We start from the raw sequence: 166,580 nt of genomic DNA, 5'->3' as shown, positions 1-166,580 counted from the left end.
GGAGGCGGCGCGGCGACGGGCGGCAGGAGGAGTCGTCCCCGATCTGGAAGGATGTGCGCATGCCTTTGGACGCCAGCATCGCCGCCCGCCTCAAGCGCAACGCCGACGGGCTCGTCTGCGCGGTCGCGCAGGACCTCGACACACGTGATGTGCTCATGGTCGCGTGGATGAACGACGAGGCCCTGCACCAGACCCTCACCACGGGCCGCGCCGTCTATTGGAGCCGCTCGCGCCAGGAGCTGTGGCGCAAGGGCGACACCTCGGGCCACGTTCAGGAGGTGCACGACGTCGCGATCGACTGCGACGGCGACGCCCTGCTGCTCACGGTGACCCAGCACGGTGCCGCCTGCCACACGGGGGAGCGCACGTGCTTCATCGAGGGTGGCTCGCTGCTGGACGCCTCAGCGGAGCCTGGAGCATGAGCGTGACCGAGACCGTCCGCCCCGCCTGGGGCGAGACGTGGCCCTCGCTTGAGCGCTTCGTGGAGATCGGCGCGACCAGGCGCGTGGTGCCCGTGGTCCGCCGGGTGCTTGCCGACGGACTTACCCCTGTCGCCGTGTATCGCGCGCTGGGCGAGGAGCGCCCCGGCACCTTCATCCTCGAATCCGCGGAGCCAGACGGCACCCGCGGCCGCTTCTCCTTCGTCGGCGCCCACTCGCGTGCGACCCTCACCATCGAGGGTGACGACGCGCGCTGGTCGGGCGACGTCCCCGTGGGCCTCACGGACGGCGCGCCCCTCGAGACCATCCGCCACGCGCTCAGGGAACTCCAATCGGAGCCCATCCCCGGCCTCCCGCCCCTCACCGGGGGGCTGGTGGGTGCGCTCGGCTGGGACATCATTCGTCAGTGGGAGCCCACGCTGCCGTTCAAGGCGCCGCGCGAGATCGACGTTCCCGACGTCACGCTGTTGCTCGCCACGGATATCGCCGCCATCGACCATCACGACGGCTCCGTGTGGCTCATCGCCAACGCGGTGAATGCCGACGCCCGCGCCGACGGCATCGAGCGCGCGCACGCCGACGCCGTGGCCCGTCTGGACCGCATGGAGCGGGCTCTCGCCGAGGTCGACGCAGCCGAGGTGTCACGCCTTGACCCCGAGGCCCCCGAGCCGACCCTTACCCAGCGCAGCGCGCCGGGGGAGTACGAGGAGGCGGTGCGCTTCGCCAAGGAAGCGATCCGCGATGGCGAGGTGTTCCAGATGGTGCCCTCGCAGCGCTTCGACGTGGACTGCCCGGCCAGCCCCCTCGACGTGTACCGGGTGCTGCGCACGCTGAACCCGTCGCCGTACATGTACTGCTTCCACCTCGCCGATGACCAGGGACGCGAGTTCGCGGTCGTGGGCGCCAGCCCCGAGTCGCTCGCCGCGGTCAAGGACGGGCGCGTGTCGACCTTCCCGATCGCCGGCTCGCGCCCGCGCGGCGCAAACGTCGAGGAGGACGCGCGGCTCGAGGCCCAACTGCTCGCGGATCCCAAGGAGATCGCCGAGCACGTCATGCTCGTCGACCTCGCGCGCAACGACCTCGTGAAGGTCTGCGAGCCCACCTCCGTCGAAGTGCTCGAGTTCATGAAGGTCAACCGCTACAGCCACATCATGCACATCTGCTCGACGGTGGTCGGCGAGCTTGAGCCGCACTACGGACCCGTGGACGTGCTGACCGCGACGTTCCCCGCCGGCACCCTGTCGGGAGCGCCCAAGCCGCGAGCGATTGCCCTGATCGACGAGATCGAGCCCGCCAGGCGCGCGCTGTACGGCGGCGCCGTCGGGTACTTCGACTTCGCGGGCAACATGGACATGGCGATCGCCATCCGCACGGCCCTTATCGAGAACGGCACCGCGCACGTGCAGGCCGGAGCAGGCATCGTCGCCGATTCCGTGCCCGCCAACGAGGATCAGGAGACCAAGGACAAGGCCGCGGCGATGGTCCGAGCCATCGGCATGGCGGCACGTCTGCGCACTATCACCGCTGGCTAGACTGGCCCGCGAACGCCTTAAGGAGAAACACCATGTCCAGCATCGAGATCGCCCCCGAGGACCTTCCCGAGGTCGCCCACGCCAACCACGGCAAGACCACCGCCGCGTGGACCACCAACATCGGCCTCGTCATCGCCTCGCTGTTCATCGGCTTCGGCATCGCCCTTCCGGTGTGGGCCCTCGTCTGGGTCGGTGTCGCCATCGCTGTCGTCTCGCTCGCCGCCGGCGCCGCCCTGCGCGCGCTGGGCCACGGCCAGCCGCTCAGCTAGCGTCGTCCGTCCCGGCCGCCGCCAGATACGAAGGAGAAACGCATGACCGACGTTCCCCCGCCCCCTGGCGGCCAGCCTCCCTACAACGGCGGACAGCCGCCGTACGGTGGCATGACCCCGCCGCCGCCCGGAGGCTACGGCGCACCCCCGCCGCCCGGAGGCTTCGGTGGTGCGAGCGAGGAGAAGAACAGCCTGGGCGTGTGGGCGCTGGTGCTCGGCATCCTGGGCTTCGTCTGCTGCGGTATCTTCACCGCCATTCCCGCGATCATTGTCGGTAAGTCCTCCGAGCAGGCCGCCGCGCAGGGGCTCGCGACCAACGGCACGCTCGGCAAGGTGGGCCGCATCCTCGGCTGGGTCCAGGTGGGCCTCACCATCGCCGTCGTCCTGCTCTACGCGGTCCTGTTTGCTACGGGAGCCGTCACCACCGACGACTTCAACCGCTACTACTAAACCGACAATGGCCGATGCCGTGCTCGCCCAGGCGCCTCCCTCCCCAGGGAGGCGCCTGACGGCGCCGATCGCGGCATCGGCCATCGCCGTGTCCGCGTGGGCCTACACGGCCCTCGCGAACCCGTACCAGGAGGGGTTCTTCCCCTCGTGCATGTGGCTCTCGCTGACGGGCCACTGGTGCCCCGGCTGTGGGGGACTGCGTGCCGTGCACGAGCTCGCCCACGGTGACGTCGCCGCGGCACTCGCCCTCAACCCGCTCGCGGTGCTCGTCATCCTCCCGCTCGGACTCTTCCTCCTTGTCGCGTGGCTGCGCGCGGGGTGGCAGGGGCGCTCGGGACCACGCATCCCCGTCTGGGCCGCGGTCGCGGTTCCGGTGCTGCTCGTGGTGTTCTGGGTGGCGCGCAACATCCCCGCACTCGAGCCCTTCCTCGCGCCCTAACGCGGTCGTCGCTCCGGTCAGGGGGCCGGGCGAGCGCCGGTACGATGGGCCGCATGGCAAGGGGAGAGCGATGACGACTGTGCTGGACAGCATCGTGGCGGGAGTGCGCGAGGATCTCGCGGTGCGCGAGAGCGCCACCACCATGGATCAGCTCAAGGAGCGCGCCGCACGGCAGCGCGAGGCGATCGACGCGCGGGCCAAGCTCGCCAGCCCCGAGGTCTCCGTGATCGCGGAGGTGAAGCGGTCGAGCCCCTCGAAGGGCGACCTCGCCTCAATCTCGGACCCGGCACTGCTGGCCACCGAGTACGAGGCGGGCGGAGCATCGGTCATCTCCGTCCTCACCGAGCAGCGCCGGTTTGGCGGATCGCTCGACGACCTCGACGCCGTGCGGGCGAAGGTCGACATCCCCATTTTGCGCAAGGACTTCATCGTCACGCCGTACCAGGTGTGGGAGGCGCGCGCCCACGGCGCGGACGTGGTCCTGCTGATCGTTGCGGCGCTCGACCAGATGGCCCTCGAGGGCCTCGTGGAGCGCGTGCACTCGCTGGGCATGACCGCCCTGGTCGAGGTGCATGACGCCGACGAGGTGAAGCGCGCGGCCGACGCCGGCGCGCGAGTGATCGGCGTCAACGCCCGCAACCTCAAGACCCTCGAGGTCGACCGTCACACGTTTGCGCGCCTGGCACCCACCATTCCGGCTGGGATTGTGAGGGTCGCCGAGTCCGGCATCCGCGACGGCCACGACGTGGTCGAGTACGCCCGCATGGGCGCGGACGCGGTGCTCGTGGGCGAGGCGCTCGTCAAGGACAAGGACCCCCGCCAGGCGGTGGCCGACATGGTGGCCGCCGGCGCCCACCCGGCCCTGCGTGCGGTGCGCCCGTGACGGGCTCCCTGCAGTCCGCGCCGGGACCCTTCTTCGGCGATTTTGGAGGACGGTTTGTCCCCGAGGCGCTCATGGCGGCGCTCGACGAGCTCACCGACGCGTACGACAAGGCCAGGGTCGACCCGGCGTTCGGCGACGAACTGGAGCGGCTCGCGCGTGACTACACGGGCCGCCCCAGCATCATCACCGAGGTGCCGCGCTTCGCGGCCCACGCGGGTGGCGCGCGAGTGTTCCTCAAGCGCGAGGACCTCAACCACTCCGGGTCCCACAAGATCAACAACGTGCTGGGCCAGGCTTTGCTCACCAAGCGCATCGGCAAGCAGCGCGTGATCGCGGAGACGGGAGCGGGCCAGCACGGCGTCGCGACGGCTACCGCGGCGGCGCTCATGGACCTCGAGTGCGTCATCTATATGGGTGAAGAGGACACCGAGCGCCAGGCGCTCAACGTGGCCCGGATGCGCCTGTTGGGCGCGGAGGTCATCCCCGTGGCGACCGGCACCCGCACGCTGCGCGACGCCATCAACGAGGCCTTCCGCGACTGGGTCGCCAACGTCGAGACCACCAACTACGTCTTTGGTACCGCCGCCGGCCCCCACCCGTTCCCGGCGATGGTGCGCGACTTCCAGCGCGTCATCTCCGTCGAGTCGCGCGAGCAGATGCTCGCGCTCGGTGGGCTGCCCGATGCCGTCCTCGCCTGCGTCGGCGGCGGCTCCAACGCGATCGGTTCCTTCGACGCCTACCTGGACGACACCGACGTGCGCCTGATCGGCTGCGAGGCCGCTGGCGACGGCGTGGAGACCGGACGCCACGCGGCGACGCTCACGGGCGGCCGCCCCGGCATCCTGCACGGTTCCAAGTCGTTCATCCTCCAGGACGAGGACGGGCAGACGCAGCCGTCGCACTCGATCTCGGCCGGGCTGGACTATCCCGGCGTGGGCCCCGAGCACACGTGGCTGTCCTCGATAGGCCGCGCCGAGTACTGGCCCATCACCGACGCTGAAGCGATGGACGCGTTCCGCCTGCTGACCCGCACCGAGGGCATCATGCCCGCGATCGAGTCCGCCCACGCCCTCGCGGGCGCCATCAAGCTGGGCGAGGAGCTGGGGCCCGACGCGACGCTGCTCGTCACGCTCTCGGGCCGCGGTGACAAGGACGTCGAGCAGGCCGCACGCTGGTTCGACATGTTCCCGGGGGAGGACGCGTGAGCGCGCTGACCGAGCGGATCGACGCCGCGAAGGCCGAGGGCCGCGTCGCACTCGTCGGCTACCTTCCCGTGGGGTACCCGGATGTCCCGACCTCGCTGGCCGCGATGCGCGTGCTCGTCGAGGCCGGCTGCGACATCGTCGAGGTGGGGCCCGCCTACTCGGACCCCCTGCTCGACGGCCCGGTGATCCAGCACGCCGCCGCCGTCGCCCTTGAGGGTGGCGTCAAGGTAGACGACGCGTTCACCGCGGTGCGTACGGTCGCCGAGGCCGGCGCCGTGCCCGTCGTGATGGCGTACGGCAACCTCATGTACGCCCGCGGTTGGAAGCGCTTCGCGGCCGACCTCAAGGCCGCCGGGGGAGCGGGCGCCATTACGCCCGACCTCACGCCCGACGCCGCCCCCGAGTGGGTGGAGGCCGCCCGAGCAGCCGACATCGACACCATCTTCTTGGTCGCGCCGTCCACCACCCGTGAGCGCATGCAGCTCACCTGTGATGCGTCGCGCGGCTTCGTCTACGCCACGCCCCTCATGGGCGTGACGGGGGAGCGCGCCAGCGTCGGCGACGCCGCCGAGAGGGTCGTAGGCGCGGCCCGTGAGGCCGGCGCCGCACGCGTGTGCATCGGCGTCGGTGTCTCGACCGGGGTCCAGGCCGCCGAGGTCGCGCAGTACGCGGACGGCGTCATCGTCGGCACGGCATTTGTGCGCGCCCTGGGTGACGAGGGCGACCTCGAGCGCCTGCGCGCCAAGGTCGAGGAGCTCGCCGCTGGCGTGCGGGGTGAGGCATGATCGCCGCGTCGATCCCCAGCCCCCCGGTCGAGTGGTCGTCGTTCTCGATCGGCCCGCTCACCATTCACACCTACGCGCTGTGCATCGTCGCGGGCATCTTTGTCGCCCTGTGGCTCACCACGCGCCGCTGGGTCGAGCGCGGCGGCGACCCCGACCTCGTGGGTGAGATCGCTCTGTGGGCCATCCCGTTCGGCATCGTCGGCGGCCGGCTGTATCACGTCATCTCGACGCCAGGTCCGTACTTCGGCGAGAACGGCAACCCCGTCGACGCCTTCAAGATTTGGGAGGGCGGGCTCGGCATCTGGGGCGCCGTCGCTCTCGGCGCCCTGGGCGCCTACATCGGCGCCAGGCGCCACGGCGCGAGCTTCAGCGCCTTCGCCGACGCCGCCGCCCCCGGCGTCCTGATCGCCCAGGCGATCGGCCGGCTCGGCAACTACTTCAACCAAGAGCTCTTCGGCGGTCCGACCGACCTGCCGTGGGGACTCGAAATCGACCCCGCCTTCCGACCGGACGGCTACGAGCAGTTCGCGACGTTTCACCCCACGTTCTTGTATGAACTGCTGTGGAACCTCGCGGGGGCATTTCTCATCATTTGGCTCGACCGCAAGCGCGACCTGCGCGGCGGCCGGGTGTTCTGGCTCTATGTGATCGTGTACGTCTCCGGACGCCTGTGGATCGAGATGGTCCGCATCGACACGGCGGTGCACATCCTTGGGGTGCGCGTCAACGTGTGGGTGTCGATCGCCGTCCTCACGCTCGCAATCGTCGCCTTCGTGGTCTTGGGGCGCCGCCAGCGCGCCTCGGGGGTTCACATCCCTCGGGGTGAACTCGCCGCCAAGGTGACCACGGCATCGGCCGTCGACAGCGAGTCCGAAAAGGCGGATACCGCCTCCGAGGGCGGCGTCTCCCCGGACGATCGTCCCGAAGACCAGAACAACTCATAGACGATTCTTTACCTGGGGCCTTAAGGCGGTACGCTGAACACCCGTGTGTTCACCGGGCCGACGGCGCCCCTGCTACCCAAAGCCCACGTGTCCCCGTGGGCGGTTAAGGACGGTGTGATGGCAGCGCTTCTTGGCGCCTCGCAGCCCGCTTTCGGGCTCTACAACCCCGCGTACGAGCATGACGCGTGCGGCGTCGCCTTCGTGGCGACCCTGCGTGGTACCGCTGGCCGCGACATCGTCGATGCGGGCCTGACGGCGCTCAAGAACCTCGAACACCGCGGTGCCGTGGGCGCCGAGACGGAGACCGGCGACGGCGCCGGCATCCTCACCCAGGTCCCGGACGCCTTCCTGCGCTCCGTCGTGGACTTTGAACTGCCCGAGGCGGGCCACTACGCCGTCGGCATCGCCTTCCTCACCCCGGGTACTGAGGCCGAGGAGGTGCGCGCGTTCGAGGAGGCCGCGGCCGTCGAGAACGCTCGTGTGCTGGGCTGGCGCGATGTTCCCGTGAACCCCGAGCCGCTGGGCCCGTCTGCCCGTGCCGCGATGCCGGTGTTCCGCCAGGTGTTCGTGTCCGCCGGTGACGCCGAGGGCATCGAGTTGGACCGCCGCGTGTACCGCGTGCGCAAGCGCGCCGAGCGCGCGGGCGGCCCGTTCTTCGCGTCGTTGTCGAGCCGCACCCTGACGTACAAGGGCATGCTCACCACCTACCAGCTCGAGCAGGTGTTCCCCGACGTCACCCACGAGCTGTTCGCGTCCGAGCTGGCGCTCGTGCACTCGCGCTTCTCGACCAACACATTCCCGTCGTGGCCGCTCGCGCAGCCCCTGCGCGGCATCGCCCACAATGGCGAGATCAACACCGTGCAGGGCAACCGCAACTGGATGGCCGCGCGCGAGGGCACGCTGCAGTCGGACCTGCTGGGCGACCTGGGCGAGCTCATGCCCGTGTGCACCCCGTCGGCCTCCGACACCGCGTCGTTCGACGAGGTGCTCGAGCTGCTGCACCTGGGCGGTCGCTCGCTGCCGCACGCCGTGCTCATGATGATGCCCGAGGCGTGGCAGAACAACGACGAGATGGACCCCGCTCGCCGCGCGTTCTACGAGTACCACTCCGCGCTGATGGAGCCGTGGGACGGCCCCGCCGCACTGCACTTCACCGACGGCACGCTGATTGGCGCGACGCTGGACCGCAACGGCCTGCGTCCCGGACGCTTCTGGCTCACCGATGACGGCCTGGTGGTCGCGGGCTCTGAGGCCGGACTCCTGGACATCGACCCCGCGAAGGTGGTCCGCAAGGGTCGCCTGCAACCGGGCCGCATGCTGCTGGTCGACACCGCCGCCGGGCGCATCATCGAGGACGAGGAGATCAAGTCCACCCTCGCCACCGAGCACCCCTACGAACAGTGGGTGCGCGACAACGCCGTACGCCTGTCCGAGGCGCCCGAGCGCGAGCACATCGTGCACTCGCGCGCGTCCGTCAAGCGTCGCCAGCGCGCCTTCGGCTACACGGAGGAGGAGCTGAAGAAGCTGCTCATCCCGATGGCCCGCGAGGGTGCCGAGCCCCTGGGAGCCATGGGCTCCGACACTCCCATCGCGGTGCTGTCGAGCCGCCCGCGACTGCTGTTCGACTACTTCACGCAGATGTTCGCGCAGGTGACCAACCCGCCGCTCGACGCCATCCGCGAGGAGATCGTCACGGCGATCTCGGGCGCGATCGGCCCCGAGCCGAACCTGCTGTCCGCGACGCCCGAGCACGCCCGCAAGATCATGCTCGAGTTCCCGGTGATCGACAACGATGAGCTGGCGAAGGTCCTGCACATCGACGCCGACCCGCGCCTCAAGGGTGTCTTCTCAGCACGCAAGATCCGCGGGCTCTACCGTGTCAGCGCCGGTCACGAGGGCCTCGAGCGGCGCCTCGCGGACATCTTCGACGAGGTCGACCAGGCCATCCGTGAGGGCGTGTCCTTCATCGTGCTGTCCGACCGCGACTCCAACCAGGGCTTCGCGCCTATCCCGTCGCTGCTGCTGACCGGCGCCGTGCACCACCACCTGGTGCGTAACCACACCCGTACTCGGGTATCGCTGCTGGTCGAGGCCGGCGACGTGCGCGAGGTCCACCACGTGGCCCTGCTGGTCGGCTACGGCTGCGCCGCGGTCAACCCGTACCTCGCGATGGAGACCATCGAGGACCTCGCCGAGCGCGGCTACCTGGGCGACATCGACCCCGAGAAGGCCGTCAAGAACTTCATCAAGGCGCTCGGCAAGGGCGTCCTGAAGATTATGTCGAAGATGGGCATCTCGACCATCCAGTCGTACCGCGGTGCGCAGGTGTTCGAGGCCCTGGGGCTGTCGCGCGAGCTGGTCAACCGCCACTTCGCCGGCACCCCCAGCCAGGTCGACGGCGCCGGGATGGACGTCATCGCCGAGGAGGTGGCGCGCCGCCACGCGGACGCGTACCCGGCCTCCGGCGACCTGCCCGTCCACCAGCGTCTCAACACCGGCGGCGAGTACCAGTGGCGCCGTGACGGCGAGGAGCACCTGTTCGACCCGCACACGGTCTTCAAGCTCCAGCACGCCACGCGCACGCGCCAGTACGACGTGTTCCGCGAGTACACCGACCGCGTCGACGACCAGTCCGAGCGGCTCATGACGCTGCGCGGCCTGCTCGAGTTCGACTCGGGCCGCGAGGCCGTCGACATCGACGAGGTCGAGCCTGTCAGCGAGATCGTCAAGCGCTTCAACACGGGCGCGATGTCCTACGGCTCCATCTCGGCCGAGGCACACGAGACCCTCGCGATCGCGATGAACCGCCTGGGCGCACGCTCCAACACGGGCGAGGGCGGCGAAAGCCCCGAGCGCCTGTACGACCCTGAGCGTCGCAGCGCGATCAAGCAGGTCGCCTCTGGTCGCTTCGGTGTGACGAGCGAGTACCTGGTGAACGCCGACGACATTCAGATCAAGCTCGCCCAGGGTGCCAAGCCCGGCGAGGGCGGTCAGCTGCCCGGCAATAAGGTCTACCCGTGGGTGGCCGAGACCCGCCACTCGACGCCTGGCGTCGGGCTGATCTCGCCGCCGCCGCACCACGACATCTACTCGATCGAGGACCTCAAGCAGCTCATCCACGATCTGAAGAACGCGAACCCCGCTGCACGCATCCACACCAAGCTGGTGTCAGAGGTGGGCGTGGGCACCATCGCGGCCGGCGTGGCCAAGTGCAAGTCCGACGTGGTGCTGATCTCCGGTCAGGACGGCGGTACGGGCGCGAGCCCGCTGAACTCGCTCAAGCACGCGGGTGTGCCGTGGGAGATCGGCCTGGCCGACACCCAGCAGACGCTCGTGCTGAACGACCTGCGCGACCGCATCGTGGTCCAGGTCGATGGCCAGATGAAGACCGGCCGCGACGTGGTCGTGGCCGCGCTGCTGGGCGCCGAGGAGTTCGGCTTCGCGACCGCGCCGCTCGTGGTCGAGGGTTGCATCATGATGCGCGTGTGCCACCTGGACACGTGCCCCGTGGGTGTGGCTACACAGAACCCCGAGCTGCGCAGCCGCTTCACCGGCAAGCCCGAGTTTGTGGTGACGTTCTTCGAGTTCATCGCCCAGCAGGTGCGCGAGCACCTTGCGGCGCTGGGCTTCCGGTCGATCGAGGAGGCCGTGGGCCACGTCGAGGCTCTCGATGCCCGCAAGGCCATCAACCACTGGAAGGCCGCAGGGCTCGACCTCACGCCCGTCCTCGCCCGTCCCGAGCCCGGCCGTGCCATCACGAGCGCGACCACGCAGGATCATGGCCTGGAGCACGCGCTCGACAACGAGCTCATCGCGCGCTCGCAGCCCGCACTCGAGCGTGGCGAGAGCGTCGAGATCGACCTGCCCATCTCCAACGTGAACCGCACCGTCGGCACCATGCTGGGCAACGAGGTCACCAAGCGCTACCGCGCCGCGGGCCTGCCGGACGACACCATCGCGGTGACGTTCCACGGCTCCGCCGGTCAGTCCTTCGGCGCGTTCGTGCCGCGCGGCATCACGCTGCGCCTGCTGGGCGACGCCAACGACTACGTCGGCAAGGGCCTGTCGGGCGGCCACATCGTGGTGCGGCCCGCGCGCGAGTCGATGATGGACGACTCCAAGGACGTCATCGCCGGCAACGTCATCGGCTATGGCGCGACCGCAGGCGAGTTGTTCCTGCGTGGCCAGGTGGGCGAACGCTTCCTGGTGCGCAACTCCGGCGCGACCGCCGTCGTGGCGGGCGTGGGCGACCACGCCCTCGAGTACATGACCGGCGGTACGGCCGTCATCCTGGGCCGCACCGGCCGCAACCTCGGTGCCGGCATGTCGGGAGGCACGGCATACGTGCTGGACCTGCGGCCCGAGCGCGTGAACGCCCAGGCCATCGCGAGCGGCGAGCTGACGCTCAGCCCGCTCGACCCCGAGGACGAGGTGATCGTGCGCACGCTGCTCGAACGCCACGTCGAGGAGACCGAGTCCCCGCGCGGTCGCGACCTGTTGGCGCGCTGGGAAGAGATCAAGGGCCGCTTCACGCGCGTCCTTCCCGCCCAGTACGCCCGCGTGCGTGAGGCCCTCGCGGAGCTCGAGAGCTCTGGGGGAGACCTGAGCGCCCCGGGTGCGTGGGCCGAGTTCCTGGAGGTGACGAGCCGTGGCTGACCCGCGCGGATTCCTCAAGACCCGTGAGCGCGAGCTCCCGCAGTCCCGTCCCGTCGAGCTCCGACTGCTCGACTGGAAGGACGTCAAGGACCAGCTCACCAAGGACGAGCCGACCCTGCGCCGTCAGGCGGGCCGCTGCATGGACTGCGGCATCCCGTTCTGCCATCAGGGCTGCCCGCTGGGCAACATCATCCCCGAGTGGAACGACCTGGTCCGCGAGGGCCACTGGGCCGATGCCGTCGAACGCCTGCACGCCACGAACAATTTCCCGGAGTTCACCGGGCGCATCTGCCCTGCTCCGTGCGAGACTTCTTGTGTGCTCGGTATCAACCAGCCCGCGGTCACGATCAAGAACATCGAAGTCGAGATCATCGACCACGCGTTCAAGGACGGCAACGTGAAGCCGTTCATTCCGCAGCGCCTCACCGGCAAGACGGTCGCCGTCGTCGGCTCGGGTCCCGCGGGCCTGGCCGCCGCCCAGCAGCTCACCCGCGCCGGCCACACCGTACGCGTGTACGAGAAGGACGACGCGATCGGCGGCCTGCTGCGCTACGGCGTGCCGGACTTCAAGCTCGAAAAGCTGCACATCGACCGCCGCATCGAGCAGATGGAGGCCGAGGGCACGCGTTTCCGCACCTCGGTGACGATCGGCAAGGACATCACGTGGGACGAGCTGCGCTCGCGTTACGACTCCGTGCTGGTGGCCACCGGCGCCCCCGAGCCGCGCGAGCTTCCCCTGCCCGGGCGTGACCTGGACGGCATCCACTTCGCGATGCCGTACCTCCACCAGGGCAACGAGGCCGTCGCCGGCGCCCAGATCGAGGACCAGATCACCGCCGCAGGCAAGCACGTCATCGTCATCGGTGGCGGCGACACCGGCTCCGACTGCATCGGCACCGCCCTGCGCCAGGGCGCCGCCTCGGTCACCACCCTGGCGATCGGCAAGCAGCCGCCGCTGTCGCGGCCAGAGAACGAGCCGTGGCCCACCGACCCTCGCGTCTTCGAGGTGTCGTCGAGCCACGAGGAGGGCGGCGAGCGCGAGTACCTCGCGTCGACCGTCGAATTCGTCGGCGACGAGGCGGGCCACGTGCGCTCGCTCAAGGTCGCCGTCACCCAGTACAACGAGGACGGCTCCCGCACCCCCACCCCGGGGACGGAGCGGGAGATCCCGGCCGACCTCGTGCTCATCGCGATGGGCTTTACCGGCCCCGAGACCGATGAGCTGCACTCACAGGGCGGCATTGCCGTCACGGACCGGGGGCGCATCGAGCGCTCGGACGACTTCCACACCTCGACCGACGGCGTGTTCGTCGCAGGCGACGCGGGACGCGGCGCCTCTCTCGTGGTGTGGGCCATTGCGGAAGGCCGTGCGGCCGCCGCAGCCATCGACGAATACCTGACCGGCAGCACCGAGCTGCCGGCACCTGTGACGGCGCGCACGGTAGCCATCCGCGCCTGACATACGACTGAGGTTGGAGAACATGCGTAAAGCGAAGATCGTCTGCACCATCGGGCCGGCCACCGCGCCGATCGAGCGGATGCGCGAGCTGGTGAACGCGGGCATGGACGTCGCCCGTATCAACCGCTCGCACGGCTCGACCGAGGAGCACGAGGCGGTGTACAACAACGTCCGCCAGGCGGCCCAGGAGGCCGGGCGGAACGTGGCGGTGCTGGTGGACCTCCAGGGCCCCAAGATCCGTCTCGAGAAGTTCGCGAACGGCCCGCACGAGCTCGCCGTGGGTGACGTGTTCACCATCACGACGCGCGACGTCGAGGGCACCAAGGACATCTGCGGCACCACCTTCAAGGGTCTGCCCGGCGACTGCTCGCCCGGTGACACGCTGCTGATCGACGACGGCAAGGTCCGCCTCGAGGTCACCGACATCGTCGACGGCACCGATGTCGTCACCAAGGTGATCGTGCCCGGCCCCGTGTCGAACAACAAGGGCATCAACCTGCCCGGCGTCGCCGTGTCCGTCCCCGCGCTGTCGGAGAAGGACGAGGACGACCTGCGCTGGGGTCTCAACATCGGCGCCGACTTCATCGCGCTGTCGTTCGTGCGTTCCGCGAAGGACTACGAGGATGTCGCCCGCATCATGGCCGAGGAGGGCATCACCCTTCCCGTCGTCGCCAAGGTCGAGAAGCCGCAGGCCGTCGACAACCTCGAGGAGATCGTCGACGCGTTCGACGGCATCATGGTCGCCCGCGGTGACCTCGGTGTGGAGCTCCCGCTCGAGGAGGTGCCGCTGGTGCAGAAGCGTGCCATCGAGCTGTGCCGCGCCTACGCGAAGCCCGTCATCGTCGCCACCCAGGTGCTCGAGTCGATGACGCACTCGCCGGTGCCGACCCGCGCCGAGACCTCTGACTGCGCCAACGCCATCCTCGACGGCACCGACGCGGTCATGCTGTCCGGTGAGACCTCGGTCGGTGACTTCCCGATCGTGACCGTCGAGACCATGGCCCGCATCGTGCGCAACACGGAGGAGAAGGGGTACTCGCGCATCGCGCCGTTCCTCACCACCCCCAAGACGCGCGGTGGCGCCGTGACCCACGCGGCGGCCGAGATCGCCGACGTGCTCGACATCAAGTACATCGTCACCTTCACCCAGTCTGGCGACTCGGCGGTGCGCATGGCCCGCCTGCGCCCGTCGGTGCCGATGCTCGCCTTCACCCCCGACGCCAAGACCCAGAAGCGCCTCGCGCTGTCGTGGGGCGTGGACGCCCGGGTCGTGGACCGTGCGGAGACGGCCGATGCCATGGTCAACATGGTTGACAAGGCCCTGAAGGACGACGGCCTCGTGGAGGACGGCGACTACGTGGTGGTCGTGTCCGGCACGCCCGTGGGCATGCCCGGCACCACCAACTCGGTGTTCGTGCACAAGATCGGCCAGGTGCGCGGCTAACCGCCACCGGCACACACGAGGGGCCCCGGTCTCTGGCGGTTTCTATGGGTCCTTGCAACACCTGGTGTTTGGCTAGGTGGTGAGTAGTAGATCACGCAGACGCTCGGCTGGAGTTTTCCAGCCGAGCGTTTTGCGTGGGCGGCCGTTGATTTCCTGGGCGACGTGCTCAAGGTCGAATGGGCTGTGGACGGACAGGTCGGTGCCCTTGGGGAAGTACTGACGCACCAGGCCGTTGGTGTTCTCGTTCGAGCCGCGCTGCCACGGCGAGTGCGGGTCGCAGAAATACACGGGCATGCCCGTCGCGACAGTGAACTGCTTGTGGGCGGCCATCTCGGCGCCTTGATCCCAGGTCAGTGATCCGCGCAGATGCTGTGGCAGGGTTGCGATCAGGGGCACCAGGACGTCACGGACCTCCTCGGCGGTGTGTCCGGCAGGCAGGTGGCCCAGCATCAGGTAGCGGGTCGATCGCTCGACCATGGTGACGATCGCGGAGCCGTTGTTCGCGCCGACGATCAGGTCGCCCTCCCAGTGGCCGGGAACTGCTCGGTCGGCGACCTCGGCGGGGCGCTCGGAGATCATGACCATGTCGTCCACGAACCGTTTCGTGCGATGCTCGGGATCACGGTGGGGCTTGCGTCTGGTCCGACCGGTACGCAGTGCAGCGGTGACTTCACGCTTGAGCCCGCCACGGGCTTGGATATAGATCGCCTGGTAGATCGTCTCGGGGCTCACACGCATGCTCTCGTCGTCGGGATACTCCTCGATCAGAGCGTGACAGATCTGTTCAGGAGACCACCGCAAGCGCAGCTTCTCGAACACGAAGTCCCTCAGCGGCCCCTCCTGGGCCATTTTCGAGTCTTTGGGGCGTGACCGGCTGGCCGCCCACGCCCGCTGCGCCGCATGCGGCCGATAGACGCCATCGACACAGTAGGTGTCGATCTCGCGTTTAATCGTCGACGCCGGCCTTCCCAACTCCCGCCCGATCGCCCTCAGCGACTGCCCTTGCCGGTGCAGGTCCGCGATCGTTTCACGCTCCACGATGGTCAGAAACCGTGGATCCAGGACCGCGTCAACCGCGCACAGGCCCGGCTCCACGGTGACAGCCTCGATAGTGGTCATACCCGTCTTGCAGTCCACACGGCGACCATCTGGGTGCAGGCGCGACTGACCAGAGCGACGGATCCCCTTGTCCCAGTCACGCGCGGTGCGCACATTCACACCCACGCGAGCGGCGGCTGCGCTCTGCGACACTCCCGACGTCCGCAACCGGTCGTACTCCTCACGCGCCGGATGCGGCGCACGCCAACCAGGCTTGCCGCGCCCTTGCACCCCGGACCGGCGCGCCCACCCCCGAGCTGTATTCGGGTTCACCCCGACCGCCCGGGCGGCAACCCGCACATTTCCGTCGTACCGGTCCAACGCCTCGAAAAACCGACTCTTCTGCTCCTCAAACGACACGATCCCCGCAACTCCCTGAAGTCAGGGTGTTGCGGGGATCGCTAGAACCCGCCCGTCAGGTGCGGGGCCCCTCGTGCGTTGCCGTTGATCGCCTGTACGACGACGGCCGATGCCGTGGTTTAGTCGCGCTTGGGCGCGAAGCTGGCTGCGTCGCGGTCGGGCAGGCTGGGCTTGGCGCGCTGGTAGTCCTCGCGGAACAGGGGAGACGAGATCAGGAAGTCCGCGGTGGCGATGTTTGATGCCATCGGGATGTTCCACACTGCGCCCAGGCGCAGCAGGGCCTTCACGTCAGGATCGTGAGGCTGCGCCTCCAACGGATCCCACAGGAAGACGAGCATGTCGATGCCGCCCTCCGCGATCTTGGCGCCAATCTGCTGATCGCCGCCGACGGGGCCGGACAGGAAGCGATGAACGGGCAGACCCAACTCGTATTCGAGCAGCGTTCCTGTGGTGCCCGTGGCGTACAGGTGGTGCGGCGCGAGCGAGCCCTTGTTGAAGCTTGCCCACTCGAGCAACTCGACCTTCTTGTTGTCGTGCGCGACGAGCGCAATGTGCCGTGCGGCGATCCGTGCCATCGGTGAACCTCCTCGATTTCACCGACGAGTATCGCAGGCGGTGACGGCCAAGAGCGAACCCGATCACGGCATCGGCCCTGGGAAAGCGGTTGCTTTCACCAGGGCCGATGCCGTCGCGCGGTGCCCCGAGTGGGATTCGAACCCACACTGGTACGGGTTTGAGCCGTATGCCTCTGCCAGTTGGGCTATCGGGGCGTGCGGAGACTAGGCTAGCGCCTGTGACAGAGACTCAGAACACCCCGGAACCCACCGCCCCCACGACCGGGGCCAAGAAGCGCCGCGCAGTCGTGGCCGAGGACGAGGCCCTTATTCGCATGGACATCGTCGAGACGCTCCGCGAGGGCGGCTACGACGTGGTCGGTGAGGGCGCCAACGGTGAGGAGGGTGTCGCGCTTGCCAAGGAGCACAAGCCCGATGTCGTCGTGATGGACATTAAGATGCCCGTGATGGACGGCATCACCGCCGCCGAGCAGATCGCCGCCGAGCGCGTCGCACCCGTGGTTCTCCTGACCGCGTTCTCGCAGACCGAGCTCGTCGAGCGTGCCCGTGACGCCGGCGCCATGGCGTACGTAGTGAAGCCCTTCACCCCGGCCGACCTGCTTCCCGCCGTCGAGATCGCGGCTTCGCGCTTTTCGGAGATCCGCGCCCTCGAGTCGGAGATTGCGGACATCACCGAGCGCATGGAGACCCGCAAGAAGGTCGAGCGGGCGAAGGGCCTCTTGATGGAGAAGATGAAACTCAACGAGCCCGAGTCGTTCCGCTGGATTCAGAAGACGTCGATGGACCGCCGCCTGACGATGAAAGAGGTCGCGGAGGCCGTGATCGAACAAATGGGTGGAAAGTAGGACCATTTGTCTGAAGGCGCGTGTCGACTTGTTCGACACGCGCCTTTTGCATATTTGCCAGGTCACAGAATCGTGATGATCAAGACCCCCACTTGAAATGATTGGTCGGTAACGTGAACCCATCGCAGCCAGGGACCGTCCCTGGCGCGACAAGGCTGACAAGCAATGTCAGTGTGGAGGGAACACAACATGGCACGATGGAACACCATCGCGCGCGGCGCGGCCTTCGCGGCTGCCGCCTCGCTGGCCCTCGCGGCCTGCTCGACCGAGTCGGACCCGGAGTCGTCCGGTTCGGCGTCGGGCGAGCCCGAGAGCACTGGTTCGACCGAAGCTCTGAAGATCGGCACGGTGCTGCCGCTGACCGGTTCGCTTGCCTTCCTCGGCCCGCCCGAGGTCGCCGGCGTTGACCTCGCGATCCAGGAGATCAACGAGGCCGGCGGTGTGCTTGGCGCGGACGTCGAGGTCGAGCACGGTGACTCGTCCGACACCCAGCAGGCACAGATTGCGCCGCAGACGGCGTCCGGCCTGATCTCGGACGGTGTGTCCGCAATCATCGGTGCCGCCTCGTCCGCGGTGACGCTGAACTTCATCGACGACGTCGTCGCCGCTGAGGTGGTCCAGGTGTCGCCCGCGAACACCGCGACCTCGCTGTCGGGCTACTCCGACTTCTTCTTCCGCACCGCCCCGCCGGACTCCGTCCAGGGCAACGCGCTCGCCAACCTGATCCTCGACGACGGCCACACCAACGTCGGCATCCTCGTGTTCAACGAGGACTACGGCACCGGTCTGCGCGACGTCATCAAGTCGACGGTCGAGGAGGCCGGCGGCACCATCACGTACGGTAACCCGGGCGAGGAGTTCGACCCGGCCGCCACGAACTTCTCGGCCGAGGTCGAGGCTGTCATGGCGACCGACCCCGACGCTCTCGTGGTGATCGCGTTCGACCAGACCAAGCAGATTCTTCCCGAGCTGCTGGCCGCTGGCATGGACCCCGCCACGCTGTACATGACGGACGGTAACACCGCCGACTACTCGGCCGACCTGGATCCGGGCGCCATCGAGGGTGCCCAGGGCACCATCCCGGGTGCTCAGGCCTCGGATGAGTTCGCCACGCGCCTTGAGGAGGCCTACGGCGAGGCGCTCGACTCGCTCGCCTACGGTCCTGAGTCCTACGACGCCACGATGCTGGTCGCGCTCGCCGCGGTCCACGCTGGCGCCACTGACGGTCCGTCGATCCAGTCGTCGATGGCGGCTGTCTCGGGCGCCACGGGCGGCACCGAGTGCACCGGCTTTGCCGAGTGCGCCGAGCTGCTTGAGGCCGGTGAAGAGATCAACTACCAGGCCGTCTCCGGCGTGGGCCCGTTCAACGAGGCCAACGACCCCTCGGCCGCGTACGTCGGTGTCTACAAGTACGACGAGAACAACGTGCAGAACTGGGTCTCCGAGGTCTTCGGTGAGGTTCCCGCCTCCTGATCCTCGTGATCTAGCACAGCACTAGGGGAGGGCCCCGGCTTCGGCCGGGGCCCTCTTCGTGCGCCTGCCGCGTCGCGATGCGACGGCACCCACGCGAACCAGTCGGGCCATCGGCCGCGTGCACTCGGGATGTGGCGCGCGGTCAATGTGCTGATGGCCCGCACGGGGGCGCTCGGCCGGCCTCCCACGCGGTCGATGCGTCGATACGACCGCAGCCGCGGTATCGGCCATCCGATCGGCCGCGCGCGTTCCACCACCCGCCCTCCCACCACGCGCCGTCCCGCCCGTCATTCCGGCAGATGACGGGCGCGTGTGCAGATATCGGCTCCCGAGCCCGTCGAAGCGCGAATTGTCGGGCTGGACCGTCAACACGGACGGACCACGCCGGCCCGGCCGCGGCCCCGCACGCCGCCCACACGCAGCACAGCGCCCCGCCGGCCAGAGCCAGCGGGGCGCCTGAGGCAGCGACGGGAGAGTTAGGCTCCCAGCGTGCCGAGGTAGAGCTCGATGACCTTGGGGTCCTTGAGCAGTTCCTGGCCGGTTGCCGTGTATGCCGTGGTGCCCTGGTCGAGCACGTAGCCGCGGTGGCAGATCTGCAGGCAGCGACGTGCGTTCTGCTCGACCATGATGACCGTGACACCGGTCTTGTTGATCTCGCGGGTGCGGACGAAGGTCTCGTCCTGGCGGTCGGGGGACAGACCCGCGGAGGGCTCGTCGAGGAGCAGCACCTTGGGATCCATCATGAGCGCACGGCCCATGGCGACCATCTGACGCTCACCACCGGACAGCGATCCCGCCCGCTGGTTCTTGCGGTCCACGAGCTTGGGGAACAGGTCCCCAATGCGCTCCCAGGCCGCCTTGAACGCCTTGGGGTTCTGGTACGTGCCCATCTCCATGTTCTCCATCACCGTCAGCGACGGGAACACGTTGTTGTTCTGGGGCACAAACCCGATGCCACGCTGGACCAACTCGTCGGCGCGCATGTTGGTGATGTCCTCGTCGCCGAGCTTCACCGAACCTGCGCGGATCGGCACCAGGCCGAAGAGCGACTTGAGGAACGTCGACTTGCCGGCGCCGTTGGGGCCGATGATGCCGATGAGCTCACCCTCGCGCACCTCCATCGAGCACCCGTTGAGGATGTCGATGCCGGGCAGGTAGCCGGCGTACAGGTCGTCGGCGTGGACGATGACGGGGGCGTCGCTCATGAGGCGTCCTCCGAGAGGTCGGTGTCGTGGTGGGCGCCCAGGTAGGCGTCCTGGACGGCGGGGTTGGACATGACGGTCTGGGGCGGGCCCTCGGCGATGATCTTGCCCTCGGCCATGACCACGACCCAGTCCGAGATACGCCGCACCATGTGCATGTCGTGCTCGACGAAGAGGATGGTCTTGCCCTCGTCTTTGAGCTCCACGATGTGGTCCAAAAGGGACTCGGTGAGCGCCGGGTTCACGCCGGCCATCGGCTCGTCGAGCATGATCATCTCGGGGTCGGACATGAGCGCGCGCGCCATCTCCAACAGCTTGCGCTGACCACCCGAGAGAGAGCCTGCGTAGTCATCACGCTTTTCCCACAGCTTGAAGCGCTTGAGCAGCACCTCCGCCTTGGCGGTGATCTCCTTTTCCTGGGCGGACCAGATTCCGGGAACAAGCGCGCGGAAGAAGTTCTCTCCGCTTTGCTGCGCGGCACCCAGGCGCATGTTCTCGACGACCGTCATGCGGTTGAGCGCCTTGGTCAGCTGGAACGTGCGCACCTTGCCGGCACGCGCGATCTTCGCTGGGGACGTGCCCACCAGCGAGTGGCCGTTGAACATCCACTCGCCATGCTGGGGCTTGTCGAATCCGGTCAGCAGGTTGAAGAAGGTCGACTTGCCGGCGCCGTTAGGGCCGATGAGGGCCGTGATGGCGTGGCGCTGGACCTCGAAGTGCTCGACGTCGACGGCGGTAAGGCCGCCAAAGTGTCGATGCACTCCGTGAGCGGTGACGATGGGATCGGGCTTGGGTGCTCCCGGCTCGTGGGGCACCGAGGCGAATGCGTCAGTCATTGAAAGCCAACTCCCTCTTGTTGCCGAGGATTCCTTGTGGTCGGAAGATCACTAGGCACATGAGTGTGACGCCGACGAGGACGAGCGAGAACGGCTCGATCTCGACGGGGGACAGCACGGACGAGGGAATGAACGCGGAGGCGAGCCCCTTGATCAGCACCAGCGACATCCAGAAGATCATGGATCCCACGATGGGTCCGAGGACCGTCGCGGCGCCACCCAGAAGGAGCAGCGTCCAGATCCAGAACGTCGTGGGACGCCCCATCGAGTCGGGCTGTACGGATCCACCGAGGGCCCACAGCACACCGCCGAGGGCGCCGATGACGCCTCCGAGGACGAGCGCCTGCATCTTGTACGAGTACACGTTCTTGCCGAGCGCACGGACGGCGTCCTCGTCCTCGCGGATGCCCTTGAGCACACGGCCCCAGGGGCTGCGCGCGAGCTGCCAATACAGCAGCGCGAAGAGCGCCACGGCGATCCATGCGACGAGAACCAGCCACCACGACGACGACAGCGAGCCGTGACGGGTCCAGAACAGGAACGTGATGTTCTCGTCCGGGAACGGACTGAGTTCCTCGAACGTGAACTTGAAGTCGTTGCCGCGGATACCCGTCGAGCCGCCCGTGAGCGATTGCAACGTATTGGAGCGGCCCAGGTAGCGGACAAGTTCCGCCGCCGAGATCGTGGCGATAGCCAGATAGTCGCCGCGCAGTTTCAGCGTGGGCCATCCCAAGAGCAACCCAAAGAGGGCCGCGACGACGATCGCGATGACGAGGGCCAGCCAGATGGGCGCCCCCCGCGACGTCGAGATGGCATACCCGTACATGCCCAGCAGCATGAAGCCCGCGTGGCCCATGTTGAGCAGGCCGGTGAGGCCAAAGTGGAAGTTGAGGCCGATCGCTGCGAGGGCGAAGGCCGCCGTCGCGGGGGCGAAGAGCTCGTTGATGGAGTCGAGAAGGAGATCCATGGCTTAACCCACCCTTTCCGGTCGACCGAGGATGCCTTGCGGGCGGACCAGCAGCACCAGGATGAGGATGGCGAGGGCGACCGCGTACTTGAGGTCGGTGCCCACCCACAGCGTGGACATCTCCACGGCGACGCCGATCACGAGCGACCCGACGAGGGCACCGAAGGGGTGGCCCAGGCCGCCGAGCGTGACCGCCGCGAACATCAGCAGCAGCAGGCGGGCGCCCACGTCGAAGGCCGCGGCGTTGTCGTACAGCGCCAGCAGGATGCCGCCGACGGCCGCAAGGCCGGTCGCCATGATCCACACCAGGCGCACCACCTTGTCGACACGGATACCGGAGGCCGATGCGAGCGCAGGGTTGTCAGAGACCGCACGCGTCGCGCGGCCGGTCCTGGTGCGCATGAGGAAGTAGGCGACGCCACCCAGGCACAGCAGCGAGATCGCGACCGACCACAGCGTGCTGATACCGATCGAGAACATGCCCATATCGATGCGCTCGTCGATGGAGGTCGTGAGGCGCTGACGCTCGGCACCGAACCACCACTGGATGAAGTTGAGCATCGCGAGCGACAAGCCGATCGAGACGATCATCTGCTGGACGATCGACACGCGCCGGCGGCGCAGCGGCGACCACAGGAACTTGTCCTGCAGCCAACCGGTGCCTGCCGATACCGCGATCGCGGCGATGGCCGCCGGAATCAGCGGTAGGCCGATGCTGAACTCGAAGGGCAGCAGGGGCAGCGACACCGGCTGGGGCGTGGTGAAGAAGAAGCACAGCAGCGCACCCAGCGAGACTTGCTCGCCGTGAGCAAAGTTGCTCAGCCCCGTGGTGCCGTAGATCAGCGACAGGCCCACGGAGGCCAGCGCGAGCAACAGGCCGAACACCAGTCCGTTGACGAGCTGTTGCACAACACGGTTGTCTCCGGGTTTGGCGGGCGCGGCGGCCTCGGCGGTAATAGTGGTGCCGGCCTGCGTCGCATGCGCTGCTGCCTCACCTGAGCTCGCCACGGCGTGTGTGACGGCGGTGTCCGTGCCGGCGGCGAGGGCGGGTGTGCCCAGCGCAGTCAGTACGAAAAAGGCGGCGGCGGACGCGACGAGGACGACGAGCGCGCGTAGAAGCACGCGGCGATCGACTCTGTTCGTCAAGGGTCCCCTCCAGGTTGGATTGCGGCTCAACGTACGCCCCGAATGTTTCGCCTATGTGGCGGGTCTGCTTCGAATGGCGCATGTGAGGCGGGAGGTGGCCAAGAGCCGTCCCGTTTCGTCCTCAATGCGCACGGCGTACGTCGCCACGGTGCGGCCCAGGTGGACCGCCTCGGCGACACCCGTCACGATCCCCGACGTTGCAGAACGGTGATGGGAGATGCTGAGCTCGATGCCGACGGCGATGTGGTCGGGACCCGCGTGATGCATGGCGGCGATGGAGCCGAGGGTCTCGGCGAGCGCGGCAGACGCGCCTCCATGCAGCAGCCCATACGGTTGGCGATTGCCCTCGACGGGCATCGTCCCCTCGACGCGCTCGGCGGTGGCGGACACGATGGACATGCCCATCCGGGAGATGAGCGTGTCGTCGGCGAACTGCCGATCGCTGGCCGCGTCGTTGTCGGTCATGGCGTATAGGTTTGCATAGTGAGCGATGAAACACGACCAACGCTGCTGCTGATCGACGGCCTTTCTATGGCATTCCGGGCATTTTTCGGTCTACCCGTCGAGAATTTCGCGACGGAGACCGGCGTCCCCACCAATGCCGTCTACGGCTTCACGACCATGCTCGCGACGCTCATGAAGGAGCACCGGCCCACGCACGTGGCCGTGGCATTCGACCTTCCCGGCGGTACGTTCCGCACCGAGGAACTGCCGTCGTACAAGGGCACCCGCGATGCCACGCCTCCGGAGTTTGAGCCGCAGGTGCCGCTCATCCGCGAGATGCTCGATGCGCTGCGGATCACGGCGGTCGACAAGGAGCGTTACGAGGCGGACGACCTGCTCGCGACGTACGCGCGCCAGGGCCGTGAGGCCGGCATGCGCGTGTTGGTGGTCTCGGGCGACCGCGACACCATTCAGCTGGTGACCGACGACGTCACGCTGCTGTATCCCCGTAAGGGCGTCTCCGATCTCGTGTTCTTCACGCCCGATGCGGTGGCGGAGAAATACGGCGTCGCACCTCACCAGTACCCCGAGTTGGCGGCGCTGGTGGGCGAGACCAGCGACAACCTTCCCGGCGTACCTGGTGTGGGGCCAAAGACAGCGGCCAAGTGGATCAACGCCTATGACGGTCTTGAGGGCATCCTCGCCAAGGCGGAGGACGTCCCCGGCAAGGCCGGGCAGAGCCTGCGCGACCACCTCGACCAGGTGCGCACTAACCGTCGCCTTAACCGCCTGCTGGACGACCTCGAGGTCGAGGTGACCTTGGATTCGCTCGAGTACGAAGGGGCCGACGCCGCCGCCGTCCACCAGGTGTGCGACGCGCTGCAGTTCCGCACGCTGCGCGAGCGCCTGATGCCGCTCGTCGTGGGGGATTCGACCGAGGCCGCCCCCGAAGAGCCCGACGAGGTCGAAGTGACCGTCGACGGCGCCGTCGCCCGGGTGGCCGCGCTCACGGGTGAGGTGGTCATCCATGTTGACGGGCGCATCGGCCCCGACGCCGACGCGTGGGCGCTCGGTGTCGCGCAGGCAGGTCGGGCGTGGGGGATCGACCTGAGCGACCTGTCGGGCGACGACGAGCGTGCGCTCACCGCATGGCTCGAGAACGCGGACGTCGCGGTGGTGGCTCACGCCGCGAAGGACGCGTGGCACGCGCTGCAGTCCCGCGGCATCACCTTGCGCGGGATCGCGGGCGACACCCAAATCGCGGCGTTCCTCGTCAACGCCGACCAGCGCGGGTTCGACCTTGAGTCGGTGCTGCAGCGCTACCTCGGGATCACTGTCGCCGGTGGCGGCGGAGCTGGGGAGTTGGACCTGGGACTCGGTTCTTCGGCCGCGCAGGCGGCGGGACAAGCCGCGGCCCATGTCGAGGCGCTGGCGGCGGAACTGCACGCGGAGGTGGACCGGCGCGGCATGACCGATCTGTACCGCGACCTGGAGATCCCACTCGTCACAGTGCTCGCCCACATGGAACACGCGGGCATGGCGGTCGACGGGGCGGCGATGAGCGAGCGGCGTGACGCTGCCGCGGGACGGGCCGATGCCGCGGCGGAGGCCGCGTATGCGTCGATCGGTGGAGACCAGGTCAACCTGGGAAGCCCCAAGCAGCTCCAGGAGGTGCTGTTTGAACGGCTCGGCATGCCCAAGACCAAGAAGATCAAGACCGGCTACTCCACGGATGCGGCCTCGCTCGCGGACCTGCAGGCCAAGAACCCGCACCCGTTCCTCGAGGCGCTGCTCGCGCACAGGGACGCGTCCAAGCTGGGGCAGATCATCGAGACCCTCGCGCAGGCGGTGCGTTCTGACGGACGCATCCACACCACGTTCTCCCAGGTGGTCGCGTCCACAGGGCGCCTCAGCTCGAAGGACCCCAACCTGCAGAACATCCCGATCCGCACCGAGGAGGGCCACCGCATCCGCGAGGCCTTTGTGGTCGGCGACGGTTACGTGACGCTCCTGACGGCGGACTACAGCCAGATCGAGATGCGGATTATGGCCCACCTGTCCGGGGACGAGGGTCTGATCGAGGCCTTCCGTGCGGGGGAGGACCTGCACAGGTTCGTGGGCGCGCGCGTGTTCGGCGTGGAGCCGGCCGATGTCTCCTCCGAGATGCGTTCCAAGGTCAAGGCGATGAGCTACGGGCTGGCCTATGGGCTGTCGTCGTTCGGTCTGGCGCGTCAGTTGTCGCTCCCGGTGGGTGAGGCGCAGAAGCTCATGGACGACTACTTCGCGCGCTTCGGCGGCGTGCGCGACTACCTCCACTCGGTCGTCGAGCAGGCGCGCCAGGTGGGCTACACCGAGACCATCATGGGCCGGCGCCGCTACATCCCCGACCTCACGTCGACCAACCGCCAACGCCGCGACATCGCAGAGCGCGTGGCGCTGAACGCCCCCATCCAGGGCTCGGCTGCCGACATCATTAAGAAGGCGATGCTGGGCGTCGACGAAGCGCTTGCGGCAGGCAAACTGTCGTCACGGCAGCTGCTGCAGGTGCACGACGAGCTGGTGCTCGAGGTTGCGCCCGGCGAGGAGGACGCGGTGGAGCAAATTCTCGTCGAGCAGATGCATGCCGCGGCCGACCTATCAGTTCCTTTGGACGTGAATGTAGGACGTGGGTCGAACTGGCGCACGGCGGGCCACTAGATAGGGTGAGGGCATGCGGATTGGAATCCTGACTGGCGGGGGAGACTGCCCCGGCCTGAACGCTGCCATTCGTGCCGTCGTCAAGCGCGGCACCTCGGAGCACGGATGCTCGATCGTGGGCTTCCACAACGGCTGGCAGGGCGTCATCGACGGCGACGCCGTGCCCCTGACCAGGGATGACGTGAGCGGCATCCTCGTGCACGGCGGCACCATGCTCGGTACCGCGCGCTGCCACCCTCACAAGGTCGAGGGCGGACTCGAAGCCGTCGCGCAGACCGTCGAGGACGAGAAGATCGACGCCCTCATCTGCATTGGCGGCGACGGCACGCTGCGCGCGGCGTCCAAGGTGCAGGCGAAGGCCGGGGTGCCGGTGATCGGCATCCCGAAGACGATCGACAACGACGTGGTCGGCACCGACTCGTCGATCGGCTTCGACACCGCGGTCACGATCGCCACGGAGGCCATCGACCGCCTGCACTCCACCGCCGAGTCGCACAACCGCGTGATGGTGGTCGAGCTCATGGGTCGCCACTGCGGCTGGATCTCCGTCACCGCGGGCATCGCCGGCGGCGCTGACATCATCCTGGCCCCCGAGTCGCCCTTCGACATCGAGGTCATCGCAAAGAAGCTGCGCCACCGTCACCGTTACAAGAACTTCTCGATCGTCGCGGTCGCCGAGGGCGCGGTTCCGGCCGAGGGTTCGGCCTGGGAGGCGGACGACACCCTCGACGCCAAGGGCAACCCCATCGCGGGCCAGATCGGATCGCAGGTCACCCGCGCCATCGAACGCCTCACCGGCTTCGAGGCGCGCCTGACGACGCTCGGCTACGTCCAGCGCGGCGGCGTGCCCACGGCGACCGACCGACTGCTCGCCACTCGCTTCGGCATCGCTGCGATCGACGCCGCCGTCGCCGGCAACTACGGCACCTTCACCGCGCTTCGCGGGGAAAAGGTCGAGATGCTGCCCTTCGAGACGATGGCAGGCAAGACCAAGTACGTTCCCGAGGAGCTGCTCCAGGCCGCCTGGGGGCTGTGACACGGTGACGTTCCCGTACGATGGTCGCCCATGACCCGCGTGATCACCTTCGGCACCTTTGACGTGTTCCACATCGGCCACGTCAACATGCTGGTGCGTGCCGCGGAGATGGGCGATCACCTGACGGTCGGGGTCTCGTCCGACGCGCTGAACTTCTCCAAGAAGGGCCGCTACCCGGTCTACCGCGAGGAGCACCGGATGGCGATCGTGAAGTCGCTCGCATGCGTGGACGAGGTGTTCGTCGAGGAGTCCCTCGAGCTCAAGGGTCAGTACATCAAGGACCACGCCGCCGACGTGCTCGTCATGGGCGACGACTGGGCCGGCAAGTTCGACCACTGGGGCGACCTGTGCGAGGTCGTGTACCTGCCGCGCACCGCGGAGGTCTCCACGACGGACATCATTCAGAGCATTCGCGAGGACCTCAACTAGCACGCCTCGTCGGCCACCCCGCGACGCTGCGTGCGTGATGTGTGCCGCCTCGCTTTGTGCGTGAGCCGCAATAAGGGCTACACTGTTCGTTGGCTACGTGCGCCCGCGCGCGAGGCCAACGAAAATTCCACTACTCATCCATTGTCCATCGGAGTCACTCCTTAATGTCCGTATCCACCCCCGAGTCCACCCCTATCGCCGTCAACGACATCGGCTCCGCTGAGGACTTCCTCGCAGCCGTCGACGCGACCATCAAGAACTTTGACGACGGCGACCTCGTCGAGGGCACCATCGTCAAGGTTGACCGTGACGAGGTCCTGCTCGACATCGGCTACAAGACCGAGGGCGTCATCCCCTCGCGTGAGCTGTCGATCCGCCACGACGCGAACCCGGACGAGGTCGTCAACGTTGGCGACACCGTCGAGGCGCTCGTCCTCCAGAAGGAGGACAAGGAGGGTCGCCTGATCCTCTCGAAGAAGCGTGCCCAGTACGAGCGTGCCTGGGGCTCGATCGAGAAGATCAAGGACGAGGACGGCGTGGTGACCGGTTCCGTGATCGAGGTCGTCAAGGGCGGCCTCATCGTGGACATCGGCCTGCGTGGCTTCCTCCCCGCCTCGCTCGTCGAGATGCGCCGCGTGCGCGACCTCGCGCCCTACATCGGTCAGCAGATCGAGGCGAAGATCATCGAGCTCGACAAGAACCGCAACAACGTGGTCCTGTCGCGCCGTGCCTTCCTCGAGCAGACCCAGTCCGAGGTGCGCTCGTCGTTCCTCACCGCGCTGCAGCCCGGCCAGGTCCGCAAGGGTGTCGTCTCCTCGATCGTCAACTTCGGTGCGTTCGTGGACCTCGGCGGCGTCGACGGCCTCGTGCACGTGTCGGAGCTGTCCTGGAAGCACATCGACCACCCCAACGAGGTCGTGTCGGTGGGCCAGGAGGTCGAGGTCGAGGTTCTCGACATCGACATGGACCGCGAGCGTGTCTCCCTGTCGCTGAAGGCGACGCAGGAGGACCCGTGGGCCGTCTACGCCCGCACCCACGCCATCGGCCAGATTGTGCCCGGCAAGGTCACCAAGCTCGTCCCGTTCGGCGCGTTCGTGCGCGTTTACGACGGCATCGAGGGCCTCGTGCACATCTCCGAGCTCGCCGTGCGCCACGTCGACCTGCCCGAGCAGGTCGTCCAGGCCGATGAAGAGGTCTTCGTCAAGATCATCGACATCGACCTCGAGCGTCGCCGCATCTCGCTGTCGATCAAGCAGGCCAATGAGGGTGTCGACCCGGCCGGCGAGGACTTCGACCCCGCGCTGTACGGCATGACCGCCGAGTACGACGACCAGGGCAACTACAAGTACCCCGAGGGCTTCGACTCCGAGACCCAGGAGTGGCTCGAGGGCTACGACGAGGCTCGCGAGGCCTGGGAGGCCGAGTACGCCAAGGCCCACGAGCGCTGGGAGGCGCACAAGAAGTTCGTGGCGAAGCAGGACGAGCAGGCCGCCGAGGCCGAGACGTCCGAGCCCGCCGCGGGCGCTGGTGCTCCCCGCCGCGGTGGCAAGCGCGACGCCGGTGCGTCGTACTCGTCGCACGACGAGTCGTCGGACGCGGGCACGCTCGCCTCTGACGAGCGTCTCGCCGCCCTGCGTGAGAAGCTGACCGGCAACTAAGCCGATCCCCGAAGGCCCCCGACCGTCCGCGGTCGGGGGCCTTCGTCGTCTCCGGCCGCGCCGATCGCGCCCGCCCCCTCGCTGGTGGCGCAAGTGAGGACACTTGCGCCAGGGGGGGGTCGTGGCGGATCTTGGGTCACCAGGAACGGACTCGTGAGAACGGCCGATGCCGTGGCCGGGTTGGCATCCGCCCTACGGTTCCTGACAGACTCACCCCATGCTTCGCATCGGCCTCACGGGCGGCATCGCTGCCGGCAAGTCCACCGCGTCAGCGCACTTTGCCGAACTCGGCGCGCGCGTGGTGGATCACGATGTCCTGGCGCGACGCGCCGTCGAGCCCGGATCGGCCGGGTTGGTCGACATCGTGCGCGAGTTCGGCGACCGCGTCCTCAAGGACGGGGCACTAGACCGTCCGGCCCTGGCCGCCATCGTGTTCAACGACCCCGGCGCGCGCGAGCGCCTCAACGCGATTGTCCACCCGTCCGTGTACGCGATGGGCCGCGCGGCCGACCGTCAGGCGCGGCTCGACGGCGTGCAGGTGGTGGTGCACGACATCCCGCTGCTGGCAGAGAGCGGCCAGGGCACCGGGTTCGACCTTGTGGTGACGATCGCCGCGCCGGACGACGTGCGTGTGGCGCGCATGATCGATTCCCGGGGGTTGACGGAGGAACAGGCCAGGGGCCGCCTCGCCGCGCAGGCCACCGACGCGCAGCGGGCGGCCATCGCCGATGTGGTTCTCGACGGCTCGGGCACCGCGGATCGGCTGCGCGCGCAGGTCGACGAGTTGTGGCGGACCCACGTTCCCACGCAGGGGCGGCGCAAGCGCTAGCCAGCCACGGCATCGGCCGTCAACGATGTCGGCGGCCCCGCGTACGGTAGGAGTATGAGTCCCGACCTACGCCGCAGCGAGGCACCGTTCCAGGTGGTCTCGGAGTACCAGCCCTCGGGCGATCAGCCCAAAGCCATCGACGAACTGGCGGCCCGTATCCAGGCCGGCGAGCAGGACGTCGTGTTGCTGGGCGCGACGGGCACCGGAAAATCGGCAACCACGGCGTGGCTCATCGAACGCCTGCAGCGCCCCACGCTCGTGATGGCGCACAACAAGACGCTCGCCGCGCAACTCGCCAACGAGTTCCGTGACCTGCTGCCACACAACGCGGTCGAGTACTTCGTCAGTTACTACGACTACTACCAGCCCGAGGCCTACGTGCCGCAGACGGACACCTTCATCGAGAAGGACTCGTCCATCAATGAGGAGGTCGAGCGGCTCAGGTACTCGGCGACCAATTCGCTGCTGACCCGGCGCGACGTGGTGGTGGTGTCCTCGGTGTCCTGCATCTACGGACTCGGCACACCGGAGGAGTACATCAAGGGCATGGTGTCGCTCGCCGTCGGCGACGTGGTCGACCGCGACATGCTGCTGCGCGAGTTCGTGCAGATGCAGTACTCCCGCAACGACCTCGCGTTCACGCGCGGAACGTTCCGGGTGCGCGGCGACACGGTCGAGATCATCCCCGTATATGAGGAGCTCGCGATCCGCATCGAGTTCTTCGGTGACGAGATCGACGCCCTGTACACGCTCCACCCGCTCACGGGTCAGGTCGTCGAGCAGCGCCAGCAGGTGCACGTGTTCCCCGCCTCTCACTACGTGACGAGCGTGGACCGCATGGAGAACGCGATCCGCACCATCGAGATCGAACTGGGGGAGCGGCTCGAGGAGTTGGAGCGACAAAACAAGCTTCTCGAGGCCCAACGCCTGAAGATGCGCACCACCTTCGACCTCGAGATGATGCGCTCGGTCGGCACCTGCTCGGGCATCGAGAACTACTCGCGCCACATGGAGCAGCGTGCTGCCGGCACTCCGCCACACACTTTGCTCGACTACTTCCCCGACGACTTCCTGCTGGTGCTCGACGAGTCCCACGTGACCGTGCCGCAGATCGGCGCGATGTTCGAGGGCGACCGCTCGCGCAAGCGCACGCTCGTGGAGCACGGCTTCCGCCTGCCGTCGGCGCTCGACAACCGCCCGCTCACCTGGGGCGAGTTTCTGAACCGCACGGGCCAGACCGTCTACCTGTCGGCGACGCCCGGGCAGTACGAGCTCGACGCGGCCGACGGCGTGGTGGAGCAGATCATTCGTCCCACGGGCCTGGTGGACCCCAAGATCGTGGTCAAGCCCACGCAGGGTCAGATCGACGACCTGCTGGAGCAGATTCGCCAGCGCGTCGAGCGCGACGAACGCGTCCTCGTGACCACGCTGACCAAGAAGATGGCGGAGGACCTCACCGAGTTCCTCTCGGACCGCGACGTGCGCGTCGAATACCTGCACTCCGACGTCGACACGCTGCGCCGCGTCGAGCTCCTGCGAGAACTCCGCATGGGCCGCTACGACGTGCTCGTCGGTATCAACCTGCTGCGCGAGGGCCTCGACCTCCCCGAGGTGTCGCTGGTGTCGATCCTCGACGCGGACAAGGAGGGCTTCCTGCGCTCCGGGACGTCGCTCATCCAGACCATCGGGCGCGCGGCTCGTAACGTCTCGGGCGAGGTCCACATGTATGCGGACACCATCACCGACTCGATGGGAACGGCGATCGAGGAGACCAATCGTCGCCGCGACATTCAGATCGCCTACAACCGCGACAACGGGATCGACCCCACGCCGCTGCGCAAGCGCATCGGCGATATCACCGAGATGCTCGCGCGCGAGGAGGCGGATACCGCCCAGGCGCTCGACGAGGCCAAGAACGCCACGACGGGCAAGGGCCGTCGCGGCGCGAAGGACCCCTCGCCCATGGCGGGGAGGCCGGCGGACGAGCTCACCCAACTGATCGAGGACCTCAGCGAGCAGATGCGGGAGGCTGCGGCCGAGCTGCAGTTCGAGATCGCCGCGCGCCTGCGCGACGAGATCGGTGAGCTCAAGAAGGAACTGCGACAGATGCTGGCGGCGGGCTAGTGGCCGGCGCGACGGCATCGCACCCGGGACTCCTGACCTAGGATTGCCCGGTGACTGATCCCCTTGTTTGGACCGCGACGATAGCGCTGATCGTCGGCCTGTTCGTCTTTGACTTCGCGGTGGTGATCCGCAAGCCGCACGAGCCGTCCTTCAAGGAGTCGGCGCTTTGGTCGCTGTTCTACATTGCACTCGCCATCATCTTCGGCGTGGTGCTGCATGTGTGGCATGACGAGTTCGTCACCGGCGAGTTCTTCGCGGGCTACATCACGGAGAAGGCACTGTCCGTCGACAACCTCTTCGTCTTCCTGGTCATCATGACCCGCTTCGCGGTGCCGCCCAAGTACCGTTCGCGCGTGCTTCTCGTGGGCATCGCCATCGCGCTGGTGCTGCGTGGAGTGTTCATCGCGGCGGGCGCCGCAGCGCTCGACGCGTTCTCGGCGCTGTTCTACGTGTTCGGCGCGTTCCTCATCTACACCGCCTGGGGCTTGGCGCGCGAGAACAAGGACGAAGACGCCGAGGAAGAATACGAGGAAGGCCGCCTGGTGCGCGGCGTGCGTCGCCTGTTCCCCGTCACCGACGGCTACCGCGAGGGCCACGTGTTCGTCCGTGAGATGGGCCGCCGCATGGCGACGCCCATGCTGCTGGTCATGGTCGCGATCGGGTCCACCGACGTGCTGTTCGCGCTCGACTCGATCCCCGCGATCTTCGGGCTCACCCAGGACCCCTTCATCGTGTTCACCGCGAATGCGTTCGCGCTGTTGGGTCTGCGCCAGCTGTACTTCCTTGTCCAGGGTCTGCTGCAGCGCCTGGTGTTCCTCCACTACGGGCTCGCGGCGATCCTTGCGTTTATCGGCGTCAAGCTGGTCCTTCACGCCCTGCACGAGAACAACCTGCCGTTCATCAACGGCGGCGAGCACCTCGAGGTCCCCGAGATCTCGACCGGGACCTCGCTGACGGTCATCATCGGCATCCTCGTGGTCGCAACCGTCGCGAGCCTCATCGCGACGCGCGGGAAGTCGGCGGACGTCGCCGCCCAGGTAGAGGCCGAGGTGGAGGCCCTCGAGGCCACGACCGCCGATGCCGTGGGCGGCTCGGCTACTGACGGCGCCGTCCGCGACCGCGGCGAACTCGACGGCACGGTGTCGGACGGTACGTTGTCTCACGATGCTGCGCCCGACGAACGCCGCTAACGCGCACCTGACGCAACGCAGAAGGCGCCCCTCCTTCGCGGGAGGGGCGCCTTCTGCATTGGTTCCGGGCGGGCCGCCGGGGCTCAGGCCCAGACTGCTGGCCAGCGCCGGATGCGGCGCTCGGTGATGAGGCCGGCGGTCCAGAAGGGGTCGCCGTCGAGCATCGCCTCGACGTCAGCGACCGTCTCCGCTCGACCGATCAGGAGCGCCCCGGCCGGGCCCTCGTCATCGAAGCGCCCGTAGGCGGGCATGGAGCCCGCGGCCGCCAGAGACGCGAGGTGGGCGCGGTGCTCCGGGCGGAGGCGGTCGCGCTCGTCGGAGCGGTCGTCGTATACGTACTCGATCATCCAGTCGGTCATGACGCCATCGTGGCAGGCCTCGGGTTGGGGCGTGGACGCCGACACGCCGGTTCGAACGTGCGTTCGAACGAATGGCCGCGTACGATGGCCGGGTGAATGAACGTCTCCTGGTCCGCGGCGCGCGCGAGCACAACCTCAAGGGCGTCGACCTTGATCTTCCTCGCGATGCGCTGATCGTCTTTTCCGGCCTGTCGGGCTCGGGTAAGTCGTCGCTCGCGTTCGACACGATCTTTGCGGAGGGACAGCGCCGCTATGTCGAGTCGCTGAGCGCCTACGCGCGCCAGTTCCTGGGGCAGATGGACAAGCCTGATGTCGACTTCATCGAGGGCCTGTCGCCCGCGGTGTCGATCGACCAGAAGTCCACCAACCGCAACCCGCGCTCCACGGTGGGCACCATCACCGAGGTGCATGATTATTTGCGCCTGCTGTATGCGCGCGTGGGGACCCCGCACTGCCCGGTGTGTGGCGAGCGCATCCAGGCGCAGACGCCGCAGCAGATCGTGGACTCGGTGTTGAGCCTTCCCGAAGGAACGCGATACCAGGTGCTCGCGCCGGTCATTCGTGGACGCAAGGGCGAGTATGCGGACCTCTTCGAGGAGCTGCAGCAGCAGGGCTTCGCTCGCGCCCGCGTGGATGGCGAGGTCGTCCAGCTGACCGACCCGCCGCAGCTGGAGAAAAAGCTTAAGCATGACATCGAGGTGGTCGTCGACAGGCTCGTGGCCCGCGAGGGTGTGCAGCGGCGCCTCACCGACTCGGTGGAGACGGCGCTTCGCATCGCCGACGGCCTGGTGCTGATCGACCCCGTGGACGGCGATGTGCCGGCACGTCGCTACAGCGAGAAGCGCGCGTGCCCCAACGACCACGTGCTCGCGCTCGAGGAGATCGAGCCCCGCACGTTCTCCTTCAACGCTCCTTACGGCGCGTGCCCCGAGTGCACCGGCATCGGCGTGCGCCTGGAGGTCGACCCCGGGCTCGTGGTGCCGGACGAGGATCTGAGCCTCAACGAGGGTGCGGTGGCGCCGTGGAACGCCTCGTCGTCCGAATACTTCGGGCGCATGCTCAACGCGCTCGCAGACGACCTGGGCTTCTCGATGGACACCGCCTGGCGCGACCTGCCGGAGTCCGTCAAGCAGGCCGTGCTCATCGGCAAGGACTATCAGGTTCACGTGAAGTTCCGGAACCGCTTTGGTCGCGAGCGTCAGTACACCACCGGCTTCGAGGGCGCTATCTCCTGGATCCAGCGCCTTCATGAGCAGACCGAGTCCGACTTCTCGCGCGAGAAGTACGAGGCCTACATGCGCGAGGTGCCGTGCCCCGTGTGCAAGGGCACACGCCTGAAGCCCGAGGTCCTCGCGGTCACCATCGGTGGACGCTCGATCGCGGAGGTCTCGGACCTTTCTATCGCGGACGCCCGCGATTTCCTGCTGACCGCGGAGCTCGACGAGCGCGGCCGTCAGATCGCCGTCCAGGTACTCAAGGAGATCGACGCCCGCCTGGGCTTCCTCCTGGATGTGGGCCTCGACTACCTGACCCTGTCGCGCGCCGCCGGCACCCTGTCGGGTGGAGAGGCGCAGCGCATCCGTCTGGCCACCCAGATCGGTTCGGGACTGGTGGGTGTGCTGTACGTGTTGGACGAGCCGAGCATCGGCCTGCATCAACGCGACAACCACCGCCTCATCGAGACGCTCACGCGCCTGCGTGACCTGGGCAACACCCTGATCGTCGTCGAGCATGACGAGGACACCATCCGCGCGGCCGACTGGGTGGTCGACATCGGCCCCGGTGCCGGCGAGCACGGGGGAGAGGTGGTACACACCGGCACCGTCGAGGAGTTGCTGGCGAACGAGCGTTCGCTCACCGGCGCGTATGTTGCCGGCACGCGCAGCATTGCCGTGCCCGAGCAGCGGCGCGTTCCCGACAAGGCGCGCGAGATCACGGTGGTGGGTGCACGGGAGAACAACCTGCGCGACATCGACGTGTCGTTCCCGTTGGGCGTGCTGACGGCTGTCACCGGTGTGTCCGGCTCGGGCAAGTCCACGCTCGTGAACTCGATCCTGTACACGTCGCTGGCGAACACCCTCAACCGTGCACGCCAGGTGCCCGGAAGACACACGCGCATCACCGGCGTGGATCAGCTCGACAAGATCGTGCACGTCGACCAGGGCCCCATCGGCCGCACGCCGCGCTCCAACCCCGCGACCTACACGGGCGTGTGGGACAAGGTGCGCAAGCTCTTCGCCGACACCACCGAGGCGAAGGTGCGTGGCTACGGTCCCGGCCGGTTCTCGTTCAACGTCAAGGGTGGGCGCTGTGAGGCCTGCTCGGGCGACGGCACGCTCAAGATCGAGATGAACTTCCTGCCCGACGTCTACGTGCCATGCGAGGTGTGCAAGGGGGCGCGGTACAACCGCGAGACCCTCGAGGTGCACTTCAAGGGCAAGACCGTCGCCGATGTGCTCGACATGCCCATCGAGGAGGCCGCCGACTTCTTCGAGGCGATCCCGGGCATCTCGCGCCACCTGCGCACGCTGGTCGACGTGGGGCTCGGATATGTGCGGCTCGGTCAGCCGGCACCGACGCTGTCCGGTGGCGAGGCGCAGCGCGTGAAACTTGCCTCGGAGCTGCAGCGCCGCTCGACCGGGCGCACCATCTACGTGCTCGACGAGCCCACCACGGGCCTGCACTTCGAGGACGTGCGCAAGCTCCTCGCGGTGCTGCAGGGTCTGGTCGACAAGGGCAACTCCGTGATCGTGATCGAGCACAACCTCGACGTGATCAAGAGCGCTGACTGGCTGATCGACATGGGCCCCGAGGGTGGTTCCGGCGGTGGCGTGGTGGTCGCGGAGGGCACCCCAGAGGAGGTCGCCGCGGTGGAGGAGAGCCACACGGGACGGTTCCTTGCGCCGATGCTCGGCATCGGTGTGCCAGCCTGATCCCGTGACCGATCCCGCGACCTACCGGCCCGCGCCGGGAACGATCCCGACGCGCCCGGGCGTGTATCGCTTCCGCGACCCCCACGGCCGCGTGGTCTACGTGGGCAAGGCTAAGAACCTGCGTGCGCGCCTCGCGAATTACTTCCAGCCCCTCGACAATCTCCATCCGCGCACGCGCATGATGGTGACCACCGCGGCCTCGGTCGAGTGGACCGTGGTGCGCAACGAGGTCGAGTCCCTCATCCTCGAGCACACATGGATCAAGGAGTACGACCCCCGCTTCAACGTCGTCTTCAAAGACGACAAGTCATACCCGTACCTCGCGGTCACGCTGAACGAGAAGTTTCCCCGCATCCAGGTGATGCGTGGCGCGCGCAAGAAGGGTGTGCGGTACTTCGGCCCGTACGCCCGCGCGTGGGCGATCCGCGAGACGGTGGACACGCTGCTGGCGGCGCTGCCGGTGCGCACGTGTGCGCCGGGGGTGTTTCGCAAGGCGGAGCGTCAAGGCCGCCCATGCCTGCTGGGCTACATCGACAAGTGCTCGGCGCCCTGCGTGGGTCGGATCTCGGAAGAGGACCATCGCGCTCTCGCCGAGCGCGTGTGTGCCGTGCTCGGCGGGGATGCCAAGGGCATCATGCGTGACCTCACCCGCACCATGACGGAGGCGGCGGAGCGCGAGGACTTCGAGGCGGCCGCACGCGCCCGTGACCGTCTCCAGGCGCTGACGGCGGTGCTGGACCGCAACGCCGTGGTCCTCGATGCCGGAGTTGACGTGGACATCTTCAGCCTGGTCGACGACGAGATGGAGGCGGCGGCGCACGTGTTCTACGTCCGCGACGGTCGCATCACGGGCGAGCGCGGCTGGGTGGTCGACAAGCCCGAGCCGCTCGGGCCGGAGGCCATGGTGCTCCAGCTGGTCCAGGAGGCATACGGGTCCGCGGAGCCGGAGGAGATCCCGCCGGAGGTGCTGGTGCCTGCCTTGCCCGAGGATGCCGCCCCCTTGGCGGAGGTGCTCGGCGGGCTGCGTGGCGCACGGGTGGCAATCCGCGTCCCGCAGCGCGGCAAGAAGGCCGAGCTTGCCCAAACCGGGCACCAGAATGCCCAGCAGGTGCTCGACCAACACCGGCTCAAGCGCGCAAGCGACCTCACCACACGCTCCGCGGCGTTGCAGGAATTGCAGGAGGCGCTGGGGATGGCGGACGCGCCGCTGAGGATCGAGTGTTACGACATCTCCCACACTCAGGGCACCAACCAAGTGGGTTCGATGGTGGTGTTCGAGGACGCGCTGCCGCGCAAGAAGGAGTACCGCCAGTTCGGTATCGCCGACGCGGTGGACGACACCGCCGCGATGGACGAGGTGCTGACACGCCGCTTCACCCGCTACCTCGAGGAATCGCAATTGCCCCCTGAGGAACGCGAGAGCGCGCGCTTCGCGTACCCGCCGCAGCTAGTGGTGGTCGACGGTGGGCTGCCCCAGGTCAACGCGGCCCGCGAGGTCCTGGACCGGCTGGGCATCACCGACGTTTTCCTCTGCGGCCTCGCGAAGCGTCTCGAGGAAATCTGGATTCCAGGCGAACCGTTCCCCGTGATTCTCCCGCGCGGCTCGGAGGCGCTCTATCTGATGCAGCGCGTGCGTGACGAGGCCCACCGCTTCGCGATCCGCCACCACCGTGCCAAGCGTGGCAAGACGGTCAAGGCGTCCGAGCTCGACAGCCTCCCGGGCATCGGCCCCTCACGGGCCAAGGCGCTGATCCGCCACTTCGGTTCGCCCGCTCGCCTGAAGGAGGCGTCGGTGGAACAGATCGCGCTCGTGCCAGGCATCGGCGAGGGGCTCGCGCGGGCGGTCTACGCGGCCCTCCGCGGGGACGATGGCATGCTGGAGTCATGACGGACGACCCGCATCCCCCCACGTACCCGTCGGGAATCCCGCGTCTACCCGCAGCCCAAGCCGGATCGGCGGCAGAGGTGCTGGTCCTCACCGGCATGTCCGGAGCGGGACGCACCAGGGCAGCGGCGGTGCTCGCGGATCTGGGCTGGTACGTGGTGGACAACCTGCCGCCGCACCTCCTGGCCGGCCTGGTGGATTCGGTGGTCGGCTCCGATGCCTCGCGCAAGCTGGCGGCCGTGGTGGACGCGCGCGGCGGCGCCTTCTTCGAGGATCTCGAGCCGGTCGTCGACGATCTCGAGGCACGCGGGATCAGCGTCAGGATGGTCTTCCTCGATGCCTCCGATGACGCCCTGGTACGGCGTTTTGAGGAGGCGCGCCGACCGCATCCGCTGCAGGCGGACGGCACCATCCTCGAGGGTATTGGCCGCGAGCGGTCGAAGCTGTCGGCGATCCGGCGCGCGTCCGACCATGTCATCGACACCTCGCGTCTTAACGTCCATGAACTTCGAGAACTCATGACGGACCGCATCGCCGAAGAGATGCCGCGCCTCCACGTCAACGTGCAGTCCTTCGGATTCAAGAACGGGCTGCCGGCCGACGCCGACTTTGTCGCCGATGTGCGCTTCCTCGCCAATCCCCACTGGGATCCCGAACTCAAGCCGCTCACGGGGCTCGATCCCGCGGTGCGCGACCACGTGCTTGGCGGGGTGGGCGCGCAGGAGTTCCTCGACGGCTACACCGGCGTGATCGACGGCGCGCTGCGCCACTACAGGGCACACGACAAGCCCTCGGTGACCATCGGCGTGGGGTGCACGGGAGGTAAGCACCGCTCGGTGGCGATCGCGGAGGAACTCGGCTCACGGCTGCGAGAGCGCGGCTACGACGTGCGCGTCACCCACCGGGACAGGCCGCAGTCATGACCGGCGCGGTGGTGGCGCTGGGCGGGGGACACGGCCTCTACCACTCGCTGACCGCCCTGCGCGGTCTGACGGAGGACCTCACCGCGGTCGTCACCGTCGCCGACGACGGCGGTTCCTCGGGCCGGCTGCGCCACGAGATGGGGATCGTGCCGCCTGGCGACCTGCGCATGGCGCTGTCCGCGCTGTGCGGCGACACCGAGTGGGGCACCACGTGGCGGGATGTACTGCAGTGGCGCTTCACGACGGATGGCCCTCTCGACGGTCACGCCCTGGGCAACCTCCTTATCGCGGCGCTGTGGGACCGCAGCGGCGATGTCGTCGAGGGGCTCGAATGGGTGGCACGCCTCCTCCAGGCGCACGGCCGGGTGCTGCCGGTGTCGGAGGAGCCGCTGACGGTGTGCGCGGAGCTCGAGACGGACAGCGGTGTCGATGTGGTGCGTGGCCAGGTCGCAGTGGCGACAGCGCACGGCAGGGTCAAGTCCCTGTCGCTCGAGCCCGCTGAGCCGCGGGTGCCTGCGGCGACGCTCACGGCGATCGCCGAGGCCGATGCCGTGGTGCTGGGCCCAGGCTCCTGGTACACCTCGGTTCTTACTCACTTCTGCGTGGCCCCCGTCGCCGCGGCACTCGTCGCGGCGAGCGCGCGCACCACGGTGATCCTCAACGTGGGCGACGACGATGTCGAGACCGCGGGCATGAGCCGCGTCGACGACATCCGGGCGTTGCGTACCGCAGCGCCGGACTTTGTGCCGGCCGAGGTCGTCGTCGATACCTCCCACGCCGACGACCCCGGGCTGCGCGACGAGATCGCGCAGTGGGGGCCGCAGCTGGTGGAGGCCGATGTGCGGGACCACCACCACGCCCACGCCCACGACCCCATACGGCTGCGCGAAACGTTGCGGCAGGTGCTCGCCTCACGGACCTCATGGGCCATGACGAAGCACGCCGGCGGCTCCGGTCCCGCCCGATGAATGGCAGAATCAGCGCATGGCTTTGACGGCACAGGTGAAGGACGAACTCGCGCGAGTCGCGGTCGACAAGATCTCGGCAAGGAAGGCGGAGGTCGCGACGATGCTCCGCTTCGCGGGGGGCCTGCACATCGTGAGCGGCCGGATCGTCATCGAGGCTGAGCTTGACACCGCCGCCGGTGCGCGTCGCCTGCGCGCCTTCATCCACGAGGTCTACGGACTGGTGGGCGAGATCATCGTCGTGTCCGGTGGCGCCCTGAAGAAGGGCAACCGCTACGTGGTGCGCATCGTGAAGGAGGGCGAGTCGCTCGCCCGCCAGACCGGACTGCTCGACCAGCGTGGCCGCCCCGTGCGTGGATTGCCCCCGCAGGTGGTTGGCGGGTCGATCGAGGACACGGTGGCCGCATGGCGCGGAGCGTTCCTCGCCCACGGCTCGCTCACCGAGCCCGGCAGGTCCTCCTCGCTTGAGGTCACCTCGCCCGGGCCCGAGGCCGCGCTCGCGCTCGTGGGCGCCGCACGTCGCCTAGGGATCTCGGCGAAGTCGCGCGAGGTCAGGGGAGTGGACCGCGTAGTGATCCGCGACGGCGACGCGATCGCGCAACTGCTCACCCGCATCGGCGCGCATGACTCCGTCTTGGAGTGGGAAGAGAAGCGCACGCGCCGCGAGGTGCGTGGCACCGCCAACCGGCTCGCCAACTTCGACGACGCCAACCTGCGCCGCTCGGCTCAGGCCGCGGTGGCAGCCGGCGCCCGCGTGGCGCGCGCGTTCGACATCCTTGGCGACGACGTGCCGGAGCACCTGCGCGAGGCGGGCGAGCTGCGCCTGGCCAACCGCGACGCGTCGCTCGAGGAACTGGGCAAGCTCGCCACCCCGCCGCTGACCAAGGACGCCGTCGCGGGCCGCATTCGACGCCTGCTCGCCACCGCGGACAAGCGCGCAGAGGAGCTCGGCATCCCGGACACCGAGGCGGGCATCAATCAGGAAATACTCGATCTCGACTGACCCCTCACCAGGACTTTCGTCGCGTCTCGCGGATCAACGCATCGGTGTAGGCTGACGGAAGAGCCCCGGGGATCCGGGGACACCCCGCGCACGTCGAGGTGCGCACAGAATCCACACACAACCGCGCCGGCACTGGTCGGCGCAAGCCGAGGAGATTCATAGTGACTATCAAGGTCGGCATTAACGGCTTTGGCCGTATCGGACGCAACTTCTTCCGTGCCGCGCGTGAGCTTGGTTTCGACTTCGAGATTGTTGGTGTCAACGACCTCACCGACAACAAGACCCTCGCCCACCTCCTCAAGTACGACACCGTCCTGGGCAAGTTCCCCGGTGAGGTTTCCTACGACGACGACAACATCTACGTCGACGGCAAGGCCATCAAGGCCCTCGCCGAGCGCGACCCCGCCGCCCTTCCCTGGGGCGAGCTCGGCGCCGACATCGTGATCGAGTCGACCGGCTTCTTCACGGACGCTGAGAAGGCCAAGGCCCACATCGCCGCGGGTGCCAAGAAGGTCATCATCTCCGCCCCCGCGAAGAACGAGGACGCGACCTTCGTCGTCGGTGTGAACCACACCGACTACGACCCGGCCGCTCACAACGTGATCTCGAACGCGTCGTGCACCACCAACTGCCTCGCGCCCTTCGCGAAGGCCCTCAACGACGCCATCGGCATCGAGCGTGGCCTCATGACGACGATCCACGCGTACACCGGCGACCAGAACCTCCAGGACGGCCCCCACAAGGACCTCCGCCGCGCCCGTGCCGCCGCGCAGAACATCGTCCCCACCACCACCGGTGCCGCCAAGGCCGTCGCCCTCGTGCTACCCGAGCTCAAGGGCAAGCTCGACGGCTTCGCGATGCGTGTGCCCACCATCACCGGCTCGGCCACCGACCTCACCTTCGAGGCCTCGCGTGAGACCACGGTCGAAGAGGTCAACGCTGCGATCAAGGCTGCCGCCGAGGGTGAGATGGCCGGCACGCTGTCCTACACCGAGGACGACATCGTCTCGTCGGACATCGTCGGCGACCCGCACCAGTCGATCTTCGACGCGAAGCTGACCCGCGTGAGCGGCTCGACCGTCAAGGTCGTGTCGTGGTACGACAACGAGTGGGGTTACTCGGCCTCGCTCGCGAAGCTGACGAACTTCGTCGGCGAGAAGCTCTGATCCACCCCTACGGGAACTGATCGTGGTGACGCCCGCGCACGCGCTGCGTGTGCGGGCGTTGCCATGTCACGACAAGGCAAGAGGATTGACATGAAGACCATCGCAGGACTGGGAGACCTGACCGGCAAGAAGGTGCTGGTCCGCTCCGACCTCAACGTGCCGCTCGACGGCACCACGATCACCGACGACGGCCGCGTGCGCGCGTCGGTACCGACCATCCAGGCGCTGCTCGATGCAGGCGCCGCGGTCATCGTCACCGCCCACCTGGGCCGCCCCGGCGGCGAGCCCAAGCCCGAGTACTCGCTCGCGCCCGCCGCGGCCCGCCTCGCGGAGCTGCTCGGTCGCCCCGTGACCCTCGCCGCTGACCTTGTAGGCGAGTCAGCCAAGGCCACCGTCGCGGCCCTCGAGTCCGGCCAGGTCGCCATGCTCGAGAACGTGCGCTACGACGCCCGCGAGACCTCCAAGGTTGACGAGGAGCGCCAGGCCCTTGCCCAGGAGCTCGCGGCCCTCGCAGACGTGTTCGTCTCCGACGGCTTCGGTGTGGTCCACCGCAAGCAGGCCTCGGTGTACGACGTTGCGCAGATCCTGCCCGCCGCGGCCGGAACGCTGGTCGAGAAGGAGGTCGTGTCCCTCTCGCGCGCCACGACCGACCCCGAGCGCCCCTACGCGGTGGTGCTCGGTGGCTCGAAGGTCTCCGACAAGCTCGGCGTCATTGGCAACCTGCTGACGAAGGCCGACCGCCTCCTCATCGGCGGCGGCATGGTCTTCACGTTCCTCAAGGCCAAGGGCTACGAGGTCGGCTCGTCGCTTCTCGAAGAGGACCAGATCGACACGGTCAAGGGTTACCTCGAGACCGCCGAGGCCAACGGCGTCGAGATCGTCCTGCCCACCGACATCGAGGTCGCCGCCGCGTTCGCCGCGGACGCCGAGCACAAGACGGTGCCCGCCGACCAGATTCCCGATGGCTGGATGGGTCTCGACATCGGCCCCGAATCCGGCGCGCTGTTCGCGTCGAAGATCGCGGACGCCAAGACCATCGTGTGGAACGGCCCCATGGGCGTGTTCGAGTTCGAGGCGTTCGAGGGCGGCACCCGTGCCGTCGCGCAGGCCATGATCGACGCCGACGGCTTCTCCGTCGTGGGCGGCGGCGACTCGGCCGCGGCCGTGCGCCGCCTGGGCTACGACGAGGCCGGCTTCAGCCACATTTCCACGGGCGGCGGCGCGTCGCTCGAGCTGCTCGAGGGCAAGGTCCTGCCGGGCCTCGCCGTACTGGAGGACTGACCCATGGCACGTACCCCCCTCATCGCTGGTAACTGGAAGCTCAACCTCGACCACCTCGAGGCCACGCACACCGTGCAGAAGCTCGCGTGGCTCCTGCGCGACGCCAAGCACGACTTCGAGGACGTCGAGGTCGCGGTGCTCGCGTCCTTCACCTCGATTCGTTCCGTGCAGACGCTCGTGGACGCCGACAAGCTCGAGCTGAAGTACGGCGCCCAGGACATCTCGAGCCACGAGTCGGGCGCCTACACCGGCGAGGTCTCGGGCTCGCAGCTCGCGAAGCTCGGCGTGTCCTACGTGGCTGTCGGTCACTCGGAGCGTCGTGAGTACCACGGCGAGTCCGACGAGGTCGTCGCCGCGAAGACCAAGGCGGCCTTCGACAACGGCATCGTCCCCATCGTGTGCGTGGGCGAGGGCCTGGACGTGCGCAAGGAGGGCAAGCAGGTCGAGTACACGCTCGCCCAGGTTGACGGAGCGCTGAAGGACCTGCCCGCCGACAAGGCCAAGGACGTCGTCATCGCGTACGAGCCCGTGTGGGCCATCGGCACCGGCGAGGTCGCCACTCCCGCCGACGCCCAGGAGGTCTGCGGTGCCATCCGCGGCCGCCTCGCGGAGCTGTATGACGCGGAGCTCGCCGACGGCGTGCGCGTGCTCTACGGCGGTTCGGTGAAGTCCGGCTCGATCGCCCAGCTGATGGCGGAGCCCGACGTGGATGGCGGCCTCGTGGGCGGCGCAAGCCTCGACCCCGAGGAGTTTGCGAAGATCGCGCGCTTCCGTTCGCACCAGGTGGGCTGACGCCCGTGCGTGGCGCCTACCAGGATGCGCGAATCGTCGCGTATCCTGGTAGGCGATCCGAACACGTTTGAGGAGAACTGTGGCAATTCTGGAGACCACCCTGTGGGTCCTGCTGGTGATCAGCTCGCTGGTGATCATCGGTTTGGTGCTCATCCACCGTGGCCGCGGAGGCGGCATCACCGACATGTTCGGCGGCGGCTTCGCCTCCGGCGTGCAGTCGTCGGCGGTGGGAGAGCGCAACCTCACCCGCATCACGTGGATCACGGCGAGCGTCTGGGTGGCGATCATCGTGCTTCTCGGTCTCATTTCGCGGTTCGCCGTCTAGCAGCAGCTGAGGGGAAGATTTCATGGCAGGCGGAAACGCCATTCGTGGCTCGCGCGTTGGCGCGGGACCCATGGGCGAGGACGAGCGCGGCGAGTCCGCGCCGCGTCAGGTCGTCAACTACTACTGTGCGAAGGGCCATGTCACGTCGCCCAGCTTCGCGACCGGTGACGAGGGCGACTCGCCCGAGGTGCCGATGGAGTGGGACTGCCCCCGCTGCGGGCTTCCCGGCGGCCTCGACAAGGACAACCCGCCCGAGCCGCTGCGCAACGAGCCGTACAAGACGCACCTCGCGTATGTGAAGGAGCGCCGCACGGACGAGGAGGGTCAGGCCCTCCTCGACGAGGCTCTCGGCACGCTGCGCGCGCGCCGTGGCGCCACCGCGTAGCGCTCGTCAGTCTTCGAGGCCCGGCTGCTTCCCGCAAGGGAGCCGCCGGGCTTTCGCGTGTCCGGGTTACGTGCCACGCCTCCCCACGGCGTGGTGGGGGTGGGATCACGGGCGCGCGGCGGTGCGCATGACAGGATGGGAGACGACCCCCATCGACCCTCCAGGAGGACTTCCATGAAGATCGAGATCGAGTACTGCGTTCCCTGCGGCTACCTTGACCGGGCGATCGAGGCGCAGCGCGCGCTGCTGACGACGTTCGGCGGTGCCGTCGAGTCGGTCGCGTTGGTGACGGGGGAGAAGGGCGTCTTCACGTTCCGGGCCGACGGTGACACCATTTACGCCAAGCCCGACGAGTACGACATCACGCAGATCGTCGAGGCCGTCAAGGCGCGTCTCGCGGCCTAACGCCTGACAGCGCAAGGAAGGGCGGGGCCAACGATGGCCCCGCCCTTCCTTGTCTACGGCCGATGCCGTGGCTGGCTACAGCGTGGTGGTCGCCGCAGCGTCCACGAGCCACAGGGTGCGTTCGGTGCCGTCGACGGCACCGCCGGGAACGCCCGAGCGGCGCAGGGAGTCACGCACGGCTGTCGCCTTGCCCTGGCCCGCGGCGACGACCCACACCTCGCGTGCGCGGTTGATGCTGCCCAGGCCCAGCGACACGCGCGTGGGCGGCGGCTTGGGGGAGTCGTGCACCGCGTGCGTCTCCGCGTCGGGGCCCTCGAAGACAGGGTGACCGGGGAACAGCGAGGCGACGTGGGCGTCGGGGCCGAGGCCCAGCAGCAGCACGTCCCATGCGGGTGTGCCGGCCTCGGCGATCTCGCGCGCGTAGTCGGCGGCGGCGTCCTCCGCGGTCGCGAAGTGGTCGCTCGCGCCCATGCGGTGGATGTTCTCCTCGGGTAAGGGCAGTGCGTGCAGGAGCGCGTCCTGTGCCTGTCCCTCATTGCGATCCGCGTCTCCGGCGGGGACAAAACGCTCGTCGCCCCACCACAGGTGCACGCTGGTCCAGTCGACGGTCGCCGCGAGAGGCGAGGCGGCCGCGGCCTCGAGGAGGGCGATGCCGACGGTGCCGCCGGTGAGCACGGCGTCGGCTCGTCCGCGCAGGGCCACGGCGTCGCCCAGGGCCAGGAGCAGGCGGGCGCCGGTGGCCTGCGCCACGGCGTCGGCATCCGCGTGGACGATGACCTGCCTCATCAGGCGGACTCCGCTCCGGCCCAGCGTCGCAGCGCCTCGCCGTAGACGGGGTCGTCGTCCAGGCGGCGCAGCTCCTCGGCCAGGCAGTCGCCCAGGGTCCGCGCGGGAAGCGCGATGGTGTGCTCGGGCTGGCCGGGCTGGGTGAGGGTCGCGTTGTGGCCGTCGGGCCGGGCGATACCGATCTCCCCCGACGGGGTCTCGAGCACGATCGACTGGAGGCCGCGCACGTCGTCGGCGTACGTCGCCTCGAACTCGCACCCCAAGGTGCCCTGGAGCCAGGCGCCCAGCAGCAGGATCGAGGGGCTACCGGTGTCGCCGTGCAGGCGGGCCTTCGTCACGCGCTGGTCCGCAACCTGCTCGAGCGCGGCGGCAAGGAGCGCGCGCCAGCGGGTCACGCGCGTCCAGGCCAGGTCGGTGTCGCCGGGCTGGTAGTGCTCGGCAAGGTGGCGCAGCACGCCCACCGGGTCGGCCTCGCCCTTCGAGTCGGTGATGCGGCGCGACGCCATCCGTCCCATGCTTGATGCACCGGGGTCGGCGGGCACCGCCGCGGGCCACCAGGCCACGATCGGGACGTCGGGCAGCAGCAGCGGCATGACGAGCGTGTCGCCGTGCTCGGCCTGGACACGCGAGGGGCGCAGGACCACCACCTCGGAGGCGCCGGCGTCGCCGCCCACGCGCAGCTCGGCGTCGAGGGTGCCCTCGTCGCCGTCGTGCGGCGCGATGACGATGATGCGGCAGGGGTGTTCACGCGAGGCGACGTTCGCGGTCGTGATGGCGTCCTCGACGTCAGCATCGGTGGCGTCGATCACGAGAGTCAGGACGCGTCCGAGCGTGATGACACCGAAGTCCTTGCGCGACTGCACCAGGCGCTTGTTGATCTCCGAGATGGAGGTACGGGGCAGGTCGATGATCATGGGCGCCTCCAGACGCGTCCGTCCTTGGCCAACATGGCGTCGGCGCTCGCCGGGCCCCACGTGCCCGAGCGGTACTGCTCCGGCTGGGTTCCCGAGCCCTCCCAATGGGCGATGACGGGGTCCAGCAGCTTCCACGACAGCGCGACCTCCTCGTGCCGCGGGAACAGCGGCGGGTCGCCCAGCAGGACGTCGAGGATGAGGCGCTCGTAGGCCTCGGGCGAGGACTCGGTGAAGGCGTTGCCGTAGCCAAAGTCCATGGTGACGTCGCGCACTTCCATCTGCGAGCCGGGCACCTTGGACCCGAACCGCAGGGTCACTCCCTCGTCGGGCTGCACGCGGATGACGAGCGCGTTGTTGCCCGCCTCGGTGCCCTCGATGTCCTGGAAGTAGGGGCTCGGGGCCTTCTTGAAGACCAGCGCGATCTCGGTGACGCGACGGCCCAGGCGCTTGCCCGCGCGCAGGTAGAACGGCGTACCGGCCCAACGACGGTTGGGGACGTCGAGCCGGATAGCGGCGTAGGTTTCGGTAATCGAGTCGGACGAGATGTCGTCCTCGTCGAGGTATCCGCCCACCTGCTCGCCACCGCGCCAGCCTGCGGCGTACTGGCCGCGGGCCGTGTTGGCGTCGAGGTCGTCGGGGAGCTTCGCCGCGCGCAGCACCTTCTCCTTCTCGCCGCGCAGGTCGTCCGCGTCGAACGTCGCGGGCTCCTCCATGGCGGTCAGGGCGAAAAGCTGCAGGAGGTGGTTCTGGATGACGTCGCGGGCCTGGCCGATGCCGTCGTAGTAGCCCGCACGCGAGCCGATGCCGATGTCTTCGGCCATGGTGATCTGGACGTGGTCCACGTACTGGCTGTTCCAGATGGGCTCGAACAGCTGGTTCGCGAAGCGCAGCGCGAGGAGGTTCTGGACCGTCTCCTTGCCCAGATAGTGGTCGATGCGGAACACGGAGTCCGGCGGGAACACCTCGGAGACAACGCCGTCGAGCTCGTTGGCGGTGACGAGGTCCTGGCCGAAGGGCTTCTCGATCACCACGCGGCGCCAGGCATCGTCCTTCGCATCCGACAGTCCAGAGTCGCGCAGCTGCGTCAACACCTGGGGGAAGGCCGAAGGCGGGATGGACAGGTAGAAGGCGTGATTGCCGCCGGTGCCGCGGCGTTCGTCGAGCTTCTCGACGGTCTCGCGCAGGCGGCGGAAGGCGTCCGGATCGTCGAAGGTGCCCTGGACGAAGCGGATGCCCTCCGCGAGCTGCTTCCAGGTCTCCTCGCGGAAGGGCGTGCGGGCGTGCTTCTTGACGGAGTCGTAGACGACCTTCTCGAAGTCCTCACGGTCCCACTCTCGCCGGGCGAAGCCAGTCAGCGCGAAGGCGGGGGGAAGCAGGCCTCGGTTGGCGAGGTCGTAGACCGCGGGCATGAGCTTCTTGCGGGCGAGGTCGCCGGTGACGCCAAACATCACCAGGCCACAGGAGCCCGCGATGCGGGGAAGGCGGCGGTCGCGCGGGTCGCGCAGCGGATTGACCATGTCAGTCCTTACGTCGCGGCGGGACGGGACTCGCCGCGTGTGTTCCGGGGGAGGGGGTGGTGAGGGAGTGCGGTGAGGCGAGGGATGCTCGCCTCACCGCACTCCCGGCGGTCACTTGGCGGCGGCCAGCGACTCGCGGGCCTGAGCGGCCACGTTCTCGGCGGTGAAGCCGTACTTCGCGAGCAGGAGCGCGCCGTCGGCCGACTCACCGAAGTGGTCCACCGACACCGTGCGACCGGCGTCGCCGGCAATCTCGGTCCAGCCCAGGCGCGAGCCGGCCTCGACGGTGACGCGGGCCTTGAGTGCCGCGGGGAGCACCGACTCGCGGTACTCGGCGTCCTGGCGCTCGAAGCGCTCACGCGACGGCATCGACACGACGCGAGCCTTCACGCCGTCGGCCGCGAGCAGCTCACGCGCACCCAGGGCGACGGAAACCTCGGAACCGGTGGCGACGATGACCACATCGGCCTCCTCGCCCTCGCCGGCGAGGACGTAGGCGCCCTTGGCGACTCCCTCGGCCGACGTGCCCTCGAGCACGGGCAGGTTCTGGCGCGACAGGATGATCGCGGACGGACGGTCCGTGGTCTCGAGGATCGCCTTCCACGCGGCCGCGGTCTCGTTCGCGTCCGCGGGGCGGACCACGTCGAGGCCGGGGATCGCACGCAGCGTCGCGATGTGCTCGATCGGCTGGTGGGTGGGGCCGTCCTCACCCAGGCCCACGGAGTCGTGCGTCCACACGAACGTGGTGGGGATACGCATGAGCGCGGCGAGACGCACCGACGCGCGCATGTAGTCCGAGAACACCAGGAACGTGCCGCCGTACGTGCGGGTCAGGCCGTGCAGCGTGATGCCGTTAAGGATCGCGCCCATGCCGAACTCGCGGATGCCGAAGTGCATGGTGCGGCCGTACCACTGGGCGTCGGGCCAGGAGTGGGTCGAGCGGCGCGGCGGGATGAAGGACGGCTCGCCGTCCATCGTGGTGTTGTTCGAGCCGGCGAGGTCGGCCGAGCCGCCCCACAGCTCGGGCAGCACGGGGGCGAGGGCGCTCAGCACCTTGCCGGAGGCGGCACGGGTCGCCACCTTCGAGCCCACCTCGAACGACGGCAGTGCCTCGTCCCAGCCCTCGGGAAGCTCACGCTTCGACAGGCGGGCGAGCAGCGCGGCGCGCTCGGGGTTCTCCGCCTCCCAGCGGGCGAGGTCGGCGTTCCACTCGGAGTGGGCGGCCTGGCCGCGCTCCTTGACCTTGTGCATGTGGTCGAGGATCTCGGGCTCGACCACGAAGGACTGCTCGGGGTCGAAACCGAGCACCTCCTTGAGGCCAGCGACCTCCGTGGCGCCGAGCGCCGAGCCGTGCACGCCGCCGGTGTTCTGCTTGGTGGGCGAGGGCCAACCGATGATGGTCGACAGGCGGATGATCGAGGGCTTGCCGGTCTCGGCCTTCGCGGCCTCGATGGCGTCGTAGAGGGCGCCGGGGTTCTCCTCGTAGCCGCCGTCCTCGGTGATCCAGTTCACGTGCTGGGTGTGCCAGCCGTAGGCCTCGTAGCGGGCCATGACGTCCTCGGTGAACGAGATGTCGGTCTCGTGCTCGATCGAGATGCGGTTGTCGTCCCAGATGACGACGAGGTTGCCCAGCTCCTGGGTTCCCGCGAGCGAGGAGGCCTCGGACGAGACGCCCTCCTGCAGGCAGCCGTCACCGGCGATGACGTACACGTGGTGGTCGAACGGCGAGGTGCCGGGGGCGGCCTCGGGGTCGAGCAGGCCGCGCTCCTTGCGGGCGGCCATCGCCATGCCCACGGACGAGGCGATGCCGGTGCCGAGGGGGCCGGTGGTGATCTCCACGCCGTCGGTGTGGCCGTACTCAGGGTGACCGGGGGTGCGCGAGCCTTCGGTGCGCAGCGCCTTGAGGTCGTCGAGGTCCAGGTCATAGCCGGAGGCGAACAGCTGCAGGTACAGCGTCAGCGACGAGTGGCCCGCGGACAGCACAAAGCGGTCGCGGCCCAGCCACGACGAGTCCGAGGGGTCGTGGCGCATGACGTTCTGAAAAAGCAGATACGCGGCGGGCGCGAGCGAGATGGCGGTGCCGGGGTGCCCGTTGCCAACCTTCTCTACGGCGTCGGCGGCAAGCACGCGCAACGTGTCAACGGCGCGGCGGTCGGCATCGGTCCAGGTGACGGTCACAGATTTCTCCCATGAATCGTGAGATGGTTCCCCGCCAGCCTACCGGCGTCCCGGGTGCCTCGATGCTCATCGGGGCGACTTCACGCGCCCGTTCAGGAGGCGGTGAGGCGTCAGACATCTCGGTGTCATCGGGGCCCCGCGTGGCACGGGGCGACGGCCGCGCGCGGCTCGTCCGCCGTCGCGGCCTACACGGGTACCATGGAGCGCATGTCCCAGGCTACGTCTGCCGCGTCCCGCCGCGCGAGCGCTCCCGGTTCGTCGCGCATCTCAGCGGGGGACAAGATCAAGGCGTACGTCGCCCTCACCAAGCCGCGCATCATCGAGCTGCTGCTGGTGACGACCGTGCCCGCGATGATCCTCGCCGCCGACGGCTTCCCGTCGTGGACGCTGCTGCTCAGCACCGTGGTGGGCGGCTACCTGTCCGCGGGCTCCGCGAATGCCTACAACATGTATTTGGACCGCGACATCGACGCCGTGATGAACCGGACCAAGGGACGCCCGCTCGTCACCGGAAAGGTGACCCCCTCGGAGGCGCTCACCTTCGCCTCGGTCCTCGCCGTCGTGTCGACCGCGTGGTTCTGGGTGGTCGTGGGCTCGCCCCTCGCATCGGTGCTATCGGTGGCCGCCATCGTCGGCTACGTCGTGGTCTACACGATGATCCTCAAGCGCCGCACCGCGCAGAACATCGTGTGGGGCGGCGCCGCGGGCTGCATGCCGGTGCTCATCGGGTGGGCCGCGGTCACGCAGTCGCTGTCGTGGACCCCCGTGCTGCTGTTCCTCATCATCTTCTTCTGGACGCCGCCGCACTACTGGCCGCTGTCGATGAAGTTCAAGCGCGACTACGCGCGCGCCGAGGTCCCCATGTTGCCGGTGCTCGCGAGCAGCCGCCGCGTGGCGATCGAGATGATCGGCTACGCGGCCGCGATGGTCGTGACGACCCTGGTCCTCATCCCGGTAGGCGGCATGACGTGGGTCTACGCCGGCGTGGCCGCCGCGGCCGGTGCCTGGTTCATGACCGGCTGCGTCCGTCTGTACCGCCGCGCCCAGCGCGACGAGGCCAAGCTGCGCGAGATGCGCCTGTTCCACGACTCGATCACGTACCTGACGGTCGTGTTCGCGGCCATCATGGTGGACCCGTTCCTGCCGGAGGCCCTGACCGTCTGGGCCGGCTAAGCCGGCAGCACCAGTGACAGGCAACGACGCCGGGATCGGCATCGACGAGGCCCGCGAGGCCTACCTCGCTCACGTGGCCGTCGAGCGCGGGCTGAGCACCAACACGCTCGCCGCCTATCGTCGCGACCTCGCCCGCTATTGCCGCTTCCTGACGGCGCGCGAGCGCGCCGCCATGGGCGAGGTGACCCGCTCGGACGTCGCGGACTTTGCCCAGGCGATCGGTACGGGAAGCGACGGGGGGCGGCCGCTCGCGCCGGCATCGGCCTCCCGCACGGTCGTGGCGGTACGCGGCTGGCATCGCTTTGCGCTCGCCGAGGGCTGGAGCACCATCGATGCCTCGAGCGAGGTGAAGCCGCGCGCGATCCCGCAGCGGCTTCCGAAGGCCATCTCGACGGGGCACGTCGAGGCGATCCTCGAAGCCGCGTCCTCGGGAGAGGGGCCCGCACCGCTGCGCGACCGTGCGCTGCTCGAGCTCGTGTATGCAACGGGCGCGCGCATCTCGGAGGCCGTGGGACTCGACGTCGACGACGTCACGCTGACCGAGGGAGAAGAGGCGGTCCTGCTGCGCGGCAAGGGCCGCAAGGAGAGGGTGGTGCCCATCGGGGGCTACGCCGCGCGAGAGCTCCACGCCTACCTGGTGCGCGCGCGCTCCCCGCTGGCGCAGGCGGGGGCGGGTACCCCCGCACTGTTCCTCAACACGCGCGGCGGCCGGCTGTCGCGCCAGAGCGCGTGGACGATCCTGAAGGCCGCCTCGGAGCGCGCCGGCGTCGCCGACGTCTCGCCCCACACGCTGAGACACTCGTTTGCCACGCATCTGCTGTCGGGCGGGGCGGACGTGCGCGTGGTGCAAGAGCTGCTGGGTCATGCGTCAGTGACGACAACGCAGATCTATACCGCGGTCACCCAGGATGCGTTGCGTGAGGTCTACGCCACCAGCCACCCGCGTGCCCGCCGCTGAGCGCCCCGCGACCGGCGGTAAGGTGTGGCACGTGACCGACTTCCCTGAGCCCGCACCCCTTGCCAGCCACGGTCCCGCGCGCGTGGTCGCGCTGTGCAACCAGAAGGGCGGCGTGGGCAAGACCACGACCACCGTCAACCTCGCGGCCTCGCTCGCGGAGTACGGGCGGAAGGTCTTGGTCGTCGACTTCGACCCGCAGGGGGCGGCCTCGGCCGGACTCGGGATCAACCCCAATGAGGCAGAGCTCACCATCTACGACCTGCTGATGCGGTCCTCGGTCAAGGCCGAGGACGTCATCGTGCCCACCAATGTCGCCAACCTCGACCTGATGCCGGCCAACATCGACCTGTCGGCGGCCGAGGTACAGCTGGTGGGAGAGGTCGCGCGAGAGTCCACGCTCGATCGCGCGCTGCGCGGAGTCGAGGACGACTACGACGTCATCCTCATCGACTGCCAGCCGTCGCTGGGCCTGCTCACGGTCAACGCCCTGGTCGCCGCGCACGGTGTCATCATCCCGCTTGCCAGCGAGTACTTCGCGATGCGCGGCGTGGCCCTGCTCGTCGAGACCATCACCAAGGTGCAGGACCGGCTCAACCCGCGCCTGACCATCGACGCGATCATCCCCACGCTGTACGACGGCCGCACGCTTCACTCGCAGGAGGTCGTCGAGAGCGTGCGTCACGGCTTTGGCGACAGGGTCACGGAGACGATGATCCACCGCACGGTGAAGTTCCCCGACGCCTCGGTGGCCGCCGAGCCCATCACGACCTTCGCGCCGCAGCACGCGGGCGCCCACGCCTACCGCCAGCTCGCCCGAGAGCTCGTCGCTCGCGGCGTCGCGGCCTGACGCACGTGTCGGGTGAACCCTCGCCCGGGACGACGGCGACGGCCGTCGAGGAGCCGGCCACGGCATCGGCCGTCAAGAGTGACGCTTTCTCCGTCCACCTGGACAACTTCGAGGGCCCCTTTGACCTGCTCCTGAGCCTCATCTCGAAGCACGAGATGGAGATCACGGACGTGGCCCTCGCGCGCGTGACCGACGAATTCCTCGCGATCATCGGCGGGGGCGACAAGGACTGGGACCTGTCGCAGGCGTCGGAGTTCCTCGTGGTCGCGGCCACGCTCCTCGACCTCAAGGCGGCGCGGCTGCTGCCGCAGGGCGAGGTGGACGACCTCGAGGACCTGGAGCTGCTCGAGGCCCGCGACCTGCTGTTCGCCCGCCTGCTGCAGTATCGCGCGTTCAAGGCCGTCGCCGGCAGCCTCGACCAGATGCTGCAGGCACCCCGGTGCATCCCGCGCGACGTGCCGCTCGAGCCGCACTTCGCGATGCTGCTGCCCGAACTCGTGTGGTCGGTGACCCCCGACCAGCTCGCCCGCCTCGCGGCCCATGCGCTGCAGCCCAAGGCGAACGAGACGGGCGTGAGCCTCGCGCACCTGCACGCCCCGGCCGTGTCGGTGCGCGAGCAGGCTGCGGTCGTCACGAGCCGGCTCCAGCGTGAGCACGTCATGACGTTCCGCTCCCTGGTGCGCGACGCGGATCATGTCAACATCGTGGTGGCCCGCTTCCTCGCGCTGCTGGAGCTGTTCCGGGAGGCGGTGGTGGCGTTCGACCAGGTACGCTCTCTCGGCGAGCTGACGGTTAGGTGGACCGGCGGCGCCGACCAGGTCGAGGTCTCCGACGAATTCGACGAGGCCGCCGCTGGCGACGACAGTGCCACGGAAGGAAAGCCGGGAGCAGATGGCTGACACACACATCGCGGGCGCGATCGAGGCGATCCTCATGGTCGTCGACGAGCCCGTCGCGCCCGCGGACATCGCCGCGGCGCTCGACGTCCCCGCGCCGCAGGTCATCGACACGCTCCACGCCCTGCGCGACGAGTATGCCCACCCGGACCGTCCGCGCGGCTTCGAGCTGCGCGAGGTCGAGGAGCGCTGGCGCATCTATTCGTCCAGGGTGTACGCCGATGCCGTGGGTGCCTTCGTGGTCGACGGCCAGTCCGCGCGGCTGTCGCAGGCCGCGCTCGAGACCCTCGCGGTGGTGGCCTACCGCCAGCCCGTCACGCGTGGACAGGTCTCCCAGGTGCGCGGCGTCAACGTCGACTCGGTCATGAAGACCCTCGCGGCGCGCGGGCTCGTCACCGAGGTAGGCGAGGTCTCCGGCGCACTGCAATACGGCACCACCACCGAATTCCTGGAGCGCATGGGGCTCGGATCGCTCGACGACCTGCCCGAGCTCGCTCCGTACTTGCCCGACCTTGCCGACATCGATGGGGAGGGCCGCTGATGGACCTCGAGATTCACCGCCCCGAAGGGGTGCGACTGCAAAAGGTGCTCGCCGCAGCCGGCGTGGGCTCGCGCCGCAAGTGCGAGGTGCTCATCGAGCGTGGGCTCGTGAAGGTCAACGGCGAGGTCGTCGACCAGCTGGGCGTGCGCGTCAATCCCTCCGAGGTCGTGATCGAGGTCAAGGGCCAGCGCATCTCGGTGGACGACGACGCCGTCACGGTCGTGCTCAATAAGCCGCGCGGCGTGGTCTCGACGATGTCCGACCCGCAGGGCCGGCCGGCGCTCGACGAATACGTGCGCGACTTCCCCGAGCGCCTGTTTCACGTGGGCCGGCTCGACGCCGAGACCACCGGTGTCCTGCTGCTCACCAACGACGGAGAACTCGCGAACCGCCTGGCGCACCCCACTCACGGAGTGTCCAAGGTGTACATCGCCAAGGTGGTGGGCGCGGTGCCTGCAAACCTGGGCACGCGCCTGAGGGCGGGCGTGGACCTCGAGGACGGCCCCGTCCGCGTCGCCTCGTGCCAGATCCTCGACGTTTCCAACGGCCACTCGCTGGTCGAGGTCGAGCTGCACGAGGGCCGCAACCGCATTGTGCGTCGCATGTTCGACAAGGTGGGTTTCCCCGTGGTGGACCTGGTGCGCACGCGGTTTGGCCCCATCACCCTGGGCAATTTGGGTCCCGGCGAGCTGCGCCGCCTCACTCGCGAGGAGCTCGGCTCGCTCATGAAGGCCGCGGGGCTGTAGAGGGCTCCCGGTCCGCGTCCGGCACACGGGCGCGTCCCGATACGATGGTCGCCATGACGACCCGAGCGATTCGCGGAGCCACCTCGCTCGAGGGCGACGCCAAGGACCACCTGCACGCACGCACCCAGGAGCTGGTCGCGCAGATGCTCGAGGCGAACAGCCTCACCCCTGACGACGTCATCTCCGTGTTCTTCACCTGCACGCCCGACATCGTCTCCGACTTCCCGGCGGCCGCGGCGCGCGAGATGGGATTCGCCGACGTCCCGCTCATGTGCGCCGTCGAGATGGCGGTGCCGACCGCGCTGCCGCTCGTGGTGCGCGTGATGATGCACGCGGAGGTCGAGGTGCCGCGCTCCGAGGTCAAGCACACCTATCTTCACGAGGCGGTGCGCCTGCGCAGGGACATCGCGCAGTGACCGCCCTGGAAGGCGGCGCGCAGAGCGCCCGCGTCCACATCGTGGGCGTCGGCCTGATCGGAGCGTCCATCGGTATCGGTCTCACCGCCGAGGGCTGGGACGTGACGATCTCCGACGCCGACCCGCAGGCCGAGCGCCTCGCCCACGCGATTGGTGCCGGGCGCGCGCTGGCGGGGGATGCCCCTCGTCCCGATCTGGTCATTGTTGCCGTCCCACCCTCAGCCGCGGCCGATGCCGTGGTCACCTCCCTGCGCACCTGGCCTCAGGCGGTGGTCACCGACGTGGCGTCGGTCAAGGGCCCGCTCGCGCGGGCCGCGGCCACAGCCGGCTTGGCGGAACGCTACGTGGGCTCGCATCCCATGGCCGGGCGTGAGACCTCGGGCGGCCGGGCCGCGCAGGGCGACCTGTTCAAGGCGCGCCCGTGGGTGGTGTGCGCCGGCAGCGCCCCGCGTTCGGCGGTGGCGCTCGTGGCCGCCGTCGCGCGGACCCTGCAGGCCGATGTCGTCGAGATGGAGGCCGAGGCACACGACGCGGCGGTCGCACGCGTGTCCCACGCGCCGCAGGTGGCCGCCTCCGCCGTCGCCGCCGCGCTCGGTCCGCTCCAGGCGGACGATGTCGCCCTCGCAGGGCAGGGCCTCAGAGACGTCACGCGCATTGCCGCGTCGGAGCCCGCCATGTGGGCCGACATCGCCCGGCTCAACTCGCACTCCCTGATTGCGACGCTCGAGCACATCATCGCCGACCTCGAGGATGTGAGGGACGCCGACGACATCGGCGAGGCGCTCACCGACCTCATCGAGCGTGGTCGCATGGAGGTCGCGCGCATCCCTGGCAAGCACGGCGGCGCCACCCGCGACTGGGTGCCGGTCACCGTCATCGTTCCCGACAGCCCGGGACAGCTGCTGCGGCTGCTCACCGACGCCGCCTCGGCCGCCGTCAACGTCGAGGACATCACCATCGAGCACTCGCCGCGCCAGCCCGTGGGTCTCACCACCTTGCACGTCCTGCCCGAGAGCGCGCCCGCGCTGGTGGACGCGCTCATCGCACAACACTGGGAGATTGCTTCATCATGACCGGAATCGTCATCGCCATCGACGGGCCCGCGGGCACCGGAAAGTCCACCGTCTCCCGTGAGGTTGCGCGCCGCCTGGGCCTGGCCTATTTCGACACGGGCGCCACGTACCGCGTCGCCACGCTCGCGTGCCTGCGCGAGGGCGTGGACTTCACGGTCACGTCCGACGTCGCCGCCATGGTCGCCACCATGAACGTTGAACTGGTCCTCGACCCCGCGAACCCGCGCATCCTGCTCGACGATGAGGACGTGTCCGCGCTCATCCGCACCGACACCGTGGCCCTGACGGTGTCGAAGGTCGCCACGAACCTGGAGGCGCGCCCGATCCTGCAGCAGATGCAGCGCGACGTCATCGCCGCGGAGGTCGAGGGTGGCCGCTCGGGCGGTAAGGGCGTGGTCGTGGAGGGCCGCGACATCACGACCGTGATCGCCCCCGAGGCCGACGTGCGCATCCTCATGACGGCCGACGACGAGGTCCGCGTGGCGCGCCGTGCGGGCGAGGGCGCCGATGTCGCGACCGTGCGTGAGGCCGTCCTGGGACGCGACAAGAAGGACGCGACCGTGGTGAGCTTCCACGAGGCCGCCGACGGAGTCCTCACGCTCGACACCACCGACCTCACCATCGAGGAGGCGGTGCAGGCCGTGCTGGAGCGCGCCGCCGAGGCCAGCGCGTGAGCGACGCGCGCGTCCCGAGCCGCTGGGGACCGCGCTGGTCCCGGTGGGTGGGGCGCGCGCTTGCCAAGGGGCTGTGGCGCACCGAGGTGCGCGGGCTCGAGCACCTGCCGCGCACCGGTCCCGTCGTGCTGATTGGCAACCACGTGGGCCTCATCGACGGACCCGTGTTGCACGGCATCATCCCGCGCGGCTCGCATTTTCTGATCGGCTCGCACATGTTCCACGGCGTGCTGGGGGCGCTGCTCAGGGGCGCCCAGCAGATCGAGGTGGTCGACTCGGGCCGTGACGCGCTGGCCCAGGCCCTCGCGGTGCTGCGCCGCGGGGACGTGGTCGGCGTGTTCCCCGAGGGCACCAGGGGAGCGGGGAGGGCCGATGCCGTGCAGGGTGGCGCGGCATGGCTCGCCATTCAGTCGGGGGCGCCCCTCGTGCCGACCGCACTCGTGGGAACCCGGCACACGGGCGAGCCCACCGGCGTGTGGCCGCGCCCGGGACGGCGTATCCTCGTGGAGTTCGGCGAGCCGTTCGCACTGGACCTGCCCGACGGGCTGCGGGGCCGCGCCCGTCAGGAGGCGGCGCAGGCGCAGCTCGCTGAGGCCCTCCGTGAGCGCATCGACAGGACGCTCGCCACCACCGACCTCACGCTGCCCGACGACGCGGAAGCGAATCCCAAGGAGACACCATGACCGACGAGCAGGATTACGGCGACACTGGGTACCGCGGCCTCGAGGACGTGCCCGCGCCCCTGCAGGTGCCATCCGACCCCGAAGAGAGCCTCGACGAGGTGCGCGAGGCCGCGCTGCGCGCGGGCCTCGACGCCTATGAACTGACCGACGACGACCTCGCGACCCTTGCGGGCGAGGAGCCCGTCGACACCGAGGAGGCACTGCCGACCCTCGCGATCATCGGCCGTCCCAACGTCGGCAAGTCGACGCTGGTGAACCGCATCATAGGCAAGCGCCTCGCCGTGGTCGAGGACACCCCTGGTGTGACACGCGACCGCGTCTCGTACCGCGCGGAATGGGCCGGCCGCGACTTCATGCTCATGGACACCGGCGGCTGGGAGGCGAAGGTACAGGGACTGGACCTGTCCGTCGCGCAGCAGGCCGAGGTCGCGATCGACATGGCCGACGCCGTCCTGTTCGTGGTCGACGCGACCGTGGGTGCCACCGCCTCCGACGAGCACGTGGTGCGCCTGCTGCGGGCCTCCAAGAAGCCCGTGGTGCTGGTCGCCAACAAGGTGGACGGCCCTCAGGGTGAGCTCGAGGCCGCGGCGCTGTGGAACCTGGGGCTCGGCGAGCCCTACCCGGTCTCGGCCCTGCACGGGCGTGGCACGGGCGACCTGCTCGACGCCGCCGTCGCGGCGCTTCCCACCGAGATGCCGCAGGTCGAGATCGACCCCGACGCTCCGCGCCGCATTGCGCTCGTGGGCCGCCCCAACGTGGGCAAGAGCTCGCTGCTGAACCAGCTCGCGGGCGAGAACCGCGTGGTCGTCAACGAGGAAGCGGGCACCACCCGCGACCCCGTCGACGAGGTCGTCGAGATCGGCGACCGTCGTTGGACCCTCGTCGACACAGCGGGCATCCGCCGCCGCGTGCACCAGACCAAGGGCGCCGACTTCTACGCGTCGCTGCGCACCGGCGCCGCGATCGACCGCACCGAGGTTGCGCTCGTGCTGCTCGACGCCTCCACGCCCCTGACCGAGCAGGACACCCGCGTCATCACCCAGGTGGTCGAGTCCGGCAAGGCGCTCGTGCTGGTCTTCAACAAGTGGGACCTGGTGGGCGAGGACGAGCGGTTCCTGCTTGAGCGCTCCATCGAGAAGGACCTGGTGCAGCTCACCTGGGCGCCGCGTGTGAACCTCTCGGCGCGCACCGGCTGGCACACCAACCGCCTGGTGCCCTCGATCGACCTCGCGCTGGGTTCCTGGGACCAGCGCATCTCGACCGGCCGGCTCAACTCGTTCCTCGGCGAGCTGGTCGCCGAGCACCCGCACCCGGTGCGCTCGGGCAAGCAGCCCAAGATCCTGTTCGCGACGCAGGCCTCCAACCGCCCGCCCCGCTTCGTGATCTTCGCCAGCGGTTTCCTCGAGCCCACGTACCGGCGATTCATCGAGCGCCGCCTGCGTGAGGCGTTCGGCTTCGAAGGAACGCCCATCCAGATCTCGGTGCGTGTGCGCGAGAAGCGGGCACGCAAGCGCTAGCGCCTTGCCCGCGGCCTAACCGCGCGTGGGCGCGCTGACGTGGGCGACCTCGTACACCGTGCCGGTGGTGCGCCGCGGGGCGGCCGTGAGCAGGTCGAAGCCGATCACGTCGCCGGTGGCCGTGTCGATCGCTCGCGCCGCGGCGCGAGCGTCCTTGCGAAGGGCGGCCGCGTTCGCCTCGGTACGGAGCCTGTCCGCGGCATCGGCCCACGATTCTCCCGGGGTGGCGGCGGTGCGCGTCATGACGGCGGTGGTCGCGCCCTTGGCGCCTGCGGCGTTCAGGTGCAGGCTCGCGATGGGCCACACATCTACGCGCGGGCGGCCGAAGTCGCGTTCGATGCCTTCGAAGCCGTCGCCTCCCCACAGGAAACGCGTCATGCGCGAGGTGTTCGCCCACACGTAGAACGGGGCATAGACGTTCTCCGTCGCGCCGGCCACGCCCGCCTCGCTCAGGCAGTAGGCCTTGAGGGCCAGGCCGTCATACTCGTCGAGCGCGTGCCCGCGCTCGGCGATGCGGCGGCGGATCACCGCCATGTCGTAGTCGCGGGGCAGGGCGATGGAGTAGCGCATGGCGATCATGCGCTGAAGCCTACTGACTCGCGTTGGCCTGATAGCCGAGGTCGACCAGGTCGCGCAGCACCTCGAGGTCGACGGCGTCGAGGCGCTTGACGTATACGCACGAGGCGCCGGTGGTGTGAGGGCCAAGGGCGTCGAGCAGAGCGGGCGAGGCCGGGTGATCCTGGAGTCCGTAGAACGCCAGCTGTGCGGCGCGCGGCGAGAAGCCCACGCGAGGCATGTCGCCCTCGCGCCCCGAGGCGTACCGGTAGTGGTAGCTGCCGAAGCCGATGATGCTCGGTCCCCACATCATGGCGGGTTCGCCGGTGACCTCGGACATCAGCGCCACGAGCACTGCGCCTTCTGAACGCCGGCGCTCATGTGAGACAGTCGCCAAGAATGTGTCGACGGGCACGCCAGTGGGCTGCGTCTTGTTCTCGGACATGCAACCCAGCGTAGGCATTCGGACAGTGATGTGCGTCACGTCGTACTGGAGCGAACGGAAGGGGTCCGGGTAAAGTTCGTTCGTGCTCGATGTGATGACCCTTCGGATCACACTCGGCATTGTCTCTTTCGTGGTCCTCGCGCTGTTCTGGGCGGGCGTCTATCGCCCCACTCGGTCGGCGTTCGCGGGGTGGTGGACGGTCTCCCTTCTCTGGTCGACCGCCAGCCCTGTGCTCTTCTTGCTCGACGGAACGCGCTGGCAAGCCATCGCCAATCCACTCGCAAGCGGGATGGCGGTGTGCGCCGCGTTTTCGATGTGGTTTGCGACCCGCTCCCTACGAGGCCGATCATCGTCGATCCGCGTGATGGCCCTGGCGGCCGTCGTGGTCACAGCTCTCGCGTTCCTCGACTCTCCCGCGACCAATACGTGGGCAGGCAACGGGCTGCTCTTCGCCGTCATGTCGACCTGCTTCGGTCTCGGAGCCTGGGATATGTGGGTGGTCTGGCGCGATCGTCGTTTCCGTCCCGATCGCAGGAATGACCAAGAAGCTCTCGTGGCATCGTTCGTGTCGGGCGTGGCGGCGAGCCTGCTCAGCGCCTTCTACGCGGTGCGTGCGGTGTTGTTTGTGGCATGGGGACCCGAATCACCTTTGTTCAATGCGGTGGCGGGTAGCGGAACAACCACCATCGTGCTGCAGGTATGCCTCGTCGCCGTGACCTTCACGGTCTCCGCGCTGGGCTATGACCAGCGCACGCAGGAACTGCGGCGCCAGGTGGCGCACGACGACCTCACACATGTGCTGGGACGCTCGGCCTGGATGGATGGAGCGCGGGCGCTGGTCGACAACAGGGTGCGGTCGGGCGACAGCGTCGCGATCGTGGTGGCCGACATCGACCACTTCAAGGCGATCAACGACTCTCGCGGTCATGCGGTGGGCGATGCGGTGCTGCTGGCCTTCGGTACCGCGATGGCCGATGTGCTGCGGCGAGGTGAGATCGCCGGCCGCCTGGGGGGCGAGGAGTTCGCGCTGGCGCTGATCGGTGTCGACGCCGAGGGTGCGCGTCGACGCATGGACGAGCTTAACGACCGCCTGACCTGGCTTCTGCGCACCGATCGGCTACCCGCGACGACCGTGAGCTACGGAGTCTCGCACGTGCGCGAACGCGACACCGTCGAGTCGGTCGTGGAGCGTGCGGACGCCGCCATGTATCGCGCCAAGCAGGCCGGTCGTGACACCGTGGTGGTCGACGGCGCGGACGAGCGTCCGAGCGCGTCAGCCTGACGACGCGGCGCGGCGCGGCGCGGGACGAGCGTGGGCCAGGTCAACGGCGCGCGGAGTCTGCGCGGATCTGTTGGAGTGTGGCCAGGATCTGCGCGAGCAGCGCCGTCTGCTTGGCCATCTCCTTGTGCAGGAGGTCAAAGTCCCGTCCGTAGCTCGTCATGATTGCCACGCTACGGGTGACCCCCGACATCGATGGCGCTGACGCCCACGCTAGCCCAGGGTGACGTGCCCCTCTTCGCGCTCCCTGAGCGCGCGGCGCAGCACCTTGCCCACGTTCGTCTTCGGTAGCTCTTCGAGGAATTCGATGTGGCGCGGGCGCTTGTAGCCGGTGAGCCGTTCGCGCAGGAACGCCGCGAGCTCGTCCTCGGTGAGCGAGGGGTCGCGGCGCACCACGAAGAGCTTGGGCACCTCGCCGGCGTGCTCATCCGCGACGGGGATAGCGCCGGCCTCGAGCACCTTGGGATGCAGCATGGCCGCGTCCTCGACGTCGCCCGGGTACACGTTGAAGCCCGAGACGACGATGATCTCCTTCTTGCGGTCCACGATCGAGAAGTACCCCGTCTCGTCGCGCGTGGCAATGTCGCCGGTCAGTAGCCAGCCGTCGTCGGTGAGGACGCCCGCCGTCTCCTCGTCGTTGCGCCAATAGCCCCTCATCACCTGCGGGCCGCGCACCGCGAGCTCACCCGGCTCGCCTAGGGGCGCCTCGTCGCCGTCCTCGGTCAGGATCCGCACGTCTGTCGACGGCAGGGGCACGCCGATGGTGCCGATGCGCGGAGGCAGATGCGTGGGGTTGACCGACACCACAGGCGATGCCTCGGTGAGGCCGTAGCCCTCGACCATGTGCGTGCCTGTGACCTCGTGCCAGCGGTTCGCGACCGCCGAGCGCAGCGCCATGCCACCGGCGACCGAGATTCGCAGCCGGGACAGGTCGGCCTTCGCGAACTCGTCGTTCTCCAGCAGCGCGCCCGCGAGCGTCGACACCAAGACCAGCGCATGCGGGCGGGACTGGTCGATGGTCTTGACGAAGGCGGGGATGTCGCGCGGGTTGGTGATGAGCACGTTGTGCCCGCCCAGGCGGAAGAAGCCGATGCAATTCACCGTCAGCGCGAACACGTGATACAGCGGCAGGGCCGCGATCACCGTCGAGTCCGAGTCGAGGACGGCGCGCATCTGGCCGATGAACTGCTCCTGGTTCGCCAGCAGGTTCCAGTGGGTGAGCATGGCGGCCTTGGTGCCGCCGGTCGTGCCGCCGGTGTATTGGAGGAAGGCGAGGTCCTCGGGGCCGATGCCGGGGTCGGCAAAGCGGGTGGGGTCGCCTGACAGGAGGGCACGGAAGGGCAAGGCCTGCGGCAGGTCGTACTCGGGCACCATCTTCTTCACGTGCTTGGCGACGAGGTTCACGATGGTGCGCTTGGGCTGAGGCAGCATGTCCCCGGCCTGGGTGAGGATGACGTGCTCGATAGTCGAGTCCGGAATCACTTTCGCGGCCTTGTCGGCGAAGTTGGCCAACACGATCATCGCTCGCGGCTCGGCGTCCTTGACGACCGCGGCGAGCTCGGCCGCGGTGTAGAGCGGATTGGCGTTGACGACGATGAGCCCGGCACGCAGCGCGCCATAGAGGGCGACGGGGTACTGCAGCAGGTTGGGCATCTGCAGCACAATCCGGTCACCCTTGACAAGACCCAGCTCGTGCTGGAGGTACGAGGCGATGCGCGTGGCGGCGTCGTCCACCTCCCGGAAGGACAGGGTGCCGCCGAGGTTGGAGAAGGCGGTGCGCTCGCCGAAACGCTGCGCGGCCGAGCGCGCGAGTTCTCCGAGGGAGCGCTCGGACGGCGCCGAGATCTTGGGGGCGACGCCCGGGGGGTAGTGCTCGAACCAGGGGCGAGTGGCGTCGCCGACGGGGTCGATGTCGGCGGGGACGGGGGCGGGGGTGGGCATCTGCATCTCCATTGATGTCGATGGGTGGGGACTACACGACCGTCAGGCTTGGGATGAGGGTACGCGAGTGTGGGCCGTCCATTCGCGCATCCAGTCGTCGACACGCAGGTGCGGCGGAAGGCCGCCGATGGCGGCCTCGAGGTCGTCGTGGTCGACGGTGCCGCCAGAGCGGCGAAGGAACCGGGTGCGCACCAGCGCATGGGCGTGGACGGTGTCGCCGACCATGAAGCGCTGTTCAAGGTAGCCCCAGCGTTCGTCGAGGCCGATCACCCGTGTATGAAGGTCGAACCTCGTCCCGAGCCGCAGCTCCTTGCGAAACGTGATGGTCTGTCCGGCGACCACGGGGAACCACGCGCGGCGCTGGAGGTCGGCCCAGAAGCCCGAGCGCACCATGAGGTCGAGCCTGCCGAGATCCATGAGGGTGAGGTAGCGACCGTTATTCATGTGGCCCAGGACGTCCAGGTCCGTCGGCACGACCCGGAACGGCGTGACGGCCTCGTCCCACAGCGACAGGGGTTCGGATCGGTGCGCCCGGAGGCGCAGCCGTAGCCACAGCAGCCGCCACCACAGATTCATGGCCGCACCCGCATCCTGAGGTGGGGCTTGGTGCCGTCGCGCGTGGTGACGTCGGCGTCCCAGCCGCCCGCGGCATCGGCCGCGCGAAAGGCGACCGTCCCGGGAAGGAGGACGGGCTTCACGAAGTCGACCTCGACCGCGTATGCGCCCGGCAGGCGCTGCTCGAGCGCGGCGAGTGCGCGGGCATGCGTCCACATGCCGTGGATGATGGGACGCGCAAAGCCGAAGGCCTTGGCGGCGACGCGCGAGGTGTGGATGGGGTTGGGGTCGCCCGAGACCCGCCTGTAGTCGCGGCCGAGCGTGGCGGGCAGGCGCCATATGCCCTGCGCGGGCCCCGCCTCGAAGTGCGGCCGGCCGGATTCGTCGGGCGTCCCTGGAGCACGCATGCCGGTGGCGAGGTACGTGCTGGTGCCCTCCCACACCGTCTCGCCGGCCACCTCGGCACGCGCGATGAGGTCGACCAGTGCGCCGCGGCGATGCGCGCGGGGCGCGGCGGCGCGCACGGCGAGATCGAGCGGCTCATCGACCCCGACCGGCCGGTGCAGGCGCATGGCGTTGGTGACGTGAACCGCGCCCACGAGCCTCACGGTGGCCTTGGGGTCGGCGAGCAGGTGCACGTGAAGCGGGAATGCCAGGACGTGAATCCACGTGGGCGGCACGTGGTCGCGCAGCGTGAAACCCGTGACGCGCGCGTAGTCGGCGAGCCGGTGCCGGTCCTGGGACAGCCCCGACAACACCACCTCGTGGGAGGGCACGCTCGCGTCGGACGCGCGGCTGGGAATGAGCGCGCGGGCGAACGACGCACCCATCCCCGGCGGCGCATCGAGGGTCACGGTGTCAGACATCAGGCGCCCACGAGGTTCTGCCCGCACACGCGGATGACCTGCCCACTGACCGCCTGCGAGCCGGGGTCGATGAGGTAGCCGATGGTCTCGGCGACGTCGACGGGTTGGCCGCCCTGGCTCAGGGAGTTGGAGCGGCGGAAGATCTCGCGCTGGACGAAGGGGATCTTGCCGGTCATCTCGGTCTCGATGAAGCCAGGGGCGACCGCGTTGACGGTGATGCCGCGTGCGACGAGATCCGGCGCCATCGCCTCGACCAGTCCCGCCACACCCGCCTTCGAGGCGGCGTAGTTGGTCTGCCCCTTATTGCCCGCGAGGCCCGAGGTCGAGGCGATGCCCACGAGTCGCCCTCCGTCGACGATGCCGCCGTCGGTCTCGGGGGCGAGCAGGATCTCGTTGATCCTCATCTGCGCGGCAAGGTTGACGTCGAGAACCGATGCCCAGCGCGCCGCGTCGGTATTCACCAGCATCTTGTCGCGCGTGATGCCCGCGTTGTGGACAACGGCATAGATGCCGCCGCCACCACGGGCGGCGTGCTCGGCGATACGGCGGCCGGCGTCCTCGGCGGTGATGTCGAGCTGGAGGGCGGAACCGCCCACCTCGTTGGCGACGGCGGCGAGCGCCTGGCCCGCCGCGGGAATATCGACGGCGATGATGCGGGCGCCATCGCGTGCGAGCGTGCGGGCGATCGCTGCGCCGATGCCGCGGGCGGCTCCCGTGACGACGACCACCTTGCCGTCGAGCGGGAGGTCGTCGAGCCCTGTCGCCGGGTTGTCGGCGTGGCCCACGGACCAGGTCTGGCCGTCCACGAAGGCGGAGCGACCCTGCAGGACAAACCCGAGCGTGGAGAACAGGTCGTCCGCCGTGGCCGCGGGGTCGAGGCGCAGCAGCGTGGAGGTCGCGCCGCCGCGCAGCTCCTTCGCCACCGTCCGGTTGATGCCGTCCAGGGCGCGTGCGACGGAGCGCTGCTCCCAGTCGCCGTGGGCGGGCCGTGCGAGAATGACGATGCGTCCCGAGCGGGCGATGCCGCGCACCGCTGGCCTGAGGACGGCGCGCAGCTCCTCGAGCTGGTCGATGTGGGCGAGGCTCGTCGCGTCCACCACGAGGGCACCGATGCGGCTCCCGTAGCCGGGCGCGGGCTCCTGGCCGTCGTCCACGACGGGCGATTCGACGGAGCGGCCCAGGCGCGCAAGCGCCTCGCGGGCGAGGAGGCCGCCGCCGATCTCGGCCAACACAATCGCGCCCTCGGGCCACGTGCGACCGCGACGCAGGCGCGGCGGCTCCTTGAGGCCCGCCTTCGCGGCGATGGCCTTGCCTGGCCTGGACGTGAAGGCCTTCTCGAGTGCGCTCATCACACCGCCTCCAGAATCGCGACCACGCCCTGCCCGCCCGCGGCGCACATGGAGATCAGGCCCTTGGACCCGGGACCGCGCGCGTGGAGGAGCTTGGCGAGGGTGGGCACTAGGCGCGCTCCCGTGGCGGCGAAGGGGTGACCTACCGCGAGGGACGAGCCGGTGACGTTGAGGCGCGACCGGTCCAGGGTGCCGATGGGCCCGTCGAGTCCGACGGAGCGGCAGTAGTCGGCGTCCTCCCATGCCTTGAGGGTGGCGAGAACCGTCGAGGCGAACGCCTCGTGAATTTCCACGAGTGCGAAGTCGTCGAGGGTGAGCCCGCGCCGGGCGAGCATGCGGCCGGTGGCGGCGACGGGGCCCAGCAGAAGATCGGCTCCGCCGGGGTGATCCACGGCGGCGACCTCGGCGTCCACGATGCGGGCCAAGGCTGTCAGTCCGCGCGCGGCGGCCCAGTCCTCGCTGGCGATCAACGCGGCCGCGGCGCCATCCGAGAGCGCTGTGGAGTTTCCGGCCGTCATGGTGCCCTCGGGCCCGCCGAAGGCGGGCTTCAGCGAGCCCAGCTTTTCGACGGTGGTGTCGGGGCGCATGATGGCGTCCTTGGTCACGCCCATGTACGGCGTTACCAGGTCGTCGAAGAAGCCCTCCTGCCACGCCTGGGCGAGGTGATGGTGGCTCGCGGCGGCAAGCTCGTCCTGCTCCGCGCGGCCGATGCCCCAGCGCTCGGTGGTGAGGGCCTGGTGTTCTCCCATCGACAGCCCCGTGCGCGGCTCGGCGACGCCGGGCGCCTGCGGGGCGAGGTGGCGGGGGCGAATCGCCGCGAGTGCCTTCACGCGCTCGCCGGCGGAGCGAGCGCGGTTGGCCTTGAGGAGGGCGCGCTTGAGGCCGTCGCTGACGGTGATGGGGGCGTCGGAGGCCGAGTCCACGCCCGCGCCGATGCCGACGTCGATCTGTCCCAGCGCGATCTTGTTCGCAACGTAGACGACCGTCTCGAGCCCCGTGCCGCACGCCTGCTGGAGGTCACACGCGGGGGTAGCAGGAGACAGCGCGGAACTCAGCACCGCCTCGCGGGTGAGGTTGAAGTCCTTGGGGTGCTTCAGCACCGCACCGCCGGCGACTTCGCCCAGGCGCTCGCCGGCGAGGCCGAAGCGGGCAACAAGGCCGTCGAGAGCGGCGGTCAGTAGGTCATGGTTCGAGGCCTCGGCGTAGGGGCCGCCGGCCTTCGCGAAGGGGATCCTGTTGCCCCCGAGCACCACAGCGTTGTGGGTCACACGTGCCTCCATCATTGGCGGGAACTCGGCAGTGCCGATGTACGTGATACTCACGGTAGCAGATACTCGCGGTACCGGGTATGGTGGGGTCATGGCCACCGACGGCAGGGACGCACGCTGGGATCAGCACCGCGTCGACAGGAAGCGCGAGCTCGTCTCGCACGCCCTGCGCGCCATCCGCGTGCACGGCCCTGGGGTGAGCCTCGAGGACATCGCCGGACGCGCCGGCACCTCGAAGACCGTGCTCTACCGGCACTTCGGCGGGCGGGCCGGGCTCTATGCGGACGTGGTCGACTCGGTGCATGCCTATATTCGAGCCGACCTCACGGCCGCGCTTGAGATGACCGACCTCAGCGACCTGGCCCGACTGACGGACACGCTCACGGACGGCTACCTCACCCTCGTCGAGCGCGACCCCCACATCTACCGCTTCGTCATGAACGGCGCCGGGGGAGCGGGCGCGGTCGATCCCGCGGGCCGCGTCCCCGCGGTCATCGCGGAATCGGTGGCCGAGGTCATCGTGGCGCGTGCAGGCACCCAGGGAGTGGACGCCGCGACGGCGGCCACCTGGGCCCACGGCATCGTGGGCTTCATCCAGGCCGTGGCCGACCGCTGGATGGACGACCCCGATCGTGAGCCGCGCGCCGCCGTGGTGGCGCGCGTTAGCGCGCTGTTTACCCCTGCCTTTGCCGCCGCCACGGCGGCCGACCCGGCCCCGCCCACCACCGCATCGGCCATCCCTACCTAAGCCCCGACATCTGGAGGATCGACAATGACGTTGACCGACGAGACGGCCTCGCCCGTGCACCACGAAAGCCTCACCGCGCTCGGCTCGCGGCTGCGCCACGCGCTCGATGGCCCCTATGCCAGCGAGCGTTCGGTGGGCCGCGCCACGTTCCCGTCCCAGGGGATGCTGCGTGACCCGGAACTCGACGTGGAGCAGTCGCGCGCCTGGACCCTGGGGCGCCTACGCGAGCTCGAGGAGCACGGGTTCGGTCACGCGGGAGTGCCCGACGGGAAGAACTCGGTATCCGACCCCCTGACGGCGGTGATGGCGTTCGAAATGCTCGCTCACGGCGACCTGTCGGTCACCATCAAGTCGGGAGTGCAATTCGGCCTGTTCGGCGGTGCGGTCACCAATCTCGGTACCGCGTGGCACCACGAGACGTTCCTGCCCGGCATCACGGACCTCAGCCTGCTCGGCGGCTTCGCGATGACGGAGCTGGGGCACGGCTCGGACGTGCAGAGCCTCGAGACCACGCTGACGTACCTGCCAGAGACGGATGAGATTGAGGTGCACTCGGCCACGCCCGGCGCCACCAAGGCGTACATCGGCAATGCCGCGAAGGACGGCACGATGGCCGCGGTGTTCGGGCAGCTGTGGGTCGACGGGGTCTGTCACGGCGTCCACGTGGTGTTGGTGCCGCTGCGTGACGACGATGGCGAGGACCTCCCCGGCATCACCACGGGCGACCAAGGACACAAGGGCGGGCTGTTGGGCGTGGACAACGGCACGATCCGCTTTGACCACGTGCGCGTCGCGCGCCGCATGCTGCTCAACCGGTATGGCGGCGTCACTGATGACGGCACGTACGCCTCGCCCATCGACAACCCCAACCGCCGCTTCTTCACCATGCTCGGCACGCTCGTGCGCGGGCGCGTGTGCGTGGGTGGCGGCGCGGGCATCGCCGCCCGGCGCGCACTGTCGATCGCGGCTCGCTACGCCCTCACTCGCAGGCAGTTTCCCGCGGCCGGGCGGCCCGGTGGGGTACTCCTCATGGACTACCTGGTGCATCAGAAGCGGCTGCTGCCGCGTATCGCCCGCGCCTACGCGCTGGGCTTTGCGCAAAACGAGCTCATTGAGGCGCTGGTCCACGTGCAGGGCCCCGAGCAGTCGACGGAGGCCGAGCAGCGCGACCTCGAGACCCGCGCCGCGGGGCTCAAGGCGCTCACCACCTGGTTCGCCAACGACGCCGTGCAGGAGGCGCGCGAGGCGTGCGGCGGGGCGGGCTATCTCAGCGAGAACCAACTGGTGGAGATGCGTCGCGACGTCGACATCTTCGCAACCTTCGAGGGCGACAACACCGTGCTGCTGCAGTCGGTGACCAAGGCGCTGCTGACCGACTACCGGCGCGAATGGGGCGAACTCGACCGCACCGGCGTGGTGCAGGCCACCGCGCGCGTGGCCGGCGGCCAGTTCGTCGAGGCCACCTCGGCGAACTTGGTGCTCGAGCGCCTGGCCGATGCCGTGCGCCGCAAGCCCGAGGAGACCACCCTCACGGACCGCCGCTGGCACGCGCTCATGTTCGAGGAGCGCGCGCGTCACTCCCTCGAGTCGCTTGCGCGGCGGATGCGCGCGGCGGCCAAGGACGGCGGCGACTCCTTCGAGGCCTTCAATGCGCTCGGCGAGCACGTGCAGTTCGTCGCCCGCGCTCATCTCGACAGGCTGGTGCTGGAGGCCTTCGTCGCGGCGATCGAGTCCTGCGAGGACTCCGAGACGCGCGCCGTTCTCGACGACGTGTGCAGCCTCTATGCGCTGACGTCGATTCACGAGCAGCGTGCCTGGTTCCTCGAGCACAACCGCATCAGCTCGGCGCGTTCCAAGGCCATCGGAGCCCAGGTGGACGACCTGTGCCGGCGCCTGCGTCCCCACACGCTCGCCCTCGTCGAGGGCATGGGCATCCCCGAGTCGTGGCTGGGGGCGGCGATCCTCAAGGTCTAGCAGGAGGGCGATCCGACTGACGGTCAGAAACGGCGAGCACTGCCAGGGATTACTCTGGCAGTGCTCGCCGTTGAGCGTGTCCTAGTCCCGCTCGCCGTGAGGTCCCCACATGACCGTGTCTCTCAGCCCTGCCCGCACGCGCTGGGCGCTGCTCGCGCTCGCCATCGGCAGCTTCGGCATCGGCACCACCGAGTTTGTGGCGATGGGACTGCTGCCCGACATTGCTCGGGACCTGCTGCCCGGCGTCTGGGAGGCCAACCAGGAGGAGGCGCTGTCGCGCGCCGGCTGGGTGATCTCCGCCTACGCCGCCGGCGTGGTGGTCGGAGCGCCCACCATCGCAGCTGCCTCCGCGCGCTTCCCGCGCAAGACCGTGCTCACGGTGCTCGCCGCCGTCTTCACGCTCGGCACCGTCGCGTCCGCCCTCGCGCCCACGTTCGGCACGGTCATCGCCGCACGGTTCGTCGCCGGACTGCCGCATGGCGCGTACTTCGGCATCGCGGCCCTCGTCGCCGCCTCGCTCATGGGGCCGGAACGTCGCGGTCAGGCCGCCGCCTTCGTGCTCGCGGGCCTCACTATTGCCAACGTGGTCGGCGTGCCCGCCGTCACGGCGCTGGGCCAGTCCGCGGGCTGGCGCGTGGCCTATCTGGTTGTCGCGGGCATGTTCGCGCTCGCCACCGTCGCCATCGCACTGTCGCTGCCGCACGGCCCCGGCGACCCCCACGCGACCATTCGCCGCGAGGTCGGCGCGCTCGCGCGTCCGGCCGTGTGGTTCGCTCTGCTCACGGGCGCGCTGGGATTCGGCGGATTCTTCGCCGTCTACAGCTACGTCTCGCCGCTGGCGACCGAGATCACCGGCACGTCCGAGGGGTTCGTCCCCATCGCCCTCATGACGGTGGGAGTCGGCATGACGGTGGGCAACTTCGTCGGTGGACGCATGGCGGATTCCGGTGCGATCCGCGCCATCTTCTGGCTGTTCGGCGCCTTCGCCGTCTCCCTCACATTGTTGATCGTCACCGCGTCCTCCTTGGTGGGCCTGCTCACCGGGCTGTTCCTCGTGGGCGGCTCCGCGGCCGCGCTCTCGCCCGCGATCCAGACCCGGCTCATGGACGTCGCGGGCGACAGCCAGACCATGGCGGCGGCACTCAATCACTCGGCGCTCAACATCGGCAACTCGATCGGCGCGGCGCTGGGTGGCGCCGTGCTCGCGGCCGGATTGGGGTATTTGGCTCCCACCTGGGTGGGACTGGTGTTGTGCGTGCCGGGTGTGCTGTGCGCCCTCGCGGGGCTCGCGGTCACTCGCCGCGCGGCCGTCCGCGGCGCCGTCGAGGGCGAGCCGGTTCCCGCGCGCGTCGTCTAGACGGCCGATGCGTCAGCCGGCCGCCGTACGGCGCGCCGCGGGCGTAGGGGGCCACGTTCCGTCGCCCAGGTACGTCTCGATGTCGCGCGCCGTGCGCCTTCCGCCGCGGTCGGCGCCGATGGTCGAGGCCTGCGGCCCGTAGCCCGCGAGGAACAGCCCCGGCACGTCCACGGCGTGGCCGTGTTCCACGCGTACCCCTTCGCGCGCGGACACCCCGAGGGGCGCGAAGGGCCCAAGGTCCGCGTCGAAGCCCAGTGCCCAGATGATCGCGTCGAGGGCGAGGAATCCCCCGTCGGAGAGCACCGCACCGTCGGGGGTAAGGCGCGAGAACATAGCCTGGCGATGAAGCAGCCCGGCGCGGTCCATGCGCGCGATCGGCGGCGTCATCGGCATACCCGTGGTGGACACGATGCTGGGTAGAGGGCGCCCTGCACGTGCCGCCTGGTCCTGCAGCCGGACGGCTTCGCGCCCCAGCTCGGCTCGCAGCATGGACTCGCCTCGGTGGAACGTGACCGGGCGACGGGTGAACCACGTCACCTCGGCGGCGACGCCCTCGAGCTCGCGGAGAAACCCGAGGGCAGAGGCCCCGCCGCCGACGACGGCCACACGCAGCCCGCGAAACTTGTCGCTCGACACGAATTCGGGCGTCGTGATCTGGCGCCCCCTGAAGTCGTCGACGCCGGGTACTCCGGGTTGGCGGGGGCTTCCCCACGTGCCCACCGCGCCCACCACCACGCGGGGCGAGAAGGTGACTGCCGCATCGGCCGTCTCGACGGCGAAGCCCCCTTCGGGGGAGCGGCTCACCGCGGTGACGTCGACCGGACGGCGGACTCTCAAGTCGAGGTGGCGCTCGTACCTGCCGTAGTAGTCGCTGACGACGGCCCGGGCCGGAGGCTCGCTGGGTGCGTTCGCGAAGGTCACGCCCGCGGCGGCCATCTCGGGGAGGTCCGCGATGCGATGCGCGTCGCCCAGCCGCAGCGATTCCCACCGGTGTTGCCACGCGCCGCCGGGGCCGGGTCCGCGGTCCACGACGGTGAAGTCGGTGTCGGGCTGGAAGCCTCGGCGCACCAGGTGGTGGGCCACGGAGAGTCCTGCCTGCCCCGCGCCGATGACCAGGACAGGTGGGGGCGCGGGGGTCACGGGACAGGTCTACGCCTGGGTGTCGCCTGGGGGCAAATCCGCGCGGGCGGGCTGGACCACGCGCAGGCCGGTGCAGCAATGGAGCGCCGCGGCCGCCGCGAGACCGACGGCGGCGATGACGCAGAGCGTGGTGGCGATCGCGGCGGGCCCGCGGCTGGGGTCGAGGAACGGATAGGGGACCCAGCCGTCGCGAAGGGCCCGCACCAGGAGGAAGGTGGCCCAGCCGGCCGGCACGAAGAGCACGGTCCACCAGGTGGACACGGGCAGGCGTCGGCGTCGCCCGACGAGGAGCCAGTCGACGACGAGCGCCGCGCCTGCGCCGCCGTGGAGCACGGCGTTCGCCCACGGGAAGAGGGGGGTGGCGTGCTGGGCGAGGACCGCCCAATAGACCGCGCCGGCGATGACGAGGTAGGTCGCGGCGTTGACCCTCAGCAGGGAGAGCCAGACGCGTTCGCCCGGACCCGCAAATGCCGATGCCGTGAGGGCCACGACGCCGGCAATCGCGGCGAGTGGGGTGAAGTAGCCGGGCAGTTGGCCCCACGTGAAGGTTCCGTGGGTGAGGTCGGCCCAGCCTTGGAACCCCAGCGACACGGCAATCGCTAGGGCGGCGCCAAGGCGCAGAATCCGGATGGTGGCGACGTTGCTCACGCGTCGCACATTACCTGAACTTTACGAAAACCTGAACAACTTGTGTCCGTGTCGTGGGGAAATGTCGAGATTGAGTGCGTGTGGTGGCCGCGAGCGCCCGGCTGGCTCGCGGTCGCGGCGAAACCGGGCACAATGGTGCCTGTCGCCACGCATCAAACGAGGCCTCGGATCCGCGTTCCGCGCGGACATTGCTGGCGCGAGACACCTGGAAATCAGGCGTGCTCTCGCGCGCCGCCGTCACAACGGAGGAAGTATGTCCGACGTCACCATCGAGACCACGACCGCGGGTTCGCTGCCGCGCTCGGCCGAGTTGGTCGAGGCCACCAAGGCCCTTACTGTCGCCGAGGACGGCTTCACGCTGGTCCAGACCGACGAGTACAAGGAGGCCGCCGCGGCCGCCGTCACCGCGCTCGTGAAGCGCCAACTCGAGGCGGGCATCACTCGCGTGGGCGACGGCGAGTACGGCAAGGCCATGACCGCGTCGCACGACTTCGGTGCCTGGTGGTCGTACTCGTTCCAGCGCACGGCGGGTCTGGCGCTGCCCCCGGCCGATGCGCCCATGCCCGAGCCCGTCCGCTCGACCCCCGGCAACGTGCAGCTGACCTCGATGAACGACCGCCGCGACTGGGTGGCCTTCGCCGAGGCCTACCAGGACCCGTCCTCCGGCGTGCTCCTGGGCGAGCCGCCGTTCTGGCCGCTGACCGTCTCCGATATCTCGTACCGCGGCCAGGACCTCATCGGGGCCGACATCGCCAACCTCAAGGGCGCGATGGATGCGACGGGCCAGACCCACGGCTTCCTCACGTCCCTCGCCCCGGGCTCGGCGGCCCGCATCGGAAATGTCCACTACAAGGACGAGGCCGAGCACATCTGGGCGTGGGCGGACGTCATGCGCGAGGAGTACAAGGCGATCACGGACGCCGGCCTCACGGTGCAGCTCGACGACCCGTCGCTCGCGGAGAGCTGGGATCAGGTCAACCCCGAGCCGTCCGTCGCGGACTACCGCGCGTTCCTGCAGACCCGCATCGACGCCATCAACCACGCGATCGAGGGCCTGCCGCGCGAGCAGGTCCGCCTGCACATCTGCTGGGGATCGTGGCACGGGCCTCACACCACGGATCTCGAGCTGCGTCACATCCTCGACCTGCTGCTCACCATCAACGCGGGCGAGTTCTCGTTCGAGGCGGGCAACGTGCGTCACGAGCACGAGTGGAAGGCCTGGCGAGACGTGTCGATCCCCGAGGACACCATCCTGGTGCCCGGCGTGGTGAGCCACGCGACCAACGTCGTGGAGCACCCCGAGCTAGTCGCGGACCGCATCGAGCGTTTCGTGGACATCGTGGGTCCCGACCGTGTGGTCGGCTCGACCGACTGCGGCCTGGGCGGTCGCGTGCACCAGCAGATTGCGTGGGCCAAGCTTGCCTCGCTCGGCGAGGGCGCGCGCCTCGCGGCCCAGCGCATCGGCGGCTAAGGCTCTCCACATTTGGCGGCGCCGGTTCCCTGCGGGGAGCCGGCGCCTTCGTACTTCTACCTATAACAGGCGTAATAGGTCAGACCGTCGTACTTTGGACGCAGGTCCCCACCTACGGGAGGTTGACATGCGCCGAGCACCCCACCGCCATCGTTCGGGCGAAGTGCTGCGCCGGCGGGGGATCCCCTCGCTCATCGTGCTGGCTGCGCTCCTGCTGGGAATTGTGGTGGTGAGCCCGCCCGCCGAGGCTCGCTACGCCGAGGGCGGCGAGGGCCTGTACCCGGGCTACATCGACTGGTTCGAATGGGGCGATGACGGCACGCCCATCGCCGAGGGGACCACGGTGACCAACCGGCGCACGGTGGGCGCCAACGTGCTCGCGACGACCTGCACCATCTCCGGCATTGGGGGAGACCCGGGGGGCATCGAGGCCTACCGGCCCGGCAACTACCGCGGCGACGCGCTCGACAACCTGTACAACATCGGCGGGATCGACGGGGCCAACGAACTGGTGTCGGGCATCGCCAATGTCACCGGTACGGGTCGAGCGGTGGTGAACTTTGACTTCGATTGCGAGGTGACGCTTTCCGGATTGGGTGCGGATCCGGTGCCGGTGGATGTTGCCGGACTGGTGTTTGCCGACGCGGAAAGCAACAACGAGTCTCAAGGTGAGTACATCGAGGCGACCCCGGATCAGCCGGACGCGACGTGGCGGGTCATCGACCGCATCCGTGGCTGTGATACGTCCACGATGGCGACGCGCGAGGGTCTGACGTTGCGGCTCGATTCGAATGGCCAACAGTGTGCCGAGGCAAACAACACCTACGGTCCGATCGCGGTCGGCTTCATGGAGGGCGCGACCGGCGCCTCGGTCGAGATGCAGGGCGGCGGCGTGAGTGCCGTAGCCCTCGGTGTGGTATTCGAGGCCGACTTCGGAGACGCACCGATCCGCTACCTTGGCGCCGGCGCGCTGCTGCAGTCGGTGTGGAACGGCGGCGAGGTTCCCGAGGGCGAGACCAACGTGTCTGACGAGTCCTTTGTCTTGGGAGCCCCCGGTGGATACGAGCCCATCCTCGGGTCCACCGTGGATTCGGACGGCGGCTACGTCGGCAGCGCCAACGCTGACCTCGACGACACCACCGGAAACCCGGCGACGGACGAGGACGGCATCGAGCCGCCGGACGTCGTGGACACCGACTACGGCGAGACCTTCAGCCTCACCCCCTCATGCGTGGGTACGGGCGAGGTGGCCGGCTGGATCGACTGGAACGACAACGGCACCTTCGACGATTCCGAACGCCAGGGGCCTGTCACCTGTTCCGACGGCACGGTCACCCTGACGTGGACGGTGCCCGACGATGCCGTCCAGACAGTGGTAGACCCGACCTTCCTGCGCCTGCGCATCGCCGACACCGCCGAGGGTGCCTCGAGCCCCAACGGCCTCACCAGCCGTGGTGAGGTCGAGGACTACCCGATCTACGTCGACCTGCCAGATCCGGGTCTCACCATCGCCAAGGAGGCGGACCCGGCTGACGAGGTGCTGCCCGGCGGCCTCGTCGAGTACACCATCACCGTCGAGAACACCGGCGAGGTGCCGTATGACGATGAGCACGTGCTCGCATCCTTCACCGACGATCTGTCCGATGTGCTCGACGACGCGACGTACGTGCCGGAAGCACAAGCCGACATCGGCATTGTGTCGCTTGAAGGCGACGTGCTCAGCTGGAGTGGTCCGCTGGGACTCGGCGAGATCGCCACCATCACCTACACGGTCCAAGTCGACGACCCGTTCGAGGGCAACGGTTCGCTCAACAACACGGTGGTGGGTCCCGCGGAGTCGAATTGCGCCGAGGACTCCGCCGACCCGTCCTGTACCGCGGTGGTCCCCATCAAGGACCTGGTCATCACCAAGTCCGTTGACCCTGCAGGCGAGGCCCTCGCCGGAGGAGTGGTCGAGTACACCATCACGGTGACCAACACGGGCCAGGCGCCGTACACGGCCGACGACCCCGCGACGCTCACCGACGACCTGACCGACGTGCTCGACGACGCCACCTACAACGACGACGTGGCGGCAGACCCCGGCACCGCAACAGTGACCGACACCACGTTGAGTTGGGAGGGCGAGCTTGCGCCGGGAGCGAGCGCGGAGATCACCTATTCGGTGACGGTGCTCGATCCCGCTGAGTCCGGCGGCGACGGCTTCCTCGACAACGCTGTGGTCGGACCCGACGAGTCCAACTGCGCCGCAGGATCCACGGACCCCGACTGCGAGACCTCGGTACCCGTCCGCGCGCTCCAGATCATCAAGACCTCCGACGGCAGCGACGGTCCCCGTCCCGGCGACACGGTGACGTACACGATCTCCGTGACGAACACCGGTCAGGTGCCCTATACCGACGACGACCCTGCGAGCTTTGACGACGACCTCACCGAAGTGCTCGACGATGCCGAGCCTGGCACCGTCGACGCCCCCGTCGGCACGGCGAGCTTTGATAGCCCGATCCTCCATTGGGAGGGTCCACTGGGAGTGGGCGAGACGGTAGACATCACCTACACCGTGGTCATCGACGACCCTCTCGAGGGTGACGGCAGCCTCTTCAACGTCGTGGTGGGACCCTCCGAGTCCAACTGCACCGATCCCGACGAGACCAACAATGCGGACTGCATTGAGCCCAACCCCATCCGCGCCCTTGAGATCACGAAGACGTCGGAGCCGGCTGACGAGGTCCTCGCCGGCGACACCATCACCTACACCGTGACCGTCGAGAACACGGGAACGTACGACTACACCGACCTTGATCCCGCCTCATTCACCGACGACCTCTCCGACGTGCTCGACGACGCGGAGTGGGACGACAACGTCACGGTGACGGCCGGCACCACGGAGCTCGTCGACGTTGACTTCTCGTGGGAAGGCCCCGTCGAAGCAGGCGACACCGTGACGGTGACGTACTCGGTCACGGTGACCAATCCGCTGAGCGGCGACGGCTACATTGACAACGCCGTGGTGGGCCCGCCGGAGTCCAACTGTGACGCGGGCGCGCTGTCGCCCGACCCCGACTGTTCGACCTCCGTACCGGTGCGCGCGCTTGACATCACCAAGGAGGTCGACCCTGCGGACCAGGCACTCCGTGGCGACCAGGTGACCTACACCGTCACCATCGAGAACGTGGGTGAGGTGGCGTACACCGCCGACGATCCCGCGGTCGTGACGGACGACCTCAGCGAGGTATTGGACGATGCGACCTGGGACGGCAACATCACCGTTTCGGGCGGTAACGCAGAGTTCGTCAGCCCCGAGCTCACGTGGACTGGTCCCATCGCGGTGGACGAGACGGTCACCATCACCTATACCGTCACGGTCGACGATCCCGACTTGGGCGACGGGGTCCTCGCGAACGTCGTCGTGGGGCCGTCCGAGTCCAACTGTTCCGAGGATTCCACCGATCCCGACTGCGCCACCGAGGTGCCCGTGGGCGCCGTGGACATCGTCAAGACTGCCAGCCCTGCCGATGAGGTGCTGCCCGGCGAGACGGTGACGTACACGGTCACCATCGACAACGTGGGACAGGTGGCCTACACCGACGTCACCGTCACCGACGACCTCTCAGAGGTGCTCGACGACGCCGAGTGGGACGGCAACCTCACGGCGTCCTCGGGATCGGCATCGTTCCTCGACGGCATCCTCACGTGGGAGGGCGACCTTGCGATCGGCGCCTCCGTGACCGTCCAATATTCGGTGACGGTGTATGACCCTCTGCAGGGTGATGGGTTGTTGGATAACGCGGTGGTGGGGCCGTCGGAGTCGAATTGTGCTGAGGGGTCGACGGATCCTGATTGTGTGACCGAGGTGCCGGTGAGGGCTTTGAACATCCTCAAGGTGGCTGATCCTGCGGGTGAGGTGTTGCCGGGGGAGTCGGTGACGTTCACGGTGACGGTGGAGAACATCGGTCAGGTGGATTACACGGCCGATGCTCCGGCTGAGGTGGTGGACGATCTCACCGCGGTGCTCGATGACGCTGAGTGGGATGGCGAGGTGACGGTTTCGGCGGGTGAGTGGGAGTTCACGTCGCCTGAGTTGTCGTGGTCGGGTCCGGTGGCTGTGGGTGAGACGGTGACGATCACGTATTCGGTGACGGTCAATGATCCGCTGACGGGTAACGGGCTGCTGGATAACGTGGTGACGGGTCCGGTGGAGTCGAACTGTGAGGCGGAGTCGACGGATCCTGATTGCGCGACGGAGGTTCCGGTCAAGGCTCTCGAGATCGTCAAGGCTGCGGACCCGGACGACGAGGTGCTGCCGGGCGAGACGGTGACGTACACGGTCACCATCGAAAACATCGGCCAGGTCGACTACACCGACCTCACGGTGAGCGACGACCTCACCGACGTCCTCGACGACGCCTTGTGGGTCGGCAACATCACGGTCACCGCGGGAGCAGCCGAGTATGTGAGGCCCACGCTGACCTGGACCGGGCCGGTCGCGGTCGACGAGACGGTGACGATCACGTATGACGTCACGGTCAACGACCCCCGCACCGGCGACGGGCTCCTGACCAACGCGGTCCTGGGACCACCGGAGTCGAATTGCGAAGCGGACTCTATCGATCCGGACTGCTCGACTGAGGTGCCGGTGCGCTCGCTCCAGCTCGAGAAGACCTCGAACTCCGATGGCTCGGTACAGCCCGGCGAACGAGTCGAATACCAGATCACCGTGACGAACACCGGCGAGGTGGACTACACCGCGGACAACCCTGCGAGCATCACGGATGACCTGGCCGCGCTGCTCGACGACGCCGAGTACAACAACGACGCGAGCGCTCCGGTGGGCACCATCGACTACACCGGAACGGTGCTCACGTGGGAGGGGCCACTCGCGGTGGACGAGAGCGTCACGATCACCTACTCGGTGACGGTCAACGATCCGCTCAGCGGTGATGGCGTGCTCGACAATGTGGTGGTTGGACCGCCGGAGTCGAACTGCGATAGCGCCGAGACCACGGATCCCGATTGTGTGGAGCCCAATCCCATCCGCGCGCTCAAGATCTCCAAGCAGGCTTCGCCAAGCGACGAGGTCCTCCCTGGCGGCACCGTGACCTACACGGTCACTATCGAGAACACCGGCGTGGTGGACTACACGGACGACGACCCCGCGGTGGTCTCCGACGACCTCACCGAGGTGCTGGACGACGCGCTTTGGGGCGGCAGCGTGTTTGCCAGCGCGGGCACCGCGGACTACGACGAGCCCATCCTGACGTGGACCGGCCCCATCGAGGCCGGCGACACCGTGACCGTCCAATATTCGGTGACGGTGTATGACCCTCTGCAGGGTGATGGGTTGTTGGATAACGCGGTGGTGGGGCCGTCGGAGTCGAATTGTGCTGAGGGGTCGACGGATCCTGATTGTGTGACCGAGGTGCCGGTGAGGGCTTTGAACATCCTCAAGGTGGCTGATCCTGCGGGTGAGGTGTTGCCGGGGGAGTCGGTGACGTTCACGGTGACGGTGGAGAACATCGGTCAGGTGGATTACACGGCCGATGCTCCGGCTGAGGTGGTGGACGATCTCACCGCGGTGCTCGATGACGCTGAGTGGGATGGCGAGGTGACGGTTTCGGCGGGTGAGTGGGAGTTCACGTCGCCTGAGTTGTCGTGGTCGGGTCCGGTGGCTGTGGGTGAGACGGTGACGATCACGTATTCGGTGACGGTCAATGATCCGCTCACGGGTAACGGGCTGCTGGATAACGTGGTGACGGGTCCGGTGGAGTCGAACTGTGAGGCGGAGTCGACGGATCCTGATTGTGCGACGGAGGTGCCGGTCAAGGCGCTCGAGATCGTCAAGACCGCGGACCCGGACGACGAGGTGCTGCCGGGCGAGACGGTGACGTACACGGTCACCATCGAAAACATCGGCCAGGTCGACTACACGCGGGCGAGCGTCACCGACGACATGAGCTCAATCCTGGACGACGCGACGTACGACGGCGACGCCACGGCATCGGCCGGTGGCTTCACGTTCTCGCGTCCGGTATTGAATTGGACGGGCCCGGTTGCCGTGGGCGACACGGTCACCATCACGTACAGCGTGGTGGTCAACGACCCGCTCACGGGTGACGGCATCCTCACCAACGTGGTGCTGGGGCCGCCCGAGTCGAACTGCGAGGCTGATTCCGAGGACGAAGCCTGCACGACCGAGGTTCCGGTGAGGGCTCTTGAGCTCGTGAAGACGTCCGACACGGGGATTCGCGTCCAGCCGGGAGACTCGATCGAGTACACCATCACTGTGACGAACATCGGTCAGGTCGCCTACACCGAGGAGGACCCGGCGGTCATCACGGACGACCTCAGCGGCGTGCTGGACGATGCGACTTATCAGGGCGACGCGCAGGCCTCCGACGGCGACGTCTCCGTCATCGGACTCGAGCTCACCTGGACCGGTCCGCTGGCCGTGGGCGGCGACGTCACCATCACCTACACGGTGGTCGTGAACGAGCCCGTGACCGGCGACGGTTCCATCGCCAACGTGGTCCAGGGGCCGCCAGAGTCGAACTGCACATCCGCAGTCTCGCTTGACCCCGACTGCATCGAGTTCCACACGCTTCGCGCGCTGGATGTGCTGAAGACCGCGGACCCGGAGGGCTCGGTCACCGTCGGTGACACGGTGACCTACACGGTGGAGGTGACGAACTCCGGTTTCCTGCCGTACACGTTCCTCAACCCCGCCGAGATCGAGGACGACCTGACCGACGTGCTCGATGACGCGACGTACAACGACGACGCGGCGGCGAGCACCGGCGAGGTGGCGTACGCCGAGCCCCTGGTGACATGGTCCGGGGCGCTCGGCATCGGCGAGACGGCGACCATCACGTACTCGGTGACGGTGGACGACCCGCCCGGCGGTGACATCATCCTCGACAACGCGGTGCTGGGCCCGCCCGAATCCAACTGCTTCGCCGCCACGCCGCGCGCGAGCGCCGGTGATGTCACCTGGCCAGAGGGTTGCCACGTCGAGACGCCCATCCGGATACTCGAGGTCGGCAAGACCGTCGACGTGGATGCCGCCTCCCCCGGGGACGTGGTGACCTATACGGTGACAGTGGAATCCACGGGCACGGCACCCTTCACTGACGACCAGCCCGCCACCTTCACGGACGACCTCACCGAGGTCCTCGACGACGCGAAGTACAACGACGATGCGATGGCCGATGCGGGCGAGGTGTCGTTCGATGAACCCATGCTGAGCTGGAGTGGGCCTCTCGCGGTCGATGGGGTGGTCACCGTCACGTACTCGGTGACAGTCGACGATCCGCCCGGTCGCGACATGGTGCTGCTCAATAGCGTGGTCGGACCGCCTGGGTCGCAGTGCGCGGTGCCTACGGCCGACGAACCGCTCCTGTTCGCGGCGGCCGCGCAAGCACTCGACTGCGAAACCATCACGCCCATCAGGATGTACGAGGTGGCGAAGGCGGTCGACGTGACCGAGGCCGCGCCGGGAGACGTGGTGACCTACGCGGTCACCGTCACGTCGACGGGCACCGCCGACTACACGGACGACGTTCCCGCGACGTTCGTCGACGACCTCACCGAGGTGCTCGACGACGCCTCCTATAACGACGACGCGGACGCTTCCACCGGGACGGCCACGTTCGACGCGCCCAATCTGACGTGGAGCGGGCCGCTGGCCGCGGGGGAGTCCGTCACGGTCACGTACTCCGTGACGGTGGACGACCCCGTCGAGGGTGACCTCACGATGGACAACGTGGTCGCCCCCGACGGAGAGATCGGTGGCACCTGCGTCGCCGAGGGTGAATGTGAGACAAGCACGCCGATCGAGGTGCCGCCGGTGGTGCCGGTCGACCCGGAGCAACCGGTCACGCCGGGCGGCGGCGGGTCCGGTGGCGTGTTGGGGACCTCCGGTCCCGATGCGTGGATCCCGTGGGCCGGGCTCGCAGCCTTGCTCACGATTCTTGGAGCCGCGGTGGTGGGCCTCGGCCGGCGCAGGGAGGCGTAACCCCAAGCGTGATACCTGACGGACACACGGCTCTGGCACCATAGTGCGGCGCGCGACCCGCGCACCCACCGTCTGCCTCACCACCCTTGGAGGTCCTCCGTGTCCGTCGTCGACCCGCCCATTGCAGAAAAGCACGCGCTGTGGGAGGACGTGCTCGCCATCCCCACCGGCGCGCTCATGATGTCCTTCGGGCTGTTCTTGCTGGACCAGATCGGGGGAGTGTCGGGCGGCCTCGCGGGCGTCGCGATCCTGGGAAGTTACTGGACGGGCGCCTCGTTCGGGCTGATCTTCTTCGTGATCAACCTGCCGTTCTACTGGCTTGCGGTGCGGCGCATGGGGTGGACGTTCACCATCAAGACGCTGATCTCGGTGACGCTGATCTCGGTGCTGACGTCGGTCCACGGGGTGTACCTCGATGTCAGCGACGTGAACCCGCTCTATGGGGCCGTCTTCGCGGGCCTCGCCATCGGCGTGGGAATGCTGATCATCTTCCGCCATGGCGCGTCCGCGGGCGGCTTCGGCATCTTGGCGGCGTGGCTGCAGGAGACGCGTGGCTGGCGAGCTGGGTTTGTGCAGGGTGCGCTGGACCTGGTGGTGGTGCTCGCATCGCTCGCGCTGGTGCCGCTACCCATCCTGCTGTGCTCGATCGTGGGTGCCGTGCTGCTGAACCTGACCCTCGCGATCAACCACCGGCCGGGGCGCTATTTCGGTTGACGCGGGTCTTCGTGGTCAAAAACGGTCCGGACGCTGTGTAGACTGTTTCCCGGTCCAAACGAGGGTTCCGATCCTCGCATAAGGCCGGTTTCGGGCTGTGGCGCAGCTTGGTAGCGCACCTGACTGGGGGTCAGGGGGTCGCAGGTTCAAATCCTGTCAGCCCGACCGAGAAATGGAGCCGTTCTTCCTGGTAAACGCCGGGAAGGGCGGCTCTTTTTTCTATCTGCGCACGCGCGGGTCGGCGCTGAGATGCGCGCGGAGTGCACCGTCGTGCGACACCTGACTCCCGCAGGTTCGCCCTGAATGTCTATCGGGACACACCGGTCCCGACGTCACCACTTCGACGGCGCGTAGTCCTTGAGGAACACCCCAAACAGGTCTTCGCCGGCCTCGCCGCGCACCACCGGGTCGTACACGCGAGCGGCGCCGTCCACGAGGTCGAGCGGCGCGTGGAAGCCCTCCTCGGCCAGCCGGATCTTGGTGGGGTGCGGGCGCTCGTCCGTGATCCAGCCGGTGTCGACGCTGGTCATGAGGATCTGGTCGGACTCGAACATCTCCCGGGCGCTGGTGCGCGTGAGCATGTTGAGCGCGGCCTTCGCCATGTTCGTGTGCGGGTGGCCCGGTCCCTTGTAGCCGCGTTCGAACACGCCCTCCATCGCGGAGACGTTGACCACGTAGGAACGGCCGGAGGCAGATACCGCGGCCGCCGCCGCAAGTGCCGGACGCAGGCGGTTGATCAGGATGAACGGTGCCGTCGAGTTGCACAGCTGCACCTCAAGAAGCTCCAGGGGCGTGACGTCGCCGACCGCCTGTACCCACGAGTTGGTGTCGTGGTGGTCCGGCACCAGGCCTCCCGCGTCGATGGCCGTGCCATCGGCGAGCCGGGCCAGCGACGACGACCCCGGCGCGAGCGCCTGGTCCGTGAGCCGCTGCGCCTCGCGCGAGCCCACCTCCGCCAGGTGAGCGGACGCCAGCAGCGGGTGCGTGGCTGCGGAGGCCTCGATGCTCACCGGATGCGCATCGGTGGTGCGCCCCAAAGTGAGCAACCGGGGCCCGGCACCATCGGCCCACAGTCCATGCTCGAGCGGAGCCGACTCGGCGTCGACCAGGGGTGCGTAGGCGCCGGGGGAGCGGCGGACCGTCTGGGCCGCGTTGTTGATGAGGATGTCGAGCGGGCCGCCCGCCGCGACGGAGTCCGCCAGCGAGACGACCTGGGCGGGGTCACGCAGGTCGATGCCGACGACGGTGACGCGGTGCAGCCACTCGCCGGCATCGGGCATGGCCGCGAAGCGCCGCACGGCGTCGCGCGGGAAGCGCGTGGTGACGGTGAGGTCGGCGCCGTCGCGTAGCAATCTCAGCGCGATGTGCATCCCGATCTTGGCCCGGCCGCCGGTGAGGAGGGCGCGGCGCCCGCGCAGGTCCGTGCTCGCGTGCCGCTTGGCGTGGCTCGTCTCGGCGCAGGAGGGGCACAGCTGGTGATAGAACGCGTCGACCACCGTGTATTTCTGCTTGCAGATGTAGCACGGGCGCGCCTTGAGGTACTCGCCGGCTGTTGGGGTCGCCGCGCGCGCCTCGAGGGTGAGGCCGCGCGTCTCGTCGTCGATACGGTCCGATGCCCCGGTCGCCGTCGCGGCCACGACGGCAGTGTCGTTGGCGGCGATGGTCGCGCGGCGTTCGCGCCGCCGGCTCTGCTTGACCGCCTTGATCATGTGCGCGGTCGCGTTGCGGACCGCCACAAAGTCGGGGTCGCTCTCGTCGACGTCGCTCAGGGAGCCGAGGACACGCAGTGTGGTCTCGAGGTCCGTGGGGTCGATGCGGTGCTGGCGGTCGGCGGGTGAGAGCGGTGTGGACACTCGTTCTATTTTACCGACGGGCGCCGGGCACGGAGTCCGGCAAGGAAGAGTTCAGCGCCGAGTCGAGACCGTCACCGTGAACTTCGCGTTGCGGGCCACCTGCTCGGTGGGGCCGATGGCACGCTCCAGCAGGGACCGATACCTCAACCCGGAGTTCCACACGCACCACAGCTCGCCGCCGGGCCTGAGCACCCTGGCGACGTCAGCGAACATCCGGGGAGCGATCAGATCGGTCACAGCGGCGGCGGAGTGGAACGGCGGGTTCAGCGCGATGAACGACGCGCTGGCGTCGGGCCTGGCGCCCAGCATGTCGTCACGCGCCACGGTGACACGGTCCTCGAGGCCATTGGCGAGCATCGTCTCCCGTGCGGACGCGACGGCGACCGACGACTGATCACACGCGTACACGTGCGCGTCGGGGTTGCGCGTCGCCATCCAGGCGCCGACGATGCCAGTCCCGCAGGCCAGGTCGATCAACGGATCGCTTGGGGTTCCGCCGGCCGATGCCGTGGGCAGGTGGTCGAGGAGCAGTCGAGTGCCGATGTCGAGCCTCGCGCCCGCGAACACCCCTCCGTACGCGCGCACCTCGAGACCCGCGACGTTCGCGGAGGCCGGCGCTGGATCGAGGCCGTCGTGGGGCCTGCGGGCGATGAGCACGCGGGATTTTTGCCGCGCGTGGCTGACGTCCAGCGTGCCAAAGTGTTCGCTCAGCACCGCGTTCATCGACACTGACATGTGCTTGAGTCGCCCGCCTGCAACCACGACGACGTCGGGGTGGGCGTGCGCGGCGATGAGGCCCGCGATGTCGCGCAGCGCGTCGAGCGAGCGGGGCAGGCGGAGTAGCACGGCCCGTGCGCCGCGGACGAGCTCGGCGTCGAGGGGGAGTGCGAGGAAGGTGTCGGAAAGGTCCACGCGTGTCGCGTTGGCCTCCAGCGCGCGCTCTCCTGTGAGCGCGTCGATGTGCGTGCGGATCCCGGTCGCGCCGGCATGGGCCGCCCCGAGCGTGAGCGCGCCGTAGGCGTCGTTGATCACCACGATGCCGCCCGCCGGAGTCGTCGCGCGTACCTCAGCAGACTCATCGAGGATCAACCGGTCGGCGGCATCGACGGCGACGAGCCCAGGCGCCTCGACGTCGGGCCACCGCCGCAGTTCCTCGAACAGTTCTTTCACGCAGAAAGCCTAGCCAGTGAGGATCTCCTCGCGGCGCCGCATGAGTGCGGCGATGCGCGTTGAGGTGCGCCGGGCGTCGTCCCCGAGCTCGACCCCAAGTCGGTCCAGGCGCTCGCGCAGGTCGTCCGCATTCGTGCGCGCCTGTGCGATGCGCTCCCTCACCATCCAGTCGCTGAGGATGTTGTCGAAGAACACGTCGAAGATCGCCAAGGTGTCGGAGATACTGACGCCGTCGAGCGACGACACCCCGATGTCCGTGAGCTCCACGGCCAGCCGTTCGAGCGCCCGGTTGACCGCGCCGAATGCTTGGGTGGCCGCGTCAATGTTCGAGTGCTTCATGACGTCGGCGACCAGCCCGCCCCCGAAGAAAGTGTCGTACGTCGACCAGCCGCCGGCGCTACCGAGCTTCGCGATGGCGGTGTCGAGCGCGGTGCTCGTGATTTCCCGTGCTTCCAGCGCTTCAGAGATCTCGCGCTGGCGTGCCTGAGCCTCGCCGACTTCCTGTGCGATGCTCTTCAACTCCGCGGCATCGCGGCCGCCGGAAGTATGCAGTGCTACCTCGTAGGCGTCGAGTGCGGCGCCGTAGTCATCGTCGGCGCTGAGCAGTGCATCGTGCTCGCGACTCACGCGCTCGTCGTCGGCGAGCGCGCTGGCAAGCCGTGCCTCGGCGCCGGCCACCGCGAACTGGGCGGCGTCGACCTCGGCCTGCTCGGCGGCTAGGCGTTCGGATGCATTGCCGCGCAGCGTCGCCCAGATCTTCGTGGTGGAGAGCCGCTCCAGCCTCTCGACGTCGGCCGCCTGCACCTGCAGTTGTCGCTCGAGTCCTGCCAGCTCCTCGCGCCGCGCCGTCACCAGGGCTGAGGTGGTTCGCCGTTGCTGGGTGGTCCGTCGCAGGCGTGTACGGGCCTCGGCGGCCATGCGGACGGCTTCGGCGGACGCTACCAGGGGTGACTCGGTCACGAGCCCACTGTGCCATAGGGGGGGCGGGCGGTCGGTATCAGCGCCGCGGCGGTGACGGAGGGACCTCCTTGGCGGCCACAATGGTGTCGCCGGCAATGCGCACAGTGCCCCGCCTTGCCTCCACGACCACGGTCTGGGCATCGACGCTGACGAGGGTACCGAGCGCATCCGTCGCCTGCCCCGAGGGCAGGAGGTAGCGCACCACGACCCGGCGGCCAGGCTTCGGCAGTCTGATCATGGCGTGTGTCCCGGTGTCGTATGGCGGTTCAGGGCGTGGGTGTCGCCGGCGTGTGCTCGACGTGCCGTGTCATCGTATGCCTCGCGCGCGGGGTGCGGCACCCTCGAGCGCTCACGCCCATAATACCCCCAGGGGTATATAATCGGCTCATGGCTACCACTGACCTCACCTCCACGACGTTCACCTCCACCATCGAGAACAACGACATCGTCCTGCTCGATTTCTGGGCCGCATGGTGCGGCCCGTGCCGGTCGTTCGCGCCCATTTATGAGGCCGCCTCCGAGCGCCACCCCGACATCGCCTTCGGCAAGATCGACACCGAGGCGGAGCAGGGCCTCGCCGCGACCTTCGGTATCACCTCGATCCCCACCCTCATGGTTTTCCGCGAGGGCGTCATCGTCTTCGCGCAGGCCGGGGCGCTGATGGCGCCTCAGCTCGAAGACCTCATCTCCCAGGTCCGCGCCCTCGACATGGAGGCCGTCCACGCCCAGGTCCGAGCGCAGCAGGAAGAGGCCAACGCCTAAGCCGCAGGCTTTTCGGCCTCGGCCACGATGCGGTTGACCATCCCGCTAAATACCAGGCCGTGAAAAGGCAGCATCGCGAGCCAGTAGAGGCGTCCGGTGAGCCCACGCGGGAAGAAGATGGCGCGCTGCGAGTACTGCGCGCCATCCCCGCTCGGGGTCACTCCTAGTTCGAGCCACGCCTTGCCGGGGACTCGCATCTCGGCCCGGAGCCTCAGGAGTCGCTCGGGCTCGATGTGCTCCACGCGCCACACGTCGATCGCGTCGCCCACGCGGACGGCCTCGTGGCTGCGCCGGCCGCGACGGTGACCCACCCCGCCCACCACGCGGTCCATGAGGCCCCGCGTCGCCCACAACACCGAGGCCGAGTACCAGCCGGTCGCGCCACCGACTTGGGTGACGACGTCCCAGACGGCCGATGCTGTGGCTGAGGTCCGTTTGCTGCGCGCGTCTTGGAAGACGGTCCGGCCCGCCCAGTCGGGGTCGCTGGGGAGGGGGTCGCTCGGAGCTCCGACGACCGTCGCATCGGCCCAACTCGTCTCGACGTCGTCGATATCGATCCTGGCCAGAGCCAGGCGTACGGCCTCGCGGTAGGGGGTGAGGCCCCCGGGCGGGGGCGGGATGACGCGCGCCACCGCGTCGCCGTCGCGCACCACGCACGTGTGTAGCAGGGACTCCACGAGCGGTACGGCGATACGTCGAGGTACCGGCGTGACGAGTCCCACCCAGTGGGAGGCGAGCCGTGGGGTGAAGACCGGTAGCGCGGTAATGGCGCGATGGGGGAGTCCTGCCACCTCGGCGTAGCCGTTCATCATCTCGGAGTAGCGCAGCACGTCCGGCCCGCCAATGTCGAAGGCCTCGTTGATGTCCTCCTCGACGCGCGCTGCCGAGAGCAGGTAGTAGAGCACGTCGCGGATGGATATCGGTTGGATGTGATTGAGCACCCACCGCGGGGCGGGCATGTAGGGCAGCACCTCGGTAAGGTGGCGCACCATCTCGAAGGATGCGGACCCCGCGCCGATGACGACGCCCGCTTGTAGCACGATGGTGGGCGTCGCGGAGGCGAGCAGGATGTCGCCCACCTCCTTACGCGACTCGAGGTGAGTCGAGAGTTCACCGTCGGGATGAAGCCCGCTGAGGTAGACGATCCGACCCACGCCCGCCGCGGCTGCGGCCTTCGCCACCCCGAGCGCGATGGTGCGGTCGAGCCGCCCGTAGTCCTTTCCGCTCGACATCGAGTGGATGAGGTAGAAGACGGTGTCGATGCCGGCGACGGCGTCTCTCATCGCCGTTTCGTCCGCGGCATCGCCCTCCACCACCTCCACCTGTGCGGCCCATGGCATCGCACCGATCCGGTTCGCCGAGCGGGTGAGCACACGCACCCGGTAGCCGCCGGCGAGCAGCCGCGGCACCAGGCGCCCGCCCACATACCCTGTGGCGCCGAGCACGAGCACTCGCGGTGCCGATCCATCGTCGTCGGGCGTGGCGCTGAGGCCGTCTTCGGTGCCGAAGGGCCAGCGGAGTTCGTCGGCTGAGGGCTCGGGGTGGTGCTCGGCGGGCATCGGCAGGGCTCCCTCACATCGGCGGTGGTGTGCTGGATGAAACCCCCACCGACGAGGCTGCTATTCCCCGCAGCGCTCAGTCGAGGAAAATATCGGGGAAGAGGTCATCGTCGTCGGTGCCCGGCACGGCGGCGTAGCCAGACAGATCGGTGACCCCCATGTCCGCGAGAACGTCCTCGACGATGAGGCTCCGTCCCGCCATCTGGTCCGCCGGAAGGGTCAGCACGGCATGCGCGGCGTCCGCGCAGATCTCGGGTGTGCGGCTGAGTGCCATGAGTCGATCGCCGCCGATCACGTTGCGCACCGCGGCGGTGGCGATGGTGGTGCGGGGCCACAGCGTGGCGGCGCTCACCCCGCGCCCGCCGAACTCGGCGGCAATCCCGAGCGTCGCCATGGTCATGCCGAACTTCGCGAGCGAGTACCCCGTGTGCGCGCCGAGCCACCGGGGCGTGGGATTCAGCGGAGGCGACAGGGAGAGCACCCGGGCGTCGTCCGACTCGAGGAGGTGCGGGAGCGCGGCGCGCGTCAGCATGAAGGTGCCGCGCACGTTCACGTCCTGCATGAGGTCGTACTTCTTCTCGGCGAGATCCGCGGTCCCGGACAGGTCGATGACGCTCGCGTTGTTGACCACCATGTCGATTCCGCCAAACCGCTCGACTGTCTCGCTCACCGCCCGCGTGATGTCGTCATCGCGACGGACGTCGCCCACGATCGGGTGGGCCTGGCCGCCTGCGGCGACCACGGCATCGGCCGCCGTGAAGACCGTGCCTTCGAGCCGGGGATGAGGAGCGTCGGTCTTCGCCAAGAAGGCGATGTTGGCGCCGTCGCGCGCGGCGCGCAGCGCAATCGCGAGACCGATGCCCCTGCTCCCGCCCGACATGAGGATCGTGCGGCCGTCCAGGCTCATGGTGTGCGGTCCTGTCGAGCGCGAGCGACAAAGGCCTCGATACGCGGCGGGGCCTCCACTCCGTCGTAGGCGGCGCCGATCGTGGTGGCCTCGTCGTCGAGGCTGTCGTGCCACGGCCTCGTCGCGCCCAGACGGATCAGGCGCTTGGCTTCGCCCCAGGCATGCGAGGGTCCGTTCGCCCACCGTTGTGCCAGCTCGAGCGCGCGGGCGTGAGGGTCGTCGGCGATCTCCTCGAGCGCGCCCCAGGTGAGCGCCGTGGCCGCGTCCACCTCAACGCCGGCCAGCAACATCGCGCGCGCACGGCGTTCCCCCACGGCCCGCGAGAGGAGCGTGCTCACGCCAAGATCGGGGGTGAGCCCCACGTCCGCGTATCGTCCGGCGAGGCGCACGTCAGGGCCGGCGACGATGTAGTCGGCGGCCAGCATGATTCCCAGTCCGCCCCCAGCCACGGCGCCCTGGACGGCCGCCACCGAGGGCACGGGGGATTCGACGAGCGCCGCGATCCCCTCGTGGATCGTGTGTGCCGCGGCCGTCACCTCGGTGCCCGTGACGCCCTCACCTGCCATCGCAACCACGTCACCGCCGGCGCAGAAGGCGGAGCCCTTCGCAGAAATGACGATGGCGCATGCCTCGCCGGAGGTCGCTTGGACGCAGGCGTCGCGATACGCGCGACCCATCTCGAAGTCGATGGCGTTGAGTCGCCCTGGCCGGTCGAGGGTGATCTTCGCGATGCCCTCTTCCACGGCGAAATGGATGCCTGCGTTCACGGTGCCTCCTTGTGGCTCGTCGTTGAGCCGTCACGGTCATCCTGTCATGGCTGAGGGGTTGCCAGGGCGAGCCGCGTGTGTTCGAATAGCGATATATCGTTCACTATCGCTCGCGACCTGAACGTGACGGGCGCGGGCACGACTGCAATCACCTAGGAGGAGCCATGGGACGCGCCGGATTTAACCCCTCGCAGGCCTCGGAGGCCATGTGGGACGCCATGGAGCAACTGCGCTCGCAGTTCGACCGCAAGGTCGGCACGCGCATGGGACGCGGCGACGTCCGCGCCGCAGTTCTCGCGCTGCTCAACGAGGAGCCGATGCACGGCTACCAGATCATTCGCGAGATCACCGAGCGCACCGATGGGCGCTGGAAGCCCAGCGCCGGCTCGGTCTACCCGACGTTGCAACTGCTCGCCGACGAGGGCCTGGTGTCCGCCGAACTCTCGGCGGATCGCAAGACGTACTCGCTCACCGACGACGGCGCGGAGGAAGCGGCAGCCGCCGCGGCATCGGCCCCCTGGGTGACGGTCGAGACCGACGGCCACGGCTTCTCGACCACGGCCAAGGCGGGTATGGACCTCGCCCAGGCGGTGGCCCAGGTCGCGCGCACGGGCACCTCGGCCCAGCAGGAGCGGGCGACGGAGATCCTCACCGAAGCCCGACGTAAGATCTACTCGATCCTGGCGGAGGACTGACGGGAGGTCCGCAGCCCGGTCGGGACGGAGGAGAGTCTGTGCCCGACACCGCCCGTGGCCGCGCCCGCTATCGCCGCATCCTGCGCTTTGCCGCCTGGCACTTTGCGGTCCAGTGGTGGTACGAAATCGCGCTGCCGACAATCGGGCTGCGCCGCGTCGCCGACCGCACGCGCGCCCAGCGCATGCGCACGTTCGCGCAGCGCTTCAGGGGCCTCGCGGTGGAGCTGGGCGGGCTCATGATCAAGATGGGCCAGTTCATGTCGTCCCGGCTCGACGTGCTGCCCCCAGAGATCACCAAAGAGCTCGAGGACCTGCAGGACGAGGTCCCTGCGGTGCCCTTTGAAGAGCTGCGCGAGACGGCCACCGCCGAGTTGGGCGCAGACCTGCACGAGGCCTTCGCGTCGATCGACCCCGTGCCTGTCGCCGCGGCCTCGCTGGGCCAGGTTCACCGGGCGCGTCTGCACGACTACCAGGCCGAATCCGTCGGCTACGCCGATGTGGTCGTGAAGATCCAGCGCCCCGGCATTGGTGACATCGTGGAGGTCGATCTCGCGGCGCTACGACGCGTGGCGCGATGGTCGATGAAGATCGGCGCGGTACGCAGGCGCGTCGATATGCCAGCCCTGATCGAGGAGTTTGGCGCGGTCAGCCGGGAGGAGGTCGACTATCTCCACGAGGCGGCCGCCTCCGAGCGCTTCGCGTCCCTGTTCGAGGACGACGAGCGGGTGAAGGTCCCGCGCGTGGTGTGGGAGCGCACCTCCCGGCGAGTGCTGGTCCTGGAGGACGTCTCCGCGATCAAGATCACGGACCACGCGGCCCTGCGCGACGCCGAGATCGCCCCGGCGGCCGTCGCGCGCGTCTACGCCGAGATCATGCTGGATCAGTTGTTTCTTCACGGGTTTTTCCACGCGGACCCGCACCCGGGCAACCTCTTTGTGACCCCCGATGCCACGGTGCAACAGGGCTGGCGCCTCACCATCGTCGACTTCGGGATGATGGGCGAGGTGCCGCAGTCGCTGCGCACGGCCCTGCGCGCGCTGGTCGTCGCGGTTGCCAAGCGCGACAGCGCGGGTCTGGTCGCGGCCATGGGCACGGCCGGAGTGCTTCTTCCGACGGCCAACACGGCCGAGCTGGAGAAGGCGCTGGGGACGCTTTTTGCACGCTTTGGTGGCATGGGGTTTGCCGAACTCAAGGAGGTGGACCCGCGCGAGTTCCGCGAGTTTGCCCAGGAGTTTGGCGTCCTCATCCTGGACCTGCCCTTCCAGATGCCCGAGGACTTCCTGCTCATCATCAGGGCGCTCTCGCTCACCTCGGGAGTCTCGACGGCCCTGGATCCGGCCTACAACGTGTGGGACACCGTCGAGCCGTACGCGCAGCGCCTCCTGCGTGACGAGACACGCTCGTTTGCGGCCGATGCCGGACGTGAGGCCGTCGACATCCTCCGGTTCGCGTGGGGCCTGCCGACCAGACTCGACGGAATCCTCACCCAGGTCGAATCCGGCAACCTGCCGGTCACGGCCCCCAAGCTCGAACTCGTCGTCGGCCGGCTCGAACGCACGGCGTCGCGGCTTGTCAGCGGCATCGTGTTTGCGGCGGTGTTGCTCGCAGGGGCGCTGGTGCGCGCGGAGTCACCGGGCCTGGGAACGACTCTGATGGTGGCTTCGCTCGTGCCACTCGCCGTCACGGTGTTCGGTGGTCGCCGCTCCGGATAGCCTTCGCATGTCTAGGCTCGAGTCATGTTCACGCTGATGTCGATCCATCACCCTCGTCCCGAGCATCGTGACGCGCTGATTGCGTCCATGCATCGCTACGGCGACGCGCTGCGGGGGCGAGAGGGACTCATCTCGGTTCACACGCTCGCGGACGACGACTCCGACAGGCTCGTCGGGCTCGCGATCTTCGTCGACCGCGAGGCGTACGAACGGCTCGCGCCCGCCGCCCGTGCAGCGGTGGCGGAGGACCCGTTCGAGGTGTGGGAGGAACACCCCATCGACGGGCTGCGCCTGACGGAGGTGTAAAACGGCCGATGCCGTGGCTGGGCTACGAGGCCCAGCCACGGCATCGGCCGTCAGCGGTTACTTGTGGCGCGGCTTGCGGAACGGCTTGCCGCCGCCGTCGCCGCGGTCGTTCCAGTCGGAATTGCGGCCGCCGGAGCGGGGCTTGTCGTAGCGGGGCCTATCGAAGCCGCCATCGCGCGGAGGACGGGAGTCATAGCCGCCCTCGCGCTTGCGGCGCGGTGCCGGGCCGCGGTCCACCTGGAGCTCGATGAGTTGGCCGGAAATCCGGGTGCGCTCCAGTGCCTTGAGGGTCTCGGCGGAGAGGTTCGCGGGCAGCTCGACGAGCGAGAAGTCGGGCTTGATGGTGATGCGGCCGAAGGCGGAGCGGTCGAGCCCACCCTCGTTCGCGATCGCGCCGACGATCTGGCGCGGTTCCACATGCTGGCGCTTGCCCACGGAGATGCGGTAGGTGACGCGGTCGCCGCCGCCGCGGGGACCGCGGTCGGGACGGTCGTCGCGGTCGCGACCCTTGCGCTCCTGGAAGCCGGCGTGCGCCGGCCTCTCCTGAGCAGGGTCCAGGAGCAGGGGAGTCTCGCCCTGGGACACGACGGCGAGCGCGGCCGCGACATCGGCCTCCGGCACGTCGTGGTGCTCCACGTAGTGGGCGATGATGTCGCGGAAACGGTCGATGCGCTCGCGCTGCTCGAGCGCCGCGGTAATCGACGCGTCGAAGCGGGTGAGGCGCGTGGCGTTGACGTCCTCGGCGCTCGGCAGCGGCATGGGCGTGATGGGCTGCTTGGTGGCCTTTTCGATCGACGACAGGCGGCCGCGCTCACGCGGGGTAACGAACGCGATCGCGTCACCGGTGCGCCCGGCGCGGCCGGTGCGGCCCACGCGGTGCACGTACGACTCGTTATCGATGGGGAGGTCGTAGTTCACCACGTGGCTGATGCGCTCGACGTCGAGGCCGCGGGCGGCGACGTCGGTGGCGACGACGATGTCGAGCTTGCCGTCCTTCAGCTGCTGGATGGTCTTTTCGCGCTGCGCCTGGACGATGTCGCCGTTGATGGCCGCCGCCGCATAGCCACGCGCGCGCAGGCGCTCGGCGACCGTCTCGGTCTCGTTCTTGGTGCGTGTGAAGACGATCATCGCGTCGAAGTTCTCGACCTCGAGGATGCGGGTGAGGGCGTCCATCTTCTGCTGGTAGGCGACCACGAGGTAGCGCTGCGTGATCGACGCTGAGGTTGCCGTCTTGCGCTTGACCGTGATCTCCTGCGGGTCGCGCAGGTACTTCTGGGACAGGCGACGGATCTGGGCCGGCATGGTCGCGGAGAAGAGCGCGACCTGCTTGTCCTCGGGGGTCGAGGCGAGGATGGTCTCGACGTCCTCGGCGAAGCCCATCTTGAGCATCTCGTCGGCCTCGTCGAGCACCAGGTACTGCAGCTCCGACAGGTCGAGGGTGCCCTTGTCGAGGTGGTCCATGATGCGGCCGGGGGTGCCCACCACGATGTCGACGCCGCGGCGCAGGGCCGAGAGTTGAACGCCGTAACCCTGGCCGCCATAGACGGGCAGGATGTGCACGCCGGTGCGGTGGTTGGCGTATTGCTCGAAGGCCTCACACACCTGGAGTGCGAGCTCACGGGTGGGGGCGAGCACGAGCGCCTGGGGCTTCTTGCGACCGGGGGTGAGGCGGTCGAGGATCGGCAGTGCGAAGGCAGCGGTCTTGCCGGTGCCGGTCTGCGCGAGGCCGATCACGTCGCTGCCGGCGAGCAGCGGGGGAATGGTGGCGGCCTGGATGGCGGAGGGGGTCTCGTACCCCATCGCCTTGACCGCCCTCAGGACGGAGTCACCCAGTCCGAGGTCGGCGAACGTGGGTCCCTGGTCGGGCGCGATGTCGTCGGCCGGTGCTGGATTCTCTGTCGTCATAGGACAAGGGTAGGCGCTCCGGGGCGTGAGGGCGTGGGACCAGGGCAAACGCCGCGCCGATCGGTCCTCGACGGCGCCGCGGTCTTAGTCGTCGTCGGCGTCGTCGAAGACGCTCACGAGGTCCTTGAGGAGCGTGGGCTCGTCGGGAGCCTCGAACTCGCCCACCTCGGTGGCGACGTATTCAAGGTGCCACCACTCGGGCTTAGAACCACCGGGGCGTGCCCAGGTGGGGTGCACCCAACCGAACTCGGCGCCATTGGCGGCGAGCCACTGTGCCGAGGCGTAGTCCATGTCGACGGCCATGCCCCAGCCGTGGTTGGAGGTGCCAGGCACCGCGGCGGTGCCGGGCTTCGCGGCGCGGGTGCGTACCTGCGAGGCATACGAGCGGTAGGAGTCGGTGAGGGACAGGTGCCTGCCGGTCTCCGCGTAATAAGCGTCGTCGGCGGCTTCGAGGGCGGCTGCGGCGTCTCTTTGCAGGGAGTGTCCCGAAGCGAAATCGAGCGAGTCGAGGCTGCCCGCGGTGAGGCGTCCGTTCGATCCTGACACGCCCGAGGGTTGGCCCGACCAGCCGTTTTGGCGGGCGGCGACGGCCGCCCGGTTAGCCGCGGCGTAGTCCTCGCGCGCCTGGGCAACCTCGGCCTCGTAGGCGGCCTCGGCGGCCTCGTTCTTCTCGGCGCGTGCGGCGTTCTCGGTGTCGATCCACTCCTCGTGGGAGGCGCGCACCGCGCCGAGGGCGTCGGCGTGGGCCACGACGGCCGCGTGCAGTGCCTCAAGACGGGTCAACGCAGCCGAGCTGTCGTGGGTCTCGAGGGTGGTCGAGACCATGCTGCGCAGATTGGCTCGCGCGGTGGCGTAGGAGCTGAGCACCTCAGGGTCGACGACCCGGTCGCCCACCTCGGCGATGCGTTCGTCGGCGTCTGCCGCGGCATCCTGGGCGTCGGTCACGGCGGCGTCAAAGTCGCTCAGCGCCTTCGTGAGCAGAGCATCCTCGGCCAGGACCTCGAGCCTGCGCGCCTCGGCCGCGACCGAGGCCGCTGCACTTTCGAGTTCTTCGGATGCCGCGGTCAGCGACGCCGCGGCCGCGCGTGCATCGTCCGGCCCTGCAAAGGTGTCGCTGTTGACAACGAGCTCGGGATCGGCCTGCGCCTCGGTCGCCTCGACGCTTGCCGCGGAGGCATCGCCGATGGCGGTAGGGGTGGGCTCGGCTTCGGTAGCGTCGGCGTCGGTGTCGGTGTCGGCGTCGGCGTCGGCGTCGGCGTCGGCGTCAGTCTCAGTGTCGGACGAGGACGCGGCATCGTCGGGCGACGGGCTCGCATCGTCCGTTGCCGGCACGTCATCTTCCGGGGTGAGGGTGTTGCCCACGGCAGTGGCACCTTCGGTCGAGATCTGCTCCGACTCATCCTCGACAGGGCTCGCCTCGTCAGTCGACTCTCCGGACTCCGCGTCGGCGTCGGCCGTCACCTGGGGGGAGGGAGACATCGTGGTCGCGGTAATCGGTGCGACGACATCGTCGCCGTCAGCTGTGCCGGCGGCAGCGACGGCTGCCGACTCTGCTGTACGCGCCGTCGATGCCGCACGCACGGTCGCGTCCTGCAAGACGTCGACTGCGGTCGCGACGTCTTCTGACTCGGTCACGCTGGCGGCCTGCTGGGAGACGGCTTCGGCCTCGGAGAGCGCGGCATCGAGCTTCTGGCGCCGTTCCTCGTACACCTTGGCGGCGGCCTGTGCCTCGGTGACGGCAACGTGAGTGTCGATCGCGTGCGCGCTGTGGGCTCCGACGATGCCGGAACCGAAACAGACGATCGCGACGGTCGCAATGAATGGACGATGGGGGTGGGGCAGATTGAACATAAAGGAGGGGGGTTGGCGGACATTCATCTGGGCATGCCGAGGCATGCCCAGGTGACGGCGGAGAAACTCTGCGCGGGGGCGAACGGGCGTGCGCCAAGGACGGTCCGGGAAGGGACTGGCCAGCCGACATGCCGCGCCATGCGGGCGGTCGGAATGATAGGCAAACGGGGGATCTGCCACGGTCAAGGAGCGGCGCACCACCGGTCGCTGACGGGTATTCAACGCACGGGGCGGTCGATGTGTTGCAGGCATTCGCGATGGGACGTTGCTTCCGCCTGCCGACTTGGGTGCCTATCCGCGCCGGCTCCAGGTTGGCGCCAGGCTGATTGCGAGGGCGTTTGGGCGGTCCGCGGCCGTTCGCCTTAAGGTATCCGCCATGCCTGTCGCCCTTGCTCGCCTTCGCGTGCCCGCACTCTACGTGGGAGTACTGCTCGTGGTGGTCGGTATTGCGATCGAAATCGCGGCCGCGTTCGCACTTGACGTGCCCCAGTTCGGTGCCGCGCTGGGGGAGATCGGTGCCGTGGTGTGGTGTGTGGCAATGCTCACAGCCGTGATGGCGCCCGGCGCGAGAGTTGAGGCCGCCGTGTGCGGCGCTCCGGTGCGTGGGATGTGGATGGTGCGGCGGTCGCCTGCGACGCGCAGGCCCAGCCACGGAACGCATACGTGGGCACGCACGTATGGCGTCGATTTTGTCTACGGCACCGGCAAGGGCGACGTGGGTGGTCACGTTGCCGGCGGCTTCTCGAGACCCGGCCGCTACCTAGGGTTCGGTCAGCCCGTGTACTCGCCGGTCGACGGCATCGTGGTGCACGTCACCGACGGTGTGCGCGACCATCGTGCCCGCACATCGTTCTGGGGACGCGCCTGGTATCTGATCGAGTGCCCTGTGCGATCGCTCGGTGGACCTCGCGCGGTCTTCGGCAACCACGTCGTCATCAGGCTCACGGACGGCACCCACGTGCTGATCGCGCACTTGCGGCGTGGATCGTTGCGCGTCCAGCAGGGTGATGGCGTCAGCGCCGGTGCGCTGGTCGCAGCGTGCGGCAACTCGGGATCGTCGGCCAAGCCTCACGTGCACGTGCATCGCCAGGATCTGGCCTCACCGTACGTGGCCATGGGGTTGCCGTGGGCGCTCGAGGGCCGCGGCATTCCCCGCGTCGGGGACGATGTCGGCGTGCGCGTCACGCTCTAGTGTCGCAGCGGTGCGGGCGCGCCGGCCGAGCCTCGCAGATGTGCGAGGCTGGCATCGTGACCGAGGACAAGGGCCCACGCGGCCACGGTGCGCACGAGCACTCTGACGTTCCCGTGGTGACGTCGCGCAGCGTGCGGGCGCCGCGTCTTCCCGGGATGCGCGATGCCGGTGATGCCTGGGTCGCAGCCCCGGACGGCACCCGGTACTGGGGTCGCTTTGGTGCGGCGGGGCTGCTGGTGCACGATCCCGATCGGGGGGTGCTCCTGCAGCACAGGGCTACCTGGAGCCACTACGGCGACACCTGGGGGATCCCCGGCGGCGCGCTTCACGCCGGCGAGAGCGCTTTCGATGGCGCGTGTCGCGAGGCCGCCGAGGAGGGGGATGTCCCCCGTGCTGCGGTCGAACCGATCGCCAGCGTGGTGCTGGACCGGCGTGTCTGGCGTTACACCACGGTGGTCGCTCGCGCCATCGCACGGTTCGAGGCGCATGCACTCGACGCCGAGTCTCACGAGCTGCGCTGGGTGCCGGTGAGTGAGGTGGCTGCGCTGCCGCTTCACCCGGGGTTCTGTGCGGCCTGGGCGCTCCACCGCAGGTTGCTCACGACGAACCGGCTGTTGGTGGTCGATGCCGCCAATGTGGTGGGCGCGCGCGCCGACGGCTGGTGGAAGGATCGCGCCGGCGCGACATCCAGGCTGCTCGATGACGTGGACCGCCTGGCGTCCCTGGGACTTGACGCCGGGGCCTGGCGGGATGTGGAGAGCTCCGGGGGCGCTGGTGCCGAACCGGCGTCTGCCGGCGGTGATCTTGACGTGACTCTGATGCCTCGGGTGGCGGTGGTGGTCGAGGGTCAGGCTCGCGATGTTGGTGTCTCGGTGGCCGACACGCCGTCGCCACGGCCCGCGCCCGCGCACGGCCGAGTGCAGGTGGTGCGTGCACAGGCGTCAGGCGATGACGCGCTGGTGGAGGTGGTGAGCTCGGCCACCGGGGGAACGGCGACGCGGGAGGAGCGAGGGGCCGCTGCCGGTGACGCGGCTGCTGTCGATGTGGTGGTGGTGACCTCGGACCGCGAGCTGCAAGGCCGCGTACGCGACGAGGGTGCACGCGCGGTCGGTGCAGGGTGGCTGTTACGGATGATCGACGGTGCGACGGGCCCCACGGCGGAGTACTAAACCCGCGGGTGCGGGTGGGCGCCCACGGGGGAGGAACTACACGGCCCCGGCCACCCCCACGACCCCGGCTGCCCCAGCGGCGCTGCGAGCCCTCGTGTGCGTGCCTAGCTCGGCTCCGCGGACCTCCGTCGCTCGTGCCACTGCCTGAGACGCGCGTCGACACTCGTGCCTCCGATGCCGCCTTGCGCATGGCACACGTACCACCCTTGTCGGCGCCCGGCGCGGAGGCTTGCTCGATGGCATCGCCGCCGTCGACCTCAATGCGGTGCTGGGTGTTCTTGAGGCCGTCGGTAGTGGCAGTCTCGATGCGCTCGGCGATCTCGGTCGTCGCCTGAGTATCGCCAGCGTCAGCGTTGTCAGTCGTCAGGGCCCCGAACGCGGATCTGAGCGCCTTGGCGGAAGGCCGCGGTCGCTGCAACGGATCGATGGAAGCCGGCGGTATGAAGGTCACCGAGTTGAGGCTCGCGGTGATGACCCAGCCCAGCGCGTGGACCTCGTGGTGACACCGCACGCACAGGAGCACTCCGTTGCTCAGGGTCGTCCGCCCGCCCATCGACCAGTGGATGATGTGATGCGCGTCGCACCAGGACGGGGGCGCACCGCACATCGCGCAGCCTCCGTCGCGTTCGACGAGGGCACGCTTCTGCGTGGTCGAGAAGTAACGCTCCTTGCCCATGTCGAGCATCTCGGACTTAGTGCCGAGGATGGCGGGGATCACGCCCGCCCGCGCGGCAAGGCGGCGTGCGGTTCCGGCGTCGATGGTGCCGTCCGCCCCGTCGATGAGGCCGTAGTTTGCCAGCACCTTCTTCAACGGATCGAACGCGATCCTGACCACCAGGCTCACCGAGTGGTGGGGGAGGACGTCGACGTCGCAGCCCTGGACGTGGCGTGCGAAGTCTCCGAGCGCGTCGGCTCGAACCTGAGGCGCCGAGCGCCCGTCCTGCACCACCGCAATTCCTTGCTTCGCGAGCTCCGCGTTCTCACGCTTCAGCTGGAAGTGCTGCTTCACCATCGCGTCGAGCACCGCCATGAGCGCGAATCCACTCTCAGGCTCGAGCCGTGCGTCGATGCGCACCATGCCGTCATGCTCTTCCTTGATGAAGCAATGGCGGCGCTCGCGCTGCGCCTCGGCCCGTTCCTCGGCACCCTTGGGGTCGAGGTCGCACTCCCACCGCAGCGCGGCCTTCACGAGTGAGTCGTAGGTCACGCGGCTCGCGGTTTTCACAAGGGCGGCCTCCGCCATGCGCAGCCGATCGCGGTCGCAGTGGCGCCACACCCGCCGCAGCATGCGGGTAATGGCGTGGGCGCCGGGCGCCGAGAGCGAGCCGTCGTCGAAGGCGGCGGCGACGGTAGGGAAGACAGGTTCGTCGGAGGGTGGAGCGGGCGCCGGGCTCTGGTCGCCGAAGAGGCCCTCGTGGGGCTCCTGGCCAGCAGTGCCGCCGGCGTCCGTCCCTGGGCCGGGCGGGGCAACGGGCGGGGCAACAGGCGGTGCAGTGTCGCCGGGAACCCCTCCGCCCTCGGTAGCCGCTCCGTCGGCGTCGCTGCGCGGTGACGCAGGCGCGCCCGCGGCCTCCGGCGGTGTAGGTCGCAGCGATGCCTCGTGCGCCTCCAGCAGCGCACGGCCGGCCTCGATGAGGCGCCATGCGTCCGCATTGGTTCCCCCGGTCTGGGCAGCCACCAGCGCGCCCGCCGAGGCGAAGCCCTGCGAGCGCGCCAATCCACGCGGCCCGAGCTCGCGCTCACAATGCCGCTCCTCGGTCACCGCGATCATGGCCATCGCCCGCTGAGCCTTGCGGATGTGCTCGCCCATGGCGAAGCCAAACGCCAGAAGGTCGGGCCGCTCGAGATCCTCGACATGCGCCAGGTCCAACGTATTGCAGGAGTTCATCATCCGCGTGACGCGCGCTTTCCACATCGCCGCGCGCTGATCAGCGGCGGTGACGCGAGCCTGGTCGATGGCCATGAATGCATTGCATCAGAGACCTCTGACATCGAACGTCGGGCCTGGAAAACTACGGATTACGGCAGCGAAAGCACCGACCTCAAGAACGCCGCTACATCGTCCATCTCGCCGGGCTCCACACCGTGTGCAAGCCCCGGATACTCGTGTCGCGAAAGGGTCGTGTGCGCCTCGAGCCACGTCGCCGTCCGCGCCACGGCGGCCGGCCAGATCACCTGATCCAGCAGTCCGCGCCCCCAGAAAACCGGGGGACGCAACCCGGCCAAACCAGCATCGGCCCCCGCCCCCTCAACCGTCACGAAGCCCGACAGACATACGGCGGCCGGCACACGCATGGGCCGCGTACGCAGCATCTCGAGCGCCATCAGGCCTCCTTGGGAAAAACCGAGAGGGACTACGGGCACCTCGGGCGCCAAGGACCCGTCGACCCACTCCCAGATCGCCTCCACCGCCTCGCGCGCGCCGGCTTGAGATGGCTCGTCCGGAAGTGACAGCGGGAACCACTCGTAGCCCCCAAATCCCATGTCACCGGGCGCGCGCAGCGACGCCCAGGAGACGCCCGAGGGCAGCCACGAGGTCAGCCCCACCAAGTCACGCTCGTGCGACCCGTAGCCGTGGAGCAAGAGCACCACGGGCGCGTCTTCCACCACCGGTCCTGACACTGCAGTCGTGATCCTCATGGCGTCAGTATGCCGGGCGTGCTTGACTGTTCTGGGCGACGGAAGGCCCGTCGCACACCACCGTTCGGAGGTCATCATGGCAGTACAGAGCAAGGCATCGACCACGTGGAAGGGTGGACTCGCGGACGGCTCCGGCACCACCGCGTTGGCGTCAGGCGTCGCGACCGTCGGCGTGAACTGGAAGGCCCGCGCGGAGGGATCGGCGGACACGACGACCCCCGAGGAGCTACTCGCCGCCGCGCACGCGTCCTGCTATTCGATGGCGCTGTCCCACGCCCTGGGCGAGAACGGCACGCCTCCCACCCAGATTGACGTGACCGCCGAGGTCACGTTCGTCCCCGGCGAGGGAGTGCGGTCCTCGGTCCTGACCGTGACGGCAACCGTCGAGGGCATCGACCAGGTTGCCTTCGGCGAGTTCGCCGAGGACGCCAAGGAGAACTGCCCCATCTCGAAGGCCTTGGGTGGGGTTCACCTCTCGCTCGAGAGCGCGACCCTGCTCGACTAAAGACCTACGGACGGCCGATGCCGTACGCGCCTTGCGTACGGCATCGGCCGTTAACGCGTTAAGCAGTAAGTAGACTCACTAGATAGCCCAGTGGGTGAACTGTCCGCCGACCAGAGTGGCCGCCACGGGCATGGCCATGAGCTCCGCGATGTCGCACGTGAGGGGGTCGGCGTCGAGGATGGCGATATCCGCCGGATCGCCCACTGCGAGGCTGCGGCCGTCGGTCGAGGCGGCGAGCGCCTGGGCACGCGTGAGTGCCTGGGCGGGGTGCCACGGCTCGCGGTCGTCGGCGCTGCGGTGCACGGCCGCGGCGATCGCGCGCCACGGGTTCAGCGGCGAGACCGGGGCGTCCGAACCGAGCGCGACGGTGGCTCCAGCGTCACGCAGGCCCGCGAACGGGAAGCTCCGGTGCGAGCGCCCGGGCCAGATCTTCTCGGACGCGTCGCGGTCGTCCCACAAATGCTCGGGCTGCATGGACGCGACGATGCCGAGCGGGGCGAACCGCGCAAGGTCGTCCTCGCGCACCAGTTGAGCGTGCTCGATCGTGCCCCGCGCACCCGTCGCGGCGAAGGCGTCGAGCGCATAGGTCACGGCGGCGTCGCCGATGGCATGCACTGCCACGGTGAACCCCTCGTCGGTGGCACGGCGCAGCAGGGCCGCGGTCTGCTCGGGGGAGTAGTTGAGCATGCCGTGCTCGCCGTTGGCATAGGGATCGTGGCAGAACGCGGTGCGCGTGTTGAGCGAGCCGTCGGTGATGATCTTGAGCGGACCCACCGTGAGCAGCCCGGCCGTGTCGGGGATCACGTCGCCACCGCGAAGACCCATGTCGAGGCGCTCGTCGAATTCGTCGGGGTAGAACCCCGAGCGCACGCGGAAGGCCCGCAGCCCCTGCGCCATGCGACGCGTCCATCCGTGGAGGTTGCGCGCCATCTCAAGGTCGACCATCCCGACGATGCCGAGTGCGGCGGCCTCGGCAGCCGCCTCGGAGATGGCGACATCCTCGTCACCCGGAGCCTCGTGATCGAGCCGCTTCTGGAGGTCGAACGCGTCGGCCTCGCGCAGCACGCCGGCGTGCGGCAGGCCGTAGGCGAAGCGCGCGGCGGTGTTGACCCAACAGGCGTGCAGGTCGCCCGACAGCAGTACGACGGGCCGGTGTGGGGAGACCTCGTCGAGCAGTGCGGCCGTGGGCTCGTCGTCCCAGAGCGCGTCGCGGTAGCCGTTGCCGATGAGGGCCTCGGGGACGTCGAGCTCCGCGAGCAATCGGGCGCCCACGATCTGGGCCGCGAAGGCCGCGCTCGTCGCGCTCGACAGGTCTAGACGGCGTCGCACGATGGCCCATTGCGTGAAGTGGACATGCTGATCCCACAGTCCAGGCATCACCCAGCGGCCCTCGAGCGAGATGCGCTGGGTGTCCTCGCCTGCCGTCGCGGGATCGGCGAGCACGCCATCGCGTAGCAGCAGTCGCGTGGTGGTGGGAGAGCCCGGCAAGCGGGCGTCGGTCAGTAGCACGTCGGTCACTCGGTCCACCTCTTTGAACGGTCGAATCGCCAGCATAGGGCCGCTGCGAGGGGCCGATGCCGCAGTCGCCTGTGTGGGCCGTGTCGCCTCCGCGGGCGGGTGCGGTTTCGCTAGCATCGCGCCATGCCGCTTCCCTCGCCGGTCGTTCCCATCGCAGCCGCCGGATCGGCGGTCAAGGAGGCCGCTATCGGAGCACGCATGGTCGCGCGCGGATTCGCGACCTGGCGCACCGCGCCGCGCACCATGGCGTGGGGATTGCTGCCGGCGGCCATCTCCGCCTTCGTACTGCTGGTGCTTGTGGTCGCGGCGATCGCGGCGGCCTTTCCTCTTGGTGAGTGGACGGCGGGGCTGGCATTCGAGGATGGCTCCGCGCCCCATACGGTCGCGCGGGTGGTGATTGCCATCGCCGTCATTGGCGCCGCGACGCTCGTGTCGATCTACACGTTCACGGCCCTCGCGCTGCTCGTAGGTCAGCCATTCTTCGAGCGCATCTCGCGCGAGCTCGACGCCCACGACCCGAGCCTCGACGCCGAGGACCCCGAGCCCGCGTGGCGCGCGGCCGTCCGGGGCATCGCCGAGTGGGCGCGGCTCTTGCTGCTGACGGTTCCGCTCGGTCTGGTGTCGCTGCTGGTGGGCCTGGTGCCGGTGGTGGGGACGGCATCGGCGTTTGTCTTGTCGGCCGGGCTCGGCGGCTGGCTGCTCTGTCTCGAACTCACCGCCTATCCGCTGAGTCGTCGCGGCGTGGTTTCGCTGTCTGAGCGTCGGGCCGCGCTCCGCGGTCACCGGGCGAGGGCTATCGGATTCGGGGCCGCGGTGTTTGTGCTGTTCCTGATCCCGGGCGGGGTGGTGGCGGTCATGCCCGCAGCCGCCGCGGGAGGGACGGCGCTCGTCAGGTCGCTTCCCGCAGATCGCGCGCGCCGCGCCTGAGTGCCTCGAGCACGGCGACGACGGCGGGGTCGGTGCGCGACGAGCGCCTGAGTGCCGCAAAAACGGTGCGATAGGCGGGCGTGGGCAATGCCGCGAGCGCAATCCCTTGCTGAGCGGTCCCCGTCATCAGCCCCGGCATCAGTGCGACCGCGTGTCCGGCGGCGATGAACGCGAGGTGGGCCTGGAGATCGGCGGTTTGGAAGCGCACGTCCGGCTCGAAGCCCTCCACGCGGCAGGCCTGCTCGGCGAAGTGGCGTGAGGCCGCGCCGTGAGGCTCCATGACCCAGGCGAGCGCCGCGGCATCGGCGAGCGACGTGACGGGCGCCGTGGCTGCGGAGGCGAGCCGGATCTCGTCGCGCACCAGCGTCTCGCGGACCAGTTCGGCGTGGTGCGGAGCGCTGTGGTGGGGGTACTCCTCGGCGACCACCAGGTCGAACTCGCGAGCCCACGTGTCCTCGAGCGCCTGGGCGGGCTCCGCCTGCGTGATCTCGACGCGGACCTCGGGGGTCGTCACCGCCAGCAGCGACAGTGTCCTCGGCACGAGCGCGAGCGCGGCGGACTGGAAGATGGCGAGCCTCACGGTCCCATGGGGCGCGTCTTGCGTCGCGGCGACGTCGGCGCGGGCGCGCTCCAGGGCCGCGAGGACCTCCTCGGCGGCGCGTGCCAGCGCCGTGCCCGCCGAGGTCAGGACCAGCCGGCGGCCTACGCGACGAGTGAGGGCCGTGCCTGCCTCGCGGGTGAGGGCCGCCAACTGCTGCGACACGGCGGAGGAGGTGTAGCCGAGCGCATCGGCTGTCTCCTGCAGTGTGCCGCGCATCGCGAACTCGCGGAGCGTGCGAAGTTGGGTGGCGTCGAACATGGCAATAGTTAAGCATTACTGTCATAAAACCCGCAGTAGTCCGTGCTAGTGCTACGGCAATCTCACGCCCCACACTGACGCCATGACCCCGGATACCTCTGTGACGCACGCCCCGACGACGGAGGCCGATGCCGCCGTCGCCCAGGTGCGCAACTGGCTCTCCCGCACGGCCACCGCCCGCCCCGGCGTCGCCGCGCGCCTCATGGAGGACATGCTGCGCCGCGACGGCGGTCTCGCGTTCCTCACGGCCCTGTTGGACGGCCTGATGCGTCCCGAGGACCCGGAGGTCGCCGCCGCCGGCCTGCGCGCGGCCACGGCAATCGCGCCACGCCAGATGCCCGCGGGTCTGCGGCCCGCGCTCCTCACGGGGGCCGCCGCGAGCCGTGTGGCCCCGCGACCCACGGTCGCCGCCGCGCGTGCTGTGGTCCGAGCGATGGTGGGCCACCTGGTGGTCGACGCGCGGCCCGACAAGCTCGGCGCCGCGGTGGCTCGCATCCGGCGCGACGGAGCCGAGGTCAACCTCAACCTCCTGGGCGAGGCCGTCCTCGGTCGCGAGGAAGCCCGTCGGCGCGTGGAGCGCACCACGGCGCTGATTGAGCACCCCGACGTCGACTACGTCTCCATCAAGGTTTCGGCTGCCGTCGCGCCGCACCCGGCCTGGGCGTTCGACGAGGCCGTCGCGGCGGTGACACAGGAACTCTTGCCGATGTACCGCACCGCCCTCGCGCACGGAGGCACCTTCATCAACCTCGACATGGAGGAGTACCGCGACCTCGACCTCACGCTCGCGGTGTTCCGTGACCTGGTCGCGCGGCCGGAGCTGATGGGCCTGCCGATGGGCATCGTGCTTCAGGCCTACCTCCCTGACTCCCTCGCCGCCCTCACCGAGATCCAGGAGCTCGCGCGCACGCGCGTGATGAATGGCGGAGCGCACCTCAAGGTGCGCATCGTGAAGGGCGCCAACCTCTCGATGGAACGCATTGAGGCGGAGCAGCATGGCTGGCGTCTGGCGACATGGGACTCCAAGGTCCTGTCGGATGCCCAGTACAAGCGCCTGCTCGACCGCGCTCTCGATGTCGAGAGCCTCGAGAGCCTCCACGTGGGCGTCGCAGGGCACAACCTGTTCGACATTGCGCTCACTCACCTTCGCTGTGCGGAGCGGGGGATCACCGACGGAGTCGATCTCGAGATGCTGCTGGGCATGGCGCCAGGACTCGCCGGCACCGTAGCGGCCGACATGGGAGGCGTGCGGCTCTACACGCCCGCCGTTGCCCCTGGCGACTTCGACGTCGCGCTGGCCTACCTCGCGCGACGGCTCGAGGAGGTCGCGAGCCCGGGCAACTTCCTGGCTGATGCCGGCGACATCTCCCGTAGCGACGCCGCCTTCGCGGCGCAGGAGAAGGCGTTCCGTCGCGCCTTGATGGCGTCGCGAGGCATGCCCGCCCGCGAGCGCGGTCGCGGCGAGGAGCGTCGCCGGCCCGCCCACGACGGCTTCATCAACGCCTCGGACTCCGACCCCGCCGTGCCCCACGTGCGCGACGGGGGACGTGCCGCCCTCGCTCGCGCAGCCGCCGACACCCCGCCCGCCGGTGCGGGCACCCTCGCCGCGGCTCGCGTGGAAGACACCGCACACCTGGACGCCCAGATTGCCCGCGCCCATGCGGCGGGTGGGCGCTGGGGCGTCACGAGCGCCGCGGAGCGCGCGCGGCTCCTGCGCGCCGTCGCCGACACCTTCGAGGCCCACCGCTCCGTCCTTCACGAGGTCATGGCGAGCGAATGCGGCAAGACCCTTGAGCAGTCGGACCCCGAGGTCTCCGAGGCGATCGACTTCGCCCGCTACTACGCGCTGAGCGCCGAACGCCTGGGTGCGATCGAGGGCGCGCGCCCGCAGCCGCGCACCCTCACGCTCGTCACACCGCCGTGGAACTTCCCCGTCGCCATCCCCCTGGGCTCGACCCTCGCCGCCCTCGCGGCAGGCAGCGCCGTCATCCTCAAGCCCGCCGAGGAGGCCGCGCGCTGCGGCGCCGTCATCCGGGAACTCCTGACGGACGCGGGCGTGCCCGAGGACCTCGTCACGCTCCTCGACATCGACCCCGAGCAGCTGGGAGACGCCCTCATCGGCGACGAGCGTATCGATCAGGTGATCCTGACCGGCGCCTACGAGACGGCTCAGCGCTTCCTCACCACCCGCCCCGGACTCGACCTGCGCGCCGAGACCAGCGGCAAGAACGCGATGGTCATCACGCCGTCAGCGGACGTCGACCTCGCCGTACGTGACCTCGTCACCTCGGCCTTCGGTCACGCCGGGCAGAAGTGTTCGGCCGCGTCGCTCGCCATCCTCGTGGGTTCGGCGGCCGACTCCGAACGCCTACGCGGCCAACTCATCGACGCGGTCACCTCACTGACGGTGGGCCGCGGCTGGGACCCGACCACGCAGATGGGCCCGGTCATCCTGCCGCCCACCGGCAAGTTGCGCCGCGCGCTCACCACCCTCGAGCCCGGTGAGACCTGGTGGGTCGAGCCGCGCGAAATCGAGGCCGACCTATGGACGCCGGGCGTGCGTGCGTGGGTGCAGCCTGGTAGCTGGTTCCACCTCACGGAGTGCTTCGGCCCGGTCCTTGGCGTCATGCGTGTCGATACCCTTGAGGAGGCCATCGCGTTGCAGAACGCCGTCGACTACGGCCTCACCGCGGGCCTGCATAGTCTGGACGAGGACGAGATCCGCCTGTGGCTCTCACGCGTCGAGGCCGGCAACGTGTACGTCAACCGCGGCACCACCGGCGCGATCGTGCAGCGCCAGCCCTTCGGCGGCTGGAAGCGCTCGGTCGTGGGCGCCACCGTCAAGGCCGGGGGCCCGCACTACGTCGCGTCCCTCACGGGCTGGGTCGGGACGGCCGATGCCGTGGCCGACTCTCCCTCAGCCTCGCCTTCCGCTCGGGTGACCACGCTGGTGTCGGGGTCTTCCTCGTGGGTGGGCGACGCCGCCGCGCGCGACGCCGAGGCCTGGGCACGCGAGCTGGGCGTGGGGCACGACCCGAGCGCGCTGGCCTCCGAACACAACGTGCTGCGCCACGCGCCCGTCGACACTCCCATCGCGTGGGACGGCCGTGACACGGACGATCTTCTCCGCGTGGTGGCCGCGGCGCTCAGGGCGACGGGCGCCGCGACGGTAAGTACGGCATCGGCCCCCTCCCCGGCGGTTGCCGATCGCCTTGCCGCCGCGGGAGTGGCGACGGTGGTCGAGGATGCCCATGCGACCCTGGAGCGGGGCCGTTCCCACGGGCGGTTGCGCGTGGTCGGTGACGCCGACCCCGCGTGGCGTGGACATGCGGACGTCGCTCTGTACGCCGACGCGCCGACAGGGGCGTGGCTCGAGATGCTGCCGTTCCTCAGGGAGCAGGCGGTCTCCGTGCTGGCACACCGGTATGGCACTCCTTCCGAGACGAGCGAGCGCGTCGCGCGTGACCTCGCCGCGGGCGGGATCGGCGCCGCGCGCGGATAGCCGCCCCGTTGCCACCGGCACCCGCTAATGTGACGCCGTGCGCATGCTTTCGTGGGGTACTCGCCGCTTTGACGTCGTCGGCTCGGCCTTCGGCGTGTTCTTCGTCGTGTTGTCGCTGACCCCGTCGCTGCTGCCGCGGCCCGCCTGGGGCCAGGGACTCGTCACCGGCCTGTCGTTCGCGGTCGGCTACGGCGTGGGCGTACTGCTGTGGCGCGTGGTGCGGCTGCTGTCCGGCGGGCGGGTTCGCTGGGATGCCTCGGCCCCCGGCTGGATTGTCGCGGCAGCCACGGCGCTGGCCTTCCTCGCGGTGACGCCGCTAGGAGTGCGCTGGCAAAACGACGTGCGCGAGGCCGTGGGTCTGCCCGACATCGATGGCCTCAGCTGGCTCGCGCTGCTCGTCGGGGCGCTCCTCGGCGTCTGGCTCGGCATGGCGATCGGCCGCGGCGTGCGCCGTCTGCACAACCGCCTGCGCCCGTGGGTCGCGCGCGGTGTCACGCGGGTGTCGCGGCGCGATGGGGGAGCCCGGACCGCCGTCCTGAGCCTCAGCGCGGGGCTCGCGACCACCCTCGGCGTGGTGGTCATCGTGGCGGTCGGGACGACGGTGCTGTCCCTGCTGCTCACGGGCCTGTACAACCAGCGCAACAACAACTACGACCCCGCCTTCGCGCAGCCCACCAGCGCGCTTCGCTCGGGCAGCCCCGAGAGCCTCGTGAAGTGGGAGGACGTGGGCCAGGCGGGCGTGAAGATCGTGGGCGACGGCCCCACCGCCGCCCAGATTGCGGCGGTGACCGACCTCGAGGCCACCGAACCCATTCGCGTCTACGTCGGTATCAACTCACCCGGAACCGTCGAGGAGCGCGCGCAACTCGCGGTCGCGGAGCTCGAACGCACCGGTGCGGCCGAGCGCTCGCAGCTGCTCGTCGCAGGAACCACCGGCACCGGCTGGCTCGACCCGGCCGCCATCGACGGCTTCGAGTACCTGCATGCCGGGGACACGGCACTCGTGACCATGCAATACGGCTCGACGCCCAGTCCCGTCTCCGCGCTGCTGACGCCCGAGCTCGCAACCGAGGGCACCTCGGCGCTGTTCGACGCCGTCTACGCGTGGTGGTCGGACCTTCCCGAGGACGCGCGCCCCGAACTGACCGTGTATGGCCTGTCGCTCGGCTCGTACGGCATGAACGCCGCCTTCGACACCGAGGAGGATCTCCTCACGCAGACCGACGGTGCGGTCCTCGCCGGCACGCCCAGCTTCACGGCGCTGTGGAAGGACCTCAACGCACAGCGCGACGATGGCTCGCCGATCTTTCGCCCGGTGCTGGATGGGGGCGAGAACGTCCGCTGGGCCGAGCAGCGCGGCGACCTCGAGGCGCTCGACGGCGAGTGGGGCGAGCCTCACATCGCGTATCTGCAGCACGGCGACGACCCCATCGTGTGGATCGGCCCGTCCGTCATCTGGTCACACCCCGAGTGGCTGCGCGACGGTCAGCGCTCGCCCATGGTCAGCGACGACATGTTCTGGATCCCCGGCGTCACGGCCTTCCAGGGCGTCATCGACCTCATCCTGTCCCAAGGAGTGCCCGAGGACGCCGGACACAAGTACGGCAACATCGCCGTCTACGCGTTCGAGTCCGTGACGGGCGACGCGGGGATTTCCGACGAGGCACGCACGCGCATCGAGGAGATCATCGCCACCTACGACCCGTACTACATCCTCACGTACTAAGCCCGGCCGGAGGTGAGGTGGGCTGCCTACGGCCGGTGCGTATGGCATCGGCCGTATGGAGGGAACACCCTGGCGGCGGTGTGTGTTGACGCTCGACGCAACCGTCCGACGGAGGTGAGCCACATGCCACAGCAGGCGTGGAGCAAGAAGCGCGAACGTCAGTACGAGCACATTCGCGACAGCAAACTGGACTCGGGGGCGAGCCGCGACGAGGCGGAAGAAATCGCGGCACGCACCGTCAACAAGGAACGCGCCCGTGCGGGCGAGTCCGAGCAGGCCTCGCGGACGTCCACCGACGACGTCTCGAGCGGCCACCGCGGCGGGAAGCGCTCGGGGCACGGACCGGGCGGCCGCACCAAGGCCCAACTGTATGCAGAGGCCAAGCGGAAGAACGTCAAGGGCCGCTCGAGCATGAACAAGAGACAATTGCTCGAGGCGGTGGGGCGCTGACGCGCGCGTCGCGACGCTCCGGCATAGGCTGGAAGTACCCGGATGTGACCCGAGAGGAGAGCACCATGACCGACAAGTCGACCACCGACACCCGCCACTACAAGTTCGAGCAGATCAAGGCGAAGGAGCTCGCGCGAGGCGCGTCCGAGGACGAGGCCGCACGCATCGCCGCCGAGACCGTGGACAAGGTTCTCGCCCAGGAGGCAGGGGACAAGTAGTCCGGTAGCATCGCTCGGGTGAGCACGTCACCCGAGGAGCGGCCCGTCGAGGTATCGCACGCGGTGTGGACGGTCCCGAACGTCATCTCGTTCGCGCGGATCGTGCTCATCGCCGTCTTCGGCGGGCTCTTCATGGCCGAGCGGGACGTCGCAGCGATCATCGTGCTCGCGTGCGCGGGGCTGTCGGATTTCTTCGACGGCTTCCTTGCGCGCCGCTGGCACCAGGTGACGGCGCTGGGGCGTCTGCTCGACCCCGCCGCCGACAGGCTTCTCACGCTTGTCGTGGTGATCGGCATGGCGGTGCGCGACATCATCCCGTGGTGGCTCGTCGTGATCCTGCTGGCGCGCGACGCCATGGTGGCCGCGGCGCTGGTCTATGGCCGTTCGCGCCGGGTGCAGAGCCCTCACGTCACCTTGGTGGGCAAGGCCGCGACCTTCTGCCTTTACATCACCCTTCCGCTGGCCTACGTGGGCTACGCGGTCGCGACGTGGCTCAATACCGTCGCGATTGTCTTGTCGGTGGGTGCCGCGACCCTGTACTGGATCTCCGGCGTGGGCTACGTGCAGGACATCAAGCATCGTGCCACGGCGGCGCGGCGGGCCTCCCAGATGGCCGCCGACGGGCCTAGGATGGAGGCTCAGATCCGAGACAGTGAGGAGGCGTCATGACGTACGACGAGAGTCCTGTCGAGCGGACCATGTCCCTCGATGCCCAGATCCCCAGCGACGACGCTCCGGCGCGGCTGTCCACCCAGGACGACGCCGCTATCGACGCGCTCGACGGCTCGTGCGCGCTGCTGATCGTGCACCACGGCCCCAACCAGGGCGCACGCTTCCTGTTGGACGTCGACGTCACGACCGCGGGACGGTCGGTGTCCGCCGACATCTTCCTCGACGATGTGACCGTCAGCCGCGAGCACGTCCAGTTTGTCCGCACCGGCTCGACCTTCACGGTCAAGGATGCGGGGTCGCTCAACGGCACCTACGTCAACCGCGAACTGGTCTCCGAGAGGGTGCTCCAGGCCGGCGACGAGGTGCAGATCGGCAAGTACCGGATGACGTTCCACCCCGGAACGGCCGCCTGACCGTATGGCCGCGCTCCGCGCCGCCGCCCCCGCGCCTGAGGGTGCGCCCGCGGCACCGCTCGAGGGGACATGGCCGCACGCCTTGTCCCACGAGCCGCTGCTGCGCGTCTCCGACGTCCTGGGCCTGGTCCAGTCCGAGTTTCCCGCGCTGACGCCGTCGAAGCTGCGCTTTTTGGACTCCAACGGGCTGGTGACGCCCCACCGCACCCCGTCGGGCTACCGGCAGTATTCGCCGGCGGACGTGGAGCGGGTGCGCTTTGTGCTGCGTCAGCAGCGCGACCACTACCGGCCGCTGTCGGTCATCGCGTCCCACCTGGAGGCGCTCGACGAGGGCCGCATGCACGAGGCGATCGCGCCGCACGCCGTCGCCGACCAGGACGTGTACGTTGATCACGGCGACCTGGCGCGCGCCGCGTCCGTCGAGCCGTCCGTGGTGTCGTTGCTGGAGGCCGAGGGCGTGATCGCCCAGGCAGTTCCCGGACGTTTTGACCGCGCCGTAGTGCCTCTGGTCGTCGCGTGCGGCGCGTATCTCGCCGCCGGGGGAGCGACGCGCGAGTTGGGTCTGCTGGGACGCGCCGTGTCGCGTGAGGCCGACGCCGCAGTCACCGCGGGCCGTGCCGACCGTCACCGGGGCGACGACAAGGCCGCGGACGAGGCAGTCGGGGCCCGCCTTGACGCCGCCGTAGCGCTGTTTTCCGCATGGCTTCACGCCGAGGTTGATAGGTAAAGACATCGTGATCTCGGGCGTCCCGCGTGGTGCGTTGACCGGGGCAAGCTTCAACCGTAGGTTGAAGGTCGAGAGGGAAGAGGAGGGCTCATGGCCGACAGCAGCTCGCGCGACGTCCGCGTCGTGAGCGATCAGGGGATTCTTTTCGACGACGGCCTGGCCGATCTCGACAAGGACGCCGGATACCGCGGTCCCACCGCGTGCAAGGCCGCGGGCATCACCTACCGCCAGCTCGACTACTGGGCCCGCACGGGGCTGGTCGAGCCCACCGTGCGGTCCGCGGGTGGCTCCGGTACGCAGCGCCTGTACGGCTTCCGCGACATCCTGGTGCTGCGCGTGGTCAAGCGCCTGCTTGACTCGGGCGTGTCCCTCCAGCAGATCCGCACCGCCGTGTCACACCTGCGCGAGCGCGGGGTCGAGGACCTCTCCCACATCACGCTCATGTCCGACGGTGCGTCGGTTTACGAGTGCACCTCGGACGACGAGGTCATCGACCTGGTCCAGGGTGGCCAGGGAGTCTTCGGCATCGCGTTAGGCAAGGTCTGGCGCGAGCTCGAGGGCTCGCTGTCCGAGCTTCCCGCCGATCGCGGCGAGGCAGAGCCCGTCTCCGACGGCACCGACGAGTTGGCGCAGCGCCGCGCGAAGCGCACGGCGTCCTGACACGCCGCTCCGGCACGTCGCATCCGGCGCCGCCCCGCCCGGAGGCTTCCTGGCAGACACTTTAAACCGGATCTGACCGCGACACGCCGTGTCCGGACGGCCGATGCCGTGGTCGCCTCCGCGTGTTGGTTCAGTCTCGGTTCGTACTGTCGGGGGAGAGCCCCGCGATAGTCTGACCTTCAGTCAAGACAGGTTCGAAGGGGAGTCAATGTTTTCTAAGGTGCTCGTCGCCAACCGTGCCGAAATTGCCGTGCGTGCCTTCCGCGCCGCGGTGGAGCACGGAGCCAAGACCGTGGCCGTGTTCCCGCACGAGGACCGCATGTCCGAGCACCGCGTCAAGGCCGACGAGGCCTACCGGATCGGCGAAGAGGGCCACCCCGTCAAGGCCTATCTGGATATTGACGAGATGCTGCGCGTGGCGAAGCACGCCGGCGCCGACGCCATCTACCCCGGCTATGGCTTCCTGTCCGAGAACGTCGAGCTCTCGCGCCGCTGCGCCGAGGAGGGTGTCACGTTCGTGGGCCCGCCGCCTCAGGTGCTCGCCAAGGCCGGCGACAAGGTGGCGGCGCTGAGGGCCGCTCGCGAGGCCGGCGTTCCCGTGTTGGACTCCTCCGAGCCCTCGCGCGACACGGACGAGCTCATCGAGGCCGCTGACCGCATCGGCTTCCCAGTCTTCGTCAAGGCGGTCGCCGGTGGAGGCGGGCGCGGCATGCGCCGCGTCGAGACCCGCGAGGCGCTGCCCGAGTCTCTCGCCGCAGCCATGCGGGAGGCGGAGACCGCATTCGGCGACCCGACCGTCTTCCTGGAGCAGGCCGTCCTGGGGCCCCGCCACATCGAGGTCCAGATCCTCGCGGACGGCACCGGCAACATCGTGCACCTGTACGAGCGTGACTGCTCCGTGCAGCGCCGCCACCAGAAGGTCGTCGAGATCGCACCCGCACCCGCCCTCGACCCGGCCATCCGCGAGGCGCTGTGTGCCGACGCGGTGAAGTTCGCCCGCTCCATTGACTACGTCAACGCCGGCACCGTCGAGTTCCTGCTGGCCACCGAGGGCGAGCGCGCCGGCCAACACGTGTTCATTGAAATGAACCCGCGCATCCAGGTGGAGCACACCGTGACCGAGGAGGTCACGGGCATCGACCTCGTCGCGGCGCAGTTGCGCATCGCCTCGGGCGAGACGCTCGATCAGATCGGGATCCGTCAGGACGAGATCGCCACGCGTGGCTTCGCGGTGCAGACCCGCATCACCACCGAGGATCCGCTTAATGGCTTCCTGCCCGACACGGGCAAGATCGTCGCGTACCGCTCGCCCGGCGGCGCGGGGGTGCGCCTGGATGGCGCGACCGGCATGGCCGGCAACGAGATCACCGGCCACTTCGACTCGATGCTGGTGAAGCTCACGTGCCGTGGGCACGACTTCGACCAGGCCGTGCGCCGGGCGTCGCGTGCGCTGGCGGAGTTCCGCATCCGGGGCGTCACCAATAACATCCGCTTCCTGCGCGCGGTGCTCGCCGACGAGGCGTTCCGCGCCGGGGGAGTGACCACCGCCTTCATCGAAAATAACCCCCAGCTGCTCGAGGTGCCCGAGAACGCCGAGCGCTCCACCAAGCTGCTGACGTTCCTGGGCCACCGCACGGTCAACCGGGCCCACGGCGAGCCGCCGGTGACGATGGTGTCGCCGCGCGCGAAGCTGCCCTCGATCGACCTGAACGAGGCGCCTGCCGATGGCACGCGCCAGCAGCTGCTCGAGTTGGGCCCGGAGGGCTTCGCCCAGGCGCTGCGTGCCGAGAAGCGTCTGCGCCTGACCGACACCACCATGCGCGACGCACACCAATCGCTGCTCGCGACCCGCGTGCGCACCTACGACCTGCTGGGCGCCGCGGGCCACACCGCACGCATGATGCCCGAGCTGTTTTCGATCGAATGCTGGGGCGGCGCGACCTACGACGTCGCCATGCGTTTCCTGTCGGAGGACCCGTGGCTGCGCCTCGCGGACCTGCGCGAGGCCATGCCGAACATCGCGCTGCAGATGCTGCTGCGCGGCCGCAACACCGTGGGGTACACGCCCTACCCCGATGAGGTGGCCCACGCCTTCGTCGAGGAGGCCACCGCCACCGGTATCGACATCTTCCGCATCTTCGATGCCCTCAACGACGTAGACCAGATGCGCCCCGCCATCCAGGCCGTGCGCGAGACGGGTCAATCGGTCGCCGAGGCGACGCTGTGCTACACCGGCAACCTCATCTCGCCCGACGAGAAGATCTACACGCTCGACTATTACCTGCGCCTCGCGGAGCAGTTGGTCGACGCTGGCGCCCACATCCTCGCGGTGAAGGACATGGCGGGCCTGCTGCGTCCTGCCTCCGTGTTCGTGCTCGTCGACGCCCTGCGCAAGCGCTTCGACCTCCCGGTACACCTCCACACGCACGACACGACCGGCGGCCAGGTCGCCACGCTGCTCGCCGCCGCCGAGGCTGGCGTGGACGCCGTGGACGTTGCCAACTCCGCGATGGCAGGCACCACGTCGCAGCCGCCCATGAGTGCGCTCATCGCGGCCATGGAATACACCACTCGCCAGACCGAGATCCCGCTCGACGCGGCGCTCGACCTCGAGCCGTACTGGGAGGCCGTCCGCAAGCTCTACGGCCCCTTCGAGTCCGGTCTGCCAGGCCCGACGGGCCGTGTGTACCGCCACGAGATCCCCGGCGGGCAGCTCTCCAACCTGCGCCAGCAGGCGATTTCGCTGGGACTCGCGGACAAGTTCGAGCAGATCGAGGACATGTATGCCGCCGCGGACCGCATCCTTGGTCGGCTGGTCAAGGTCACGCCGTCCTCGAAAGTGGTGGGGGACCTTGCGCTGAACCTCGTCGCCGGGGGAGTGGACCCCGCCGACTTCGAGGCCAACCCGCAGGACTACGACCTGCCCGATTCCGTCATCGGCTTCCTCCAAGGCGAGCTGGGTGACCCACCCGCCGGCTGGCCCGAGCCGTTCCGCTCCAAGGCCCTCGAGGGACGAGGAGAATCCAAGCCCCGTGCTGAGCTGAGCGACGACGACAAGGCGGCCCTCGCATCGGCCGGTCCCGAGCGCCGCAGGCGCCTCAACCACCTGCTGTTCCCAGGCCCCGCCGACGACTTCGACGTCGCAGTCGACACCTACGGCGACATCTCGGTCGTGGACACGTTCCACTACCTCTATGGCATGACTGTGGGCTCCGGCGAGGAGGTGACCGTCCGGCTCGACGAGGGCAAGGAGATCATCGTCTCGCTGGAGGCGTTGGGCGAGCCCGACGACCACGGCGAACGCACCGCGATGTTCAACTACAACGGCTCGTTGCGTCCGGTCCAAATCCGTGACGAGGCGGCCTCGGTCGACATCGTCGAGCGGGAGAAGGCCGATGCCTCGGCCGGGTCGATCGGATCACCCTTCTCTGGCATGGTGACCGTGACCGTTGGTGTGGGCGACACCATCGAGAGCGGGCAGACCATTGCCCTGATCGAGGCGATGAAGATGGAATCCTCGATCACGTCGCCGATCAGTGGCACGGTGGCGCGCGTGGCGATCGACGGCGCCCAGGCCCTGCATGGCGGAGACCTCATTCTCGTCATCGAGTAGTGCGATGGTCGGCGCGGTGCGGGAAGCGACCCTCGGCGACGCCGAGCCCGTATGGGACCTGCTCGCCGCGCTGATGGCCGCTGTCGAGGAGTGGGCTGGGCATATGGGGGCCGCCGAGGTGACCCTCGCCACCTCGCGCCGACCGCTTCTACGAGGCAGTGGGGTACGCGCGTACGGCCGGGTACTTCAAGAAGCGCCTGGTAGACGATTCGAGGACGTAGGTCCCCCGAGAATTGTCGATCCGCCTGTGACACTGGAGTGAGCACAGGAGGAGGTCATCATGAAGGTTCTCGTCGCCACGGGTTCAAAGTACGGATCCACCCGCGAGGTGGGTGCCGTCGTCGCTGAAGAGTTGACGTCGCTCGGTTTCGACGTCGACGTCGCCGAGGCCTTCGAGGTGGGTGGCGTGCACTTCTATGACGCCATCATCGTGGGTTCCGCCGTGTATGGCGGGCTGTGGCGCCGCGACGCGTCCGGCCTGGTCCGTGAAAACGCCGAGGAGCTCCGTCACCGCGACGTGTGGCTGTTCTCCGTGGGCATGGCCACCGTGAAGCAGCCCCACCAGGAGTTCAACGAGGCGAAGGAACTGACCTCCCTCATCGCGGCCCGCGAGCACAGGACCTTCGACGGCGCCCTCGACTACGAGAAGCTCAACGCGGGGGAGAAGGCCATCATTCGTGCCCTCAACCCGCCCCAGGGAGACTTCCGCGACTTCGCGGAGATCCGCGACTGGGCTCACGGCGTGGCGACCGAGCTGAGGACGGTCGCGGCGCTGTAGCAGTGCTGTCGCGACGGTGTCTCAGCCGTCACTAGGCGGCGAAACGTACCGCTTCCTCCACCACCGTCAACGCGCTCGAGAGCGCAGAGACAGCCGGGGCGGTCGCGTCATCGTGTGGGCTGCGCCACCTGGCGGCCACCTCGATTTGCAGGCCGGCAAGCCCCAAGTGTCGCTGCGCGAGGCTTGTCACCGTGTAGTGCGGGCTGGCATCAAACGGCGAGTCGACGGCGACGTCGAAAGGCTGCAGTTCCTCGCGCAGGATGTCGACCGCCATTTCTTCAAGAGGTCCCGGCTGGGGCCCGGTGCCGAGACAGAAGTCGGGCCCGTGGTGATCGCCCATGCCGTGAATGTCGACCACCATGCGAGCCGGCGACGTGAGGCCCCTGAGGTGCCGGGTGAACTCGTCGTCCCGCTCGTCCCATGTCTCCCATTCGTGCCGGGCACGGGTGACGACAACGGTCGAGACGTGGGCGACCTCTCCGGCCAACATCGTGAGTGACCCGGTGTGCAAGTCCGCCTGCTTGAGGGCGCCGGCACGGTAGTGCTTGGTGGCGTGCGGGGCGGTCAGGACGACGGCGCTGCCGCGGTCGGTCAGGAGCGCGGGATCGGCTCCCCGCGCGCTGGCGCGGGCCGTGCCGAACTCGTCATGGAGCTCGCGCCACCTCGTCGTGATGTCTGCGGTTTCGATGGTCTCGGTCATCGCTCCTCCAGCCTTCTCAGGGTGGCGCGCACATCGGCGCTGGTAGACAGGCTATCTGCGGAGGTGCGTCGGGCGGATGAGGCGCGCCGCGAGGCGGGCCGTCACTCTCGTGAGGCCTGGTGCCAGGGTTTGTCGCTCTCGGCGCGTACCCAGCTGATCGTGGCGGAGCGCTCAATGTGGGCACCGCGGAACCAATACGTGGCGCCGGGGTTCCATCCGGCGATGACGCTCGCGACGCCCTCGTAGACGTCGATCAGGCGCCCGGCGAGGTCCAGGTACCCGGCGAGCGTGAGGTGCACGGCGTCCCACTCGACGGCAATGGTCGGCCAGTCGGGGATCACCCAGCGCACGTCGTCGCGGCCGGTGGTGCGGTACCAGTCGTGCCGCTTGGAGGCGGTCACCTCAAGCGGCGCCATACGACACAGGGAGGCCCAGTCTTGGGCGCTCTCGATGGTGTACACACGCGCCGCAGGCCGTGCGACCACGGGTGCGGTCAGCGCCTCCGTCTCGCCAAGGCCGTCCTCCACGAGAGAAAGGCCCCAGGGTCCGACGGCCTTCGAGTGTGGTGTCGAGACCACCAATCCGTGCGGGGGAGTGGACCACCACGTGCCGCTGTACGGCGCGCGGGCGTCCCGTGGCCGGTCACGTGAAGCGGCACGTTCGCCTTCGAGCATCTGGGCGGTCCAACCTTGGAGAAGGTCGGGCGCGGCCGATGGCGTGGGCCAGGGCGTATTCGGCTCCCCGTCGCGAAGGTGGACCACGGCGTATGCCTCGCCGTCAGGTGGGGGAAGCAGGTCTTGCTCCGCGACCGCCGTAGCGAGACGCGAAAGCGCGCCATCGAGCTCGGGCCGCGCGGCGAGAACATCTTCACCGCGAGGAGGCTGCCAGTAGGCGGCATCGTCGACGGTCTCGACGAGAGCCTTCCACACATCCGCGGAGGTTAGCGCCAGGGGATCGAGGTTGCTGATCTCCCGCGCGACGTCAGCAACCTCATCGTTCGGCGTCTGAGGAGGTTCTCCTGTGTGCGCCTCGACATCGGCCCAGCCGAACATGATCAGCGGCGTGCCTGCGTCGCGGTCGAGGTCGAGGGCGACGGGAAAAACTGTGCTGCGCACAGCATCGGATGTCCGCGAAGCCAGCGCCAGGAGGAGGCGGCGCCCCCGCGGCCCGGCGAACGCGGGCAGAGTGCTCACTCGGAAAACTCGATGCCGATCGTGCCGCCTTCGGGGAGCGGCTCACCGGGAGCGGGCGACTGATCGATGACTACGCCGTTGGTGTCCATCATGATCTCTGGCCGTGAGCCCGTGACGGCCTCCATCTCGTCCACGGCCTCCTCGAGGGTCATCCCCATGAGATCGGGAACGGGCGTGGCTACGACGGCTGTGAGGGCTGCCGTGGGAGTCGGCTCGCCGGGATCGGCACAGCCTGCGACGCCCGCCAGCGCGAGCGCGCTCAGAAGAATGAGTCGTCGGTCCATGTGTGCCCCCTTGATGTCTATCGAGCCTGGCAGGACCGATAAACGAGCGCAAGCCAGGCGCGCGACCTACAGTCGTATCCGTGACCTCACACGCGTCCCACCGATCGTGGAAGTCGATCGCGTCGCATCGGTCGGTGCTGTCGATTGGCAGCGATCGCTCCGTGCTCAGCATCGGCTCGACGGACTCCGTGCTCAGCATCGGCTCGTCAGGTTCGATCCTGTCGATCGGGTCGTGGCTGTCCGTCGGGAGTGTGCTGTCGGCGCTGTCCGTGGCGTCCGTGTTGTCGTGGCGTTCGGTGGGGGCGGTGGCGAGGGCGGGCCACCGACGCGCTAACTGACATAATGCACATTATCGGCGTTACGCGGGAGCCAGTGGCTGCATGCTATCGGTCACCGTGGACGAGCCGTCACAGCCGCCACACCACCTCGCCGTCGTCTAGCTCCGCGGTGCGTCGCATGCCCAGGCGTGCCGCTACGCGCTCCGACGCGACGTGACCGTCGGCGATGCTCGCACGGAACTCAGTAACGCCGTGCCCGCGTAACTGGTGGATCACCAGGGACGTCGCGCGCATGGCGAACCGGCGTCCTTGGTGCTCCGGATGTATGAGCCAGGCCAAGGACGCGGCGACCGGCGCCGCATCAAGCGGGATGGTGGCCTGCACGTAGCCTACGGCTCGCGAGGATTGCGCCTCCCTGATGATCCAGTTCATCCACACCTGACTGCCATCCGGCGACACTCCACGTGACTGCCTGACATAACGTTGCCTGAGCGTCCCGAGTGACGGCGGATCGCCCCCGGTGAACCTGTACAAGGATGGCTCGGCGAGCACCTGCGCCATCTCGGCCGCGTGGTTCACATGGAGTGGCTCAAGATCCAATACTCCGTCGCTCGCGCCGGCAGCGTGAAGGGTCACCACCACTCCTCTGCAACTGTCTCTCGTTCGTCAGGACGATGCGTTGCCGACCGATAATTCGATGCGATTCGCCCACGGGTCGTCGAAACGGATGGTGTGCCCGTCATCGGCCAGCGACACCCCTGCAAAGCGCAGCCTCTCCCCCGCCTCGCCCAGGTCGTCGGCGCTCGGTACGCCGATCCGCACCAGGCCCAAGCCCAATGCAGGCGCCCGCAGCCCGGCGCCCCGCGAGTTCCAGACGTTCATGGCCATGTGGTGGTGATAGCCACCCGCGGAGACGAACAACGCCTGGCCAGGCATGGCAAACGTTTGGTCGAATCCCAGCGCGTCCACGTAGAACTCGCGCGCCGTATCGACATCGCCCACCGAGAGGTGAACGTGACCCACGGTGGCCGGCGCCAAGCCGGCCACAGCATCGGCCGTCTCGACGACCAGATGCTCGCCGAGGAACGCATTGGGGTCCAGGTACAGCGTGCCCATTTCGACCTCGCCGTGCGTCCACGACCACTCGGTGCGATCGCGATCCCAGTACAGTTCGACACCGTTGCCCTCGGGGTCCGTCATGTAGAACGCGATCGACACCAGGTGGTCGGCACTACCGGTGTAGGTGCCGGGATAGCGTCGAGCGATCGAATATAGCGAGCGCGCTAACTCCGCACGATCCTCGAAGACAATCGCGGTGTGGAACAGCCCCGCAGATCCCCGCGCTGCCCACGAGAGCTCAGGCGCGTGCTCGAGAATCACCACGGCGACTCCCCCGCGTCCCAGCACGGCTACGCCATCTACCAGGGACATCAGTTCGAGCAGCACGCCGTCGCGGTAGTAGGCGATCATCGCGTCGAGGTCGGCGACTTTCAAGGTCACTGCTCCCATGCCGGTGGTCGCGGCGAGCGCGTCCGGCCGGTGCGCCGGTTGGGTCGTCATGCCAACTCCAGCAGGTGTCCGGTGACGTCGCGCTTGGCGGCGAGGTAGCGCGCATTGGCGGCGGTCAGGTGCACGGCGGTCGGCACCTGTGCCTCCACGCGCACACCGAGGCCCTCCAGCTGTGCGGCCTTGTCGGGGTTGTTCGACAGTAGGCGGATCCGGTCGGCACCCACCGCCGCGAGCATCTGCGCGACCATCGAGTAGTCGCGCTCGTCGTCGGCGTGACCCACGGCGCGGTTGGCCTCGTAGGTGTCGAGCCCCGCGTCCTGCAGCGCGTACGCGTCGAGCTTGGCGTACAGGCCGATGCCGCGACCCTCCTGACGCAGGTATGCGAGGAAGCCGCCACTGTGTGCGATGCGCTCGACCGCCTCGCGCAGCTGCGGACCGCAGTCGCAGCGCTCGGAGCCGAATACGTCGCCCGTCAGGCACTCGGAGTGGGGGCGCATCAACGGCGCCTCTCCCCCGTCGCGAGACTCCTCAAGGGCCACACGCCAGTCGCCCAGGCCTAGGAGCAGGTGCTCCTTGCCATCGACGAGCCCTATGAAGGTCATCACGTCTGCGTCGGTCGAGTAGCCGTCGGCGAAGCGTAACGGCACCCTCACGCTGGTGCGCACGGTGGCGCTCTTGGGGGCCGGGGTCACGGCCGATGCTGCGGCGGGCATCGCGGTCGCGGTGGCACTCATGGTCACTCCTCAGTCCGGTCGCCCCAGCGTAGGGGCAATCACTTGAGGATTCAACTAAGAGTGGCCGCGAGACATTCCCGCTGTGCGCGTTATTTCCGCGTGACCCGCACCCGCACCGTGTCGCCGATGTCCTTGCCCAGTGCCTTGCGGACCTTGGCATTGAGGGAGATCATGTGGCCGCCGCGTCCCGTGACCATCGCACCGACATTCGCCAGTGAGACGTCATCGATGACAGCATCGACCCGCACCGACTTTCCCGTGCCGAACAGCTCCGCGGAGTCGGGGATCTCGACACACGCCCACGTCTCGCCCTTGACCTCGACGCCGATGACGCCCTCGAACGAGATCTGGGCGCCGCTCATGCGACGTACTCCTTGAGGTGCTGTCCGGTGAGTGTCGAGGCATCGGCCACCAGCGCGGCCGGTGTGCCCTCGAAGACCACGCGGCCGCCGTCGTGACCGGCGCCGGGGCCCATGTCGATGATCCAGTCGGCGTGCGCCATCACGGCCTGGTGATGCTCGATGACGATCACGGTCTTGCCCGAGTCCACCAGGCGGTCCAGCAGCCCCAGCAGGTTGTCGACGTCCGCCAAATGCAGCCCCGTGGTGGGCTCGTCGAGCACGTAGACGTCACCCTTCTCGGTCATGCGGGCAGCGAGTTTCAGGCGCTGGCGCTCGCCGCCGGAGAGGGTCGTGAGCGGCTGGCCGAGCTTCAGGTAGCCCAGGCCCACGTCCTTCATACGGTCCAGAATTTTGTGCGCGGCGGGAACCTTGCCGTCGCCCTCGGCGAAGAATGCCTCCGCGGCGGAGACGGACATCTCCAGCACCTCGGCGATGTTCTTGCCGCCCAGGGTGTGCTCAAGCACCGAGGCCTGGAACCGGCGACCCTCGCACTCCTCGCAGATCGTCTCGACCGAGTCGAACGGCCCCAGGTCGGTCACCACGACGCCGGCGCCCTTGCATACGGGGCAGGCGCCCTCGGAGTTCGAGCTAAAGAGCGCGGGCTTCACGCCGTTGGCCTTCGCGAAGGCCTTCCGGATGGGCTCCAAGAGCGCCGTGTAGGTGGCCGGCGACGAGCGTCTTGAGCCGCGGATGGGGCTCTGGTCCACCGCGATCACTTCGTCGCGCGGGGTCACCGAGCCGTGAACGAGCGACGACTTGCCTGACCCGGCCACCCCGGTGACCACCGTGAGGACGCCCAGCGGGATATCGACGGACACGTCTTGGAGGTTGTGGGCCGATGCCCCACGCACCTCGATCGCACCGGTCGCCTTGCGTGCGGAGTCCTTGAGCGCGGCGCGGTCGTGCAGGTGGCGGCCGGTGAGCGTGTCGGCCTCGGCGAGCGCCCCGACCGTGCCTTCAAACACGACCTCTCCCCCGTCGGACCCGGCGCCGGGTCCCATGTCCACGACGTGGTCCGCGATCGCGATCGCCTCGGGCTTGTGCTCCACCACGAGCACCGTGTTGCCCTTGTCACGCAGTTGGACCAGCAGGTCGTTCATGCGACCGATGTCATGCGGGTGCAGCCCGATGGTCGGCTCGTCGAACACATAGGTCACGTCCGTCAGGGCCGAACCCAGGTGGCGGATCAACTTGGTGCGCTGCGACTCGCCGCCGGACAGGGTGCCGGTGGGCCGCTCAAGCGACAGGTAGCCCAGGCCGATGTCGACGAAGGCGCGCAGCACCGCGCGGATGCCGTCCACGAGCGGCCCCGCAGCCGGCAGGTCGACACCCTCGAACCATGCCGCGAGATCCGTGATCTGCATGCGGCACAACTCGGCGATGTTCTTGCCCGCAACGAGTGACGAGCGCGCCGTCTCGTTCAGGCGGGTGCCGTCGCACTCTGGGCACGTCTGGAAGGTCACCGCGCGCTCGACGAACGCACGGATGTGCGGCTGCATCGCGTCCTTGTCCTTGCTCAGCATCGACTTCTGGATGCGCGGAATCAGCCCCTCGTAGGTCATGTTCATGTTCGCGAACTTGACCTTGGTGGGCTCCTTGTACAGGAAGTCCTCACGCTCGCGCTTGGTGAAATCCTTGATGGGCTTGTCGCCGTCGAGGAAACCGGACTCCGAATAGATGCGCACGTACCAGCCGTCGGCCGTGTAACCGGGCACGGTGATGGCGCCGTCCTGAAGCGACTTGTTCTCGTCGAACACCTGGGTGAGGTCGATGTCGGAGACGGACCCCATGCCCTCGCAGCGCGGGCACTGGCCACCCTGGATGGAGAAGGACCGCACCTCCTTGGTGGTGGTGCCGCGGCTGTTCTCCATCTGCACGGCGCCCTGGCCGGAGATGGACGCGACGTTGAACGAGTATGCCTGCGGCGAACCTATGTGTGGCTCGGCCACCCGCGAGAACAGCATCCTGAGCAGGGCGTTCGCGTCCGTGGCGGTACCGACGGTGGAGCGGGCGTTGGCGCCCATGCGCTCCTGGTCGACCATGATCGCCGTGGTCAGCCCCGCGAGGGAGTCGACGTCGGGGCGATTCAGCGACGGCATGAAGCCCTGCACGAAGGCGGGGTACGTCTCGTCGATGAGTCGGCGGGACTCTGCGGCGATGGTGCCGAACACCAGCGAGCTCTTGCCCGAGCCCGAGACGCCCGTGAAAACCGTGAGGCGCCGCTTGGGTAGATCGACGGAGATGTCCTTGAGGTTGTTCTCGCGCGCGCCGCGCACGCGGATCACGTCGTGGCTGTCAGCCTCGGTCACGGGGATACTCCTTGGGGACGGCCGATGCGGTGGTGGGTTTGCTCTGTCGGTTCACCTAGTCTGCCAGGAGGCTCAGCCGCGCTGCTGGAGGCGGATCAGGTTTCCAGCGGGGTCGCGCAGTGCGCAGTCACGCACGCCATACGGCTGGTCGGTGGGTTCCTGGACGATCTCCACATCGTGGCGCTCAATGTCCTCGAACGCCGCATCAACATCGGGGGTCGCGAGCAGCAGCGAGGCGAAGGTGCCCTTCGCCATCATCTCGGCGACGGTCTGCTTCTCCTCGTCCGTCACGCCGGGGTTGGCCTGGGGCGGGTAGAGCACGATGTTCGTGTCGGGTTGGCCGCCGGGGCCGACGGTGATCCACCGCATGGCGCCCTGGCCCACATCGAGCCGCACCTCGAAGCCCAACACGTCACGGTAGAAAGCGAGCGAGGCCTCGGGGTCGGTCAGTGGCAGAAACGAGGAGTGAATCGTGATGTCCATGGCTTCACCGTAGGACGGTCAGGTACTCCGCGGCTTCTCGATTCCTGACCGGTCTGGCCGCCTCCCGGGTGACGAGCGTGGGAAGCCCCGCCACGGCATCGGCCATCTCGCGGCGGTACGCGCCGGGTGAGATCCCGACGAGCTCGGTGAAGCGCGTGGTGAAGGTGCCGAGCGATTGGCAGCCCACGGCGAGCGCGACGTCGGTGACGCTGAGGTCGCCGCGGCGCAGCAGCGACATGGCACGCTCGATGCGGCGCGTCATGAGGTATGAGTAGGGGCTCTCGCCGTACGCGGCGCGGAAGGAGTGCGAGAAGTGCCCGGCGGACATGCCGACGCCCGCGGCGATGGACTCGACGTCGAGCGGCCGCGCGTGCTCACGGTCCATGCGGTCGCGCGCGCGGCGCAGCAGCGCGAGGTCGCGCAGGCGCTGCTCTGTCGGTGTCGCCACGCCTTCATCGTGCCACCTCGTGCCGGTGCGCGTAGCGTCGTGCCATGACCCAGACGCTCACCCTCCCCGACGGGCGTGGCCTCGCCGTGCACGGCGCCCCCGGCGCGGAGCTCACGGTGTTCTGGCATCACGGCACTCCCGGGACCGGCGCGCCGCCGCCCTTTGTGCTGCCCGACGGCTGGGCATGGGCTGGCGTGGACCGGCCCGGCTACGGCGACTCGACACGCCTGCCGGGGCGCTCCCCCGCCGACGTGGCGCGCGACGTCGCGGCCGTGGCGGACGAGTGGGGGCTTTCGACATATGCGGTGGTCGGCTACTCGGGCGGCGGGCCCCACGCGCTTGCTTCCGCAGCCGCCGATGCCAGGGTCGCCTGGGCCATCACCGTCGCCTCGCTCGCCCCACGGGACGCCGACGGGCTCGACTGGTACGACGGGATGATCGCGTCAGGGGTCGCGGCGTTGGGGGCGGCGGAGTCGGGTGAGGATGCCCGCAGGTCCCTCAAGGACGAGGACTACGACCCCGAGTTCACCGAGCGTGACTGGGAGGCACTGCGGGACGGCCTCGGATGGCTAGGCGAGGCGGGCGGCTTCCCCGACGGACCCGTGGACGACGACCTCGCCTACGTGCGCGAGTGGGGCGTGGCGCTCGCGGACATCCGCTGCCCGGTGACGCTGCTGCATGGCACCGCGGACCGGATCGTGCCGGTGGCGCATGGGCGTTGGCTGGCGGCGGCCCTCGCAGACGCGACGCTGGTTGAGTTGGACGGCGACGGCCACGTGAGCGCGCTCGCGGCCCTGCCGAGGTTCCTCAGCGCTTCACCCTGACTCGCGCATGCGTCCTGTGAGGAGGCTGGTGCAAGTATCGGTGCCCGGAGTCGCACCAGCCTCCTCACAGGACGCTTCAAGTCAGCGGGCGAGAGCCGCGAGCGATGTCGCCACTGCGTCCACCGCGTCGCGGTCGATCGCGTGGAACGCCCACGTGCCGCGCTTCTCGCGTGTGACCAGGCCGGCTTCGTGGAGCTGGCGCAGGTGGTGCGAGACCGTCGGTTGGCTGAGCCCCAGCGGCTCCTCGAGATCGCATGCGCACACGGCACCGTTGGCCGCGAGGATGCGCAGGATGCGCAGCCGGGTGGGGTCGGCGACCACCTTCAGGAGCGCGGCATCGGTCGCGTCGTCTCCCTCGGGGACCGTCAGCACCGTGCCGGGCGTGCAGACGTTGGCATCGGCCAGCAGGTTCTCGCGCAGGGACATTCCCGCACTCTAGCCAGAACATCGAGATTCATCAATATTGACAGGCGTCGATATCCCCGCCATCCTGGCCGCATGAGCGACACCAAGCCCTCCGTCATCTTCGTCTGCGTCCACAACGCCGGCCGGTCCCAGATGGCCGCCGGATACATGCGTCACCTCTCGGGCGGCGCCGTCGAGGTCCGCTCGGCCGGCTCCATGCCCGCCGACCAGATCAACCCCACCGCCGTCGAGGCGATGCTCGAGGAGGGCATCGACATCCGCGAGGAGCAGCCCAAGGTCCTCACGCCCGACGCCGTCCAGGCGTCCGATGCTGTCATCACCATGGGCTGCGGCGACGCCTGCCCGTACTACCCCGGCAAGCGCTACGAGGACTGGGTCCTCGAGGACCCCGCCGGCCAGGGCATCGCGGCCGTGCGCCCCATCCGAGACGAGATCAAGGGCCGCGTCGAGGCCCTCCTCGCGGACCTCGTCAAGTGACCGCCGCCGCCCCCGAGGTCGTCCCCGGCCGCCTGTCCACGCTGGACCGGTGGCTACCGCTGTGGATCGGCCTCGCCATGGTGGGCGGTGTGCTGCTGGGCCAGTTCGTGCCGGCCCTGGGCGACCTGCTTGAGTCGATGGAGATCGGCGGTATCTCGATCCCCATCGCCCTCGGCCTGTTGGTCATGATGTACCCGGTGCTCGCGAAGGTCCGCTACGACAAGGTCGCGGCCGTCACCGGCGACAAGAAGCTCCTGGCCTCGTCACTCGTGCTCAACTGGCTCGTGGGGCCCGCGGTCATGTTCGCCCTCGCGTGGATATTCCTGCCCGACCTCCCCGCCTACCGCACGGGCCTCATCATCGTGGGACTCGCCCGCTGCATCGCAATGGTGGTCATCTGGAATGATCTCGCATGCGGAGACCGGGAGGCGGCCGCGGTGCTGGTCGCGATCAACTCCGTCTTCCAGGTCGTGGCGTTCTCTTTGCTGGGCTGGTTCTACCTCACCGTGCTGCCCGGCTGGTTGGGGCTCGACACCCAGGGGCTCGACGCGTCGATCGGGACCATCGCGCTCAACGTACTCATCTTCTTGGGAATCCCCCTGGCCGCAGGCTTCGCCTCGCGCGCCATCGGCGAACGCGCCAAGGGCCGCGACTGGTACGAGGAGCGGTTCCTCCCCCGCATCGGCCCCTGGGCGCTCTACGGGCTGCTGTTCACGATCGTCCTGCTGTTCGCGTTGCAGGGCGAGCAGGTCGTCGCCCACCCGTGGGACGTGGCCCGCATTGCACTGCCGCTGCTCGCGTACTTCGGGATCATGTGGGGAGTCGGGATGATCACCGGTCGCGCGTTGGGACTGGGCTACGCCCGCACCACCACGCTGGCATTCACCGCGGCGGGCAACAACTTCGAGCTCGCCATCGCCGTCGCGATCGGCACCTTCGGCGCCACGAGCGGCGAGGCCCTCGCAGGCGTGGTCGGCCCCCTCATCGAGGTGCCCGTCCTCGTCGCGCTCGTCTACGTCAGTCTGTGGCTGCGCCCGCGTCTCTTTCCGGCCGATGCCATGGTCACCCTCTCCCCCAGCCGCACCTAGGTCACAAGCCAGCCACAGCATCGGCCATTCTCAGGAACAAGAAGGACCCGTGGGAACATCCCCGCTAGCAGGGTCGTTCCCTTCTCGGAAGCAGGCACCACCCCCGCCTGCACACGACCTAGGGAGGCTGACATGGCTGATCGAGCACTGCGCGGAATGCGTCTGGGAACCCAGAGCATGGAGGCGCCGGGCAACGCCGAGCTGGCGGAGCGCCGCGACGTCCACTACGACTGCCCCAACGGGCACATCGTCACACTGCCGTTTTCCGTCGAGGCCGACGTCCCGCTGTCGTGGGAGTGCCACTGCGGCGCCCTCGCGCTGCTGCGTGATGGCGACCGTCCCGCCGACAACGAGGTGAAGCAGGCGCGCACCCACTGGGACATGCTGCTCGAGCGCCGCACCATCCCCGAGCTCGAGGAACTGCTTGACGAGCGCCTCGAACTGCTGAGGGCCGGACGGATCGGCAGCTAGGCCCGCTTAACCCTTTCGAGAGAACGCGCGACGCACCTGCGTCGCGCGTTCTTTTATGCCCCACGCGGTGGTCTTCACGAGCGCCTCGCGGATGATCGCGCCGCTCATCTTTGATTGGCCCTGCTCGCGCTCGACGAACGTGATGGGCACCTCCACCACCGTGCCGCCCGCACGCACCACGCGCCAGGCCATGTCGATCTGGAAGCAGTAGCCCTGCGACTCGACGTGGGCGAGGTCGAGGCCCCGCAGGGTGGCGGCGCGATAAGCCCGAAAGCCGGCCGTGGCGTCGTGGACGGCCAGGCCCAGCATGAGCCGCACGTAGGTGTTCGCGCCGGTCGACAGCAGGCGTCGGTGCGCGGGCCAGTTCTCGACCGCTCCCCCATCGATCCACCGCGACCCGATGGCGAGATCCCAGTCGCCGGGGGCGTTTAGGACCTGTGGGAGGTCGACGGCACGGTGCGATCCGTCGGCATCCATCTCCACGAGCACGTCGTAGCCGCGCTCCAGACCCCATGCGAAGCCCGCGAGATAGGCGGCGCCGAGGCCGGCCTTGCCGGGGCGGTGGAGGACGTGGAGGTGGTCGTCTTGTGCGGCCGCGGAGTCCGCCCAGTCGCCCGTGCCGTCGGGCGAGTTGTCGTCGGCGACGAGGATGTCGACGTCCGGGGCCGCCGCGCGCACGGCGGCGACCTGCACGGGTAGCGAGTCGCGCTCGTTGTAGGTAGGGATGATGACGAGCGTGCGGGTCACCAGTCGTACCTTTCGCGGATGGTGCGGCCGGCGGCGGAGATCACGAGGATGGCGGGAGTCAGCAGGAAGCCCCAGTGCCACAGATAGCGCAGGCCCACGGCCGGGGTGGTCTCCGTGCGAAGCGGCAGCGTGGTGTAGATCTGCTCCGCGGTGAACAGATCGGTCTCCTCGATGAGACGTCCGTTGGGGGTAACGACACCCGAGACGCCCACGGTGGAGATCTGGATCGCGGCGCGTCCCGTCGTGATCGCGGCGAAGCGGGTCATCTGGAGCTGCTGGGTGGATTCCGCGGTGAGGCCGAAGCTCGCGTTGTTGGTGGGCACAAGGAGGGCCTCGGCGCCATCGGCGACCGCGTCCGTGACGATGGTGTCGTAGGCGATCTCAAAGCAGATGGGCGTGCCGACGGTCACCACACGGTCGAGCGCGGCCACCGGTACGTGAATGGTGGCCTTGCCCTCACCCTCGAGCACCTCGGTTTGCACCAGGTCGACGGCGTCCGAGAAGTTGCGCACAAAGCTGCGCATGGGAATGTACTCGGCGAAGGGTGCGGGACGCTGCTTGTTGTACGTGTCGAGCACCTGGCCCGAGGTCGACCACAACAGCATCGAGTTGTAGCGCCCCTCCTCGGGCGAGTAGTCGTTGGTGCCCAGGAGCAGCGGGGCCTGGGCAGCCTGGGCTGATGCGGTGACGAGCTGTTCCGACTCCTCGTCCGCGCGCGGGTCATAGTCCGAGGAATTCTCGGGCCACAGCAGCAGGTCGATGGGTCCGGGGTCGGACTCGACGAGCGCCATGGTGCCGTCGTGGTGATTCTTCGTGACCTGCCTGGCCTGGGAGAAGGCGTCGAGGCCGGTGTTGGGCACGTTGCCCTGCACGGCGCCCACCCGGAGCGTGCCGTCGGTGGCCTGGGTGTCGATGGGGACAAATAGCCCCGCCGCAAAGAGTGCCGCACCGGCGATGGGGGCGACGCCCGCAAGCACCAGGCGGCGCGTCAGCATCGCCTCGATGGCGAGTCCCAGGCACGCGCCCACCGTCGCGACGGCCAGGGTGGTCAGAGGCAATCCACCGAGCCAGGCGATGCGGGCGATGGGTGCATCGACCTGCGAGAAGGCGATACGTCCCCACGGGAAGCCGCCGAACGGGATCATCGAGCGCAGCTGCTCCATGCCCACCCAGATCAGCCCGAAGGCGAGCGGCGACCACCACGTCGCCCGGCCTTCCATCAGCGGCGAGCGGCGCACGGCGGCCCACCCCGCGCCGAACAGGGCGATGAAGGCGCCCTCCGCGATCGAGAGGGCGAGCCAGGGTACGAGCCCCACGGACGCATCGGCCCATGTCAGGTGAGGCAGCAGGAAACTGATGGCGAAGACCCAGGTGATGAGGAAGCCGCGCCACACGGTGGCCTGCGCGAGGGCGAGCCACAGCATCGCGAGCGACACGTAGATGAGGGGCCACCAGCCCAGGTCAGGAAAGCCGGCGTTCATGACCAGGCCACCGCCGACGGCGAGGACCATGGTCGTCAGGAAGCGGGGCACCCGCTCAGCCTACTTTCGTGCGAGGCGTGCACGGGACAGCCTCACCGGACGGCGTGTGATGGTGTCGCGTACTCTCGCGCGCCTGTTGCGCGCGTCCGCGTGAAGCGCACGTTCCCCGTTTCCGCGCGTCACGATGTGACGGTGATCTGGCCGACACGCCGTCCGTACGGGCCGATGCGACGGCGAGTCGGCTGAATCACCGTCACCTTGTCACGGGGCTGGGTGGCCACGCGTCGGGACGCACGTTCTGGGTGAGTGGGATGGTGCGGCGCCTAGTAGGCCACCACTCCCCTGCGCATGGACTCGATGGCGGTCCGGGCGCGGTCCTGCATCTGCTCGGTGGGCGCCACCTGGGCCACCTGGTCGAGCACGTCGATGACCTGCTTGCACCAGCGCACCATGTCACCGGGCGCGATCTCGACATCCTTGAGTGCCTGATCGAGGTTCTTGCCCTGAGCCCAGGCGTGGATCGCGGAGACAATGCCCCACTGGGGAGCGGGAGCATCGGGCAGGCGGTGTGCGTGCTGCAGGTCGTCGACCCGTGACCACACGCGCACGGTGTCCTTGAGCGCACGGCCTAGGACACCGCCGGGGCCCCCTGGAATGTGCGGGGTGCGGGTCTCGTCCTCTCGCCTGCCGCCATAGAGCAGGGTCGAGACGGCTGCGGCCAACGCCGGCGGATGGAGCTCGTTCCAGATACCGGTGCGCAGGCACTCGGCGATCACCAGGTCGTTCTCGGAGTACAGGCGCTTCATCATGGAGCCGTCCCGGGTGACCTCGGTTTGGGGTCCGTCGCCCTCGAGGTAGCCCAACTCGCGCAGCACGGCGCAGCGGCGGTCGAAGATCGCCGCGATCGACCCAGTGGCGCGCGCGATCTCCGTGGTGAGGCGGTCGCGGTCGCGCAGGGTGCGGTGATAGCGCTCGGCCCAGCGCGCGTGCTGCTCGCGGTCGGGGCACTGGTGGCACGGGTGCGCCGCCATCTCGCGGCGCAGCGCATCCACGCGGCGCTGGTGGTGGTCGGACTCGGGACGCTCCTTGCGGCGACTGGGGGCATCGAATGTGTGCCGCGCCGCCTCGATCTGTTGGGCGAGCTCGCGGCGCACTCGCGCGTTGCGCACGTCCACGCCCTTCTTCACGCGGATAGCCCCCACGTGCTCAACCCCGGCCTGCAGGTCCGCGACCGACAGGCGGAAGAACCGGGCCTCGTCGCTCACGACCGTGGGGCGCGGGGCGGACTCGTGAGGGTCGGGCGCGGCCACGACCGCGAAGCCCTGGCGCTTGCCCGACTCGATGCGCACCACGTCGCCGCGGCGCAGGCTCGACAGCGTGTCGACGCCCGCCTCGCGGCGCTGTCGCTTGACCGTCTTGGAGGCATCCTTCTGTGCACGCGTGATGCGTTCGCGCAGCGCGGCGTATTCCATGAAGTCGCCGCGGTCGCATTGCGCGGTGGTCTTGTACGCCTCGAGCGTGGACTCGAGCTCGCGCGCCCGCCTGGCCTTGCCGACCACGTTCTGGTCCGCCTGGAACTGCGCGAAGGACAGCTCGAGCAGCTCACGCGCCTGATCCACGCCCGACTGCGACACCAGGTTGATGGCCATGTTGTACGACGGCGTGAAGCTCGAGATCAGCGGGTACGTGCGGCGCGATGCGAGGCGCCCCAGCTGCGGGGCGTCGAAGCCCGGGTGTTCCACGACGACGGCGTGGCCCTCGATGTCGATGCCGCGGCGCCCGGCGCGGCCAGTCAGCTGCGTGTACTCCCCCGCCGTGAGGTCCTTGTGACCCTGGCCGTCCCACTTCACGAGCTTCTCGAGCACGACGGAGCGGGCGGGCATGTTGATGCCGAGCGCGAGGGTCTCCGTGGCGTAGACCACTTTGAGCAGCCCAGCGGCGAAGAGCTCCTCCACGACCTCCTTGAACAGCGGGATGAGGCCCGCGTGGTGGGCGGCGAGGCCCGCCTCGAGCGAGTCGCGCCAGCGCAAATACCCAAGTGCGCCGAGGTCCGCGGTCGGGATGCCGGAGCAGCGTTCGTCGACGATGCGGCCTATCTCCGCCGCCTCCTCGGGCGTGGTCAACTGCAGCCCAGACGCGCGCACCTGGTCGACGGCGTCCTCGCACCCCGCGCGCGAGAACACGAACACGATCGCGGGGAGGAGCCCCTGGCGGTCCAGTTGGTCGATCACGGCGAAGCGCGGCGGCGCGCGACGTCCCGCCGGTCGCCGCCCGCCGCGCGACGGACGCCCAGGGCGCCCTCCGTACCCCTCGCCCGAGCGCGACCGGCGCGTGATGGCCTCGAGCTCGGGATTGAGGCGCGGGTTGGGGCCGGGATCCTGCGGGTCCACGCCCGGCGAGTACAGGTCGAACAGCCCCTCGCGCACCAGGACGTGTGGCCAAAGCGGCACGGGCCGGTGTTCGGAGACGATCACGCGTGTGTCGCCGCGCACCTCGGTGAGCCACGCGCCGAACTCCTCCGCGTTGGAGACGGTCGCGGACAGGCAGATCAGCGCGGTGCGCTGGCCCAGGTGGATGATGACCTCTTCCCACACCGAGCCGCGGAAGCGATCGGCGAGGTAATGCACCTCGTCGAGGATGACGGCGCCCAGGTTGTCCAGATCGCGCGAGCCCGCGTAGATCATGTTGCGCAGCACCTCGGTGGTCATGACCACGACGGGCGCGTGTGGGTTGATGGACGTATCCCCGGTGAGGAGCCCGACGTTCTCGGCGCCGTAGACGCGCCGGAGGTCGCCGAACTTCTGGTTGCTCAGAGCCTTGATGGGCGTGGTGTAGAACGCCTTCTCGCCGCGGTTGAATGCGTGGCGCACGGCAAACTCGCCGACGAGGGTCTTGCCCGCTCCCGTGGGCGCGGCGACTAGGACCGAGTGACCGTCGGCCACCGCCTCGCACGCCTCACGCTGGAAGTCGTCGAGCGGAAAACTCAGCGACGCCTCGAACTCGGTCAGGTCGGAGCGCTTCGCGCGCGCACGCGCGGCCGCATAGCGTTCGGCGGGAGAGGTCATGTTGCCAGGCTAATCGCGCGGCGGCGCCAGCACGTGCAGCGCGCCCGGCGCGACCGTCGCGGTCAGCGGCGCCGGTCCCACCAGTTCCCCATCGGCCGATGCCGGCGGGAGCGCCGCACCCGCCTTGCCCTGTTCGAGCGTCACCTCTCGCGCGCGGGTGACGTGCACGGCCGGATGGTCGATGTGGTGGCCGCGGTGGAGGCGCGGCAGGATCGCGCCGATCTGGGGCAGCGTGAGCGCCTCCGCGGTGACCACGTCGAACAGCCCGTCGTCGAGCACCGCGCCCGGCGCGAGCGGAATGCCTCCGCCCAGCGTGGTGCCGTTGGCCACCGCCACAAGCGTGTAGCGGTCGTCACCGGCGCCCGCGCCGTCAAGACTCACCCGCGCGCCATAGGGCCGGAAGCGCGGCAGCTCGAGCCCGATCGCCACCTTGTACTTGACGGGCCCGCGCGGGAACCGCATCCGCATCCCGCGTGCGGCGATGGCCGCGTCGATGCCTGCCGACAGCACTCCGGCAAAATACCGCGGCCGATGCGGCGGCGCCACGGTCGCCCCCGTCACCTTGCCCAGGTCCACCGTGCGGACGGTGCCGGCCGCGAGGGAGCCGGCCACGGCATCGGCCGCCTCGAGCACGTGATTGACCGGGAGGCCGATCGTCGCGGCGAAGTCGTTGCCTGACCCGGCGGCGATGATGCCGAGCGGGAGGTCGCGCTCGGCGCAGACTTGGGCGCCCAGGTGGACCATGCCGTCTCCGCCGACCACGACGAGGGCGTCGAGGGAGCCGGCTGCCGCGTCCGCCGCCTCGAGGGCCGAGGCCCACGAACCGTGCGTGAGGTCCGTGATCTGGTGGCCGTGGGAGGCGAGGCGTGAGAGGGCCTCGGCGCCCCAGCGGGCCCCGCGTCCAGAGCCAGCGGACGGATTGGTCACCACGCCCAGGCGGCTCATGCGCGCCTCACCGGCGGCTCACAGGTCCTCGAGGGCGGGGCGCTTGCGTTCGCGCAGCCAGCCCACACCAATCCCGGCGAAGTACAGCGCGCACATGGGCAGCGCCATCGTCATCATGGTGAAGACGTCGGGCGTGGGGGTGAGCACTGCGGCGAGAATGAAGATGATGAGCACGGCCCAGCGCCAGCCCTTGAGCCATGTGCGGGTGCGCACGATCCCGGCCCAGGTGAGGAACACCATCACGACCGGGAAGACGAACGCGATGCCGAACGCGAGGAACAGCCGCAACGTGAACGTCATGAGCATCTGCGCGTCGAGGACGTTCGAGCCGCCCTCGGGCGTGAAGCCCGTAAGGATGACGACGGCACGCGGATAGACCCACGCGGCGAGCGCGAGGCCGGCGGCGAACAGCGGGATGGACGTCGCGAGGAAGCCGACGGTGTACCACTTTTCGCGTTTCTTGAGGCCGGGCGCGACGAAGGCCCACAGCTGGTACAGCCACCATGGCGAGGAGATGACGACGCCGACGAAGATCGCGACCTTGAGCTGCATGTCGAGCGCCGTAATGAGGCCGGCGAAGTTCACGGTGACGAGCCCGTCGACCTCCTCGGCGGCGTCGAGGATGGGGCCCTGGATCGCCTCGAAGACGGGCTCGTAGAGGAACCAGCCCGCGACGGAGCCGAGCGCGATGCCGATGGCCGCGAGGAACAGGTGCTTGCGGAACTCCCTCAGATGCGCGCTCAGAGGTTGGCGGGCGTCGGGATCGGCCCGCCGCGAGCGACTACTTGCCACGCCCCTGATCGTCCGAGGGGAGGTCCACCGTGGAGTCGGGAATCTGCGTCTGCTGCGGGGCCTCGGGGGACGCGGCAGGGGTGGTCGTGTCGCGCGGTGCCGGGGCGCCCTGCGCGGTCCCGGTGCCGTCGGCGGGTGCGTCCTTCTTGTCCTTGTCCGAGCGCAGGTTCGCCGTCTCGTCCTTGAGGATGTTGAGCGACTTGCCGATGCTGCGTGCGAGCTCGGGCAGCTTAGGCGCGCCGAACAACAGCAGCACGATCACCGCGATGATGATCCATTCGCGTGCACCCATGGTCTGACTCCTTGCGTCGGGAACTGGCGTCCAGTGTAGTCGCGGTGACGACGGCCGATGCCTACTGGCCTTGCGCGTCCAGCACGGCTCGCGCTTGGGTCGCCATCTCGTCGCGCAGCACCGCCGGCTCGACGGATCTGAGGTCGGGGCCGATGGCGAGCAAACGTCCCGCGGTCCAGGCCGGGTTGGCCACGCCGAAGGTCGCGGTGACGGTGTCGCCCCCTGCGTCGCCGTCTGCGACGCCGTCCGTCGCGATGGACACGCCGGGCATGTCCTCGACGGCCCAGCGGGCGGCGCGGGCGAGCGTCACCGTCGCCTCGTAGTGTGGCTGCAGCGCGAAGCCGTGGGAGTCCGCGGGGGCGTGCGTCTGCGCGCTCTCGGTGGCGGTGGCCGCCGCCACGCGATCGAGTCGCAGGGTCCGGTAGTCGCCCGCACGTCGGCACCAGCACTCGACATAAGCGGCGGCGTCGATGAGGACGATGCGGTGGGGCTCCACGGTGCGTTCTGTGCGCCTGTCGTGCGCGTCGACGTAGTCAAGCGTCACAGCCGTCGCGGTCTCGATGCCCTGTTCGAGGGTGGTGCGAACCTGGGGGTTGACGGCGGTGTCGGCCACGACGTCGAGGCCCACGGGACCCACGGCGCCGCGGAGCTTGTCGAGCACCGACCCGGCGGCCTCCGGGGCCGCACCCGAGGCGGTGAGCGCCGAGAGCGCGCCGATCAGGGCCGCGGCCTCGCGCGGAGAGAACGACACCTGCGACACGCCCTGGCCGTTGGTGAGGTCGGCGATGCCCGCATCGAACAGATCGGCGTTGAAGTCGATGAGGTCGTTGTGCTGGTGGCCGGGCAGGCCCGAGACCCACAGCGTCTCGACGTCCGCGCGAATCTGCTTCACGCTCACGCCGAAGTGCTCGGCGAGCTCGGCGAACTCCGTCTCGCCGTGGCGCTCGAGGTAGTGGACGATGCCCAATAACCGCGTGAGGCGAGCCAGCGTCTTGTCAGCCACGGGCGACCTCCAGGGCGGCGCGCGCGTGGGCGCGGACGGCATCGGCCAATTCCTGAGGCTCGAGGGCGCGAACCGCGCCTCCGCGTGCGAGCACCTCGTCGCGCAACTGGTCCAGGTGGCGGTAGTCGATCTGCACGATGTCCCAGTCGCCGTCGGTGTCGACGACAGTGCCACGGCTGCGCAGGGCGTGTGCGGCCTCGGGGCGGATCGCGAGGCGTGCGGTGCCAGGGTGGGCGTTGGGCAAGAGCGCGGCGTCGATGTCTCCGGGCGGAGTGAAGGCGCCGGGCTCGCCGTTCAGCGACACCTCGCCCAGCACGCGGCTGAGGCGGAAGGTGCGCGGGGCGTCGCGGTCGACGTCGTGGCCGATGAGGTACTCCGCTCCCCCGCTCAGCAGGATCTTCCACGGCTGGACCTGGCGCGTGGCGGTGCCCGAGGACGCGGAGGCGTACTCGAACGTGACGGCCTGGCGCAGCTGGATCGCCTCGAGGACCAGAGCGGTCGCGTCGGTGAGGCGCGTGGAGAGCGCCGCGAACGGTAACGCCTCGGCGGGCGCGTGGGTGGAGGCCGAGGCTGCCTTGACGAGCGCCTGGCGAGCGTCGTCGCCGAGCGTGACGCCGTGCCAGTAGTCCGCCGCGAGGGCGAGAACTGCGCGCTCGGCTGCGGTGAAGTCCAGCGGCGGCAGCTTGGCCTGCGCAGGATCGATCCGGTAGCCGATGTCGTCGCCGTAGGCCTGGTGGCGCACGGTCACGACGGGCACGCCCAGGCGGCGCAGCTTGTCCTTGTCGCGCTCGAACATGCGCTCAAAGGTGGCCTTGCGGCGCTTGCTCGTCGCCTCGTCCCACGACGGGTCGTCACGGTCGTAGCCCTCCACCGACGCGCGAATCTCATCCTTGGTCATGCGCACTCGCGAGTGCATAAGGGCGATGATGAGGTTCAGCAACCGCTCCTCGGCGGACACGGCCATCTAGACACGCACCGCCAGCAGCTCGGTGGCAAGGATGGCTCGCGCGCCGGCGGCGTAGAGCTTGTCCATGATCTGGTTCATCTCGCTGCGGGGCACCATGACGCGTACCGCGTGCCAGTCCTTGCCGTGCAGCGGGGTGACCGTCGGCGCCTCCATGCCGGGGCTGACGGCGATGGAGTCCTCGAGCTTGTCGTTGGGCACGTCGTAGTCGACCAGGATGAACTGTCGGGCCATCAGCACGCCGCGCAGGCGACCGGTGAGCACCGCGATGTCCTCCTCGGACGTGTCGGTGCCGCGGATCAGGATGGCCTCGGACTTAAGGATCGGGTCGCCGAAGATCTCCAGGCCCGCGGCCCGAAGGGTGGTGCCGGTCGAGACCACGTCGGCCACGGCATCGGCCACACCCAAGCGGACCGAGGACTCGACGGCGCCGTCGAGCCGCACCACCTTGGACTCGACGCCGAACGACTTCAGGTGGTGCTTGACCAGGCGCGGGTAGCTGGTGGCGACGCGCTTGCCCTGCAGCTGCGTGATGTCCGTGATGTCGCCTGCGGGGGCCGCATAGCGAAAGGTCGAGCCGCCGAAGCCGAGCTCGAGGTGCTCAACTGCCTCGGCGCCCGAGTCCAGCAGGAGGTCGCGACCGGTGATACCGGCGTCCACGGTGCCGGCGCCTACGTAGACGGCGACGTCGCGGGGGCGCAGGAAGAAAAACTCAATGTCATTGCGCGCGTCGTGCAAGACCAGCTCGCGGGAATCGCGGCGCTGCTTGTAGCCGGCCTCCCTGAGCAGTTGGGAGGCGGGTTCGGATAGGGATCCCTTGTTGGGGACGGCAATGCGGAGCACGGGGTTTACCTCAGAGGTTCTTGTAGACGTCGTCGAGAGAGATGCCCTTGGCGACCATCATCACCTGGGCCCAGTAGAGCAGCTGGGAGAGTTCCTCAGCCGCCTCCTCGTCGCTTTGATGCTCGCAGGCCATCCAGGACTCGGCAGCCTCCTCGACCAACTTCTTGCCGATCGCGTGGACTCCCTTGTCGAGCATCGCGACGGTGCCGGATCCCTCCGGACGCTCCGTGGCGCGACGCTGCAACTCCTCAAACAGGCTCTCGAACGTCTTCACGCGGCCAGCCTAGTGGGGTCGCGCGGGACGGGGCGAACCGCACGCCCGTTGCTCCGACAGTTTGAACCGGCACGGCGCCGACACGCCGGTGGAGCGCGAGCGACTAGTCCCGACACTCCGGGTGGCGCACCGGGATCCGGTTCGAACTGTCGGGGTGGGGGCTACAGGCCGCGCAGGATCAGCGCGGTGGACAGGGCGGCCTCGACGGCCTCGGCGCCCTTGTCCTCCTTGGAGCCCTCGAGCCCGGCACGGTCGAGCGCCTGCTGGACGTCGTCGACGGTGAGCAGGCCAAAGCCCACCGGCACGGCGTGCTCGCGGGCGACGGCGGTGAGGCCGTCCGTCGCGGAGGCACACACATACTCGAAGTGAGGGGTCTCGCCCTGGACCACGACACCGAGAGCGGCGATGGCATCGGCCCCGGCACGCGCGAGCTTCTCCGCGACGACAGTCAGCTCGAACGCGCCCGCCACGCGGGTCACACGGTAGTCGGCGCCGGCCTCCTGGGCCGCGCGCACGGCGCCGGCCACCAGGCCGTCCATGACGTCGGTGTGCCACAGGCTCGCGACGATCTCGATCTTCAGGCCCCGGCCGTCGACCTTGAGCTCCGGTGCGCCGTCTCCACTCATGCGTTGTCTCCTAGCAGGTGTCCCATGCGTTCGATCTTGGTCAGCAGGTACTGGGCGTTCTCGGGATGCTCGCCGTAGTGGTGCGGCACCCGCTCCGTGACGGAAATGCCCGAGGCCTTCATCGCCTCGACCTTCGCGGGGTTGTTGGTCATGAGCCGCACCTCCGTGAGGCCCAGGTCGGTCAGAATCGCGGAGGCGGCACCGTACTCGCGCCTGTCCACGGGGAGGCCCAGCTCGGTGTTGGCGTCGACCGTGTCGCGACCCTGATCCTGCAGCGCGTACGCCTGGATCTTCGCCACGATGCCGATGCCGCGACCCTCGTGGCCTCGCAAGTACACCACCGCGCCGCCCTCGGCGGCGACGCGCGCGATGGCGGCGTCCAGTTGGGGGCCGCAGTCACAGCGCAGCGATCCGAAGGCATCACCCGTGAGGCACTCGGAGTGCACGCGCACCACCGGGGTGCCACCGTCGGGCACCGGCGCCGTGAGCGCCACGTGCTCCTCGCCCGTGCGGGCGTCGCGGTAGCCATGGATCGTCACCACGCCGTGGCGGGTGGGCAGGCGCGCCTCGCCCAGTGCGACCACGCGGTGGGGCGCGGGCTCGACGGCGATGGGCTCGTCGCCCTGGGCGCGCCGGTAGTCGATGAGCTCCTCGATGGTCATGAAGACCAGGCCCTCGCGCTCGGCCAGGGCCGTCGCGTCGCCGTAGCGCATCATGGTGCCGTCGTCGTTGACCATCTCGGCGATGACGCCCACGGGCTCCAGCCCGGCCAGGCGGCAGAGGTCCACGGCGGCCTCGGTGTGGCCGGGGCGATGCAGCACTCCTCCGGCGACGGCGCGCAGCGGCAGGACGTGTCCGGGACGGATGACGTCGTCCGGGCAGGCCTCGGGATTCGCCAACACCTGCAGCGTGCGGTGACGGTCGGCTGCGGAGATACCGGTGGTCACGCCCTCGGCGGCGTCCACGGAGACCGTATAGGCGGTGCGGCGCGGGTCCTGGCTGTTGGGGACCATGAGCGGAAGATTCAGGGCATCGGCCTTGGGGCCGGGCATGGGTGCACACAGGTAGCCGGACGAGTGCCGGATGCCCCACGCGATCCACTCGGACGTGGAGGTCTGCGCGGCCATGATGAAGTCGGCTTCGTTCTCCCGCGCGTGGGAGTCGGCGACCAGGACGGGCTTGCCGTCGCGCAGGTCCTGCAGGGCGCGCTCGATACGCGCGGTGGCCTCGGCGGCGCCGCTCACCTCAGTCGCGCTCATGCCCGCTCCCCCAGCATCTTCTCGACGTATTTGCCGATCACGTCGACCTCGACGTTGGCGCGGTCGCCAATAGTCAGGTCCCCGAACGTGGTCTCGGTGAGCGTGGTGGGGATGAGTGACACGGTGACGTGACGACCCTCGAGCTCCGCGACGGTCAGCGACGTGCCGTTGAGGGCGATCGAACCTTTGCGCACCACGTACTTCTCAAGGTCCGCGGGGATCTCGAAGGTGAGGTCGGTCCACTCGGGCTGCTTGTCGACGGCGACAAGGGTTGCCGTTCCATCCACGTGGCCCAGCAGCATGTGCCCACCCAAGCGAGCATCGGCCCTGAGCGCCCGCTCGATGTTGACGCGGTCGCCCTCGGCGACCCCGGACAGGGCCGTGGTCTCGAGGGTGATGCGCATGACATCGGCCGTCCAGGTGTCGCCGTCAAACGACGCGACAGTCAGGCACACGCCGTTAACCGCGATCGACTCGCCGTGAACGTAGTCGCCGTCCACCGTGGACCGAATGGTGAGTTGAGCGGTCGATCCGCTTTCGACCACGGACGCGACCGTGCCGACGGTCTCGACGATGCCGGTGAACATCAGATTCCTCCAGAAAGATGAGCGGTGACCAGCGTGTCGGCGCCCAGGCGCGTCGCGGTCACGTTCTGACCCCTCAACGCGCCGGCCATGGTCCCGATTCCCAGGTCTGCCACCACCGACGGTCCCGAACCGAGCAGGGCGGGTGCGATGTAGGCATTGATCTCGTCCACGAGGCGTGCGCGAAGGAAGGCGCTGAGCAGTGTAGGCCCTCCCTCGACGACGAGCGTGCGGACCTCGCGCGCCCACAGGGCCGCAAGGACCTCCTCGGGCTTGTGGGTGGCAATGCCCACGACATTGTCATCGCGCCAGACCTTGGCGGCGCTCGTGTCCCGCGAGCCCACCACCACGCGCAGCGGCTGGTGACCCGCCTCGGTACCGCCTGGGCGGGCGGAGAGCGACGGATCGTCCATCTCGACGGTCGCGGTGCCGACGGCGATCGCGTCGACGGAGCCACGCACCTGGTGGGCGTGCTCGCGCGCGGCCTCGCCCGTGATCCAGAAGCTGGTGCCGTCGGCGGCTGCCATGCGGCCATCGAGCGTCGCGGCCCACTTCGCGATCACGTAGGGCCGGCCCCGCTCCATCGCGTGGCGCCAGCGTTCCGTGATGGCGAGGGCGCCGCCGTGCGAGTGATGCTCGGCGGGGATGCCGCGAGCGTTGAGTGTCGAGGCGCCTCCCGCGGAGGCGTCACCCGGGTCCTTGACGGCGTAGTACACGCGGCCGATGCCGGCATCCGTCAGCGCATCGGCGCACGGTCCCGTACGTCCCGTGTGGTTACACGGTTCGAGCGTGACGTGGGCGGTGGCGCCTGCGACGTTCGCTCCGCGCTCGCGGGCATTCGCCAGCGCGGCGACCTCCGCGTGGGGTGTGCCGGCGCCCTTGTGCCAGCCCTGGCCCAGGACGCGGCCGCGGTCATCCGTGATGACGCAGCCCACGCGCGGGTTGGGTCCGAACGCGGGACCGTTGCCCGCGAGCACCACGGCGAGGTCCATGGCCTGCTCGGGCGTGAGGCCGGCGGGGTCCGTGGGAGGCGCCAAGAAGCCGGCGTCGAGTCCTCCGCCGTCAGTCACGCGCCACCGCCGCGGCGGCAAGATCGCGCAGGGCGTTCACCTCGGCCGCCGGGTCCGCGGCTCCGTACACCGCCGATCCCGCCACAAAGATGTCGCCTCCCGCACGAGCGACGGTCTCGATCGTGTCGCGCGCGATGCCGCCATCGGTCTGGATCCACAGGTTCCGGCCCGCGGCATCTGAGGCCGCGCGCAGCGCCCGCACCTTGTCCATCATGTCGGGCATGAACTCCTGGCCACCGAAGCCGGGCTCGACGGTCATGACGAGCACCATGTCGAACTCGGCGAGGTCGTCCAAGATCGCGTCGACGGGAGTGCCGGGCTTGAGGGCCACCGAGGCCCGAGCACCCAGCTTGCGCAGGTCGCGTGCAATGGCCTTGGGGTCTTTGGCGGCCTCGTAGTGGAACGTCACCGACGTCGCACCGGCCTCGGCGTAGCGCGGCGCCCAGTGATCGGGGTTTTCGATCATGAGGTGCGCGTCGATAGGCATCGGCGAGACTTCGGCGATGCGTTCGAGTACCGGCAGCCCGAGCGTCAGGTTCGGCACAAAGTGGCCGTCCATGACGTCGACATGGAGCCAGTCGGCGGTGTCGACCTTGACGATCTCGCGCTCGAGATTCGCAAAGTCCGCGGACAGGATGGACGGGGCGATCTGCATACCCATACCCCGAGCGTAGCCGCTGGCAGCCAGCCTCACGCCCGGGTCAGCAGTTGGATGAACATCGCGTCCGTGCCATGGGCGTGCGGCCACAGTTGGACGTGCGGACCGCTCCCCCATTCGCTGGGCTCGGTTCCGGTGGCCGATGCGACAGCCAGTCGCGTATCGAGCGTCACGAGTCCGCTGTCGCGGACCACGTCGAGGGTTTCGGCGAGCACGGGCGAGCAGGTGACGTAGGCGAGCACGCCGCCCTCGGCGAGCAGGCTGCCCGCGTGCGCGATGAGGGCGTGCTGGAGGTCGACCAAATCGTCGAGGTCCTCGATGCGCCTGCGCCAGCGCGCCTCGGGTCGACGCCGAAGGGCGCCGAGGCCAGTGCAAGGGGCGTCGAGCAGGATGCGGTCGTACGGCTCGGACGGCTCCCAGGTGCGGGCGTCGGCGCGGTGCACGGTGGCAACGCCCTCGGGGATGGCCTTGAGGGAGCGACGAACCAGGTCGGCGCGGTGTTCGTGGAGCTCGAGTGCGTCGAGGTTCGCCATGCCCTCCGAGGCCGCCGCCGCGAGCAGGGCCGCCTTGCCTCCGGGGCCCGCGCACATGTCGAGCCAGCGTTCGCCGGGGTCGATGACGGGGCCGCCGGGTGCACCCTCGGGACGCGCGCGCCCAGGCATCGCGGCGTCCGCGTGCACCAGCGCGAGAGCGGCGATCTGGCTGCCCTCGTCCTGCACCGCGGCAGTGCCGTCTGCGACGGCGTCGATGTCACCGGGTGCCCCGCCCTTGAGCGTGACGCCGAGCGGCGAGTACACCGTGGGAGTGCCGTCTGCCTGGCGTTGGAGCTCCGCGCGATCGATCAGCCCGGGGCGCGCGACGAGCGTCACTGAGGCAGGAGTGTTATCCGCCTCGAGGAGCTGCGTCAGCTCGCCGGGGCGCCCGTCGGCGGCCAGGGCGTACTCGAGCTCGCCCACCACCCAGGCGGGGTGCGAGTGACGGATGGCCTGCGCCTCGCGGCTCGTCCCAGGGGCGACGCGGGCCAACCACGTGTCGAGGTCGCGCTCGGTGATGCGGCGCATCACGGCGTTGGCGATCCCGGCGGCGCGGCCGTTGACGGCGCGGACCAGGTCGACGGTTTCGGAGACCGCCGCGTGCGCGGGAACGCGCATGGCGAGGGCCTGGTGAGCGCCCAGGCGCAGGGCGACCACGAGGTCGTGGTCCAAGGAGTCTGCGGGGCGGCGAGCGGCATCCGAGATGATCGCGTCGTAGAGCCCGCGGCCGCGAAGGGCGCCGTAGGCCAACTCCGTGGCGAAGCCCGCGTCCCGGCCACTCAGGCGGTGCTGCTTGAGGATGCCGGGCATGATGAGGTTCGCGTAGCCATCCTCGGTCTCAACGGCGTAGGCGACATCGAAGGCCGCGCGTCGCGCGGGATCGGTGCGGGGCGGGCGACCCGAGCGGCGCTGGCCTTCCGAGCGCGAGCCGCGGGGCGCATCGGCCGCCATCACGCCTCCCCCAGGATGGCGTCCTCGCCCAGGCGAGCGCCGCGCCACCAGTCGGTGGCGGCCATGGGCTTCTTGCCCGCGGGCGCGATGGTGCCAAGCGCGACCGGGGTCGAGCCGGTCGCGACGACGACACGGCCGTCGTGCTCGAACACGTGCCCGGGCGTGCCGGTGGGGCCGTCGGCGAGGGGGCTCACGGGGCCGAGCTTCGCGACGGAGCCGTCGGGCAGCGTGGTCCACGCGCCGGGCGCGGGCGTGCAGCCGCGGATCTGGCGATCAACGATGTGTGCCGGGCGGTCCCAGACGACATAGGCGTCCTCGCGGGTGAGCTTGGCGGCGTGACTCACGCCGTCCTCGGGCTGGGCCTGCGGGACGGCGGCGCCGCTCACCAGTGCCTCGATGGACTGCAGCAGGAAGGGCGCGCCGGCCTGCGCCAGGCGATCCAAGAGGTCGCCGGCGGTGTCCATGGCACGGATGCGCTCGGTCATGGTGCCGATGACCGGGCCGGTGTCCATGCCCTTGTCGAGCAGGAAGGTCGTGGCGCCCGTGATCTCGTCGCCGGCCATGAGACTGCGCTGGACCGGGGCGGCGCCGCGCCAGGCGGGCAGCACCGAGAAGTGCAGGTTGACCCAGCCGTGCGCGGTCGCGGCGAGCAGCGCGGGGCGCAGGATCTGGCCGTAGGCGACGACAGCGGCGGCGTCGGCCTCAAGGGCGGCGACCTGCGCGATGAACTCGGGGTCCTTGGCGTCGGCGGGGTCGAGGACCGTGAGGCCGTGTGCCTGGGCCGCTTCCTTGACTGGGCTGGGGTGCAGCGTCTTGCCCCGCTTGCCGCGGGCGTCGGGTTGGGTGATGACCGCTGCAATCTCGTGCTCCGAGGCGATCAGCGCCTCGAGCGCGGGCACGGCGACGTCGGGGGTTCCGGCGAAGATCAGGCGCATAGGGACCATCGTAGGCGGGGTGCGTCGACGGGTATTGCGCGTGGTCGGACGCTAGAGATCCAGCGGCCCGTCCACCTTGAGCCGGAGCTGCTCCCCGGCCTTCCCGCCGCCGGCTGACAGGCGCTGCTGCGTGACGCGTAGCGCATCCACGACCGCCTGAGCGCGGCCCCGTGGCACCAGCACCGAGGCACCGTCAGGGCGCGGGATCACCGTGGCGCCGTCGTGTCCGTCGCGCACACCGGCGTCGCGGAGCGCACCGTCGACCGTCCACTGGTCGCCGCTGACGTGCACGTGGCGCCGATGAGGCGGGAACCCCAGCGGTGCACGCTCGGCGTACTCGGCGCGCGCGGCGTCCACGGGCGACCACGTCGACAGCGCTCGTCGGGTCACGTCCGGCAGCTCGCCCACCACAGTGACCGCTCCCCCATCGCTGCGGCTTCGCACCAGGGCCGATGCGTTGAGCCACCACCGTACGGCCCTGAGCTCCGCACCAAGCCCGGCATGCGCGGGCACGCCTGCGTCGACGACGACGAGGTGTGCGTAACCGCCCTCGACGGCCGGGAGGGCCGCGGGCGTGGCAACGACGATGCCTTCCGTCACGGCGTGATCGTCGACGACGCCCGTGGCCGCGCTCGACACCGTCAGAGGCACGCCAGGCGCCATCCTGGACAGTTGTTCCGCGATGCGTTCGATGCCCTGGCGCAGGTGCTTGAGGCGGTTGCCGTGGCATTCGGGGCAGTGCCAATCGGGCTGCGGGTGCTTGTTCTCAACGCACACTGGATCGGCGCCCGCGCTCGCCAGCGCGAGGGGCGACTCGCACTGCCGGCACACCGCCCACGCGTCGCACGTGGCGCACGCGGCCGCATGGACGTAGCCCGCACGGGGCACCATGACCGCCACGGGCCCGCTCTCGAGCGCCTTGGTGAGCGAGCGCCACGCGCTGCCTGGCATCCAGTGCCACCCGCTCGGCCCCTCGGCCTCACGGCGCTCGGCGGTCATCACATCCATCGCTGGCACCGCATCGCGCACCACGTCTCGCGACGGGACCGCCGCGCGGGCCCACCCGTTCTCGACGAGCGCGGTCGCGTCGGCGCTCAGCGCGTAGCCGCCGATCACGACCGCGGAACCATCCTCCGCGCGCATCGCCGCAACCGTGCGCGCGTGCAGATAGGGGGCGTGAAGCTCCTCGTAGACCGTGTTGGCCTCGTCCCACAAGGCCAGGAGGGCTAACTGCGGGACCGGCTGCATGACCGCGGGCCGGGTGCCGACGACGATGCGCGCGTGCCCGTGCATGGCAGCGAGGTAAGAGCCGAAGCGTTGCGTAGGCCCGTCGTCCGAGTCCAGCACCGCCACCTGTCCCCCGGCGCGCGACGTCCAGCGCGCGAGGCCCCGCCGTTCGCACTCGGCGAGTACCGCACGGATCCCACGGGCATCCGGAACCACCAGGATGGCCGATGCTGTCTCGCCTACCGCTTGCAGCGCCGCCTCGACGAGAGCTTGGGCGGGCACGGAAGTGCGTGGGTTTTCGTCGGGTAGGCCCTGCCAGACCACGCGGTCCCCCGGTCCCACGCTCAGACCGGCTCCGACAAGGTCGTGCGCGGTGAGCGCGCGTGCCTTCGCATACGCGGGATCGGGCTCCGGCGAAGGCCACTCGCGCTTCTCCACCGCGAGCACCCGCGGCGGCGCCATGAGTCGCAACACATCCCAGGTCGAGCCTCCGTACCGCCGCGCAACGTGCTGGGCGAGAGCAACGGCGTCCGCGGTGAAGGACGGCATCTTCGAGGACGACTGGACCTTCGCCAACGCTCCGTCGAAGTCGCTCTCCTCGAGTACGTCAGTGACGACGGCGGAGACCAATTTCCCGTTCATCAGCACCCGCACGCGAGAGCCTATCTTCACGGTGTCGACGAGTTTCTCTGGGACTCGGTAGTCCCATGCCTGGTCGAGGTGAGGCAGGGGGCTATCGACGCGAACGCGTGCGACGGGGCCCGTTTCCTCCGGTGGCTCGTCCCTTTGCCGCTTCGCCACGCCCTTTGACTTGCCGCGCGTTGACTTGGGAGCCGTCGCGGACGTCGGCAGCGCGAAGAGAGCGCCGTCGCCCGCTACAGAGTCGGTCACGTCAGAGCGTCCTGGTGATGGCGCGCACCCCTACTGCGCCGCGCTCGCCAGCGCCTCGGCACGGTCGGTCCGCTCCCACGTGAAGTCGGGCAGCTCGCGGCCAAAGTGGCCATAGGCGGCGGTTGCGCGGTAGATGGGGCGGCGCAGGTCGAGGGCGTCGATGATCGCGGTCGGCCGCAGGTCGAAGACCTCCTTGATCGCAGCCTCGATGCGCGCGGGGTCGACGGTCGCGGTGCCGAACGTCTCGACGTACAGGCCTACGGGGTGCGCCGTGCCGATGGCGTACGCGACCTGCACCTCACAGCGCGTGGCGAGGCCGGCGGCCACGACATTTTTGGCGACCCATCGCATGGCGTACGCGGCAGAGCGGTCCACCTTCGACGGATCCTTGCCGCTGAAGGCTCCGCCGCCGTGACGGGCCATGCCGCCGTAGGTGTCGACGATGATCTTGCGGCCCGTGAGGCCCGCGTCGCCCTTGGGGCCGCCGATCTCGAAGCGACCGGTGGGGTTGATGAGGCTGCGGTGGCCGGTGGCATCGAGGTCATAGCCCTCGAGGACGGGCGCGATCACGGCCTCCTCGAGCGCCGCGCGCAGCGCCTGCGTCTCCCACGACTCCTGATGCTGGCTCGACAGCACCACCGTGTCGACGGTGCGAGCCGTCTCGCCGTCGTAGCCGATGGTCACCTGGGCCTTGCCATCCGGGCGCAGGCCCTCGACGGCGCCGTCCTTGCGTACGTGCGCCAGGCGCTGGGTGAGCCGGTGAGCCATGGCGATGGGGAGCGGCATGAGCTCGGGCGTGTCGGTGCACGCATAGCCGAACATCAGGCCCTGGTCGCCCGCGCCCAGTTCGGTGCCGTCCGTATCGGTCGCGGACCCCACGCCGGCCCAGATGTCTGGGCTCTGCTCCCCGATGGACACCGACACGCCGCACGAGTCACCATCGAAGCCCACCTTCGAGGACGTGTAGCCAATCCCCGTCACGACGTCCCTGATGGTGCCAGGAATGTCGACGTACGCCTCGGTGGTGACCTCGCCCGCGACGTGCACCAGGCCGGTCGTCACCATGGTCTCCACGGCAACGCGCGCAGCGGGATCCTGCTCGAGCATGGCGTCGAGGATCGCGTCGGAGACCTGGTCGCACACCTTGTCGGGGTGGCCCTCGGTGACGGATTCGGAGGTGAAAAGGCGAAGGTCAGACATGCCCGCAAGCCTACTGGCCGGGTCCGACGCCGGGGTGCGGCGCCGGTATGCGACGCCGGTGTGCGGGCCGGGTGGCGCCCAGCCATGCGAGCCCCGCCGCAGAGTTCGCTCTAGGACCTCGGACCCGTTCCCATATCCGGCACGTCCCACTAGGTTCGTCACCATGCGAGGAGGGACACGGGCCGACGAGGTCACGGGCACGGGTGGTGTCATCGCCCGCATCATCTCGGGCGGCCAGACCGGCGTAGACCGCGGCGCCCTCGACGCCGCGATCGCGGGCGACGTGGTCCACGGGGGCTGGGTTCCGGCCGGTGGCCTCGCCGAGGACAAGCCCTACGCTCCCGGAGTACTGATCGACTATCCCGGCCTGAAGCCGACGATGTCCGACGACCCCGCGATCCGTACCCGCCTCAACGTACGCGACGCCCACGTCACGCTCGTCATCGGTGACCCCGCCGTCTCCCCGGGCTCCACACGCGCCATCGCCACGGCGCAGGAGCTACGCCGCCCGTGTCTGGTCACCCCCGCCACGGCCGATGCAGCCTTCGCTTGGCTCAGCAAGGTCGGCCGTGAACTGATTGTCAACGTCGTGGGCCCCCGAGAGTCGGAATGGCCGGGCGCTCAGCAGGCGGCACAGGGGTTTGTCTCCGACCTGTTGGAGCTCGACCGGGCCTGACCCCCCGAGACGCGGCCGGCGGACTCTATGAGGCCGTGTCTTGCAGACGGCCGATGCCGTCCAGGACCGCGTGCGCAACGGCCAGCTTCGTACCGCTCGCCTGGGCGACGGGCTCGCCGGCGGCGTCGAGCATGGTGACCGTGTTGTCGGGGGTGCCGAAGCCCTTCGACTCCCCCACCTCGTTCACGACGAGGAGGTCGGCGCCCTTGCGGCGCGCCTTGGCTGCGCCATGCTCGAGCACCGTGCCGGCGGCGTCACCGGTCTCGGCGGCGAAGCCCACGACCACCTGTCCCGGCCGCTTCGACGCGGCGAGCCCGGCGAGAATGTCCTCGGTCTGAACGAGCTCGAGCGTCAACCCGGACTCGCCTTCCTTCTTCAGCTTGGTGGAGGCCACCTCGGCGACGCGATAGTCGGCAACGGCGGCGGCCATGATGACGATGTCAGCCGTCGCGGCACGGGAGCGAACGGCCTCCGCGAGCTCCGCCGCGGTCTCGACGTCCACGCGCTCGATGCCCTCCCCCAGCGGCAGCGTCACGTTAGCGGCCACGACGGTGACGGTGGCGCCACGTTCGCGGGCGGCCTCGGCTAGTGCAAGACCTTGATGACCCGAGGAGCGGTTCCCCAGGTAGCGCACAGCGTCGATGGGCTCGCGAGTTCCACCCGCCGAGATGAGGACATGTGCGCCTTCGAGGTCGCCCCAGGAGCCGTTTGTGGCGCGATTGTCTCCATTTGCGCCGCCAATTGCGCCACCAAGCGACGTGCCAGACGAGCCGGCGCCGACCGTGTCGTACAGCGCGGCCACGATGACCTCGGGGTCGGGCAGACGGCCCGGCCCGGAGTCGGGCCCCGTCAGGCGTCCTACGGCGGGCTCGAGCACCGTCACCCCGCGCGAGCGCAGTGTCTCGACATTGGCGACGACCGAGGGGTCGTTCCACATCTCGGTATGCATCGCAGGACAGACCAGCACCGGCGCCTCGGTCGCGAGCAGCGCGTTGCCGAGCAGGTCGGTGGCACGACCGGCGGCCATTTGCGCCAAGAAGTCGGCTGTCACGGGAGCGACGACCACGGCATCGGCCCTCTGCCCCAGCCGAACGTGCTGCACCGACGGCACGTCCTCGAACGTGTCCGTCGGTGCAGGGTGTCCGGACAGCGCCTCCCAGGTGGCGCGTCCCACAAAATTGAGCGACGCCGCGGTAGGAATCACGCGGACGTCGTGGCCGTCCTCCTTGAGTAACCGGAGCACCAGCGCGGCCTTATATGCCGCGATACCGCCGGTGACGCCCAGGAGGACGCGCATTGAGCCTTACTGCTCCTCGGTGTTGCCCAGGTTGAGCAGGCTGCCCTCGTTGATCTCGCGCAGGGCGACGGAGAGGGGCTTGTCGGTCGAGTCGGCCTCGACGAGCGGGCCCACGTTCTCGAAGTGACCCTCGCCCAGGGCCTCGTAGTACGAGTTGATCTGGCGGGCACGCTTGGAGCCGTAGATCACGAGCGCGTACTTGGAGTCGACCTTCTCGAGCAGCTCGTCGATGGGCGGGTTGGTGATGCCCTCGGGGTGTGCGACGGTTCCAGCCACGATTTACTTCCTCACGTTGTTGCTGCGTTTCAAGTCCACCGCACCAGTCTAGCGCGGGTCCCTCACGAGGGCTTCCAACTCGTCGACGGCGCGGTCAAGATCGTCGTTGACGATCACACGATCAAATTCGGAGACGGCCGCGAGCTCCTCGCGCGCGGTCTCCAGGCGACGCTCCCTTTCGGCAGACGTCTCGGTGCCCCGGCCCACGAGCCGGCGTACCAGCTCGTCCCAGGACGGCGGTTCCACGAACACGAACAGCGCCTCGGGCATCGACTCCTTGACGAGCCTCGCCCCTTGAAGGTCGATCTCCAGCAACGACGGGTCGCCGTCGGCGAGGTGCGTGAGCACCGGGCCTCGGGGCGTACCGTAGCGGTGGGTGCCGTGCACGGTCGCCCACTCGAGCAGCTCGTCGGCCTCGATCATGGCGTCAAACTCCGACGGCGTCACAAAGTGATACTCGACACCATCGGTCTCCCCCGGCCGGGGTGCGCGCGTGGTCGCGGACACCGACAGCCACACATCCGGGTGTCGTTCCTTCAACGCCCGGACCAGCGTGCCCTTACCGACGGCGGTGGGGCCCGCCAGGACGACGAGTCGACTCATCGACCCTCGCGCTCGACCAGCGCGGCCACCTGGTGGGCACCGAGCCCGCGAATGCGACGCGCCTGGGAAATGCCGATCTCCTCCATCGCCGTCTCGGCTCGCTTGGGGCCGATGCCGGGAAGACACTGCAGGAGGTCGCGCACGCGGATGCCCGCGAGGGCATCGTCAGACTTCGCGCGATCGATGGCCTGCTCGAGGCTCATCTCGCCGCGTGCGAGCTCTTCCTTGAAAACGCGACGCGCGCTGCGCACCGCCGTGGCCTTGACCAGCGCCTGTGCGCGCTGCTCGTCCGTGAGTTCTGGTGTCGCCACTTGCTCACTACCTTTCCGAGAACGGGTCCTGACGGGGGGTCAACCCAGCAGGGCCGCTTGTGCCGCGTCCGATGCCTCGCGCACCGCAGAACGCAACTTGTCCAGGGACGGTCCCTCAGCGAGAACGCCTCTCGACTGATTGACGAGTACGTGACGCCGAGAGTTCCCGAATACCTGGGACAACTCCGCCGGTCCCGCTCCCTGTGCGCCTACACCCGGCGCAAGGATCGGTCCATTCAGACCGTCGAGGTCGATGCCGAGATCCGACACCGCCGAGCCCACTGTCGCCCCGACCACCAGGCCTACGTCACCCATCGGTTCCACGCCATCGTTCAGAGCCGATGCCTGCCTCACCAGCGCGGCAGCGACGGCTTCGCCGCCGGCCGCTCGTGCATGCTGCACCTCGGGTCCCTCAGGATTCGAGGTGAGGGCGAGCACGAAGATTCCCTTGCCGTGCTCCGCCGCAAGCGACAGCGCCGGCTGCAGCGAACCGAAGCCGAGGTACGGAGAAACCGTCACGGAATCCGACTCCAGGGGCGAGCCGGGGCGAAGGAACGCGTCGGCGTAGCCCGCCATGGTGGAGCCGATGTCGCCACGCTTGGCGTCCATGACGGTCAGCAGCGAGGCGGAACGCGCGTCGGCCAACAGGCGCTCGAGCACCGCGATGCCCGCCGAGCCGTGACGTTCGTAGAACGCGATGTTCGGCTTGATCGCCGCCGCCTCCCCCGCCGCGGCCTTCACGACAGTGTCGGAGAAGGCCGCGAGGCCGTCCGGGGAGTCGGGCAGGCCCCATTGAGCCAGCAGGGCCGTGTGGGGGTCGACGCCCACGCACAGCGGTCCGTGCCGCTCCATGGCGGCCGCGAGCCGCGCTCCGAAACGCATTCCGTTCTCCTTCGCCGGCGGGTATCCCGCCCTCATGAAAGCCATGTTACCTGCGATGACGCATCCTGCACGGGGACCGAACGTCCCGTGGAGAATTGCTTAGGCCGTGGCCTCCTGCAGGCTCAGCACCTCGAACGGTCCCTGGCGGCGCGCCTCGATGGCCTGAACGGCCGCGGCGAGCTGCTGGGTGGTGGTGACGATGGCCGCATCGTGCGCCGTGGCGGCCGCGCGAATCTCGTAGCCGTCGGCGCGCGCGCCCTGGCCCTCGGGCGTGTTCACGACCAGTGGCACCTCGCCCGCGGAGATGAGGTCGACAATGGTCGGCTCACCGTTCGGACCGGTGCCCTCGGAGTACTTGCGCACGATGGTGGTCGGAATCCCGTAGCGCCCCAACACCTGTGCGGTGCCAGCGGTCGCGAGGATCTCGAAGCCCATCTGGTGCAGGCGTGCCACCGGGAAGGAGATCTCGCGCTTGTCGCGGTCGGCGACCGACACGAACGCCTTGCCCTCGGTGGGCAGCCCGCCGAACGCGGCGGCCTGCGACTTCGCGAACGCGAGCGGGAAGGTCTCGTCGAAGCCCATGACCTCGCCCGTCGAGCGCATCTCGGGGCCCAGCACCGAGTCCACGACGTTGCCCTCGTGGGTGCGGAAGCGCTTGAACGGCAGCACCGCCTCCTTGACGGCGATGCGCTGGTTCATGTCGAGTTTCTCGGCGCCTTCGGCCGGCAGCACGCCATCGGCCTTCAACTGTGCGATCGACGTGCCTGCCATGAGGAGCGACGCGGCCTTGGCCAGCGGCACCCCGGTGGCCTTCGCGACGAACGGCACGGTGCGCGACGCGCGCGGGTTGGCCTCGAGAACGTAGAGCACGTCGGAGACGAGCGCGTACTGAACATTCATGAGGCCGCGCACGCCGATGCCCTTGGCCAGCGCCTCGGTCGCCTCGCGGATGCGCTTCAGCTCCGCCGAGGACAGCGTCACCGGGGGCAGCACGCAGGCCGAGTCGCCCGAGTGGATGCCCGCCTCTTCGATGTGCTCCATGACGCCGCCGAGGAAGAGCTCCTCGCCGTCGTACAGCGCGTCGACGTCGATCTCGATCGCGTCGTCCAAGAAGCGATCGATCAGCAGCGGCGCGTCCGTGGCGTGGTCGCCGATCGAGTCCATGCGGGTGCCGTAGTCCTCGAGCTGCGCCTTGTCGTAGACGATCTCCATGCCGCGGCCGCCGAGCACGTAGGAGGGACGCACCAGGACCGGGTAGCCGATGCGGCCCGCAATCTCGATGGCCTCGTCGATGCCGTGAGCCGTGCCGTAGTCGGGGGCGGGGACGCCGGCCTCGTCGAGGACGCGGCCGAAGGCCGCGCGGTCCTCGGCATTGTCGATCGCCTCGGGTGAGGTGCCAAGGATCGGAACGCCGGCATCGGCCAACCGCTGTGCGAGCGACAGGGGCGTCTGGCCGCCCAGCTGCACGAACATGCCCTTGACCGGTCCGGCGGCCTTCTCCGCCTCGTACACGGCCATGACGTCCTCGAACGTCAACGGCTCGAAGTACAGGCGGTTGGCCGTGTCGTAGTCGGTCGAGACCGTCTCGGGGTTGCAGTTGACCATGACGGTCTCGTACTGGTCCTTGAGGCTCAGGGCCGCGTGGACGCAGGAGTAGTCGAACTCGATTCCCTGGCCGATGCGGTTGGGGCCCGAGCCGAGGATGATGATCGCCTCACGCTCGCGCGGGGCCACCTCGTTCTCGGCGTCGTACGAGCTGTAGTGGTACGGCGTGCGGGCCGCGAACTCGGCGGCACAGGTGTCGACCGTCTTGTAGACGGGCTGCACGCCCAGCTCGGCGCGGGCGGCGTAGACGTCCTCCACCGTGAGGCCGCGCAGCTGTGCGATCTGGGTATCGGCGAGGCCGTGTCGCTTCGCTTCGCGAAGCACCTCGGCGGTCAACTGGGGGGCCGATGCCGTGGCTGCGGCGATCTCATTCATCAGCAGCATCTGGTCCAGGAACCAGGGGTCGATCTTGCACGCGTCGAAGATCTCCTCCATGGTCACCGTGCCGGCGAGGACGCCGCGCAGGAGCTGCTGCACCTGGATGAAGCGCTCGTCAGTAGGAATGGTGATCTTCTCGAGGAGCTCCTTGGCGGCCGTTGCGTCGGGCGCCTCGCCCTCCCAGTGGAAGTTGGCGGCGCGCTTGTCGATGGAGCGCAGCGCCTTGCCGAGCGCCTCGGTGAAGTTACGGCCGATGGCCATGGCCTCGCCCACCGACTTCATGGTGGTGGTGAGGATCGGGTCGGCGGCGGGGAACTTCTCGAAGGCGAAGCGGGGCACCTTGACGACGACGTAGTCGAGCGTGGGCTCGAAGGATGCGGGCGTGGAGCCGGTGATGTCGTTCGGGATTTCGTCGAGCGTGTAGCCCAGTGCCAGGCGGGCCGCGATCTTGGCGATCGGGAAGCCCGTGGCCTTCGAGGCGAGCGCGGACGAGCGCGACACGCGGGGGTTCATCTCGATGACGATGAGGCGGCCCGTGTCGGGCTCGACGGCGAACTGGACGTTGCAGCCGCCGGTGTCGACGCCGACCTCGCGAATGATCGCGATGCCCACGTCACGCATGCGCTGGTACTCGCGGTCGGTCAGGGTCATGGCGGGGGCCACGGTGACGGAGTCACCGGTGTGGACGCCCACGGGGTCGACGTTCTCGATGGAGCAGACGACCACAACGTTGTCGTTGCGGTCGCGCATGAGCTCGAGCTCGTACTCCTTCCAGCCGAGGATGGACTCCTCGAGGAGCACCTCGGTGGTGGGCGAATAGTGCAGGCCCGCACCGGCGATGCGGCGCAGGTCCTCCTCGTTCCACGCAAAGCCCGAGCCCAGGCCTCCCATGGTGAAGGACGGACGCACCACGACCGGATAGTTCAGGTCTTCGGCGGCCGCGAGGCACTCGTCCATGGTGTGGCAGATGGCGGAGCGGGCCGAGTCGGCGCCGCAGCGCTCCACGACGCCCTTGAACAGCTCGCGGTTCTCGCCCAGGTTGATGGCCTCGAGGTTGGCGCCGATGAGCTCGACGTCGTACTTGTCAAGGATGCCGGCCTCGGCCGCGGAGATGGCGGCGTTGAGAGCGGTCTGGCCACCCAGGGTCGGCAGGAGGGCGTCGGGGCGCTCCTTGGCGATGATCGCCTCGATCACCTCGGTGGTGATGGGCTCCACGTAGGTCGCGTCCGCGAACTCGGGGTCCGTCATGATGGTCGCCGGGTTGGAGTTCAGCAGGATCACCCGCACACCCTCGGACTTGAGGACGCGGCAGGCCTGGGTGCCGGAGTAGTCGAACTCGCAGGCCTGGCCGATGACGATCGGGCCGGACCCGATGACCAGCACGGAGTTGATGTCGTCGCGCTTGGGCATCAGGCGCGCACTCCCTTCATGACGTCCACGAAGCGGTCGAACAGGTATGCCGCATCGTGGGGGCCGGCAGCGGCCTCGGGGTGGTACTGGACGGAAAAGGCGGGAAGGTCGAGGCATTCGAGGCCCTCGACCACGTCGTCGTTGAGGCACACGTGGCTGACCTTGACGCGGCCGTAGCCCGCGGGGCTGTCGGTGTCACCGTCGAGAGGCGCGTCGACGGCGAAGCCGTGGTTGTGCGCGGTGACCTCGACCTTGCCGGTGGTGCGGTCCATGACGGGCTGGTTGATGCCGCGGTGGCCGAACTGGAGCTTGTAGGTGCCAAACCCGAGGGCGCGGCCCAGCAGCTGGTTGCCGAAGCAGATGCCGAAGAACGGCGTCTTGGTGTCGAGGATCTGCTTCAGGGTCGCGACGGAGCGCTCGGCGGCGGCCGGGTCGCCGGGGCCGTTCGAGTAGAAGACGCCGTCGGGCTGGGACTCGAGGATCTGCTCAGCGGTCCAATCGGAGGGCACCACGGTGACGCGGATGCCGCGCTCGGCCATCATCTGCGGGGTCATGGCCTTAATGCCGAGATCCACCGCGACCACGTTCGCGACGGTGTCGACGCCGGCCGGGGGCTCCACCACGTAGGCCTCGTCGGTCGAAGCATCGTCGGCGAGGTGGGCGCCGGCCATGGACTCGGCACCCTTGACGCGCTCGACCAGTTCCTCGGTGTCACAACGCACCCCGCCCGGGGCGAGCGCCTCACCGGAGAAGACGCCGGCGCGCATGACGCCCTCGCGCAGGATGCGCGTCAGCTGCCGCGTGTCGATGCCCGAGATGCCGACGATCCCCTGGTCACGGAGGTCATCCTCCAAGTTGCGCTGCGAGCGCCAGTTGGAGGGCTTGCGTGCAGGGTCGCGCACCACGTAGCCGGCGACCCAGATCTTGCGGCTCTCGTCGTCCTCGTCGTTCACGCCGGTGTTGCCGATGTGCGGCGCGGTCATCACGACGATCTGACGGTGATACGACGGGTCGGTGAGGGTCTCCTGGTAGCCGGTCATGCCGGTGTTGAAGACGATCTCGCCCAGGGTCTGGCCGGTGGCGCCGTACGCCTTGCCCTCAAAGGTGCGGCCGTCCTCAAGGACGAGCAGCGCGGTGGAGTCGGTCACGCGGGGGCTCCTTCTGTCAGCGCGGTGAAACGGTCGTCGATATAGGTGGGGGTGCCGCGCAGGAAGGTCGCGACGGCACGTCCCGGAAGCTCGATCCCGCCGAACGGCGAGTTGTTGCTGCGCGAGTCGGTGCCCGCGGGGTCCACCGTCCAGGCGGCGGCGGGGTCCACCAGCGTGATGTTGGCGGGTTCGCCGACGGCGAGGGGGCGGCCGTGGGCCTCGTCGCGGCCGATGCTGGCCGGGGTTTCCGACAGGATACGGGCCACGTCGCGCCAGGTGAGACGTCCGGTGTCGACCATGGTCTTCTGGACGATGCCGAGTGCGGTCTCGAGGCCGATCATGCCGAAGGCGGCGGCGCCCCACTCGCAGTCCTTGTCCTCGTCCGGGTGCGGCGCGTGGTCGGTGGCCACGATGTCGATGGTGCCGTCCTCGAGACCGGCGCGCAGGGCGTCGACGTCCTCCTGGGTGCGCAACGGCGGGTTGACCTTGAAGCGGGGGTCGTAGCCGCGGGCGGACTCGTCGGTCAGCAGCAGGTGGTGCGGCATGGCCTCGGCCGTCACCTGAATGCCTCGGGCCTTGGCCCAGCGAACGATGTCCACGGAGCCCGCAGTCGAGAGGTGGCAGATGTGCACGCGCGAGCCGACGTGTTCGGCGAGGAGCACGTCGCGGGCGATGATCGACTCCTCGGCGACGGCGGGCCATCCGGCCAGTCCCAGCTCGGCCGAGACGAGGCCCTCATGCATCTGCGAGCCCTCGGTGAGGCGCGGCTCCTGCGCGTGCTGGGCGATGACGCCGTCGAAGGTCTTCACGTATTCGAGGGCGCGGCGCATGAGCAGCGGGTCGTGCACGCACTTGCCGTCGTCGCTAAAGACCCGCACCTGGGCACGGGAGTTGGCCATGGCGCCCATCTCGGACAGTTGGGTGCCATTGAGCCCCACCGTGACGGCGCCGACCGGGTAGACGTCGACCAGGCCCACCTCGCGGCCGCGGCTCGCGACGAGCTCGACCACGCCGGCGGTGTCCGCGGTGGGCGTCGTGTTGGCCATGGCGTGGACGGCGGTGAAGCCGCCGCGCGCTGCCGAGCGGGACCCGGTCTCGATGGTCTCGGCGTCCTCCCGACCGGGCTCACGAAGGTGAGTGTGGAGGTCAACCAAGCCCGGAAGGGCGACCAGACCGGTACCGTCGATGGTACGAGCCTCGGCGGGCGCATCGGCCGCCGTCAAGGAAGAAATGGTGCCGTCGACGATGACGATGTCGGACGGGGTGTCGCCGTAGAGCGACACGTGGGTGATGACGATGGGGGCGCTCACGCGGAGGCCTCCTCTCCGGAAAGCAGCAGGTACAGGGCGGCCATGCGGACGGCGACGCCGTTGCTGACCTGTTCGACGATGACGGAGCGCGGCGAGTCGGCCGCCTCCGCGGAGATCTCCAGGCCGCGGTTCATGGGGCCGGGGTGAAGGATGATGGCGTGCCCGGGCATGCGGTCCATGCGGGCGCGATCCAGACCGAACAGTCGCGTGTACTCCTCGGGGCTGGGGAAGAACCCGGAGCCGCCGCCGGTCATGCGTTCGCGCTGGACGCGCAGCATCATGATCGCGTCCAGGTCGTGCGCCTCGAGGGCGTCGTCGAGCGTGAAGTGGACCGACACTCCCCCGTCACGCTCCAGGCCGTAGGGCAGCAGCGTGGGCGGGGCGACGACGACGACCTTCGCTCCGAGGGTGCGCAACAGGGCGATGTTGGAGCCGGCCACGCGCGAGTGCAGCACGTCGCCGACGATCGCGACGGTGAGGCCGTCGAGGCCCTTGCCGTCGACGCTGTCGCCGAGGTTGGTGGCCATCAGGTGGCGACGCATGGTGAAGGCATCGAGCAACGCCTGCGTGGGGTGCTGGTGGGTGCCGTCACCGGCGTTGAGGACGCTGACGGAGCCGTGGAGCCAGCCGGACTCGGCGAGGCGCTGGGCGGCGCCGGAGGCCCAATGGCGGACCACGACGGCATCGGCGCCCATGGCCTGCAGGGTGAGGGCGGTGTCCTTGAGGGACTCGCCCTTGGACAGGCTCGAGCCCTTGGCGGAGAAGTTGATCACGTCGGCGCTGAGGCGCTTGGCGGCGGCCTCAAAGGAGATGCGCGTGCGGGTGGAGTCCTCGAAGAAGAGGTTCACCACGGTGCGGCCGCGCAGGGTGGGGAGCTTGCGGATCTCGCGCTCCTGCGTGGCGGCCATCTGGCCTGCGGTGTCGAGGATGAGAACGGCGTCCTCGCGCGAGAGGTTCTGGGTGCCGAGCAGGTGCTTCACGCGCGGCCTCCCGTCAGGGTGACGGCGTCTTCGCCGTCGCCGGTCTCGGTCAGGTGCACGTCGACGCGCTCGGAGCGCGAGGTGGGGATGTTCTTGCCCACGAAGTCGGCGCGAATGGGCAGCTCGCGGTGGCCGCGATCGACCAGCACGGCGAGTTGGACGGCGGCGGGGCGGCCCTCGTCCTTGATGGCGTCGAGGGCGGCGCGGATGGTGCGGCCGGTGTGGAAGACATCGTCCACCAGCACGACGACCTTGCCGTCGATGCCCTCGGGCGGCAGCGTGGTGGCGCCGATGGTGCGGGTGGGCTGGCTGCGCAGGTCGTCCCGGTACATGGTGATGTCGAGGGAGCCGGTGCGCTGCTTGGCGTCGAACCCGGGCTCGACCTCGGCGATATTCGCGGCGAGGCGATGGGCCAGGGGCACTCCCCTGGTCGGGATGCCGAGGAGAACGATGTCCTCGTGGCCTTCGTTGCGCTCGAGGATCTCGTGCGCGATGCGTGTGAGGGCGCGTCCGATATCAGACGCACCGAGAATGGTCCCAGTCATCCTGGCGACCTCCTTCCCCGCCTCTCTGGACGGTCCTTAAAGGATGTCGGTGTTCGCTGATTAGCGTACCTGGTCGGGCGGGGTTGCGTGGACCGGCGGGCAGGCGTGACGTCCATCGAACGGCCGATGCGTGGGTCGCCCGTGCGGGCATGCTCCCGTTTCGTCCTCCACGTCTTTCGCGTTCGCCTCCCCTGCCCCGGGCGCGCTACGGCGGGGCATGCACCATCCCGGCGAAGTCGACACGAAGGCCCGGCTGAATCCGACGTATCTGCACACACCGGTACTGGGGTGATCTCGTGCGGATTCGTCGGTTCGGACGTCGTCGGGACTTGTGCGACCTCACGCCTTCACCTGCCAGGAAATCGCGGTCACCGACGAGTGTGCTGATGCTCGGTCCAGGGTCCATCGCGCAGGCGGACGTTCCAGAGCGCCGAGGTATCGATGGCGGGCTTTGTCGGTCGTTCGCGCTAGGCACGCCGGGCGGAGCCGACGGGGCTGTCGGCTCGGATGTTCGGACCGCTCGTCGTCGGTGGTCGCCGGCTTTGGTGGCGGCGATGGGGGTCCGGGCGATGACGTCGGCGGGGTCGGGCAGGTGGTCGCCATAGGTTGCGGTCGCGTCGAACAGTCTCCTGCCACCGGGTTGGGGAGTGCGTTCCGGATCCAAATGTGCCGGCGGGATGAACCACACCTCGGTTTCGGTGGCCACGATGACCCAGCCTTCACGGTGCACGTCATGATGACACTTCGCACACAACGTGACGGCGTTCTTGGTTTCAGACTTTCCACCAAACTCGACGGGGATGATGTGGTGGCAGTCATCCCACGCGGCCGGCAGTGAACACTTCGCACATCCTCCGTCACGCTTGAGGATCGCGATGCGTTGGGCGGGGTTGAAAGACCGGCCGCTATAGCCCACATCCAGTGTGCGTGAGCGCTTGCCTAGGACCGAAGGGATCATGCCCGCGCGGGCCATCATGCGGCGCAGCTCACCCGCGTCCGGAGTCGTCGACAAACCCTCAATCGTCGCACCGAGCGTGCCGTCGCCTTGCGCGGCAGCCAGCATCGTGTCGTAGTCCATCGTCACGATCACCTGCGCGCTGGCGTGGGGCAACACCTCGACGTTACAGCCGGCCATATGCCTCGCGAACGCGCCCATCGCATCCGCACACACTTGTCCCGGCGTGCGCTCATCAATCGTGACGACATGACCCTGCCTTTCGGCGTCACGGGCCTGCTTGTTGGTGCGGAACTGCTTGTTGACCATCGCTCCCATGATCGCCACCAGGGGTGCACCGTTTTCGGGATCAAGCTGCCCGTTGACACGGATCATGCCGTCCGCCGTCTCACCCACATTCAGATAGCGACGGTCACGACGCTCCTGAGCGAGTTCTTCCAGATGATCGGCATCGAGACGATCGCGCCACCGATCGACGGCCTGCCCAAGCCGGTACAACGACATGAAGCGGGCCTTGGACACCAAGTCCTTTTCCGCCTCGACCATGAGATGAGCGTCAGCACGGTCGGACACGCCACGCAGCATCCTGGTGATCGCGGTCGCGCCCTCCGCACCCAACTGTCCCGCACGCGACGCCGCCGCCACATGCACGAACACCGGACCCGACGGCGAGACGTCCAGGACTGGCGACTTCTGCCGAGCATCCTGACCGTTCTGGTCCACAGCGGCGGCCCGCTCCGCGTCCGCGAGAGTCTCGCCCAGCTCGATCAGACGCTTTGCTTCCGGCCCCGACACCCCGGTCTGCTTCTCCACCATCCCGGGCGCATTGCGATGGCCCTGACCGCGCGCGAACCCCACCCCACGGGTCGACTTCTCCGACCGTTTCTTTGTCTCCGCTGCAATGACCGCCATCATCCGGTCAGCGTCCTGACGCACGGCACCGACAGCGAAGCCCAGATCTGCCAACGCCTCATCACTCATCGCCGCAACCTGAGCAAACGTGAGCGCGTCCCCACGCACCAACGCCCGACGCACCGACAACCCCACCTCAGCACGCCGCGCCTCACGCACAGCACGGGGACTCCCCGCGGGGGCAACCCCAGGCGACGAAACGGAAGAAATGCTCATACCAACATCACACCAGAA

General features: G+C 69.1%; 148 protein-coding genes, 2 tRNA genes and 1 pseudogene. 75 read left to right on the top strand and 76 right to left on the bottom strand.

The annotated features are described in order from the left end of the window. Positions 1-59: 59 nt before the first annotated feature. From hisI to pyk, 12 genes are all read left to right on the top strand, one after another. Entirely contained in the window at positions 60-422 is a 363-nt protein-coding gene (gene hisI / locus B7K20_RS08255) for a phosphoribosyl-AMP cyclohydrolase (RefSeq protein WP_084102053.1), read from the top strand. Beyond that, complete coding sequence (locus tag B7K20_RS08250) at positions 419-1,972, top strand: anthranilate synthase component I (protein WP_084102052.1); 1,554 nt, start codon at positions 419-421, stop codon at positions 1,970-1,972. The genes hisI and B7K20_RS08250 overlap by 4 nt, the downstream gene beginning before the upstream one ends. 32 nt (positions 1,973-2,004) lie before the next feature. Then, positions 2,005-2,241, top strand: a complete 237-nt coding sequence (locus tag B7K20_RS08245; RefSeq protein ID WP_084102051.1) for an HGxxPAAW family protein — start codon at positions 2,005-2,007, stop codon at positions 2,239-2,241. A gap of 42 nt (positions 2,242-2,283) precedes the next feature. Next, positions 2,284-2,691: a DUF4190 domain-containing protein gene (locus tag B7K20_RS08240; RefSeq protein ID WP_084102050.1), complete on the top strand. Its 408-nt coding sequence runs from the start codon at positions 2,284-2,286 to the stop codon at positions 2,689-2,691. 7 nt (positions 2,692-2,698) lie between these two features. After that, positions 2,699-3,130 (top strand): DUF2752 domain-containing protein, encoded by a 432-nt coding sequence (locus B7K20_RS08235; RefSeq protein ID WP_084102049.1) that lies wholly within the window; start codon positions 2,699-2,701, stop codon positions 3,128-3,130. Between the two features lie 70 nt (positions 3,131-3,200). After that, entirely contained in the window at positions 3,201-4,013 is an 813-nt protein-coding gene (gene trpC, locus B7K20_RS08230) for an indole-3-glycerol phosphate synthase TrpC (RefSeq protein ID WP_084102048.1), read from the top strand. Beyond that, on the top strand, positions 4,010-5,218 hold the full coding sequence (gene trpB, locus B7K20_RS08225) for a tryptophan synthase subunit beta (RefSeq protein WP_084102047.1): 1,209 nt from the start codon (positions 4,010-4,012) through the stop codon (positions 5,216-5,218). Before trpC ends, trpB begins: the two co-directional genes overlap by 4 nt. Then, a complete protein-coding gene (gene trpA / locus B7K20_RS08220) occupies positions 5,215-6,003 on the top strand; it encodes a tryptophan synthase subunit alpha (protein ID WP_084102046.1) in 789 nt (262 codons plus the stop codon). The genes trpB and trpA overlap by 4 nt, the downstream gene beginning before the upstream one ends. Then, positions 6,000-6,947, top strand: coding sequence for a prolipoprotein diacylglyceryl transferase (gene lgt, locus B7K20_RS08215; RefSeq protein ID WP_084102045.1), 948 nt, complete (start codon positions 6,000-6,002; stop codon positions 6,945-6,947). The genes trpA and lgt overlap by 4 nt, the downstream gene beginning before the upstream one ends. A gap of 117 nt (positions 6,948-7,064) precedes the next feature. Further along, positions 7,065-11,603 (top strand): glutamate synthase large subunit, encoded by a 4,539-nt coding sequence (gene gltB, locus B7K20_RS08210; RefSeq protein ID WP_084102044.1) that lies wholly within the window; start codon positions 7,065-7,067, stop codon positions 11,601-11,603. Next, complete coding sequence (locus B7K20_RS08205) at positions 11,596-13,062, top strand: glutamate synthase subunit beta (RefSeq protein WP_084102043.1); 1,467 nt, start codon at positions 11,596-11,598, stop codon at positions 13,060-13,062. The genes gltB and B7K20_RS08205 overlap by 8 nt, the downstream gene beginning before the upstream one ends. Before the next feature lie 22 nt (positions 13,063-13,084). Continuing rightward, positions 13,085-14,506 (top strand): pyruvate kinase, encoded by a 1,422-nt coding sequence (pyk, locus tag B7K20_RS08200; protein WP_084102042.1) that lies wholly within the window; start codon positions 13,085-13,087, stop codon positions 14,504-14,506. Positions 14,507-14,578: 72 nt separating this feature from the next. Here pyk and B7K20_RS08195 read toward each other — a convergent pair whose 3' ends face one another. The 3 genes from B7K20_RS08195 to B7K20_RS08185 form a co-directional block, all read right to left on the bottom strand. Further along, entirely contained in the window at positions 14,579-15,757 is a 1,179-nt protein-coding gene (locus B7K20_RS08195; protein WP_144018599.1) for an IS30 family transposase, read from the bottom strand. A gap of 326 nt (positions 15,758-16,083) precedes the next feature. Beyond that, complete coding sequence (locus tag B7K20_RS08190; RefSeq protein ID WP_084102040.1) at positions 16,084-16,539, bottom strand: methylglyoxal synthase; 456 nt, start codon at positions 16,537-16,539, stop codon at positions 16,084-16,086. Between the two features lie 121 nt (positions 16,540-16,660). Further along, positions 16,661-16,734: transfer RNA gene (locus tag B7K20_RS08185), tRNA-Leu, on the bottom strand. Between B7K20_RS08185 and B7K20_RS08180 the strand changes: the two genes are divergently transcribed. Together B7K20_RS08180 and B7K20_RS08175 are read left to right on the top strand one after the other, a co-directional pair. Next, on the top strand, positions 16,707-17,384 hold the full coding sequence (locus B7K20_RS08180) for a response regulator (protein ID WP_084102039.1): 678 nt from the start codon (positions 16,707-16,709) through the stop codon (positions 17,382-17,384). The genes B7K20_RS08185 and B7K20_RS08180 overlap by 28 nt on opposite strands. Positions 17,385-17,573: 189 nt before the next feature. Beyond that, positions 17,574-18,857, top strand: a complete 1,284-nt coding sequence (locus B7K20_RS08175) for an ABC transporter substrate-binding protein (RefSeq protein ID WP_084102038.1) — start codon at positions 17,574-17,576, stop codon at positions 18,855-18,857. A gap of 476 nt (positions 18,858-19,333) precedes the next feature. Here the strand turns inward: B7K20_RS08175 and B7K20_RS08170 are convergent, their stop codons facing one another. The 5 genes from B7K20_RS08170 to B7K20_RS08150 are packed head-to-tail and all read right to left on the bottom strand — an operon-like array spanning position 19,334 to position 23,473. After that, positions 19,334-20,062 carry an ABC transporter ATP-binding protein gene (locus tag B7K20_RS08170; protein WP_084102037.1) on the bottom strand — a complete coding sequence of 243 codons (729 nt, stop codon included), beginning with the start codon at positions 20,060-20,062 and terminating at the stop codon, positions 19,334-19,336. Further along, entirely contained in the window at positions 20,059-20,895 is an 837-nt protein-coding gene (locus B7K20_RS08165) for an ABC transporter ATP-binding protein (RefSeq protein ID WP_084102036.1), read from the bottom strand. Before B7K20_RS08165 ends, B7K20_RS08170 begins: the two co-directional genes overlap by 4 nt. After that, positions 20,888-21,862, bottom strand: coding sequence for a branched-chain amino acid ABC transporter permease (locus B7K20_RS08160; protein ID WP_084102035.1), 975 nt, complete (start codon positions 21,860-21,862; stop codon positions 20,888-20,890). The genes B7K20_RS08165 and B7K20_RS08160 overlap by 8 nt, the downstream gene beginning before the upstream one ends. Positions 21,863-21,865: 3 nt before the next feature. Next, positions 21,866-23,008 carry a branched-chain amino acid ABC transporter permease gene (locus B7K20_RS08155; protein WP_234985767.1) on the bottom strand — a complete coding sequence of 381 codons (1,143 nt, stop codon included), beginning with the start codon at positions 23,006-23,008 and terminating at the stop codon, positions 21,866-21,868. 51 nt (positions 23,009-23,059) lie between these two features. Beyond that, positions 23,060-23,473, bottom strand: a complete 414-nt coding sequence (locus B7K20_RS08150) for a PaaI family thioesterase (protein WP_084102033.1) — start codon at positions 23,471-23,473, stop codon at positions 23,060-23,062. A gap of 18 nt (positions 23,474-23,491) precedes the next feature. Between B7K20_RS08150 and polA the strand changes: the two genes are divergently transcribed. The 7 genes from polA (at position 23,492) to B7K20_RS08115 (ending at position 33,415) form a co-directional block, all read left to right on the top strand. Then, positions 23,492-26,149 carry a DNA polymerase I gene (polA, locus tag B7K20_RS08145; RefSeq protein WP_371327876.1) on the top strand — a complete coding sequence of 886 codons (2,658 nt, stop codon included), beginning with the start codon at positions 23,492-23,494 and terminating at the stop codon, positions 26,147-26,149. 13 nt (positions 26,150-26,162) lie between these two features. Then, a complete protein-coding gene (locus B7K20_RS08140; protein ID WP_084102031.1) occupies positions 26,163-27,185 on the top strand; it encodes a 6-phosphofructokinase in 1,023 nt (340 codons plus the stop codon). 30 nt (positions 27,186-27,215) lie between these two features. Further along, positions 27,216-27,614, top strand: a complete 399-nt coding sequence (locus B7K20_RS08135; protein WP_084102030.1) for an adenylyltransferase/cytidyltransferase family protein — start codon at positions 27,216-27,218, stop codon at positions 27,612-27,614. Positions 27,615-27,778: 164 nt separating this feature from the next. Next, entirely contained in the window at positions 27,779-29,272 is a 1,494-nt protein-coding gene (rpsA, locus tag B7K20_RS08130) for a 30S ribosomal protein S1 (RefSeq protein WP_084102029.1), read from the top strand. 217 nt (positions 29,273-29,489) lie between these two features. After that, positions 29,490-30,101 (top strand): dephospho-CoA kinase, encoded by a 612-nt coding sequence (gene coaE, locus B7K20_RS08125; protein ID WP_084102028.1) that lies wholly within the window; start codon positions 29,490-29,492, stop codon positions 30,099-30,101. 54 nt (positions 30,102-30,155) lie between these two features. Beyond that, positions 30,156-32,225, top strand: a complete 2,070-nt coding sequence (gene uvrB, locus B7K20_RS08120; RefSeq protein WP_084102027.1) for an excinuclease ABC subunit UvrB — start codon at positions 30,156-30,158, stop codon at positions 32,223-32,225. A gap of 50 nt (positions 32,226-32,275) precedes the next feature. After that, entirely contained in the window at positions 32,276-33,415 is a 1,140-nt protein-coding gene (locus B7K20_RS08115) for a TerC family protein (RefSeq protein ID WP_084102026.1), read from the top strand. A gap of 83 nt (positions 33,416-33,498) precedes the next feature. Here B7K20_RS08115 and B7K20_RS08110 read toward each other — a convergent pair whose 3' ends face one another. Next, complete coding sequence (locus B7K20_RS08110; RefSeq protein WP_084102025.1) at positions 33,499-33,774, bottom strand: YciI family protein; 276 nt, start codon at positions 33,772-33,774, stop codon at positions 33,499-33,501. Positions 33,775-33,845: 71 nt separating this feature from the next. Here B7K20_RS08110 and uvrA point away from each other — a divergent pair, with 71 nt between their 5' ends. The 11 genes from uvrA to B7K20_RS08055 all read left to right on the top strand — a co-directional run bounded on the left by uvrA (position 33,846) and on the right by B7K20_RS08055 (position 45,837). Continuing rightward, the gene (uvrA, locus tag B7K20_RS08105) at positions 33,846-36,707 is read left to right on the top strand and encodes an excinuclease ABC subunit UvrA (RefSeq protein WP_084102024.1); all 2,862 of its coding nucleotides are present in this window, start codon (positions 33,846-33,848) and stop codon (positions 36,705-36,707) included. A 4-nt stretch (positions 36,708-36,711) separates the two neighbouring features. Then, the gene (uvrC, locus tag B7K20_RS08100) at positions 36,712-38,595 is read left to right on the top strand and encodes an excinuclease ABC subunit UvrC (RefSeq protein WP_084102023.1); all 1,884 of its coding nucleotides are present in this window, start codon (positions 36,712-36,714) and stop codon (positions 38,593-38,595) included. Beyond that, entirely contained in the window at positions 38,592-39,515 is a 924-nt protein-coding gene (gene rapZ / locus B7K20_RS08095) for an RNase adapter RapZ (protein ID WP_084102022.1), read from the top strand. Before uvrC ends, rapZ begins: the two co-directional genes overlap by 4 nt. Beyond that, entirely contained in the window at positions 39,512-40,483 is a 972-nt protein-coding gene (yvcK, locus tag B7K20_RS08090) for a uridine diphosphate-N-acetylglucosamine-binding protein YvcK (RefSeq protein WP_084102021.1), read from the top strand. The genes rapZ and yvcK overlap by 4 nt, the downstream gene beginning before the upstream one ends. 16 nt (positions 40,484-40,499) lie before the next feature. Next, a complete protein-coding gene (gene whiA / locus B7K20_RS08085; protein WP_084102020.1) occupies positions 40,500-41,483 on the top strand; it encodes a DNA-binding protein WhiA in 984 nt (327 codons plus the stop codon). A 161-nt stretch (positions 41,484-41,644) separates the two neighbouring features. Then, entirely contained in the window at positions 41,645-42,649 is a 1,005-nt protein-coding gene (gene gap, locus B7K20_RS08080) for a type I glyceraldehyde-3-phosphate dehydrogenase (protein WP_084102019.1), read from the top strand. A gap of 90 nt (positions 42,650-42,739) precedes the next feature. Further along, complete coding sequence (gene pgk / locus B7K20_RS13290) at positions 42,740-43,930, top strand: phosphoglycerate kinase (RefSeq protein WP_084102018.1); 1,191 nt, start codon at positions 42,740-42,742, stop codon at positions 43,928-43,930. A gap of 3 nt (positions 43,931-43,933) precedes the next feature. After that, on the top strand, positions 43,934-44,722 hold the full coding sequence (gene tpiA, locus B7K20_RS13285; protein ID WP_084102017.1) for a triose-phosphate isomerase: 789 nt from the start codon (positions 43,934-43,936) through the stop codon (positions 44,720-44,722). A 79-nt stretch (positions 44,723-44,801) separates the two neighbouring features. Continuing rightward, the gene (secG, locus tag B7K20_RS08065; RefSeq protein WP_084102016.1) at positions 44,802-45,047 is read left to right on the top strand and encodes a preprotein translocase subunit SecG; all 246 of its coding nucleotides are present in this window, start codon (positions 44,802-44,804) and stop codon (positions 45,045-45,047) included. A 22-nt stretch (positions 45,048-45,069) separates the two neighbouring features. Beyond that, positions 45,070-45,432 carry an RNA polymerase-binding protein RbpA gene (locus B7K20_RS08060; RefSeq protein WP_084102015.1) on the top strand — a complete coding sequence of 121 codons (363 nt, stop codon included), beginning with the start codon at positions 45,070-45,072 and terminating at the stop codon, positions 45,430-45,432. Between the two features lie 174 nt (positions 45,433-45,606). Further along, positions 45,607-45,837 carry a SelT/SelW/SelH family protein gene (locus tag B7K20_RS08055; RefSeq protein WP_084102014.1) on the top strand — a complete coding sequence of 77 codons (231 nt, stop codon included), beginning with the start codon at positions 45,607-45,609 and terminating at the stop codon, positions 45,835-45,837. A 75-nt stretch (positions 45,838-45,912) separates the two neighbouring features. Here the strand turns inward: B7K20_RS08055 and pgl are convergent, their stop codons facing one another. The 4 genes from pgl to tkt form a co-directional block, all read right to left on the bottom strand. Beyond that, positions 45,913-46,623, bottom strand: a complete 711-nt coding sequence (pgl, locus tag B7K20_RS08050; protein WP_084102013.1) for a 6-phosphogluconolactonase — start codon at positions 46,621-46,623, stop codon at positions 45,913-45,915. After that, positions 46,623-47,537, bottom strand: a complete 915-nt coding sequence (locus B7K20_RS08045) for a glucose-6-phosphate dehydrogenase assembly protein OpcA (RefSeq protein WP_084102012.1) — start codon at positions 47,535-47,537, stop codon at positions 46,623-46,625. The genes pgl and B7K20_RS08045 overlap by 1 nt, the downstream gene beginning before the upstream one ends. Next, complete coding sequence (gene zwf, locus B7K20_RS08040) at positions 47,534-49,054, bottom strand: glucose-6-phosphate dehydrogenase (protein WP_084102011.1); 1,521 nt, start codon at positions 49,052-49,054, stop codon at positions 47,534-47,536. Before zwf ends, B7K20_RS08045 begins: the two co-directional genes overlap by 4 nt. Before the next feature lie 111 nt (positions 49,055-49,165). Continuing rightward, positions 49,166-51,232, bottom strand: coding sequence for a transketolase (gene tkt / locus B7K20_RS08035; protein ID WP_084102010.1), 2,067 nt, complete (start codon positions 51,230-51,232; stop codon positions 49,166-49,168). A gap of 207 nt (positions 51,233-51,439) precedes the next feature. Between tkt and B7K20_RS08030 the strand changes: the two genes are divergently transcribed. From B7K20_RS08030 to der, 11 genes are read left to right on the top strand one after another with little or no spacing between them, the layout of a single operon-like run. After that, on the top strand, positions 51,440-52,405 hold the full coding sequence (locus tag B7K20_RS08030; RefSeq protein WP_084102009.1) for a heme o synthase: 966 nt from the start codon (positions 51,440-51,442) through the stop codon (positions 52,403-52,405). Positions 52,406-52,418: 13 nt separating this feature from the next. Beyond that, on the top strand, positions 52,419-53,363 hold the full coding sequence (locus B7K20_RS08025) for a site-specific tyrosine recombinase XerD (RefSeq protein ID WP_084102008.1): 945 nt from the start codon (positions 52,419-52,421) through the stop codon (positions 53,361-53,363). After that, the gene (locus B7K20_RS08020; RefSeq protein ID WP_084102007.1) at positions 53,314-54,210 is read left to right on the top strand and encodes an AAA family ATPase; all 897 of its coding nucleotides are present in this window, start codon (positions 53,314-53,316) and stop codon (positions 54,208-54,210) included. Before B7K20_RS08025 ends, B7K20_RS08020 begins: the two co-directional genes overlap by 50 nt. A gap of 5 nt (positions 54,211-54,215) precedes the next feature. Continuing rightward, positions 54,216-55,109: a ScpA family protein gene (locus tag B7K20_RS08015; RefSeq protein ID WP_371327875.1), complete on the top strand. Its 894-nt coding sequence runs from the start codon at positions 54,216-54,218 to the stop codon at positions 55,107-55,109. Continuing rightward, positions 55,102-55,647, top strand: a complete 546-nt coding sequence (gene scpB, locus B7K20_RS08010) for an SMC-Scp complex subunit ScpB (RefSeq protein ID WP_084102005.1) — start codon at positions 55,102-55,104, stop codon at positions 55,645-55,647. The genes B7K20_RS08015 and scpB overlap by 8 nt, the downstream gene beginning before the upstream one ends. After that, a complete protein-coding gene (locus tag B7K20_RS08005; RefSeq protein ID WP_084102004.1) occupies positions 55,647-56,393 on the top strand; it encodes a pseudouridine synthase in 747 nt (248 codons plus the stop codon). Before scpB ends, B7K20_RS08005 begins: the two co-directional genes overlap by 1 nt. Positions 56,394-56,446: 53 nt before the next feature. After that, on the top strand, positions 56,447-56,809 hold the full coding sequence (gene aroH / locus B7K20_RS08000) for a chorismate mutase (RefSeq protein WP_084102003.1): 363 nt from the start codon (positions 56,447-56,449) through the stop codon (positions 56,807-56,809). Continuing rightward, positions 56,806-57,882 carry a prephenate dehydrogenase gene (locus B7K20_RS07995; RefSeq protein WP_234985766.1) on the top strand — a complete coding sequence of 359 codons (1,077 nt, stop codon included), beginning with the start codon at positions 56,806-56,808 and terminating at the stop codon, positions 57,880-57,882. The genes aroH and B7K20_RS07995 overlap by 4 nt, the downstream gene beginning before the upstream one ends. Then, positions 57,879-58,556, top strand: coding sequence for a (d)CMP kinase (gene cmk / locus B7K20_RS07990; RefSeq protein ID WP_084102002.1), 678 nt, complete (start codon positions 57,879-57,881; stop codon positions 58,554-58,556). The genes B7K20_RS07995 and cmk overlap by 4 nt, the downstream gene beginning before the upstream one ends. After that, entirely contained in the window at positions 58,553-59,239 is a 687-nt protein-coding gene (locus tag B7K20_RS07985) for a 1-acyl-sn-glycerol-3-phosphate acyltransferase (RefSeq protein ID WP_084102001.1), read from the top strand. Before cmk ends, B7K20_RS07985 begins: the two co-directional genes overlap by 4 nt. Then, the gene (gene der / locus B7K20_RS07980) at positions 59,236-60,756 is read left to right on the top strand and encodes a ribosome biogenesis GTPase Der (RefSeq protein ID WP_084102000.1); all 1,521 of its coding nucleotides are present in this window, start codon (positions 59,236-59,238) and stop codon (positions 60,754-60,756) included. The genes B7K20_RS07985 and der overlap by 4 nt, the downstream gene beginning before the upstream one ends. Positions 60,757-60,771: 15 nt before the next feature. Here the strand turns inward: der and B7K20_RS07975 are convergent, their stop codons facing one another. After that, positions 60,772-61,335 (bottom strand): DUF4865 family protein, encoded by a 564-nt coding sequence (locus B7K20_RS07975; protein WP_084101999.1) that lies wholly within the window; start codon positions 61,333-61,335, stop codon positions 60,772-60,774. Between the two features lie 10 nt (positions 61,336-61,345). Then, the gene (locus B7K20_RS07970) at positions 61,346-61,756 is read right to left on the bottom strand and encodes a DUF1801 domain-containing protein (RefSeq protein ID WP_084101998.1); all 411 of its coding nucleotides are present in this window, start codon (positions 61,754-61,756) and stop codon (positions 61,346-61,348) included. A gap of 82 nt (positions 61,757-61,838) precedes the next feature. Between B7K20_RS07970 and B7K20_RS07965 the strand changes: the two genes are divergently transcribed. Next, a complete protein-coding gene (locus B7K20_RS07965; protein ID WP_084101997.1) occupies positions 61,839-63,038 on the top strand; it encodes a diguanylate cyclase in 1,200 nt (399 codons plus the stop codon). Positions 63,039-63,248: 210 nt separating this feature from the next. Here the strand turns inward: B7K20_RS07965 and B7K20_RS07960 are convergent, their stop codons facing one another. Genes B7K20_RS07960 through B7K20_RS07940 form a run of 5 tightly spaced genes read right to left on the bottom strand, consistent with a single transcriptional unit; the run spans position 63,249 to position 69,029 of the window. Further along, a complete protein-coding gene (locus B7K20_RS07960) occupies positions 63,249-64,976 on the bottom strand; it encodes an AMP-binding protein (RefSeq protein WP_084101996.1) in 1,728 nt (575 codons plus the stop codon). A 42-nt stretch (positions 64,977-65,018) separates the two neighbouring features. Next, a complete protein-coding gene (locus tag B7K20_RS07955; protein WP_084101995.1) occupies positions 65,019-65,552 on the bottom strand; it encodes a thioesterase family protein in 534 nt (177 codons plus the stop codon). After that, complete coding sequence (locus B7K20_RS07950; protein ID WP_144018595.1) at positions 65,549-66,397, bottom strand: MaoC/PaaZ C-terminal domain-containing protein; 849 nt, start codon at positions 66,395-66,397, stop codon at positions 65,549-65,551. Before B7K20_RS07950 ends, B7K20_RS07955 begins: the two co-directional genes overlap by 4 nt. Continuing rightward, entirely contained in the window at positions 66,397-67,746 is a 1,350-nt protein-coding gene (locus B7K20_RS07945; protein WP_084101993.1) for a 3-oxoacyl-ACP reductase, read from the bottom strand. The genes B7K20_RS07950 and B7K20_RS07945 overlap by 1 nt, the downstream gene beginning before the upstream one ends. Then, complete coding sequence (locus B7K20_RS07940; RefSeq protein ID WP_371327877.1) at positions 67,746-69,029, bottom strand: acetyl-CoA C-acetyltransferase; 1,284 nt, start codon at positions 69,027-69,029, stop codon at positions 67,746-67,748. Before B7K20_RS07940 ends, B7K20_RS07945 begins: the two co-directional genes overlap by 1 nt. 76 nt (positions 69,030-69,105) lie before the next feature. On the opposite strand from B7K20_RS07940, the gene B7K20_RS07935 reads away from it, so the two are divergent. The 3 genes from B7K20_RS07935 (at position 69,106) to B7K20_RS07925 (ending at position 73,093) form a co-directional block, all read left to right on the top strand. Beyond that, positions 69,106-69,762 carry a TetR/AcrR family transcriptional regulator gene (locus tag B7K20_RS07935; protein WP_159449365.1) on the top strand — a complete coding sequence of 219 codons (657 nt, stop codon included), beginning with the start codon at positions 69,106-69,108 and terminating at the stop codon, positions 69,760-69,762. Positions 69,763-69,786: 24 nt separating this feature from the next. Further along, positions 69,787-71,736, top strand: a complete 1,950-nt coding sequence (locus tag B7K20_RS07930; RefSeq protein ID WP_084101991.1) for an acyl-CoA dehydrogenase — start codon at positions 69,787-69,789, stop codon at positions 71,734-71,736. Positions 71,737-71,845: 109 nt separating this feature from the next. After that, positions 71,846-73,093, top strand: a complete 1,248-nt coding sequence (locus B7K20_RS07925; protein ID WP_084101990.1) for an MFS transporter — start codon at positions 71,846-71,848, stop codon at positions 73,091-73,093. A gap of 12 nt (positions 73,094-73,105) precedes the next feature. On the opposite strand, the gene B7K20_RS07920 is transcribed toward B7K20_RS07925, so the two are convergent. Together B7K20_RS07920 and B7K20_RS07915 are read right to left on the bottom strand one after the other, a co-directional pair. Continuing rightward, positions 73,106-74,233, bottom strand: a complete 1,128-nt coding sequence (locus tag B7K20_RS07920) for an NAD(P)/FAD-dependent oxidoreductase (RefSeq protein ID WP_084101989.1) — start codon at positions 74,231-74,233, stop codon at positions 73,106-73,108. Between the two features lie 9 nt (positions 74,234-74,242). Then, on the bottom strand, positions 74,243-74,881 hold the full coding sequence (locus B7K20_RS07915) for a Pr6Pr family membrane protein (RefSeq protein ID WP_084101988.1): 639 nt from the start codon (positions 74,879-74,881) through the stop codon (positions 74,243-74,245). 253 nt (positions 74,882-75,134) lie between these two features. Between B7K20_RS07915 and B7K20_RS07910 the strand changes: the two genes are divergently transcribed. The 4 genes from B7K20_RS07910 (at position 75,135) to B7K20_RS07895 (ending at position 85,242) form a co-directional block, all read left to right on the top strand. Further along, the gene (locus tag B7K20_RS07910) at positions 75,135-76,352 is read left to right on the top strand and encodes a cobalamin-independent methionine synthase II family protein (protein WP_084101987.1); all 1,218 of its coding nucleotides are present in this window, start codon (positions 75,135-75,137) and stop codon (positions 76,350-76,352) included. A 127-nt stretch (positions 76,353-76,479) separates the two neighbouring features. Further along, positions 76,480-84,363, top strand: coding sequence for a CshA/CshB family fibrillar adhesin-related protein (locus B7K20_RS07905; RefSeq protein ID WP_144018593.1), 7,884 nt, complete (start codon positions 76,480-76,482; stop codon positions 84,361-84,363). Positions 84,364-84,462: 99 nt separating this feature from the next. After that, the gene (locus B7K20_RS07900; RefSeq protein ID WP_234985765.1) at positions 84,463-85,077 is read left to right on the top strand and encodes a YitT family protein; all 615 of its coding nucleotides are present in this window, start codon (positions 84,463-84,465) and stop codon (positions 85,075-85,077) included. Positions 85,078-85,168: 91 nt separating this feature from the next. Beyond that, positions 85,169-85,242 (top strand) — tRNA-Pro (locus B7K20_RS07895). A gap of 167 nt (positions 85,243-85,409) precedes the next feature. On the opposite strand, the gene B7K20_RS07890 is transcribed toward B7K20_RS07895, so the two are convergent. The 4 genes from B7K20_RS07890 to B7K20_RS07875 all read right to left on the bottom strand — a co-directional run bounded on the left by B7K20_RS07890 (position 85,410) and on the right by B7K20_RS07875 (position 89,298). Further along, entirely contained in the window at positions 85,410-86,930 is a 1,521-nt protein-coding gene (locus B7K20_RS07890) for an SDR family NAD(P)-dependent oxidoreductase (RefSeq protein ID WP_084101985.1), read from the bottom strand. A 51-nt stretch (positions 86,931-86,981) separates the two neighbouring features. Then, on the bottom strand, positions 86,982-88,100 hold the full coding sequence (locus B7K20_RS07885) for a class I SAM-dependent methyltransferase (RefSeq protein ID WP_084101984.1): 1,119 nt from the start codon (positions 88,098-88,100) through the stop codon (positions 86,982-86,984). Positions 88,101-88,109: 9 nt separating this feature from the next. Further along, positions 88,110-89,018, bottom strand: a complete 909-nt coding sequence (locus B7K20_RS07880) for a hypothetical protein (RefSeq protein ID WP_144018592.1) — start codon at positions 89,016-89,018, stop codon at positions 88,110-88,112. 79 nt (positions 89,019-89,097) lie between these two features. Beyond that, the gene (locus B7K20_RS07875) at positions 89,098-89,298 is read right to left on the bottom strand and encodes a hypothetical protein (RefSeq protein ID WP_084101982.1); all 201 of its coding nucleotides are present in this window, start codon (positions 89,296-89,298) and stop codon (positions 89,098-89,100) included. Positions 89,299-89,447: 149 nt separating this feature from the next. On the opposite strand from B7K20_RS07875, the gene trxA reads away from it, so the two are divergent. After that, positions 89,448-89,822, top strand: coding sequence for a thioredoxin (gene trxA / locus B7K20_RS07870; RefSeq protein ID WP_084101981.1), 375 nt, complete (start codon positions 89,448-89,450; stop codon positions 89,820-89,822). Here the strand turns inward: trxA and B7K20_RS07865 are convergent. The 3 genes from B7K20_RS07865 to B7K20_RS07855 all read right to left on the bottom strand — a co-directional run bounded on the left by B7K20_RS07865 (position 89,819) and on the right by B7K20_RS07855 (position 93,055). Continuing rightward, the gene (locus B7K20_RS07865; protein ID WP_084101980.1) at positions 89,819-91,381 is read right to left on the bottom strand and encodes an SDR family oxidoreductase; all 1,563 of its coding nucleotides are present in this window, start codon (positions 91,379-91,381) and stop codon (positions 89,819-89,821) included. The genes trxA and B7K20_RS07865 overlap by 4 nt on opposite strands. 76 nt (positions 91,382-91,457) lie before the next feature. Further along, positions 91,458-92,288 (bottom strand): NAD(P)-dependent oxidoreductase, encoded by an 831-nt coding sequence (locus tag B7K20_RS07860; protein WP_084101979.1) that lies wholly within the window; start codon positions 92,286-92,288, stop codon positions 91,458-91,460. Continuing rightward, positions 92,285-93,055: an enoyl-CoA hydratase/isomerase family protein gene (locus tag B7K20_RS07855; RefSeq protein ID WP_084101978.1), complete on the bottom strand. Its 771-nt coding sequence runs from the start codon at positions 93,053-93,055 to the stop codon at positions 92,285-92,287. Before B7K20_RS07855 ends, B7K20_RS07860 begins: the two co-directional genes overlap by 4 nt. A 164-nt stretch (positions 93,056-93,219) precedes the next feature. Between B7K20_RS07855 and B7K20_RS07850 the strand changes: the two genes are divergently transcribed. Genes B7K20_RS07850 through B7K20_RS07840 form a run of 3 tightly spaced genes read left to right on the top strand, consistent with a single transcriptional unit; the run spans position 93,220 to position 95,768 of the window. Then, entirely contained in the window at positions 93,220-93,750 is a 531-nt protein-coding gene (locus B7K20_RS07850; RefSeq protein WP_234985764.1) for a PadR family transcriptional regulator, read from the top strand. A 38-nt stretch (positions 93,751-93,788) separates the two neighbouring features. Continuing rightward, on the top strand, positions 93,789-95,462 hold the full coding sequence (locus B7K20_RS07845) for an AarF/ABC1/UbiB kinase family protein (RefSeq protein WP_084101977.1): 1,674 nt from the start codon (positions 93,789-93,791) through the stop codon (positions 95,460-95,462). Positions 95,463-95,486: 24 nt separating this feature from the next. Continuing rightward, positions 95,487-95,768: a hypothetical protein gene (locus tag B7K20_RS07840; protein ID WP_084101976.1), complete on the top strand. Its 282-nt coding sequence runs from the start codon at positions 95,487-95,489 to the stop codon at positions 95,766-95,768. 57 nt (positions 95,769-95,825) lie between these two features. On the opposite strand, the gene B7K20_RS07835 is transcribed toward B7K20_RS07840, so the two are convergent. After that, the gene (locus B7K20_RS07835; protein ID WP_084101975.1) at positions 95,826-97,673 is read right to left on the bottom strand and encodes a DEAD/DEAH box helicase; all 1,848 of its coding nucleotides are present in this window, start codon (positions 97,671-97,673) and stop codon (positions 95,826-95,828) included. 84 nt (positions 97,674-97,757) lie between these two features. Continuing rightward, positions 97,758-99,524: a M15 family metallopeptidase gene (locus tag B7K20_RS07830; protein WP_084101974.1), complete on the bottom strand. Its 1,767-nt coding sequence runs from the start codon at positions 99,522-99,524 to the stop codon at positions 97,758-97,760. Positions 99,525-99,900: 376 nt separating this feature from the next. On the opposite strand from B7K20_RS07830, the gene B7K20_RS07825 reads away from it, so the two are divergent. Beyond that, a complete protein-coding gene (locus B7K20_RS07825) occupies positions 99,901-100,716 on the top strand; it encodes a M23 family metallopeptidase (RefSeq protein WP_084101973.1) in 816 nt (271 codons plus the stop codon). Between the two features lie 56 nt (positions 100,717-100,772). Further along, entirely contained in the window at positions 100,773-101,885 is a 1,113-nt protein-coding gene (locus tag B7K20_RS07820) for an NUDIX domain-containing protein (RefSeq protein ID WP_371327874.1), read from the top strand. Positions 101,886-102,429: 544 nt separating this feature from the next. On the opposite strand, the pseudogene B7K20_RS13445 reads toward B7K20_RS07820, so the two are convergent. Together B7K20_RS13445 and B7K20_RS07805 are read right to left on the bottom strand one after the other, a co-directional pair. Beyond that, positions 102,430-103,656 (bottom strand): annotated as a pseudogene (locus tag B7K20_RS13445) (DUF222 domain-containing protein); the annotation flags it as partial. Positions 103,657-103,904: 248 nt separating this feature from the next. Then, positions 103,905-104,525, bottom strand: coding sequence for an alpha/beta hydrolase (locus B7K20_RS07805; protein WP_159449364.1), 621 nt, complete (start codon positions 104,523-104,525; stop codon positions 103,905-103,907). 76 nt (positions 104,526-104,601) lie between these two features. Between B7K20_RS07805 and B7K20_RS07800 the strand changes: the two genes are divergently transcribed. Further along, the gene (locus B7K20_RS07800) at positions 104,602-105,030 is read left to right on the top strand and encodes an OsmC family peroxiredoxin (protein ID WP_084101970.1); all 429 of its coding nucleotides are present in this window, start codon (positions 104,602-104,604) and stop codon (positions 105,028-105,030) included. Positions 105,031-105,108: 78 nt separating this feature from the next. Here the strand turns inward: B7K20_RS07800 and B7K20_RS07795 are convergent, their stop codons facing one another. After that, entirely contained in the window at positions 105,109-106,548 is a 1,440-nt protein-coding gene (locus B7K20_RS07795) for an amidohydrolase (RefSeq protein ID WP_200809050.1), read from the bottom strand. Between the two features lie 123 nt (positions 106,549-106,671). On the opposite strand from B7K20_RS07795, the gene B7K20_RS07790 reads away from it, so the two are divergent. Beyond that, positions 106,672-107,475, top strand: a complete 804-nt coding sequence (locus B7K20_RS07790; RefSeq protein WP_084101968.1) for an EI24 domain-containing protein — start codon at positions 106,672-106,674, stop codon at positions 107,473-107,475. On the opposite strand, the gene B7K20_RS07785 is transcribed toward B7K20_RS07790, so the two are convergent. After that, positions 107,438-108,334, bottom strand: coding sequence for a LysR family transcriptional regulator (locus B7K20_RS07785; protein WP_084101967.1), 897 nt, complete (start codon positions 108,332-108,334; stop codon positions 107,438-107,440). The genes B7K20_RS07790 and B7K20_RS07785 overlap by 38 nt on opposite strands. An 82-nt stretch (positions 108,335-108,416) precedes the next feature. Between B7K20_RS07785 and B7K20_RS07780 the strand changes: the two genes are divergently transcribed. The 10 genes from B7K20_RS07780 (at position 108,417) to B7K20_RS07740 (ending at position 121,093) form a co-directional block, all read left to right on the top strand. Then, on the top strand, positions 108,417-111,836 hold the full coding sequence (locus B7K20_RS07780; RefSeq protein WP_084101966.1) for a bifunctional proline dehydrogenase/L-glutamate gamma-semialdehyde dehydrogenase: 3,420 nt from the start codon (positions 108,417-108,419) through the stop codon (positions 111,834-111,836). Positions 111,837-111,879: 43 nt separating this feature from the next. Next, on the top strand, positions 111,880-113,562 hold the full coding sequence (locus tag B7K20_RS07775) for an alpha/beta-hydrolase family protein (protein ID WP_084101965.1): 1,683 nt from the start codon (positions 111,880-111,882) through the stop codon (positions 113,560-113,562). A 123-nt stretch (positions 113,563-113,685) separates the two neighbouring features. Further along, entirely contained in the window at positions 113,686-114,012 is a 327-nt protein-coding gene (locus B7K20_RS07770; protein WP_084101964.1) for a plasmid stabilization protein, read from the top strand. A 65-nt stretch (positions 114,013-114,077) separates the two neighbouring features. Continuing rightward, positions 114,078-114,230: a hypothetical protein gene (locus B7K20_RS13060; protein ID WP_159449363.1), complete on the top strand. Its 153-nt coding sequence runs from the start codon at positions 114,078-114,080 to the stop codon at positions 114,228-114,230. 18 nt (positions 114,231-114,248) lie between these two features. Continuing rightward, entirely contained in the window at positions 114,249-114,899 is a 651-nt protein-coding gene (locus tag B7K20_RS07765) for a CDP-alcohol phosphatidyltransferase family protein (protein ID WP_159449362.1), read from the top strand. Further along, entirely contained in the window at positions 114,896-115,315 is a 420-nt protein-coding gene (locus B7K20_RS07760; RefSeq protein ID WP_084101962.1) for an FHA domain-containing protein, read from the top strand. The genes B7K20_RS07765 and B7K20_RS07760 overlap by 4 nt, the downstream gene beginning before the upstream one ends. A 4-nt stretch (positions 115,316-115,319) precedes the next feature. Then, positions 115,320-116,042 (top strand): MerR family transcriptional regulator, encoded by a 723-nt coding sequence (locus tag B7K20_RS13275; RefSeq protein WP_234985762.1) that lies wholly within the window; start codon positions 115,320-115,322, stop codon positions 116,040-116,042. Positions 116,043-116,132: 90 nt separating this feature from the next. Further along, positions 116,133-116,702 carry a MerR family transcriptional regulator gene (locus B7K20_RS07750; protein ID WP_084101961.1) on the top strand — a complete coding sequence of 190 codons (570 nt, stop codon included), beginning with the start codon at positions 116,133-116,135 and terminating at the stop codon, positions 116,700-116,702. A 103-nt stretch (positions 116,703-116,805) separates the two neighbouring features. Continuing rightward, positions 116,806-120,315 (top strand): pyruvate carboxylase, encoded by a 3,510-nt coding sequence (locus B7K20_RS07745; protein ID WP_371327873.1) that lies wholly within the window; start codon positions 116,806-116,808, stop codon positions 120,313-120,315. Between the two features lie 280 nt (positions 120,316-120,595). Beyond that, positions 120,596-121,093 (top strand): flavodoxin domain-containing protein, encoded by a 498-nt coding sequence (locus B7K20_RS07740; RefSeq protein ID WP_084101959.1) that lies wholly within the window; start codon positions 120,596-120,598, stop codon positions 121,091-121,093. 31 nt (positions 121,094-121,124) lie between these two features. Here the strand turns inward: B7K20_RS07740 and B7K20_RS07735 are convergent, their stop codons facing one another. From B7K20_RS07735 to B7K20_RS07725, 3 genes are all read right to left on the bottom strand, one after another. Continuing rightward, positions 121,125-121,793, bottom strand: coding sequence for a hypothetical protein (locus tag B7K20_RS07735; RefSeq protein ID WP_084101958.1), 669 nt, complete (start codon positions 121,791-121,793; stop codon positions 121,125-121,127). 101 nt (positions 121,794-121,894) lie between these two features. Beyond that, positions 121,895-122,908, bottom strand: coding sequence for a hypothetical protein (locus tag B7K20_RS07730; RefSeq protein ID WP_144018590.1), 1,014 nt, complete (start codon positions 122,906-122,908; stop codon positions 121,895-121,897). 74 nt (positions 122,909-122,982) lie between these two features. Next, positions 122,983-123,270: a PASTA domain-containing protein gene (locus B7K20_RS07725; RefSeq protein ID WP_084101956.1), complete on the bottom strand. Its 288-nt coding sequence runs from the start codon at positions 123,268-123,270 to the stop codon at positions 122,983-122,985. 80 nt (positions 123,271-123,350) lie between these two features. Here B7K20_RS07725 and B7K20_RS07720 point away from each other — a divergent pair, with 80 nt between their 5' ends. Further along, positions 123,351-123,608 carry a hypothetical protein gene (locus tag B7K20_RS07720; RefSeq protein WP_200809049.1) on the top strand — a complete coding sequence of 86 codons (258 nt, stop codon included), beginning with the start codon at positions 123,351-123,353 and terminating at the stop codon, positions 123,606-123,608. Between the two features lie 69 nt (positions 123,609-123,677). Here the strand turns inward: B7K20_RS07720 and B7K20_RS07715 are convergent, their stop codons facing one another. The 7 genes from B7K20_RS07715 to B7K20_RS07685 all read right to left on the bottom strand — a co-directional run bounded on the left by B7K20_RS07715 (position 123,678) and on the right by B7K20_RS07685 (position 129,432). Then, positions 123,678-124,184, bottom strand: coding sequence for a GNAT family N-acetyltransferase (locus tag B7K20_RS07715; protein WP_144018589.1), 507 nt, complete (start codon positions 124,182-124,184; stop codon positions 123,678-123,680). 30 nt (positions 124,185-124,214) lie between these two features. Continuing rightward, positions 124,215-125,108, bottom strand: a complete 894-nt coding sequence (locus tag B7K20_RS07710) for a VOC family protein (protein WP_084101953.1) — start codon at positions 125,106-125,108, stop codon at positions 124,215-124,217. Beyond that, on the bottom strand, positions 125,105-125,791 hold the full coding sequence (gene ribA / locus B7K20_RS07705; RefSeq protein WP_084101952.1) for a GTP cyclohydrolase II: 687 nt from the start codon (positions 125,789-125,791) through the stop codon (positions 125,105-125,107). Before ribA (B7K20_RS07705) ends, B7K20_RS07710 begins: the two co-directional genes overlap by 4 nt. An 89-nt stretch (positions 125,792-125,880) precedes the next feature. Beyond that, a complete protein-coding gene (locus tag B7K20_RS07700) occupies positions 125,881-126,153 on the bottom strand; it encodes a DUF1905 domain-containing protein (protein WP_084101951.1) in 273 nt (90 codons plus the stop codon). Then, positions 126,150-128,501 (bottom strand): excinuclease ABC subunit UvrA, encoded by a 2,352-nt coding sequence (locus B7K20_RS07695; protein WP_084101950.1) that lies wholly within the window; start codon positions 128,499-128,501, stop codon positions 126,150-126,152. The genes B7K20_RS07700 and B7K20_RS07695 overlap by 4 nt, the downstream gene beginning before the upstream one ends. Before the next feature lie 72 nt (positions 128,502-128,573). Then, entirely contained in the window at positions 128,574-128,984 is a 411-nt protein-coding gene (locus B7K20_RS07690; RefSeq protein ID WP_084101949.1) for a VOC family protein, read from the bottom strand. A gap of 4 nt (positions 128,985-128,988) precedes the next feature. Continuing rightward, positions 128,989-129,432 (bottom strand): helix-turn-helix transcriptional regulator, encoded by a 444-nt coding sequence (locus tag B7K20_RS07685; protein ID WP_234985761.1) that lies wholly within the window; start codon positions 129,430-129,432, stop codon positions 128,989-128,991. A gap of 44 nt (positions 129,433-129,476) precedes the next feature. On the opposite strand from B7K20_RS07685, the gene B7K20_RS07680 reads away from it, so the two are divergent. Continuing rightward, a complete protein-coding gene (locus tag B7K20_RS07680) occupies positions 129,477-130,256 on the top strand; it encodes an alpha/beta fold hydrolase (protein WP_084101948.1) in 780 nt (259 codons plus the stop codon). Between the two features lie 81 nt (positions 130,257-130,337). Here the strand turns inward: B7K20_RS07680 and B7K20_RS07675 are convergent, their stop codons facing one another. Continuing rightward, positions 130,338-130,682 carry a helix-turn-helix transcriptional regulator gene (locus tag B7K20_RS07675; protein ID WP_084101947.1) on the bottom strand — a complete coding sequence of 115 codons (345 nt, stop codon included), beginning with the start codon at positions 130,680-130,682 and terminating at the stop codon, positions 130,338-130,340. Positions 130,683-130,754: 72 nt separating this feature from the next. Between B7K20_RS07675 and B7K20_RS07670 the strand changes: the two genes are divergently transcribed. The 3 genes from B7K20_RS07670 (at position 130,755) to B7K20_RS07660 (ending at position 132,718) form a co-directional block, all read left to right on the top strand. Beyond that, entirely contained in the window at positions 130,755-131,159 is a 405-nt protein-coding gene (locus B7K20_RS07670; RefSeq protein ID WP_084101946.1) for an arsenate reductase ArsC, read from the top strand. Further along, complete coding sequence (gene arsB, locus B7K20_RS07665) at positions 131,156-132,247, top strand: ACR3 family arsenite efflux transporter (RefSeq protein WP_084101945.1); 1,092 nt, start codon at positions 131,156-131,158, stop codon at positions 132,245-132,247. Before B7K20_RS07670 ends, arsB begins: the two co-directional genes overlap by 4 nt. Positions 132,248-132,379: 132 nt before the next feature. Then, positions 132,380-132,718, top strand: coding sequence for an RNA polymerase-binding protein RbpA (locus B7K20_RS07660; protein ID WP_084101944.1), 339 nt, complete (start codon positions 132,380-132,382; stop codon positions 132,716-132,718). Positions 132,719-132,724: 6 nt separating this feature from the next. Here B7K20_RS07660 and B7K20_RS07655 read toward each other — a convergent pair whose 3' ends face one another. The 19 genes from B7K20_RS07655 to metK form a co-directional block, all read right to left on the bottom strand. After that, positions 132,725-133,468, bottom strand: a complete 744-nt coding sequence (locus B7K20_RS07655; protein ID WP_144018596.1) for a polyprenol monophosphomannose synthase — start codon at positions 133,466-133,468, stop codon at positions 132,725-132,727. Beyond that, positions 133,462-134,997 carry an apolipoprotein N-acyltransferase gene (gene lnt / locus B7K20_RS07650; RefSeq protein ID WP_084101943.1) on the bottom strand — a complete coding sequence of 512 codons (1,536 nt, stop codon included), beginning with the start codon at positions 134,995-134,997 and terminating at the stop codon, positions 133,462-133,464. Before lnt ends, B7K20_RS07655 begins: the two co-directional genes overlap by 7 nt. A 272-nt stretch (positions 134,998-135,269) precedes the next feature. Then, positions 135,270-138,011 (bottom strand): RNA helicase, encoded by a 2,742-nt coding sequence (locus tag B7K20_RS07645; RefSeq protein ID WP_084101942.1) that lies wholly within the window; start codon positions 138,009-138,011, stop codon positions 135,270-135,272. Positions 138,012-138,020: 9 nt separating this feature from the next. Further along, positions 138,021-138,956 (bottom strand): diacylglycerol kinase family protein, encoded by a 936-nt coding sequence (locus tag B7K20_RS07640; RefSeq protein ID WP_084101941.1) that lies wholly within the window; start codon positions 138,954-138,956, stop codon positions 138,021-138,023. Positions 138,957-138,974: 18 nt separating this feature from the next. After that, entirely contained in the window at positions 138,975-139,748 is a 774-nt protein-coding gene (tatC, locus tag B7K20_RS07635) for a twin-arginine translocase subunit TatC (protein WP_084101940.1), read from the bottom strand. Further along, on the bottom strand, positions 139,738-140,040 hold the full coding sequence (gene tatA, locus B7K20_RS07630) for a twin-arginine translocase TatA/TatE family subunit (RefSeq protein WP_084101939.1): 303 nt from the start codon (positions 140,038-140,040) through the stop codon (positions 139,738-139,740). Before tatA ends, tatC begins: the two co-directional genes overlap by 11 nt. A 61-nt stretch (positions 140,041-140,101) precedes the next feature. Beyond that, entirely contained in the window at positions 140,102-141,043 is a 942-nt protein-coding gene (locus B7K20_RS07625; RefSeq protein ID WP_159449361.1) for a YafY family protein, read from the bottom strand. Further along, positions 141,036-142,007: a YafY family protein gene (locus B7K20_RS07620; protein WP_084101937.1), complete on the bottom strand. Its 972-nt coding sequence runs from the start codon at positions 142,005-142,007 to the stop codon at positions 141,036-141,038. Before B7K20_RS07620 ends, B7K20_RS07625 begins: the two co-directional genes overlap by 8 nt. Then, complete coding sequence (gene hisG, locus B7K20_RS07615) at positions 142,008-142,850, bottom strand: ATP phosphoribosyltransferase (protein WP_084101936.1); 843 nt, start codon at positions 142,848-142,850, stop codon at positions 142,008-142,010. Positions 142,851-142,860: 10 nt separating this feature from the next. After that, complete coding sequence (locus B7K20_RS07610) at positions 142,861-143,124, bottom strand: phosphoribosyl-ATP diphosphatase (protein ID WP_084101935.1); 264 nt, start codon at positions 143,122-143,124, stop codon at positions 142,861-142,863. A gap of 161 nt (positions 143,125-143,285) precedes the next feature. Next, entirely contained in the window at positions 143,286-143,750 is a 465-nt protein-coding gene (ribH, locus tag B7K20_RS07605) for a 6,7-dimethyl-8-ribityllumazine synthase (protein ID WP_084101934.1), read from the bottom strand. Beyond that, positions 143,747-145,009 carry a GTP cyclohydrolase II gene (ribA, locus tag B7K20_RS07600; protein ID WP_084101933.1) on the bottom strand — a complete coding sequence of 421 codons (1,263 nt, stop codon included), beginning with the start codon at positions 145,007-145,009 and terminating at the stop codon, positions 143,747-143,749. Before ribA (B7K20_RS07600) ends, ribH begins: the two co-directional genes overlap by 4 nt. Then, positions 145,006-145,596 carry a riboflavin synthase gene (locus B7K20_RS07595; protein ID WP_084101932.1) on the bottom strand — a complete coding sequence of 197 codons (591 nt, stop codon included), beginning with the start codon at positions 145,594-145,596 and terminating at the stop codon, positions 145,006-145,008. The genes ribA (B7K20_RS07600) and B7K20_RS07595 overlap by 4 nt, the downstream gene beginning before the upstream one ends. Continuing rightward, complete coding sequence (gene ribD / locus B7K20_RS07590) at positions 145,596-146,663, bottom strand: bifunctional diaminohydroxyphosphoribosylaminopyrimidine deaminase/5-amino-6-(5-phosphoribosylamino)uracil reductase RibD (protein WP_234985760.1); 1,068 nt, start codon at positions 146,661-146,663, stop codon at positions 145,596-145,598. The genes B7K20_RS07595 and ribD overlap by 1 nt, the downstream gene beginning before the upstream one ends. Further along, entirely contained in the window at positions 146,656-147,324 is a 669-nt protein-coding gene (rpe, locus tag B7K20_RS07585; protein ID WP_084101931.1) for a ribulose-phosphate 3-epimerase, read from the bottom strand. Before rpe ends, ribD begins: the two co-directional genes overlap by 8 nt. A gap of 29 nt (positions 147,325-147,353) precedes the next feature. Next, positions 147,354-148,805: an RsmB/NOP family class I SAM-dependent RNA methyltransferase gene (locus tag B7K20_RS07580; protein WP_084101930.1), complete on the bottom strand. Its 1,452-nt coding sequence runs from the start codon at positions 148,803-148,805 to the stop codon at positions 147,354-147,356. Beyond that, positions 148,805-149,740, bottom strand: a complete 936-nt coding sequence (fmt, locus tag B7K20_RS07575; protein WP_084101929.1) for a methionyl-tRNA formyltransferase — start codon at positions 149,738-149,740, stop codon at positions 148,805-148,807. Before fmt ends, B7K20_RS07580 begins: the two co-directional genes overlap by 1 nt. Before the next feature lie 51 nt (positions 149,741-149,791). Then, positions 149,792-151,768 carry a hypothetical protein gene (locus tag B7K20_RS07570; RefSeq protein ID WP_234985769.1) on the bottom strand — a complete coding sequence of 659 codons (1,977 nt, stop codon included), beginning with the start codon at positions 151,766-151,768 and terminating at the stop codon, positions 149,792-149,794. 120 nt (positions 151,769-151,888) lie between these two features. Then, a complete protein-coding gene (gene metK, locus B7K20_RS07565) occupies positions 151,889-153,058 on the bottom strand; it encodes a methionine adenosyltransferase (protein ID WP_084101927.1) in 1,170 nt (389 codons plus the stop codon). Between the two features lie 163 nt (positions 153,059-153,221). On the opposite strand from metK, the gene B7K20_RS07560 reads away from it, so the two are divergent. Next, a complete protein-coding gene (locus B7K20_RS07560; protein WP_144018587.1) occupies positions 153,222-153,734 on the top strand; it encodes a YpsA SLOG family protein in 513 nt (170 codons plus the stop codon). A gap of 25 nt (positions 153,735-153,759) precedes the next feature. On the opposite strand, the gene B7K20_RS07555 is transcribed toward B7K20_RS07560, so the two are convergent. The 11 genes from B7K20_RS07555 to B7K20_RS07505 form a co-directional block, all read right to left on the bottom strand. After that, positions 153,760-155,031 carry a phosphopantothenate--cysteine ligase family flavoprotein gene (locus B7K20_RS07555; RefSeq protein ID WP_084101925.1) on the bottom strand — a complete coding sequence of 424 codons (1,272 nt, stop codon included), beginning with the start codon at positions 155,029-155,031 and terminating at the stop codon, positions 153,760-153,762. Positions 155,032-155,037: 6 nt separating this feature from the next. Beyond that, positions 155,038-155,307 carry a DNA-directed RNA polymerase subunit omega gene (gene rpoZ / locus B7K20_RS07550; protein WP_084101924.1) on the bottom strand — a complete coding sequence of 90 codons (270 nt, stop codon included), beginning with the start codon at positions 155,305-155,307 and terminating at the stop codon, positions 155,038-155,040. Positions 155,308-155,355: 48 nt separating this feature from the next. Then, positions 155,356-155,910 (bottom strand): guanylate kinase, encoded by a 555-nt coding sequence (gene gmk, locus B7K20_RS07545; RefSeq protein ID WP_084101923.1) that lies wholly within the window; start codon positions 155,908-155,910, stop codon positions 155,356-155,358. Then, positions 155,907-156,221, bottom strand: coding sequence for an integration host factor, actinobacterial type (gene mihF, locus B7K20_RS07540; protein ID WP_084101922.1), 315 nt, complete (start codon positions 156,219-156,221; stop codon positions 155,907-155,909). Before mihF ends, gmk begins: the two co-directional genes overlap by 4 nt. Positions 156,222-156,260: 39 nt before the next feature. Then, positions 156,261-157,103, bottom strand: coding sequence for an orotidine-5'-phosphate decarboxylase (gene pyrF / locus B7K20_RS07535; protein WP_200809048.1), 843 nt, complete (start codon positions 157,101-157,103; stop codon positions 156,261-156,263). A 99-nt stretch (positions 157,104-157,202) separates the two neighbouring features. Beyond that, positions 157,203-160,496: a carbamoyl-phosphate synthase large subunit gene (carB, locus tag B7K20_RS07530; protein ID WP_084101921.1), complete on the bottom strand. Its 3,294-nt coding sequence runs from the start codon at positions 160,494-160,496 to the stop codon at positions 157,203-157,205. After that, the gene (gene carA / locus B7K20_RS07525; protein WP_084101920.1) at positions 160,496-161,644 is read right to left on the bottom strand and encodes a glutamine-hydrolyzing carbamoyl-phosphate synthase small subunit; all 1,149 of its coding nucleotides are present in this window, start codon (positions 161,642-161,644) and stop codon (positions 160,496-160,498) included. The genes carB and carA overlap by 1 nt, the downstream gene beginning before the upstream one ends. Continuing rightward, positions 161,641-162,954, bottom strand: coding sequence for a dihydroorotase (locus B7K20_RS07520; RefSeq protein ID WP_084101919.1), 1,314 nt, complete (start codon positions 162,952-162,954; stop codon positions 161,641-161,643). Before B7K20_RS07520 ends, carA begins: the two co-directional genes overlap by 4 nt. After that, positions 162,951-163,934 (bottom strand): aspartate carbamoyltransferase catalytic subunit, encoded by a 984-nt coding sequence (locus B7K20_RS07515; protein ID WP_084101918.1) that lies wholly within the window; start codon positions 163,932-163,934, stop codon positions 162,951-162,953. The genes B7K20_RS07520 and B7K20_RS07515 overlap by 4 nt, the downstream gene beginning before the upstream one ends. Beyond that, positions 163,931-164,479, bottom strand: a complete 549-nt coding sequence (pyrR, locus tag B7K20_RS07510) for a bifunctional pyr operon transcriptional regulator/uracil phosphoribosyltransferase PyrR (protein ID WP_084101917.1) — start codon at positions 164,477-164,479, stop codon at positions 163,931-163,933. Before pyrR ends, B7K20_RS07515 begins: the two co-directional genes overlap by 4 nt. Positions 164,480-164,684: 205 nt before the next feature. Beyond that, the gene (locus B7K20_RS07505; protein WP_159449360.1) at positions 164,685-166,415 is read right to left on the bottom strand and encodes an HNH endonuclease signature motif containing protein; all 1,731 of its coding nucleotides are present in this window, start codon (positions 166,413-166,415) and stop codon (positions 164,685-164,687) included. Between the last annotated feature and the right edge of the window lie 165 nt (positions 166,416-166,580).

This window comes from Demequina sp. NBRC 110051 (assembly GCF_002090055.1).
In the GTDB taxonomy this organism is placed as follows: domain Bacteria; phylum Actinomycetota; class Actinomycetes; order Actinomycetales; family Demequinaceae; genus Demequina.
This window is presented reverse-complemented; position numbering and strand designations above follow the sequence as displayed.

Coding starts and splice junctions, on each gene's coding strand:
- fmt (WP_084101929.1), bottom strand. CDS start 149,740: ATGCGCCTGATCTTCGCCGGAACCCCCGACGTCGCCGTGCCCGCGCTC.
- B7K20_RS07690 (WP_084101949.1), bottom strand. CDS start 128,984: ATGGACATCACGATTCACTCCTCGTTTCTGCCACTGACCGACCCCGAG.
- B7K20_RS08165 (WP_084102036.1), bottom strand. CDS start 20,895: ATGACTGACGCATTCGCCTCGGTGCCCCACGAGCCGGGAGCACCCAAG.
- B7K20_RS07700 (WP_084101951.1), bottom strand. CDS start 126,153: ATGAGCGGCGCCCAGATCTCGTTCGAGGGCGTCATCGGCGTCGAGGTC.
- rpsA (WP_084102029.1), top strand. CDS start 27,779: ATGTCCGTATCCACCCCCGAGTCCACCCCTATCGCCGTCAACGACATC.
- pgl (WP_084102013.1), bottom strand. CDS start 46,623: ATGAGGCAGGTCATCGTCCACGCGGATGCCGACGCCGTGGCGCAGGCC.
- B7K20_RS07905 (WP_144018593.1), top strand. CDS start 76,480: ATGCGCCGAGCACCCCACCGCCATCGTTCGGGCGAAGTGCTGCGCCGG.
- B7K20_RS13275 (WP_234985762.1), top strand. CDS start 115,320: ATGGCCGCGCTCCGCGCCGCCGCCCCCGCGCCTGAGGGTGCGCCCGCG.
- trpC (WP_084102048.1), top strand. CDS start 3,201: ATGACGACTGTGCTGGACAGCATCGTGGCGGGAGTGCGCGAGGATCTC.
- B7K20_RS07935 (WP_159449365.1), top strand. CDS start 69,106: ATGGCCACCGACGGCAGGGACGCACGCTGGGATCAGCACCGCGTCGAC.
- B7K20_RS08160 (WP_084102035.1), bottom strand. CDS start 21,862: ATGGATCTCCTTCTCGACTCCATCAACGAGCTCTTCGCCCCCGCGACG.
- B7K20_RS07790 (WP_084101968.1), top strand. CDS start 106,672: ATGCCGCTTCCCTCGCCGGTCGTTCCCATCGCAGCCGCCGGATCGGCG.
- B7K20_RS08140 (WP_084102031.1), top strand. CDS start 26,163: ATGCGGATTGGAATCCTGACTGGCGGGGGAGACTGCCCCGGCCTGAAC.
- B7K20_RS07940 (WP_371327877.1), bottom strand. CDS start 69,029: ATGATGGAGGCACGTGTGACCCACAACGCTGTGGTGCTCGGGGGCAAC.
- pyk (WP_084102042.1), top strand. CDS start 13,085: ATGCGTAAAGCGAAGATCGTCTGCACCATCGGGCCGGCCACCGCGCCG.
- pyrF (WP_200809048.1), bottom strand. CDS start 157,103: ATGCGTTTCGGAGCGCGGCTCGCGGCCGCCATGGAGCGGCACGGACCG.
- B7K20_RS07555 (WP_084101925.1), bottom strand. CDS start 155,031: ATGCGCGTCCTCCTGGGCGTCACCGGCGGTATCGCGGCATATAAGGCC.
- cmk (WP_084102002.1), top strand. CDS start 57,879: ATGACCGGAATCGTCATCGCCATCGACGGGCCCGCGGGCACCGGAAAG.
- B7K20_RS07740 (WP_084101959.1), top strand. CDS start 120,596: ATGAAGGTTCTCGTCGCCACGGGTTCAAAGTACGGATCCACCCGCGAG.
- B7K20_RS07675 (WP_084101947.1), bottom strand. CDS start 130,682: ATGTCCCTGCGCGAGAACCTGCTGGCCGATGCCAACGTCTGCACGCCC.
- tatA (WP_084101939.1), bottom strand. CDS start 140,040: ATGGGTGCACGCGAATGGATCATCATCGCGGTGATCGTGCTGCTGTTG.
- B7K20_RS07925 (WP_084101990.1), top strand. CDS start 71,846: ATGACCGTGTCTCTCAGCCCTGCCCGCACGCGCTGGGCGCTGCTCGCG.
- ribA (WP_084101952.1), bottom strand. CDS start 125,791: ATGAGTGCCACCGCGACCGCGATGCCCGCCGCAGCATCGGCCGTGACC.
- B7K20_RS07830 (WP_084101974.1), bottom strand. CDS start 99,524: ATGTTCAATCTGCCCCACCCCCATCGTCCATTCATTGCGACCGTCGCG.
- B7K20_RS07950 (WP_144018595.1), bottom strand. CDS start 66,397: ATGTCTGACACCGTGACCCTCGATGCGCCGCCGGGGATGGGTGCGTCG.
- hisI (WP_084102053.1), top strand. CDS start 60: ATGCCTTTGGACGCCAGCATCGCCGCCCGCCTCAAGCGCAACGCCGAC.
- B7K20_RS08110 (WP_084102025.1), bottom strand. CDS start 33,774: ATGACCGACTGGATGATCGAGTACGTATACGACGACCGCTCCGACGAG.
- B7K20_RS07660 (WP_084101944.1), top strand. CDS start 132,380: ATGGCTGATCGAGCACTGCGCGGAATGCGTCTGGGAACCCAGAGCATG.
- B7K20_RS07760 (WP_084101962.1), top strand. CDS start 114,896: ATGACGTACGACGAGAGTCCTGTCGAGCGGACCATGTCCCTCGATGCC.
- B7K20_RS07850 (WP_234985764.1), top strand. CDS start 93,220: ATGGGACGCGCCGGATTTAACCCCTCGCAGGCCTCGGAGGCCATGTGG.
- B7K20_RS07955 (WP_084101995.1), bottom strand. CDS start 65,552: ATGAATCTGTGGTGGCGGCTGCTGTGGCTACGGCTGCGCCTCCGGGCG.
- ribH (WP_084101934.1), bottom strand. CDS start 143,750: ATGAGTGGAGACGGCGCACCGGAGCTCAAGGTCGACGGCCGGGGCCTG.
- B7K20_RS07710 (WP_084101953.1), bottom strand. CDS start 125,108: ATGACGACCCAACCGGCGCACCGGCCGGACGCGCTCGCCGCGACCACC.
- B7K20_RS08060 (WP_084102015.1), top strand. CDS start 45,070: ATGGCAGGCGGAAACGCCATTCGTGGCTCGCGCGTTGGCGCGGGACCC.
- B7K20_RS07835 (WP_084101975.1), bottom strand. CDS start 97,673: ATGACGACAGAGAATCCAGCACCGGCCGACGACATCGCGCCCGACCAG.
- B7K20_RS07620 (WP_084101937.1), bottom strand. CDS start 142,007: ATGGCCGTGTCCGCCGAGGAGCGGTTGCTGAACCTCATCATCGCCCTT.
- B7K20_RS13060 (WP_159449363.1), top strand. CDS start 114,078: ATGACCGACAAGTCGACCACCGACACCCGCCACTACAAGTTCGAGCAG.
- B7K20_RS07505 (WP_159449360.1), bottom strand. CDS start 166,415: ATGAGTGATGAGGCGTTGGCAGATCTGGGCTTCGCTGTCGGTGCCGTG.
- whiA (WP_084102020.1), top strand. CDS start 40,500: ATGGCTTTGACGGCACAGGTGAAGGACGAACTCGCGCGAGTCGCGGTC.
- B7K20_RS07775 (WP_084101965.1), top strand. CDS start 111,880: ATGCTTTCGTGGGGTACTCGCCGCTTTGACGTCGTCGGCTCGGCCTTC.
- B7K20_RS07975 (WP_084101999.1), bottom strand. CDS start 61,335: ATGATCGCCATGCGCTACTCCATCGCCCTGCCCCGCGACTACGACATG.
- rapZ (WP_084102022.1), top strand. CDS start 38,592: ATGACGGACGACCCGCATCCCCCCACGTACCCGTCGGGAATCCCGCGT.
- B7K20_RS08235 (WP_084102049.1), top strand. CDS start 2,699: ATGGCCGATGCCGTGCTCGCCCAGGCGCCTCCCTCCCCAGGGAGGCGC.
- B7K20_RS07680 (WP_084101948.1), top strand. CDS start 129,477: ATGACCCAGACGCTCACCCTCCCCGACGGGCGTGGCCTCGCCGTGCAC.
- B7K20_RS07725 (WP_084101956.1), bottom strand. CDS start 123,270: ATGGACCGACGACTCATTCTTCTGAGCGCGCTCGCGCTGGCGGGCGTC.
- B7K20_RS07645 (WP_084101942.1), bottom strand. CDS start 138,011: ATGACCTCTCCCGCCGAACGCTATGCGGCCGCGCGTGCGCGCGCGAAG.
- B7K20_RS07750 (WP_084101961.1), top strand. CDS start 116,133: ATGGCCGACAGCAGCTCGCGCGACGTCCGCGTCGTGAGCGATCAGGGG.
- B7K20_RS08175 (WP_084102038.1), top strand. CDS start 17,574: ATGGCACGATGGAACACCATCGCGCGCGGCGCGGCCTTCGCGGCTGCC.
- B7K20_RS07840 (WP_084101976.1), top strand. CDS start 95,487: ATGTTCACGCTGATGTCGATCCATCACCCTCGTCCCGAGCATCGTGAC.
- coaE (WP_084102028.1), top strand. CDS start 29,490: ATGCTTCGCATCGGCCTCACGGGCGGCATCGCTGCCGGCAAGTCCACC.
- B7K20_RS07910 (WP_084101987.1), top strand. CDS start 75,135: ATGTCCGACGTCACCATCGAGACCACGACCGCGGGTTCGCTGCCGCGC.
- B7K20_RS07745 (WP_371327873.1), top strand. CDS start 116,806: ATGCCGTGGTCGCCTCCGCGTGTTGGTTCAGTCTCGGTTCGTACTGTC.
- B7K20_RS08045 (WP_084102012.1), bottom strand. CDS start 47,537: ATGATCATCGACCTGCCCCGTACCTCCATCTCGGAGATCAACAAGCGC.
- tpiA (WP_084102017.1), top strand. CDS start 43,934: ATGGCACGTACCCCCCTCATCGCTGGTAACTGGAAGCTCAACCTCGAC.
- B7K20_RS08180 (WP_084102039.1), top strand. CDS start 16,707: ATGCCTCTGCCAGTTGGGCTATCGGGGCGTGCGGAGACTAGGCTAGCG.
- B7K20_RS07945 (WP_084101993.1), bottom strand. CDS start 67,746: ATGAGCGCACTCGAGAAGGCCTTCACGTCCAGGCCAGGCAAGGCCATC.
- B7K20_RS08170 (WP_084102037.1), bottom strand. CDS start 20,062: ATGAGCGACGCCCCCGTCATCGTCCACGCCGACGACCTGTACGCCGGC.
- B7K20_RS08030 (WP_084102009.1), top strand. CDS start 51,440: ATGTCCCAGGCTACGTCTGCCGCGTCCCGCCGCGCGAGCGCTCCCGGT.
- rpe (WP_084101931.1), bottom strand. CDS start 147,324: ATGGGTATGCAGATCGCCCCGTCCATCCTGTCCGCGGACTTTGCGAAT.
- B7K20_RS07580 (WP_084101930.1), bottom strand. CDS start 148,805: ATGGCGGCCGATGCGCCCCGCGGCTCGCGCTCGGAAGGCCAGCGCCGC.
- B7K20_RS07780 (WP_084101966.1), top strand. CDS start 108,417: ATGACCCCGGATACCTCTGTGACGCACGCCCCGACGACGGAGGCCGAT.
- B7K20_RS07970 (WP_084101998.1), bottom strand. CDS start 61,756: ATGTCCGAGAACAAGACGCAGCCCACTGGCGTGCCCGTCGACACATTC.
- B7K20_RS07670 (WP_084101946.1), top strand. CDS start 130,755: ATGAGCGACACCAAGCCCTCCGTCATCTTCGTCTGCGTCCACAACGCC.
- metK (WP_084101927.1), bottom strand. CDS start 153,058: ATGTCTGACCTTCGCCTTTTCACCTCCGAATCCGTCACCGAGGGCCAC.
- B7K20_RS07880 (WP_144018592.1), bottom strand. CDS start 89,018: ATGGCCGCCGAGGCCCGTACACGCCTGCGACGGACCACCCAGCAACGG.
- B7K20_RS08150 (WP_084102033.1), bottom strand. CDS start 23,473: ATGACCGACAACGACGCGGCCAGCGATCGGCAGTTCGCCGACGACACG.
- gmk (WP_084101923.1), bottom strand. CDS start 155,910: ATGAGTCGACTCGTCGTCCTGGCGGGCCCCACCGCCGTCGGTAAGGGC.
- B7K20_RS07860 (WP_084101979.1), bottom strand. CDS start 92,288: ATGAGCCTGGACGGCCGCACGATCCTCATGTCGGGCGGGAGCAGGGGC.
- B7K20_RS08020 (WP_084102007.1), top strand. CDS start 53,314: ATGCGTTGCGTGAGGTCTACGCCACCAGCCACCCGCGTGCCCGCCGCT.
- der (WP_084102000.1), top strand. CDS start 59,236: ATGACCGACGAGCAGGATTACGGCGACACTGGGTACCGCGGCCTCGAG.
- B7K20_RS07800 (WP_084101970.1), top strand. CDS start 104,602: ATGGCAGTACAGAGCAAGGCATCGACCACGTGGAAGGGTGGACTCGCG.
- trxA (WP_084101981.1), top strand. CDS start 89,448: ATGGCTACCACTGACCTCACCTCCACGACGTTCACCTCCACCATCGAG.
- B7K20_RS08250 (WP_084102052.1), top strand. CDS start 419: ATGAGCGTGACCGAGACCGTCCGCCCCGCCTGGGGCGAGACGTGGCCC.
- B7K20_RS08240 (WP_084102050.1), top strand. CDS start 2,284: ATGACCGACGTTCCCCCGCCCCCTGGCGGCCAGCCTCCCTACAACGGC.
- pyrR (WP_084101917.1), bottom strand. CDS start 164,479: ATGACTGGGACCATTCTCGGTGCGTCTGATATCGGACGCGCCCTCACA.
- B7K20_RS08245 (WP_084102051.1), top strand. CDS start 2,005: ATGTCCAGCATCGAGATCGCCCCCGAGGACCTTCCCGAGGTCGCCCAC.
- B7K20_RS08135 (WP_084102030.1), top strand. CDS start 27,216: ATGACCCGCGTGATCACCTTCGGCACCTTTGACGTGTTCCACATCGGC.
- uvrA (WP_084102024.1), top strand. CDS start 33,846: ATGGCCGCGTACGATGGCCGGGTGAATGAACGTCTCCTGGTCCGCGGC.
- pgk (WP_084102018.1), top strand. CDS start 42,740: ATGAAGACCATCGCAGGACTGGGAGACCTGACCGGCAAGAAGGTGCTG.
- B7K20_RS07865 (WP_084101980.1), bottom strand. CDS start 91,381: ATGCCCGCCGAGCACCACCCCGAGCCCTCAGCCGACGAACTCCGCTGG.
- B7K20_RS07595 (WP_084101932.1), bottom strand. CDS start 145,596: ATGTTCACCGGCATCGTCGAGACCGTCGGCACGGTCGCGTCCGTGGTC.
- B7K20_RS07805 (WP_159449364.1), bottom strand. CDS start 104,525: ATGAGGATCACGACTGCAGTGTCAGGACCGGTGGTGGAAGACGCGCCC.
- B7K20_RS08005 (WP_084102004.1), top strand. CDS start 55,647: ATGGACCTCGAGATTCACCGCCCCGAAGGGGTGCGACTGCAAAAGGTG.
- aroH (WP_084102003.1), top strand. CDS start 56,447: ATGACGACCCGAGCGATTCGCGGAGCCACCTCGCTCGAGGGCGACGCC.
- uvrB (WP_084102027.1), top strand. CDS start 30,156: ATGAGTCCCGACCTACGCCGCAGCGAGGCACCGTTCCAGGTGGTCTCG.
- B7K20_RS07560 (WP_144018587.1), top strand. CDS start 153,222: ATGCGAGGAGGGACACGGGCCGACGAGGTCACGGGCACGGGTGGTGTC.
- B7K20_RS07960 (WP_084101996.1), bottom strand. CDS start 64,976: ATGCCCACCCCCGCCCCCGTCCCCGCCGACATCGACCCCGTCGGCGAC.
- ribA (WP_084101933.1), bottom strand. CDS start 145,009: ATGAGCGCGACTGAGGTGAGCGGCGCCGCCGAGGCCACCGCGCGTATC.
- zwf (WP_084102011.1), bottom strand. CDS start 49,054: ATGGTCAATCCGCTGCGCGACCCGCGCGACCGCCGCCTTCCCCGCATC.
- B7K20_RS07825 (WP_084101973.1), top strand. CDS start 99,901: ATGCCTGTCGCCCTTGCTCGCCTTCGCGTGCCCGCACTCTACGTGGGA.
- B7K20_RS07930 (WP_084101991.1), top strand. CDS start 69,787: ATGACGTTGACCGACGAGACGGCCTCGCCCGTGCACCACGAAAGCCTC.
- B7K20_RS07640 (WP_084101941.1), bottom strand. CDS start 138,956: ATGAGCCGCCTGGGCGTGGTGACCAATCCGTCCGCTGGCTCTGGACGC.
- B7K20_RS07785 (WP_084101967.1), bottom strand. CDS start 108,334: ATGTTCGACGCCACCCAACTTCGCACGCTCCGCGAGTTCGCGATGCGC.
- carB (WP_084101921.1), bottom strand. CDS start 160,496: ATGCCCAAGCGCGACGACATCAACTCCGTGCTGGTCATCGGGTCCGGC.
- gltB (WP_084102044.1), top strand. CDS start 7,065: ATGGCAGCGCTTCTTGGCGCCTCGCAGCCCGCTTTCGGGCTCTACAAC.
- B7K20_RS08190 (WP_084102040.1), bottom strand. CDS start 16,539: ATGGCACGGATCGCCGCACGGCACATTGCGCTCGTCGCGCACGACAAC.
- lgt (WP_084102045.1), top strand. CDS start 6,000: ATGATCGCCGCGTCGATCCCCAGCCCCCCGGTCGAGTGGTCGTCGTTC.
- scpB (WP_084102005.1), top strand. CDS start 55,102: ATGGCTGACACACACATCGCGGGCGCGATCGAGGCGATCCTCATGGTC.
- B7K20_RS07770 (WP_084101964.1), top strand. CDS start 113,686: ATGCCACAGCAGGCGTGGAGCAAGAAGCGCGAACGTCAGTACGAGCAC.
- B7K20_RS07875 (WP_084101982.1), bottom strand. CDS start 89,298: ATGATCAGACTGCCGAAGCCTGGCCGCCGGGTCGTGGTGCGCTACCTC.
- yvcK (WP_084102021.1), top strand. CDS start 39,512: ATGACCGGCGCGGTGGTGGCGCTGGGCGGGGGACACGGCCTCTACCAC.
- B7K20_RS08055 (WP_084102014.1), top strand. CDS start 45,607: ATGAAGATCGAGATCGAGTACTGCGTTCCCTGCGGCTACCTTGACCGG.
- B7K20_RS07735 (WP_084101958.1), bottom strand. CDS start 121,793: ATGACCGAGACCATCGAAACCGCAGACATCACGACGAGGTGGCGCGAG.